This is a genomic window from Sphingopyxis sp. GW821-FHT02C12 (assembly GCF_059421785.1).
This window is the reverse complement of sequence record NZ_JBWKVQ010000002.1, coordinates 956,905-1,187,590: the sequence shown is the minus strand read 5'-3', so window position 1 is coordinate 1,187,590 and position 230,686 is coordinate 956,905. Positions and strand designations below refer to the sequence as shown.

The following is a 230,686-nucleotide window of genomic DNA, read 5'->3' as shown; positions in this document are numbered from 1 at the left end:
CTTGGCGATCGTGATCTGTTCGAACGTGTCCTTGTCCATGAACACCAGATCGTCGCCCTCGGCATAGAGGAACTGGAAATCCTTGGTGTCGAGGCGGACCTTTTCGACCGTGTCGGCGCTGCGGAAACGGTTGTTGAGTTTGCGGCCGTCGATCAGATTCTTGGCCTCGACCTGCATATAGGCGCCGCCCTTGCCCGGCTGGGTGTGCTGGATCTTGGTGACCTTCCAGATCCCCTTTTCATATTCGATAATATTGCCGGGACGGATTTCAACGCCGGTGATTTTCATCGCGCACACTCGCTGGTTCAAGGATGGAAAGAGCCGCCGACGCGTCGCGACGCACCGGATACAGGAGCGCGCCCTTAGCCGCGAAGGCGGCGAAGGGCAAGCGCGCGTTCGTTCAGGCCGTGGTCTCGACCGCTTTGCGCGTCCGCGCATAGCTGAGCGAGATCAGCGCGACGAACAGGCCGAGCCCGATGAAGATCGATGGCACATGGAAGCCGTCGCCGACCACCGCGAGCGGCGCATCGCTGTCGGTCGCGTAGACGAGGCCCGCATAAAAGACCCCGAACAGGCTCTCACCGACGATCATTCCGGTCGCGGTCAGCACGCCCATGCGGTGCGCGAAGGCGGCGTTGGCGCGGCGTTCCGCCCAGCGATCATAGAACCAGCCCCCAACAGCGCCGATCACGACGGGCAGGATCACCGCCATCGGCAGGTAGATACCGATGCCGATGGCGAGCGGCGGCAGCCGCAGCTTGCCCGCGCGGCCGAGCAATTCGTCGACGAGGATAAAGCCGACGCCCGCGAGCGCGCCATAGCCGAGCATCGTCCAGTTGAGATCACCGCCGAGCACGCCCTTCGCGAGCGAGGAGATCAGCCCGGCCTGCGGCGCGGCGAGCGCATTCGGACCCGCGCCGGGAACGCCGACGAAGCCGAGCGTCTCGTTGAGCACGTTGAGCACCGGCGGCACCACAAGCGAACCGAAGAAGACGCCGATCATCAGCGCGACCTGCTGCTTCCACGGCGTCGCGCCGACGAGCTGGCCGGTCTTGAGGTCCTGGAGATTGTCGTTCGAGATCGTTGCGATGCCGAACACCACGCCGGTGACGATCAGCGCATAGGCGACCATCGCCGCGCTCGCCTCTTCGCCGCCGCCGCGCCCGAGCAGCCCGACGAGCAACAACGACGAGGCGATGATCGCGAGGATGCCGATGCCCGACACCGGCGAGTTCGACGCGCCGATCAGGCCGGCCATATAGCCCGTGACCGACGCGATCATTAGCCCGATCACGACGATGAAGACGAGCGCGCCCGCGACGAGAATCACCGCCGACCCCGCCAGCGGCCCGCCCGCGAGGATCGACCACAGCAGCCAGGCGATCGGGATCAGCACCAGCAGCGACCCGCCGAACACCCAGCCGATCGGAATATCCTGCTCGCCGACCGCCAGCACCGTGCCCGCGTGACGCGCCTTGCTCGCCGCCATCGCCGAGCGGATGCCGCCGATCACCGGGCGCGCGATCTTGAGCAGCGTCCAGAGTGCCGCGACCGCGATCACCCCGGCGCCGAAAAAACGCACATCGGCGCGGAACACCGTGTTCGCGATCGTCTCGGCATCGGGGCCCGCGACGCCCTGCGTCAGGATCGGCAGCAATATCCACCAGCCGGTGACCAGCCCGACAAGCTGCGCCAGACCGACCGACAGGCCGACGAGATGGCCGACCCCGAACAGCGCGAAGCCGAGGCCGCCGGCGATACCGGTCGCGCCTGCGCCGACCGAGAACCATTTCGACACTTCGCCCGCCGCGACCTTCATCTGGGTGAGCAGGGTGAAGCCTGCGGCGACGAGGCTGTTCCACAGCAAGGCCGACAGGCCCGCCTTGTTCTCCGCCGCGCCCTCGGCGCTCGCGGCGCCGACCTGCAGCACTTCGGCGGCGGCGCGCCCTTCAGGATAGGGCAGGTCCGAATCGACGACGAGCGCGCGGCGCAGCGGTACCGAGAAGAGCACGCCCAACAGGCCGCCGAGCATCGTGATCGCGGTGGTTTCGAGCAGCGGGAAGCCCTGCCAGTAGCCGACCATGACGAGCCCCGGCAGCACGAAGATGATCGCGGCGAGCGTGCCCGCGGCGCTCGCGATCGTCTGGACGATATTATTCTCGAGGATCGTCGCGCCGGTCATGAAGCGCAGCAGCGCCATCGAAATCACCGCGGCGGGAATCGAGGTCGCGAAGGTCAGCCCGACCTTCAGCCCCAGATAGACGTTCGCGGCGGTGAACATCAACGTCAGGACGCCGCCGAGCAGGACGGCGCGCAGCGTCAGTTCGCGGACGCCGGCTTTCGCCCCGGTGGTTGGCGTGGTGGCTTCGGTCATACTCGGTCTCCCCGCCCGCTGTGTTGCGAGGTGCCGCGCGATGCGCAAGCGAAAAGGCGTGGGCGCTATTGGACCGAAGCGCCAAATGCGACGGACCGAAATCCTTTTGACGCAACGATCCAATAGGAATGCGCCCGGCGCTGGCAGAAGCGCCCCCATGATGACCCGCAACCTCTCCGACGATATGCGCCGCCCCCGCCGCGGCGGCAACGCCCTCCCCCGGCGCCCCACCCCCTGTGCCGGCCTTTTCGGCTGGCGAAAGGATGGCGCCCCGCCCCGCAACCGCGACGACGACCCCGGCAAGAAGCCCGGCCCCGACTACCCCGCCGGCTGACCCGTCAACGGCGGCCGCGCCGTCCGGTGAGCAGCGGATAGGGATTGATCGGCTCGCCCGCGGTCCAGGCGCTACCCGGCACCGTGGTCAGCATCTGCAAATGCAGGTGCGGAAAGGCCGGGTCGGCATTGCCGCTCGCCCCGACGGTCGCGATCACCTGCCCCCGTTTGACCCTGTCCCCTTCGGCGAGGCTGCGGCGATAGCCCTGCAGATGCGCGTAATAGAGCATCAATCGACCGTCATCGGAGCGCTGATAGATGGTGAGGCCGCCGCGGTCGGAGGCAAAGAGCTTCTCGATCCGCCCGTCCATCGCGGCCAGCACCGGCGTGCCGACGGGTGCCGGAATGTCGATCGCATGGTGCGCCCGCCCGCCGGCGCGCGCGCTGGTCCAGCTGTCGACCAGTTCGGTGGGCCTGATCCCCTCGACCGGAATGATGATGGTGATGTCCGGTGCGCCGCGTCCGCTCGCTGCCCCTGCGACGCCCATCGCGAGTATCGCAATCGCAGCGCGGACCGCCGCGCTTTTCACCCCGCCAGTAGCGCGTCGAACTGTTTCACCGCCGCCGCCGCGCCCTCGGGGTGCGACCAGACCGCCCCCGACACCGCGATGAAATCGGCGCCGGCGTCGATCAATGCCCGGGCATTGTCGGGGGTGATGCCGCCGATCGCAACGCAGGGCAGTTCGAACATGCTCTGCCACCAGGTCAGGATTTCGGGGTCGGCCATATGTTCGACGGTCTTGGTCGTTGTCGGATAAAAGGCGCCGAAGGCGACATAATCGGCGCCGGCATCGCCCGCTTCCATCGCGAGGTGGCGGCTGCCGTGGCAGGTGACGCCGATCTGCGCGTCGAGGCCGAGGATGCGGCGCGCCTCGCGGGGATCGCCATCGTCCTGCCCCAGATGCAGCCCGTCGGCGCCGAGCCGTTTGGCGAGCGCGACATCGTCGTTGACGATGAAGGCGGTGTCGTGCGCGGCGCAGATCGCCTGCAGCGGTTCCGCTAGCCGCGCCGCCTCATGCTGCGCGATGCCCTTGACGCGAAACTGGAACGCCGCGACCGGCGCGGCGGCCAGCGCCTCCTCAAGCCGGGCAGGAAAATCGCCACCGACGTCGAGCGGCGAGATGAGATAAAGCTGGCACGGGGTGCGGGTCACTTGGGTCATGGCGGGTTCATAGCGACGCGCTTAGGTGCGGGCAAATGATGAAAACAGCCCGTCTTGCCGCCCCGATCATGCTTGCCGCCCTCGCCCTGTCGGCGTGCGCGGCGACCGGCGCCGCGACGCCCCTCCCCGACGGAAGCGACGTCGCGCTCGGCCAGCGCGCCTATGTCGACGGCCCGATCGTCCAGCCGGTCGAGGTACTGGAAGACAGCCGCTGCCCGATGAACGCGCGCTGCGTCTGGGCAGGCCGGGTGCGGGTGAAGATGGTCTGGTGGCGCGGCAATGGCGAAAAGCAACCGTTCGAGGTGACGCTCGGCGAATCGACCCCGCTGGCGGACGGCGCGATCCGGCTGGAGTCGGTGCGGCCCGAGAAAAGGACCGACGTGACGCTGAAGCCTGCGGATTACCGGTTCGGTTTCCGGTTCGACGGCGGGATTTAACCCACCTCGTCATTGCGAGCGAAGCGAAGCAATCCAGAGCGGTTTACGCGAGCTCTGGATTGCCGCGTCGCTCCGCTCCTCGCAATGACGAGGCTGGTATAGTCTAACGCACCCGCGCCAGCACGAAGCCGTCCCATTTCTTCGCGCCGACCGTCTGCACCGCGGTCGCGTCGAGGCGCGGGTCGGCGCTCAGCATGTCGAACAAGGCCCGCGTCCCAACGATGCGTTCGTCGTCGCTGTCCGCCTCAAGCACCCCGCCCTCGCGCACCACATTGTCGACGATGATCGTCGTGCCGCTGCGCCCCAGCCGGATCGCTTCGGCGACATAGTGCGCGTTGCTCTGCTTGTCGGCGTCGATGAAGACGAAATCGAACGGGTCGCCCGTCGCCATCGCGCCGAGGCTGTCGGCGGCGGAGCCGATCCGGATATCGACCTTGTCCGATACCCCGGCGCGCTCCAGATTCTCGCGCGCGACCCGGGCATGATGCGGTTCGAGTTCGAGCGTCACCAGCCGTCCGTCATCGGGCAGCGCGCGCGCCAGCCAGATCGTCGAATAACCGCCGAGCGTGCCGACTTCGAGGATGCGGTTCGCGCCGGCGATCTGGGCGAGCAGGAACAGCATCTTGCCCTGCGTCGCCGACACGTCGATCGGCGGCAAGCCCTGTTTTTCATTGCTGGAGAGGGTGGCGGCAAGCGCGTCGTCGGCGCCGAGCAATTTGTCAGCGATATAATCGTCGACGGCTTGCCACCTCTCTCCCATCACATCAGGCCACCGAGGCCGCGTGAATTTCGTCGATCGCGCCGCCCAGCGACGCGTTGAAGTCGTCGTCGCTCATCTGGTGGCGCAGGTCTTCCAGCAGCGCGCGGCTGAAGCTGGCGATGATGCCGGGGTTCTTCGCCAGTTCGACACAGGCTTCGGGACGCGCGAAGCCGCCCGACAGCGCAACGACGCGGAGCACCTTGGGATGGTCGACCAGCGGCTGGAAAAGCCCGGCTTCGGTCGGCAGCGACAGTTTGAGCATAACCGGTTCGCCGTCCCAGGCGTCGAGCGCGGCGAGCGTCGCGGCGAGCAGCAGGCGATCGGCGGCGTCGCGCTCGGCGCTCTTGATGTTCACTTCGGGTTCGATGATCGGGACGAGGCCATGTGCCGCGATACGCGCCGCTTCGGCGAACTGCTGTTCGACGATCGCCTTGACGCCCGCTTCATTGGCGAGGTTGACGACGCTGCGCATCTTGGTGCCGAACACGCCCTTGGCGACGGCACGCGCGCACAGCTCGTCGAGACCGGGGTTGGCCTTCATCAGCTGGACGCCATCGGCTTCGTCTTCGAGCCCCTTGTCGACCTTCAGGAACGGCACCACGCCGCGCTCCCAGAGCAGCGCCGGGACGGGCTTGCCGTCCGCGTCGCCGTCCATCGTGCGTTCGAACAGGATCGCGCCGATCACCTTCTCGCCATTGAAGCAGGGCGCGGTAACGATGCGGCTGCGCATGTCGTGGATCAGCCCAAACATTTCCTCGTCGTTCGAGAACGCATCGGCCTCGATGCCATAGCCCTTCAGCGCCTTTGGCGTCGAACCGCCGCTCTGGTCGAGCGCGGCGATAAAGCCCTGCCCCGATTTGATCTGGTCCAGCATGGCGGCATTGGCGGTGGTCATAACATCTCCGTGGCTTTGCATAGGTATGCGATGGCGCGCATAGCCACCCCGCTGGCGGGATGCAAATGCGCGCGCGAAATCAGGCTTTGAGCGCGTCGACCCCGGGCAGCGGCTTGCCTTCCATCCATTCGAGGAAGGCGCCGCCGGCGGTCGAGACGAAGGTGAAGTCGGCGGCCGCGCCGGCATGATTGAGCGCCGCGACGGTGTCGCCGCCCCCCGCGACCGAAATCAGCGTGCCCCCGCGGGTCAACGCCGCGGCGGTTTTCGCCAGCGCGACGGTCGCCGTGTCGAACGGCGGGGTTTCGAACGCGCCGAGCGGGCCGTTCCACACGAGGGTACGGCAGTTCTTCAGCACGTCGGCGAGCGCCTCGGTCGCGGCGGGGCCGATGTCGAGAATCATCTCGTCGGCGGCAACCTCATGGACATTGACCGTGCGCGTTGGCGGATTGGGGGCGAACTGCTTCGCCACCACGACATCATAAGGAAGATGGATGGTGCAGCCCGCCTTGTCGGCGGCGTCGAAGATCGCGTTGGCGGTCTCGACCAGATCATGTTCGCACAGCGATTTGCCGACATCGACCCCGCGCGCGGCGAGAAAGGTGTTCGCCATGCCGCCGCCGATGATCAGATGATCGACCTGACCGACCAGATTGCGCAGCACGTCGATCTTCGACGACACTTTGGCGCCGCCGACGACCGCCGCGACCGGATGCGCCGGATTGCCGAGCGCCGCGTCGAGCGCGTTGAGTTCGGCCTCCATCGCACGGCCGGCATAGGAGGGAAGCCGGTGGGCAATGCCCTCGGTCGAGCCATGCGCGCGGTGCGCCGCCGAAAAGGCGTCATTGACATAGAGGTCGCCGACCTCGGCGAGCGCATCGGCAAAGGCCGGGTCATTGGCTTCTTCGCCGGGGTTGAAGCGCGTATTCTCCATCACCGCGACATCGCCCGCGGCGAGCACCGCGATGCCCGCCTTGGCGCCTTCGCCGACGCATTCGGGGATGAACATCACCGAATGGCCGAGCACATCCTCGAGCCCGCCCATGACGAGGCTCAGCGACTGTGTCGGGTTCTTCGCACCCTTCGGCCGCCCGAAATGCGCAAGCAGCAGCACGATCGCGCCCTTGTCCGACAGTTCGCGGATCGTCGGCATCGCCGCCTCGATCCGCGTCCGGTCGCCGACCGCGCCATCGATCATCGGGACATTGAGGTCGACGCGCACCAGCACCTTCTTGCCGGTGACGTCGCCGATGTCGTCGAGGGTCTTGAACGCGGCCATCGCTTTTTCCCTTCGGTTCAGAGGAACTTGGCGATCACGCCCGCGGTGTCGATCATGCGGTTCGAGAAGCCCCATTCATTGTCGTACCAGCTGAGCACGCGCACCAGCTTGCCGTCGATGACCGCGGTTTCGAGGCTGTCGATCGTCGAGCTGTCGGCATTGTGGTTGAAGTCGATCGAGACCAGCGGCTCCTCGGTATAGCCGAGCACGCCCTTGAGCGGGCCTTCGGCGGCGGCCTTGAGCACCGCGTTGACTTCTTCCTTGGTCGTCTCGCGCAGCGGGGTGAAGGTCAGGTCGACGACCGACACATTCGGGGTCGGGACGCGGATCGACGAGCCGTCGAGCTTGCCCTTGAGTTCGGGCAGGACGAGGCCGACGGCCACGGCGGCACCGGTCGAGGTCGGGATCATCGACATCGCGGCGGCGCGCGCCCGGCGCGGGTCGTCGTGGATCTGGTCGAGGATCTTCTGGTCGTTGGTGTAAGCGTGGATCGTCGTCATCAGGCCGCGCTCGATCCCGATCGCCTCGTGCAGCACCTTGGCGAAGGGCGCGAGGCAGTTGGTCGTGCACGACGCGTTCGAAATGATCAGGTGGTCGGCGGTGATCTTGTCGTCGTTGACGCCATAAACGACGGTCAGGTCGACTTCCTTGGCGGGGGCCGAAATCAGCACGCGCTTCGCGCCGGCATCGAGATGCTTCTGGCCGCCGGCCTTGTTGGTGAAGAAGCCGGTGCATTCCATCACGATGTCGATGCCGTTGGCGGCATGCGGCAGCGCGGCGGGGTCGCGCTCGGCGGTCACCTGGATGCGCTTGCCGTTGATGATCAGGTCGTTGCCGTCGACTTCGACGGTGCCGTTGAAGGCGCCGTGGACCGAGTCATGGCGGAGCAGGCGGGCGTTCGCCTTGGCATCGCCGAGGTCGTTGATCGACACCAGTTCGAGATCATGGTCGGTCCGTTCCAGAATCGCGCGCGCCACATTGCGGCCGATGCGTCCGAAACCGTTGATTGCAACCTTCACTGCCATGTCGAAAAGTCCTTTCTGCGTGGGGCGAGCCGGTCCTTAATTGCCGAGCTTTGCCAGAATTTGCGGGGTGATCGCATCGACCGTCAGGCCGAAATGCGCGTAGAGATCGTCGATCGGTGCCGAGGCGCCGAAGCTGTCGATGCCGAACCGCAAGCCGTCGCGGCCGGTGTAGCGTTCCCAGCCAAAGGTCGTGCCCGCCTCGATCGAGACGATCAGCGCGTCGCGCGGCAGGATCGCGTCCTGATAGGCACCGTCCTGCTCGTCGAAGAGTTCGGTCGAGACCATCGAGACGACGTCGGCGCCATGGCCGGCGGCTTCGAGCTTGTCGGCGATATCGATCGCCAGCGACACTTCGGACCCGGTTGCGACGAGTACGACCTTGCGCGCAGCCGAAGCTTCGCGGAGACGGTAACCGCCTTTCGCGCAAAGATTTTCTGTGACGTCATGACGCAGCGGCGGCAAGTTCTGGCGGGTCAGCGCGAGCAGCGACGGCCGATCCGTCTGCGCCAGCGCCAGCGCCCAGCATTCGGCGGTCTCGACCGCATCGGCGGGACGCATCACGAGCAGGTTCGGCATCGCGCGCAGCGACTGGAGATGCTCGATCGGCTGGTGCGTCGGGCCGTCCTCGCCGAGCCCGATGCTGTCGTGCGTCATCACATAGACGACTCGCTGCTGCTGCAGCGCCGACAGGCGGATCGCGGCGCGGCAATAATCGGCGAACACCAGGAAGGTGCCGCCATAAGGGATGACACCGCCGTGCAGCGCCATGCCGTTCATCGCGGCGGCCATGCCGAATTCGCGGATGCCATAATAGATATAGCGACCAGAATAATCGTTCTTGGTCAGTGGCTTGGTTGACGATGTTTTGGTGTTGTTCGAACCGGTGAGGTCGGCGCTGCCGCCGATCATCGCGGCGATATCGGCGGTGAGCGCGCCCAGCGTGTTTTCCGACGCCTTGCGCGTCGCGACCTTCGGCGGTTCGGCGACGAGGCCGTTCAGATAGGCGTCGAACGCCGCGCCGGGGGTCACGTTGCCCGCGATGCGTGCCGAAAATTCATCCTTCTTTTCGTCATTTGCAAGGCGAAGCTTCCACAGCGAATGACGCTTCTTGCCGACTTCGCCGAAGGCCGCCCAGGCTTCCGCGACATCGGCGGGGACTTCGAACGGCGCGGCGGTCCAACCGAGCGTCTCGCGCGCCGCGGCGATTTCGTCGGCGCCGAGCGGCGCGCCGTGAGTCGCCGACGTGCCCTGCTTGTTCGGCGCACCGAAGCCGATGATCGTGCGGCACGCGATCAGCGACGGGCGCGGATCGGCGAGCGCGGCGTCGAGTGCCCGGCGGATGTCGGCGGGATCATGGCCGTCGCAGCTTTCGACATGCCAGCCGGTCGCGGCGTAGCGCGCGGCGATATCCTCGCTGGTCGACAGGTCGGTCGACCCGTCGATGGTGATCTTGTTGTCGTCCCACAATACGGTCATGCGGCCGAGGCCGAGGTGGCCGGCCAGCCCGATCGCTTCGTGGTTGATGCCCTCCATCAGGCACCCGTCGCCGGCGATCACCCAGGTGCGGTGATCGACGAGGTCGTCGCCATAGAGGCTGTTGAGGTGGCGTTCGGCGATCGCCATGCCGACCGCGGTGGCGAGTCCCTGCCCCAGCGGACCGGTGGTCGTCTCGACGCCTTCGAGCTCGAAATTCTCCGGATGACCGGCACACGGGCTGTTGATCTGGCGGAAATTTCGGATGTCGTCCAACGTCGGGCGCGCATAGCCGGCAAGGTGGAGCGTCGCATAGGCGAGCATCGAGCCGTGACCTGCCGACAGGACGAATCGGTCGCGGTCGGGCCAGTGCGGATCGGTCGGGTCGAAGCGCAGATAATCCGAATACAGGACCGTCGCGACATCGGCCATGCCCATCGGCATCCCCGGATGGCCGCTGTTCGCGGCCTGGACGGCGTCCATCGCAAGCGCGCGGATCGCGTTGGCGAGCTGACGTTCGGGCAGTGTCATAAGTCCCCCGGAAAAGGATAGGCAGTTGGCGGGATTCGGTGGGGACAGCCCTTTGCGGGGGGATGCCGCAGAGTCAACCGCTGTGGGCAAGAAATGCGCGCTTGAGGGCGCAATATTGCGCTGCTACGCCATGCATCATGGAACTCGACGAAGCCAGTCTCGCCATCGGCCGTATCGAGCGGGCGCTCAGCCGGATGGAAAAGGCGCTGACTGATCGCGCCGCCCGCCCGGCCGCCGCCCCCGCCGTTTCGGCAACCCCCTTGCCCCCTGCCGAACAGTCGGCGCTCAAGGCCGAAGTCGCGGCGGTGATCGGCGAACTCGACCGGCTGATCGCGGAGGCCGACCGTGGCTGACGTCAAACTCACCATCGCCGGACGCCCCTATGACGTGCATTGCGCCGACGGGCAGGAAGCCCAGCTGATCCAGCTTGCGAGCATCGTCGACGCCAAGGCGCGCGGCATCCAGGGCGGCACCGAAGTGCGCCAATTGCTGTTCGCGGCGCTGATGCTCGCCGACGAGACGCAGGACGCGCAGACCAAGGCGGGCAGTGCCGAACCGCAGCTCGATTCGCTGCGCGCCGCGATCGCGCTCGCCGAGAGCCGCGAAACGGCGGCACGCGACGAACTGCGCGCCGCAATCTCGCGCGAGTCGGCAGCGCTCGCCGAAGCGAAAAAAGCCGCGGACGGCGAGCGAGCGGCGCTCGATGAACTCGAAAAGCTGCGTCAGGGCGCCCCCGTCGTCCCCGCGCCGGCAGCGCCCGCGCATGGACGCGCGCTTGGCCAGATTGCCGACCGCATCGAAGCGCTGGCGACGAAAGTCGAGCAAATCCCTTGAGGAAGCGCGGCCGCCCCCCTACATAGGGGGCGGCGGGTACTGCCCGGCACGAGCTTTTGCGAAAATCCCTGAGGCGATACATCATCCTAGGGGGCTGTCCCTGCCCGGACCCTGGTCCGACGTATATGGTCCCCACCTGACGTTACTGGCGTCAGAGGATCTTCCAGCAAACGACCCACGGTGGTCCCGCCAACCACTTGATGAAGGCAGAGAGAAGGCGATGACCGACCCGTCCGCCGACCTGCCGAGCCAAAAGCAGCATTTGCGCGAGAAGCTGCGCTTTCGGCGGCGCCATTTCGTCGCCAATCTCAACGAGTTCACACGCTTTGCCGCCTTTCGGGCGCTGCCCGCGCCGCTGGAGGCGCTGGTGGCCACGCATGCCGTGACCGGCGCCTATGCGGCTTGGGGCGACGAGCCCGATATCCTGCCGATGCTCGCGGACAAGGCCGAGGCCCACGGGATCGCCCTTCCCCATCACGCCGGCCGGGTGGAGATGATGACCTTTCGCCGCTGGCGCCCCGCCGACCCGCTCGCGAAGGGGCCTTGGGGAACACGCCAACCCGCGAACAGCAGCGATTCGGCGACGCCGACCCTGATCTTCTGCCCGCTGGTCGGATTCGACCGCAGCGGTGGACGCATCGGCCAGGGCGGCGGCCACTACGACCGCTGGTTCGCCGCGCATCCCGACGCCTTGCGCATCGGCGTCGGCTGGTCGGTGCAGGAAATCGACGCGACGCCGATCGAACCCACCGACATGGCGCTCGACGCCGTGCTGACCGAACAGGAATTTATCGTCGTGACCGGAGACCGTTTGTGACCCCTCAGCCGCAGCCCAGCTGGCGCAAACCCGCCGGCATGTTCCTGATCATGGTGCTGATCATCGTCTGGGCGGGTTTGGTCGCCAGCCTGTCGCCCTGGGTCGGGGATTGGCCGGTGCTGGTCCAGGCCTTGTTCTACCTGACCGCAGGGATCGCCTGGATATGGATCCTGCCGCTGAAGCGGCTGCTGCGCTGGATGGAATTGGGGCGGTGGCGCGGCTGATACAGCCGCGCCAATCCACAGTTTTCGCTTCGAAAAGCTTCCCAAGACGCGGTGGCCATTCCGTCCGAAAATGGAAGGAATGGCGCGAGTGACGGGGCTCGAACCCGCGACCTCCGGCGTGACAGGCCGGCACTCTAACCAACTGAGCTACACCCGCGTGTGCTTGGGAGCAGCGCCAATATGCGCCGCGCTCTTGCCTGTCAACCGTCGCTTTCGGGGTGGGTGCGATTTAATCGGTCGTGCATGTCGTCGACCGTGGTGAGCGTGCCGCGCTCGAACAGGAAACCGGCCAGATCGGGCGTTCCGGTCGACTGCAGCACGGTCTGGAGGATGAGCAGCAAGGGCACCGCGAGCAGCGCGCCCGGCGCCCCCCACACCCAGCCCCAGAAGCTCAAGGACACCAGAATCAGCAACGGATTGATCGTCAGCCGCCGTCCGAGCACCAGCGGGGTGATCAGATTCGCCTCGATCGTATGCACCCCGATGAAGATTAGCGCCGGCAGCAGCGCGATGCCCACCGCGTCGAAGGTCATCAGCCCGCCGAGCCCGAGCAGCGTCGCGGCGACGATCGGCCCCAGATAGGGCACGAAATTGCACAAGGACACGATGCCGCCCCACATGAAAGGCGACGGCATGCCGAGCGCCCAGAGCAACAGCGACACCAGAAGCCCAAGGATCGCGTTGATCATCGTGATCGTCGCCAGATAGTCGGCGGTCGCGTCGACGACATTCTGGATCACCCGCGCGGTCTGCATCGCGCCGTCGAAGCTGCCGCGCCGCCGAATCGTGCCCTTGCGCAGCCGGGTCCAGCCGGCGAGGAAGAAAAAAATCACCAGCACCGCGAAGAACAGCTGGATCGCCGCGGTCGGGGCCGAGGTGATGAAATAGTCGACGACCGACGACGGCGCCTGCGCCGCGACCGCCTGCGCCGTCGCCTCGGTCCCGCTCGCCACCGACATCAAAGTGCGGTCGACGAATTTCTGCAGCGTCGAATAGAAATCGATCAGCGGCGCGAGATTGCTCTGGATGCGCGGGATCGATTCGGGAAGCCGCGCAAACCAGCCGGTCGCGGGGACGACGATGATCGCCAGCGCCGCATTGACCAGCATCAGGAAGCTTGAAAGTGCGAGGAACGACGCGAGCGCCGACGGCACCCCGCGCCGCTCGAGCCATTCGAGCAACGGCACCAACGCGATCGCGATGACGATCGCGGCGGTCAGCGGCAGGAAGAATTCGGCCCCCGCCTTGAGCGCGAAGGGAAAAGCGAGGCAGAACGCCGCGCCAATGATCAGCGTCAGCGCCGCGAGCAGGCGATCGCGGCGAAAATCGTCGATCTCGATCTGTTGCAGCGGATTGATGCGCGGCGGGCGTGCATCCTTATCCCCCCGATCCTCGGCCACGCGCCATATCTCCCTGTTAACCCGTCCTTCCTACGCCAGCTTCACGACCGGCGCCAGACGGCTCGCATCGGCCCGCCCAAACGGACTTCTGTCCAACTCTGGGCCAGAATCGCACTTTCTAACGGGGGCTTAACCAGAAATTTTCCTTTTTCGCCGATTGAGGGGTCACGGACCAGCCAATCGGAGTCAAAGATCATGGTGAATGCGCCTGTGGGGGGCGCGCTGCATCAGTATCGCATCCCTGCCATTTCTATTCTCGCGCTTGCCATTGCGCTCGCCCTGCCGATGCAGGCCCAGGCCGCCGGCACCCGCGCGGGTTCGACGATCAGCAACACCGCCAGCGCCAGCTATGACGCCGGCGGCGGCACCCAGACGATCGATTCGAACAAGGTCGACCTGCGCGTCGACGAACTGCTCGACGTCACGGTCGATTCGAGCGACCCCGCCGACGTCCCGACGACGCCCGGCGCGACCGCGCAATTGCTCACCTTTTCGGTCACCAACAACGGCAATGGCGAAGAAAGCTTCGCGCTTTCGACGATCGCCAATGGCGGCGGCGATGATTACGACCCGACGGTCACGCAAATCTACATCGATAACGGCGACGGCGTCTTCGATGCCAACACCGACACGCTTTATACGCCTGGCGCCAACGACCCGACGCTCGATCCCGACAAAAGCGTCACGATCTTCGTGCTTTCGACCACGCCCGGCGGCGTCGGCGACGGCAATCGCGGCACGGTAAGCCTGGTTGCGGCGGCGAAGACGGGCACCGGCGCGCCCGGCACCAGCTTCGCCGGCCAAGGCGACGGCGGCGGCGACGCCGTCGTCGGCTCGACCGGTGCCGACGGCCAGGATCAGGGCGCCTATGTCGTCTCCGCTGCGACGGTTTCGCTCGTCAAATCGGCGGTCATCGTCGATCCGTTCGGCGGCAGCGAGCCGGTTCCCGGTGCAACGATCACCTATACCATCGTCGCGACGGTCGCCGGGAGCGGTGCGGTGAACGGCCTCGCCATCACCGACAATATTCCCGCCGACACCAGCTATATCGCGAGTTCGATTACCCTCGGCGGTACCGGGCTGACCGACGCGGCCGATGCCGACGCCGGCGATTACAACGGCACGCGGGTCAATGTCGCGCTCGGCACGGTGGCCGGCGGCCAGACCCGTACTGTCACCTTCCGAACCAAGATCGATTGATGGAGCAGAACATGCGCCTGTTTTTCCTAGCGTTCGCCGCGGCAATCCTGCCCGGCCAGGCTTTGGCGGCCAATCAGGTCGCGCTCGACAACAATGTGTTCGTCGAACGCGTCTCGACCGACGCCACCGGCAAGCAGCGCGTGCTGCTCGAAGAGCCGAAGGTCGTCGTTCCGGGCGACCGCCTGGTGTTCGTGCTCAACTATCGCAACGCGAGCGCGCAGCCGGCGGACAAGTTCGTGATCACCAACCCGCTGCCCGCGGCGGTCCGTTTCGCCGACGCCGGCGACACGCGGCCGTTCGTTTCGATCGACGGAGGCAAGACGTGGGGTCTGCTTCCCGAAATGACCGTGCGGCAGGCCGACGGGACGGTGCGTGCGGCGCAGCCGGGCGACGTCACGCACATCCGCTGGGCGTTCCAGAAGCCGATCCCGGCGGGCGGAACTGGCAAGCTGATGTTCCGTGGAGTTGTCAAATAAGCGTTTAAAATAAGCCGCCTGAAGGTTGCCGGCGGTGGGGAAAGGCAACCAACCAAAGCCCAGGAGTTCAGCTGATGACCAAGCTGACGAATATGGGCACCTTGGGTCTGGCGGCGATTGCAACTTTCGCCTCCGCGCCGGCGTTCGCCGCCGGCACGACCGCTGGTGCCTCGATCACGAATACCGCCACCGTCGATTTCCAGGTCGGTGGTGTGAGCCAGGTTCAGCAAAGCGCGTCGGACACTTTCGTGGTCGACCGCAAAATCAACCTGCTCGTCGAAGAAGTCGGCACCGTGACGACCAACGTCGTTCCGGGGCAGACCAACGCGATCACGACCTTCCAGTTGACCAACCAGTCGAACGAAGGGCTCGACTTCCTGCTCGCGGCCACCCAGATCACCGGCGGCACGGCGGCGCATGGCGGCACCGACAGCTTCAACGCGAGCAATATCCGGATTTATCGCGACAATCCGACGACCGGAACGGTCGGCAGTTGGGACGCGGGCGACGCTCTCGTCACCTATGTCGACGAACTGGCCGCTGATGCGATCACGCGTCTCTTTGTGCTCGCGGACATCCCCACCGGTCTCGCCAACGGCTCGGTTGCGGGTGTGCAACTGCGCGCCACGGCCCGTGAAGGCGGTGTTGTCGGTACGCAGGGTGCGGCGGTCAGCCAGACGGCGGGGGCCAATACGGCGGCCAAGGATACGGTCTTTGCCGACGGCATCGGCGTCAACGACGCCAATCGCGACGCGTCGCACAGCGATGACGACGATTATACGGTACAGACGGCGACGCTGACGGTCACCAAGACCAGCCGCGTGATCTCCGACCCGTTCAACCTGACCTCGAACCCCAAACTGATCCCGGGCGCGACGGTCGAATATTGCATCGCGGTGGCCAATACGGGCAGCGCCGACGCAACGGCGGTGTCGATCAGCGATAGCGTGCCGACGCAGTTGACCTTTGCCGGGAGCAGCACCCTTCTGCTCAACGGAACGGTCACCAGCGGCACCTGCAACGCCGATGGCACGGCCGGGGGCAGCTATGCCGCGCCCGTCGTGTCGGGGACGATCGCCACGGTGGCGGCGGGCGCGACGCGCACGCTGGTCTTCCGCGCAACCGTCAACTGATCGCGGAAAAAGGAAAGGGCAGCGACGCCGGACTGGTTCCGGCGGCGCTCCCCCCTTGCCTGAGCGCCCATGACCTTTTTCCCGAAATGCCTGGCATTCGCGACCGCGCTGGTCGCGGCAGTGACGCTGCCCGCGGCGACGGGACGCGCCCAGACGATTTCCAATACCGCGTCGGCCGAATGGACCGCGAGCGGCCGGACCAGCCAGGCGCTGTCGAACCGCGTCGATGTGACGGTGACACCGCGCCCGCCCGAGCGGCCGACGATCCGCACCTATCGTCTGACCAACAACCTCGGTTCGGTGTCCGCGCCGGTCGTCCCGACCCGCTGCCAGGGCAATAGCGGAACCAGCCTGATCGAGCCCGCCGGCGCCTTCGCCGCCTTGCCGACCGATCCCGCCTCGCTCCAGCCGACCGGACGTTTTCACGCCGGTGAAGTGCTCGTGGTCGGCGTGACGTTGGCCGCCGCCAACAGCGATCCCAATGCGCGCGACACGCTCGATGTCACGCTTGAGCTTGAAAATGGCGATCGCGAGCGCATCACCTTGTCCGAAACCGCCGTAAACAGCGGCGAATTCGTCGGCATCATCAACACGATCAGCATTCCGCCGGCGCTGGTCGCGGGCGACTGCCGCCTGTCGGTCGCGCCGGGCTCGACCGTTACCATGCGCGTCAGCGACGCCGTTCAGGCCGACCTGGTCGCGACCGCCGAGATCAGCTTCCTCGTCGATCCGTTCGGCATCGTCTTCGACAGCGGCGACGGCGCCCCGGTCGCGGGCAGCCGCGTGACGATCGTCGACGCCGCGACCGGCCAGCCAGCGCGCGTGTTCGGCGACGACGGCGTGTCGAGCTATCCGTCGAGCGTCATCACCGGCCAGAGCGTCACCGACAGCGGCGGCACCGTCTATAATTTCCCGCCCGGGGACTATCGCTTCCCCTTTGTCGCGCCCGGTACTTATCGCCTGATCGTCGAGCCACCGGCCCCCTTCACTGCGCCATCGACCGCCGATCCCTCGGCTCTGGCCGGTTTCCGACGTCCCGACGACGGTTTGCCCTATACGATCACGACCGGCAGCTACGGCGCGGCGTTCACGCTCAGCGATCCGGCGCCGGTGCGGATCGACATTCCGGTCGACCAGCCCGGCGGCGAACTGATCCTGCGCAAGACCACCTCGACGCAGGTCGCGGTGCCCGGCGACGTGATCCAGTACCGGATCGAAGTGTCGAACCGCGACGCGCGACGCGCCACCGGTGTGGTGACGGTGCGCGACGCGCTGCCCAAGGGGATGCGCCTGCGCCTCGACACGGTGCGCGCCGATGGTGCGCGTATCGATCCCGTCGTGGCCGGAAACGGTCGTGAGTTCAGCATCACGCTGCCCGCGCTTGCGCCGGCTCAGCGGGTGCTGATCACCTATCTGGCCGAGGTCATCGTCTCGGCACAGCCTGGAAATGCGCTCAACCGCGCCACCGCGACCGACAATCGCGGCGCAACGAGCAACGTGTCCGAGGCGACGGTGTCGATCAAGCGCGACCAGCTCGGCGACCGGATGACGATCATCGGGCGGATCACCGACGGCGGCTGCGGCGTGAACCCCGGCAAGGCCGCCGGAATCGGCGGCGTGCGCGTGATGCTGCAGGACGGGAGCTATGCCGTCACCGACCAGGACGGCCGCTATCATTTCGAGGGCGTGCGCCCGGGCCTGCATGTCGTGCAAATCGACCCGTCGACGCTGCCGCTCGACCGCGAACCCGTCGATTGCGCGCGCTCGACGGCAAGCGCCGGCAGCGCGATCTCGCGCTTTGTGCAGGGCCGCGGCGGTTCGCTGAAGCGCGCCGATTTCCGCGCCATCGCCAGCGCCCCGCGCGCTGCGCCCAATCTTCAGGCTGTCGAGGCGCCCGTGGTGCTCAGCGATCCCGAAGCTGCGGGCGCCAATCGCGACTGGCTGACCGGGCAGGCCCCCGGCATCGCCTGGCTGTTCCCCGCCCCCGACCATAATCCGCGCTCCAAGGCCGTGCGTGCCGCGATCAAGCATGCGCCGGGCCAGAGCGTCGCACTGACGATCAACGGCAAGCCGGTCGACCCGCTGAGCTTCGAGGGGACGAGCAAGTCCGCCGACGGCCAGGTCGCGGTCAGCCTGTGGCGCGGCATCGAGATCCGCGAAGGCGAAAACAGTCTTGTCGCGACGGTCAAGGACGCGAACGGCGTGACGGTCGAAACGCTCGAACGCCGCGTCCATTATTCGATCACCCCGATGCGCGCCGCGCTGATCCGCGAAAAATCGGTGCTGGTCGCCGACGGCGTGACGCGCCCGATGCTCGCGGTTCGCCTGACCGACCGCGACGGCAAGCCCATTCGCAGCGGCCTGACCGGCGATTTCAGCGTTCCCGCCCCCTATTATCCCGCGGTCGAAGCCGATGCACAGCAGGCGCGCCAACTCTCGGGGCTCGAACGCGCGCGGCCGGTGTGGAAGATCGATGGCGACGACGGCATCGCCTATATCGAGCTCGAGCCGACGACCGCGTCGGGCACGCTGACGATCGATTTCGCGTTCCGCGACGACAAGGTAACGCGCAACCAGACGATCGAAACCTGGCTCGATCCCGGCAATCGCCCGTGGACCGTCGTCGGTTTCGCAGCAGGGACGATCGGCTACAACACGCTCGACGACCGCATGGAGCCGGTGGCCGAAACGCTCGACGACCTCAACAGCGACGCGCGCCTCGCGCTCTATGCCAAGGGCCGGGTGCGCGGCAAGTGGCTGATGACGCTGGCTTATGACAGCGACAAGGACAAGGACGATACCCGCTTCGGCGGCGTGATCGACCCGCGCGCCTATTACACCATCTACGCCGACCGCAACGAGACGCGTTACGACGCCGCCTCGGTGCGCAAGCTCTATCTGCGGCTCGAACGCCCGCAATTCTATGCGATGTTCGGCGACTTCGAGACCGGCATTTCGGAACCGCAGCTCGCCCGCTACCAGCGTGCGCTGAATGGTGGCAAGGCCGAGTATCGCGGCAAGAATGTCGCGGCGACCGCTTTCGCCGCCGATACGCCGTACCGCTTCCGCCGCGACGAGATCCAGGGCAACGGCCTGACCGGTCCGTATCAGCTGGGCGCCAAGGATATCCTGCCGAACAGCGAACGGATCGTCATCGAGACGCGCGACCGGCTGCACAGCGAGCGGATTATCGAAACGCGCAGCCTGACGCGGCATATCGATTACGACATCGATTATTTCGCCGGCACATTGCGCTTCCGCGAGCCGGTGCTCAGCCGCTCGTCGGGGCTCGACCCGCAGTTCATCGTCGCCGAATATGAAGTCGACGGCATCGGCGAGCGTGTGCTCAACGCCGGTGGCCGCGTCAGCTATCAGTCGGACGACGAGAAATTGCGCGTCGGCGCGACGCTGATCCACGACGAAGACAGCAACGCCAAGACCAACCTCGGCGGCGTCGATGCGCGCTATCGCCCCAACGTCGACACCGAAATCCGCGCCGAGCTAGCGGTCAGCGATGCCTCGGCCAAGGCCGGCAGCGCGGTCGCCGCTGCCGGGCGCGCCACCGCCTGGCTGATCGAGGCCGAGCATCACAGCAGCACGATGGATGTGCTCGCCTATGTCCGCGAACGCGAAACCGGCTTCGGCGCCGGCCAGCTCAACCGCGGCGAGGACGGCACGCGCAAATTCGGCGTCGATGCCCGGTTGCGCGCCACCCGTACGCTGTCGGTTACCGGCAGCGCCTGGCAGGAAGATTATCTCGACATCGGGTCGCGCCGCCGCGCCGCGCGCGCGCTCGTCGAATATGACAATGGCACCACCGTCGCCCGCGCCGGGCTGACCCACGCCGACGACCGCCTGTCGGACGGCACCGGCAACACCTCCAACATCGTGCAGTTCGGCGCGACCCAGCGCCTGTTCGAAAAGCGCCTCGAACTCGACGCGCAGACCGAATTCGCGCTCGGCGGCAAGGACGCAAGCGTCGATTTCCCGACCCGCCACCGTTTGGGCGCGCGTTTCGCGGTAACCCGCGACGTCAACCTCGTCGGCAGCTACGAGATCGCCGACGGCGACACGATCAAGGCGCGCACCGCGCGGCTCGGTTTCGATCTGGCGCCCTGGGCTGGTGCCCGCTTGCTCGCGACCGCGAACCAGCAGGAAATCGGCGAATATGGCCCGCGCAGCTTCGCGGCCTATGGCCTCTCGCAATCGCTCCAGCTCGGCAAGAAGCTGACGGTCGATATTTCGGTCGATGGCAATCGCACGCTCGGCGGCATCCGCGCCGGCGACGTGCTCAACGTCGACCAGCCGGTCGCCTCGGGCGGTTTCCTGGGCGGAAACGGTACGCTGACCGAGGACTTCCTCGCAATCAGCACCGGCGCGACGTATCGTACCGAGCGCTGGACGCTGACCGGGCGCGCCGAATATCGCGATGGCGAGCTTGCGAACCGTTACGGGTTGACGCTCGGCGGCCTCCGCCAGCTCGGCGAAGGCCGTGCGCTCGGCGCGCTCTTCACTTACGCCAAGGCGAGTGGTGTCGGCACCGTGCCGACCACCGAGGTCATGAGCTTCGAGATGAGCTGGGCGCACCGCCCCGCCGAATCGCGCGTGTCATGGCTCAACAAAAGTGAATTTCGTTCGGACAAGGTCCGCGATGCCATCGCCGGCCAGCCGGGCCCGATCGGCAGCGGCGCGCTGACCATCGACGGCGACGCGACGAGCCGCCGCGTACTCAACAGCCTGTCGGTCAACTGGACCCCGATGGGCAATCGCGATCTGGACGGCCGCCGCAGCGACGACCGGATGTGGTATGAGCGCGGCGAGTTCGGCTTCTTCTGGGGCACGCGCTATAATTTCGACAAGTTCGGCGCCGACGACGTCAAAGGCTGGTCGAACCTGCTCGGCGCCGATTTCCGCTTCAACCTCGGCGAACATATCGATGTCGGCGCGTCGGGCACCGTGCGTGTCGGCACCGGCGGCGACACGGTCAGCTGGGCGGGCGGGCCGACGGTCACGCTGGCGCCGATGAAGAACGCCAATATCACATTGGGTTACAACTTCTCGGGCTTCCACGACCGCGATTTCGAGGACAGCCGCTATTCGCGGTCGGGGGCCTATGTGACCTTCAAGCTGAAGTTCGACCAGACGAGCTTTCAGGGGCTGGGGTTGTAACCGGCCGAACAAATAGCTCCGTCATTGCGAGCGAAGCGAAGCAATCCAGAGTGGCGTAAACCGCTCTAGATTGCTTCGCTTCGCTCGCAATGACGAGGTGTCTCAGTCCGCGAACAGCAGAACCGGCGTCTCGACCAGCTTCTTGAGCGCCTGGACATAGCTCGCGGCGTCCCAGCCATCGACGACGCGGTGGTCGCAGCTGATCGACAGATTCATCAGCTTCGCGCGGCGAATCTCGTCGCCGTCGAACACGGGCCGCTCGACGATCTTGTTCGGGCCGATGATCGCGACCTCCGGCCGGTTGATCACCGGCGTCGTCGCGATACCGCCGAGCGGACCGAGTGAGGTCACGGTCAGCGTGCCGCCGGTCAGTTCCTCGACCTTGGCCTTGCCGGTGCGAGCCGCTTCGGCCAAGCGCGTGATTTCACTCGCGAGTTGCCAGACATTCTTGTCCTGCGCGTCGCGGATCACAGGGACCATCAGTCCGGCGTCGGTCTGCGTCGCCATGCCGAGGTGCACCGCGCCATAACGCGTCACCACGCCGCCCTCGTCGTCGTAGCGCGCGTTGATCATCGGGAATTGCGGGATGGTGCGGCAGATTGCGACGATCAGGAAGGGCAGCATTGTCAGCTTGGGACGGCCGCCGCGATTGGCGTTGAGGTCGGCGCGCATATCCTCCAGCGCCGTGACGTCCATTTCCTCGACATAAGTGAAGTGCGGGATCGCGCGTTTCGACGCCGCCATATTCTCGGCGATCTTGCGGCGCATGCCGATGACCTTGATCGGCTCGTCGGCGCGCGCGCGGCTCGCGCCGGGGGCATGATAGCCCTGCCCGCCGCTGTAGCGGAGGAAGGCGTCGAGGTCGGAATGGCGGATGCGGTCGCCCTCGGCGTGGATCTGGCCGAGATCGACGCCAAGATCCTTGGCGCGCGCGCGGACAGCGGGAGACGCCAGGACCTGACGATCGTGTGCGGGCGCGGCTACCGGGGCCAACACAGGTGCAGGAGCCGGCGCAGGCGTCGCAGCGGGAACCGGCGCAGCGACTTCGGCGACCGACGCTTCCTCGGCACCCGGCGTTTCCGCGACGATTTCTTTCTCGACCGGCGTGTCGGCGGGCGGCGCTTCGATCTCGCCATCTCCATCGCCGTCGGTCTCGATCACCGCGAGGGTCGACCCGATCGGGATCAGATCGCCGACCTCGCCCGCCAGTTCGACGACCACGCCCGACACGGGCGATTCCATTTCGACGGTCGCCTTGTCGGTCATCATGTCGGCAAGCTGGGCGTCTTCCTCGACGCGCTCGCCGACCTTCACATGCCAGGCGACGATTTCGGCTTCGGCGATGCCTTCGCCGATATCGGGCAGACGGAATGAATAGCGGGCCATGACGTCAGTCCTTCAAAATCTTGGTGAGCGCAGTCGCGATACGCACCGGGCCGGGAAAATAGGCCCATTCGAGGCTGTGCGGATAGGGCGTGTCGAAACCGGTGACGCGTTCGACCGGCGCCTCGAGATGGTAGAAGCAGCGTTCCTGGACGAGCGCCGCAAGCTCGGCACCGAAGCCCGAGGTGCGCGTCGCTTCGTGGATGATCAGGCAGCGGCCGGTCTTTTGCACCGACGCCTCGATCGCCCCGATATCGAGCGGTAGCAGCGTGCGCAGGTCGATGATCTCGGCATCGATGCCCATTTCCTCGACGATCGTCTTGGTGACATGGACCATCGTGCCATAGACGAGGATGGTCAGCGCTTCGCCGGCGCGAACCGTCGCGGCCTTGCCGAGTTCGATGCGGTAGTGGCCTTCGGGAACCGCGCTCGCTTCATGCTTCGACCAAGGCTCGACCGGGCGGTCGTAATAGCCGCTGAACGGGCCGTTATAGATGCGCTTGGGTTCGAGAAAAACGACGGGATCGTTATCCTCGATCGCCGCGATCAGCAGGCCCTTGGCATCATAGGGGTTCGACGGGATGACCGTCTTCACGCCGCAGATATGCGTCATGATGCTCTCGGGCGACTGGCTGTGGGTCTGACCACCGAAGATGCCGCCGCCGAAGGGGGTGCGCACCGTCATCGGGCAGATGAAGTCGGCCGCCGAGCGATAGCGCAGCCGTGCGGCCTCGCTGACCAGTTGGTCGAGCCCCGGATAGATGTAATCGGCGAACTGGATTTCGGGGACCGGGCGCAGGCCATAGGCGCCCATGCCGACCGCGACGCCGATGATGCCGCATTCGTTGATCGGGGTGTCGAACACGCGGGTCTTGCCATGCTTTTTCTGCAGGCCCGCGGTGGCGCGGAACACGCCGCCGAAATAGCCGACATCTTCGCCCATCACCACGGTGTTGGGGTCGCGTTCGAGCATGACGTCCATGGCGCTGTTGATCGCCTCGATCATGTTCATGGTCTTGGTGGTCGCTTGAGTCTCGGGGGCCATCATTCGGGCTTCCAATTGGGGCCGAATTTGGCCTCTTGCTCGGCGAGCATCTGATCGCATTGTTCCTTGAGGTGCCAAGGCATCTCCTCAAACACGTCCTCGAACATGGTCTCGAACGGCTGATGCATGCCGTGGCCAAGAATACCGAGCTTTTCCGATTGCTTCTGGGTCGTCTTGACCAGATCGTCGAGTTCGGTGCGCTGCGCCGCGTGACGGTCTTCATCCCATTCGCCGAGAATGATCAGATGCTGCTTCAGCCGCGCGATCGGATCACCGAACGGCCAGATCGTCGGCTCATCGGACGGGCGATAGGCGCTCGGGTCGTCGGAAGTGCTGTGGCCTTCGCTGCGATAGGTGAAATGCTCGATCAAGGTCGGGCCATTGTTGGTGCGTGCGCGATCCGCCGCCCATTGCGTCGCGGCGTAAACCGCGAGCGGGTCATTGCCGTCGATGCGCAGCCCGGCAATGCCATAACCAACCGCACGCGCGGCAAAGGTCGTGCGCTCGCCGCCAGCGAAGCCCGAGAAGCTCGAAATCGCCCACTGGTTGTTGACGACGTTGAAGATCACCGGCGCGTTGTAGACGGTCGCAAAAGTCAACGCCGAGTGGAAATCGCCCTCGGCCGATGAACCTTCGCCGCACCACACGGTCGCGATCCGGCTGTCGCCCTTCGATGCCGAGGCCATCGCCCAGCCCACCGCCTGCGGATATTGGGTCGCCAAATTGCCCGAGACGCTGAAGAAACCGTGCTCGGGTGCCGAATACATGATCGGCAGCTGGCGGCCCATCAGATGGTCGCCGCGGTTTGAGTAGATCTGGTTCATCATCTGGATCAGCGGATAGTCGCGCGTGATCAATATGCCCTGCTGGCGATAGCTGGGGAAGCACATGTCCGACCGGTCGAGCGCCATGGTCGAGGCGACCGAGGTCGCCTCTTCGCCGGTACATTTCATGTAGAAGCTGGTCTTGCCCTGGCGCTGGGCGCGGAACATGCGATCGTCGAAGGCGCGCACAAGCATCATGGTGCGCAGCATCGCGCGGAGACGCTCGGGCGCGATCTTCGGATCCCACGGCCCCTTCGCCACCCCGTCGAAATCGAGCACGCGGACGAGGCAGTAGCACAGCTCGCGCATCGCATCGGGTTTGGTGTCTTCGCTGGGGCGCGGGGTCGCATCGACGGAGGGCACCGCGATATCGCCGAAGTCGGGGGTGTCGCCCGGACGATAGCGCGGCTCGGGGATATGGAGCGACAGCGGCGGCAGGTTGCTCGCCGGCATCCGAGGCGTCTCGGGCATATCTTCTTCCCTTTTGGCGCGAATCGACGCGCCTAGTTATATTTCAACGTGGCGACATATTATTACCGTCTCCACAGGATTGCAACGCCGGCGTCAGACCGCCACCGGCGCTGAAATATGCGCTTGCGGGGCATAGGCTTCGACCGCGAAATCCTCGAATTTATAGTCGAAAATGCTCGGAGGCCGGCGAAGGATGCGCAGCTTCGGCGCCCCGCCGGGAATGCGCGACATCTGCTGTTCGACCAGGTCGGCGTGATTGAGATACAAATGCACGTCGCCCCCGGTCCACACCAGTTCGTGCGCGTGCAGCCCCGCCTGCTCGGCGACCATGCGCGTCAGCAATGCCGCCTCGAAGACATTGAACGCGAAACCCAGGCCGAGGTCGCACGAGCGCTGGAAGAGCAGGCACGATAGCCCGCCATCGCTGCGGACGTGAAACTGATAGGTCATATGGCACGGGGGCAGCGCCATGCGGTCCAGATCGGCGACGTTCCAGCCGGTGAAGATATGGCGCCGCGACCCCGGATTGGTCCGGAGCGATTCGATGAGCGCCGCGATCTGGTTGTGCCCCTGCTCCGAACGGCGGAACAGCCCCTCACCCGCCGACTCGTAGCGCGGCCAGTTGACCCACTGGTGGCCATAGACCGGGCCGAGGTCGCCCCATTGCGCGGCGAAGTCGTCGTCCGCGATGATCCGCGCCTCGAAATCGGCGGCGTTGATGTCGTCGCCGGTCGCCTTGCGATATTTTTCGAGCGGCCAGTCGGTCCAGATTTTCACCCCCTGCGCCACCAGCGACCGGATATTGGTGTCGCCGGTGAGGAACCACAAAAGCTCGCGCAGCGCGGTTTTCCAATAGACGCGCTTCGTCGTCAGCAGCGGGATAGCATCGTCCGCAAGCGAGAAACGCATCGTCTCGCCAAACAGCGAGCGCGTGCCGACGCCGGTGCGGTCGACGCGCTCGTCGCCCTCGACCCAGATGCGGCGCATCAGGTCGAGATATTGCAGTTCATAATGGATGGACTCAGGCAAGATTCGCTCCCGGCTTCACGTCATTGCTAGGCTTCATGCGACGAGGCGGCAAGACTCGCCCCCGATCCTCCATTGCGGGCCAATCCTGCCTTGGGCTTTGCCCGGCGGCGGCGCATGAAGGCGCGTCATGACACGATATGAAACCATCGAGGCGCCGGGGGCGCAGCCGGCGTCGCCCGGCTTTGTGCCGCGCGACGACGAAGAAGAGTTGCCGCGGCTGCTGCTGCGCCCCTGCTTTCCAGTCGACGGCGAAATATTGCTGATAGCCGGATTCGACGCGTTCGACCGGTTGCTGTGCCTCGAACGCGCCGAAAGCGACCGCGCCGGGCGCTGTATCGTGCCGCCGCCGGTCTGGCGTGCGGCGCTCGAGACGAAACCCGCGCAGATCGTGATGGCGCACAACCATCCGTCGGGAATCGCGCGCCCGAGCGACGCCGACCTCGCCGCGACGCGCGAATCCGCGCGTTTCCTGACGCTGCTCGGCGTCACCCTGTCGGACCATATGATCTTTACCGCCGATGGACATTTCAGCTTTTGGCGTGCCGGATTGCTCTAGTTGCCGCAATCGTGGCGACTATGCCGATTGGCGCTTGAAGTTCGCAAGATGCACGTCTAGGGGACCGCTCTGCCTTCGCGGCGGCCCCAGGCCGTCCGCAAAGATCGGTCGGGGAGTAGCTCAGCCTGGTAGAGCACTGTCTTCGGGAGGCAGGGGCCGGAGGTTCGAATCCTCTCTCCCCGACCAGTTTCTTTTGCAATCAACACCCCCTTGTAACCTGACGGCAGACACCCTAGATTGGTGTCACGCCGCTGTGGTTTTCCCCCTTTCCATCGCGGCGCAGTGTCCCACCGAAAGGTGCGGGCGCGTCCTCCCTGGACCCTGGCCACCTCGTACTCCGGTACGAGGTGGTTTTTTATTGGGCAGTCGTTATTCGGCAGCTTGGGGCAGTGCCACGGCGCCCGGCCAGGCCCGCGCCACATCGCCCAACAACCCGTAAAACCAGTCGCTTAACGGACCCAGCTTGTCGGCGTCGGGCGACCGGTCACGGCGCAGATAGAGGCTGCGGTCGATCTCGATCTGCACGGCGTGTACGCCGCGATCGGGACGGCCGTGGCTGCGAATGATATGTCCGCCGGCATAGGGCTGGTTGCGCGACACCGGAACGCCCAGCCGCTCGGCGGCCGTTACCACCGTATCGACCAGCCAACCGTCGGCGGTATCGCCGAAGCGGTCGCCGATGACGATCCGCGCGCCATGCCCCGCCTGCCCCACCGGAATCGACGGCATGCTGTGCAGGTCGATCAATATCGCGTGGCCGTGGCGCCGGCGCGCGCCCTCCAGCGCGTCGGCGAGCGCATCGTGAAAGGGGCGATGCAACGAATCGAGCCGCCAGGCGAGCGCCGCCCGGTCGATCGGCTTTTTCCACAAAGGCCCGACATCGGCGAGCCGCGTCGGCACGACGCCCAGCCCCGCGCGCTCCTTGCGGCCCGGCGCCGAATATTGCGGGCGCAGCGCGGGGGCGACTTCGCCCGGCGCCATCTGTCCTTCAGCGCGATTGCAATCGGCCACCGCGCGTGCCCACAACGCTTGCACCACGGACGCGCCGGCCTCGCCTGCGCGCGCGGCGATCAGGTCGGACCAGCTGTCCTCGAGCCGTTCGAGTTCGAGCCGCGTCGCGCGCGCCGCGGCGAGCAGTTCGGGCGGATAGATGCGCCCCGCATGCGCCACCGACACCACGATCGGCGTGGCTGCGGCGTCCGGACGCGTGACCGAAACGGCATTGGTCGAAAGGAAGGGGCGCGTCATCGGCACGGGGTGGCAAAAATCCGGCGGAGAATCCAGCGCCGCCTGAATTTGTTAAGTTTGTGGCGCTATGGGACGGTTTCGATATAACGGTGTCGCCGCGTGAAGGCGCCGCCGTGGGACCTGGGGGCTGTTATCCGCATGATTCGCATATTGCTGGCCGAAGATGACGATGTAATGCGCGAATATCTCGCGCGGGCGCTGACCAGCGCCGGTTATCACGTCACCGCGGTCGACCGCGGGACGGAGGCGGTTCCCTATATCGATTCGGGCACCTTCGACCTGCTCCTGTCGGACATCGTCATGCCCGAAATGGACGGAATCGAGCTCGCGCAGCACGCCGCGAAGGTCGCGCCGCAAACGCAGGTCATGTTCATCACCGGTTTCGCCGCGGTTTCGCTGCGCGCCGAGGAAAATGTGCCGCAGGCGAAGCTGCTGTCGAAGCCGTTTCACCTCAAGGATCTGGTGCGCGAGGTCGACAATCTGTTCGGCCGCGCCGACCGTTCGAACCAACAATAAGGACGCCCGCTGCACCGAAGGGCTTGCCAAGCGGTGCGGGGCCTATTAGGGGGCGCGTCACCCCAAGGGATGGGCGTGTAGCTCAGTGGTAGAGCACTGTGTTGACATCGCAGGGGTCGCAAGTTCAATCCTTGCCACGCCCACCATTAAAAACGCCGCCACCCCAATGGGTTGGCGGCGTTTTTACTTTCCAGGTTCGTCGCGGTTTACGCCATGCCACGCGCCAGGTCGCCGCGCGATGCGTCGCCGATCTGGCTGCCCCCGTCGCAGTCAAGGATCGTCCCGGTGATATAGCCCGCAGCCGGGCTGCACAGGAACACCGCCGATTCGGCGACCTCCTCGACCTCGCCCCAGCGCTTCATCGCGATGCGGTCGAAATGCGACTGGCGCGACGCCGCGTCGGGCGCGAGCCGCGCCATGCCCTCAGTCCCCGCAATTGGACCCGGCGAGATGCCATTCACCCGCACCTCGGGTCCCCATTCGAGCGCGAGGACCCGGATCAACTGGTTGATCCCCGCCTTCGCGGCGCAGGCATGCGCCTGCAGCGCCGAGGCGTTGATCGCCTGCCCCGCGGTGATCGCGATCAGCGACGCGCCCGGACGGTTGAGCAGATCGTGGCAACCGCGGAACACGTTGAAGGTGCCGTTGAGGTCGATATCGACGACGGTACGGAAGGCGTTCGCCGACATGCCGAGCACCGGCGCGAGGAAATTGCCCGCGGCGCCCGAAATGACGATGTCCATCGGCCCGAATTTGTCGGCGACGGTCTCCATCACACCGCGAATCGCCGCATAGTCGCGCACATCTGCCGACAGGCCGATCGCGTCATGGCCGATTTCACCGGCCGCGCGCTGTGCCTTGTCGGGGTCGCGGCCTGCGACCGCGACCTTGGCGCCGAGTTGGGCAAAGCGTTTGGCGATGCCCAGGTTGATGCCGCTGGTGCCGCCGGCGACGAACGCCGTCTTGCCCGCCAACAGATTATCGCGGAAACTGCTCATAGTCGTCCTCTCCCTGTCCTGAACGCATTCCGCCCGCATGGGGTTGACGGAATGGAATCGGTGGCCTTTTGAAACCCGACAAGACAGCAAGGATCAAATGATGGCAAGCGGCCCCACTTCGAACAGCTTCATCTCACAGCGGCTGAAACTGCATTATGCCGATTGGGGCAATCAGGATGCGCCCCCGCTTTTGCTGGTCCATGGCGGGCGCGACCATTGCCGCAGCTGGGACTGGGTCGCCGAGAAATTGTGCGACCGCTATCACGTCATCGCGCCCGACCTGCGCGGTCATGGCGACAGCGCCTGGTCGCCCGACGGCAATTACGAGATCGGCGCCTTCGTCTACGACCTCGCGCAATTGATCCACCAGCTCGACCTCGCCCCGGTGACGATCGTTTCGCATTCGATGGGCGGCAATATTTCGACACGCTACACCGGCCTTTATCCGGAGAAGGTCCGGAAACTGGTGTCGATCGAAGGACTCGGTCCCTCGCCCGCGGTACAGGAGGAGCGCACGAAGACCCCGTTCGACGAACGGATGCGCCAGTGGATCGCCGACAAGCGTCAGGCGGCGGGGCGGCAGCCCAGGCGCTATGCCACGCTCGACGAGGCGCTGGCGCGGATGATGGCCGAAAATGCCTATCTGACCGAGGAACAGGCGCGCCACCTGACAATTCAGGGCGCGAGCCGCAACGAGGACGGCAGCTGGAGCTGGAAGTTCGACAATTATCTGAACATCTGGACGATCTTCGACATGCCGCAGGAGGAGTTGCACAAGCTGTGGGCGAACATAACCTGCCCGACGCTGCTTCTCTATGGTGCCGACAGCTGGGCCTCGAACCCCGAAAAGGACGGGCGCATCCAATATTTCAAGACCGCGCAGGTCATCGAATTCGAAAACGCCGGCCACTGGCTGCACCACGACCAGTTCGACCGGTTCATGTCCACGCTAGACGCTTTCCTCTAAACCGACCCCGGTTGCGCGCATGGGCGCGCGGTTGGGCGTCGAAATGACCTATTCGGGGCAATTGCCGGCACGGCAACGCGCTATCGCGGGCGGCGCTACGCTGGCCGTGGCGCTCGCCATCGGAATCGGGCTAGTCAGCGGACTCGATCTGGCCGTGGTGCGCAAGGCGAGCGAGACGATCCAAGCCTTCGCCCTGCCCGTTCCCCCGCCCGAGCCGCGAGCGGCTCCCGAAAGCAAAAACTCTAACGCGCCCGCCGGTCAGGCTTCGGCCGCCAACCGGCAAGCCAGGCCAGCGCCTCTCGAAGCGCCCAAGCCGATCGTCCCGCCCGTCAAGCCGCCCCCGGTCGCAGCGGCGCCCAAGGCGGAAAGCGGTAACGACGCATCGGCAGGGGCCGCGCCCGTCGCGGGGCCGGGTAGCGGCGCCGGCGGGCGCGGCGACGGCTTCGGCGCGGGCGGATCGGGCAGCGGCACCGGCGGCGGCACACGTCCGGTGTGGCGCAGCGGAACGATCGTCGACCGCGATTATCCAAAAGCGGCGCGCCGCGCCAAAATCGGCGGCGAGGTCGAGGTGCGCTTCACCGTCGAGCCAAGCGGTCGCGTCACCCGTTGCCGCGTCACGCGATCGAGCGGCGACGCGTCGCTCGACGCGACCACGTGCGGCCTGATCGAGGAACGCTTCCGCTTCCGGCCGGCAACCAACGCCCGCGGCGATGCGATCGCCAGCGAATATGGCTGGCGCCAGCGCTGGTGGCTCGAAGGCCGCTGATCGTCGCACCGATTGTAACAGAAGCCGCAACGAATATGAGAATGATTATCAATATGGATTGACAGTGCGAACGACTCTCAATAGCGGACCCCTCGCAACGAAGGGGAAATATTCCAATGTCCAACAATTCAGCGGCTCTCCCGAGGCTTCTCGCACTCTCGTGCGTCGGCTTCATCGCCACCGCGCCGGCCATGGCAGCCGATCTGGCCGACGATTCGTCAGCCGACGGCGAACAGGACCGCGATACGATCATCGTCAACGGCCAGCAGGTGCAGGTCGATACGCCCAAGGCGGTCGCTCCCTTGCTCGACACCCCGCGCTCGGTCGTCGTAGTCGACAAGCAGGTCATCAAGGAAACCGGCTCGGCCACGCTGGTCGAGGCATTGCGCACCGTTCCCGGCATCACCTTCGGCGCTGCAGAGGGTGGGAACCCGATCGGCGACCGCCCCTTCATCCGCGGTTTTGACAGCCAGGGCAGCACCTATCTCGACGGCGTGCGCGACATCGGCGCGCAGAGCCGCGAAGTATTCGCGGTCGAGCAGATTCAGGTCGTTCGCGGGTCGGATTCGACGCTGGGCGGGCGCGGCAGCGCCGGCGGCTCACTCAACATCGTGTCGAAAATGCCGCGCAACGAGAATTTCGTCGGCGGTTCGGTCACGGTCGGCACCGACAATTACAAGCGCGTGACCGGCGACGTGAACTATGTCATCGGCAGCAATGTCGCGGTCCGCATCAACGGCATGTGGCACGATCAGGATGTCGCCGGTCGCGACGCGATCTTCCAGAAGCGCTGGGGTGTTGCGCCGTCGATCACGATCGGCGTCGAAGGTCCGACGAAGCTGACGGCCTCCTATTATCACCTCGATACCGACGAGCTTCCCGACAGCGGCATTCCGTATTTCTACACCATCGGCAACGCGCCGCTTGGCGACGTCGTCTTTTCCGAACCGCTGATCGGTACCGGCACGACGCGCGACGGCACCACGGGCACCGTCGCGCGCGACACCTTCTACGGACTGATCAACCGCGATTTCCGCGAGAGCAAGACCGACCAGCTGACGCTGCGTTTCGATCATGATTTCGGCAACGGCATCAAGTTCCGCAACACGTCGCGGTACAACCACAATACACAGGCCTATATCTACACGCAGCCCGACGATCAGCAGGGCAATGTGTTCGGCAACGCCGCAGCATCGACGCCCGCGAACATCACCGCCGGCGGCGGCTATGTGTGGCGCCGTGCCAACTCGCGCTATGGCTATACCGACAGCCTGACCAACCAGACCGACCTTTACGGCAAGTTCAGCACCGGCGCGATCGAGCACAGCTTTGCCACCGGCCTCGAACTGTCGTGGGAAAAGGCAAGGCGCGGCAGTTTCAACGTGACGACCCGCAATTTCGCGACTCCGGTCGCGAATCCGCCGGTAAACGCCGCAGCTTGCAACAATGTGCAGGTCGCGACGTTCAACTGCACCAGTCTTTTCAACCCGAATCCCAATGATCCGTGGGTGAATTATGCCAACGGCCTGTACACCGATATCGGGCCGATCACGAAGACGCTGCCGATCCAGGAAACCCGCAACGACGGCACTACCAAGTCGGTCTATGCCTTCGACTCGATGGCGATCGGCGACGCGCTGATCGTGAACCTCGGCCTTCGGTTCGACAGCTTCAAATCGAAAGTGACGCCGGGCCAGGCCGCCACGGCAACGAGCACCTTCTCGCTCAGCCGCAAGGACGACATCGTCAACTACCAGGCGGGCGTAATCTACAAGCCCGTCGCGAACGTGAGCCTCTATGCCTCCTATGCGACATCGGCGACCCCGCCGAACAGCTTGCTGGGCGAAGGTCAGGAGGGGAACAGCCTTGGGACCACGAACACCCAGGCGGCCGTCGATCTGCTGAACTCGCTCAAGGTCGAGAAGACGAAATCCTATGAATTCGGGGCCAAGGCCGACCTGTTCGGCTCGCGGCTGTCACTCACGGCCGCAGCCTTCCAGACGGAAACCCAAAATGCCCGCGTGACCGGTGAAAACAACACCGTCCAGTTCATCGGCGAACGCAAGATCAGGGGTATCGAACTCGGCTTCAACGGCACGATCATTCCGGGCTGGACCGCCTTCGGCGGCTATTCCTATCTGGATGCGGAGATTGTCGATGGCGGCTTTACCGCGTTGACGGTCGCAGCCGTTCCCGGACAGGCTGCAAAGACCGTGCTGGTTCCTTCGGTCAACAACGGCAAGCAGTTCCCGCAGACCGCAAAGCACAGCTTCACCATCTGGAGCAATGTCGAACCCACCAAAGGCCTGACGATCGGCGGCGGCGCCTTCTACACCAGCCGCGTCTTCGGCGGCTATTCGGACAATCGTTCGGCGACACAAAATGCGGCGGGCGTCGTGACCGTGAACCCGGCGACCAAGGTCGTCTATCGCACGATTCCCGGCTACTGGCGCTTCGATGCGCGGGTCGGCTACAAGATCAACGATCAGCTGGACCTGTCGGTGAACGTCAACAACCTGACCAACAAGATCTATTTCAACCAGGCTTATACGGCGCACTATGCCAGCATCGCTCCGGGCCGTTCGGCGATTGCGACGCTGAACTTCAAATACTAAGCCGATCCGATGGCGACGCTCGACATTGAAAGGCTGAAAGCGATGAGTGCGGACGAACTGTCCGCGCTGCTTTCCCCCGACAATGTCGAGCGGCCCGCCGTCATAAAGCTGGCCGCCGAGGCCGGTTTCGCCGACGCACAGGCGCTCTACGGCCAGATGCTGCTCGACGGCAGTGGCATCGTGCAGGATCAGCGCGCGGCGATCGGCTGGTTCCACAAGGCCGCCGAACAGGGCCATGCGATGGCGATCAACATGATCGGCCGTTGTTACGACCTTGGCTGGGGCGTTGCGATCGACAAGGCGCGCGCCGCCGAATGGTTCAGGATCGCCGCCGACAAGGGGCTCGACTGGGGCCTGTATAATTACGCCACCCTGCTCGCGCTGGGTCAGGGCGTGGCCGAGGACAAGCCGGCTGCGCTGGCGCTGCTCCGGAAGGCGGCGGCGATGGGCAACGCCAAAGCGATCAACTTCGTCGGCAGCTTTTACGAGGATGGCTGGGTCGTCGACCGCGACATGGCGGTCGCAGCCTATCATTATCGCCGGGCGGCCGAAGGCGGGGATTTTCGCGGGCGGTTCAATCACGCCAGAATGCTGGCGGACAACGGCGACGTCGATGGAGCGCTTGCCTGGCTGGCGCGTGTCGGGGAAACCGCGACGCCGGCCTTTATGTCCAAAGCTGGTGCCTGGCTTGCCGCCTCCGACGACGAACGGCTGCGGTCCGAAGGCGTCGCGGCGCTGAACGGCCACAATTCAAAGGTCGGCGCGACAAATTGATTGTCCGCCATCCCTGTGGCAGCAGGGTTCTTCCTTCATACTCTGCCCTACGCGACCCAAGGCCCCACCTATGATGATTTCAGTCCCCAATCTTCTCGATGCCGAGGGCGTCGCCGCCGTCCGCGCGATCATCGATGCGGCGAACTGGATCGACGGAAATGCAACCTCCGGCCCTCAATCGGCACTGGCAAAGAAGAACGAACAGCTCGCAGAAGGCAGTCCGGCGGCCCGCGAAGCCGCAGCGATCATCCTGAAGGCGCTGGGCAATTCCCCCTTGTTCTTTTCAGCCGCGTTGCCGCTCAAAGTCTATCCGCCGCTGTTCAATCGTTATGGCGAGGGTCAGACATTCGGCACCCATGTCGACAATGCGATCCGCATCCAGCGCGGGTCCGACTTCCGTTTGCGCAGCGACCTGTCGGTGACGCTCTTCCTCGAAGATCCTGACGCCTATGACGGTGGTGTCCTCACCATCGAAGATGTTTTCGGTTCACAGCAGGTCAAGCTGCCGGCCGGCCACGCGGTCGTCTATCCTTCGTCGAGCCTGCACCATGTCACGCCCGTCACGCGCGGCACCCGCGTAGCGTCCTTCTTCTGGCTCCAGTCGATGGTGCGCGACGCCGGGGCGCGGCGGATGCTGTGGGATCTCGATCAATCGGTACAGCGGCTGACCGGACAGTTGGGCGGAGCCGACCGGTCGGTGATCGAACTGACCGGACTTTATCACAATCTGCTGCGGCACTGGGCCGACAGCTAGCCCAACATCTCGCGCCACGCGCGCGACACATATTCGCGCCCGTTCGCCAGCACACAGGCGGCGAGTTCCTTTTCGTCGGCGAGCGCGATCGCCGCATCGGCACCGAGCACGGTCAGCGCCGTCGCCCAGCCGTCGGCCATCATGCAACGGCGATGCACGACCGTCACCGACCGCACGCCATTGGCGATCGGGCGGCCGGTGCGTGGATCGAAGCTGTGCGAATAATGCTGGCCATCGACCGCGAGCCCGCGGCGATAGTCGCCCGAGGTCGCGATCGACAGGTCGTGGAGCGCGATGCGCCATCCGGCGCCGGCCCATGAAGGCGGCACCTCCACGTCGACCCACCAGGGATGGCCGTCTGGGCGAATCCCCTCGCCGCGCAACTCTCCCCCAACCTCGATCAGGAAATGGCGTACCCCGTTGGCGAGCAACCAATCGGCAGCAAGGTCGACGCCATAGCCCTTGGCGATGCCCGACAGGTCGAGCAGCGCGCCTTCGCTACGACGGATGCGCCGTGCATCACGGTCGAGATCGATACCCCCGTCGCGCGGCGCCATGATGTCGGGAAGCGTGTCGACGGGTCCGGCGGCACCGAAGCCCCAAGCCTCGCTGAATTCGCCCATCGCGAGACTGAAAGCGCCCCCGCTGGCGGTTCCGATGTCGATGCCGGCGGCCACGACCTCGGCGAATTCGGCGGGAATGGCGTGCCACTCATCCGGCGGCGCGCGGTTGAAGCGCGAAAGGTCGGAACCCGCTTGCCATTGGCTCATTTGCGCCACGACGCGATCGAGCGCGGCCTGGACGCCCCCACCCGTCCCGGCGGGCGGCGCAACGGCTTGCAGGGACCAGCTGGTCCCCATCGTCTCGCCGGCGAAGGTTTCGACGATCGCCCCGGCGTCGCGCCCCGCAAAAGCGGCGGGCGTGAGCGTGCGGGGGATCAGGATGCGATCGGTCAGGGCGCCAGCACTTCCAGCGTCGTGACATAGCTCGCGCGGCGGCGCGGCGGCGCATCGGCGGGCGGCGGGCCTTCGCCCTCACCCTCGACCTGCGGCGTGGTGACATTCACCCAGTACATGCCGGCTTCGGGGAGTGTCAGCTCGACCTTGCCATCGGCACCCGTCCTGGTGTCGATCTGGCCGAGCTGGTCGCGATAGCGGATGCCGCCGGGGATGACGGTGATCGGCAGGTCGGCGGTCGGCTTGCCGTCGAGCAGGAACTGAAAGGTAAAGGCTTCGCCCGCGATCAGGTCGTTCGGATGTGTCACAGGAACCAGCTCGATGCCCTTGCCGGTCGGCTTGAACAGCGTCGTCGTCGGCTCGCCGACCGTCACGAAGATTTCGTTGCGGTTGTTCGACTCCGCCGTCCGCACATTGGTCGCGCCCGCAGGGATCTTTTCGGCAAGGTTGGCGGTCGTCGTGCCACGCGGCAGGCGCTCGGTCTTGCCGTTCAGGTCATAGCTGCCCATCACGCCATCGACGACCGAGGCGATCCGCCAGGTGCCCTTTTGCGTCAGGTGGACATCGAAAGTGCTGCGATAGCGCCCGGTGGCCTTATTCTCGATCGTCGCCTCGCTGCCGTCGGGCGCCCAGGCCTTCAATGCGTCGAGGCGCATCGGCTGATGCTCGAAATAAAAGAGGTCGTTCGACACCGCGGCGTCGACCGTCACCCAGACGTCGTCGCCCGACAGCACCGTCGACGACGGCATCATCCACTGGCGGTGTGCGCTCGCCGGAACCGCGATCATCGCCGCGAGCACGGCGCCCGCCGCAAAACCCCAAAGCTGCTTTTTCATCGTCCTGCCCTTTCGATATGTCAGCGGAAGGCGACCGAAACGGTCCCCAATTCGGTCTTGCCCGCAGCGCGTCCGCCGGCCCCGGCCTTGCCCGGCCAGGTGAAGGGAATACGCAGCAATTCGCGGCCGCCGACTTCGCGTGCCGCCTCGACGACGAGCACATATTCGCCCGCCGCGAGCGCGCCGAGCTGGGCGCGGCTGAAGCTGATCTTGTGGGTGCCCGGCGCACGCGTCGCGCCGGTGATGCCGTTGGCTGGAAATGTCATCGAGCGGCCCGAGGCACGCCACCACTGGCGCACGTCGCGGAGCCATTTGGTGCCTTCGTTCGCCTTCATGTCATGGTCGTACCAGACCGCGACGGTCTTCGCCGGGGCGCCGGCTTTCTCGACCCAGAAGGCGACATAGGGCTTGTGATATTCGGCAACCTTGAGCTGCGGAATGGTGACGGTGACGTCCATCGTCGCGGGCGCGGCGGCGAGCACCGGCACGGCGAGTGCGGCGCTCAGCGTTCCCCCGATCAGGATCGTACGCGTGGCTGGCTGCATGGACAAACTCCCTAGTGAATGAAGACGATGGCAATGGCGGCCGGGATCGCGAGCCCGGCGCCGACGAGCGGCCAGGTGCTCTTGCGCTTGGCCGAATGAAGCCACAGCAGGAACAGGCCGGTGATCCCGAAGACCAGGCAGGCGAAAGCGAAGATATCGATGAACAGGCTCCACTCGCCGCCCGAATTGCGGCCCTTGTGAAGATCGTTGAGATAGGAAATCCAGCCGCGGTCGGTGACCTCTCCGGTGACTTCGCCGGTCGCCCGATCGATGTCGACCCAGGCGTCTCCACCAGGCCGCGGTGCGGGCAGATAGACGTTCTCGGGCGCCCATTCGGCCTCGCCGGCTTTCACCGGGAAATTCGCCTCGACCCATGCGGCGACGGGCTTGGGAAGCGGTCCCTTGGCATCGGCGGGGTCGGCCTGGGCCAATTGCGCGAGCAGCGTCGGCGGAATCTGCGCTGTCTTTTCGGTGACAACGGGCGCCCCCTCGATGTCGGCGGCATGGTTCAGCGTGAAACCGGTGACCGCGAACAATACCAGCCCGATCAGGCTGATCGCCGAGCTCATCCAATGCCACATATGCAGCTGCTTCAACCAGAAGGTCTTGCGGCTCTTCTTGGTGGCCGGGCGCGAGGGAGAGGGTGCGTGCATGAAATCGTTCTGAAAGGAGGCGTTGCGCCGCCACTATCGAGAACGATTCTCAATTACAACAAATAATCCCGCATATCGGGCGCGTCATGCTTTGTTACAAAGTCCCGTCACAGGCTTGGCAGATCCAGCCGCTTCTCGCGGGCGCAGTCGATCGCGATGTCGTAGCCCGCGTCGGCATGGCGCATGACGCCGGTACCGGGGTCGTTCCACAGCACGCGCTCCAGCCGCTTCGCCGCTTCGGGTGTTCCGTCGGCGACGATCACCATGCCGCTGTGCTGCGAATAGCCCATGCCGACCCCGCCGCCATGGTGCAGCGACACCCAGGTCGCGCCGCTCGCGGTGTTCAGGAGCGCGTTGAGCAGGGGCCAGTCGGACACGGCGTCTGAGCCATCCTTCATCGCCTCGGTCTCGCGGTTCGGGCTGGCGACCGATCCCGAATCGAGATGATCGCGGCCGATCACGACCGGCGCCTTGAGTTCGCCCGACGCGACCATTTCGTTGAACGCGAGGCCGAGCCGGTGGCGGTCGCCCAGGCCAACCCAGCAGATGCGCGCCGGCAAACCCTGAAACTGAATCTTCTCGCGCGCCATGTCGAGCCAGTTGTGGAGATGGGTATTGTCGGGAAGCAGTTCCTTCACCTTGGCGTCGGTCTTGTAGATATCCTCGGGATCGCCCGACAGCGCCACCCAGCGGAACGGACCGATGCCGCGGCAGAAGAGCGGCCGGACATAGGCGGGGACGAAGCCCGGGAAATCGAAGGCATTCTCGACGCCCTCGTCCTTCGCCATCTGGCGAATATTGTTGCCATAGTCGGTTGTCGGCACGCCCGCAGCCTGCAGGTCGAGCATCGCTTGCACATGCACCGCCATCGAGGCCTTGGCCGCCTTCGCAACCGAAGCGGGATCGCTCTCGCGCTTGGCGAACCATTCGTCGAGGCTCCAGCCGGCGGGCAGATAGCCGTTGACCGGATCGTGCGCCGAGGTCTGGTCGGTGAGCAGGTCGGGGCGGATGCCGCGGCGGACCATTTCGGGCAGGATTTCAGCGGCGTTGCCGAGCAGGCCCACCGAGACCGGCTTGCCCTCGGCATGGGCTGCCTCGATCATCGCGATCGCCTCGTCGATGCTCGCCGCCTGCTTGTCGAGATAGCCGGTGCGCAGGCGCATCTCGATGCGGCTCGGCTGGCATTCGATCGCGAGGCAGGACGCGCCCGCCATCACTGCAGCGAGCGGCTGCGCGCCGCCCATGCCGCCAAGCCCGGCGGTGAGCAGCCAGCGGCCCTCGAGACTGCCGCCATAATGCTGGCGGCCCATCTCGACGAAGGTTTCGTAGGTGCCCTGCACGATGCCCTGGCTGCCGATGTAGATCCAGCTGCCGGCGGTCATCTGGCCGTACATCATCAGGCCCTTTTTATCGAGCTCGTGGAAATGCTCCCAATTCGCCCATTCGGGGACGAGGTTCGAATTGGCGAGCAGCACACGCGGGGCATTTTCGTGGGTGCGAAACACGCCGACGGGCTTGCCCGACTGGATAAGCAGCGTCTCGTCGTCGTTCAGGCGACGCAATGCCTCGACGATCCGGTCATAGCTTTCCCAGTCGCGCGCGGCGCGGCCGATACCGCCATAGACGACGAGCTCGTGCGGTGCCTCGGCGACATCGGGATGGAGATTGTTCATCAGCATGCGCAGCGGCGCCTCGGTGAGCCAGCTCTTGGCGCTGATCTCGGGGCCGGTCGCCGGGCGGATCACGCGGCTGTTGTCGAGACGGGTCATGAACGTCCTTTCGCAAAATCGAGGGTTGCGGCGATCACTTGCTCCAGCACGGGCCGGATCGCGGGGCCGGGGTCGAGCGGTGATGGCCAGTTGACGGGCGTGATTGCATCGGGCTCGGCCATATAGCCGCGCTGCGCCAGCTCCATCTGGATCGCATGCACGCCGTCGTCGGGGCGACCATAGTGGCGCGTCGTCCAGCCGCCCTTGAAGCGCCCGTTGACGACGTGGCTGTGGCCGCTCGCGGCGCAGATATTGGCGACGACGGTCTCGAGTTCGGGGGCGCAAGCCGCGCCGCCGTTGGTGCCGATGTTGAACTGCGGCAGCTCGCCTTCGAACAGGCGCGGGACATGGCTGCGGATCGAATGCGCGTCGTAAAGGACGACCCGGCCATGCGCCGCTCTCAACCGCTCGAGTTCGGCGGCCAGCGTCTCATGATAGGGGCGGTGATAGAGGTTGAGCCGCTGCATGATCTCGGCTTCGTCCGGTTGACCGAAGCGGTAAAGCGGCTCGCCGTCAAAGGTGGTCGTCGGGCACAGCTCGGTGGTCGCCTGCCCCGGATAGAGCGACGCGCCCGACGGATCGCGGTTCATGTCGATCACGCTGCGGGAAACATCGGTCGCGATCAGGGTCGCGCCGAGGTCGGCGGCGAAGGCGTAGAGATCGGCAATCCACCAGTCGGTGTCGATCTGCGCGTGCCAAGGCGAAACGAACTGGTCGTCGAAGCCCGCGAGATCGGTGCCGCCGTGCGGGAAGGCGATCACGAGCGGCGCGTCGCCGCGCTCGACGCGCAGCCATCTCATACGACGAGGCCGGGCAGGTCCCCGACGAGATCGACGAGCTTGCCGGTGCGGACCATCTCCTGCGCCGACGCGATGTCAGGCGCCATATGGCGATCTTCGTCGAGCGTCGGCACTTCGGCACGCAGCGCGGCGCGAACGCGCTCAACGGCGACGCTCGATTTCAAGCCGTCATGGAAATCGCAGCCCTGCCCCGCCGCGAGCAATTCGATCGCCAGCACCGCGTCGACATTCGCCGCCATCTCGATCAGCCGCCGCGCACCGTGCGCCGCCATCGACACATGATCCTCCTGGTTCGCCGAGGTCGGGATCGAATCGACACTTGCCGGATAGGCGCGCTGCTTGTTCTCGGACACCAAAGCCGCAGCGGTCACCTGCGGGATCATGAAGCCCGAATTGAGCCCCGGCCTGGCGACGAGGAAGGCGGGCAGCCCCGACAAGGCCGGGTCGACGAGCATCGCGGTGCGCCGTTCGGACAGGCTACCGATCTCGCACAGCGCCAGCGCGATCATGTCGGCGGCGAAGGCGACAGGTTCGGCGTGGAAATTGCCGCCCGACAGCGCTTCGTCGGTGTCGGGGAAGATGAGCGGATTGTCCGACACACCATTCGCTTCGACGAGCAACGTCGCCGCCGCCTGCCGCAGCAGATCGAGCACCGCGCCCATCACCTGTGGCTGGCAGCGCAGGCAGTAGGGGTCCTGCACGCGCACATCGCCGAGGATATGGCTCGCGCGGATTTCGGAACCCTCCATCAGCGCGGCAAGCGCCTCGGCGGTCTCGATCTGCCCGCGATGCCCGCGCAGCGCGTGGATGCGTGGATCGAAGGGCGTGTCCGATCCCTTGGCGGCCTCGGTCGAGAGGATTCCGGTGACGAGCGCGCTGCGGTACAATCGCTCGGCCTCGAACAATCCCGCCAGCGCATAGGCGGTCGAGAATTGCGTGCCGTTGAGGAGCGCAAGGCCTTCCTTGGGACCGAGGACCAGCGGATCGAGTCCGACATCGGCGAGCGCCACAGCGGCCGGAACGCGTGCGCCATCAACGAAGATTTCGCCCTCTCCGATCATCGCCGCCGCCATATGCGACAGCGGCGCAAGGTCGCCCGAGGCGCCGACCGAGCCCTGCGCGGGGACGACCGGGATCAGGTCCTTTTCAAGCATCGCCTCGAGCATCGCGATCGTTGCCGGGCGCACACCCGACGCGCCGCGCGCGAGGCTGGCGAGCTTGAGCGCCATCATCAACCGCGCGATCGGGACCGGCATCGGCGCGCCGACACCGGCGGCGTGACTGAGCACGATATTGCGCTGGAGCGTTTCGAGGTCGGCGCTCTCGATGCGCACGGCCGCGAGTTTTCCGAAGCCGGTGTTGATCCCATAAACGGCTTCGCCGCGCGCGAGGATGCGTTCGACCGAGGCGGTGCTTTCGGCGATGGCAGGACGGCAATCGGGCGACAGGCGAACGGGTCCGCCCTGATAGACCTCGCGCCATTCGGCGAAGCTGACCGATCCGGGGTTCAGTTGCATTGTCCGTCCTTGATGCGTGCGTGAAGCGGGTTGAAGCCGATGCGGTAAACGAGCTCGGCGGGTTCGGTGATATTCCAGATCGCGAGGTCGGCGGCCTTGCCGGATTCGAGCGTGCCGATCATATGATTCAGGCCCAGCGCCTTGGCCGCATTAACAGTCACTGCCCGAATGCACTCGTTGACGGACAAGCCGAACAACGTCGCGCCCATATTGAGTATCAGAAGTAGCGATGTCACGGGGGACGTCCCGGGGTTGCAATCCGTCGCTAGCGCAATCGGGACCTTGGCCTCACGCAGCGCCGCGACCGGCGGCGTCTTGGTTTCGCGCATGAAATAATAGGCACCGGGTAGTAGCACGGCGACGGTTCCCGCTTCTGCCATAGCCGCGACACCGGCCTCGTCCAGATGCTCCAAATGGTCAGCAGAGAGGGCATTGTGTCGCGCGGCCAATGCCGCGCCATTCTGGTTCGACAGTTGTTCGGCGTGTAACTTGACCCTCAACCCAAACGCGGTTGCAGCATCAAATACACGTGAAATTTGCTCCGGCGTGAAACCGATTGTCTCGCAGAATCCATCCACGGCATAGGCGAGGTCGCTCACCGCCGGGATCATTTCGTAGCATACTTGCTCGACATATCCGTCAACATTGTCCCGAAATTCGGGCGGCACGGCGTGCGCGCCAAGGAATGTTGGAACTACGCGAATCTTGCGCCGATCCTCCAAGGCAAGGATGGCATATATCATCTTCAACTCATCGACGGGCGTGAGGCCATAGCCCGACTTGATCTCGATCGTCGTCACCCCCTCGGCGATCAGCGCGTCGAGCCGCGGCAGGGCGCTCTCGACCAGCGCCGCCCCGTCCATCGCCCGCGTCGCGCGCATCGTCGACACGATGCCGCCGCCCGCGCGCGCGATTTCCTCGTAGGTCGCGCCTTCGAGGCGCATCGCCCATTCATTGGCGCGGCTGCCGCCGTGGACCAGGTGCGTGTGACAATCGATCAGCCCCGGAGTGATCAGCCGCCCTTCGCAATCGACAATATCTGCTGCTTCGGGCGCATCCGCCGCGTCTCCGACCCAAGCGATCCGCCCGTCGCGGACGGCGAGCGCGCCTTGTTCAATCAGCCCCAGACCGTCGCCGGTCAGCGTCGCGATTCGCGCATTGGTCCAGAGTCGATCCATAGTTCATTCTTGCTCGCCATCGCCATTATGTCTAGACATAATAATCCAACATGAGGGAGCATGGCGATGACATCACTCTGGTTCGAACAGGCCCTCCTGCCCGATGGCTGGGCGCGGGACGTGCGCATCGCGGTCGATGCGGGCCGCATCGCCGCCGTCGCGACCGGCGTCGCGGCGCAGCCCGGTGACGAACGCCACGCCGTCGCCCTCCCCGGCCTCGCCAACCTCCACTGCCATGGCTTCCAGCGCGGCATGGCGGGACTCTCCGAATTTCGCGGGGCGCCTGACGATGATTTCTGGAGCTGGCGCGAGATCATGTACCGCTTTCTCGACCGGCTCACCCCCGACAGCATCGCGGCGATCAACGCGCTGGCCTTCGTCGAGATGATGGAAAGCGGCTTCACCCGCGTCGCCGAGTTCCATTACCTCCACAACGATGCGGACGGGCGACGCTACGCCGACCCTGCCGAAACCGCGGGCGCGGTGGTCGCGGCGGCGGACGAGAGCGGCATCGGCCTCACCCTCCTCCCCGTCTTTTATGCCCATGGCGACTTCGGCGGCGCCCCGCCCGCGCCGGGCCAGCGACGGTTTCTGTCCGATGTCGACAATTTCGCCACGCTCGTCGAAGCGAGCCGCGCCAGGCTGCCTGTCGATGCCGGGTTCGGCATCGCACCGCATTCGCTGCGCGCGGTGACCGCCGAGGAACTGGCGGCGATCCTGCCGCTCGCCCATGACGGCCCGATCCATATCCACGCCGCCGAACAGGTCCGCGAGGTCGAAGCCTCGCTCGCGTGGAGCGGCCAGCGCCCGGTCGAATGGCTGCTCAACCACGCCGATGTCGATGCGCACTGGTGCCTCGTTCACGCCACGCATCTGACCGACAGCGAATGCGACCGCCTCGCCGCGAGCGGTGCGGTGGCAGGCCTGTGTCCGGTGACCGAGGCGAACCTCGGCGACGGCATTTTTCCCGCGACCCGCTATCTGGCGGCGGGCGGACATGTCGGGATCGGCACCGACTCCAACATATTGATCGACGCGGCGGGCGAACTTCGCGCGCTCGAATATAGCCAGCGGCTCCGCGACCGCCGCCGCGCGATGCTCGGCAACGAGGCGGTGCCGTCGATCGGCGAGCGTCTGTTCAGCGAAGCGCTCGCGGGCGGTGCCCGCGCGACGGGGTCGGGCACCGGCCTCGCCACCAGACAGCCCGCCGACCTCTTTACCCTCGCCGTTGCCGACCCGGTCTTTGCGGGTGCCGACACCAGCACGGTCCTCGACCCGTGGATCTTCGCGGCGCGCAGCAACACGATCGACTGCGTCTGGCGCGCCGGACAAAAATGGGTCGTGGGGGGACGTCATGTCGCCCGCGACGCGATCGCCGCGCGCTATCGCGGCGTGGTGGCCGCGCTGCTCGCATGAGTTTCGACGCCCGCATCCGCGCCGCGATCGAGGGCGATATCCGCTCGGGAGCGCTACGCCCCGGCGACCGCCTGCTGTCCGAGCATGACCTCGCGGCGCTGCACGGCTGTTCGCGCGCCACGGTCAGCAAGGCGATGGCGGCCTTGCATCGCGCCGGGCTGATCGAACGGCGGCGCAAGGCGGGGTCGTTCGTCGCCGACCAGCATGTCCATTCGGCGGTGCTTGAAGTCCCCGACCTCGCGCAACTGATCGCGGCGCGCGGGCACGTCTATCGCTGGCAGCTTCTATCACGGAAGAGAACGGGTTCCGACCTTCTGATCGAGGGTCTGCATCATGAAGGCGACACGGCCCTCGCGTTCGAAACCCGCTCGATCACAATCGAGACGGTGCCCGACGCGGCAACCGAAAGCTTCGACGATGTGGCGCCCGGAACCTGGTTGCTCGCGCATATCCCCTGGACCTCGGCGCGGCATCGAATCCAGGCGGCGGGGGCCTCAGCCGAAGAAGCACGCGCGCTGGGCATCGCCGAACATATCGCCTGCCTGATCCTCGAGCGCAGCACCTGGCGCGGCGATGCCGCGGTCACGACGGTACGACAGGTGTTTCGCGGCGATATGTTCGACATGGTCGCGCATTTCGAACCCAGCCTCGGCTGAGCCTTAGCGCGCCATCCGCGCTTCCCACGCCAGCATCGTCGTCCGCAACGCCACCGCGTCGTGCAACGCATTGTGCGGCACCGCGCTCGGAACCATCGGACCGATGATGTCGGGATCGACCAGCTCGAACCGCAGGCTGCGCACCGGCTTCATATAGCCCGGCCCGGTAATGAGCAGCCGCGCCGCGAGCGCGATATCCTCGGGCCAGTCGGCGACGAGCAGCGGCGCCGGATCGTCCATCAGATAGGCGGCGAACAGGTCGGTCACCTCCTTGCGGCTGCGCGGGCGGGTTTCGAGCACGGGAAGCGCATTGTCGCGCACCCAAGGGGTCGGATCCTCGACCGAGATCGCCTCATAGAAGGGCGGCAGGCCAGCATCCTCGGGCACAAGCGCGATCGAAATCAGCTCGCCGCAAAAGCCGTTGAACTCGGTATCGAGAAAATAGCGCATCGTCGCCCCGCTTGCCCGCAGGACCCTTTGCCCCGACCAACCGGACCTAAGCGCGCGGCGAAGCCGAGGCCAAGAAAATTATCCGGCGCCCAGCCGGGTCAGCAGGGTTTCGACCTGCGCGTCCCCGGCCCATTTTCTCCGCATCGCGCGGATCAGGCCGGCATCGCCCCATTTTTCGCGCCGCGCCTCGGCCGCGCGAAGAACGGCCAACAGGTTGGCGCGGTCGCGGGCGGCGGATGCCACGAAGGCGGTCCATGCCGCGGTCCGGCTTTCGCCGCTCGCCAAATCGGCCTGGGCGTATTCGAGCAGCAATTTTTGCGCGCTGCCTGACCCAGCGCTCAAGGCCTGCGAAAGCGCCGTCGTGCGCAAGCGCAGCGTGTCGTTCTGGCGAAGCTCGGCGACCTGCGCCTGCGCCCGGACATAGGCGGGATAATCGCCGTCGGCGAGATGGATCACGGCGAGGCAATCGTGGATCACCGCAAAATCGGGGTGACGGCGTGCAAGGTCGTTGAGCGTCGCCACGGCCTCGTCGCGCTCACCCGCCGACCACAAGGCCCAGGCGAGGTCGGTCTGAATCGGCACCGATCCGGGCATCATCGTCTGCGCCTGCCGCAAATGGGTCAGCGCCTCGGCACTCTCGCCATGATCGGCGAGAATGTTACCGAACCAGAAATGGCCGCCGGCGTCGCCAGGCGCGAGCGCGATCGCTTTTTCGAAATAGCGGCGCGCGGCGGGGAAATCGCGGTCGCGCCAATAGGCGATGAAGCCGTTGACGCGATGCGCCGACGCCTGCGACGGCGACAGTCGCAACGCGTCGCCCGCCGCGGCACGGGCTTCGGGGAAGGCCTGCCGGTCGCTGCGCGTGCCGAATTCGCGCGACAGCAACAGCGCCTCTGCCAGCGCGGCGTAGCCCGGGCCATAGCCGGGGTCGCGGCGCGTCACGTCGCGCAGCAGGTCGATCGCCTTTTCGATCGCCTCCGCCTCGCGATCGGCGAGCAGGTCGCGGCCTTTCAGGAACAAATCGGCGACCGCCGGATCGCCGGGCAGCGCGAGCGCCGTCCTGGTTTCCGCAGGCGCCGACGGCACGACCCACGGCACCGCGAACCAACCCCCGCCGATGACGCCGAGTCCGACCAGCGCGGCCGCGATCGCTTTCCAGCGGCGGCGAGGCGGCGCGGCAAGCGCGGGCTCGCTTGTTCCTCCCTGGGCCCACAGATCGAGCTCTTGGCGGAGCGCATAGACGGTCGCGGTCTTGCCGCCCGGGATACGATGGACCGGCAGATCGCGTTCGCGTGCCCAGCGGATCGCGGTCGTCCGGTCGCGCCCGAAATGCGCTCCGATCGATTTCCAGCCGTCGATGCGATCGGGCAAGACCTTGCTACCCGCCGTCATCGGTGGGCCGCGCTGCACGGGAGCGCCCCGAACGAGATCATGATGCCACCCATCCCTTCCTGCGCTGGCGGACGCCAAGGATCGGGCGGGGCTATCATGCGCGGCCGGGGCCGGCATCCACCATCTGTTTAGATGTCAGCGCGCGGCGACGATGAAACGGTGCGCGAACAGGCAGAGGTCGGGAAAACCCGAGGTCCCAGTCTTGGCATAGATTTTGTGGAGATGGCTGCGTGCGGTGGCGCGCGCGACGCCCAGCCGCTGCGCCGTTCCGATCATCTCGCCGTTGGTCAGCACATCTTCGAGCACCCTCGCCTCGCCGCCGGTCAGCCCGTGCGCCTCCGCCATCGCGCCATAAGCAAAGCCCCAGCGGCGATCGACTTCGGTCACGCTGACCGCATGCGCGGCGCCGCCGCCTTCGCTGACGTCGCCGTAGCGGTTGCGCGAGAGTGACTGCGAAGCGAGTAGCAGCCGAAGCTTGCGGTTGCCGAAGTCGAATTCGCGCAGGATGGGCGTTCCTGCGTCAGCAGCGCGCGCGAGCGCCCGTGCGAACGCCGACCGGCGCGCCGCCTCGATCGACGCGAAGCCGGTCATCCGTTCGATTTCGGGTCCGAGGTCGAGAATCTGTCCGTCGTCACCGAGCAACACCAATCCATCGCGCGCACCCTGTGCCGCCTCGCGATACGCCGCCATCAGGTCGGCCTGACGGATGCGGTGGCTCGACAGGATGACCGCGCGGCGCAGATGCGGCACCAGCCCACGCATGGTGGCGACGTCCTCTAGCGAAAAGGGCGCGACATCGCCGGTCCGCAGGATCGCGATCGTCGCGAACATGTCGTCGCGCTTGATCAGATTGACCGCGAGATTGTCGACGATGCGCTGCGGCGCGATATATTCGCGGTAGAAGCGGCTCTCGCGTACCTCGGCCGATTGCAGCAGCGGATAAGCGGGTCGCGGCTCACCCTCGGGCGTCTCCATCAACGCCGGGCGCAGGATATCGAGCGCCGCATAGGTTTCGACATAGCTTTTCAGGAAAGCGGGGTCGTTGCCATATTCGGCCTGGAAACCCGCGGTACTAGTGCCGCCCATCCAGCCGAGGAACCCTGCCTGCGCGCCGAAATGATCGCCGATCCGCCGCAGCAGGTCGGGAAACATCCGCTCGTCGGTGGCGGCATCATAGATGGATTCGACTGGAAACACGGTGGTTTGGCTATGGCGCGTCACAAGGACTCGCGCAATCCAAACCCGGTCCCCGCCGCCAGACGGGGACCGGGCCGGAGTCAGAAGGCGATCCGCAGCCCAGCCTTGATGCTGTGATCCTGCCCTGCCGACCCGATCACACCGTCATAGCTGACGGTGATCAGCGCCCCCTCACTCAGGCGAAGCCGCGCGTCGATCGTCGCGACGCCAGCATTGCGCGAGCGCGGCGTGCCGATGACCGTGAAGCCGGGTCCGGTCGCGAAACGCATCGCGGTCGCCGGGGTCAGGTCGCCGAACCCATGCTGCCATCCTATCGTGCCGCCGACCGAGAAGGCCCCCGACGAACCGGTCGAGAAGCGGGCGCCAAGCGTCGAGAGGGTCGCGTTCTCGTCACTCTTGGCGCCCGCAACCGCCGCGCTTCCGCCGGTTTCGGCGAAAGCATCGGTATCGGCGCGAACCGCGACGATCTGGGCAAAGGGTTCGACATGGCCGCCGCCGAGCGGCAGGCGATAGCCGAGGTCGGCAAAGCCGTGGACGACCGAGCCATCATAACCGGCGACAACGCGCTGGCCGATGCCGGGGAAGGCCACGGCGCGGTCGGTGTCGATGCTGGCCGAGGCATAACCGCCGCCGACCTTGAGCGCCGCGCCGCCGAACTGCACACCGGCATAGCCCAGCACGTGCCAGCTCTTGAGCTTGGCGCTGCTGCTGCGCGCACGGGCATCGACGTCGGTTTCGAGATAGGATCCCGCTACACCGATCATCGCGCTGTCACTGACCGCGAAATCCGCGCCAAGCACGCCGCCGATCGTTTCGCGGTCGAGGTCGGCGGTGCCGTTGGCGCCGTCGCTGTCGCCCCAATTGCCGAACATCTGCCCCCACACGGCCCCGCCGTTCCGGCCGTCGAGCCGTTCGAGCACCGCGTTGCGCGGCAGGCGGCTTTCCTCGATCATCGCGGTGCGGACGCTCGGGTGGATTTCGCCGGACAGGCCGTCGAACGCCGCCTGCGCCGCCGCATCGCTGGGCAGCAACAGCGTCGCCGCGGCCAGCGGATCGGTCGCCGCCTGCCCGTCGAGCGCGGTGCCGACCGCAATCTGGTTCGGCGTGATACCCGCCGCCGCGAAAGCGCGCAGCTTGGCGAGTTCGACAAAGATCGTCGTCGCGGTGCGGCCCTGGCGATAGCCAAGGAAGTTCGAGAGCAACTGGTCAGCGAAGGTGAAGCTGCCGGTCACCCCGCCCGCCGATTCAAGCACCGTGTATCGCGTGCCGAGCACCGCCGCCTGCGGGTTGCTGACCTGAAGCCGCGCGCCCGCCGCGATGGTCGTGGCGCCGTCCGCGATAAAGCGGTCCGATCCGCTACCGCCGGCATCGACCGCGAGCAGAGATCCCGCCGCGAAGCTCGCGTCGCCGCTGGTCCGGACGACATCGCCGATGCCGCCATCGACCATGGTGATGATGCCCTGGTTGGTCAGCGTTTCGAGACCCGAATAGGTGGTCGTCTCGGCGACCGACGCCGCGGTGCCGCCGATCAGGCGCCCGCCGGCGACATTGACCAGCACATCGTTGACGCCGCCAAAGACATTGACCCCGCCGATGCTGTTCCAGCTGCCGGCGTTGGTGAAGCGATGGCTCGCCTCGATATCGGGCACTTCGGCGATGATGAAGGCGCCGCGCGCCGAACGGGCACGGGTTTGCTCACCGGGATCCTCGGGTTCCGGCTCGGGTTCGGGTTCAGGCGCGACGATCCCGGCGTCGATCCGGATCGTGCCGAGCAAAATTCCGTTGTTGAGAATATCGACCGGACCGCCCGCTGCCTGGATCGCAAGGTCACTTGAAGCGCCAGAGCGGTTGCGGATCGTCCCATCGTTGGTCAGACTGAACGCCAGCCCGCTTTCGGTGACCGCATCGATCGCGGCAATGCCGCCCTCGACCGTGCCGCGGGTGATCAGCGTCGTGCCGTCGCTCGCGTCCGCGTTGATCGCGGCGATACGGCTGTCGGCGGCGCGCACCAGGCCCACACTCCCGCCGCCGCCGTCACCGCCGCCGCCCGTGCCACCCGTCAGGATCGACACGCCGAATTCGTCGCCCGAGGCATTGTTGACGTCGAGCAGGATCGGCCCCGAGCCGCTGACGAACAGACCGTCGCCAGCGGCGCCGGTCAGCGTGCCGGTCGATACGAGGCTGGTTGTACCGGTCCCCTGCGTCAGCAAGACGACGCCGCTTTGCGCGCCGGTGACATCACCCACCACGACGCGCGTGTCGCCGGTGGTTCCCGTCGGCCGTTCGATGCGCACCCCGTCGCGCCCGGCAACCACCGGCCCGGTCACCGTCAGGTCGACGTCGCCATCGCCCGGCGGGTTGATGAAGATGCCGTCGGTCGCCCCCTCGACCGCGGCAAGCTGGACCATAATGTCGCCCGCCGACGCCGCGGCGGCGATTTCCACGCCGCGTCCCTCGCGCCCGCGTACCAGCCCGGTTGCGGTCAGCGACGTCGAGCCGATCCCGCCGTTGCGGATCAATATGCCCGCGCGACCCTCTACTCCCGCCACATTTGCGATCACGTCGCCGGCGCTGCCGCCGGTGGTGATGTTCATGCCGTTGCCGCTGACCTCGGCATCTTGCGGTCGGACATTGTTGCTGAGCAACTGGCCCTCAGCGGTCACGATGGTACGTCCGCTCCCCTGATTGCTGATCGCGATGGCGGTCGCGCCCGAAGTCACGGCGCCGCGCGTGGTGACAACGATGTCCTTCGCCGAAGCGCTATTGCCGAGCGTGATACCCTGCCGACCGGTCACGTCGAGCGTGCCGTTGACCGTGATGCTCGTCGAGCCGGTGCCGAAATTGTTGACGTTGATACCGCCGCCGACACCGCCGACATTGTTTGCCTCGATGACGACGTCGCTGCCCGCGCCCTGCACGCTGTGAAAGCCGACGATCGCGAAGCCCTCGCTGCCGGTCGCGCTCGCCGTGCCCGTCGAGGTGATGCGGATCGCGCCGCTGCCGCCCCGGTTCTCGACCCCGATGCCCGAGTTGCCGCCTGCGGCATTGTTCGAGAGGACGTCGATGTCGCCATTGCTGCCGGGCAGCGCGACGACGGTGATGCCGGTGGTCGCACCCGTCACCGTGCCCGTCGCCTCGACCAGCACGCCGCCGGTGCCCGCGTTGTTGGTGATGATCCCCGCGCGTCCGCCGCCTGTCACGTCGCCGGCGGTACGGATTTCGATGCGCGAGGCGCCGCCGCCATTGCCGACCGCAATCCCGTCGCGTCCGCGGCCGATGATGGTCGAGGCATTGGCATCGTCATAAGTGAGCGATCCCGGACCGGAAATGACGAGGCCGTTTCCGGGGCTGTCGATCTCGAAACCGGGCGCGGTGGTCACGGTGATCGTCCCGCCGTTTCCGACGCCCTGCTCGTTGGTATTCTCACCCGAACAGACCGCGGTGCCGCCCGGCTGGACAACGCATTCGGCCCATGCGGGCGACGCGTTCAACGCCGCGAAGCCCGCGGTGGCGGACAGGAGCGCGGCGCGCATCTGGGTGCGCCTGCGAGCGGTGGAGAAATTGGTGATGGTCATCGGACGGAAACCCCAAGGCTGAAAGTCAGGACTGACCGGTCTTGGGCTTCATGTGAAAATCCCGTCCGATCGGGAAATCCTCTGCCGCGTCGCGGCGCCGAGGGCCAAGTTGCAACTTGTTGCAACGCGCGGAGACTTGTTGCGACGCCGCCGTCGCCGACCGGCGATCGCGCCAGAACCCGGCAAGCGCGCCGCCGCCCAGCGCAAGAAATGTCAAAACCGGTTGCAAGCCGCGCTAAAGCCAAGGCCGGCCCGGTCGCCTAATCCTGATCGCAATGGAGGCTCACAATAGCCCCGATGCACAAGGGAGTAAGGACAATGGCACGCATCGCACTGACGCGCACTTTGATGGCGGCGCTCGCGGTTTCGACATCGACATTCGCAATGGCGCAGGACGCGCCGCCCTCCGAAGAGACGGCGAGCGACGGCGATATCGTCGTCACCGCGCAGCGCCGCGAGCAATCGTTGCTCGACGTGCCGCTCGCGGTCACCGCGCTCGGCGGCGACACGCTGGCCGACCGCGGCATCACCAATTCGGCGCAGCTCGGCAGCGCGGTTCCCAATCTCCAGATCAACAGCCCCTATGGCAATACGCAGCCGAACTTCTCGCTGCGCGGGATCGGGGTCGCGAACGAATATAACAGCAACCAGGCCTCGCCCGTCGGCGTCTATCTGGACGACGTCTATCTGGCGCCGCGCACCAGCCACGGCATGGGCCTGTTCGACCTCGACCGCATCGAGGTGCTGCGCGGGCCGCAGGGGACGCTGTTCGGGCGCAATACCACCGGCGGCGCGATCAACTTCATCACCAAAAAGCCCGACCTCTCGGGCACCAACGGCTATCTGCAGGTCGGCTACGCCAATTTCGACACCTTCACCGCACAGGGCGCCGCCGAGGCGACGCTGGCCGAGGATGTCGCCGGACTGCGGCTCGCGGTGAACTACGCCAAGGGCGACGGGCAGATCCGTAATGTCTTCCCCGGCGGGCGCGATGCCGCCTCGGTCGACACGCTGCAGGGTCGCGCATCGCTTCGCGTCAAACCCACCGAGACGCTGGACATCGTGCTGCGCGCCTATGCCGGCCGCGACCGCGGCACGCAGGCCGCCGTACATGGGCTTCAGCCCTTCCGCACCGGGCTCGGCTTCTTCCAGACCAACGAGAACCGCATCGGCGACAACAACACCGACGCCTGGGGCTTCTCGGCGAATATCGCACTCGAACTCAGCGACACGCTAAGCCTGACCTCGATTACCAGCTACGACGGCGGCAAGCAGGATCTGCAGCAAGCGGCCGACGGATCGCCGCTCGACATCCTCGATATCAACTGGCGCTCGCGTTACCGCCAGTTCAGCCAAGAACTGCGCGCCAACTATGAAGGCGACGGGATCAATTTCGTCGGCGGTCTCTTCTACGGCTGGGACCGCAATATCACCGACAACACATTCAACCTGCCGTTGCCCCCGGCGGGCGGCTTCTTCCAGCATTACCGGCAGGTCCGCAAAAGCTATGCGGTGTTCGGCCAGGCCGACATCGACCTCGCCGACCGCCTCGTACTGACGGTCGGCGCGCGCTATACCAAGGACAAGTCGCGCTACGACGACGCCTTCGCTTACCTGTTCGTCGGCGGGGTCGATGATCCGCAGACCCCGATCGCGACGACCGTCCCCTGTGCCGGCGTCGCGGGCACTTGCGCCTATGATCCCGATGCGCGCTTCGCGCTCGCCGACACGAACAATGCGCTGACCGGACGTATCGCGCTCAGCTACAGCTTCGACGACGGACCGCTGGTCTATGCGAGCTATAACCGCGGCTATCGCGCGGGTGCGGTCAATGGCGGCGGCTACACCTCGTCGGCGGGGATCGGCTATATCGAGCCCGAGCGCGTCAACGCCTATGAAATCGGGATCAAGGGCCGCGCTGGCGGCCGCCTGCTGACCTACGCCGCCTCGGCCTTCTATTATGATTATTCGAACCAGCAGTTGCAGGACACGCGCGCCGGCCCGGTCTCCTTCCTCGTCAACGCGCCGTCGTCGGAGGTCTATGGCTTCGAGGTCGAAACGACGCTGCGTCCGGTCGATGGCTTCCGCGTCGATGCGTCGCTCGGCTGGCTGCACTCGAAATATAAGGAACTGACGCTGCAGGGTGCGGATCTGTCGGGCAATGAGTTGCCCTTCGCGCCCAAGCTCACCGCGCAGCTCGGCGTCGAATGGGACGTCGTGGAGGTCGCGGGCGGCACGATCACCTTCGCGCCGAATATCGCCTATTCGAGCCGCCAATATTTCTCGCCCTTCAATGAGATCAACGCACCCGGCACGTCGCAGGTGAACAGCGAACTCGAGCAAGGTGCCAATGCCAAGGTCAATGCGTCGCTCAGCTGGAGCAACGACGCGCTAACGATCCGCGCGTTTGCGAACAACATCTTCGAGCGCAAGACCTATGGCTATGGCCTCGACCTGCGCGGCGCGGGCTTCCCGTATAACTTCCTCGTGCCGAGCGCGCCGCGCACTTACGGCGTCAGCCTCCGCTACAGCTTCTGACGATGACCGATCTCAAGGACCCCGATCTTTACGTCGGCGGCATGCCCTATGCCGAGCTCGCGGCGTTGCGCGAAGCGGGCTCGGTCCACTGGAACCCTGAAAGCGACGGTGCTGGGTTCTGGGCGGTGCTGGGGTTCGACGATATCGTCACAGTGTCGCGGCAAGCCGATCTCTTTTCTTCAGCGCACGAGAATGGCGGGCACCGCATCTTCAACGAGAATGAGGTCGGGCTGACCGGCGCCGGGGAATCCGCGATCGGCATCCCCTTCATCTCGCGCGACCCGCCGACGCACACGCAGTATCGCAAGTTCGTGATGCCCGCGCTGTCGCCGGGGCGGCTCGAAGGGATCGAGGCGCGGATCGCCGAACGGGTCGAGCGATTGTTCGCCGAGGTACCGCTGGGTGAGGCCATCGACATATTGCCGCTCCTCACCGTGCCGCTGCCGCTGCTCACGCTCGCCGAGTTGCTCGGGGTGCCCGCCGAGACCTGGCACGACCTCCACCGCTGGACCGACGCCTTCGTCGGCGAGGACGACCCCGATTTCCGCCAGTCGCCCGAAGCCATGCAGGCGGTGATGGGCGAGTTTATCGGGTTCGCCACCGCCTTGTTCGACGAACGCCGCGCCAACCCCGGCCCCGACATCGCATCGCTGCTCGCAAATACCGAAATCCACGGCGAACCCGTCCCGCTCGGCGACTTCGTCGGCAACCTGATCCTCGCGCTCGTCGGCGGCAACGAAACGACGCGCAATTCGATCAACCACAGCCTGATCGCTTTTGCCAACAACCCCGATCAGTGGGATGCGATCCGCGCCGACCCCGCGTTGCTGCCGAATGCGGTCAAGGAAATGGTCCGCTACGCGAGTCCGGTCATCCACATGCGCCGCACCGCGACGCGCGATACCGAGCTTGGCGGGCAGGCGATCCGCAAGGGCGAAAAGGTCGTCGTCTTCTACCCCAGCGGCAATCGCGATCCGTCGATCTTCGCCGATCCAGACGCCTTCGACATCACACGCCCGATCCGCCAGCATCTCGCGTTCGGCGCGGGCACGCACGTCTGTGTCGGCTCGCGGCTGGCCGAGATGCAATTGCGACTCGCCTTTGCCACGATGGCGCGCCATGTTCGGCGGATAGAGATCATCGGAGAGCCGAGCCGGGTGCGATCGAACTTCATCAACGGCTTCAAGCGGCTTGAGGTCAGGCTGACAGCGTGAAACACGAGAGCGTCTGGGACAATAAGGGCATCATCTGCGACGTTCTCGGCCGCGCGCCCGACGTCGAGATGGGGTCGATCGGCGATGGCTGGTCGCTCTGTCGCTGGCGCCAGTTTGTCGGCAGCTACACGCTGCCCGCGTTGCCCCAGCCGATCTTTACCGTGCATGTAGCGGGCAAGCCGCAGGTCAAGACCTGGGATCGCGACGGCTGGACCACCTCTAGTTCGATCCCCGGCTGCGCGACGATCGTTCCAGCGGGCATGCCGACCGGCTGGCTGGTCGACGGCGAACTTGACGTCGTGACGCTTTCGATGTCGTCCGATGTCCTCGCCGGGCAACCCTATGCCGACCAGTTCAACAAGCTGCGCTTTGCCTTCGCCGACCCGCTCGGGGTCGCGCTGACGCGCCAGATCCTTTCCGAACTTTATGCACCGCAGGCGGACGAGCGCACCGCCTATGTCGCGGCGATGGTGAATGCGCTCAAGGCGCACATCCTCTCGGGCCCGCCCGCACACGGCAACCCGACCGAGATTCCGGTGTCCGATTTCTCGGCCTATCGGCTCCACAAGATCATGAACGCGGTGCTCGCAAACCCGGCCGAGGAGCATAGCCTTGAGGCGATGGCGGCCGTCGCCGGGGTCACGCCGTCGCACTTCTGCCGGTTGTTCAAGAAGGCGACGGGCATCTCGCCGCACCAATATGTGATGAAGGCACGGCTCGATCGTGCGCAACAGATGCTCGTCCAGACCGACCTCAGCCTCGCCGCCCTGTCGGAGGCGACCGGGTTCACCAGCCAGAGCCATTTCAGCCGCGCCTTTCGCGCCTGGTTCGGCATGGCGCCCAGCGACTATCGCCAGCAGGAAGCGCGGCGACTCGACTAGACGGAGATGATGATGACACAGGCGCAAGCGGCCGTGGTGCGCGAACCCGGCGGCCCCTTCTCGATCGAGGCCATCGAGGTCGAAGCGCCCCGCGCGGGCGAGGTGCGCGTCCGCATTGCCGGCGTCGGCCTGTGTCACACCGACCTTATCTTCCGCGACCAGTTCGCGCCCTTCGCACTGCCCGGCGTCCTCGGCCATGAAGGCGCGGGCGTGATCGAGGCTGTCGGCGAAGGCCTCGAGGGACTTGCCGTCGGCGACGAGGTTGTCGTCGGCTTTTCAAGCTGCGGCGCCTGTCCGCGCTGCGACGAACATCTGCCGAGCTATTGCCAGAGCTTCGTGCCTTTGAACTATGCCGGCATGCGCCTCGACGACGGATCGACCGCTTATTCCAAAGACGACGAGCGTGTGACCTCACACTTCTTCGGCCAGTCGTCCTTCTCGGCGCTTACCGTCACCCGCGCGCGCAACGTCGTGAAGGTCGATACGTCGAAGGTCGCACTCGAACTGCTCGGGCCGCTCGGCTGCGGTTTCCAGACCGGCGCCGGCGGGGTGATGAACTCGCTCGCCTGCCCCGCGGGATCGAGCATCGCCATCTTCGGCGGCGGCCCGGTCGGCCTTGCCGCGGTGATGGGGGCGGTGATCCAGGGCTGTTCTACGATCATCCTCGTCGAGCCGATCGCGGCACGGCGCGACATCGCAACGGATCTGGGCGCGACGCATGTCATCGACCCGACCGAAGCGGGCGACCTTGCCGAAGCCTTGCGCGCTATCGTCCCCGCCGGGCTCGACTTCGCCTTCGACACCAGCGGCGTCGTTCCCGTCATCGAGGCCGGCCTCGCCGCGCTCGGCAGCCATGGCGCGATCGGCCTCGTCGGTGTGCCGTCGAAGGCCGACGCGGCGATCAGCGTCAATATCGCCGCGCTGATGACCCCCGGCCACCGCATCATCGGGATCATCGAGGGCGACAGCGACCCGCAGACCTTCATCCCCGAGCTGATCGCGCATCATGCAGCGGGGCGCTTTCCCTTCGACCGACTGATCAAGACCTTCCCGCTGGCCGAGATCAACGGGGCGCTCGCGGCGCAAGCGCGCGGCGAGTGCATCAAGGTCGTGCTGATTCCCTGAAGGAGACCCGATATGGATTTCGACCGTGACTATGCGATGCTGATCGGTGGCAAGCTCGAAGCCGGCGGCGCCCGCTTCGACGTCATCAACCCCGCAACCGAACAGGTGATCGGCAATGTGCCCGACGCGAGCGCCGGCGACCTCAACCGCGCCATCGACGCCGCGCGCGCTGCGTTCCCCGGCTGGGCCGCGACGCCGATCGCCGAACGCAAGGCAGCGCTCAACGCGATGGGACAGGCGGTGCTCGCAAACATCGACGCCTTCAAGCGCCTGCTCACCGCCGAACAGGGCAAGCCGCACAGTGAGGCGGAGGGCGAGATCATGGGCGCGGGCTACTGGCTGATGGGCGCGGCGTCGCTCGACCTACCGGTGACGGTCAACGAAGACAGCGACGAGCGCTACAGCGAGACGCGCCATGTCCCGCTCGGTGTCGTCGGCGCGATCGCGCCGTGGAATTTCCCGATGATCCTCGCGATGTTCAAGGTCGGGCCGGCCTTGCTCGCGGGCAATGTGATGGTCCTCAAGCCCTCGCCCTTCACCCCGCTCGCGACGCTGAAATTCGGCGAACTGGTCAAGGACATCCTGCCCCCCGGCGTGCTCAACATCGTCACCGGCGGCGACGCGCTCGGCCCGTGGATGACGAGCCATCCGGGCTTCGACAAGATCAGCTTCACCGGCTCGACCGCGACCGGGCGCCGCGTGATGGAATCGGCGGCGCCGACGCTCAAGCGCGTGACGCTCGAACTCGGCGGAAACGACGCCGCGATCGTCATGCCCGACATCGACGTCGAAAAGGTCGCCGAGGAGTTGTTCTGGGCGGCGTTCCGTAACAATGGCCAGATCTGCATCGCGACCAAGCGCATGTATGTGCACAAGGATATCTACGAACAGCTCCGCGACGCGCTCGTCGCCTATGCGAAGACGGTGAAGGTCGGCGACGGGTCCGAACAGGGCACCCAGATCGGCCCGATCAACAACGAACCGCAATACCGCCGCGTGCTCGACCTGATCGCGGACGCGAAGGATAAAGGCTACAAGTTCCTCGTTGGCGGCGAGGCGGCCGAGGTGCCCGGCTATTTCATCCCGGTTACCATCCTCGACAACCCCCCGGAGGACAGCCGGATCGTCCAGGAAGAGCAGTTCGGCCCGGTGCTGCCGCTGATCAAATTCGACGATTATGATGATGTCGTCGCGCGCGCCAATGCGAGTGATTACGGCCTCGGCGGATCGGTGTGGGGCCATGACGAGGACAAGGCGTTCGCTATCGCCCAGCGCATCGCCAGCGGTACCGTGTGGGTCAATGAGACCCAGCATCTGTCGCCGACCGCAGCGTTCGGCGGTATGAAACAGTCGGGGGTCGGCGTCGAGGGCGGGCTGGAGGGTCTGCTGGAATATACCAACGCCCAGACGATCGTCCGGCGAAAATCCCGCAGCGTTCCGGCATAAGCACGAATCAAGGCGTCGAAGCAGCGCACGGAGTATCCCATGCTCGCGTCAGCAGACACCTTCGTTCGCAACAGCCCGTTTGGGCAGTCTTGGCCGCAGCCTCATGATTGCGACTTCCTGCACCCGAAATAGAATTTCGCAGATCTCCCGCCGCTGCTTACCAAGACAAGCTGCATCCACGGGGGGGCGCCATGGAGTTCATGCCCCGGCCCCCTCATCCAGGATATGGGCATAAAGCGCGGGATCGACATTGGATCCCGACACAACGACCGCAACCGGCAAGTCGGACATCGGCGCGCGGCCGTGCAGCAGTGCCGCAAGCGCAACCGCCCCGCCTGGTTCCATGACGAGCTTCAATTCCTCGAAGCCGTAGCGCATCGTCGCCTTCACCTCGTCATCGCTCACGCTGAGCCCGCCAGAAAGCAGGCGGCGATTGACCGGGAATGTCAGGCGGCCCGGCGTCGGAGCGAGCAATGCGTCGCAGATCGATGCAGCTCCCGTCGCCACCGTTTCGCGGCGCCCGCTGTCGAGCGATCGTGCCGTGTCGTCGAAGGCGCAAGGCTCGACACTGAATATCTGGAGATCGGGCAGCGCGTCCTTCATGGCCGTGGCGATCCCTGCCACCAGCCCGCCGCCACCACAGGCGACGAGCACCTGTGACAGTTCCGCTCCGGCCTGCCGCGACTGCTCGACCAGTTCGAGGCCGATCGTGCCCTGCCCCGCCATGACGAACGGATCGTCGTAAGACGGCACCAGAACGGCCCCACGTTCGTCCGAGAGCGCGGTGGCGATATCCTCCCGAGATTCGGTGGCACGGTCATAGAAGATGATCTCGGCGCCGAAGGCTCTGGTGTTCCTGACCTTGATGGCCGGAGCATCCGACGGCATCACGATCGAGGCCCCTATTCCCAGAAGCCGGGCGGCCGCAGCCACGCCCTGGGCATGGTTGCCCGAAGACCAGGCGACAACGCCGGCCGCTCGTTCTTCCCCGGTCAAACGCGCCAGACGATTATAGGCCCCGCGAAACTTGAACGAACCGGTATATTGCGCGCCCTCGAACTTCACGAGGACGCGGCGCCCCGCGCGCTCGTTCAGCGACGGAAATTCCAGCAAGGGCGTGCGCACCGCCTTGCCCGCGATCAGCAGAGCCGCCGCTCGGACATCTGCGGCGGAAATGGCAAGCTGGCGGTCGGTCATGTCCTGTTCCTACCAGCCGTTGATCCGGGGCCAGATCGCGGTCACCTGACCGTCGCCGTCCAGCACATGATAGCGATCATATTGCGCCCCGGTCGCGCATGCATGGTTCGGCAGGATTCGGAGCTGCGCACCGACCGGAAGGTCGGGCAATACGGCCGTCGATCCCGGACGCAGGGCGATGACGCCATGCTCCTGATTGGCCTCGACCATGATCAGGTCGTCAAAGACGCGCCCGGCGAAGTCGCATACCAGACCATAGCCTTGGTCGATAGCCTGGCCTGACGTCCCGCGGTCGCGCGACATCGCCATCCAACCAGCATCGACGAGAATCCGGCCCTTCGCAGGTTGATGTCCGATCACACTGCAGAGCACCGACAAAGCGATGTCGTCGATGCCGACCGAGCCGACGCCGGCCTGATAAAGATCGCCGAACATGAACACGCCGGCCCGCACTTCGGTCACGCCAGCGAGATCGCGGGCGAAACGCGCGGTCGGCGTCGAGCCGACACTGACCACCGGGCAAGGCAGGCCGACAGCGCGCAAGATATCGGCGGCGGAAACCGCAGCGAAGCGCTCGGCTTCGGCCGCGGCCGCGAGCGCATCGGGGTCATCGAGCGCATAGCTGCCGCCCGCATGGATGAGGACGCCGCGCAATTCGGCGCCATCCGCCAGCGCGCGCCCGATTTCGACGAGCGTCGCGCCATCGCCGGGCGCAACGCCCGATCGGTGGCCGTCGCCGTCGATCTCGATCAGTGCGGGAATTCGGTCTCCGCTGGCGCGCGCATGGCGGACGACAGCCTCCGCCTGGTCGATGCTGTCCAGAATGACCGCCAGATCCACTCCCCTGCCGCGGATCGCCGCGACACGCCCAAGCTTGGCCGGCACGATCCCGACGCCATAGATCATGTCCGTCACGCCGACTTCGGCGAAATATTCGGCCTCACGCAGCGTCGAGACCATCGCGGGTCCCGTCGATGACGTCATCGCGACCCGAGCAACGTCGCGCGATTTGGCGGTCTTCAGATGCGGACGGAAGGCCACCCCCAGCCGCGCGAGATGGTCCTGCATCCCGGCAACATTGCGCCGCAGCTTCGCTTCGTCGAGAAGGAGACAGGGTGTCTGCAAGTCCTGAAGTTTCATGATATCCTGCACCTGAATGTGTCGCCGTCGATGGCTATCGGCGCCCCTCGCCCGGCCGGATGATTCCGACATTTTTTTCGATGCTGATCGTCGTTCCGAACGGCGCCGACAGCCGCTGCAGCCGCTCGAGGATCGCCTGTGCCCGCGCGGGCGATGCCATTGCAGGAACGCCCTTGCCCGCGCCGCGCACGTCGACGCCCAGATCGATCGGGTAAAGCCTGATTTCGACGACCTGCCCGCCGACGTAGCGGCTGGTCGCGATCACCGATTCATACAGATTGGGGTCAGAGAAAGATCGCGTGTTGCGGGCTTGCAACAATTCGGGAACCGTCGCCGCGCCGGGCGCGACGCCATATTGCTGGAACATGTCGTCGGGAATTTCGTCGAGCGAATTGTTCATCATCGCAAAATTGCCGAGCGAATAGAAGATCGGCCGCCCCTTGTAGATTTCGATGCCGCGAAGCTGATGCGGGCCGTGGCCCATATAGACGTCGGCGCCCGCGTCGATCACATCATGCGCAAGCTGGATCGCGAAATCCGCCGGTTCCTGCGAGGCGTTCGACGGTTCGTGGTTGTGGACCGAGAAGATGACGAAATTGCCGTTCTGTTTCGCCTGCCGGACCGACAGAAGATTCTCGTCGACGTCGCGCTGGTTGACGCGATAGCTGAAGGCCAGCTTTCCCTCACACACCGGCCCGGCCTTGTAGTGGTTGCCCATCAGCATGACGCCGTCGTCCTTGCGCCCGTCACCGCGCAGTTCGGAGCGCGCGGCGAGGCCCGCCAGCATCTCCAGTTCGCCGGCCGACACGACCGTCGAGCGGCGCGTGCGCAGGCTGTTGACCCCGGGTCTGCCGGGAACGCTGCCGACCGGATTGGCGGCGACCGACATCGGTGTGAAGGTCGAAGTGGCCGAGACGATGGCGACACGGCCCTTGGCAGTGTCGAGGTAGCGCGGTGCGCGCGCTGCCGCCATCGTCTTGCCGGTTCCGCCCCATACCAGCTTCGCCGCGGTCAGATGGCGCCCCGTCTCGTCCATCCCCTCGACGCCCCAGTCGGTGGCATGATTGTTGGCATGGCTGACGATGTTGAAGCCCATGGCGCGCACATCGGCGGGAACGCCGGGATCGGCGTGCATCCAGGTGCCGCCCGATTCCGCCTGCGGCACCGCCCTGGTATCGGTCAGGTCGATGACGCTCGTCTCGAAATTACCGAAGGTGACGTCGGCACCGCGCAGCAGGCGCAGCAGATCGGGGCTCCGCGCTTCGATCGTCGGCAGCATCGGGCGCAGGTAGATGAGGTCTCCCGCACCCGCGATGGTGAAGCCGTCGGCGATAGGCACCGTCGGCACCGGCGCCGTTTCGAGCTTTTCCTGCGCCGACAGCGTCAGCGCGAGAGCGAGAGCGAACCCGGCCGCGACCGTCCCGGCGATCCGCGAGGCGCGGAGGTAGCGCGGCCGGGTGCCCATTATTGGACGCCTGCGGTGGCGAGCAGGATGCCGAGACCGACGGTGGCGCCGTGCAGGCTCTTGGTCTTTTCGACGTCGATCCATTCATCGAGCGAGTGCGCACGGCCGCCCTGTCCGCCCGACCCGATCGTCACCGCCGGGATGCCGAGGCTCATCGGAATGTTCGAGTCGGTCGAGGAGAAGGAGGGTCGCGGTTCCAGCCCCTTGGCGCGGATGATCGCATCCGCATTGCGGACGATCTGCTGCGTCGCGGCGGTCTCGCCCGCCGGACGGTCGCCGATCAGCTTGACGTCGGCGGTAACCGGTCCTTCCTTGACCGACCGAGCTGCATTCTCGCCGTCGACGCTGTTCTTGACGACGGCGAGGAACGCCTGTTCGAGCTTGGCGAGTTCGGCGGGGTTTTCCGACCGCATATCGAATTCCATGAACACTTCGTTCGGGATCGAATTGACCGAGGTGCCGCCGCCGGTGACGCTGGCGGCATAGGTGGTCTTGGGCTTGGCCGGAACGGGGATCTTGTAGAAGTCGACCACCGTCTGGCTCATCGCCGCCATCGGGTTGACCAGTCCGAACGCGCCATAGCTGTGCCCGCCCGGCCCCTTGTAGGTGATGCGATAGCGCCGCGATCCGACACCGCCGTTGACGATCCGCGACGCATCGGTCCCGTCCATCGAGAAGAAGGCCTTCACCCGGTCCTTATACTTGCCCTTGGTCAGCAGGTAGCGGACGCCGCGCAGGTCGCCCGGCCCTTCCTCGCCGACATTGCCGACGAAGACGATGTCCTGCTTCACCTTGATGCCCGCCTCCTTCATCGCGCGCGCATAGGCGAGCAGCACGGCCAGGCTGCGCGTGTCGTCGCCGATGCCGGGGGCATAGAGGCGCGTCCCGTCGCGGCGAACCTTGATCGGCGTGCCCTCGGGAAAGACGGTGTCGAGATGCGCGGCGATCATCACCGCCGGGCCGCCGGCGGGACCGGTGCCGCGATAGACGCCCATCGCATTGCCCTCTTCGTCGATCTCGACGTCCTGGAGTCCCGCGTCCTTCAGCATTTCGGCATAGGCGGCGGCGCGCGCGGCCTCCTTGAACGGCGGCGCCGGAATTTCCGTAAGCTTGATGATCTCTTCGATCATCCGGTCATGGTCGCGGTCGAGGATCTTGATCGCTGATTCATACCCCTTGGTCTTCAGCACGGCCTCGGGCTTCGCCTTGGGGGCGGCCTGCGCGGGGGAGGCTGCCATCAGGGCCGCGCCCAGGGTCAGCAACACCATGTTACGCATAAAAATTCCTTTCGCGAATTGGGGAAAAGCCATTCAGACTTTGGAGACCGGGGTGGTCTCGATTTCAAGCGCCAATGCGGCCGGTTCGGGTTCCTCTTCAACGCCGAGGACGCCCTCCCAGCGCGCGACCGCGGTGCAGGCCACCGCGTTGCCGACGACATTGGTCGCGGTGCGGCCCATGTCGAGAAAATGATCGATCGCGAGGATGAGCAACAATCCGGCTTCGGGCAGGTTCACGAACGACAATGTCGCCGCCACGACGACCAGACTGGCGCGCGGCACACCCGCCACACCCTTTGATGTCACCATCAGGACCAGCAGCACCGTGAACTGCTGCCACAAATCCATCTCGACGCCATAGGCCTGGGCGATGAACATGATCGCAAAGGCCATGTACATCATCGACCCGTCGAGATTGAACGAATAGCCGAGTGGCAACACGAAGCTGGAAATCCGCCGCGGCACGCCGCCCCTGTCGAGGGCTTCGAGCGTGCGCGGAAAGGCGGCTTCCGACGAAGCGGTCGAAAAGGCGAGCAGAATTGGCTCACGAATGTTGCGCAGCAGCACGATCGGGTTTGCGCGCAGCAATATCCATGCGGCGGAAAGAAGGACAACCCACAGGAGGGCCAGCCCCAGATAGAAGACACCAATGAGGTAACCGAAGGTCACGACGATGCCGACGCTGCGCTCGATCACCGCGGCGGCAACCGCCGCGAAGACGGCGATCGGAGCGACGCGCATGACATATTCGGTGATCTTGAGCATCACCGCGACCATTTCCTCGACCAGCCCCGCAAGCCGTTGGCCGCCGCTGCCAAGGCTGGTAATACCGACGCCGACGAACAGCGACAGGACGACGATCTGCAATATCTCGTTGTTCGCCATCGCGTCGAACATCGATGTCGGCACCAGATGGGTGACGAATTTGGCGATGCTGAAATCAGCGGTGGCGAGGCTGGTCGATCCGGTCGCGGTAGGCAAATCGAGTTCGAGGCCGACGCCCGGCTTGAAGATGTTGACAAGCACCAGGCCGAGCAGGAGCGAAATGAAACTCGCGCCGATGAACCAGGCCAGCGCCCGCCCCCCGATCCGCCCGAGCGCCGAGGTATCGGCCATATGGATGATCCCCGACACCAGAGTGGCGAACACCAGCGGTGCGATGATCATCTTGATCAACCGCAGGAACAACGTGCTGACGACAGAGAAATGGCCGGCGATCGTCGCAAGCCGCTCCCGCGTCGCCGCGGTGCCGTCCGCCATTGCGGCGTTGATCGCCCAGCCGACCAGCAACCCGAGCGCGAGGCCGATAAAGATGTAAAGCGTCAGGCGCTTTGCCACGTCGATTCTCCATGACGGGAGTGAAGTTTACCGCTTTACCGGATGCGGGGCGGCGCAAGGTTCGGACGCAACCGCATTGTGCGGGCAGCAGGCGGCCGGACGCGACCGGCCCGCAATAGGGACGCCACGACCACCTGTACTCGACCACCCTGTTGGTCGGGTTATTCCCAGACCAGCTTCTGCGCGTATTGGCTCATGCCCGTATTGCTATGTGCAATGTTCGGCGCGTAATCGAGCTTCCATGCGAATTTGGCGCCCAGTTCATGCGTCACCTTGCGGCCATAGGCATGGAAGAATTCGCCGCGCGCCAGCCGGTGGACGCCCTGCGTCATCGCTTCAGGCGTCCGCGAAAGCTGGTGATGATTGGGGTCGGTGTCCGCTGTGCCAAGCAGGATCGTCAGCGGTTTTTCCAGTGTCGCTTTCAATCCGGCGGCGTCGGTGGGTGCACCCTTCAGACCATAGGGATATTGGATCGCCAGATCGGGCATCGTGTACCAGCCGGCGTTAGCGGCGACCGCCCGGCTGTAGCGGGCGTCGGGCCACAGTTCGACGAAACGATGCACGAACTGCCCCCCTGCCGAGTGGCCATAGATCGCATATCGGGGCACCTTGGTGCCCGTCGCCTGGCGAACAGCATCGAACATCGGTTCGATCGACGCGAACGACCATTGTTCGCGCGGCCGCGGATTGCCGGCCTCGTCGACGATGTGCCCGACATTATAGGTCAGCGAAGTCGGAAAATCCTCCTTCGAATATTCGGGAGTCAGGACGATATACTGCCCCTCGTTGGCGTAGGGGATCCACGCGTCGCGGTAACCATCGGCATTCCGCCCGGCACCATGGATGACGAACAGGATGCGCGTGGTCTCGGTCACCTTGTCGGGCATGTAATAATGGACGCGGAGCGGCTTTCCGGCCCAGCCGGAAAAAAGGAAGCTCCCCGCACCGGGTTTGAGGTCCGGCAAGGCCGGCGCCTTGTCCTTCGCCGCCTTGGCGGGGGCCGCCGCCCGGGCCAGGGCGGTGGAGCCGATGGTCCCTCCCGCCACGGCCAGGACCAGCATCGCCAGACCGACGGCCCGCGCCGACGCCTTCCGCCGGCGCATCAGAACTTCACCTCGATCGACGCGAAGCCCGAGCGTCCGACAACACCATAGTCGAGGATATAGCCATTGTCGTCAAAGGGCGTCGCACCTTCGGGCACATTCGGCCCGGTCTTGTCGAACAGGTTGGTGATGCCCACCGACAGGCGCCACTTGCCACCACCGAATTCGGGCCGGATGCTCGCCCCGATGTCGTGCCGCCAATAAGCGCCATAATAGAGGTACAGCGGATTGGCGAACCCGGCCGCTTCGGCCGCCGCCACACGATCGTTCGACGACACCATCGGCCCGATGTAACGCACGCGCCAGTCGATGTTCCACAGCTTGTTCGTGTACCCGATCCGGGCGCGGACAACGTCGGTCGGCGAGGAAATCTGCCCCCTGGTATTGGAAATTTCGGTGCCGTTGATCCCCTGATACTGGGTTTCCTTCTTGATCACATGCGTCCAGTTGAAATCGAAACGCAGGTCGCCGGCGACACCGACCCCTTCCAGCGGCAGCCGATAGGCGAACGACGTATCGATGCCCGAGGTCGAGATGCGATCGAGGTTCTGCGGCACCTGGTTGATCTGCAGGATCTGGCCGTCGGCCCCGCGGATCACCGACTGGCAGAACTCGTTGCCGGCGAAATTCGTCGCGTCCGAATAGCACTGACGCAGCAAAATCTCGTTATCCAGCGCCGAGATCGCGTTGGTCACCTTGATGTTGTAATAATCGACCGACAGGTTGAGCCCCGGCAGCGCGCGCGGCGAGATCACCGTGCCCAGCGTGAAGGTCGTGCCTTTTTCCTCACGCAGAGCCAGGCTGCCCATATTGGGCGACTGGATCGAGGTGGAGGACTGGGTGAACACGCCGTTCGAGGCGATCGTTGCCGCGATACCCGGGTTCAGGCGGCAATTGCCGGCAACCGTGCCGGCGGTTGTTGCCGTGATGCCCGAACAGATGTCGACCACCGTGTCGGTGTCGTCGCGCGGCGGCGAGTAAAGTTCGGGAAGGCTGGGGGCGCGTTGCGCCGTGCCATATTGGGTACGGAAACGCAGCCCTTCCACGGGCATCCAGTCGGCGCCGGCATGATAGCTGTACACCGTGCCGACGTTCTTCTGGCTATAGTCGGACACGCGGCCCGCGAAATCGACCTTCAGTTCCTCGAAGAACGGCTTGCCGCTGAGCAGCGGGACCGAAAGTTCGGCAAAGGCTTCCTTGACGTTGAAGCTGCCGCTGAAGCTCGGAACCGCCGCGACGTTCGAGATGACCGCAAGCGTCTGCGCATCGCTGCCCGACGTGCCCTTTTCACGGCGATATTCACCGCCGAGCGCAAGCTGCACCTTGCCCGCCGGAAGCTCGAAGATCGAACCGGTGGCAAAGGCCTGGAACACGTCCTGACGCAGCTTGGTGTAGAATGTCGAATCATGGCGGATGTAATTCGCCGCCTCCGGCGTGATCGTCCCGACGCCGAAGATGTTGATCGGAACGCAGCCGGCAGCGCGCGCGGTGGCATCGCGACACTGGATCACGCCGCTCGCCAGACGCTCGGCATCGAGCGCATATTTCAGGTTCTGCAGGTTGATGTTGTTCAGTCGCGTCTGGACCTGATCGAAGGTGCCATAGGAATAGGTTGCGTCATAGGTCCAGTCGCCGCCTAGCTTGCCGCGGACGCCGCCCCAGACGCGCAGCGTGTCGCGATCGCTGATCGTGTCGCGATTGCCCAGTTCGTCGAAGCGCCGCCGCCAATCGATTCCGCTGGCCGGAGCCCCGGCGCGGATTTCGGTCGGAACGAAGGGATTGTCGCGCGAGATGCGCCCGATCGCGAAGGTAGGCAGGCCCGGAAGCGGAACGCCGATCTCGTCGCGAAGGAAGACCGTGCTCGAATCGCGATAGCCATAGGGCGCGCGGGTGTAGAAGGTGTCGAGATCGGAGAATTGCACCTCGACATAGGGGACAAACGCCTCCGACACTTCGAAACTCGCTTTGCCGGCCAGCGCCATCACGGTGCGCGGCAGGCGCAGCGTGTCATCGAAGCGATCGTTATAGCCGTCGCGATTGGTCAAAAATCCCGTGCGCAGCGTGCCGGCGTCGTCATAGAAAAAGGCGCCGCCGCGAAAGCGTCCGCCCGGCGTATCGGTGCTCAGCGCGGGGTCGCTGATCGTGTTGGTGCCCGAAGCGAAAGTCCAGTTCTTGGTCGCGCGGGCAAGGCGGTCGCGCGCGAGCAGGCCGCCATCGTCGTCCCAGCTGCCGCTGATCGCGAAATAGCCACGGCCGTCTGCGAATTTGGCGCCGAAAGTGGCAGCGACCATCGCCTCCTCAGCCCCGCCGCCGCCGGTCAGTGCAGACCCGATGCGACCGCGCAGACGCAGGCCTTCGAGCTTGGATTCAGTGATGACGTTGACGACGCCCGCGATCGCGTCCGATCCATAGACCGCCGATGCGGCGCCGGTGATGACATCGACGCGCTCGACGAAATCGACGGGAATAGTGTTCAGGCTGACCACGCTGCGGTTCGCGGCATTGGCGACCGTGCGCCGGCCGTTGATCAAGGTCAGCGTGCGCGAACTCGACAGGCCGCGCAACGCGACCGTGCTGGTGCCGGCGTTCTGGATGGTCCCGTTCGGCTGCCCGACGGTGGTGTCGACGAGGTTGACGCCCGGCATTTCGGCAAGGATCTGCCCAAGGTCGGTCTTGCCCGATGCTTCCAGTTCTTCCGCACCCAAAATATTGATCGGCACCGTCGCCGAAAAACCATCCTGCTTGATGCGCGTGCCGGTGACGACGATGCTTTCACCGTCGGCCACGGCCTCGCCTTCGGCCTCTGTGCCCGACGTCAGATCCTGCGCCATCGCGGTGCTCGACACCATCGTCAGCAACGCGACCGCAAAAGATTTCCTGAAACTCACCATCTCGACCCCCTTTTTTTTCACGACCAACAAGTGGCGTTCCTCCTTGAACAGGAAGAAGAAGACCGGGGCGCAAAGCCGCTCGTCGCTTCTCCTTCCGGCTTTTGGTGCGTATCAGCGGGTCCGGCGGGCATCCGCCGACCGACAGCCGTCGCAGCATAAAGCAGCCTCGGTCGATCAGGCAGACCAGCCCGACCGAGGAGGACAGTTGAACCGGCGAAGGGAAACAAGGCCAATATCAAGGCTTCCCCTACCTATAGAAATTTTCTATGGATTTTGAGCCAGACGCCGGCAGCGACCCAGGATTTCCATCTCGATTTGGCGGAATGTCGGCAATGCTCGTTGCCATGCACAGATGATCGGCAGCCGCTTGACCGTTTCGGCATATGCCTGAAGGGAATAGGTAATAGGTCGCCGACGCCGTCCGTCGGCAGGAGCATATCACGCTCCGCCGCCAGCAAATATCCTGGCGCAATGCCGGCTATATCGTTCGATGTCGCAGGCTTCCAGGCGACTGTCCGGCCTAGAAGCGTTCAGTCCTCGTCGCCGTAGAGGGCCACCTTGCGTTCGCCCGTACTGCTGGCGCTGCCGCGCGACATGCCGGGCGTGTTGAACGACCAGTCCGCCGCGCCGCCGGGTCCGGTGACGATCACCCCGCCGGAGCCGCCCAATTGCCCGATCTCGGCCATGACGGCATCCGCGGCTTGTTTTGGCGTCTCGCCTTTCATGCGGACACGCGCGCAAATCTCGTGCGCCGCGCCGACGCGGATGAAATATTCGCCCGCCCCCGTTGCGGAGACCGCGCAAGCGCGATTGTCGGCATAGGTTCCAGCGCCGATCACCGGAGCGTCGCCGATGCGTCCCCAGCGCTTTCCGGTTCGTCCGCCCGTCGACGTCGCCGCCGCGACATTGCCGGCGGCATCGATCGCGACGGCGCCGACGGTTCCGAATTTCAGGTCGACGTCGTACCAGCTCAATTTGTCGGCCGTCATCCGTTCGAGCTGCTTGCGACGTTCGGGGGTGGCGAACCAGGAAGGATCGACTTGCGGCAATCCCTGCTCGATCGAGAAACGGTCGGCTCCTTCACCGCCAAGGAAGACGTGCGGGCTTTTTTCCATGACCGCCCGGGCGAGGCTGATGGGATTGCGCGTGCGCGTGATACCCGCCACCGCACCCGCCGCGCGGGTGCGCCCGTCCATGATCGCGGCGTCGAGTTCGTTGCGCCCTTCCCAGGTAAAGACGGCGCCCCGCCCCGCATTGAAGCGCGGATCATCCTCCAGCACCTTGATGGCCGCTTCGACGGCGTCAAGCGCGCTGCCGTCGGCAGCCAGAACACCGGCCCCCGCATCGAGCGCCGCATTCAGACCGGCACGAAGCGCCTGATCCTGCTCCGGCGACGTCTTGCCCCGGGCCATCTCCCCGGCCCCGCCATGGATGACGATCGTCCATTTGTCCTGCGCATAGGCGGAGGGCGTTGTCGCGACGCAGAGCGCGCCGATCAGGGTCAGGAAACGCATGCAAGATTACTCCCGATAGGATCGTCCCAAAAACCATCGCCCGGCCTTGGGCATCAGACGTACAAGCGTTCGGGCCGGATCTGGCGCGGCTCGACGCCATGTTCGCGAAGCAGTTCGGGCCAGCGAAGGTCGAACAACAGGGCTTCGGCGGCGAGCGCCATCGCGGGCGATGTCTGCAGCCCGTAACCGCCCTGCCCGGCGAGCCAGAAGAATCCCGGCGCGTCGGGCGCGAACCCGGCGGTGGGTACCTTGTCCGCCACGAAGCTTCGCAAACCGGCCCATTTTAGCGCGATCCGGTCCACCGACAATGTCGTCGCCTCTTCGACGCGCCACGCGGCAAGCGCCGTTTCATAGTCTTCCGGCTGGGCATCGCACGCCGGCGATGGCGTGACATCCATGGGAGAAGCCAGGAGCCGGCCGGCATCGGGCAACATGTAGAAGCCATCGTCGAAGACCGTCTTGAGAAACGGCCAGTCCGACACATCGAAACCCTGTGGCGGATCAAAGCCGATGATAGTCCGCCGGAGCGGGATCAATCCGAGCGGGCGGACGCCGGCCATCGCCGCGAATTCATCCGCCCAGGCGCCCGCTGCGTTGACGACGATCCGGGCTGCGTAACTCTCCTCCACCGTATCGACGATCCAATCGGCCCCGTCGTGCGCGATACCCGTAACCCCGGCGTGGAAATGTATCTCGCCGCCTGCCGCCCGCAGCGCGCGCGCATTGGCCTGGAGGAGCAGATCCGCGTCCAGCTTGCGACCACCCGTATCGACCAGTCCGGCAACCGCGCCGCCCGTCCCGACCTTCAGCACGGGGACAATCGCCTGCATCTCAGCCGGTCCCACTTGCGAGATATTGTCAGAAAAGCGTCGCATTTCGGTTTCGAGCGCCGTCAGCTGGTCCATCGTTTCGGACGTTGCGAAGAACATGGCCGATTTCGTCTGCCACAGCGGCGGCAGTTCCTCTCCACCCGGCGGATTGGCGAAAAAGTGGCGGCTGGCCGCCGTCAGCCCGCGCACCGCGTCATCGCCGATGCCGAAATGATAGAAGGTCGCGCTGCGCCCCGACGAATGATAGCCAAGCGCGCTTTCGCGTTCGAGCAAGATGGTTTCCGACCGCTGCGCGAATCGCGCCGCCGCCGACACGCCGGCAATCCCGCCGCCGATCACCAATATGTCGACCCGCCTCAACGGACATTTCCCTTCGCCGGCGCCGGGCGCCGTGTCGCCGCCGGTCGATAGCGTGCGATCGCCTGCCTGACCGCCGCGATGTCGAGCGCCTCTCCCCTCGCCGCTCCGGCTTCGGCCGTCGCCTGCCGGTCGATGGTCGCGGCCATCAGCAGCGAATTATAGATTGCTTCCTCGGCCGCTTCCGACACCGCCACGAACAGCGGCGACATCTCGTCATTGGCCAGTTCGGGATAGGCCGCGACACCGGCACGCCGTGCGGCCGTCCGGCGAACCCCATCGGCGGTCGAGAAAGCGATGGCATAGTCGCCGGACCCGTTTGAAAAGGCTGCCCCGGTCCGCGCCAGACCCGCGATCGCGCGATGAGCGAGCCGGGTCAGATTCCGATCGCTGAGCGGCGCATCGGTCGCCACGACCAGAATGATCGACCCGTCAGCCGACGCCCGCTCGCTATGCTCACGCAGATAATAGCGCCCCAGCGCTTTGCCGACGGGAACGCCGTCCATCGTCAGCGTCCCGCCATAATTGGTTTGCACCAGCACGCCGACGCGATAGCCGCCCAGCGCCGGCGGGAGTATGCGCGAACTCGTGCCGATACCGCCTTTCCAGCCAAAGGCCATGGTGCCAGTGCCGGCGCCCACGCTGCCTTCCGCAACCGGGCCGCCGGTTGCGGCCTCGATGGCCGCGATCACGTCAGACCGGCCGATCACCCGCTTGCGGATGTTATTGAGGACACTGTCGTTGGTTTCGCCCACCACCGCATTGACCGACCGGACATGTTCGTTGCCGGGCCGCGTCAGGGTCCAGTCGAGAATGCCATCGATCGCCGGCGCGACGCTCAAGGTGTTGGTCAGGACGATCGGCGTCTCGATCTCGCCCAGCTCGGCGATCTGCGTCGCGCCCGCAAATTTGCCGAAGCCATTGGCGACGACGATACCCGCCGGCACCTTGTCCTGGAAAATATTGCCGCCGTGCGGCAAGATCGCGGTGACGCCGGTCCTGACGTCGGCGCCCTCGATACGTGTCACCTGGCCAACTCGCACGCCATCGACGTCGGTGATGGAATTGAGAGGACCGGGCGCAAATATTCCCGGCGCGATACCAATGTCGCGAGCGTGGACGCGCGGCTGGTCGACGACCTGCGCCGAGGACGATCCGATTCCTCCCATGCCTATCGCAATCCCGGCACCGGCCAGCAAGGCGGCCAGCGTCCCACGCCGCCCTCGCCTCAAGCGATGGCCAAGCCTGCCCAGGCCGGACCATTGGCTGGATACGACCCCGGAAATACCACAAATATCGAAGGACAAGCGCAATGATCCGCTTTGCTGACTGACAGATGTTGCTTGCCTAATCCGCGACGGACGATCCGAACAATATCTATCCGGCGGCGGCCTATAGAAATTTTCTATAGGCCTGAAAGGCGCTTTTCAGATGCTTCAGCAAAACGGTCGCCAATTTCGACGGGGGCCGGTTCTGCAGATAGATGGCATAGACGTTGAACGGGATGGGCGGCTGGAGCGGCTTGAAGGCGATGTCCGGCGCCGCGATTGCTTGTGCCGTAAAACTGTCGACGATCGAGACACCTGCGCCCGACCGGACGAGCGCCGCCGCGACAAAGAAGGTCTGGGACGAGACGACGTCATTCAACATCACGCCGGTCTGGGCGAGTTCCTCGGACAACAGATTACCCATGGGGCCGCTTTTGACTGTGGTTATGAAGCGATGCCCTTCCAGCGCGCTCAGGGGCATGCGCGGCATATCGCATTGAATAGCGCCCGGTTTAAAGATCGCGACCAATTCTCCCGTGCCCAGCACGTCGAAGCCTACGGGAGCGGTCGAAGGCACGTCATAGCTGATGACCAGATCCGTTTCCCGCTCGTACAGCTTGCGCACCATGTCGTCGTGATGCGCCGTGTGAAGCTCGAGCGACACGCCCTCATGTTTGGCCAGAAAGGCCGTGACCGCATCCGGAATCGCTCCGAGCCCGAGGGACGGCAGCACCGAAACGCGCAGTGTCCGCCCTTGCCCGAACCGCAGGTTGCGGCTCGCCCGCCGGAGCTGGTCGACACGCTTCTGGACCTCCGCCACCTCCAGGAAAAGCTCGTGCGCATCCTCGGTGGGGACCAGGCGCCCCTTCGTCCGTTCGAATAACGACAGCCCGAGGCTGGTCTCCGCATAACGCAAGATTTTCGTGACCGACGGCTGCGAAATATTCAGCACCCGCGCCGCGGCGCTGACCGAGCCAGTCACATAAACGGCGTGGAAGATTTCAATCTGGCGAAGTTTCACTACGCATCCTGTTGTCGCTCGGACGAATATCGTGTCGCGATGGTTGCCTGACGTGCGAACGGCAAAATTGATTGCGCATTCAAAATGAACGCGAGCACTTACGCTCAGCTTCACTAGCTCGCCGGGCGACCACCAGCAAGGACATGTCGCCGGGTTGAATCCGGCTTGGCGGATATAGTCGATGACGGCGAAATACGAATGTCCGCTTTCAAGGCACCCTGCCAATCCTCGTCGAGCACCGCGTAACCGGACTCAATCTCCGCGAGGCCCCATGCTGGAGACGACCCGGCAGGGCATGGCCCGCGCGCTGTTCGGCAAGTCGATCGCGGCGAAACGCTGGCGGCGCGAGAATCCTCCTGCAAACCGCGCACCAAGCGGCTCTTCAGGCCGCACGCCGTCGCCTCGCCGAGCCGCGTAAAGACGTCGCGGACGAGCGAATCCGAAAAGCTCTGGTTTTCTGGGAAAAGCTCAATCTCTGTGGACTGAGACGGACCCCTGCGGAAGGGTAGGTGGCGGAGACGGAGGGATTCGAACCCTCGGTACCGGATTTACCAGTACGACGGTTTAGCAAACCGTTGGTTTCAGCCACTCACCCACGTCTCCGCATGGTCTGTCGCGCTAACGACAGGCTGGCTTAGGCGGGTCGCTATAGCCAGCCACCCCGCCCCCCGCAACGGCAAACATTACCATTTTTTTCACCCGGGCATCGGACCGGCGCCGAAATCGATTCGGCCTGGCGCAAAATCGACTCAGGTCATCGCCGGTTCATTGCCCGCCGGCCAATTGGAGTCATGGTAAATACTGCCCTGCGGCGCGATCGCGCGTCGCCGGCCCGGAATTTGGGGGAATATAATGCGTCAGTCGCTTTCCAGTCTCGCCTTGATGGCCATCGCTTCGATCGGCCTCTCCGTGTCGCCGCTACCTGCGGCGGCGCAGATGACGCAGATCGATCCCAACAGCGCGATCGATGCCGATCTCGACAACCCGGCCCCGCCGCCGCCAGCCACCAGCACGACGAGCGGCGATACGTCCTATGACAGTGATCTCGCGACCGGCGATCAGGTGACCTCACCCGACACGGCGGCGACCCCGACCACCGGTCCCGAAGCTGCGGCGACGAACGCACCCCCGGGCTCGACCTACAAGAAGGACGATCTGATCGGCGCCGCCGAGGGCGTGTTCGGCAAGGGCGCCCAGGGCCTTGCCGGGCTGATCGAGGATATTCTGAAGAAGCAGGGCGAGCCCAATGCCTATATCGTCGGCCGCGAAGCCGGCGGTGCGCTGGTGCTCGGCGTGCGTTACGGCTCGGGCACCCTGTTTCACAAGATCGAGGGCGAGATGCCCGCTTACTGGACCGGCCCGTCGATCGGCTTCGACGCGGGCGCCAACGCCGGCAACACCTTCGTCCTCGTCTACAATCTGTTCGACACCCAGGATCTCTACAAACGCTATCCGGCGGGCGAAGGCGCCGCCTATCTGATCGGCGGTTTCAACGCGTCGTACCTGCGCCGCGGCGACGTGGTGCTGATCCCGATCCGCGTCGGTGTCGGCGCGCGGCTTGGCGCCAATGTCGGCTATATGAAGTTCCGCAAGAAGCAGAACTGGGTCCCCTTCTAAAAGCGCCCTTCCCCCTTGGACGCTTCGAACGCCCGCGCCGCAAGGTGCGGGCGTTTTGCGTGAGGGCAGACCGAATGACCGGTTCGACCGATTGCGGACAACAAGGGCTATCGGCATAGCTCTACTTAGTGAGGTGAGTATGCGAATAGAACCGATCGAGATTTACTCCGATGCGACCAATGCTGCCGTCATGCGGCATCCAGGCCGCAAATTCCCTGGGATGCCGATCCAAGGGGACACCCTTCACAGTTGGAGCAGCATGGCAGCGGCTGCTCTTGCGGGCGCCGAGCCAGATTCCGACCATTGGTACGACCTGAAAGAACTAGCCGATGTGCTACAGGAGCGTGTCAATTTCTATGCTCAGACCATGCAAGAGCATGGCCTAAAACTGCCCTTTTATGATGGGAGCGAATGACCGCTTCGCACCCCAAAGCCACCGCGCTAATCGCCGTCGAAGGCGATCAACGTCTCGCACGCCAGCCCGGCGGCCTCCAGCCGCTGTGACCCGCCGAGATCGGGCAGGTCGATAACGAACAGCGCCGCCGCCACCTCCGCCCCGGCATTGCGCATCAGTTCGGCAGTGGCGAGGATCGTGCCGCCGGTAGCGAGCAGATCATCGACCAGCACCACGCGGTGGCCGGGCAGCACCGCGCCTTCGTGCAGTTCGAGCCGGTCGACGCCATATTCGAGTTCATAATCGACCCCGATGGTGACGCCGGGCAGCTTGCCCGCCTTGCGCACGGGCACGAGGCCCAGCCCCATCGCGGTCGCCATCGCGGCGCCGAACAGGAAGCCGCGCGCCTCGACCGCAACGATCAGGTCAGGCGCATGGCTTGCCGCGCGAACGGAAAGACGCCGCACGGCTTCGGAAAAGCCGGCGGCGTCGCCGATCAGTGTCGTGATGTCGCGAAACTGGATGCCCGGCTTGGGAAAGTCGGGAATGGTGCGGACCAGCGACGCGAGGTCGAGGTCAGGCTGCGGCGGGAGGGCGATCATGGGACGCGCCCTCCCTAGTCCGCTCAATGCTTCTTGTCGGCCCAGATGTTCCGGTACGACAGATAGGCGAGCACGCTGAACATCGCCAGGAAGATCACGACGGCCCAACCGACCTGCACGCGCTTCACCAGCTTCGGCTCGGCGGTCCAGACGAGGAACGCGGTGACGTCCTTGGCCATCTGGTCGACCGTCGCCTTGGTGCCGTCGGCATAGGTGACCTGATTCGGGGCCAGCGGCGGCGCCATCGCGAGGTTGAGGTTCGCGAAATAGGGGTTGTAGTGCAGCCCGGTGCCCGGCTTGAGTTCGGCGGGCAGGTTGGCCGGCGGGTTCTTGAACCCGGTCAGCAGCGAATAGACATAGTCCTTGCCGCCTTCGCGCGCCTTGGTGATCAGCGACAGGTCGGGCGGCAACGCATTGTTGTTCGCCGCACGCGCCGCGGTTTCATTGGCATAGGGCGACGGGAAATAATCCGACGACAGCCCATCGCGGGTTGCCGGTTCGCCGGTGTCGGGGTTGATCGACGGAACCTGGAAACCCTTGGCGAAGGTCTTCACCTGGCCTTCGCTGTAACCCAGCGCCTCGATGTCGCGGAAGGCGACGAGGTGTAGGCTGTGGCAGGCCGAGCAGACCTCCTTGTACACCTGCATGCCGCGCTGCAGCTGCTGCTTGTCCCAATGGGGCAGCAGGCCGTCGCTGGCGAGCTTCAGATGCTTGGGATGTTCGTGAAACTTGTGGGCGACATTCTCTTCATTGCTGAGCGGCGTCGTGAGAATCGCGAGCACCAGCGCGGCAATGAAACCGAGGCCGACGAGGAATCCGAGCGGACGAACCATGGCTGTATCAGCTCCTATTAAAGTCCGGCGCTCAGGCCGTGGCCGCCGACGGCGTGTCGGCATGCTTGGCGAGAACCGCCTCGGTGATCGAATTCGGCATCGGCAACGGACGTTCGATGCGCGACACGATCGGCAGGATCACCAGGAAGTGGGCGAAATAATAGATCGCACCGATCTGGCTCATGATCACATAGGGCTGTTCGGCCGGCTGCATGCCGCAGAAACCCAGGATGAACACGTCGATCACCAGAACCCAGAAGAACCAGCGATAGATCGGGCGATAGGTCGACGACTTGACCGGCGAGCTGTCGAGCCAGGGCAGGAAGAACAGCACCGCGATCGAAGCGAACATCGCGATCACGCCCCACAGCTTCGCGTCGATCCACAGGAAGTTGAAGGTGAAGGCCTTCAGGATCGCGTAGAAGGGCAGGAAATACCATTCGGGAACGATGTGCGCCGGGGTCGAAAGCGAGTTCGCCGGGATATAGTTGTCGGCATGGCCCAGCATGTTCGGGCTGAAGAAGGTCAGCGCGGCGAAGATGAGCAGGAAGATACCGAGTCCGAAGCCGTCCTTCGCGGTGTAATAGGGGTGGAACGGGACGGTGTCCTGTTCGTCCTTCACTTCGATGCCGGTCGGGTTCGACGAACCCGGGATGTGCAGCGCCCAGATGTGCAGGATGATGACACCCGCGATCACGAACGGCAGCAGATAGTGCAGCGAGAAGAAACGGTTGAGCGTGGCATTGTCGGGGACGAAGCCGCCGAGCAGCCATTCGCGGACCGGTTCGCCGACGAGCGGTATCGCCGAGAAGAAGCCGGTGATCACCTGCGCGCCCCAGAAGCTCATCTGGCCCCACGGCAGCACATAGCCCATGAAGGCGGTCGCCATCATCAGCAGGAAGATCACGACGCCCAGCAACCACACCATTTCGCGCGGCGCCTTGTACGATCCGTAGAAAAGGCCGCGGAAGATGTGGAGATAGACGACGATGAAGAACATGCTCGCGCCGTTCATATGCGCATAGCGGATGAACCAGCCGGCGTTCACGTCGCGCATGATATGCTCGACCGAATTGAAGGCGACGCCCGCATTGGCGGCATAATGCATCGCCAGCACGATGCCGGTGATGATCTGAATCGCCAGCGCGGCGCCGGCGAGGACGCCGAAATTCCAGAAATAGTTGAGGTTGCGCGGCACCGGATAGCCGGCACCGATCGCGTTGTAGACGAGGCGCGGCATTGGCAGCTTCTCGTCCAGCCACTGCATCAACGGATGCTGCGGCTGATATTGCTTGGCCCAGGGAAAGCTCATCTTATCTCGCTCCTCAGCCGATCGTCACGACGGTGTCGCTGTCAAAATTATAAGGCGGCACAACCAGATTCTTGGGTGCCGGACCTTTACGAATGCGCGCCGCGGTGTCGTAGTGCGACCCATGGCACGGGCAGAAATAGCCGCCGAAATCGCCACGATTCTCGCCCTCGGCAGCGCCGAGCGGCACGCAGCCCAAATGGGTGCAGACGCCGAGCGTGATCAGCCAGTTTTCCTTGCCGGGCTTGGTCCGCTGGTCGATCGTTTCGGGGTCGCGCAGGTCACCCAGCGGCACCGCTTTCGCCTCGGCGATTTCCTTGGCGACCAGGTTGCGAACGAACACCGGCTGCTTGCGCCAGCTCGTCTTGATCGCCTGGCCCGGCTGGATTGCCGAAATATCGATCTGGGTCGTCGACAGCGCGAGCACGTCCGCCGACGGGTTCATCTGGTTGACCAGCGGCAGCACGACCGCGGCCGCACCGACCCCCGCAAAGCTGACCGCTGCAATGTTGATGAAATCACGGCGGCGCACCCCGTCTTCGATTCCGGCGGTGTGTTCGGTTTCACTGGCCATTCGATTGCCCTTGTATGGCTGAACTGACAATTTCCCCGGGCTGAGGGCCACCCTGATTGCACGCGCACGAAATGGCGCGCCCCGGCGGCCCCTCCGGGAATTGCGGGCCTGATAGCCGCACAGTCGGGGCTTGCCAACAGGCAATTTCCGCTTCTTTGACCGGATCATGTCGCGGCGCCGAAACGCTCGATTTGCGACGCCGCGCGCCCTAAGGAAAGCGCATGGAAATCGCACTGTTTCAGCCCGACATCGCGGGCAATGTCGGTACCACGCTGCGCACCGCCGCCTGTTTCGGCGTGCCCGCGCATATTATCGAGCCGTGCGGCTTTCCCTTCTCCGACGGCGCGCTGAAGCGTGCAGGCATGGATTATGCGGTGCGCGCCAATGTGCGGCGCCACCCAGACTGGGACGCGTTCCGGATATGGTCGCAAATCGGCGGCCAGCGGCTCGTGCTCCTGACGACGACGGGGGCGACGCCCCTGCCCCGGTTCGATTTCACCGCAAGCGACATCCTGCTGTTCGGATCGGAAAGCGCGGGCGTCCCGCATCATGTCCATGCGGCGGTGACCGCGCGGGTCGCGATTCCGATGAGCCAGGGCTTTCGCTCCTTGAATGTCGCGGTCGCGGCTGGCATCGCGCTCGCCGAAGCGCTTCGGCAGACGAAAGGTTTTCCCGCATGATTTCGCTCGATCCCCAGCAACAGGCCGCGCGCGACTGGTTCGAATCGCTGCGCGACCGGATCTGCGCCGAATTCGAGGCGATCGAAACCGAAGCCGGCAGCGACGCGCGCTTCGCCTATACGCCGTGGGACCGCGAGGCCGAAGGACTCGACTCCGGTGCAGGCGGCGGCGGAGTGCGCGGGGTGATGACCGGCCAGGTATTCGAAAAGGTCGGGGTCAATGTCTCGACCGTCGGCGGCCAGTTCGCCCCCGATTTCGCCGCGTCGATCCACGGCGCGGCCGAGGACCCCAGTTTTTTCGCGACCGGGATCAGCCTCGTCGCGCATATGGCGAACCCGCATGTTCCCGCTGTGCATATGAACACGCGCTTCCTCGTCACGACGCGGCGCTGGTTCGGCGGCGGCGCCGACCTCAATCCGCCGATTCCCTATGCCGAGGACACCGACGCCTTTCATGCCCGGCTGCGCGCCGCCTGCGCGCCTTTCGGTCCCGAGGTCTATGAACGCTATGCCAAATGGGCCGAGGATTATTTCTATATTCCGCACCGCGGCGTCCATCGCGGCGTCGGCGGCATATTCTATGACCATCTCGAAACCGGCGACGATGCCGAGTTCGACCGCAATTTCCAGCTGACCCGCGCGGTCGGCGAGGCCTTCCTCGATATCTTTCCGCAGATCGTGCGGCGACGCATGGGCCTGCCCTTCACCGACGCCGACCGCGAGGCGCAGCTCATCTGGCGCGGCCGCTATGCCGAATTCAATCTCGTCTACGATCGCGGCACCCTGTTCGGGCTCAAGACCGGGGGCAATATCGACGCGATCCTGATGAGCCTGCCGCCACTCGCCAAGTGGAACTGATGCGAAAAGGGCGCCCCGTTTCCGGAGCGCCCCTTCTTTTGCTTTGATCGGCTCACCTCAGGCGAAAACGTCCGGCGAACCCTGCACCCCGATGCAGCGATAGATGCCCGCCGGCATCGACACCGACACCAGAACCACCGGCACATAGATGACCAGCGCCATGATGAGCGCGCCGATCATCGCGCCCATGCCCGCGTCGGGCGTCATCATCGCGCTCGCAACCCCGCCGAAGACCATCGAGACGATGAAAAAGAAGACGAGAAAGAGGAGGATCATCAGGAAATTGAAGCCGACGATCGTCCATTGCGATGCGCTCGTCAGCCGCCACGATTCGGCAAAGGCCGAAAAGGGATTCGACGAACGGTTCACCGCCATCACCGGGCCGGCGGCGGTCAGGCGACCGAAGAACCAGAGGAAGAAGACGATCAGCGCGACATAGAAGATCACGCCGAACAGAATGAGTCCGGCCGATGCACCCCCAGTCGCGAAACTCTCCAGCGACATGCCGCTGGCACCGAAAATGCCGAACGCCAGCAGGCCGACGATGAACAACACGATGTAGAAGACGATCATCAACGCGATCTGCACGACGAAGTTGGCGAGCATCAGCGCGGCGCCCGCGCCCAAGCCCCAGCCGATATCGCTGGCAGGCTCACCGCCGACCAGTCCCGTCCGCCAGATCAAAAGGCTCGCCGCATAGACGATCGTCCCGGCGATGAAACCGAACAGAATTATCGACCCGAAGGCTCCGAATGCGGCCGACGGATCGCCCTGCGCCATCATCATGGTCATCATCGCATTGCGCAACAGCAACCAGCCGAGCAGGCAGGCGATCACCACCGCGCCACCAAGCCACAACAGCATCTGCATCCAATTGGTCTTCAGAAACCCGAAGGTCTCCGAAAAAGCGGCACCGATACTCATCTTGACCATGATTTTCCCCCTTTGTTGAACCTGTTCCTTGTTCCTTTTTGTGCGCCCAATGTCCCTCATTAGCGGGCCGTCGTCCGGTTTGCGATCACTTCATGACGTCACGGACAAAGGCCTCTTGCGTTTCCCTCAGGAAAATATGGCGTTGCCGCCGGTGAGCGCCAACTGACGGTAGGTCGCGGCGCTGATCGCGGCCGAGACGATGCCGCCGACCGCCGCGACGCCGCCTTCGACGAATCCGGTCAGCATCCGTCCGATACCGTCACCGGTCCCCACGACCGCGCCGATCACCCCGCCGAGGAGCAGTGCGACGATGATGATCACGAGTGTGACGAGAAACAGAAAGAGCGCAATCCGCCAACCATTGCCCTTGGTCAAACGCCAGCTTTCCTGGATCGCGACGACCGGATTATACTGGGTGCGATCGGCAACGACCGGCGAGGTCACCGCGAGCCGCCCCCACAAATAAGCGCAGATGCCGATGATCAACAGCGCGCCGACGAACAACAGCAGCGCGCCGACGGCGCCGCCCCCCGCCGCGATTCCCGGCATGATCGCCAGAACCGCGATCAGGCCCAGCCCGACGCCGAGGATCAGTTGGATCGCGATCATCGTCGGGATCATCTTGAGCGCGAAGACGAGCGCGTCGCCGACGCTGGTGCTGGTCCGCGACAACCAGAGGCGCAGGATACCGACCCCGCCGATCGCCGAAATCACGCTGACGAGCAACTGATACGGCACGGCCTGCCGCGCGCTTTCGCGAAACGTCATCATCATCTGGTCGAATGTCGCGCCAGCGGCGGGCTCGATCGGGACCGGCCCGAACCAGGCGACCGCGAGCGTCGGCAGAAAGAGGAAGACGGCGGCGATGGTGCCCGTCAATACGCTGTGCGACCGCAGCAGGACCAAGCTGTCTTCCCACGCCGCGCCCATGTCGAATTTTGGCATCTAAATCCCGTCTCTGGTTGACCCGTTGACGCGGGAGACTGGCGGTCTTGCTCCCCGATGTCCAGCCATGTTAACGATTTAGCGCGCGCCCCTTGCACTCGCTCGCGCGTGGGAGCAGGAGGCGGCACGATGAGCCATCTGCCACCGCCCCTATGGACCGTTTCGCCGGGCCTGAGCGATTATCCCGCCGCGCTCGCCGACATGGAGGCGCGCGCCGCCGCGATCTTCGCGGGCGAGGCCAGCGAACGCATCTGGCTGCTCGAACATCCGCCGCTCTACACCGCCGGGACCAGTTCGGATCCCGCCGAGCTGCTCGACCCCCGTTTCCCGGTCTATGACGCCGGGCGCGGCGGGCGCTACACCTATCACGGCCCCGGCCAGCGCGTCGGTTATGTCCAGCTCGACCTTTCCAAACGGGGCCGCGACGTGCGCGCCTATGTGTCGGCGCTCGAAGGCTGGGTGATCGATGCGCTTGCCGAATTCGGCGTCACGGCACGCCGCGCCCAAGGCCGCATCGGCATCTGGACCGACGACGAAAATGGCCGCGAGGCCAAGATCGGCGCGATCGGGGTGCGCGTGAAACGCTGGGTGACGATGCACGGCGTCTCGATCAACGTCGCGCCCGACCTCGCTCATTTCGGCGGCATCGTGCCGTGCGGGATCGCCGAATTTCCGGTGACCAGCCTCGCCGCGCTCGGCAAGATGGTGGGTTTCGCCGAGGTCGACGCCGCGCTCGAACGCGCGCTTCCCGCCTTTCTCGACAAAATTTCGGCCAGCGACTAGGACAAGATCATGACCCGTATCATCCTCCCCTCGCTCCTGATCCTCGCCCTCGCCGCCTGCGGCAGCGAACCGTCGGGCAAGACGACGACCAAGCTCGAAACGGTCGAGGTCGAGCCGGGCACGATCAGCGATTCGATGATCATCCTCGACGATGCGAGCGGCGACGGCACCGCGGTCGACAACAGCGTTCCCGACGATGGGACGGCGAAGCCCGCACAGAAGGACGAGCAAGCGACCGACGAGGCCGACGCCGAAGAGACGAGTGGCGAAGGCGAAGCGATCACTGTCCCCGTCGGCAAGAAGCCCGACACCCCGGCGCCTGCCAAAAAAGCCGGCGAATAATGAAGGGTTAGCGCAGCCCCAGGCTCTTGTGTGCCTGGAGCGACAGACGCCAGCGCGGGTCTTCCATCACCAGGTCGATGCACGCCTGGACATTGGCAGCGGCATTCGGATCGTCGAGCGGCTGCACCAGCAGATGCCCGAAATCGAGCGTCGCGAACCGCGCGACGTCGCTGCCCGGCTGCGGCCACACCAGCTTCAGTTCGTCGCCGCTCGTCTGCACCAGTTCGCTGCCCGCCTTGGGGCTGATGCAGATCCAGTCGATGCTGCGCGGCACCGCGAACGTCCCGTTGCTCTCGATCGCGATGAGGAACCCTTGCGCGTGCAGCGCGTCGATCAGCGCATCGTCGACCTGCAGCATCGGCTCGCCGCCGGTCAGCACGACATAGCGGTCGTCGGCGCCCTCGCCCCAGCTGTCCGCGATCGTCGCGGCGAGTGCCGTGGCATTTTTATATTTGCCGCCCAGGGTGCCGTCGGTGCCGACGAAATCGGTGTCGCAGAATTGGCAGACCGCTTTCGCGCGATCCTTCTCGCGCCCCGTCCACAAATTGCAGCCCGCAAAGCGGCAGAAGACGGCGCGGCGCCCGGCCTGCGCGCCCTCACCCTGCAGGGTGAGGAAAATTTCTTTCACCGCATAGGACATCGTCAGATCTGCGCGGCGTAGCGGGTCGGATCGACCAGCCCGGCGTCGGCGAAGCCCTTGGCGCGCAGGCGGCAGCTGTCGCACAGCCCGCAATGCTCGCCGCTCGGCGCGGGATCGTAGCACGACCAGCTCATGCCCGCGTCCATGCCGAGCCGTGCGGCCTCGGCGGCGATATCGGCCTTGGTCATATGCTGGAGCGGTGCGTGGATGCGGAAATCGACGCCCTTGTCGCCGTCGCGCGTCGCGAGCCGCGCCAGTTTTTCGAAGCCCGAAATGAATTCGGGGCGGCAGTCGGGATAGCCCGAATAGTCGAGCGCATTGACCCCGATGACGATGTCCTGCGCGGCCCGCGCCTCGGCGAGGCCGAGCGTCAGCGACAGGAAGATCAGGTTGCGTGCGGGCACATAGGTGACCGGCACCTCGTCCCCGACGCCGTCCTTGGGCACCGCGATATCATCGGTCAGCGCCGAGCCGCCGAAGCGGCGGAGGTCGAGCGGCAGCACGATATGCTCGGCCGCCCCGACATAGTCCGCGATGCGCGCGGCCGATTCCAGTTCGACGCGGTGACGCTGATTATAATCGATCGTCAGCGCGACGATGCGTGCGCCGGCCTCTTTCGCGAGGCCCGCGCAAACCATCGAGTCGAGCCCGCCCGACAGGAGGACGATCAGCGTTTTTCCGGCTACGTCTTGCATCGGCGCCAGATAGGCCCGCGTCGTCGGGCGTGCAAGTGCTGCGCTGCACCAAAGAAACGGGCCGCATGACAGGTCACACGGCCCAGTTCGGCATGAAAGCCGTTAGGGAGAAGGACACACATCGGTGCGTCGTGACACCCGGCTTAGCGGCTTTTGGTTAACGGATTGTTACGGCAGGGTGCGGCTCAGTTCGTGCAGGCGCCGCTGCGCCGTGCCTCATAAGCCTGCGAGAAAGGCTTCCCGTCGGCGATTCCTTGCGTGTCGATCTGGACCAGGCGGTTCGTCTCGGACCGGATCGTGGTGCGGCCGTGGCCCGCGCCCGGACAGGTGTAATGCACCGTTACCGACTTAGGCGTGTCCTCGATGACATAGCGCGAGCAGTTCGCGCGCGGGTGGTAGATCTGGATCATCCGCCGCGCGTCGCCGAAACACATCGTCTGGGCGACGGCGTTGTTGCCGCGCTCGCGCAGCTGCCAGCTGCCTTTTTCGAGGCCATCGAGCATCGCCAGCGACGGCGCCTGCGCGGGCACCGCCGTTGCGCCAGCCAGCATCGTGGCCGCAAGGGCCCATTTCATCGGGGGAGAGAAGATCGCCATGTACACCTATCCAACGATTGCCCCCGTCGCGGGCAAACATGCGACCCTGTGAAGACAAAATAGCGTTTCGGCGCCGCGATTTCAACCGCTTGGCGCTGAAAAACGTCCGTTCGTCGTCCGCCGGCTCAGTTGGGGGTGGCGATTTCGCCGAGCGGGATGGGGAAAATCCGCGAACAAAAGGCGCAATCGACGACTATATTGCCGGCCTCGTCGGCCATGTCGACGCGCTCGATCTCGGGAAACTGGCGCAGCACCCCGGCGAAATAATCGAGGCTGCACCGGCAGCCGCGCGACACGGTGATACCCGATTCGACGCGCACCTCATCCTCGTGGAACAGCCGCCATGCCAGCGTCTCGAGCGAATGCGCGGGGTCGGTCAGCTCCTCGGGTTTCAGCGTCATCGCGATCGTGCGCGCATGCTCCCATTCGGGATGATCGTGGCGCGTGTGCAACCGGTCGCGACCGACCTCGCCCTCCGGCAGATGCTGGAGCAACAACCCGCCCGCGACGCAGCCGGCTTCATGGTCGTGGCGCGCGGCGAGCCTGATCAGGCTCGGGATCTGCTCGGACTGCTCAAAATAATGTTCGGCGGCGTCGCCGATCGACACGCCTTCGAGCGGCACGATCCCCTGATAACGCTCGTCGGTCGCCGGCTGGTCGAAGGTGATCGCGAGAAAGCCCTCGCCGAACAGCGCGAACAGCGTCGGGTCCGGCCCGACCTCCGCCAGCCGTTCGGCGTCGAATTTGAGGTATCCGCGCAGCTCGCCGCCGCGATAGTCGCAGACGAGCAGTTCGATCGGCCCGCCGCCGGTCTGCGCCTGCAGTGTCAACTGCCCGCCATCGGCCTTGAGCGTCGAACCGAGTAGCACGGTCAGCACCAGTGCCTCGGCGAGCAACTTCTCCGCCACCGGCGGATAGCTGTGGGCGCTCAATATCGTGTTGAGCACCGGCCCGAGCCGCACGAAGCGCCCGCGGACATGGCGCGCGGCAATGGTGAAGACCAGGGGCTGGTCGAACCAGGTTTCGACGGTGTCGCTCATAACTTCCCTAGCGCCCACAACAGGACGGATTTCTGGGCATGGACGCGGTTCTCGGCCTCGTCCCAGACGCGCGACTGTTTCCCGTCGATCACCGCGTCGGTGACTTCCTCGCCGCGATGCGCGGGCAGGCAGTGGAGGAACAGCGCGTCACCCTTCGCCGCGCCCATCAGCCGCTCGTCGACCTGATAGGGCGCCATCGCCGCGAGCTTGTTGTGCGCATGGTCCTGCCCCATCGACACCCAGGTGTCGGTGACGACCAGGTCGGCGCCCGTCACTGCCTCGCGCGCGTCGCGGACGATATCGATCTTCGCGCCCTTCGCACGTGCCGCCTCGACGAAGCCCGCATCGGGCTCATAGCCCTGCGGCACGCCCACGCGGACGTTGAAACCGAACAGCCCCGCCGCCTCGATCAGCGACGCCAGCACATTATTGCCGTCGCCGAGCCATGCGAGTTCCAGCCCGGGCAGTGCCTTGCCGCTCTCGACGATCGTCAGCAGGTCGGCAACGATCTGACACGGATGCGACAGGTCGGTCAGGCCGTTGATGACGGGGACGCTGGCGAAATGCGCCAGTTCCTCGATCTTGTCGTGATGATCGGTGCGGATCATGATCGCATCGGCATAGCGCGACAGCACGCGCGCAGTGTCGGCGATCGTCTCGCCGCGGCCGAGCTGGCTCGTGCCCGCGTCGAGGATCATCGGCACCCCGCCCAATTGGCGGATCGCGATGTCGAACGAGCAGCGCGTGCGCGTCGAATTCTTCTCGAACACCATCGCCAGCACATGGTCGGCGAGCGGCTTGTCGGCGTCGGGTTTCGCCTTCGGCCAGCCGGCGCGCGCCGCCTTGCGGTCGATCGCGTCCGACAGCATCGCCGCGATCGCATCCCCGCCCGCATCGGACAGGTTTAGAAAATTCGGCATCAGCTTTCGGGCGGCGTATAGCTCGCCGCGCCCGCCGACAATTTCTCGATGCACTCGTTGATGTGCGACTCTTCAATGTTGAGCGGGGGCAGGATGCGGATGACATTGTCGCCCGCCGCCACCGTCAGCAGCCCATGGTTGTCGCGCAGATGCGCGACGAAGGCGCGGCTGTCGCTCTTCATCTTGACGCCGAGCATCAGCCCCATGCCGCGCACGCTCTCGAACAGATTGTCGTGGTTCGGGATCAGCTGTTCGAGCGCACCGCGCAGCCGCTCGCCCGTCGCCTTGACGCCCTCAAGGAAGCCCTCCTCGAGCACGACGTCGAGCACCGCCTGCCCGGCCGCCATCGCCAGCGGGTTGCCGCCATAGGTCGAGCCGTGCGTACCGATCACCATGCCGCGCGCCGCCTTTTCGGTCGCGAGGCACGCGCCCATCGGGAAACCGCCGCCGATGCCCTTCGCGCTGGCGAGGATGTCGGGGGTCACACCGAACTGTTCATAAGCATAGAGCGAGCCGGTGCGCGCGACGCCGCACTGGACCTCGTCGAACACCAGCATCAGGTCGCGCTGGTCGCAGATATCGCGTAGCGCCTGCAGGAACGGCTGCGACGCCGGACGGATACCGCCCTCGCCCTGTACCGGTTCGAGCAGGAAGCCCGCGGTATTGTCGTCCACGAGATCCAGCGCCGCATTGACATCGTCGAACGGTGCATAGGCGAAACCGGGCAGCAGCGGGTCGAAACCCTTGCGCAGCTTCTCCTGGTTGGTCGCCGAGATCGTACCGAGCGTGCGGCCGTGGAAGGCGTTGTTAAAGGTGATCAGCGTGTGCTTGTGCGCGTTGCCCGCGCTCGAGTGGTAGGCGCGCGCGGTCTTGATCGAACATTCGACCGCCTCGGCGCCCGAGTTGGTGAAGAAGACGGTGTCGGCAAAGGTGTTCTCGACCAGCCGCGCCGCATAGGCCTCACCCTGCGGGCTGCCGTACAGGTTCGACACATGCATCAGCGTCGCAGCCTGATCCTGGATCGCCTTGGTCAGATGCGGGTGGCCATGGCCGAGCAAATTGACCGCGATGCCGCTCGCGAAGTCGAGATAACGTTCGCCGCGTTCGCCGATCAGATAGGCACCCTCGCCTCGCACCGGACGCACACCGCACCGGGGGTAAACGGGCATCAGCGGCGTGATCGACATGTCAGGCACCTTTCCAAAAGACAAAAGATACGACCAAAGCAAAAAGGCGACCCCAGATGGGCCGCCCTTGGGTCGGGCGGTCCCTATACTGCCCCCTGCTTGGCCGCGTCAACACAGGGCGCGCGCGGCAACCAAGGCCGCAGCGCGGCGTATGAGCGGGGATGCGATACCGGTTCGCCCTTTCCTTCGCCGCGCTGCTGCTCGCTGCCTGCGACAGCCTGCCGCGCGATGCGGCCGGCACGATCGAACGGATCGAACGCACGCACGCGATGCGCGTCACCGTCCTCCCCGGAACCCCCGACGCGCAGCCCGCTCTCGCGCTCGTCGGCGCCTATGCCCGCGACCATGGCGCGCACCTCCGCCTCATGCCCATCCACGGCGAGCATGCGCATAAGGCGCTCGAAGACGGCGAGGTCGATGCGCTCATCGGTCATTTCGCCAAGGCCTCGCCTTGGCAGGCCGATATCGCGCTGTCGAAGCCCGTCGCGCGCGGCGAACCCGACGACAAGGAACATCCCGTGCTGCGCATCGCGCGGCGCAACGGCGAAAATGCCCTAATCCTCGCCACCGACCGGCTGGTCTCCGAGGGCCCGCGATGAGCCCGCACAGCGGCATCCCCGACGCCATCGCCGCCGACGTGCGGCATGGCGAACGGCTCGAATGGTGGACCTTGCTATGGATCGGCAGCGTCGTCGTGTTGATGGCGCTGGTGATGGGCGCTAGCCAGGCGATGAAATCGGCGGTGATCGAGGATGTGCTGAGCCTGATCCCCGCGATCGTGTTCCTGCTGTCGGCGCATTGGGAGCGCAAGCACGCGAACCCGCGCTTTCCCTTCGGCTATCGCCGCGCCAACAGTCTCGCTTTCCTTGTCGCTGCCACCGCGCTGCTCGCGGTCGGCGGTTTCCTCGTTTATGAAAGCGTCACGACGCTGGTGCGCCAGGAGCATCCGACCGTCGGGGGCACCACCCTCTTCGGCCACACCATCTGGCTGGGCTGGCTGATGATCGCGGCGCTCGTCTATTCGATCATCCCGCCGCTCATCCTCGGTCGGATCAAACAGCCGGTGGCAAAGCGGATCAACGACAAGGTGCTCCACACCGACGCGCTGATGCAGAAGGCCGACTGGCAGACCGGGCTCGCCGCGATCGCCGGCATCACCGGCATCGGGCTTGGCTGGTGGTGGGCCGATGCCAGCGCGGCGCTGTTCATCGCGCTGTCGATCATCAAGGATGCCGTCGGCGCGCTGCGGCAGGCGGTCGCCGAACTGCTCGACGGAACCCCGCGCGCGCTCGGTTCCAACGACCTTGCCGACGACGCCGAGCGATTGATCGCGACGCTGAAAGCGCGCTTCGGTGACGTCGATGTCAGGCTTCGCGAGACCGGCCGCTACATCGCCGCCGAAGTCGATTGCCGGCCCCCGGTGACCATCCCGACCGGCGTCGAACTGATGGGCGAAAAGGCCTGGCGGCTGGCAAGCCTCAGCTTCCGGCCCGAATGATGATCCGTTCGTGTCGAGCGAAGTCGAGACACCGTGAAGGCATCCACGACCGACGGGTGTCTCGGCTACGCTCGACACGAACGGGAATAGAGCTTGTTTTCAGGACCTAGAGCGCCTTCGCCGCCTCCATCGCCAACGCGACCGAATGTTTGCGCGCCTCATGATCGTACATCGAGGACGCGATCACCACCTCATCGACCCCGGTGCGCGCGACGAAGGCCTTCAGCCCGTCGCGGACATCGTCGACGGTGCCGACCGCCGAACATTGCAGCACATGGTCGAGGATCGCGCGCGCATTGGGCGGCAGGCTGTCCTTGTAGCCGGCGAGCGGCGGCTTCATCTTCCCGGGATTGCCGGTGCGCAGCGCGACAAAGGCTTGTTGCTGCGACGAGGCGAGCAGTTCGGCCTCTTCGCGCGTGTCGGCGGCGAAGACGTTGAAGGCCGCGGCGGCATAGGGTTCGGACAATTGCGCCGACGGCTTGAACTGCCGCCGATAGATATCGAGCGCCTCGTCGAGCGCGTCGGGGGCGAAATGGCTGGCGAACGCATAAGGCAGCCCGAGCATCGCCGCGAGCTGGGCGCCGAACAGGCTCGACCCCAAGACCCAGATCGGGATGTGGGTCCCCTCGCCCGGCACCGCACGGATGCCCAGCCTTTCATCGCCGGCAAGGAAGGCCTGCAGCTCGACGACGTCCTGCGGAAACTGCCGCTCGTCGCTCGCGAGGTTGCGGCGCAGCGCCCGCGCGACGACGCCGTCGGACCCCGGCGCGCGCCCGAGACCAAGGTCGATGCGGCCGGGGAACAGGGCTTCCAATGTGCCGAACTGCTCGGCGATCACCATCGGCGCGTGGTTGGGCAGCATGATCCCCGCCGAGCCGATGCGGATGCTCGACGTTGCCTGCCCGATATGCGCGAGCACCACCGCGGTCGCGGCGCTCGCGATCCCCTGCATGCCGTGATGTTCGGCAACCCAATAACGGCCGTAGCCCAGTGCTTCGGCATGTCGGGCGAGGTCGGCCGCATTGGCCAGCGATTGGGCGATCGTCCCGCTATCGGTGACGGGGACGAGGTCGAGCAGCGAGAGTTTCAGCATGAAACCGAATATGCGGATGCGAGGCGCCGTGTTCAACCTTAGCGCTTCGCAGGCACGGCCAAGAAAAACTACGCCCGCTCATCCTTAGGCGAACCCATCAGCACATAGGTGGTGATCGCATTGACCTGCGGCAATATGCCCAGCACCTCGGTGTGGAAATGCTTGTACGCCGCCAGGTCCGCAGCCTCGACGCGCAGGATATATTCGATCGCGCCGGTGATGTTGTGGCACTCGCGGACCTCGGGCGCTTCGGCCATCGCGGCTTCAAAATCTTCCTGCGCCTGTTTGGTGTGCGTCGACAGCCCGACGGTAACATAGGCCATGAAGCTATAACCGACCTTCGCGGGATCGATACGCGCCCGATAGCCCCTTATCACGCCGCTGCGTTCGAGTTCCTGTACCCGGCGCAAACACGCCGACGGCGACAGCCCCACCCGTTCCGCAAGCTCGAGGTTCGAGATTCGCCCGTCGCGCGACAGTTCGCGCAATATATTGCGGCCAATGGCGTCTATATCACTCATAGATTGTATAATCTATCGCAAAACCGCCCATCTTTGCAACCACCAGCGACGCAAGCCGCATTATATTGCGCCGCATGGAACAGACCACCCTCGCCGCCCTCTCGGCCTTCGCGCTCGTCTCGTCGATCACGCCGGGTCCGAACAATATGATGCTGATGGCGTCGGGCGCCAATTTCGGTCTGCGCCGCACCGTGCCGCACGCGCTCGGCGTCGGCTTCGGCTTCACGCTGATGATTGTCCTCGTCGGCGTCGGGCTGATGGGCCTGTTCGACCTCTTCCCCATTCTCAACACCGTTCTCAAGGTGGTCAGCGTCGCCTATCTGCTATGGCTGGCGTGGAAGATCGCCAATGCGGCCGCACCGACGACCGACGGCGATGCGCGCGGCAAGCCGATGACCTTCGTCCAGGCGATGCTGTTCCAGTGGGTCAATCCCAAGGCATGGACGATGGCGCTGTCGGCGATCGCGCTCTACGCCCCCGACCGCAATGTCGTCGCGGTACTGCTCGTCGCGGTGGTGTTCGGCATCGTCAACCTGCCCTCGACCAGCATCTGGGCGGTGATGGGTCAGGCGCTGCGCGGCTGGCTGTCGAGCCCGGCGCGGCTGCGCGCCTTCAACTGGACGATGGCGGCGCTGCTCGTCGGATCGCTTGCGCTTCTGATCTGATCGCCTATGCACCGGCGCGACCTCCCCTCGCGACCGGAGAAGAGAAGTATGCAAAGCCGCCGCCTTGGCAAAAGCGCCATCCATGTGTCCGACATCTGCATGGGGACGATGACCTTCGGCAGCCAGACCGACGAAGCGGAAGCGTTCCGTATCCTCGACCGCTGCTTCGACGAGGGCATCAACTTCTACGACACCGCCGAGGGCTATCCGGTGCCGCCCGACACAAAATGGGTCGGCCGCACCGAGGAGATCGTCGGCCGCTGGCTCAAGACCAAGCCCCGCGACGCGATCATCCTCGCCACGAAAGTCTCCGGGCCGAGCCATGTGTGGTTCAAATCGCCATGCCGCAACGGCATGACCGCGCTCGACCGCAAGAATATCATGCAGGCGATCGACGACAGCCTGACACGGCTGCAGACCGACTATGTCGACCTCTACCAAACGCACTGGCCCGATCACGACGCACCCTATGACGAGATGATGGACGCGCTCGACGAACTCGTCCGCGTCGGCAAGGTTCGCATCCTCGGCTGCTCGAACGAGACAAGCTGGGGGCTGATGAAATCGCTCGCGGCGTCGCAGCGGCTCGGCGTCCATCGCTATCACACGATCCAGAATAATTTCAGCCTCAACAACCGCCGCTTCGAGGACGAACTCAAGCAGGTATGCCGGCAGGAAGGCGTCAGCCTGATCCCATACTCGCCGCTCGCCGGCGGCGTGTTGTCGGGCAAATATCAGGGCGGCGCGACCCCCGAGGGGGCGCGTTTCTCGCGCTATCTCGGCATGGAAGGCCGGCAAGCCGTGATGGGCCGCCGCTTCGTCAACGACAAGAGCCTCGCCGCGACCGAGCGCTATCTGAAGATCGCCGAGGAGGCCGGGCTGCACCCTGTGACCATGGCGACCGCCTGGTCGAAGCAGCATGACTTCGTCGCTTCGACGATCGTCGGGGTCAGCGCCTATGACCAGGTCGACCCGATCCTCGCAGCGAAGGATCTGGTGCTGAGCGACGATGTGATGGCGGCGCTGCACCAGGTCAGCCGCGACATCCTCTACCCGATGGGGTGAGCGCCTTGCGTCGCGGAGGACCTTTGCTATCCTGACCGGGTCACCCCGAAAGGAAACCGCATGTCCCCCGCCCGCCGCACCCTGTTCGCCTTCGCCGCCTTTGCCGGCATCATCGGAACCGCACACGCCGCCAATCCGACGATGTTCCGCGACGCCGGCTGCGGCTGCTGTCTCAAATGGCTCGAACTGGTGAAGACCTCGTTCGGGGCGAAGGTGACCGTGGTCAATGCGGCCGACATGGATGCGGTCAAAGACAAGCAGGGCGTGCCCGCAACGCTGCGCAGTTGCCACACCGTTCTCGTTGGCGGCTATGTCATCGAGGGGCATGTGCCGGCGCGAGAGATCGCCCGGTTGCTCAAGGAAAAACCCAAGGGTATCAAAGGCTTGGCTGTCGCGGGTATGCCGACCGGATCGCCCGGCATGGAATATCGCAATATCCGCGAAGCCTATAAGGTGATGACCTTCGGCCCCGGCGGCCAGCGCGTCTATGCGAGCTATGCGGCGAGCGGCGGCTGAACCGCCGCCCGCCCATACTCAGGCCAGCTCGGCCTTGAACAGTTCGAGCATCCGCCCCCACGCCTTCTCCGCCGCCGCCTCGTTATAGGCGCGGCCGTCGGGCGGGCACCAGCCGTGCATCGCGCCGGCATAGACCTCGACCTCGTGCCACTGCGGGCGCGGCTTGAGCACCTCGGCCAGCAAGACCTTCTCGTTCGGGGTTTCCTTGTCGTCATTGTCGGCGATCGCGAAGAGATAACCGGCATTGGTGCCGTCGATCAGCAGATGCGGGCTGTCCGGCTTGTCGGTGGCGACGCCGCCGCCGTGGAAGCTCGCCGCCGCGCCGACGCGGTTCGGACTGAGCGCCGCGGTATAGATCGTCATCGCACCGCCCATGCAATAGCCGGTGGTGCCGATCCGCCGCTTGGTGTCGACCTCCTTCTGCGCATCGAGGAAGGCGAGATGCGCGGTCGCGTCGGTCGTGACGAGCGCCTGGTTGAGCTGCTTCAAATAGCCGAACAGTTTCTCGCGGATCGCCGGGTCGCCGAAATCATTCGCCGCGTCGACCACCGGCGATTTCTGCCAGCGATAGAAGGGGTTGATCGTCAGCACGGCATAGCCCGCACCCGCCAGTCGGTCGGCCATCTGGCGAAAGGCGGGGCGCAGGCCACGGATGTCGGGCCACACCAGCACGGCGGGATGCTTGCCCTCGGCCGGCGCGACGAAATAGGCGTCGCAGGTGCCGTCGGCGGTCTTGATCTCGACATCGCGGCCCTTGACCGGCTGGCCCGCCATCGCGCGCGCGGGCAGCGCCGCCATCAGCGCCCCGGCGCCCGCGAGCGCGGTAAAGCTGCGCCGCCCGACGGGCAGCCCGACGCGGTCGAGGTCGGCTTCGGTTTCGTGGGTGCACATGGCGTCTCTCCTTGGGGGGATTTTCGAAAGCGGCGGAAAATTGCCGAACTTTATAGTGGATTCACCTCGCCGGCCATCGTTCCCCGGCGAAAGCCGGAGTCCAGGCAGATCGGCGCGCATGCCACGGCATGGCCCCCGGCTTCCGCCGGGGAACACGCAGAATCGCGCGCGCAAAAAACGGCGGAAAACTGCGCAACTTCATTCGCGATTGCGGTATCGACGGGTGGTCAGAGCACTGCATGATCGCAGGCTAATCTGGCGATGTTTTTTAGGACAGCGCTTTTTGCATCCAATCCTCCCTGTGGCGCAGCCATGGGGAGGTGCCAGCGCGAAGCGCTGACGGAGGGGCCGACGCCGTCAGGCGTCGTGTAAGGTTTCGGCCCCTCCAACACCGCTTCGCGGCGGTCCCCCTCCCCATCGCTCCGCGACAGGGAGGATCAACCCGAATGTGTCGTCAACATTATGGACCGCTGAGCTCCTTTTCAGGGTCTCAGCGCCGCCCCTCCAGATCCTTGATGATGTCCGGGGCCGCAAGGTCTCGCGACACCTTGTCCAGAACCGGGTCGAAGTTGTCGGCACGCCCATATTGGCGCCCGTCCGCCGCCGCCTCGGTTTCCTCCCAGCGGGCACCGCCGCGCACCGGCGCATCGTCGAGCGCGTCGCGCGCCATCTGCTGCACCTTCTTCATCCGCCGCCACAGCCAGACCGGCCAGACGACGAGCGCGCCGAACAGCATCAACGGCCACAGGATATTCCACATAGGCCTTCCCCCTCGGCAAATCGTCAGGCGGCGATGCTAATCTCTTCAAAGGTAAAGGCAAGTCGGTGCACTCCGACCTCGCGCAGCATCGCGCCATGCGCGGCGCGATCGACGATATGACCCGCGCCGCAGAAACCGACGACGGTCATCCCCGCCGCAAGCGCCGACCGCGCGCCGGTCGGCGAATCCTCGACCGCCAGGCACTTCGCCGGATCGACACCGAGCCCCCTGGCGGCGGCGAGGTAGATGTCGGGAAACGGCTTGCCGCGATCCCAGCCGTCGGCGCTGTAGACATGCTCCCCGAAATGATGGCCGAGCCCGAACAGCCCGAGCGCCCAGCCGATATATTCGGCGCGGCTCGACGAGGCGATCGCGCGCGGCAGCGCCCCCAGCGTGTCGAGAAAGGCGGGCGCGCCGGGCACCGCGTCGAAACCCTCCATGAAGCGCGCCCGTGCACGTGTCCGATGTTGCTCGCGAAAATCGGCGGGTAGCGGGCGCCCGAAGCGCGCCTCGATCCGCCGCTGGGTCTCCTGCCAATTATGGCCGTAATAGTCGCGCAGGCTTTCGTCATAGGTCGTCGGCATGCCGACCGCGGTCAGGCTCTCGGACAGCGACATATTCGCGCGCACCTCGCTGTCGGCGATCACGCCGTCGAAGTCGAAGATGATGGCGGCGGGGGTCATAAGCGCGCGTCCTGTTTATGCGAATGCAACTTGTCGGCCCTAAAGGCCAGGGCGACAGGAGACGCAATCATGAAGTTCATCGAGCTCAAATCGCGCGGCGGTAATTATCTGCTCGTCGCGGAAAATGTCGCCTGGCTGCGCGACTATGAGAACGGCCAGACGCAGGTCGGCATGGTCGGCGGCGCGCCGCTGCTGATCGTCGGCAAGATGGAGGATATCGCGAAGTCGATTCTGGAGCAGGCTAATAAGGCGGAGTAGGCGATCGGCTATTTATCATATCGTGCCAAATGCACGGAAATGTGCGGGAATATTACCAGTCTCGCCATTCATCCACTTCGTCAATCAAGCCCGAATGCTTGGCAAGGAAGGCAATCTCTTCGAGAGCCGCGCAGATGTCTTCTCGCTCCTCGGTTTCGATGACGCCGCCCGCTTCGTCATCCGCTTTGTTGAACCAAAGGACGCATTCTTTCAGAATTCGTCTTGCATCTGCCTTTCTCGGCTTTGGCCCGAGTTCTTGCAGTTGGTGACAAACCGCACGGATTTTGGCGCGCGCCGCAGCCGTAAATTCTTCTGGCGGAAAGGGAGGTGACGGCGACCAGCGCTCGAAAATCGGCTCCGTGAGGAGTTGCTCCCACGTCAGTTTAGAGAGCCGATTTTTATAGCGCTCCTCCACGGCTTTTCGCGCCGCGCCTTCTTTTTCTTTCTTTTGCCGCATCTCGTCTTCGAACGCAGTTCTGTCATTTGCCCAGCGCCATTCACCCTCAGCTGCATAGTTGATGAAGCGCGTGGAAGCTGTGCTTGATCCCACCGCATGAGCGAAGTTTTTCTCTGCTTCCATCAATTCGCGTCTGGACGGCTGATCGATACCGATTAGCCGCAGCTCTTTGAAATCATCGACGCTCCACCATTGTAGCAGTGTGCCAAAAATCGCTTCGCGACCGGTGTGTGCAAACCGGTGCTCCTTCAATATCTTTGCCTTACGAAACTCCGCCAAGGTGGGAGGCGATGGCCAGATTCCATCATAAACAGCGACAACTAGCTTATCGGCATTGGCGCCAATTATTTTGAATGCCGCATAGCGCCCTGTCTCGGAAGCCGCGAACTCCGAGAATGGCGATGTGAGCAACGAATAGACGTAACCGACGGCCGGAGGATCACCGACACTCAGTTTTGGCGGGGTCTCGGCTGGACGATCACCGACATCCAACTTTGGCGGGATCTCGGCTGGAGAGAATATCTTACGCAGATTGCCGAAGAGATTTCGCACCGAATATCACTCCACCGTCACCGACTTCGCCAGATTGCGGGGCTGATCCACATCGGTCCCCTTCGCCACCGCCACATGATAGGCGAGCAGTTGCACCGGCACCGCATAGACCAAAGGCGCAATCAGCGGATGCACCTTGGGCATTTCGATCGTCGCCATGCAGCCGTCGCCGGCTTCGGCGAGGCCTTCGGCATCGCTGATCAGCACGACCTTGCCGCCGCGTGCCATGACTTCCTGCATGTTGCTGACGGTCTTTTCGAACAAGGGGCCGCTCGGTGCGAGGACGATCACCGGGACCGCTTCGTCGATCAGCGCGATCGGGCCGTGCTTCATCTCGCCCGAGGCATAGCCTTCGGCGTGGATGTAGCTGATTTCCTTGAGCTTGAGCGCGCCTTCCATCGCGAGCGGATAATCGGGACCGCGGCCGAGGTAGAGCACGTCGCGCGCCGGGGCGACGAGGTGCGCCATCGCGGCGATTTCCTCGTCGTGGCTCAGCGCGGCGTTGAGCGCGGCGGGGGCTTCGATCAGGTGGCGGACGATATCGCGTTCCTCGGCAGCGCTGAGCTTGCCCTTCTTGAGCGCGAGGTGCGCCGCGAGCGCGGCGAGCACCGCGAGCTGGCAGGTAAAGGCCTTGGTCGACGCGACGCCGATTTCCGGCCCCGCGTGGGTCGGGAGCAGCAGGTCGGCTTCGCGCGCCATGCTGCTGGTCGGCACGTTGACGACGACCGCGATCGTCTGGCCGTTCGCCTTGCAATGGCGCAGCGCCGCGAGGGTGTCGGCGGTCTCGCCCGACTGCGAGATGAAGAGCGCGAGCCCGCCGGGCTGGAGCACGGGGTCGCGGTAGCGGAACTCCGAGGCGACATCGATGTCGACGGGCACGCGCGCGAAGGTTTCGAACCAATATTTGGCGACCATGCCGGCGTAGAAGCTGGTGCCGCAGGCGACGATGGTGATGCGGTCGATCGTGCTCAGGTCGAAGTCCATCTGCGGCAGCGCGACGGTCTGTTCGAGCGGGCGGATGTAGGAGGAGAGCGTCTGCGCGACGACGGTCGGCTGCTCGAAAATCTCCTTCTGCATGAAGTGGCGGTAATTGCCCTTCTCGATCGTCGCGGCGGTGACGCCCGAGGTGGTGATTTCGCGGGTCACCGGGTTGTTGTCGGCGTCGAAGATCTGCGCGCCCTCTCGCGTGATGACGACCCAGTCGCCTTCCTCGAGATAGGCGATCTTCTGCGTCAACGGCGCGAGCGCGAGCGCGTCGCTGCCAAGATAGGTCTCCCCCTCGCCATAGCCGACGACGAGCGGCGAGCCGAGCCGCGCGCCGATCAGCAGGTCGGGATGCTGGCGAAAGGCGATGGCGAGCGCGAAGGCACCGCGCAGCTGCGGGAGGACCGCCTGCACCGCCTCGGTCGGCGACTTGCCGGCCTCGACCTGCTCGCTGACGAGGTGGGCAACGACCTCGGTGTCGGTTTCGCTTTCGAAGCTGCGGCCGCGCGCCTGCAGCGCCTCGCGCAGCGGCTTGAAATTCTCGATGATGCCGTTGTGGACCAGCGCGACCTCGCCCGTCGCATGCGGGTGGGCGTTGCTGGTGGTCGGGGCGCCGTGGGTCGCCCAGCGGGTGTGCGCGATGCCGACGAGGCCCGGCGCGGGATTGCCCGCAAGCTCTTTCACCAGATTGCCGAGCTTGCCCTCGGCGCGGCGGCGGACGAGCTGGCCGCCCTCGACGGTGCAGACGCCCGCCGAATCATAGCCGCGATATTCCATGCGCTTGAGGCCATCGACGAGGCGATCCGCGACCTGGTCCTTGCCGACAATTCCGATAATTCCGCACATGTGGGTCTGGCTTTCGTTTAGAGCGTGTAGGGAACGCGAATACCCGGCATTGCTGCCGGAAACACCTTGATATTGCGTGTAACAAGAATGCGGCCGCTGATTTGCGCGGTCGCGAGCACGAGCGCGTCGCAGAGCGTCAGCCCCTTGCGCTCGGCGCGCAGCGCGGCGGCGCGGCGCGCGACGGCGTCGCCGACCTCCTCGACCGCGAAACAGCCGAGGAACGCCTCGACCGCCTTCACCGATATGGGGTCGGCGGCGGTCATCACCTCGGTCCAGCTGATCCGGCTGACGCTCTTGCGCCCCGCGCGGCGAATCTCGCTACGCGCGGCCTCGACGCCGTTCAAGGCGTCGATCAAAATGTCGCTGTCGAACTGCGCGTCGATCATTCGCGCTTGCCCCGCAAGCGGCGCTGATATCTGAGGCCGTCGCCGATATCGTCGCGCTCACGCCAGATGCCGAAGGCATTGTCGATGGCGTCTCCCGAGGCATCGGCGCGATAGGCGGCGACGGCGCGGCGGACGAGTTCGGCGCGCGAGACGCCTTGCTCGGCTGCGAGGCTATCGAGCCATTCGACGTCGGAGTCGGGAATGTCGGCAAGGAAGCGCATGAAGAAATGATATCATATCATGATATCACGTCAAGCCGTTGCTAGGTTTGGGCCTGCGATACCGGTGGAACGCTTAATCCCAGCTCTGACTGATAAGTGCGCAAAACCCACAAATTGCCCCAATAAGGCATTGTCAAACCTTGCTCATTCCACGCATCTCCCGACGCCTTCAGTCGGCTTGCATATTCCGCAGACTGAGAAGACGTGCAAATTGAATTCCATTCTTCAATTTGCTTAAGGATATACGCCATGGCCTCGACATCTTCCATGCCGATTAATTCGGGCACCTGAGAGGCCCGGAACTCTATATTGTCGCTTATGGCAAGCGAGGCCTTTGTCTCAGCTGTTCGGTCGCGCCACCTTTTCCACCAACCGAGCATCGCCACTTCCCCTTGCATTCTTGTTTTTCGCGCAGCGCGTGCTCCTTTGCAATGCCATCTACGACGCCCGCGCGAAATTCCGGTCGACATAGATCATCGCGAACTGCACCGGATCGGCGGGCGTGCTGTTCGCTTCCTCGAACCGCGCCTTGCCATCCTCCCAGATCTTGCGGACCTGCGCGGGCAAGTCCGGCGTGAACTTCATCTGCCGCGCGACGATTTGCGGCCAGCTTCCGGTCGTGCCGAAGCTCTTGTGCAATTGCGGCTCCATCGCCTTGCAATAGGCGGCGGTGGCGTCGTCGAGATGCCCGATCGCTTTCAGCACCCAGGCGTCGACGAAGCGCAGGAAGGGCTTGTCGGTGTAGCGGTCACTCAAATCGTCTTCTCCATCATCCATTCGTCCCGCAACAAGCCGTAGATCAGCGAATCGCGCACGCCGATATGCGTTTCCCACTCGCCGCGCAGACGGCCTTCGCGCTGGAAACCCAGGCGTTCGAGCAATCCGATCGAGCCGGGGTTTTCGGGATCGGTGTCGGCAAAGATACGGCGCAGTTTCATGTCCTCAAAACCATGATCGATCACTCGCGCCACCGCCTCGCGCGCGATACCGCTGCCCCACCGGTCGCGGCGCAGGATATAGCCGATTTCTTTCACATCGGGCTTGCCGTCGATCAGGATCACCCAGCCGAGCGCAACATCGTCGCCCGCGGTGATCGCCCAGCACAGAAAGCCCTGCCCCTCGGTCGCATTGCCTTTGACATAGGCCTCGGTCTCGGCGGGCGACGCGTGCGGCCCGCTCGACCACCAGGTCATCACCTCGGGGTCGGACAGCACCGGAAATAGCGCAGCGGCGTCGTCCTCGCGCAGCTGGCGCAGCACGAGGCGCGCGGTCGTGAGGGTCAGCGCGGGCATGGCGTTATTTCTTCTCCGCCGCTTTCTTCTTCCGCATCGCATCGTGGAAGCGGTCGGCCCAATTGGGTTTGACCAGTTGCTCGCCGCGCACCAGCCGCAGCTCGCCGTCGGCGACGTCGCGGGTCACCGCGCTGCCGGCGGCGACGATCGCGTCGCGGCCGATCTTCACCGGCGCGACGAGCGCGCTGTTCGATCCGATGAAGGCGTTCTCGCCGATCTCGGTCCGATATTTGAAATAGCCGTCGTAATTGCAGGTGATCGTCCCCGCGCCGATATTCGCGCCTGCGCCGACCGTCGCATCACCCAGATAGGTGAGATGGTTGGCCTTGGCGCCTTTGCCCAGCGTCGTTTTCTTCACTTCGACGAAATTGCCGACCTTCGCCTTCTCCTCCAGCACGGTGCCGGTGCGCAGCCGCGCGAAGGGGCCGACCTCGCAGCCGCTCGCGATGCTCGCACCCTCGATATGGCTGAAGCCGCGGATCGTCACATTGTCGGCGATCGTGACGCCGGGACCAAAGAAAACATGGGGCTCGATCGTCACGTCGCGGCCAAGTTCTGTATCCCAGGAGAACCAGACCGTGTCCGGCGCGCGCAGCGACGCGCCGCCCGCCATCGCCTCCTCGCGCTTGAAGTCCTGCCACTGCGCCTCGGCGGCGGCGAGTTCGGCGCGGCTGTTGATCCCGGCGACGTCGGCGGGGTCGGTCTTGACGACGGCGCAGTGCCGCCCGTCGGCGTTGGCGATGTTGACGATATCGACGAGGTAAAATTCCTTCGCCGCATTGTCGTCGGTGACGCGCGCGAGCAGCGCGAACAGATCGGCCGACCTGGCCGCCATCAGCCCCGAATTGCACAAAGTCACCGCGCGCTCGGGCTCGGTGGCGTCCTTGTGCTCGACCATCTTGGTGACGCGGTCGCCTTCCACGATCACGCGCCCATATTGCAGCGGATCGGCCGGCTCGAACGCCAGCACGACCACGGCGGGCGCGTCGGCTGCGGCGAGCCGGTCGATCATCGCCTGCATCGTCGCGGCGGGGACGAAGGGCACGTCGCCATAGAGGATCAGCACATCGCCATCGAAGCCGGTCAAGGCGCCCTCGGCCTGCTGCACGGCATGGCCGGTACCAAGCTGCGGGTCCTGCACCGCGAGGTCGGCGCTGCCGGCGAGCGCGGCTTCGAGCTGATCGGCCTTGTCGCCGACGACGACGACCTTCTTCGCGGGTCTCAGCGCATCGACGCTGGCCATCAGGTGGAGCAGCATCGGACGCCCGGCGATCGGGTGCAGCACCTTGTGCAGGTCGGACTTCATGCGGGTGCCCTTGCCCGCGGCGAGAATGACGGCAGCGATCGGATTGCTCATGGCCGCCGCCATGCCAGCAAATCATTGCGGTTTCCAGAACATCGCGCCATGCGCTCCTTCAAACTCCGTTCGCCCGAGCGAAGTCGAGACACCCATCGGTCGTAAGCGTCCGTGGGGCATCTCGACTTCGCTCGACACGAACGGGAATCGGGGTTCGCGTCATGTCATTTCCCTTCGCCATCATCGGCTTCGATCTCGACGGCACGTTGGTCGATACTGCGGGCGACCTCACCGCCGGGGTCAATCATGCGCTCAGCCTTGCCGCGCGCGCGCCGCTGACCGTCGAGCAGGTGCGGCCGATGATCGGGCTGGGCGGGCGGCATATGCTCGAACAGGGGCTGCGCGCCACCGGCGGCGTTCCGGGCGGCGATTTCGAGCGGCTGTTCCGCGAATTCCTGCGCCATTACGAAGCCAATATCGCCGTCCACAGCCGCCCCTTCCCCGGGCTGATCGAGGCGCTCGACCAGCTCGACGCGCTGGGCGTGAAGACCGCGGTGGTGACCAACAAGACCGAACGCCTCGCGCGTTTGCTGCTCGGCGACCTCGGGCTCGCCGATCGTTTCGCGACGATCATCGGCGGCGACACGCTGGAGCGCGAGAATGCCAAACCCTCCCCCGCCCCGATCCACGAAATGATCGCGCGCTGCGGCGGCGGGCGCACCGCCTTCGTCGGCGACAGCATCTATGACATGGAGGCCGCCAACGCCGCGGGGGTGACGAGCATCGCGGTGCGGTTCGGCTTTCCGAACCAGCCGGTCGAAACGCTTGGCGCCGACCATATTATCGATCATTACAACGCATTACTGCCTTTGTTGCGCGAGTTGGGGGATTCGCATGTCCAATCAGATATGGGACGAAGAGATTGAGCCGCCGGCGCCCAATCAGTGGGTGCGGCTGGGCGGAGTGCTCGCGGCCGCGGCGCTGATCGCGGCCATCGTGGGGATGCGGCCGTCGCAGGTCTCGCCGACCGGCGTGCTCGGGTACAGCCTGATGCAGACGGTGCTGCTTTCGGCGATCCTCTATTTCACCTGGATGCGCGATGGCCCGACCTGGCGTCCGATCGCGACCGCGGCCGGCCTGTTCGTCGTCATCATGCTGGTCAATCTGGACAAGGCCGACCGGCATGCCGTGGCGGTCAAGGCCGATATGGCGACCTTCGGCAAGCTGTATTTCGACGCCGGCGGCAGGCTGGTGGCGCCCCCCGACCCGTCGAGCCACGGTCCCTTTTCGCGGGCGACGATCAAGCTCGCCAAGGAAACCGAAAAGCTCAACGACGAATATATGCTTCAGTTGGACCAGTCCGGAATGCTGGCGCTGTTCGATGCCAACCGGATTCGCGTCAATCCCGGCATGGTCAAGAATTGCGGCGCGATCATCGCGGTCAAGTCGGACATCCCGAAATATAAGGCGCGGCACCTTGCCCTGATCGAAAAGGGGCGGCGCGATTTCGAAGACGTCGATGCGGAATCGGAGATGGTGGAGGCGGTTCTGCGCGGCATGGATAGCCGAATGCCGCAGGCGCGGTCGGACATCGAGCGAAGCTGGGACCTCAACGGCCAGCAGATCGAAGCCGCCCATGCCGCATGCCAGGTGCTGGCGCGCGGCAACTGGCATGCCCAGGGCACGGTCTTCGCCTTCACCTCGCGAAGCGACATGGCCGCATTCGACCGCCACAGCGACCGGCTCAACGCCCTTTCCGAGCAGCTCGAGACGATCGCGGACGCCGGACGACAACGGATGCGGGCCGCGCAAAAGGAGATGGCGCGCGGTCTCAAATAGCCGCGCGGCCCTTGCGCCATTTCGTCCACAAATGCCGCGCCAGCATCAGCGGCGGCATGCGCAGCCAGTGCGAGCGGATGTAGAAGATCTGTTGCAGCAGCGGATCGGTCGCCCGGCCCCAATCGTCACGCGCGAGCAGGCGGCGCTGGTATCGCTCGTCGCCGGGCTTGATCCGGTTCCAGCCCGACGGCAGCTGCGTCCCGTAAAGGTCGCGCGCCAGCCGCGCGGCGCGGTGGACCGGCTTTTCCAGCCCGTGCACCTCCGCCCGCGCGTCGAGCTTGCCCCAGAAACCGCGATCGGCGGCGGCGAATTCGGCGGTCAGCCTATGGAAATCCCACAGGTTGCGGAGGCCCCCCTGCAGGTCGCCGTCGGCGAGCATATGCGCGGCGCAGTGGCACGCCATGTCGGCGGGGTTGAGCACGCGAAAACCGCCCGGCGTCCGGATCGCGTCGCCGACCAATGCCAGCGCATCGGGCGTAATCCGGTGCGTGCGCGGAAGGATCGTGTGGTGGACGTCGATCATCCGGTCGCGGTCCTTGTGGATTAGCGGCGGCAGCTCGTGCATATGGTCGCGGTAATAGGCATCGTCATAGTCGTCCTGTTTCAGCCATTCCCATCCGTCGATCAGCGCCAGATTCTCGGCGCGGCCCAGGTCGTGCCAGGGCACGAGGATGTCGAGATCGCCGATCTGGCGCCCCGCGGCACAGGCGAGGCCCGCCGCCGCATAGGCGGTGCCCTTGAGCAGCACGAACTCGACCCCCGCCGGGTCGAGCGAACGGCGCGCCATTTCGGCCTCCCACAGCGCCTGCGCCTGCCCTACCGCGGCGGCGGCGCGCTGGTCGGCGAACAGGGCAGTGACCGAGGGGGGCAGCACCGCATCCTCGAGCCAACAGGCGAGCGTCGCCAGCAGCGCCTCTGCACGCGCGACGCTGATCACCCCGTCCCAGTCGCGCGGGGCCAGCGAGCCGGGGTCGCGCCGTCCTGCGAGCAGGTCGACGAGCGCTTCGACCGCGCTCATCGCACCGCCTCCGCCCATAGTTGCTCGACGATCGCCATGCCGCTCGCGCTTTCGGGATAGCCGATGGTGAAGGCGGGCGTCTCACGCACCAGCCGGGTCATCGCGGCGAACCCCGCCTCGCCGAGCGCGACATAGTTGGTCGATGCCTCGGTCAGCCGGACAAAGGCCTCGCCCTCGCCGATGCGCTCGATCGAAGGCGCACCGCCGAAGCGGGGGAAGAGCAGCAGCGCCGGGCGCGCGGGTTCGTGCATCGCGGCGATCGCGTCGGCACGCGGGATCAGGTGACGGATATCGCCCTTCGGCGTGCCCGCGAGCAACGGGCCGAACCGCGCCGCGTCGACGCGCGCTTCGACCTCGGCGATCGCCTCGTTCTTCAGGCTGACCGCGCGCGGAAAGGCGAGCGCGTCGCCGCTCTGCGGATCGATCAGTATGAACTCGTCGCCCATCAGCCGCCAGTCGCCCCCGCCCTCCTTCTCGCCGAGCAGCGCCGCGAGGGTCGATTTTCCCGAGCCCGACTCGCCCGACAGGATCACCGCGCGGCCGTCCTTCGCGACCGCGCTGGCGTGGAGCAGCATGTGCCGCCGCCAGCCGAGCGCGACCTGCAGGTTCATCCCCATTTCGGCGGCGAGCAATCCCATCGACAGCGGCAGCGGCAGCGCGTCGGGGACGATATAATCGCCGCCGATATGCACCGACGGGCGCAGCCAGCGCCGCCAGGGCCGCGCCGCGAACAAGCGCACCGTCGCGTCGGCGGGGCGGGCATCGTCGCGGGGATAGCCGGCATAGAGGGTCTTCAACGCGGCGATCGGTGCGGCCCAGTCGCTGCCGATACGGAACTGGACCGGGCCGACGGCGATGCGCGTGCAGTGCCTCACGCCGGTTCGACCAGCCCCATCGCCGCCAGTTCGGCCAGCCGTGCGGCGAGGATCGCGGTGGCATCGCCTTCGCCGTCGAGGTCGAAGCGGTCGGCGAGCCGCGCGGCGAGCGTCGCGGCGTTGCACGGGCTGCTGGCCAATGCCGTCAATATCTCGGGCATCGGCGCCACGACGAGGTGCGTCTGCATCGACCGCCGGTCGAAGATCGCGGTCAGTTCGCCCAATGGTTCGACCCGCAGCACCCCCGCCTCCGCTGCGCGATACCGGCGATCAGCCATAATCTTCGGCGGCGGCGGTCAGCTTGGCGAGGATCGCAAGCAGGGTCGCGCGCTCGGCGGCGCTGATGTTCGATTCGAGCCGCGCCTCGCTCGCCAGCGCGGCGGGAACGATCGCGTTGTAAAGCTCGCGCCCGGTCGCGGTGAGGTCGAGGTGATGCGATCGTCCGTCGGCCTCATGCGCCTGGCGGCCGATCAACTGGCGGTCGGCAAGCGCCTTGGCGGCACGGTTGACGGTGACCTTGTCCATGCGCGTCGCCTGCACCAGCTCGCGCTGGGTCTTGGGCGCCCCCTCGCCGAGTACCGCCATCAGTCGCCATTCGGGGATCTTGAGCCCGAAGCGGTTCTGATATTCGGCGGCGATCCGTTCCGACAGCGCGTTCGACGCGATCGAAAGGCGATAGGGCAGGAAATTGTCGAGGTTGAGGTTCTTTGCGGCCATGTCCCCGTTCTTATCGACAATCCCGGCGCTGTGAAGGCCGCAATTGCGCCAAATTCCTAGAAAGACGCGCGCGCACCGACCCAGAGCGTGCGCGGCGTCGCGCGTTCGACGACGCCCGACGCGGAGATCGCGGCGGGCACCAGTTCGTCGAACAGATTCTCGCCGCGTGCCTCGATGCTGACCGCCTTGTTCAGGCGCCAGGACAATCCGGCGTCGAGCGTCAGCGCGTCGCCCAGCACCAACAGCCCACGGTCATCCTCATTCTGCTTGCCGATATAGCGCAGCGTCGCGAAGCCGCCGAACGGCCCGTCGTCGTTGCTGCGCAACGACACGCTGCCGCCATGTTTCGCGATCTGCGCCGGGCGGCGACCGTCGAGCGTCGACGCCATGCCCGAGGCGTCGACCTTGGCATCGGTAAAGGCATAGGTCGCGCGCAAGGTCGCGGGGCCGATCCGCTGTTCGGCGCTGACCTCGATGCCCTTGCTGTCGATGGCGTCGAGATTCTGGCGCTGGTTGAGGTTCGGGGCGAGGGTGACATTGGCGATGGCGTTCGACAGATGGTTGGCGAAGAGGGTCGCCGACAGCTTCGTGCCGTCGCTCGCCCAGTCGACCCCGACCTCGCCGCCCCACAGACGTTCGGGTTCGAGCATCTCGTTCGCAGTCGTCACCTCGGCACCGACGCGGAACGGACGGTAGAGTTCGTTGAGCGTCGGCAGCCGCCAGCCGCGATAGGCCGCGGCGCGCAGCGACAGCGCGTCGGAGGTCCAGCGCACCCCGGCGCGGCCGCTGCCTTCCCAGCCCTGCCGCGCCGCGAAGCGCAGGTTGGTGATCGTCGAACCGCCGATATTGCGTTCGAGCCGGTATCCCTCGCCAAGCCACCAGCGATCGACGCGGCCGCTGAACGTCCAGAGCAGCCCGTCGCCGGCATCGCCCGCGGTCCATTCGGCAAAGGCGCCGACGGTATCGCCGCTGCCGCCGGCGATCCGGTGGCGGCCCGGCGTGACGCCGCTGAAAAAGAAATCCTCTTCGGTGCGGCCGGTGGTGCGGCGCCAGTCGGTGCCGATGCGCAGCGGGTTGTCGCCGCCGATCGCCGGCCGCAGCTCGAAGCGCGCGCCGAGTCCGGTCGCGGGGACGCGCTGAAAGAGCGCGGGCGCAACGCTGTTCCGACCCGCCGCGACGCTGGCGAAGCCGCTGTCGAAATCGCGGACCTGGACATAGGCAAGCGCGAGCCATTGCGTCGCGCCCACGGGATCATGGACGACGCGCAGGCTCGCATCGACGCCGTCGGTCTTGCTCGTCGTGAAGTCGGTGCCGCGGTCGCGCCGGTCCGAAAAACCGCGCAGGCTCGCCTCGATCCGGCTGTTGGCGCCCGCGTCGAAGCGCAGGCGCAGGCCGAGCCCGCCCTGTTCATAGGGCGCTGCACGATCGACCGTGCCGCGCTGCCCTTCCGCGACGGGGATGAAACCGTCGCCGCGACCGTAACGGCCATCGACCGCGACCTGCCCGCCGCCCAGCTTGCCGCCGACGCTGGCCGAGGCGTCCCAGCTGTCGCGGCTGCCATAGGCCGCGCTCGCGGTGACGCCGTCGGTCATCGTCGAATAGAGGCCGATCGTTCCCGCGAGCGCGCCCGGGCCGTCGGCGCCGCTGCCGCCGCCGCGCGCAATGACGATGCCGCCAAGGTTGATCGCGTCATAAGCGCTCCACGGCACCCAGCCGCCGAAGGGATCGGCCTGCGGCACCCCGTCGAGCGTCACCAGCACGCGCGCCGACGCGTTGCCGCCGAGCCCGCGCAGCGTCACGCCCTGGCTGGTCGGATGGGCGCTGCGGCCGTCGCTGCGGCGGAACTGGACGATGCCGGCTTCGTCGCGGAGGCGGTTCTCGATGCGCGTGCCGAAGCCGGGTTGGAGGTCGCGGAGGACAGCGGTCGTCTGCACCGAGTCACCGCCCGATGGCCGCAGCGATCCAGCGCCGGTGACGACGATCTCCTCCGCCGGAATCGGAGCCGTCATTTGAAGGACGACTGCGGTATCGCTGTCATCGACCGCTTCGTGCCCCATCGCCGCCGCCGGCATCGCCAGCAGCGCCACCCCCGTCAGCAGCCGGATCATACGGGCTTGACCGCGTCGGGATGGGCCTTCTGAAACGCTTCGAGTTCCATGCAGGCAGCGTCGATCTCGGTCAGCCGCGGGAATGCGTCGAGCGGCACCTCGAAGCGCCGCGCGTTGTACATCTGCGGCACCAAACAGCAGTCGGCGATGCTCGGCGTGGCGCCGCCAAGGTACGTCCCCTCGCCCGCCATGGCTTCCAAAGCTTCAAACCCCTGCGCGATCCAGGTGGCGATCCAGCGGTCCTTGGTCGTCTCGTTGAGGCCGAGGTCGCGGGTCAGATATTTGAGCACGCGCAGGTTGTTGAGCGGGTGGATGTCGCTCGCCACCACCTGCGCCTGCGCCAGCGCGACCGCGCGCGGCATTGCTTCCTCCGGAATCAGCCGCGGCTCGGGGAAGGCGCGGTCGAGCCAGTCGATAATCGCCAGGCTCTGGATGATCGTCTCGCCATCGGCGATCAGCAGCGGCACAAAGCCCTGCGCATTGAGTTCAAGATAGGCGTCGCTGCGCTGCTCGCCCGCGATCAGGCTGACCTCGACGCGCTCGTAAGCGAGCCCTTTCAGTTTGAGCGCGATGCGGACGCGATAGCTCGCCGAGGAGCGGAAATAATCGTGGAGGACGAGCTTTGTCATGGCGCGTCTAATGCGATGCTTTCGGCATCTCCGCAATCCATTGCCGCAGCAGGGCCGCGCCCTCCTTGTGCACCGTCGAGCGTCCGACTTCGGGCATCGCGATGCCGGCGTCGGTGCTTTCGAGGCGATAGATCATATAGCTGTGGTCGGGATCGCCCGGCGCGATCGCGAAATCCATGCCGCCGCTGCCGCGTCCCGCCGCGGTCGGGCGTTTGCCGATGCCGTAATTGACCGTCGTCGGATCGTCGGTCCAGCGCAGGAACAGCCCGCTGTTCGACGCGCTGCCCACCGGATTGTGGCAATGCGCGCAATTGACATCGAGATAGGCGCGGGCGCGGTCCGCGACGCTGCCCGATTTGGGGTCGTCCCATTGCGGCATCACCGGTTTCAGCGCCGCAGGCTTGTCGAAGGTGATACCACGCCAATAGTCGGTCGCGCCCGCCGGCAGTATAAAATTCCGCGCCTTGGGTCCGATCGGCACGATCTCGCCCGACAGGCTGTGGCATTCCTTGCACTGGTTCTTGTTCGGCACCGCGTAGCGGATGTCATGTGTTTCGCCGTCGGGACTCTTAAAGCTTACCGCCACGCGGCGCCCGCCCAGCGCCAGCGTCGCATCCTTGCCGTCGGCATCCCAGATATAGGGGAGCGCGACCCAGCCTTCGGGGCGATGGATCAGCAGCCGCGTCTCGACCGGGCGTCCGCCATTGACGTCGGGCCAGCCAAAGCTTTTGACGATGATGCTGCCGACCGGAAAGGCGATGCCGCCATCGGCGGCGACCGAGGCTTTCCGGCCTTTCGGAATCCAGAACATCCGGTGCTTCTCGGTATAGTCCGAGAACAGCGCGGTGCGCAGCGTATAGGGCGTCAACGATTCGAGCGGCTGCGACGAGTCCGGCCAGAACAGCCGGAACGCCGACAATTTGGGCGGCAGGACGCTGCCCTCGATCACCGACTGATCGGGTTCGGGCACCGGGATAACAACCGCCGAACTGCCACTCGCGCACAGCAATGCCGCCGCCAGCGCGGCGAAAACGCGCTTCACTTGACCTTCGCCTCCATCGCTTCGGGCAGCGTGATCCCCGGCAGTGCCGCGGGCGGCGTGCCCTTCGACAGGTCGGCGGGCGCGGGCTTCGCCTGGTCGCGCGGCGTTGCGACGTCGGGCAGGTTCAGCGACAGTACCCCGACCTTGTCGAGCACGATCACATCCTCGCCCGCGCCGTCCCACAGGACGGGCGGGATTGCGCCGCCGAAGGCCGCCGCGATCTGCGCCCCGCCGTCGAACGCCGGGGCATAGCCCGCCTTGCCATGCACATTGTCGCGCACGACGATCTGACGCGGCAACGGCTGGTATTTCGGGTCCTTATGCTCGTAGCGATAGCCGACGATCATGACGTTCGCGGTGCCGTTCTGGTCGAAGTCGTTGTCGAAAATCTCGACATGGCGGTTCGCCATGATCAACACCCCGGTTCCGGTCGGAACGCTCGCGACGATATTGCCCTTCGGCGCGAAATTGGGCGTGCTGTTGTCGTTCACGTCATTGTCGAACACGCGGACATTGTGCCCGCCCTGCATCGGCAGGCTGGGCAGGTCGAACACCAATATACCGCCGGTGTTCTTCGTTGCGATATTGTCGTGGACGTCGGCGTCGTAGCTGTTTTCGATCTCGATCCCCGCGACATTCTCGGTCGCGATCGAATCGCGGACGACGATATTCTTCGACTGGCCAACATAGATGCCCGCGTCCGACGCGCCGCGGACGTAGACGCTGTCGATCAGTACATCGCTGCTTTCGACCGGATAGATGCCATAGGCGCCGTTGGTTTCCTTTGGTCCCGCGGTCCATTCGACGCGCAGCTTGTGATAGACGATGCGGTCGGCGCCCTTCGACTTGATCCCGTCGCCCTTGCTGTTGAGTACAGCAAAATTGGTAAGAAAAACATCGTCGCTGGTGACCAGCAGCCCCTCGCCCGCGCCCTGCTGGCCCGTGAAGTCGAGGATCGATCCGCCCTCGCCCGTCCCCGCGCCGCGGATCGTGACGTTCGCCACGTCGAGCGACAGGCCATCGGTCAGGTGCCAAGTTCCCGCGCCGAGTTCGACGACATCGCCGGGCTGCGCAACGATCAGCGCCTCCTGGAGTTTCTCATTCGCGTCGGCCGCGCCCGCTTCGATCTTGATCGTCCTGGCCTGTGTCGGCACCGCGACCATCAGCGCGGCAACCAGCGGCAAGGCCAAATAATGGAATCGCATCAGACTCTCCCTTGTTTTTTGCCAGCATGGTGCAAGACTGCGCGTATGCCAAGCCATGTTGCTGACATGGATGTAGCTAGGGTCAGGGTCGCAACCCCGCCCGCACCGGGGAGAAGAAATTGAAGCATCTTATCATCGCGGCGACCGCCGTGTTCGTCGCCGCATCGCCGGCGTCAGCGGTTGCGCCGCAATCGATTACCGGCCGCTGGGCCACCGACGACGGCAAGGCGATCGTCGACATCTATGCCTGCGGCGCCAAGCTGTGCGGCAAGGTCCACAAATTGCTGATCGCCCAGCCCGCCGGCGGCCAGCGCGACGAACGCAATCCCGACAAGGCGAAGCGCGCGCGCCAGGTATCGGGTCTGCAAATCTACTGGGACCTCGCCGCCGACGGCAATGCGTGGAAGGGCCAAGGCTACAGCCCTGAGGACGGCCGCTATTATAAGGCACATCTCACCGCGAAGGGCGGCAAGATGACGATGAAGGGCTGCGTCAGCGTCTTTTGCAGGACGGTGACCTGGACGAAGATGGGGTGAAGACTGATCCTCCCTGTCGCGCAGCGATGGGGAGGTGGCAGCGCGCAGCGCTGACGGAGGGGCCGACGCCGTCAGGCGTCGGTGCGGCGCCGCGGCCCCTCCACCATTCGCTTCGCGAACGGTCCCCCTCCCCATGGCTTCGCCACAGGGAGGATCAGTTCAGGGCGTATCGCCCAAAATCCAGTCCACCCCTGCCGCGACATGGATGCGCGTGGTGTCATAGACCGGCAGCACATTGGCATCGGGATCGACGAGCATCACCAGTTCGGTGCTGGCGAGCACCAGCGCCTGGACATCCTGTTTCGCGATGTCGGTGATGAAGGTCTTCATCGTGCGGCGCGAATTTTCGGTGACCTTGCCCTGCATCAGCTCGTCATAGATGATGTTGTCGATCGCCTCGGCGCGTTCGGCATCGTAGGGCGCGAGTGTCAGTCCGTAGCGCACCAGATTCTGGCGGAACCATGGCTCGGTCATCACATTGCGGGTGCCGATGACCGCCGCAGACTTGATTCCGTCGGCCTTTAATTTCTCGCCCGCCTCATCGACGATATGAATCAGCGGAATCGACAGCGCGCCCTCGATATCCTTGGCGATCCGGTGCATCGAATTGGCCGCGATCATCAGCGCGGTCGCGCCCGCGGCCTGGAGCCGCAGCGCCGAGGAGATCAGCACGAACTTCGCATGGTCCCATTGTTCGGGGGTCGTCAGCCGCGACAGCTCGCAATAGTTGAGGCTTTCGAGGATGATCGGTGCCGAACAGGCGGTGCCGAGGCGCTTCTGCACGCCCTTGTTGAGGTGGCGGTAATAGAGCTCGGTCGATGCCCAGCTGATGCCGCCGATCAGGCCGATTTTGCGCATAAGGTCCCTCTAAAACACGTCGCCCCCGCGTAGGCGGGGGCCGCTGGCAGTCTGGAGCTGCCGTCATAGCGGCCCCTGCTTCGCAGGGGCGACGATTCTTGTCTAGTGCCCGCTGCCGCTCAGCGCCTTGACGATGTCGTCGGCCATCTTCTTGGCATCGCCGAGCAGCATCATCGTCTGGTCCATATAGAAAACGTCATTGTCGACGCCGGCATAGCCGACCCCGCCCATCGAACGCTTCACGAACAGCACGGTCTTGGCATTGGCGACATCGAGGATCGGCATGCCATAGATCGGCGACGTCTTGTCGGTCTTCGCGGCCGGGTTGGTCACGTCGTTCGCGCCAATGACGAAAGCGACGTCGCATTGCGCGAATTCGCCGTTGATGTCCTCGAGCTCGAAGACTTCGTCATAGGGCACATTCGCCTCGGCCAGCAGCACGTTCATATGGCCCGGCATGCGTCCCGCGACCGGATGGATCGCATATTTGACGTTGACGCCTTCCTTCTTGAGCTGGTCGCCCATCTCGCGCAGCGCGTGCTGCGCCTGCGCCACCGCCATGCCGTAGCCGGGGACGATGATGACATTCTCGGCCTGGCTCATCAGGAAGGCCGCATCCTCGGCGCTGCCCGGTTTCCACGGCCGCTGTTCCTTCGATCCGCCGGCACTCGCCGCCGCATCCTCGCCGCCGAAGCCGCCGGCGATCACGCTGATGAAACTGCGGTTCATCGCGCGGCACATGATGTACGACAGGATCGCGCCCGACGAGCCCACCAGCGCGCCGGTGATGATCATCGCAGTGTTGCCGAGCGTGAAGCCCATCGCCGCTGCCGCCCAGCCCGAATAGCTGTTGAGCATCGACACCACGACCGGCATGTCGGCGCCGCCGATCGGGATGATCAGCAGGAAACCGATCACGAAGCTGAGGCCGGTGATCGTCCAGAACACCCAGGGCGACTGGTCCTGCGTGAAATAGGCGGTCAGGCCGACGATCGCGGCGAGCGTGCCAAGGTTGATGATGTGCCGTCCCGGCAGCATGATCGGCGAACCCGACATATTGCCGTTGAGCTTGAGGAAGGCGATAACCGAGCCCGAGAAGGTGATCGCACCGATCGCGATGCCGAGCCCCATTTCGATGCGGCTGACGACATGGATCTGCCCCGCCGCATCGGCAATGCCGAAAGCGAGCGGGTTGAGATAGGCCGCCGCCGCGACCGCGACCGCCGCCAGGCCGACGAGGCTGTGGAACGCCGCGACGAGTTGCGGCATCGCGGTCATCGCGATGCGGCGTGCCATGACGATGCCGATCACGGCACCGATAGCGATCGCGACGAGAATCTCGATCAGGCCGACGGTGTCGAGGGTGAAGGCCCAGCTGTCATGCCCGGTGCTCACCCGCGTTCCCGGCGCATGCGTCAGCAGCGTCGTGACGACCGCGATGAGCATGCCGGCCATGCCGAAACGGTTGCCGCTTTGCGCGGTCGCGGGGCTCGAAAGCCCGCGCAGCGCGAGGATGAAGAGCACGCCCGACACCAGATAGGCGACGGCGGCCCAGGGATTCACCGCGAGGCCATGACCGCCGGTCGCGGCGGAGAGGATCGATTGCACGTCCATCTCAGCGCACCTTCTTCTTGTACATCGCCAGCATGCGCGCGGTGACCGCGAAGCCGCCGAAAATGTTGATGCTGGCCATCACGACAGCGGCGAGGCCGAGCCATTTCGAGGTCGCCGAACCGGCGGCCGCGCTGGCGATCAACGCCCCGACGATGATGACCGACGAAATGGCGTTGGTCACGCTCATCAACGGCGTGTGCAGCGCCGGGGTCACCGACCAGACGACGAAATAACCGACGAAGCACGCCAAGACGAAAATCGAAAAAATACCGATGAAATCCACGGCGAGCTCCCCTGCTGATTCCGCGAGCGCACCTCTTGCCGCGCCGTCGCCACCCTGTCGACTCCTAAGACGCGCAAAAAGACGGGCCCGCAATCGCCGGGTGGCGAATTGCGGGCCCGTGCGGCAATTAAATGTCGCGGGCGATCAGCTCGCGGGGGTCGCTTCCGCAGGCGCCGCGGCATCGGCTGCGGGCGCTGCGGCGTCGGCCGCAGGCGCGGCGGGCGGCGTGATCGTCGGGATCAGCACCCCGTTCAGCACATGGACCATGCCGTTCGACTGCGCGACGTCGGACCGGGTGATATAGCCCGAGCTGCCTTGCGTGCCGTCGACCTTGATATTGCCCTGCACCTCGGTGAACGAGATCTCCTGGCCCGCGACGGTGGTCAGCTTCGCGGTGCCGCCACCGGCCTTGATCTTCTTGTACAGATCCTCGGCGGTGATCTGGCCGGGCACGACATGATAGGTCAGGACCTGCTCCAGCGCCCATTTGTTGGCGGGGGCCATCAGATAGTCGGTCATCGGCTGCGGAACCGCGGCGAAAGCTGCGTCGGTCGGCGCAAAGACGGTGTAGGGGCCGGCGCCGTTGAGCGTGTCGGCAAGTCCGGCGGCCGAAATCGCCTGCGCCAGCGTCGTCAGATCGGGGGTGTTGGCGGCGGCCTGCGCGACGGTCGTGTCGGGCGCGGCTTCGGCGGCCACTTCGTCGGCCCAGGCATGGGCAGGAACGGCAAGCGCGGTGGTCAAGGCAAGAAGGGGGGCAACAAGAAACTTGGCACGCAACATCAGACATTTCTCCGGATAAGGAAAGGACGGGGTCAAACCCTCGGCCCCATCCTAAGCAAGAACATTGTCATGAAAAGGCCATAATCGGCCATTTTCTATCAATTTTCCCACGAACCGTGCTTCGCTGGCGATAGTCCGCCAAGGGAAACAGGCCCGCGGCGCCGTCCAGACGGCATCGCGGACCCGATTCGTCGGCATCGCGGTCGGCGCCTCAAGCCTACATCTTCGGCGTCAGCACCCCGTCGACGACATGGATCACCCCGTTCGACTGGTTGACGTCGGCCTGCGTCACCGTCGCCTTGCTGCCGTCGGCACCGGTCAGGGTGATGACATTGCCCGCCATCGTCGCGGTCAGATCCTGCCCGTTTACGGTCTTGAGCACCGCCTTGCCGCCGCCGGCGGTAATCTTGGCGGCGAGATCGGCTGCGGTCAGCTTGCCGGCGACGACATGATATTTCAGCACGTCGGCAAGCACGCTTTTCTGTGCCGGACGCATCAGGCCGTCGAGCGTCGCCTTCGGCACCTTGGCAAAGGCGTCGTCGGTCGGCGCGAAGACGGTGAACGGACCCGCGCCCTTCAGCGTGTCGACCAGTCCGGCCTGCGTCACCGCGGCGACGAGCGTCTTGTGGATCGGCGAGGCGATCGCATTGTCGACGATCGTCTTGGTCGGGAACATTTCGGCGCCGCCGACCATCGGGTTGGTGCTCGGCGCCATGGTATCGGCGGGCACCGCGTCGCCTTCGGCGACGGTCGTGGTTTCGGTGGCGGGCGGCGCGTCGGTCTTGCTGCAAGCCGAAAGGCCGAGCGCGGCGACCATGGCCGCCGTCGTCAGATAGCTGATTTTCATGACATCATCTCCAGAGATCGGGGGGATGTCCCCCTCTCCCTGCATGACTCCCACGGCGACAGGATCGTTCCAGCGGGTCGCTCGTTTGCGACGAATGGAGTGCGGGTCACGCGACGCGTGGCGGCACAAATTGCCCGGCTACGCTTGGCCTAGCAAGCGAAGCGAACCTTGCTGTCCGTGGTCAAGGGGCCGGCGCTACGAGACCGCCGCGCACGAAGACCATCTTGTGCGGATCGCGGATCATGCGGATGTTCAATCGCCCGTCGGCCAAAAGGGCGAAGCCATATTCGCCGCCCACGAACTCCACCGTCTGCTCGGTCGCCATCGGCTCGATCTTCGGACCATTGGTCAGGCAAGTATAGCCGAGGCCGATACAGTAGGTCAGCCTGCCGCCGACATAACGCAGCGCATACACCGTCCAGGGTTCAAGGTCGTCGACCTGTTCAGGGGTAAGGCGCGTCGCCGCAATCGGTCCGATAGGATAGATGTCATCGCGCTGGATATTGCCGTGATATTCGCTCCAGATCGTGGCGACGCTGCTCCGGAACCATGAATCGAGCACACCGTCCCGGTCGTAATCGATCAGGCAAACCGACGCCTTGCCACCGCCGAAAAGGCCGGCGGTGACCGACAGACCCTGCTGACACGCGATGAAATAACTGCTCGTCGCAATGGACAGCGGCAGGCCCTTTTCGAGGACCGCCTTGGTTTTCGGAATGGCAACCGGTGCATCAAGCACGACCGCGCCTGCGGGCACGGCCTTGCCGACGAACCAGGCGTCCTTCTTGTCTATCGTGTGCGTCCGCTCGGCGGGGTCCCCGGGGACCAGCAACGTATCAAATCCATAACGGATCGACCCGGCGTCGGCCTCTTTGGCATCCGCCGAAGACGTCGCAATTGCCAGCGCCAGTGTCGCGACGCACGCGTAGCGCCGCATCACCCCAGCAAACGCTCGTGCACCACCTTGCCGCCCTGTGTCAGCCGCACCGCGGTGCCGATTTCCTCGTCGAGCACCGGCTTGCCCGCTTCCTTGTCCCAGAAGGCCGAGAGGAAGTTGAAGAGGTTGCGGCTGAACAGCGCGCTGGTATCGGCGGGCATCAGCGCCGCGATATTCTTCGCGCCGATCACGGTGACACCGTGGATCTTCTTCGCCTCGCCCGAGACCGCACCCTCGACATTGCCGCCGCTTTCGGCCGCCATGTCGACGATCACGCTGCCGGCGCGCATCGTCGCGAGTTGCGCGTCCGAAATCAGCCGCGGCGCAGGGCGCCCCGGGATCAGCGCGGTGGTGATGACGATGTCCTGCTTGGCGATGTGCGACGAGACCAGCTCGGCCTGCGCCGCCTTATATTCGTCGGACATTTCGGTGGCATAGCCGCCCGCGCCCTCGCCCTCGATGCCGGCGACGGCCTCGACGAAGATCGGCTTGGCGCCGAGCGACATGATCTGTTCCTTGGTCGCCGAACGTACGTCGGTCGCGCTGACCTGCGCGCCCAGACGGCGCGCGGTGGCGATCGCTTGCAGCCCCGCCACGCCGACGCCCATCACGAACGCCTTGGCGGCGCTGACGGTGCCCGCGGCGGTCATCATCATCGGAAACGCACGGCCATAGGCGTTCGCCGCCATCAGGACCGCCTTATAGCCCGCGAGATTCGCCTGGCTGGACAGGATATCCATCGACTGCGCGCGCGTGATGCGCGGCATGAACTCCATCGCCAGCGCCTCGATACCGAGCTTGGCATAGGCATCGACACGCTCGCGCTCGCCGAACGGGTTGAGCCCCGCCGCCAGCCAGGCGCCGTCGGCCATCCCCGTCAGCCCCTTGGGATCGGGTCCCTGGATGGCGAGGACGATGTTCGCGCCCTTCAGCACATCGGCGCGCGATCCGACCGTCGCGCCCGCGGCGCTATAATCGGCATCGGCGATCGACGCGCTGTCGCCCGCCCCCGATTCGACGGCAAGTTCCGCACCCAAGCCAATGAATTTCTTCACGGTTTCCGGAGTGGCGGCGACGCGGCTCTCGCCGGGGGCGAGTTCCTTCAGGACAGCGATACGCATGCGCGAAGCCCGGTCAAGAGATCAGGAGGACGACGAGGACGACGACGATCGCGGTGATGATCGACCCGACCTTGAACAGGCTGATGAAACCCGAATAGGTGTCTTCCGCTGCCTTCATTTCCTGCTGTGCCATGGCTTTTTCCCCTTTGTCGCTGCCGGACGCCGAGCGGGCGCGCCGCGCCCGGCCCGGAATCGGCCTTCGCGCCGGTCTTAGCCATGCCTCCCGCGATGCTCAATAGATGGTTTCGCGATAAGTCGCCCGCCGCAAAAGCCCGACGCGCTTAATCGCCCTTTTACCCCTTTCGCGTAGATCGGCGGTTCGACGCGGAACAGGTGGCAGAAAACTGCCGCCCAATGGGGGCATATTCACACCGATGGCAAGCGCGCGCGACACCCGAATGGTGATGATCGTCGACAGCGAACCGGCGCAACAGCGCTTCCTGTCGGCGCTCGTGTCGCGTGGCGGCTGGCGCAGCGTGATCGCCGGCGACACCGACACCGCGCTCGCCAAGCTCGGCACCCAGGAAGGCATGGCGCTCGACGCGGTGCTTGTCGATCAGGGCACGCCGGGCATGGAGATCGCCGAATTCGTCGCCGAACTGCGCCGTTGGCGCCCCGCGCTGCCGCTGATCGTCATCACGATGCGCAACGGGGTCGAGGTCGCGGTCAGCGCGATGCGCGCCGGGGCAAGCGATTTCGTCCAGAAACCGATCGCCCCCGATCGATTGCTCAACGCGCTCGACCGCATCACCGCGACCAGCGGCCCGCAAGCCGAGCTCCGCCCGCTCACCGAAAAGCTGCGCGCGCCGCTGGCGTTCGAGGAAATCATCGGGTCGAGTCCCAATTTCCGCAGCGCGCTCGCGATCGCCGCCAAGGCGGCGCGCGCGCGCGTGCCGGTGATGATCAACGGCAAGCCCGGCACCGGCAAGGAAGTCTTCGCCCGCGCGATCCACAGCGCCAGCCCGCGCGCCCGCGGCGGGCTGGTGATGGTCGATTGCTCGGCGGTGTCGCCGGGGCTGATCGGATCGGGGCTGTTCGGCCACGAACGCGGCGCCTTTCCCGGCGCCTTCGACCGCCAGGTCGGCCGGCTGGTGCAGGCCGACGCGGGCAGCATCATCATCGACCATGTCGAGTGCATCCCGCTCGAGACGCAGGCGAAGCTGGTCGAATTCCTCAACACCGGCGAAGTCCAGATGATCGGCGGCAGCATCCGCCAGAGCGTCGATGTGCGCATCATCGCGACCAGCGCCAGCCCGCTCGACAAGCTGATCGAGGCCGGTCATTTCCGCGAAGACCTGTTCTATGCGCTGTCAAGCGCGCAGTTCACCCTGCCCTCTTTGTCCGAGCGCCGCGGCGACGTCGGCCCGCTCGCACGCCACCTGCTCGCGCGCATCGGCGGCCTGCCGGGCATGGGGCCGATCGGGGTCACCGACGACGCGCTGCGCCTGCTCGCCGCCTATGCCTGGCCGGGCAATGTCCGCCAGTTGCAGGACGTGCTGTTCCGCGCCGCGGTCGGCAGCACCACCGATGTGCTCACCAGCGCCGATTTCCAGGCGCTCGAGGCCACGCTCGCCGGCGGCAGCATGGTCGGCCAGGGCGAGGTCGCGATCAACGGCGAAGCGATCGGCGTCACTCTCTATCTGCCCGACGGCAATCTTCGGCCGCTCGAGGAAATCGAAGCCGACGTCATCCGCCTCGCGATCGGCCACTACCGCGGCCGGATGAGCGAAGTCGCGCGAAGGCTGGGGATCGGGCGCTCGACGCTGTACCGCAAGCTCAGCGATCTCGGGATCGATACCGCCGCCTGAAGGACTTCAGGCCGCCGAAATCGCCTGTTCGATCTGCGCGGTGTCGGCGTTGGTCAATGTCTTAGCGATTTCACCAATCAGTCGTTTTTCCAGTTCGCCGTGATAATGGCCGCGCATGACTCCCAGCGTATGCGGGTCGGCAACGATCAGCAATTTTTCGATATCATTGTCGAGCACACGCTTGTTGAGCAATGCCGCAACTCCCGCCGCGTGGCCGCGTTCGTCCAGATCGCGGACCTCGGGGCTGGCGCCGCTGCGGTTGGAGGTTTCGACCTCGGGGCTCACAGCATCGACGAGGTTAATGATGGCGGCGTCGCCATCGTTGCGGAACAGGACAAACCGTTCGCCGTCTGCGACGGCGACATGCGCGCCATGGGGCAGCTGCATAAAAATCTCCTTGGGAATAGCGCCGCCAGAACGGGGGAGCTTCACAAAAGAGACGCACGGGAAGAGGATTGGGTTGCGCACGATGCGGCGCGCCGTGGCGCTCAGGCGGTCAGCGCGGAATCCCTGAGCCCGCGCCATATGCGCAGCGCCTGCCGGTTCTCGGCGATGTCGTGGACGCGCAGCAATTGCGCGCCCTGCGTCGCCGCCTGATAATGCAGCGCCACCGTGCCGCCGAGCCGCTGGTCGGCGGGCGCTTCATTGTCGAGCGCGCCGATCATCCGCTTGCGGCTCGCGCCGAACAGGATTGGGCAGCCAAGGCTGTGGAACAGCGCGAGGCCGTTGATCAGCGCCAGATTGTCGCCGATGCCCTTGCCGAAACCGAGTCCCGGATCGACGACGATCTTCGCGGGGTCGACCCCCGCCGCGATGCACGCCGCGACGCGCTCGGCGAGCAGGTCATAGACGTCGAACAAGACATGGTCGTAATCGCCGCCCTCATGTGGGTCGCTCTTCGCCGCGGGCGCGTGCATCAGCACGACCGGGCAGCCCGCCTTGACGACGACCTCCATCGCGCGGTCGTCGTAACGCAGCGCCGACACATCGTTGACGATCGTCGCGCCGGCGGCCAGCGCCGCCTCCATCACCGCCGCCTTGCGCGTGTCGATCGACACCGCGACGCCGCCCTTGGCCAGCCCCGCAACGGTCGCCTGCACCCGCTCGATCTCGTCGCCTTCCCAGACGAGCGGCGCGCCGGGGCGGGTCGACTCCCCGCCGACGTCGATGATCGCCGCGCCCGCCGACGCCATCGCGAAGCCCGCGTCGATCGCCGCCGCGCTGTCGACATGTTTGCCGCCGTCGGAAAAGCTGTCGGGGGTGATGTTGAGGATGCCCATCAGCTGCGGCTCGTTCAGCCGCACGATGCGTTCGCCAAGCTGCAGCGCCCCGCGCGGACGCAGCACGCCGGCGCGCTGGGCGGCGGCCATGGCAACAAGATGGTCGGGCATCGCCGCGACCCAGTCGGCGAGTTCGGGCACGGTGACGATCGCCGATTTGACCACACCCGCGTCGCGCAGGCTGATGTGCCAGGCGGCGAACCAGATCATTGAGTCGGCGACACGAAGGCAGGCGTCGTCGAGTTCGTGCGGGCGGTCGACGAAGCAGGCCGGGCGGCAATAGAGCCGCGCGTCGGATGAGGCGTTGCCGAGGTCGGGCTTGGTCAGTGGTTGGAACATGCCTCTTCCCCAAAACACGTCGCCCCCCGCGAAGGCGGGGGCCGCTAGAAATGCAGCGCAAGGTTGCCAGCGGCCCCCGCCTTCGCGGGGGCGACGGCCTTTTACGCCTCGTTCGCCAGCAGCCAGTCCTGCCGCACCACATCGATCACCCGCAATTGCTTGCCGTCGTCGACATGCCAGAAGGTCCAGCCGTTGCAACTCGGGGCGCCTTGGACCCCGGCGCCGACCTTGTGGATCGACCCCGCAGGCTGGCCGGCGCAATCGAGGCTGCCGTCGACGCGCACGGTCGCTTTCCAGCGGCGCTTGCTGTCGGTCAGCACCGACCCCGGCGCGATCATGCCGCATTCGACCAGCGTGCCAAAGGCGACGCGCGTCGCCGCCTTGGGCGCCATCATCGTCTTCACCGCGCTCTCGTCGAGCGGCAGCGCCATTTCGATGCGCTCCTTCGCCGCGGCGATATAATCATCCTCGCGCTCGATCCCGATATAATGGCGACCCAGGCGCTTCGCGACCGCGCCCGTCGTGCCGGTCCCGAAAAAGGGATCGAGGATCACGTCGCCGGGGTTCGAACAGGCGAGCAGAATCCGGTAAAGCAGCGCCTCGGGCTTCTGGGTCGGATGGACCTTGTGCCCGCCCTTCTTCAGCCGCTCCTGCCCCGCGCAGATCGGGATCAGCCAGTCGCTGCGCATCTGCAATTCGTCGTTCAGCGTCTTCATCGCGCGATAGTTGAACGTATATTTCGCCTTCTCGCCCATCGAGGCCCAGATCAGCGTCTCATGCGCGTTGGTGAAGCGCGTGCCCTTAAAATTGGGCATCGGGTTCGCCTTGCGCCACACGACGTCGTTGAGGATCCAGTACCCGCGATCCTGCAGCGCGGCGCCGACGCGGAAGATATTGTGATAGCTGCCGATCACCCAGATGCTGCCGCCGGGTTTCAGGATGCGCTTCGCCTCGGCGAGCCAGGCGTGGGTGAAGCGGTCATAGGTCGCGAGGCTGTCGAACTTGTCCCATTCGTCGTTGACCGCGTCGACCTGGCTGCCGTCGGGGCGATGCAGGTCGCCGCCAAGCTGTAGATTATACGGCGGGTCGGCGAAGATCATGTCGACCGACGCGGCGGGCAGGCTGCGCATCATCTCGACGCAATCGCCCTGCAGGATGCTGTCGAGCGGCAGGTCGGCCGGGACGGCCTTCGGCGCGCGTTGCTTCGCTGCGGGCATCTTCACCCGTTCCATCACACCCATGTTTCGCCCCTGTCCCGCATAAAAAGAAGGCCCTGATGAGTCCGGCGGAGTCCGCCGTCAAGCCCGGGATTCTAGGGATTCCGGGTGTCATAAAGGTTAACGCCATGGGAACGAAACGAGTCCCACACACCATATGGAGTCTTGGCCGAATCGGAGACTCAACGGGTGGTGGTGTGGCGAAGAGGACTCACTCCCCAAAATAATTTCGCCGGACGGGCTGCGGAACCGCTACCAGCGGTTCCAGACCTTCTCGGCGAAGCCCGGCAGGTCGCGAACGGTCATCGCAGTGCCGTCGTCGAGGATCACGCGCCCCGAAAACCAGCCGAAGACCTGATCCTGCTCAGTCCGAACCATCCCGGCATCGACCTTGGCCCAGCGATTGACGGCGGGAGCGAAGTCGAGTTCGAACCGCCCGTCATTGCTCGAAAAGCGCCAGTTTCCGCTGTCGGGCGGGCCTTCGGGCATGTGGAATGTCACCTCGTCGAGCTTGTGCGCGCGGCCGTCGACGAAGAGCATATTCTCGCTCGCCGCCGCGGTGTCGCCGAAACCATAGCCGATGTTGAAACCGAAGCGCCGACCGTCGACCAGCCCCGATGCCGACCCCCAGTACCAGACATTGTCATAGGTCCAGACACCGCGCCCCCAATCGAGCACCGCAAACGCATTTTCGGACAGGAAATCATGAGATTCTCTGCCGATCTTAACGCGCCCTCGCGCCGGCATGCAGTTGATCTTCTGATTATAGTAAAAGGCATGCGGATCGTCGGCGAAGGGGGTCGCGATCACCATCCGGTCCATCGCGGGCTGGTCGAGCCAGATCTCGCCCGACAATCCGCGTCCATCGGCGAAGCCCGGCGCATGGACGGTCAGCCGCCGTCCCCCGGCCTCGTGCCGGAACGCGAGTTCCATCCCGTCCGCCGCCTGCACGATATCGCCGCGGTCGGCGCTGGCCGGCAAGGCCATGCGCCCCATCGGTTCGGGGATCAGCACGCCGTGATTGACGAAGCTCCCGGCCCGCAAATCCATCCACGACACCCCCAGAAAGCCGGCATAGGCGTTGTCCGCGACGGTCAGCGCCAGCGCCAGATCGGCGTTCATGACGCAATAATAGTCCCATTCCTTGATCCGCACCGCTTCGGCGGCGATCGCGGCACGATCGTACCGGCGCACCTCGCGCGTGGCATAGCCGGGATCGATCAGCCGTCCCGCATCATCGTGCAGCGGCCCCTCGCCCATCATATGCTGGCCCATCGCATCTCCCCCATTCCGCGCGGTCTTGGCCGCCTATATCCCCGGATCGACCCCGGTCAGATCCACCGATCGTTCCCACAATTCGCGCGCCAGCTTCGGATCGCGCGCGGTCCGGGTCGCGCGCGCCGGGCCCGAGCGCCCCGATATCTCGCCCAGCCCCTGCGGCCCCAGATAGTCGCCGCCCTGGACATGCGCGCCGGTCGCCGCCTGCAGGGTCGGCCAGGCGCCCTGCGCGGCGCTGTTGAAGAAGGGCGCCGCCAGCGGTGTCATCGTGCGCAGCGGCAACGGCAAATGCCGCGTTAACTCGGTCAGCGCGACCCCGGGATGACACCCGATCGCCTGCGTCGAGCGCCCCGCGGCGCTGAGCCGCCGGTCGAGTTCGAACATATGGAGCAGGTTCGCGAGCTTGCTCGCCTGATAGCGTTGCCAGTTGTGATAGCTGCGGCTCGCCGAGAGGTCGCTGAAATCGATTTCGCCGCCCTTGTGCGCGATGCTGCCGGTGATGACGATACGGTCGTCGACATGGGGGTGGATCAGTCCCGTCAACGCGAAAGTGCCGAGGTGGTTGACCCCGAACTGCAGCTCAAACCCCTGTTTGGTCAGCGTCTTGGGCGGGATCATCACCCCCGCATTGTTGACCAGCACGTCGATCCGCGGTCCCGCCAGCACCGCTTCCGCCGCCTCGCGCACCTGGTCGAGGTCGGCGAGGTCGAGCGGCTGGAACGACAATTCGGCCGCCGGCACGTCGGCGCGGATGCGATCGATCGCCGCCGCCGCCTTGCCCGCGTCGCGGCAGGCGAGGATGACATGCGCGCCGCGCGCCGCCAGCACCCGCGACACCTCGAAACCCAGCCCGGCATTGGCACCGGTGACAAGGAAGCTTCGGCCCGTTTGCGCGCCGACGTCGTCGGCCGTGAAACCCTTGCTCATCGCCGTCTCCCCTTTACGGATTTGCGGTCAGACCAGCTGCAATTGAGCGACCGGGGCAAAACTGGTCCGATGGAGCGGCGTGGGACCATGCTGACGTAGCGCCGCGAGATGACGGGCGGTACCATAACCCATGTTGGTTTCCCAGCCAAAGCCGGGGAAGTCGCGCGCCGCCGCGATCATGAAGCGGTCGCGATGTTCCTTGGCGAGGATGCTCGCCGCCGAAATGCACGGATGCGTCGCGTCGCCGCCGATGATCGCGCGCGCGGTGTAGCGCCAGCGCGGCAGGCGGTTGCCGTCGACGAGCACCTCGGCGGGTTCGATCCCGAGCGCCTCGACCGCGCGGGTCATGGCGAGGAAGGTCGCCTGCAATATGTTGATCGCGTCGATCTCGGCGACGCTCGCCTCGCCGATGCCCCAGCGGCAGCGCGCCTTGATCTCGATCTCGAGTTCGGCGCGGCGTTTGGCGCTGAGTTTCTTGCTGTCGTCGAGCCCGGCGATGCCGCCGTCGCAGAGCAAGACCGCCGCCGCGACGACGGGACCGGCGAGCGGTCCGCGCCCGGCTTCGTCGACGCCGACGATCACACCCGCCACGGCGGATATCTCCGATATTCGCCCGCCTGGTACAGGCACAGCCGGTTCCCCGCCGGATCGCTCAGCCGCGCCTCGCGCCAGCCCCATTCCTCGTCCGCCGGCATCTGTTCGAACTGCACCCCGCGCCGCGCCAGATAGGCGACCCAGGCGTCGAGCGCGCCGCTTTCCAGATAGGTCGCCGCGCCGCCTGCTTCGCCGTCGGCGACGTGGATCGACAAGGTCACGCCGTTGATCGCCTCGAAACGCGCATAGCCATTGTCCGGGCTGTCGACGATCTGCGTCAGCCCCATCTGTTTGTAAAAGGCAACCGACGCCGCATAATCCTTCGCCGGCAAGGTGATCTGGTTGAGCGCCGGGCCGGTGAACAGCCCGTCGTTGCGCACCAGTTGCTGCCCCATCGGGCCGTGCCCCTGCCCCAACCCCGGCGCGTCGAGCAGCGCCAGCCGCACGAAATCGCGCGCGCGCGCGACCGCGGGTTCGAGCGGCATGCCCTGCGCCAGTCCGGTCGCGATCGCGCTCGCCAGCGTGCAGCCGGTGCCGTGGGTGCTGCGGGTGTCGATCCGCGGCGCTTCCCACAGCGCGATCGTGCCATGGCCGGTGACCAGCCGGTCGATGACCGTCTCGCCCCCGCCATGGCCACCCTTGGCGAGCACCGCGGCCTCGACCTTTTGCGCATAGGCGACCGCTTCGGCCTCGACCGTGTCGGCGGTGATCGCCGCACATCCGCGCAGCGCGGCGAGCTCGGGCCAGTTCGGCGTCACGACGGTGCTCAGATTCGCGAGCAGTTCCATCGCGTCGATCGTCTTGGGATCGGCGAGCATCGCACCGCTGGTCGCGACCATGACGGGATCGAAGACGAAGGATTCGCCGTAAACGCCCGAGATCAGTTCCTCGGCGACCGCCATCGCGGTGTCGGCGCTGCCGAGCATCCCGATCTTGACCGCATCGACCCCGATGTCCTCGGCAACGCAGCGCATCTGCTGCACCACCATCTCGGTCGGGATGGCATGGACGCCCTCGACCCCCAGCGTGTTCTGCGCCGTGACCGCGGTGATCGCGGTCATCACATGGCCGCCGAGCATCGTGACCGTCTTGATATCGGCCTGAATCCCCGCGCCGCCCCCGCTGTCAGAGCCGGCGATGATCAGGACGCGTGCGGTCAAACCTTGTACTTCCGCACCGTCGAGCCCGGGTACTTCGCAAGGATCGCGCCCTCGCGCAGCGGCCGGTCGAGCAGGTCGCCGCCGCAATTGGGGCATTGCTCGTCCAACCGGTCGGCACAATTGGCGCAAAAGGTGCATTCCATCGAACAGATGAAGGCGCCGTGCATGTTCGCGGGCAGGTCCTTGCCGCACTTTTCGCAATCGGGTCGCATTTCCAACATTAACTTACTGCCTTTCTGACTGCGTCGCAGATACTGTCGACGACGCTTTCTACCTGAGATGCGTCATCGCCTTCGGCCATGACGCGGATGAGGGGTTCGGTGCCCGAGGCGCGGATGACGAGGCGCCCGCGCCCGGCGAGCGCGGCCTCGCCGTCGGCGATCGCGGCTTTGACATGAGCATCGTCGAGCGGCTCGCCCTTCGAGAACCGGACATTTTTGAGCAACTGCGGCACCGCATCGAACTGGTGGAGCAATTCGCTCGCGGGCTTGCCCGACGCGACGAGTTCGGCGAGCACCTGAAGCCCCGCCAGCGTGCCGTCGCCGGTCGTCGCATGGTCGGACAAGATCATATGCCCCGACTGTTCGCCGCCGACGTTGAACCCGCCCGATTTCATGCGTTCGAGCACATACCGGTCGCCGACCTTGGTCCGCTCGAGCGTCAGGCCCTGGCCTTCGAGAAACCGTTCGAGTCCGAGGTTCGACATCACCGTCGCGACGACCCCGCCGCCCTTCAACCGTCCCTGCCGCGCCCAGCTCGCGCCGATCAGCGCCATGATCTGGTCGCCATCGACGATCGCGCCCTTTTCGTCGACGACGATCAGCCGGTCGGCATCGCCATCGAGCGCGATGCCGATGTCGGCGCCGCTCGCGACGACGGTTTCCTGCAGCAGGCCGGGCGCGGTCGATCCGCATTTGTCGTTGATGTTGATGCCGTTGGGGGTGACCCCGATCGCGACGACATCGGCGCCGAGTTCCCAGAACACCGTCGGCGCGCTGTTGTACGCGGCGCCATTGGCGCAATCGAGCACGATCTTCAGCCCGTCGAGGCGCACCGATTCGGGCAGGCTCTGTTTCACCGCATGGATATAGCGCCCGCGCGCGTCGTCGATGCGCTTCGCGCGGCCGATCTGTGCGGGCTCGGCGAGCCTGGGTTCGCTGGCGAGCAACAGCTCGATCTGCGCCTCGTCGGCGTCGGACAATTTATAGCCGTCGGGGCCGAATAATTTGATCCCATTGTCGTAAAACGGATTGTGGCTCGCCGACAGCATGACGCCGAGGTCGGCGCGCATCGAGCGGGTCAGCATCGCAATGGCGGGAGTGGGCATCGGCCCCACCTGCACGACGTCCATGCCGACGCTGGTGAACCCCGCGACGAGCGCATTTTCGAGCATATAGCCCGAAAGCCGCGTGTCCTTGCCGATCACCACCCGATGCTTGTGGTCGCCGCGCAGGAAATGCGCGCCCGCCGCCATGCCGACGCGCATCGCGACCTCGACCGTCATCGGGATCTGGTTGGTCAGGCCGCGGATGCCATCGGTTCCGAAAAACTTGCGCATACCACCTCTGCTACCTAAGCCGGGATGAAGACAGAGCCTGCCCCGGCGTTCCTGGGATGGCCCTAGGTTACGCCGTTTTGCTTGGCAAGCTGGCCAGCGTTCCTTTGGGGGATTTGAACTTGAAATCGGCATGGATCATCCTTGGGGCGCTCGTCGCCGGCATGCTGCTCGGGATCGCGGTCGAGGGCGTTTCGCTCGCCGCGGCGACCGCCTCGCTGCCCTTTATCGAACCGATCGGCCTGCTGTGGCTCAACGCGCTCAAGATGACGATCGTGCCGCTGGTCGTGGCGCTCTTGATCACCGGCATCACCGCGACCGCCGACGCCGCGCGCGCGGGCCGGCTCGCGGCGCGCTCGGTGATGATCTTTCTTGCCGCGATCTTCCTGTCGGGGACGATGTCGCTGTTGATGACGCCACTGCTGCTGCGGCTCTTTCCGCTCTCGGCCGGGGCCGCCGAAGCGCTGCGTCACGGGCTTGGCGGCACGGCAACCGCCGGACCGTCGCCGACCTTCGGCGATTTCCTGCTCTCGCTGATCCCGACCAACCCGATCGCTGCGGCGGCCGAAACCGCGATCCTGCCGCTCATCGTCTTCACGACGATTTTCGCCTTCGCGATCACCAAACTCGAACCGGTGCAGCGCGCGACGCTGTCGGGGCTGTTCAAGGCGCTGGGCGACGCGATGCTGATCGTCATCGGCTGGGTGCTCGCGCTCGCGCCGATCGGGGTCTTCGCCCTGGGCTATGCGCTCGCGGTCAAGGCCGGGGTCGCGGCGTTCGGCGGGCTCATCCATTATGTGCTGATCCTGATGGGCATCGGTGTCTGCTGCTTGATCCTCGGGCTCTTGCTCGCCTGGCTCGTCGTCGGCATTTCACTGCCGCGTTTCGTCCGCGCGATGGTGCCGACCCTCGCGGTCGCGATCAGCACCCAAAGCTCGCTCGCCAGCCTGCCCGCGATGCTCAAATCCTCCGAAGAACTCGGCGTCGATCCCAAAAAGGCCGATGTCGTGCTGCCGCTCGCGGTCGCGCTGTTCCGCTTCACCAGCCCGGCGATGAACCTCGCGGTCGTCGTCTATGTCGCCTGGCTGTTCGGTATCCAGCTCACGCCGTGGGAGATGGCGGTCGGGCTGGGGGTCGCGATGGCGGCGGCGCTGAGTTCGGTCAGCCTGCCCGGGTCGATCAGCTTCGTGACCTCGATCGCCCCGATCGCGGTGTCGATGGGGGTGCCCGTCGCGCCGCTGGGGCTGCTCGTCGCGGTCGAGACCTTTCCCGACATCTTCCGGACGCTCGGCAATGTTATCGGCGACGTCGCCGCGACGAAATATGCGGCCGACGGCATCGACGACGACACGAAATCAGCAGGAGAGACGCCATGAAATATCGCAAGCTCGGCCACGGCCTCGAAGTGTCCGCCATCGGCATCGGCTGCATGCCGATGATCAAGGGCGGCAATATCCTCTATGGCGAGGCCGCCGACCTCGACGAATCGACCGCGACGATCCACCGCGCGATCGACCTTGGCGTCACCTTCTTCGACACCGCACAAATCTATGGCCCGTTTTCGAACGAGGAACTGCTGGGCGCGGCGATCAAGGGCAAGCGCGAGGGCCTCGTCATCGCGACCAAGTTCGGCTTCAAATTCGACGGCAACCAGATCGTCGGGGTCGACGGCTCGCCCGCCAACGCCCGCGCCGCGTGCGAAGGCTCGCTCCAGCGGCTCGGCATCGACACGATCGACCTTTTCTATCAGCACCGCGTCGATCCCGCGATCCCGATCGAGGAGGTGGTCGGCGGGATGATGGACCTGGTCAACGAAGGCAAGGTCCGCCACATTGCGCTGTCCGAGGCCGGCCCCGAGACGATCCGCCGCGCCGCCAAGGCCGCGCCGATCACCGCGCTGCAGAGCGAATATTCGATCTGGGAACGCGACGTCGAGGCGGAAATCCTGACCGCGTGCCGCGAAAATGGCATCGGCTTCGTCCCTTATTCGCCGCTCGGCCGCGGTTTCCTCGCGGGCGCGGTGCGCAGCCGCGACGAGTTGCCCGAGAAGGACTGGCGCCGGGGCGACCCGCGCTACAGCGAGGAAAACTTCCCCGCCAACCTCGCGATCGTCGACGCGATCGGCGCGGTCGCCGACAAGCATGGCGCCTCGAAAGCCCAGGTCGCGCTCGCCTGGCTGCTCGCGCAGGGCGACGACATCGTCCCGATCCCCGGCACCAAGCGCCGCGTCACGATGGAGGACAGCGTCGCCGCCGCCGAGCTGACGCTCACCCCCGACGACCTCGCCGCGATCGCAGCGGCGGCGCCGATGGGCGGCACCAGCGGCCCGCGCTACGGCGAACAGGGCATGCGGATGGTGCGGCTCTAGGAAAGGTCGGCATCGACCTCGCGCTGGTCCTGCACCAGCGCGAGGAGGTCGGCGAACATCTTGGCGAGGCCGGTGTCGGCATAAGCGTCGGCGCACGCCGCGCCTGCCTCGGCGATCCCGTCGGCGCCATCGGGCATCCGGCGCTTGACGAAGGCCATCGCCGCCATGAAGCCTTCGAGCATCACCTGCTCGGCGGCTTCGGCGTCGAGCGGCGGGTCGAGATGCGGGGCGAGTCCCAGCATCGTCAACGCCGACTGAAACAGCGGCGTTAGCAACTCGTGGGAAATCTCCCGGTCATAGATCGGCGCGACCGCGGCCACCGCGGCGCGAAACGCCGCGAAGGCACCCGCAATATCGCGCCGTTCGAGCAGCATCTGTCCCATCGTCGCCAGTTGCGGGGCGTTTCGCGCATGATCCATCGCGACATTGCGGATCGCCGCCGCGACATCGGCGCGCGCGGCATCGTTGAGCAGGCGCGCCTCGGCCTGCTTCAGCAGGCCCAGCGCCTCGGCGAGGTCATCGCTCGCGGGCTCCTCGCGCTGTCGCATCACGCGCGCGCGGACGGTCAACGCCGTCGCCAGATCTCTCAGCCACGCCACGCGCGGTGCCTCGGCAACCAGCGCGCGCATGATCGCGACGCTCTCGTCGCTTGCCGCCAGCGCCGCATCGGCATCGCTCGTTCGCGTCCGGTCGGCGCGGCTGTTCAGCGCCGCCGACAGGTCGCGCCGCGCGTCGCCGTCGCCCCGCTCGACCAGCTTTCGCGCGATAACCTCCGCCTCGGCAAGGCTCGCCTCGATCGTCGGCCGGCGCGCCGCCTGCGCGCGCATTCGGGCGCGAACATCCCCCGCCGACTGCATCGACCGGCGATTGCGCGCCATCAACATATGCCCGCGCAGCGACAGCGTTGCACCGCGCCGGTAATCCGCTTCGTCGTCGGTCAGCACAGCCTGGTCCCGCGCCCAGCCGATGATGTCGAGCAACAGGTCGATCCGTTCGTCGGCCTTGGCATAGGATCCGGTCATGTCGTCGTCCCCCGCCGTCAAGGTCAGCACATCCTGAATTCCATCGACGATCGCCCGCGACGGTTCGGTCGACAGCGCATCGCGATACAGGGCGATGGCCTCTTCGAAACAGGCGGCCGCCGCGTCGAACTCGCCTGCACCGCCGTGGACCACGCCGCGGCCCTTCAACCAGATCGCCAGTTCGTACCGCCCCTGCGCCGACCTTTCGTCCGCCTTGCGCAGCGCGGCAATACGCAGGTCGGCGAGGCGTGCGATCGTCGCTTTCCGGTCGAACAGCCGGGCGTTCGTCACCGCCGTCACCAGCGGTTCGTGCGGCATCGCCGCGATCGTCGCCGCCTGCTCGGCATCGTCGCCTGCCGCGATCGCGGCGAAAAACCGGTCGAGCAGCGCGCGGATCGCCTCGGGCTCATCACTCGCCGCCATGCGCGTGGCCGCTGCTGTCGCGACGAGGCGGCGCGCGGCGGCGTCGCCAGCCTCCTCCACAAGCCTGAGCGCCACCGACGCCGCCGCGTCGCGCGTCGCACCATACGCGCCCGGATCGTCCAGCATCGTCTGGATCGCCGGGATCAGCGCCGCCTTCACCGCCGCCTCGTCGTGCAGCCCCTTGATGTTGCGCCGCAACTGCGCCGCCGCCTGAAGGAACAGGCGCTCGGTAAAGCTGCCGACCGCGCCCCCGCTCTCGAATGCCATGACGCTGAACGGGTCCTGCCCGCGTAGCAGCGGTTCGCCGAGGTCGTGGCCGAGCAGTGACCGCCCCGCCGCCTCGACCACCTCGCGGACCACCTGCATGCCCTGCACGCTGGCCAGCGCCAGCGCCTCGCGGACCTCGGGCGCCACCTGCGCCGAGGTCAGCCGCGCCAGCACCACCTCGTGCACGCGCTGCGAGCGCGACAGCGCTTCGGCCAGCCCCTCGGCGGTGAGCGCGCGCGCCGGATCGAAATCGTCGAACAGCCGCGGCTCGCCGCGCAGATAGGCGATGATCTGTTCCAGAAAGCGCGGATTGCCGTCGACCGCGTCCAGCAGTGCGCTGCGCTGGTCGGCGGGCAGGCCCGGCAAGGCGGTCCGCAGCGCGGGATCGAGATCGTTCAGCTTTGCCAGCCGGATCTCGTGATAATTTTCGCTGTTGAGATAACCGCCGAATATCCCCGAGATCGGCCCCGGCTCGTCGCTGCCGCCATGGCGCGCATGATGGACCAGCGTCGCGACCGACCGGCCGCCGCGATCGCCTTCGAGCGTCCATTCGGTCTGCCAGTGCGTCATCACGATCATCACCGGCCAGCGCTGCGTCATCGCGGCATGGGTCAGCCGCTCGACGAAGCGCAGCAGGCCCGGATCGGCGGCGGCGAATTGCGCATCATCGATCAGGATCATCGCCGGCACCCGCGCATAGCCTAGCCGCGCGGCGGGGTTCAGCACCTGTTCGAGGTCGGCGAGCAGCGCATCGACGCGGTTCTTCACCAGCGTGTCCCCCGCCAAGGCCTGCGCCGCGCCCTTGCCGATCTCGCCCTGCAGCAGCTTGACCGAATCGAGGAAGGCGCCGCCGACCGACAAGATCGTGTCGACCTGCAACGCGCCGGCCAGCGCATCGACGCCGGCCCCCGCCCAGATTTTTGCCAGCGAAACGCCGGTGCCCGCCATGCGGGCGCGCATCGACATCGCGACGAGGTGCGGCGCGAGGAAGCGATCATGGAGCGCGACGCTGTCGCCGCCCTCGGCCTGCGCCGCGATGCCCCACCACAGGAACGGTATCGGCCGGTCGAAGCGGCATTGGTCAGGCGGAAAATTCAGATGCAGGCGATCGGACACAAGGCCCGCGGGATCGGGCCAATAGCCCGGCTGATCGGTGAGGCCCGCGATTTGCCGGCGCAGGAATTCGAGCGCCAGCCGCGTCTTGCCCACCCCCGGCTCGGCGGCGAGCAGCACCAGCTGCGGCTGCGGGGCATCCGCATTCGACGCCAGTCGCCAACATTCGCCGAGGGTAGCCAGCTCGACCTCGCGGCCGCAAAAAGACAGGTCGGTGGTCATCGTCGCAGCGCCCCATTCCGCTTGGTCAGGGCTGTACTTTCAACGCCTTCACCGCCTCCGTCAACTGGTCGACCTTCTCGTGCAGCCGCATGATCTCCAGCTCGGCGCGCAGGTTGATTTCATAGTCCAGCCCGGCCGCGATGCGATCCTTCGCCGCCGCCCGGTTCTGGCTCATCATGATGATCGGCGCCTGCACCGCCGCCAGCGTCGACAGCATCAGGTTCAGGAAAATGAACGGATAGGGGTCGAACGCCATCCCCCAACGCGCCAGCACGTCCGAATTGAGCAGCATCCAGCCGAGCAGCACGGCGGTGAACAGGATGATGAAACCCCACGACCCGCCGACCGCCGCGACCTTGTCGGATAGCCGCGCGCCGAACGTGGCCTCGGCATCGTCGAGGTCGGCGGCATCGCGGCTGATCAGCTGGCGGTTGGCGATCGCCGCGATCACCCGGCATTCGTCGGGGTCGAGGTCCGCATAGGGCCGCCCGAGCAATCGCAGCGAGAGGTCCGAAAGATGCGCCTCGCCGTTCATCCGATCATCCCACCCAGCGCCAGATGCCGGCGACCATGTAACCAAGCGCGCCATGCGCCCAGGTCGCGACGATCCACAGGAGGATGCCGCCGAACAGCGCGTGCGGCCGCGGGATCGTGTCGATCCACGACCCGCGCCCGCGGAGCTGCCTCGCAAACGGCACGAAGCTCGTCCGCGCCGCCCAGTGGCGCCAGGCATCGCCCATCAGCCGCGCCTTCTTGACGTCCTGCCCCGCCGACCCGGCAAGCGCGAGAAAGGTGATGATCGCCGACAGGACGATCTGCCCCGGCGTCGGCATCACCAGCGCATGCGCCAGCGCCCACAAAGTGAAGCCCCACATCATCGGGTGGCGCGTGATCGCGAACACCCCACGCGGTGCGCCCTGCGCCGCCGCGGCGGCGTTCGGAGCCGGCAGCGCCGGATTGCCGATCAGCGAGCCCATGAACAATATGCTCGCGAACAGCACCAGCGCCGACGCGAGCATCCACAGGCCGTCGCCGACCGCCCACAGCGGCGGCTCGGGCGGCATGCCGCGCCACGCCTGCACCAGCAGGACGAAGGTCGCGATCGCGACGACCGAATAGACGATCAGGAACGCCCGTTCGCCCATCCGTCCCGCCAGCGGCGCGCGCAGCGGGTGCGACAGGGCAAAATGGGTGCCGACGAACAGCGCGCCGGTGGTGATCAACAGCGTCATCGGTTGCATGGAGTTCTCCTCTCCGTTTCCCCGGTCCGCCGCTTAGTCATCAGGCGCGGGCGATTACCTGTCGTAAGCCTTCGGCAGATTGCCTTCCTGCGGCGTCAGGTAACGGTCGCGCAGGCGATCCTGCCTGGTCACCAGCGACTGCGCCTTGCCATCGATCCACACGGCGGTCGGGCGGCTGCCCAGTTCGAGCGGATCATTGTCCCAGATCACGACGTCGCCGACGCGGCCCGCACGGAGCGAGCCGATGCTGGCGTCCATGCCGACCGCGCGCGCCGGGACGCTGCTGATCGAGGCGAAGGCCTGGTCCCAGTTCAGCCCGCTGGCGCCCGGCAATCTGGTCAGCCCTACGAGGTTGCCGGCATATTGCGTCGCATAGCCCATTTTGTGCGCGTCGTCGTCGTCGAACACCCCGACCGACACCGGCACCCCGGCGGCGAAGAGCCGTCCGGCGTTGGATTGCGTCGCGCCGAGCTGTTCGAAACTGCCCGGCAGGTCGGTCAGCGGCGATACCAGCACCGGCACCCGCGCCGCGGCGATGTCGTTCGCGACCAGCCAGCCCTCGGTCGCGCCGACCAGCACCAGCTTTAATGCCGGAAACTCGGTCTTCAGCTTGAGCACGTTGAGGATGTCGGTCGCGCGGTCGACGCGCACAAACAGCGGCGTCGTCCCGTCGATCACGCGCACCAGCGCATCGGCGTCGGCGCGCTGGATCAGCGCGTCGCTGCCCCATTCGGCGAGCGTCGCGGGATTGCGCGCATAGCTGCGCGCCGCGAGCAATTGTTCGCGGAACAGCAGGAACAGCGCGGCGCGGCTGCCGCCGGCCTTTGCCGATCCATCCTCGCCGAACGCGACATATTGCAGCGCGCGGGGCTTGGTCACCATGTCATTGTCGTCGGCGAGGTCGACCACCGCGCCCTGCCCGGCGAACAAATTGCCGCTCGATCCCGGCGCGACGATCGCGCGGGTGACGCCATTGGCGCGGTTGACCGCGATCGGCGATCCCATCGGATTGAGCGCCGGGGCGATGTCGAGCCCCGCCGAGAACCGCGACTTGTTCGCCGACCGGTCGTTGGTGCCGCTGACGGCATCGACCTCGGTCAGCCCGACGCGGCTGAACGCCGCGACGATGCCGGGGGTGACCCAGCGGCCGCCCGCATCGACGCGTTCGATACCCGCGGGCACGGCGACGCCGGCGCCCGCCGCGACGACCTTGCCGCCGCGCACGACGACGGTGCCGCCCTCGATCGGGGCGCTGCCGTCGCCGATGACGAGCTTGGCATTGGTGATCGCGACATCCTGCGCCGCGACGGGAGCCGCGATCAGCGCGGCGGCGGAAAGGAGGAGCGCGCGCATCATTTCACGTCTCCTTCGCCCGGCTGGCCGAGCTCGAAATCGCTCACCGGCCGCAATTTTGGGTTCATCGCGTCATACATCATCGCGCCGTCGATCCACACTTTCTCAGGCCGGGTATAGGCGCTGAACGGATTGCCGTTCCACAGCACGACGTCGGCCATCTTGCCGGGCTTCAAACTGCCCGTCTTGTCGCCGATGCCCAGCGCCTTGGCGGGATTGTACGACAGCCAGGTCCAGGCCTGTTCGTCGCTGATCTGCATGCCCATGCGGCGGCCCGAGGCGAGCGCCTTCGCCGCTTCCTGGTTCAGCCGCTGGATCTGGTTGGCATCGTCCGAATGGACGATCGTGCAAGCACCCGCTTTGTACACGAGCGGAATATTCTCGGGCACGCTGTCATAGGCTTCCATCTTGAAGCCCCACCAGTCGGCCCACATCGCCGAGCAGATGCCCTCTTTCGCGAGGATATCGGCGATCTTGTAGCTTTCGACCGCGTGGTGGAAGGTCGACACCTTATAGCCGAATTCCTTCGACATATCGATCACCAGCGCCATTTCGTCGGCGCGGTAGCAATGGTTGTGGACGAGGATCTCGCCCGACAGCACGCCGGCGAGCGTTTCCATCGCGAGATCGCGGTCGACGACCTTCCCCTCGTCCATCTTCTTCTTATAGGCGGCCGCCTTCTGCCAGGTCGCGCGATTGACCGCGAAATTGCCCATGCGGGTCGAGGGCATCCGCCCCTTGCTGCCATAGACGCGCTTCGGATTCTCGCCGCACGCCATTTTCAGGCCATAGGGCGCGCCGGGGAATTTCATCCCCTGCACGGTGCGCGACGGCACATTCTTGAGCGTGATCGAGCGCCCGCCCATCAGGTTCGCGCTGCCCGGCAGGATCTGGAGCGACGTCACGCCGCCGTTCGCCAGCGCGCGGCTGAACCCCGGGTCCTGCGGCCAGACGCTATGTTCGGACCAGACTTCGGGGGTGGTCGGCGAGGTCGCCTCGTTACCGTCCGAATGCGCCTCGACGCTCGGGCTCGGATAGTCGCCGAGGTGGCTGTGGATGTCGATGACCCCGGGGGTGACGAACTTGCCGGTGCCGTCGACGACATCGGCGTCGGTGGGCAATTCCATATCGGGACCGCCTACCGACAAGACCTTGCCGCTCGACATCACGATCGACCCATTGTCGATCCGTCCGCCCTCGCCGTCGAAGATGGTGACGTTCCGCACGACGGTCAGCCGCGTCGGATATCCCTTGTAGGTCGACGGATAGGGATCCTTGTTGAACTTCACCGGCTTTTCGGCGGCGGGCTTGCTGCTCGCCGTCTCCACCTCGCCGCTATTCGCGGTGCAACCCGCGAACGCCAGCGACACCGCGGCCAAAAGGCCGGCTTTCACGCCCCGGATCATCGATTATGCCCCCTTGGGTTCGGGATGGACGCCCGCAGCCTGCGGCTCGGCCAACTCGTTCTGGCCAGCCAGATCGTCGGCATCGCGCAGCGTGTCGAGATGCATCAGCTTCTTGATCAGCGGCGACACGACGATCACCAGAATGCCGAAACCGACCGCCCACAAGCCGATCGTGCCATAGACGTCGAGGACGAGCGCCTTGCCTGCCCCCTCGCCGCTCGCCTTTTCCGACCCCGTCGCCGCCGCGATCAGGCCGGCGGCGAAGTTGCCGGTTGCCGATGCGAAGAACCAGGTGCCCATGATCAGGCTCGCCATATGCGCCGGCGCGAGCCGGTTCATCGCGCTGAGACCGACGGGCGACAGGCACAGTTCGCCGGTCGTGTGGAACAGATAGATCAGGAAGATGAAGAGCACCGGGGTGGCATTTTCCATGCCGACCGCCGCCGCGCCCCATTTCAGCGCATAGAAACCAAGTCCGAGCTGCAGCATCGCAAGGCCGAACTTGACCGGTGTCGACGGCTCCATGCCGCGGCGGCCGAGCCAGGTCCACAGCCCCGCGAACAGCGGTGCGAGCAGGACGATATAGATGGCGTTGACCGACTGGAACACCGATGCCGGCACCCCGCCGCGGTCGACATAACGGTCGGTGAACAGGTTGAGCGACGACCCGGCCTGTTCGAACAGCGCCCAGAACAGGATCGAACCGAGAATCAGGAACATCGCGGCAAAGATGCGATCGCGGTCCTCGGCGGGCAGCTTGATGACCGCGGTGCCGATGACATAGGCGACAAGGATCGCGCCCGCACCGCCGAGCAGCGTACCGACGATCGCCTGGTTCTGGACCAGCCACCAGCAGACGACGACGGCGACGAGGCCGACGAGATAGAGCAGCCATTCGAACGGCACGCCGAACTTCTTTTCGGTGAGCAGCGCCGGATTCTCCGGCTCGCCGCGGCCGAGCAGCAGCGGCTTGAACGCGACGAAGACGATCAGGCCAAGCAGCATGCCGAAGCCGGCGGCGCCAAAGCCATAGGCCCAGCCATAGACTTCGCCGAGATAGCCGCAGAGCAGCGAACCGAGCGCCGCGCCGAGGTTAATCCCCATGTAGAAGATCGTGTAGGCGCCGTCGCGGCGCACGTCGGTACGCGGATAGAGCTGACCGACGATCACCGAGATATTGGCTTTCAGGAAGCCCGAGCCGACGATGATGAAGGCGAGCGCCAGCCAGAAGATGTTGAGGCTGGTCGGATCCTGTCCGCCGTCGCCCTCGAATCCCATCATGAAATGGCCGAAGGTCAGCAACACGGCGCCGTAAAGCACCGCCTTTCGCTGCCCCAGCCATCGGTCGGCGAGATAGCCGCCGAGCACCGGGGTAATATAGACCAGCGCGGTATACGCCCCATAAATGACACCCGATTCACTGTCCGAGAACAGCCAGTGCTTGGTCAGGTAGAAAATCAGGAGCGCGCGCATCCCGTAATAGGAAAAACGCTCCCACATTTCGGCGAAGAACAGAACAAACAGGCCCTTCGGATGGCCGAGAAACGTCCCGGCAGCATCCCCGTGCTGGGCATAGGCTTTGGTCATGGCGACCCTTCCCTGGGTATGGTGTTGGTCCCGAAAACGGGACAGATGGACGTAACACTAGCGTCAAAATTGCGTATGGGAAGAATCTAATTGCGCGTGAAACCATCGCAATCGGGCCGAAATAGTGTTGCGAACGATTCGCAACACTTGCGCAAACGCTCGGAAACCGCCACATGCGGCGCCATGTTCAACGACACCTCCTCGCTCCGCGCCCACCTCGCCACCCGCCGTTCGGGCAAGGCCCGCGACATGGTCGCGCCCGGCCCCGATGCCGCGACGCTGCACGACATCATCGCGCTCGCGCTGCGCACTCCCGACCATGGCAAGCTCGCGCCCTGGCGCATCGTCACGGTCGCGGACAATCAGCGCGAGACGCTTGCGACGCTGCTCAAGCAGGCATGGGTGAAAGAGAACCCGGGCGCTGCGGGTCTCGACCTCTCCGCGCTCGACCAGTTCGCGCATCAGGCGCCGACATTGCTCGTCCTCCTGTCGACTCCGGTCGAAGGATCGAAGATCCCGCTATGGGAACAGCAGATGTCGGCGGGCGCGGTCGGCATGAACCTGCTCCACGCCGCCCACGCGCATGGCTTCGTCGGCAGCTGGCTCACCGGCTGGGCGGCGTACAGCCCCGACGTCGCCGCGGCGTTCGGCGCGCGCGTCGGCGACACGATCGTCGGCTATTTCTTCCTCGGCACCGCCGGCGCCAACCTCTCCGAACGCCCCCGTCCTGAATATGACGACGTCGTTCGCGAGTGGGACATTTAATTTCAAACCCTGCTACACATCGATAATATTGTGATTTGACTGTGCTGCTGTCTTATGGCATTAAGGCGGCATGCTCGATCAGTCCAAACCCGTGTACCAGCGTCTGCGCGATGTGATCGCCAACGCCATCCTCGACGGCAGCTTCGGCGACGGCGACATGCTCCCGTCGGTGCGCAGCCTCGCTGCCGAAGAGGGCGCCAACCCGCTCACCGTCGCCAAGGCGTACCAGACCTTTCAGGACGAAGGCCTGGTGACCGTAAAGCGCGGGGTCGGCATGTTCGTCGCCGACGGCGCGACCGAGCGGCTGCGCACCCTGATGCGCGAAGATTTCCTGGCCAATGTGTGGCCCCCCGTCGCCGATCAGATGCGCCGCATCGGCCTCGACGCGCGGACATTGCTGGATCTGACCGAGGCCTGAGAAAAATCCTCCCTGTGGCGAAGCCATGGGGAGGGGGACCGCTTGCGAAGCAAGTGGTGGAGGGGCGGCGACGGCAGTGTTTTAGCCCCTCCGTCAGCGCTTCGCGCTGCCACCGCCCCATGGCTTCGCCACAGGGAGGATTTCGAAACTACCGCCCCACCTGCTCCATCTTCTCGCGCAAATCCGCCGCGCCCTGTGCGTTTCCACCCTCAGCGAGCAGGTCGGCATAGAGCCGCATGATCTCGCCGTTCAGCGGCTGCAGCCGGTACGCCAGCGCGATCAGCCCGGTCGCGCGTGCGCGATCGCCTCTGGCCGCATAGGCCTTCGCCAGTTCGCGCAGCACCACGACGTCACGATTGCCGATACGCTCGCGCACGCGCTCGAAATGGGTGATCGCATCGTCCCAATGTTCGATGTCCATCGCCAGAGAACCCGCCAGCCGGTCGGCGGCGATGCTCGACGGCTGGCTGTCGCGCAGCGCGAGGATCGTCGCCCCCGACCCCGCGATGTCACCCGCCCGGAACAGGGCATTCGCGAGCCGAAGCGTCGTCCGCTCACCTGCGTCGAGGTCGCGCGCGGCGCGGAAACTCTGCACCGCCTGGCCATATTCGCCCGCCGCCAGCGCCGCGTCGCCATATAGGATATGCGCATCGGCGACGCCGCGATTGGCGTCGCGCAGCCGCGTCGCGCGCTCCAGCGCCCGTGCCGCATTGCCGCCCGCCATCTCGGCCTCCATCGCCGGGATGACCTTCGCCGGGTTGAGCGGGTCGGCATCGGCCGCGGCCGACAGCGCAAAGCCATCGGGGCGGAAAGGCGCCGCCTCGCCCGGCGCCAGCGCGGCAGCGCGCGCCAGATAATCGGCCGAATCGGCCGCCCGACCCAGTTCGGCGGCGACCCGCGCGGCGAGCAACAGCGACCAGCTGTCGGCATCGGTGCGCGACACGATCGGCGCCAGCGCCTCGGCCGCGCCATCGGCATCGCCCCCGGACCATTCGGACACCGCCAGGATGCGCCGCGCGGTCAGATTGTGCGGCTGTTCGTCGATCAGCCGGTCGGCCCAGGTCGCCGCCACCGCTTCGCCGCCGAGTTCGAGCTCGACGATCGCGCTGAGCAGCATGAACGCCGGTTCCTCGTCCATTCGCCCGCGCGTGCGCTGGAGCAGGCTGCGCGCAAGTCGATAGTTGCCGGCGCGCGCCGCGACCACCGCCTGCAGATAATAGAGGCGCGGCTCGCCCGGCACGAGTGTCGCGGCGTGGCGCAGCGATACGAGCATGTCTTTGTACCGCCCCAGATCGCCGAGCGTCGCGGCGCGGTCGATCAGCGCCCCGGCATTGTCGGGATCAGCCTCCAGCGCGCGGTCGTACCAGGGCAGCGACGCGGTCAGCCCCAGCTGGGTGCGCACCAGGTTCGCCTTATACGCCAGCGCCGCACTATTCGCCTTGTCGAGTTCGATCGCATAATCGATCGCGTCGCGCGCGCCGAGCGCATCGGCATTGGCGTCGCGAAAGCGCGCGACGTCGACCCACAGGTCCGAACTGCGCGGCAAATCCTGCACCGCGCGGTCGAACGCATCGCGCGCCGAGGCAAGGTCGCCATTGCCCAGGTGGACATTGCCCGCGACCCACGCCGCCTCGCCGATCATCTCGGGCGCGATCGGCCCGGCGTCGAGGATGCGGAAGGCGCGATCGCCCTCGCCCTGCATCGCCGCGGCCTTCGCCGCCAACGGGCGCAGCGCCGCCGCGTCACCCCCCGCACCGAGCGCCGCCTGCACCGCGGCCTCGGCCCCGACACCGTCGCCGAGCTTGAACAGGATGCGCGCCAGCTCGACCTGCGCCGCAAGCTGCCTCGGATCGTCGGCGAGCGATTGCTGCAGTTCGACGCGCCGCTGTTCGAGATCGGCGCGCGGGCTCGCCGGGCGCGGCCCGTCGCACCCTGCCAGCAACAGCGCACCGAGCAGCACCCCGGTCAAGATGCGCAGGCGCCGCAATTCAGGCCGCCTGCATCCGATATTGCTTGAGCAGGTCGTACAGCGTCGGGCGGCTGATCCCGAGCAGCTTCGCCGCGAGCGAAATATTGCCCTCGCTCTGCATCATCGCGCGGCGGATCGCGACCCGGTCGGCCGCCTCGCGCGCGCTGCGCAGGTTGAGCCAGGCCTCCTCGTCGCCCGGTCCATGCGCGCCATCGACGCTGCCGGCGATATCGAGATCGCCCTTCGTCACCAGCTTGCCGTCGGCCATGATCACCGCGCGCTTGATGCGGTTTTCCAGCTCGCGGACATTGCCCGGCCAGCGTGCCTCGTCGATCGCCTGCAGCGCGTCGGGGGCGAAGCCGCGCACCCCGGGGTTCATCTCGGGCGCATATTGGTGGAGGAAATGCCGCGCCAGCAGCACCGCGTCGCCCGGCCGCTCGGCGAGCGCGGGGATTTTCACCACCATCTCGGCGAGCCGGTAATAAAGATCGTCGCGGAAACTCTGCGCCGCGATCATCGCGTCGAGGTCGCGGTGCGTCGCGCAGACGATCCGTGTATCGACTGCGATCGGCTTGCGCCCGCCGATCCGCTCGATCGTGCGTTCCTGCAGGAATCGCAGCAATTTGACCTGCAACGGCAGCGGGATGTCGCCGACCTCGTCGAGGAACAGCGTGCCGCCATGCGCCAACTCGATCTTGCCTTCGGTGGTTTTGACCGCACCGGTGAAGGCGCCCTTCTCATGCCCGAACAATTCGCTTTCGAGCAGATTCTCAGGGATCGCGGCGCAGTTGATCGCGACGAAGGCGCCGTCGCGGCGCCCGCTCGCCTCGTGCAGCCCGCGTGCCAGCAATTCCTTGCCGGTGCCGCTCGCGCCGAGCAGCATTACCGATACGCCCAGATTGGCGACGCGCTCGATCGTCCGTGCGACCTTCAGCATCTCGGGCGCCCCGGTGATCATCCCGCCGAGCACGCGGTTGTCGCTCGTCCCCTGCTCCGCCAGCCGCGCATTTTCGACCTCGAGTTCGCGGACATGGAACGCCCGCCGCACGATCAGGCCCAGTTCCTCGATATCGATCGGCTTCTGGTAGAAATCCCAGGCGCCCTGAGCGATCGCGTTCAACGCGCTGGCGCGCTCGCCGTGCCCCGACACGACGATGACCTTGGTATCGGGCTTGATCTCCAGGATCGCCTTCAGCGTCCGGAATCCCTCGCGCGTCCCGTCGGGATCGGGCGGCAGGCCCAGGTCGAGCGTGACCACATCGGGTTCTTCGGCGCGCAGCAGGTCGATCGCGCTATCATGGTCGCCCGCGATCAGCACCACATAGCCGTCATACGCCCATTTGAGCTGCGTCTGCAGCCCCGGGTCGTCCTCGACCACCAGCAGTTTGCGCGGTGCTTCGGCGCCGTCGTTCTTCATGATGCCACTTTCATCCAGTCGTTGCCTCGCCCCGCCGCACCGCCTTCGCCCGCGGCGGGCAACCACAGGGTGAAGCGGCTTCCCTTGCCCGGCTCGCTCGCGACATCGATCGTGCCGCCCATCGCCTGCGCGATCTGCAACGCTTCATAGGCGCCAAGCCCGAACCCCGCTTCCTTTGTCGAAACGAAGGGCTTGAACAATTCCTCGCGGATGAACTCGCGGGTCATCCCGCATCCCTGGTCGAGCACGTCGATCCGCACCCGCCCCGCCTCGCGCGCCGCGATCAGCTGCACCGATCCGTCGGCGGACGAGGCGTCGATCGCATTGGTCGCAAGATGCTCGAGGATCTGCCGCACCGATCCGCTATCGGCCCAGGCGGCGAGCCCGGCGTCGCAGCCGATCGACAGCGTCCGGCGCGGCCGCATCTGCGCCGCGACGGCGTCGAGCAGCGGTTCGATCGCCACGCGCCCGGCCTCCGCCGCGCGCCCGCGCTCGCGCGGCGACAGGCGTGCCAGCAGGTCGGACAACCGTCCCGCAGACAGCTTCAGCGTCTCGACCATATCGGCGCGAAACGCCGGATTGTCGGCATGACGCTCGGCATTGCGCGCGAGCAGCGCCAGCTGGCTCGCCAGATTCTTGATGTCGTGCATGATGAAGGCGAAGCGGCGGTTGAACTCGTCGAAACGCTTCGCCTCCGACAACGCCTGCTGGCTGTGCGATTCGGCGAGGTAGCTCGCCGCCTGCCGTCCCGCTATGCGCAGCACGTCGAGATCTTCCCAGTCGAGCGCGCGCGTCACCGGCGGACGGTGCAGCACCACCACCGCGATCATGCGCTGAAAATGGAGCACCGGCACGACGACCCACGCGCGCGTGTCGGCGACCAGCCAGTCGGGGATCGCGAGGTCGTGCCCGCCCGCGACCGTCGTCGCGCCGCGGCGCACCGCATCGAGGTCGACGATATGGCCGGTGTCCTGCAGCATGAAGGCCGAGCGCAGCGACAATATCGCATCGGCCTCGACCCCGGCTTCCCAATGCCAGCGGTCGGCGACGCGATAGCTGCCCTGCGGGTCGGGCAGCATCAGCAGCGCGCCCGGACTTCCGGTCAGTTCGGCGAGCGCCTTGGCGACGCGGCGGTACAGGTCGCCTTCCCCCTTGTCGGCGCTCTTGTCGGCGTCGTCGCCGGCACGCGCCAGCGTCGCGGTGAAGCGCATCCATTCGGCGCGATAGTCATAGCGATGCTCGAAGAAATGCTTGGAAATCATTACCGACAGCCAGGCCCGCGCGCGGCCCGAGGCGAGCAGCATCCCGCCGGCGCCGAGCGCGACGACCAGCGACAGCCCCTGCGCCAATTCGCCGTAATTGCCGCCGACCATCCGCGCCACCGCGCCAGCCAGCCCGATCAGGACCAGATACGCGGCGCCGCCGATCAGCAGCAAGGTCCGCGTCGCCGCGGTGCGCGACAGCCGCATCCGTTCGCGCCCGACATCCATCGCGGCAACGACGAAGGTCGGCAACGCGAGCAGTGCGACCGCCGGCAGCAACAGGATCAGCGTCGTCGCCGCCGACCCGGTCAGCGCGGCGATCAGCTGGATGTTGAGTTCATAGGCCCAGAGCATCGCAAAGCCCCCGGCGACCGCGAGCACCGGCATGCGCAGCCCGGCGCTGCCGTGGCGCACCCCGCTGTCGATGAGCAGCAGCCCGCCCGATGCGGCGATCATCGCGACCAGTTCAAGCCCCGGCCCCGCCCATTCGTCCGACAGCCCGCCCTGGCGCAGCCACACCGCGCTGCCGAACGACAGCGCGACGACGCAGAAGGTGACGAGCATGCGCTGAATCAGCCGCAGCGGCCGCGACATCGGCGCACGCTCGTTCCAGAAGGTCGCGCCGAGCCAGCCGAGCAGGGCGATGTTGCGCAGCGCCCGCCCGACAAGCGCCTCGGCCGATCCGGGACCGAAGACATAAGCTGCGGCGCACCACAGCGTCATCGCCGCCGCCGCGGCGACCAGCCAGCCGAAACCCGGCATCAGCGTCGCCATGCGCGCGCGCGGCCGCATCAGAAGCCACAAGGTGACGCCGGCGAAACCCGCCAGCGCCAGGCCGCCGAGGATCGCCGAAAGACCGGTGAGCGCGCCCATTTTAGCGCGCGCCCTCGGGCCACAGCACGACGCGCACCGTCTGGAGCAGGATCAGCAGGTCGAGGAAGGGCGAATAATTTTTGGCGTAATAGAGATCATATTCGAGCTTCACCCGCGCATCCTCGACCGACGCGCCATAGGGATAGTTGATCTGCGCCCAGCCGGTCAGTCCCGGCTTCACCATGTGGCGCTCGGCATAATAGGGCAGTTCCTCGGTCAGCTCCTCGACGAAGCTCGGCCGTTCGGGGCGCGGGCCGACAAAGCTCATCTCGCCCTTCAGCACGCACCAGGTCTGCGGCAGTTCGTCGATACGCAGCTTGCGGATGATGTTGCCGACGCGGGTGATCCGCGGGTCGTTCGCGCTCGCCCACACCGCCTTACCCGCGGCCTCGGCATCGGTGCGCATCGAGCGGATCTTGACGATATTATAGGTTTCGCCGAACAGCCCGACGCGCGGCTGGCGATAGAAGATCGGCCCCTTGCTGTCGATCCGCACCGCGATCCCCGCGATGACGATCAGCGGCAGGCCGATCACCAGCACGGCGAGGCTGGCAAAAATGTCGAACAGGCGCTTGCTGACCTTGCCGATCCGCTGCCCCGCCGAAAATCCGTCCGAAAAGATCAGGAAGCTCGGGTTCGTCGTCGCCAGGTCGACGCGGCCGGTCTCGCGCTCGAGAAAGCTCGCGATGTCGTTGACATGCACCCCGGTGGTCTTGACCCGCAGCAGGTCGGCGAGCGGCAGCGACCCGCGCCGTTCCTCCATCGCCAGCACCACCTCGCCCGCCCCCAGCGCGACGGCATGCTCGGCAAGGTTCGCGACATCGCCGCGCGGCACCGCGTCGGCGATCGCCGTTTCGCCATCGGCCATCGCGACATAGCCGGTGATCGTCAGCCCGCTGCCCGGTTCGTCGGCGAGCGTGCGCAGCCGCGCCGCACGCGGCCCCGCGCCGAGGATCAGGATCCGCCGCCGGAACTGGTCGGCCCCCGCGGTCTGGGTCACCGCCAGCCGGATCAGGAACAACAGCGCGATCGCGAACCCCATCGCGTAAACGCTATTCGCGCGCCACAGGGTCGCGTCGGGGAGCAGGAAGCCGGTGAGCGACAGGAAGATCACGCCCAGCGAAATCGCGGCGAGCAGCCGCGCGGTGGCGAAACCCATCGAGCGCAGCGCCTCGGTCCCGTACATGCCGACCGCCATCATCGCGAGCGCGTTGGACACCGCAAAGGTCAACAGCGGCAACCAGCGGTCGGCAAGTTCGCCGGCGTCGAAACCGGCCTGGTGCGCATAAAGATGCCACGCCCCCTCGGCCGAGCCGAGCAGCGCGAAAAACTCGATCAGCGCCAGCCAGACGACGGCGTGCGGGACATAATGTTTGAACAGTCGGAACATGGGAAAGTGGCGCCCTTTCAGGCGCACACCTAGCTGTGAGGGGTGAAGTGTCGGTTAACTTTACACACAGGTTGGCGCCGACCGCTCTGGATTGCTTCGCTTCGCTCGCAATGACGAGCCTCCAAATGCTCCGTCATTGCGAGGAGCGAAGCGACGCGGCAATCCAGAGCGGTTCAAGGCCAGCCTTGCACCATGAACCCATTCAAGGGATGACCATTCCGTCCGAAAGGCTTAGACCGTCTCCATGACCCTTCAGATTCAACCCGTTATCCTGTGCGGCGGCGCCGGCACGCGGCTGTGGCCCGAATCGCGCGGGGATCGCGCCAAGCAGTTCCTCCCGCTCACCGGCGCCGACAGCCTGTTCCAGCAGACCGTCGCGCGCACCCCCGCCGGCGAACATTTCCTGCCGCCGGTCATCCTGTGCGGCGACGGCCATGTCGCGACGGTGCGCGACCAGATGGGGGCGCATGAGGCCAGGCTGCTCGTCGAACCGATGCCGCGCAACACCGCCGCCGCGATCGCCCTTGCCGTTGCGCAGGCCGATGCCGACACCTTGCTGCTGGTGATGCCCAGCGACCATGTCATCGCCGACGTCCCCGCCTTCCACGCCGCGATCGCCAAGGCGGCACGGCTCGCGCAGGCGGACTGGCTCGTCACCTTCGGCATCACTCCCGAGCGCCCTGACACCGGCTTCGGCTATATCGCCAGCGGCGCCCCGATCGGCGAGGATGGTTTCGCGGTTGACCGTTTCGTCGAGAAGCCGCCGCTCGAAACCGCCGAGGCGATGCTCGCGGCGGGCGGCTACAACTGGAACGCGGGTATCTTCCTGTTCCGTGCCGGGCGGATGCGCGATGCGATGCTTACCCATTGCCGCGCAATCTTCGAGGCCGCCGACAAGGCCGCGGCCGCCGGAATGCGCGATGGCGATGCGCTCTACGCCGACGCGCTGCTGTTCGAAACCGCGCCGTCGGACTCGATCGACTATGCCGTCATGGAAAAGGACGACCGCGTCGCCGTCGTCCCTGTCGCGATGGGCTGGTCCGACCTTGGCAGCTGGCAGGCGGTCCATGCCCTCGCCGCGTGCGACGAGGCCGACAATGCGACCGTCGGCGACGTCTTCCTCCACGACAGCCTCGGCAACCTGATCCGCGCCGGCGGCAAGCGGGTGTCGGTCGTCGGCATGGAGGGGGTCGCGGTGATCGTCGACGGCGACGACATCCTGGTCATGCCGCTCAAACGCTGCCAGGACGTCCGCGCCGCCGCGAAGGCGCGCGAATAGCCGCATGACCGGGTCGCACCGCTTTGCCGATGCGCCGCTCGGGCTGCTGCAGCATCGCCCGCTCGAACGGCGCGCGCGCCATTGCCACGACAACGCCTTCGTCGCGGTGGTGCTCGAGGGCGGCTATCAGGAGGCGGGGGACGAAGGCCGCTTCGACGTCGGTCCCGGCGACGTCCTGATCCATCACGCGTTCGAATCGCATCTGGGCCGCATCGCGGCGCGCGGTGCCCGCGTCCTCGTGCTCGACCTGCCACCCGCGCTTGCCGCCACCGCGCATGTCCGCGGCCATGTCCGCGACCCCGACCGCCTCGTCCGCCTCGCCGCGCGCGACCGCGACGCCGCCACCGCCGCGCTCGCCGGGGATTTCGTCGCCGCGCCGCCGTCGGCGCTCGACTGGCCCGACCGGCTCGCCGGCGACCTCCGCCGTCTCGCCCCCTTCGCGCTATCCGCTTGGGCCGAGAGCAAGGGCGTGCGCGCCGAAACCCTCAGCCGCGGCTTCCGCGCCGCCTATGGCTGCACCCCCAAGGCGTATCGCGCCGACGTCCGCGCCCGCGCCGCGCTCGCGGCGATCCGCACGACTGGTGAGGCGCTGACCGCGATCGCCCATCGACTCCACTTCACCGACCAGGCGCATATGACCCACGCCGTCGCGCAGCTCACCGGCGCCACCCCGGGTTTCTGGCGGCGAGGTCAATTGGCTACAAGACCCGCCTGATCCGATTGTGTAGGATTGGGGCAACACACCTAGTCCGGAGACCTCCCCATGCTCGACCGCCGCACGCTCCTTGCCACCCTCGCCGCGACGTCGGCGCTCGCCGGCACCCGCGCGCACGCGATGCTCGCCGAACCCGCGAGCGAAGGCGACCGGCTGACCGCGCTCTACGAACGCATCTACGACCGGCTGATCGACGAAAGCCCCGAATTCGCCGCCGCGCTCGGGCTCGACAAGGGCGACCGCGCGGCGCTCAAGGCCAAGCTCGACGACCGTTCACCCGCGGGGATCAAGAAGAACCACCAGCTCTATCGCGACGGCCTCGCCGACCTCAAAAAGATAAACGTATCAAAGCTTTCGGGCATGGACCTCGTCAATTACGAAACCTTCCGCGGCCCGTGGGAGGGCTATGTGAAGGCCTATGACACATTCTCCTACGGCCTCCACAGCTGGCCCGAACCGCATCCGGTGACGCAGTTGTCGGGCAGCTATCGCGCGGTCCCCGATTTCCTGATCAACCAGCATGCAATCGCCGGGGCCGCCGATGCCGAAGCCTATCTGGCGCGCTGCGCCGACTTTGCGGTCCAGCTCGATAACGAAACCGGGCGGATCAAGATCGATCATGCCAATGGCATCATCCCGCCCGCCTTCGTCATCGACCGCACCCTCGGCCAGTTCGACCGCATCTGGGCCCCCGCGCCCGACGCCAACGGCCTGACGACCAATATCGCGGCAAAGACCAAGGACATCCCCGGCGACTGGGCGGCGCGCTGCGCGGCGCTCATTAAGGACAAAATCTATCCGGCGATGCAGCGTCAGGCCGCCGAACTTCGCGCGGTGCGGCCCAAGGCGACCCACGACGCCGGCGTCTGGCGCCTGCCGCAGGGCGAGGATTATTACGCCTATGCGCTGCGCTTCGCGACGACGACGGGCATGTCGGCCGAGGAGGTGCACAAGCTCGGCCTCGACCGCGTCGCCGATCTGTCGGCGCAGGCCGACGCGATCTTCAAGGCCCAGGGCATGACCAAGGGCAGCGTCGCCGAACGGATGCGCGCGCTCGGCAAGGACCAGCGTTTCCTCTATCCCAACACCGACGAAGGCAAGGCGAAGCTGATCGCCGAGCTCAACAACCAGATGCAGGCGATGCAGGCCCGCCTGCCCGAAGCTTTCGGCCGCCTGCCTAAGGCGAAGGCCGAGATCCGCCGCGTCCCCGCCGATATCGAGGATGGCGCGACCGGCGGCTATTATCAGGTCCCCGCGCTCGACGGCTCGCGCCCCGGCGCCTATTATATCAACCTGCGCGATACCGCCGAAAATCCCAGCTGGACGCTGCCCACGCTGACCTATCACGAGGCCTCGCCCGGCCATCACCACCAGATCGCGCTCGCGCAGGAAGCGACCGGCATCCCGCGCCTCCGCCGCCTGCCCGCTTATTCGGTCTATACCGAAGGCTGGGGCCTCTATGCCGAACAGCTCGCCGACGAAATGGGCGTCTATGAAAACGACCCGTGGGGCCGGCTCGGTTACCTGCAATCCTACATGTTCCGCGCCGCGCGGCTCGTCGTCGATACCGGGCTCCACCATTATCGCTGGACCCGCGAGAAGGGCATCCAATATTATAACGAGACGCTCGGCACCCCCGAACCGTCGAACGTCACCGAGATCGAACGCTATTGCGTCTGGCCCGGTCAGGCGACGAGCTACATGGTCGGCCAGACCCAATGGGTGGCGATCCGCGAAAAGGCGAAGGCCGCGCTCGGCGACAAATTCGACCTGCGTGCCTTCCACGACACCGCGCTGTCGGCGGGCGCGATGCCGATCGAGGTGCTCGCGGGGCTGATCGAGCGCTGGACTGCGGCACAACTGGCCTAGCGCCCGACGTCGCGCCGCCTTGCAAAAAGCGGTCGGCGCAGCTACAGGCCGCGCCAGCCAAATCCCGGCCACAGTCTGAAACGGAAAGGAGAGATCATGCGAACCGCTGTTCACACACACCGCATCCTAACTTTCCACCGTCATCAGGATTCTGTGACATGGGCACTTTGCTTGCAGGCGGCACCGCTCGCCTGACCCTTTCGCGCCGTACCGGCACGAGCCACTATTTCATTACCAAAGCCGCCGCATCGGCTGCCTCCCTCGCGGGGGAGCTTCGTCATGCGCGCTGATATGTTCAAGGTCATCGTCGAACGCCCGCGCCAGGCGTCACGCTATGCGCCGTCCGTAAAGCTCAAGAGGAGCGATCCGGGCATCCATTTCATCGGCCACAAGCGCCAGGTCAAAACCGAGGCACGCTATTACAAGGACCTCAATGAAAATCTTGGCCCGCTGATCCGCTTCCTGCGGAGCCGGCGCGGTCGCCGCTGGGACGATGTGTTCAGCGAAATCTGCGCCGGGCTCGACACCGGCAGCACGGTGAAGATGCACGTCCGCGCACATCTCGACGATTTTGTCGCCTCGCGTATCTCGATCGGACGCGACGGCGAATGGATGATGGACGGAGAGGTCCTGGGCCGCAAGGGTCGGTGGAGTTGGCGCCGCTGGCACTTCTTCGTCGATCCGACCGACGGCATCCTGCGCGACGCCGCCGAACTGGAACGCCGCCTGCCGCCCGCCAACCGCGCGGCGAAAGGCGGTGGACGATGAGCGATACCCCGATCCACCTCGTCGGCGCCGACCCGCGCCTGTTCGACCCGGTCGCGCTCGACCAGCTCGAACGCACCGCCGCGCTGCCCGGCATCGCGCGGGTCGTCGGGCTTCCCGACCTGCACGCCGGACGCGGCATTGCGGTGGGCGCGGCCTATTGGTCACCGACGCATCTCTATCCGCACCTCGTCGGCGGCGACATCGGCTGCGGCATGGCCTTGTGGCAAACCGACGGAACCTTGCGCAAATTCCGCCTCGATGCCGTCGAGCGCAAGCTCCACGGCCTCGACGGTCCGTGGGATGGCGATGCGGCGGCGATGCTCGCGGCTGCGGGCCTTCCCGCCGACCTCGCCGACGCCTCGCTCGGCACGATCGGCGGCGGCAACCATTTCGTCGAGTTGCAGCGGGTCGAGGAGGTGGTCGATGCCGACCGCTTCGCGGCGCTCGACCTTCATCCCGACCGCGTCTGGATGATGGTGCACAGCGGCTCGCGCGGGCTCGGTCAGGCGATCCTCGACGCCTGGACCGCGCGCGGCGCGCTGGCCGGGCTCGCCGCCGACAGCGACGATGGCCGCGCTTATCTGGCCGATCATGACCGCGCGATGGGTTGGGCGGTTGTCAACCGCGACGTGATCGCCGCGCGCTTTCTCGCGGCGCTCGGTCTCGACGGGCGGCGGCTGCTCGACATCTGCCACAACAGCGTCACCCCGCTGGACGGCGGCTGGCTCCACCGCAAGGGCGCCGCTCCCGCCGACCGCGGGCTGGTCGCGATCCCCGGCTCGCGCGGCGACTTCAGCTATCTCGTCGAGCCGCTCGCCACGCGCGCGAACGAAGCCCTCCGTTCGCTCGCGCATGGCGCGGGCCGCAAATGGAGCCGGAGCGATGCCCGCGCGCGGCTGTCGGACCGCTTCAAGGTGGCCGAACTCGAACGCACCGCGCTCGGCAGCCGGGTGATCTGCGAGGATCGGCAATTGATCTTCGAGGAAGCGCCGCAGGCTTATAAGGATATCGCGCGCGTGATCGCCGACCTCGAACAGGCGGGCCTCGTCCGCGTCGTCACGCGGCTCCGCCCGCTCATCAGCTACAAGGTGAGACGCGCATGACCGAGATCATCCTCCACCTGTCGTCGGGAAGCGGCCCCGCCGAATGCCGCTGGGTCGTCGCCCGCCTCGCCCGCGCCTTTATCCGCGAGGCGCGGGGCTGCGATGTCGAATGCGAACCGCTGGAGGTGCCCGACGACGATCCGGCCTCGCTGCTGCTGCGCGTGTCGGGATCCGGCGCCGAATCCTTTGCGCAGCAACGGACGGGGACGATCCTGTGGACCGGGCAAAGCCCCTTCCGGCCAACGCACAAGCGCAAGAACTGGTTCGTCGGCGTCGCGCCCGTCGATCTTGCCGAAGAGACCGACGAAATCCGCGATGCCGACATCGACTATCAGGCAATGCGCGCGAGCGGTCCGGGCGGCCAGCATGTCAACAAGACCGACAGCGCGGTCCGCGCGACCCACCGCCCGACCGGCCTGGTCGCCGTATCCCAGGAGCAAAGGTCACAGCACGCCAATCGCAAGGTCGCGCGGCTGAAGCTCGTCCTGCTGCTCGCCGAACGGCGCGAAGCCGCTGCAGGCGATGCCCGGCGCGACGCATGGGACCGCAATCAGGGTCTCGAACGCGGCAATCCGGTGCGGACCTACGTCGGCGCGGATTTCCGGCTCAAGCGGTGATGACGGGCGGGTTTTTCGGCAACACCAGTCGCGCCGCCAGCCCGCCCAGCCCGCTCTCGCCGAGTTCGAGCGCGCCGTCCATCGCCTGCGCCGCCTTCGCCGCCGACGCCAGCCCCAGCCCGGCGCCCCCGGCGTCGCGCGCCCGCGCATCGTCGAGGCGCCGGAACGGCAATAGCGCTTCGGCGCGCTGACCCGGCGCGATGCCCGGCCCGTCGTCCTCGACCGCGACGAAGAACCGGTCGGGCGCCGCCTCGGCGAGGATCAGCTCGATCCGCTCGCCATGGCGCCGCGCATTGTCGATCAGGTTCGCGATGATCCGCTTGATCGCCAGCGGCCGCCCGATGACGAGCAGTTCGTCGGGGCCGCGATAGGCGATCGCGGCGCCCAGGTCGGCGGCGTTGTCGGCGGCGGTCGACACCAGCGCCGCGACGTCGATCAACCGCACCGCCTCGTCCTCGCCGCTGCGGACATAGGCGAGCGTCGATTCAATGAAATGCTCCATCTCGACGAGATCGGCGGCGATCGCGTCGCGTGCCTCGTCGTCATCGAGCAGCGAGGCGCGCAACCGAAGCCGCTGGATCGGGGTGCGCAAATCGTGCGACACCGCGACCAGCGCATGCGTATGGTCCTCCATCGCATCGAGCAGCCGGCGCTGCATCGCGGCAAAGGCGGTGGCGACGCGTCGCACCTCGGGCGGCCCCTCGACCGCCAGCACGCCGACTTGGCCCTGCCCCGTCGCGTCGGCGGCTTCGGCAAGGTTGCGCAAGGGGCGCACCAGCGCATGCACCATGATCAGCGCCAGACCGAGCACCGTCGCGATCAGCAACAGGTGCATCGCGATCACCGCCCCCGGCGACGGCGGCGCCCCCAGATAGGGGCTGATGCGAAAGGTGATATAACTCTGGTCGGCGAGTTGCAGCGCCCCGATCAGGTCGCGCTCGCCCGCCGCTTCCGACGGGATCAGCGTCAGCCTGAGCTCGCGCCCCGCGAGGCCCGGCGCCGCGCGGACGAGCCGCGCGCGCATCGTGCCGAGTTGCTCGAAGGACGCGCTGTAATCGGTGATGACGCTGCGCGGCACCCAGTTCAGCGACAGGCCCCTGGTTGCGAGGCGGTGCATCGCACGCTCGCGCCGGTCCACCGGATTCGCCAGCGCCGTTCGTTCGGCCTCGACCAGCTGCGCCGCGATCCGCTCGACCTGTTCGACCGGAAGCAGTTCGCGTTCCTGCCAGCGATGCAGCGCGACATTGCCGACGAGCTCGAGCACGACCGCACAGGCGAGCACCAGCGCGATCCGTCCAACCATACCCAGCGGACGGCGGCCCATGGTCAGGCGACGCTGACGTCGGCGGCGAACATGTAACCGACGCCGCGGATCGTGCGGATCAGCGGGCGCGTCTTGCGCCCGTCGCCGAGCTTGCGCCGCAGCCGGCTGATCAGCACGTCGATGCTGCGGTCGGTCGGGGTCGCGATCCGGCTGCGCGCCAGTTCGAGCAGACGCTCGCGCCCGATCATCCGCTGCGGATAGCGCAGCAGCGCGAGCAGCAGTTCATGCTCGGCGGCGGTCAGGTCGATCTCGGCCCCCGACGGCGCGATCAACTCGCGGCGGCGGCCATGATAGGACCAGCCGGCGAAGTCGAAACGCTCGGGCGCCGGAATGTCGAGCGGGACATGCGTGTCCGCCGCGCGCCGCAACACCGCGCGCACCCGCGCCAGCACTTCGGGCCGCCCGAACGGCTTGGCGATATAATCGTCGGCGCCGAGGTCGAGCCCGGTCACCCGGTCGCTTTCCTGACCGCGCGCGCTGATCATGATGATCGGCACCCCGCTGCGCGCGCGGATCATCCGGCACAGATCGAGCCCGCTCGCCCCCGGCAGCATGATGTCGAGCAGCACCAGGTCGACCTGCCGCTCGGCGAGCGCGGTTTCCAGTTCGCCGCCGTCGGCGGCGCCGGTGACGTCATAGCCGCATTCGCGCAGGATCCGCGACAACAGCGTCCGCACCCCGGCATCGTCGTCGACGACGACGATATGCTGCGGGATCGCCGGGGCCTGTGGAGCCTGCAGGGTTCCAGGCCGGTCGATGATTGCCAATTGTGACAAAGTGTTGCTCCTGCGCCCGGCGGGCGTCTTCGCGATTGACCCAGGGCCCCGTCCGCACCAGTTCGCCCCCCGAATGTCAATGATAATCATTCGCATTATCGGGGGTAACCATGAACACGCCTTTCGTCTCTCCTTCGTCCAGCGCCAGCCTCGTCGCGATCGCCGCGCTTCTCGCCATGCCCGCCGCGGCGTTCGCCGAAGAGGGCGAAGCACCGGGCGGCGACATCGTCGTCACCGCCGCGGGCTATGAGCAGAAGATCACCGACGCGCCGGCCAGCATCACCGTGGTGACCGCGGACGAACTGCGCCAGCGCCCCTATATCACCCTGATCGACGCGGTCCGCGATATCGAGGGCGTCGACGTCGGCGAAACCTCCGACAAGACCGGCCAGCGCACGATCAGCATCCGCGGCATGGGGTCGGACTATACGCTGATCCTGATCGACGGCCGCCGCCAGAACAACCATGGCGACATCTATCCCAACAGCTTCGGCGGCAACCAGTTCAACCACATCCCACCGCTCGACACGATCGAGCGGATCGAGGTCATCCGCGGCCCCGCCTCGACGCTCTACGGCGCCGACGCGCTCGGCGGCGTCATCAACATCATCACCAAGAAGGTGCTCGACCGCTGGACCGGCTCGGCGACCTTTGGCCGCAGCATCCAGGAAGACACCGACTTCGGCGACGACATGACCTTCGACGCCGCGCTCAGCGGCCCGATCGTTCCCGGCATCATCGGGATGAAATTGCGCGGTTCCTATTACAAGCGCTACCCGTCGGAGCCCGATTTCGCGCCCGTCGTCGATCCCGCCGGCGTCTCGCACGTCCGCGGCCTCGGCTTCGGCGGCGGCGGCAAGACGGTCAGCAACACCAACCGCGCCTATGGCGGCTCGCTGACCTTCACCCCCTCGCCCGATCACAGTTTCATCTTCGACATCGACTATTCGAAACAGGTCTATGACAACACGCCGATCGTCGATCCCGACACCGGGGTGATCACCTATCCGCTCGGCACCCTCGACGGCATCGAGAGCATCTGGCGCGCCACCGGCGGCGTCGTCCAGCCGCGCGTCGGCTATACCCAGGAACAGGTGTTCGACCGCCTGTCGTGGGCCGGCACCTATAATGGCGACCTCGGCTTCGCCCGCGCCTTCCTGTCGCTCGCCTATATCGAGACGAACAACAAGGGCCGCACCATGCCCTTCTCGGTCGCTGAACGGCTGCTGTTGCAACAGATGTTCAGCGGCACCGGCCCTTATGCGGGCATGCCGACCGCCGAACGCCGTGCGCTCGCCGAACGCACCTTCCTGCCGCGCCCGATCCGCACCCTCGAAAGCGCGCAATATACCGTCGATGGCCGCATCGACATCCCGGTCGAAAATCTCGCCGGGCGGCATAATTTCGTGATCGGCGGCCAATATATCGACGGCACGCTCGACGACGGCGTCTTCGGCCTCGAGGCCGCGGTCGGCGGGGTCGAGGCGGTGCAGGACCACCGCATCTGGTCGCTGTTCGCCGAGGACAACTGGACCCCGTTCGAAGGCTTCAGCATCACCGGCGGCGTCCGCTACGACAATCACAATCTGTTCGGCGGCCGCTTCAGCCCGCGCCTCTACGCCAATTACACGATCAGCCCGACGCTGACCGTCAAGGGCGGCGTGAGCACCGGCTACAAGACCCCCAAGACCACCGACCTTTACGACGGCATCCGCGGCTTCGGCGGCCAGGGCACCAGCCCCTTCATCGGCAACCCCGACCTCAAGCCCGAAACCAGCGTCAACAGCGAGATCGCGCTCTACTGGAACCCGTCGGCGGCGAGCGGCATCAACGTCACGCTGTTCCACAACAAGTTCAAGGACAAGATCGACACGACGATCGTCGAGCCGTGCGCGCTCACCAACTTCGTGCGCCCCTGCGCCAATCTCGGCGATTATTGGGAGGTGCTCGGGCTTGGCCGGACGATCAGCATTCCGTTCAACGTCGACAAGGCGCGGATCAAGGGGGCCGAGGTCGCGGGCCGCTACGAAGTCTTCACCGGCCTGTCGATCCGCGCCAATTACACCTACACCGACAGCAAGCAGCAGACCGGGGCATCGGCGGGCCAGCCGCTGACCCAGTCGGCAAAGCATATGGCCAATGCGACGCTCGACTGGCAGCCGCTCGACGGCCTGTCGGCGCAGCTGTCGACCGAGCATCGCTCGCGCCGCTATCGCGGCGTCGCGACCAACGGCGATCATCTCTATTACAGCAGCTACACCGTGCTGAACTTCGGCGCGCAATATCGCCTGAACGATCATCTGACGATCAGCGGCCGGGTCAACAACCTGCTCGACCGCGACTTCCGCGCCTATGACGTCGATTTCGGCGATCCGGTCGGCGGCGCCTACACTCCAACCTACATCGATCATTACAACAACAAGGACAAGGCGCGCAGCTATTGGATCAGCGTCAACGCGCGCTTCTGACCCGTTCGCCGCGGCGGCGAAGGCCGATTGTCGACGCGGCGAAAGCCGATTGCCACCCCGGCGAAAGCCGATTGCCGGACTCGCGCTCGTGTGAAATGAAGCCCCTTCGGGAGAGGGAGCCCTTCATTGAGCGAAACCATCAGCACGACCGGCGGCGACCGGCGCCTCTGGGCCTTTGTCCTCGGCGTCGCCGCCGTCACCATCGGCGTCCTTCTCCACCTGCCGATGTTCTGGATGGGCCGCGACATGGGGTTCCGCATGGTCGGCATGCCGATGGACAGCGGCATGATCGCGGGCATGTATCTGATCGTCGCCGGGATCGCTGTCGCCGCCTATGGCCTGCTGCCGCGAAACCTGTCGCAGCAGATGGCGGCGTCGAGCCAGATCGCGGTCTCGGCGCCCGAGGACGCGCCGCTGTCGTGGGCGCATTGGCGGCTGATGGGGGTGCTCGTCATCGCGCTCGTCATCGACATCATGAAACCCGCCAGCCTCGGCTTCACCATTCCCGGCATGATCGACGAATATGGCGTGCCGCGCGCGACGGTGTCGCTGGTGCCGTTCGTCGCGCTGGTCGGCACCGTGCTCGGCTCGTTCGTCTGGGGCTGGGTCGCCGACATCTATGGCCGCAAGGCGTCGATCTTGCTTTCGGCGGTGATGTTCGTCGGCACCTCGATCTGCGGCGCGATGCCCTCGCTCGCGTGGAATATCGGCATGTGCTTCATGATGGGCGCCGCGGCGGGCGGCATGCTGCCCGTCACCTATGCGCTGCTCGCCGAAATGATGCCGAGCCGCCACCGCGGCTGGAGCCTCGTCCTCGTCGGCGGATTGGGCGCGGTCGGCGGCTATGCCGCGGCCAGCCTGATCGCCGCCTGGCTCGAACCGATCTACAGCTGGCGCATCCTGTGGCTCGCCAACCTGCCGAGCGGGTTGATGCTCGTGCTTCTCGGCACCTTCATCCCCGAATCGGCAAAGTTCCTGATGGCGCGCGGCCGCCGCGCCGAGGCGCAAAAGGTGATGAAGCAATTCGGATCGACGATGCACCGTATCGCCCCCGACGAGCCCGCCGCGCCGCGCGGGCCGACCTCGGCCCCGATCGGCCGCGCCTTTGTCGGCAAGCTCGCGGCATTGAGCCTCACCGCAATCGGCTGGGGCCTCGTCAATTTCGGGCTGCTGCTGTGGCTCCCCGTCGAACTGATCGCGCGCGGCTACAGCATGGAGGTGTCGAGCCGGCTGCTCGCCGCCTCGGCGCTGATCGCGCTGCCGACCGTCTTCCTCGTCGCATGGATCTACAGCGCGTGGAGCACGAAGAAATCGCTGCTCGCCGCGATCGCCGTCACCCTGCTCGGCCTCGCCGGGGTGCTGTGGCTGGCGCTCAGCGACCATGCCTCGCCCGTGCTTCCCGTCGCGCTGCTGATCATCGGCAGCAACGGCATCATCGCGATGCTGCTGCCCTATGCCGCCGAAAGCTTCCCGCTGCGTATCCGCGGCCGCACCACGGGCTGGGTCGCGGCGTGCAGCAAGGCGGGCGGCGTGCTGGCGCAGGCGCTCGCGATCCTCGCGATCGTGCCCACCCTCGCCGCCAGCGCGCTGATGATCGCGGTGCCGATGGCGCTGTCGTTCCTGCTGGTCTGGCGCTTCGGCCGCGAGACGCGCGGCGCCGACCTGCGCGACCTCGACCCCGAGGGGCATGTCTTCGACAAATCGGGATTTTAGCCGCGCCTCACGACAGGATCGCGCCGATGACGCGGTGGCGGACGACATCCCAATCGTCGAAGCGCCAGAACCCCGGGCTGTCGCGCCCGACGACATGCGGCGCGCGCGCCGAGGGGGCAAAGCTGCGATCGGCGGGTTCGACCTCGGTCAGCGTGTCGCAGTCGAAGAATACCCGCACGATCATCGCCTCGCCGTTCGCGCCGCCGCTGCCCATGACGATGCCGAGGTGTCCGTCGGACACCCGCACCAGCGTGCCGACCGGCCAGATGCCCAGGCTGTCGGCGAAACGGTCGAACAACTCGGGGTCGAAATGCCCGGTCCAGCCCCGCATCGCGGTCAGCGCCTCGCAGGGCGTCCACGCCGCCTTGTACGGCCGGTCCGACGTCACCGCGTCATAGACGTCGCAGATCGCCCCCATTCGCGCATGGAGCGACAGCGCGTCGCCGCCCAGCTGGTCGGGATAGCCGGTGCCGTCGATCTTCTCATGATGGTGCAGCGCGACCTCCAGTGCCGCCGCCGGGATATCCGCCGACTGCGCCAATAGCGCGTGTCCCGCGACCGGATGATGCTCGACCATCGCGCGCTCGCGGGCGTCGAGCGAGCCGGGCTTGAGCAGCACCGCATCCGAAATCGCGACCTTGCCGACATCATGGAGCAGCCCCGCGACCCCCAGTTGCTGCACCTCCTCCTCGTCGAGTTTCAGGTGGCGCGCGAAATTGATCATCAGCGCGCACACCGCGACCGAGTGGAGATAGGTATATTCGTCCTTCTGCTTGAGCCGCACGAGGCCCAGCAGCGCGCGCGAATGGCGCTCGATCGAATCGCCGATCGATCGCGCCAGCGGCGCCAGTTTCGCGACCTCGACCGCGCGTCCCAGCCGCGCGCTCTCGAACATGTCGACGACCGCCTGCTTCGACTTGCCGATCACCCGTTCGGCGCGCTTGCGCTCCTGCGCATGGCTCACGGGCCGCGCCTGGCGCATCCGCTGCGACGCCGCCGCGATCGCCCGCGCCGCCGGCCAGACGCTGCGCCGCTCGGGACCGCGCAGCGGAATGTCACGCACGCGCCGCTCGGGAAGCGCGGCATCGAGCGTGCCGTCCGCCGCCATGCGGCTGCGGCTGCGATCGATCACCAGCGCATCGACCCCCGACGCCCGGATCCGCTCGAGCTGTTCGGCGGTCTCGACCAGAAACCGGCTGCGCCAGAACGGGTGATCGATCCACCGCCCTTCAAAGGCGTGGACGAACATCCCGATCTGGACTTCCCCCGGATTGACGCGAAACAACATGCGGTCCCTGGTCCTTGATGAGAGCGACTTCCCTGCTTTACGTCCATTCCGACCGATTCATTAAACATCCATGGCCCCCGCCGCCCCCGGCACCGAATTGCCATGAGCAGCGTAAAAAGCGTATCATATCGAAACAATATTGGTGTCTCCGAGACTTCGTCATTTGACTTTCGGACAATCGCGGCAATCTCTGTGGCGATGAGAGCGGACGGGGGTCTCAAACGGTTCAAAGAGGCGGTCGCTGCGGGCCGGCCCTTTCTTGCGGCTTCTCTGACCGACGATCTTGAAGTTCCCGCCGGCGTGCTTCGCAATATGCTGCTGCAAAAGGCCGCAGGCCGCGGCGCGTTGACCTATGCCGGTATTCATATTGTCGGTACGATCGCAGGCTCCTCCCGTCCCCGCGTGTCAATCGTTCCCGACGCAGGCACCGACGTGATCGATCTCGGCGACCTTGCCAGTGCCGACGCCAACCCGCTGCCGGCGCTCTCACTGATAGGCTGCTGGATCAAGGCGCCGCTGGTGCTGCGCGGCAGCCACTTTGCCCGTCTCACGATCGACAACTGCCTGATCGAACAGATCGACGCGGACCATGTTGTCGTCGACAACAGTTTCCAGCTCAAATATCTGCGCGCCGCGTCGACAGCGCCGGGCGCGCGGGCCCAAATCCGGCTTGTGGGTGCGCGGGTCGCCGGTCATGTCGATCTGCGGGGATCGCGCCTCATAGCGTCGGCACTGACCACGTCGGCGCAGCCGCTGCCCGACTGGCCGGATATCGCCGAAGACAGGCCATCGGGTAATTGGGCGAACCGCTATGCGCTCTCACTCTCCTCGGCACAGATTGGCGGCCGTCTGATCTTCGACAAGGGCTTCAGCGCGGTTGGGGGTGTCAGCCTGTATCAAGCGGTCGTTGCGGGATCGATCCTGATCAAAGAGGCCCAGTTCGAAAGCGTAAACCCGCACGTACCCGCAATCGACGCCGAAGAACTGCGGGTGGAGGGGACCCTGCTCTGGCGCCCGTTCGAGCGCGGCAACGGGAAGAGGCCGTCGGACTGGCACGTCGCCGGCTCCGTCATCCTGAAGCGAGCGCGCATCGCCGGAGACCTGGTTTTTGCCGGGTGCCGATGGGCCGACGTCGGCGCCGTATCCCTGCGCGACGAAGGAGGCCCGGTCAATCACATCATGGGATGGATCGACCTTCGCCTCGCACGCGTCGGCGGCCAGCTCGAATTTCTCGACGGCTGCCATATCATGCGGCGCGGCGATGTTCCGAAACGCAAACAGTACGACAACGTCGACCGCCGGCTGTTTGGCCCGTCGGTCGACGCGTGGAAAATCGATGTCGGCAACGGCGTGCGCATTGCCCCCGATTGCCGTTTCTTCGGTCCGCTGTTTTTCGGCAACAGCATCATCGGCAACGGCTTTGCTTTTGCGGGGTCCATAGAATTCGACCTGTCGGGCGCGACAATCCAGCGTTATCCGGAGGGACTCGACCTCACCGACGCGCGAATTCAGGGATTGGTTCGCCTCGACGGGCGGATCGGAGGTGTGATCTCGTTGCGCCGCTCGCGTGTCGAAGGCGGAGTCCATCTCCGCGACCTGACGATCGCAGCGGGCGTCCTGTCGCTCGGCGATCGTGTCCGCGACCGCGACTCGGGTCATGCCACGCTGCTCGATTTCGGCGAACTCGTAGTGTCGGGCGGCGTCCATCTGGAAAAGATCCGCATCGAATGGCGCCGCGGACCTCAACAATGGATGCGGGACCTGCCGCGCACACGTCTCGGCCAGCATGTGCATCGCAAGATCGAACGCGGCGGAGATCTCGTTACCTACCAGATATCTCATCCTCAAAGGATGGAAATTTGGGAGTTCGACGCGTTGTTCGCTAACGGGTCGGTCCACATCATCGACGGCAGTCTGCAAAGCTTCCTTCCGCTGGCCGCAAGCCGCCCGACACCCGACGGTCCGCACAGTGCCTGCGATTTCCTGAGACTTTATTCCGAGCACGTCCGCGGGCAACAGGGGACCGCTGCGATTGTCGATTTTGGCGCGGTGTCTCGCGTCAATAAAAAATATTGGCGCTTCACCGAAGCGACCATGTGCTCCGGCAATGCCTGCTACCGCAGCGACATCATCATCGACGTGTCACAAAGCCCGCCGCGCGTGATCCCGTTCGGCGACGCGACAATCCCAATGGAGAATCCATACCCCAACGCACCATATTATCTCGGCCCTCTGCGCATAGGACCCGTCGGTAACGAGGAAACCAAAATTGTTACGGTAGCGGAGAGCGAGCAATCGGCTATCGACGTGGCTTTCACTCGCTATTTCCGCCCGGCGGACGGGATCCCGCGCGAGTTCCGCCCCAGCCACATCGATTTCCGCGGACTCAAGTGCCGCGCCTTTGATGACATGGCGGGCAGTGCATGGAATACGACCGACAAGGGGTTGGGTCCGCAACATCAATGGCGGCTGCTACTCGACGGGATCGATTTCGAAATCCTCGGCACATCGGAACCGGGCCATGGGTCGACCACCGCCGAGCGGGTACTCGAATTGCAGCGGCGCACGGCAATGCTGCTCTCCTTCTGCGACATCGGTGCACATGCTCGTCCCTTCGCGCGGCACGTCACCGACACCTATTCGGGCCTGGATAAGGACCGGATGGAAAAGGCGAAGACATTTCCGCTCGGCGCGCTTGTCCCCTTGCTCCGCCATGCCGAAATGCACCCCAGCTTTTCCCCGCAGCCGCTCGAAACTTTCGCCCACGCCTATTTCATCAACGGCGACCGTCGCGCCGCCAGCCGTATCCTCAAGATTTCGCAGACGATCGAATGGCGGCGGCGCGCCGCGCCACGCAATGCGCCCGACGAGTCGGGGTGGATCGCCCGCACCTTCCGCCGGATCGAGGGCAAGCTGGTACAGTGGATCGGCGATTTCTATGGAAACCGTTTCGGCTACGGTCATTCATCAAGACGCGCACTTGCGACGCTCGTCATGGGTCTGGCAGCCTGCTGGATCATTACAGCGGTCAACGCTTGGGCGGGAATTCTGGTACCGCTAGACCGTAATTTACTCGAGTCCGCCATAGCCGAAGGATGCCGCTATTCAGGCGACAACGCCTCGGGCCTGTTCCTCTATGCGTTCGATTCTTTCGTTCCGCTCATCGACTTGCACCGCGAATGCGGCTTCGCGATCAAGGCGGAAGCGCCCTATTCTCAGCTCGGGGCCTTCTTCGACAGCGCGATCATGTTTTCCGGGTGGGTCATATCCTCGCTTAGCATCGTCACTCTGACCGGCCTGGTACGTCGCTTTCCACGCGCCTAGCCTCCCTCTAATCCCCCGCAAAATCGAACGCCGACACGCCGCGCTCGCCATCCCTGAACCGCAGCGGCCGCCCCAGCGGCGGCATTGAGCGTTGCACGCAGCCGGTGCGGGTGCAGCGGCGGCACCCGAGACCGATCGGCGTCGCCCGCCCGCGCATCAGGTCGATCCCGCGCGCCGCGATCAGCGGCGCCGCGACCTTGGCATCGACCCCGACGCACACCGCGAAGCGCGCCGGCGTCCCGCTCCCGCTCGCGCCCGGCGCCGCGACCGAGCGGCTTTGGGTAAACCAGCGGCTGCCATCCTCGAGTTCGACGAGGTCGGCGATCACCTCGCCCGGCCGCGCAAAGGCCTCATGCACGCCCCACAAGGGACAGCGCGCATCGCCATCGACCAGCGGCGACTGGCTCGCCCCGGCATAGCGCTTCGATCCCTGTCCTGCGCGGTCGACGCGCAGCATGAAAAAGGGCAGCCCGCGCGCGCCGACGCGTTGCAGCGTCGTCAGCCGATGCGCGACCTGCTCGTAACCCGCGCCGAAGCGCCGCTGGAGCAGCAGCAGGTCATACCCCGTCGCGTCGCACGCGCGCAAAAACCGGCTGTACGGCATCATCAGCGCCGCGGCGAAATAATGAATGAGGTGGCGCTCGAACAGGCGCGCCGCCGCGGGCTCGGCGAACTCCGCTCCCGCGACCAGCCCAGCGATCTCGCCCTTCGCCTCGACCTGCGCCAGCGTCGCCGCCGCCTGAAAGGTCCGAGACGCCGGGCGCAGCAACTCGCTCAGCATCAATTGCCGCGCGTGCCAGTCGAGCCAGCGCAGCCGGTCGGGCATCACGTCGCTCGGCAGGATGCGGATGCCAAGCTGGTGCCGCGTGCGCAGCCGCTCCGATATCGTGCCATAGAGGTCGCCGCCCGCCAGCCGCAGCTCGTCGGCCAGTTCCTCGGCCTTGGCGTCGAGGTCGGCGAAATGGTTGCGCCATTTCTCGATCGCGCGCCGCACCGCCGCGACCTCGGGCGCCTCCTCTTGCGCCTCGCCGCGCGGCTCGGGCGCCGCATCGAACAGCCGCACAAAGGCCGCCGCCGTCGCCGGCGCCGCCTGCAACCATTCCTCGACCTCCTGCGCGCCGATGCCGAGGTCGGCGAAGCGCGGATCGGACAGCCGCCGCCGCAACCCCGCCAGCCCGCCCGGCACCTCCTCGCCGCCCAGCTTCGCCGCGTCGAAATCGAACCGCTCGGCCAGCCGCACGATCACCGTCGCCGACAAGGGCCGCTGCCCATGCTCGATCAGGTTGAGGTAGCTCGGCGAAATGTCGAGCGCCTCGGCCATCGCCGCCTGCGTCATCCCCGCATCGCGCCGCGCCCGCCGCACCGCCGTCCCTGCAAACACCCGCCGCTCGGCCATGAATGTAACTTTCTTTACTGATTTACACGCACATTACCACCAAACTGCCATATTTCACAAAACTTATTGACAAAGCTTTTCACTTTTGGCGCCCGTGGCGGCACATCTTGCCCATCACCCGGCCGCTCTCCCCGACTGGCCGCACCGAAAGGACGATATCATGGGCTATCAGGAAGACATGGCGCAGGCAGGCCGCCTCATCCGCGATTATGACGGCACCTGGGACGGCATCAGCGGCGAGAGCATCGCCCGCATGCGCGCCCAGAACAAGTTCAAGACCGGCCTCGACGTCGCCCGCTATACCGCGCGCATCATGCGCGCCGACATGGCCGCCTATGACGCCGATCCCGCGAACTACACCCAGTCGCTCGGCTGCTGGCACGGCTTCATCGCGCAGCAGAAGATGATCTCGATCAAGAAGCATTTCGGCACCGTCAAGGGCCGTTACATCTATCTCTCGGGCTGGATGATCGCCGCGCTGCGCAGCGAATTCGGGCCGCTGCCCGACCAGTCGATGCACGAAAAGACCAGCGTCCCGGCGCTGATCGAGGAAATCTACACCTTCCTGCGTCAGGCCGACGCCCGCGAACTCGGCGGCTTGTTCCGCGACCTCGACGCCGCGCGCGCCGAGGGTGACGAGCTCAAGGCGAAGCAGGTTCAGGCCGCGATCGACAACCATGAGACCCATGTCGTGCCGATCATCGCCGACATCGACGCCGGCTTCGGCAATGCCGAGGCGACTTATCTGCTCGCCAAGAAGATGATCGAGGCCGGCGCCTGCGCGCTCCAGATCGAAAACCAGGTCTCGGACGAAAAACAGTGCGGCCATCAGGACGGCAAGGTCACCGTTCCGCACGAGGATTTCATCGCGAAGATCCGCGCCTGCCGCTACGCGTTCATGGAGCTCGGGGTCGAGGACGGCATCATCGTCACTCGCACCGACAGCCTCGGCGCGGGCCTCACCAAGCAGATCGCCTTCTCGAAAGAGCCCGGCGACCTTGGCGACCAGTATAACAGCTTCCTCGATTGCGAAGAGGTCACCGGCGCGGGCAACCCCGGCGACGTCCTGATCAACCGCGACGGCAAGCTGATGCGCCCCATTCGCCTGCCCTCGAACCTTTACCAGTTCCGCCCCGGAACCGGCGAGGACCGCTGCGTCATGGACTGCATCGCCAGCCTTCAGAACGGCGCCGACCTGCTCTGGATCGAGACCGAAAAGCCGCACATCGAGCAGATCGCCGGCATGGTCGACCGCATCCGCGAAGTCGTCCCCAATGCGAAGCTCGCGTACAACAATTCGCCCAGCTTCAACTGGACGCTCAACTTCCGCCAGCAGGTGTTCGACGCCTGGGAGAAGGACGGCAAGGACGTCGGCGCCTATGACCGCGCCAAGCTGATGAGCGTCGATTATGACGGCACCGAACTCGGCGACGAAGCCGACAACCGCATCCGCAATTTCCAGCGCGATTCGGCGAAGCGGGCGGGCATCTTCCACCACCTCATCACGCTGCCGACCTATCACACGGCCGCTTTGTCCACGGACAATCTCGCCAAGGAATATTTCGGCGACGAAGCGATGTTGGGTTACGTCAAGGGCGTCCAGCGCGCCGAAATCCGCCAGGGCATCGCCTGCGTCAAGCACCAGAATATGAGCGGTAGCGACATTGGCGACGACCATAAGGAATATTTCGCCGGCGAAGCCGCGCTCAAGGCCGCGGGCAAGGACAACACGATGAACCAGTTTGCGGCCTGAAGGCCGCAGGGTGAACCAGTTCGCCGCTTAACCAGTTCGGCGCGGGGCGTTCCCCGGCCCGCGCCCACCGAGCTTTCCTGGGGAGGAAAGCCTGTCCGTCGGAAGCCTCCGGGCTTCCGGCGGGCATTTTTTTGGGGCGGGGCAGACTCCCTCCTTCAATGCGTGCGTCGCCAAACTTTCTGACGGACCAATGCACGGCGCAATGGCGGCGGATACCCGAGTCCGGCCACGGCGGATCACATCTGACTGCGAGCGACAGGGCAGCGCGTGGCCACAATATAGTCTTGACTATTAGATAGCGATAGATACCCATTGTCGAAAATGGGAGGCCGACATGATGACGACAAGCAGGCTTGCATGGCTCGCAGCGACCGTGGCGATCGGCGTGGCGCCAACGGTGACGATGGCACAGGACAGCAGCGCTTCGCCGGCGGCCGATTCAGGCAGCGACGCCGGACGGGTATCGGAGATCGTCGTCACCGCGCAGCGGCGCGAACAGTCGTTGCAGGAAGTGCCGATCAGCGTCACCGCCTTTAACACTGCCGGCCTGGAGGCGCTCAATGCCCAGTCGATCGGCGATCTCGACACCTTCACCCCCGGCCTGACAATCAACGACACTTCGGTGACGCAGCCGAGCTATACGATCCGCGGCGTCGCGACCGACGATTTTGGCATCGGCACCGATCCGTCGGTCGGCATCTTCATCGATGGCATTTATTCGGGCAGGTCGGGCGCCTCGCTGATTTTTTTCAACGACATCGACCGCGTCGAAATCCTGAAAGGGCCGCAGGGCACCTTGTTCGGACGTAACACCTCGGCCGGCGCTATCTCGATCATCACCAAAAAGCCCGTCGATGAATTCGGGGGTTCGGCGACGCTGCAATATGGCAATTTCGACACCGTCCGCGCCGACGCCACCGTCAATATCCCACTCACCGACACGCTCTATTTTCGCGCCAACGGAGTCGTCAATCATCGCAACGGCTATTTGAAGGACGCGGTGACCGGCGAGGACCGCGAGCGCGAGAACAATGTGTCGGCGCGTGCGGCGCTGCGCTGGGCGCCGAATGCCGACACCGACTTCATCCTGACCTACGATCATGATGATACCGACAAGGACGGCCCGGCGTCGGTCGGGATCAGCAATTTCGCGCTGAGCCGCAGTCCCTTCGGCCCGTTCACCAACGACGTCATCGACGACAGGGAAACGCGGATACTGAACGCGGTATCGTTGACCGCGACGCATAATGCCGGGCCGCTGACCGTCACCAGCATCAGTTCGTTCAAGAAGTTCGAGACGCACAATCGCGAGGACGAGGATGGCACCGGCGACCCGACGCGCTATCTCGACACGGAGAATATCGAGAAGAACAAGAGCTTCTATCAGGAACTGCGGCTTGGATACGACGACGGCCCGCTGAACGCGATCGCGGGGGTCAGCTATTTTCACGAGCGTGGGCGTCAGACGAGCGCGGTGACGCTGCTCAGCGATTCGGCGGACCGGCTGCTTGGTGAGCTCGCAGGCTTCCCGATCTTCACCATCCTCGACAGCGTCGGGCTTCCGGTATTCGGCGAGCAGATGCGCGAGGACATGAACAACCGCGTCGCGAACAACAGCTTCGCCGCCTTTGCCGACGCGACGTTCGAAGTGACCCCGCGCCTGAGGCTGACTGCGGGCATTCGCTACACCCGCGATAAAAAGGACTTCACCTGGCTCAACGGCGGATTCGACGGCCATGGCCTCGAGACGACGACCGCTCCGGGCGCGCTGTACAACGCGATCCTTGGCGCCCCTGCCTTTCCCGACGATGCCCAGATCAGCGTTGCCGATTTCTATCGCGCGACGGTTGGCCCCAACGGGTTGATTTTCGATGAGGGCACGCTCGAAGGCGTGCCTTTCACCCGACGCGCGAAATTCAGCGACGTCAGCCCGCGCTTTGTCGTCCAATATGACGCGACCGACAATGTCCATCTCTATGCGTCGGCCTCGCGCGGGTACAAGGCAGGCGGATTCAATTCGGTCCAGATCAACTCCTTCTTCTCGCCCGAAAATGTCTGGAATTTCGAGGGCGGCTTCAAATCGGAGTTGTTCGATCGCCGCGTGCGCTTCAACGCCTCGGCCTATTATTTCAAATACCGCAATCGCCAGTCGATCAGCCTCGAACCCAGCACCAATCCCGCCTGTCAGATATCACCCCCACCGGCAGGCACCGTGTGCCTGCCGCAATATCTCACCCGCTCGGGGGACTCGCGCGCCTATGGCATCGATCTCGATGCCCAGTTCGTCGTGTCGGACGATTTCTCGATCTCGGCGACGGCAGGCTATATCGACAGCAAATGGTCGTCGCGGGTCGAGCAGGGCATCGACATTTCGGGTCAGCCGACGGGCGAACCGAGCTTCCGCGGCATATTGGGCGCCCATTATCTGCACGACACGGGCAGCGGCGCGCTGTTCGCCGATGTCAGCTACAGCTACACCACGCGTCAGCGGATCAACGACGCGGTGCGCTTCACAGATGCCGCGATCGCGCCCTTCGTCGATTTTTCGCAGCTTGGCCGGCTCCGTTCGGCGCGCAATATCGTGAACGCCAAGATCGGTTATCGCTTTGGCGAAGACCATCGCTTCTCGATCGCGGCCTATGCGGAAAACCTGCTCAACAAGAAATATCTGCGGACGCTCAACACGATTTCGGCCGATGTGTTCCAGACGCCGTATGTGCGCCGCGACCGACCCGCTTTCTATGGGGTCGAGCTTGGCTTCAAATTCTGACGATCAACGGGCGGGACAGAATAGATGAGCTGGTCAAACTGGTCGGGCAGCGTCAGCGCGACGGGGGCAGTGCTGCGTCCGCGCACCGAGGTCGAACTCGGTGCCGGGGTTCGCGATGCCCGCGCGGTGCGCGCGACGGGTGCGGGGCACAGCTTCATGCCGCTGTGCGCGTCCGACGGGCTGATCGTCTGCCTAGAGGATATGGCGGGGGTGATGACGATCGCGCCCGATCGCAAGACCGCGCGCATTCCGGCGGGATGGAGCATCAAGCGGCTGACGGCCGCACTTGCCGACGAAGGCCTCGCGCTCGCCAATCAGGGCGACGTGAACCCGCAGAGCCTTGCCGGCGCGATGGCGACGGGAACGCACGGGACCGGTCTCGATCTCGGCAATCTCGCAACCTTCGCGCGTGGTTTTCGGCTGGTCGGCGCCGACGGCGAGGCCCGATGGTGCGACGCGCAGACCAATCGAGAACTGTTCGAGGCGCAGCGCCTGTCGCTGGGACTGTTCGGGATCGCGACCGAAATCGAATGCGATATCGTTCCGGCCTATTATCTTGCCGAGCGGGTCCGGAAGATGCGCTGGGATGAAGCGCGCGAACGCTTCGATACGCTGACCGGTGAACATCGCCACGTCGAATTCTGGTTCTTTCCCCACGCCGATCATGTCATCCTGAAGACCCTGTCGCTGATCGACCCCTGCGAGGCGCCACCGAGCACGAGCGACATCGACGAGGCGCCCTTTCGCCGCGTGCTGGGGATCGGCGCGAAGCTGCCTTTTCTGATTCCCAGCCTGCAGCGGATGATGATGAAGACGGGCTTCGAGGGTGGCCGGCGCGGTCCCGCGCATGCGATTTTTCCGTCCGATCGGACGATCCGCTTCGAAGAGATGGAATATGAGATGCCGCACGCGGTCGGCCTCGAAGCCTTGTCCGCGGTCGTCGACTGGATCCGCAAGAAACGCCTGCCGGTGTCCTTCCCGTTCGAATATCGCACCGTCGCCGGCGACGATATCTGGATGAGCCCGATGAACCGGGGACCCGTCGCCGCAATCTCGATGCACCAATATGCGCTTATGCCCTGGCGCAGCCTGTTCGCCGATGCCGAGGCGATTTTCCGCGACCATGGCGGGCGACCGCACTGGGCAAAGCGCCACACGCTGTCGCGCGCCGATGTCGATACGCTCTATCCGATGGCCGAACGCTATCGCGAAGTGCGCCGCGCTGTCGATCCCGGCGGCAAATTCCTCAATGCCCATATGGCGGAGCTGTTCAGCTGATGGACGATATCGAACTTCATGGCGCCCTGATCGGCCAGCAGGGCTCGCGCGCCGCACTCAACACGCCGGTGCTGGTCCTCGATCTCGATATTCTCGACCGCAACATCGCCGCGATGGCGGCACTGGCGAAAGCGCATGGCGTGACGCTGCGCCCGCACGCCAAGACGCACAAGAGCGTCGATATCGCCAAGCGCCAGCTCGCGGCGGGCGCGGTCGGACTGTGCTGCGCCAAAATCGGCGAGGCCGAGGTGCTCGCCGACGGCGAGATCACGGGACTGCTGATCACGTCGCCGGTCAGCGCCCCCGCCGCGATCGTGCGGCTGGCATCGCTCGCAAAAAGGAGCGCCGGCCTCATCGCGACCGTCGACAACCCCGCCGTCGTCGCACGGATCGCGCGGGCGCTGACCGACGCGGACGCATCGCTCGACGTGATGATCGACATCGATCCTGGCATTCGCCGCACCGGCGTCGCCTCGCCCGAAGCCGCGGTCGAGCTGGCTGAGGCGATTGCCGCCGCCGGGAATCTCCGCCTGCGCGGGGTGCAATATTATTGCGGGATGCAGCAGCATGTCGAGGATTATGCCGAACGCCGCGCCGCGATCGTCGAGCGCACCGATTACCTCCAAAGCGTGATCGCCGCACTGACCGAGGCGGGCCACGCGCCCGAAATCGTCAGCGGATCGGGCACCGGCACGCACCGCATCGACCTCGACATCGGGGTCTTCACCGAATTGCAGACCGGCTCCTATGCGCTGATGGACAAGCAATATCTCGACTGCGATCTGACCGGCGATGCGACAATCCCCTTCGCGCCGTCGCTCGGGGTCGATGCCCGCGTCGTCAGCGCCAATCACGACGCGCTGGTGACGATCGACGCCGGGTTCAAATCGCTGTCGACCGACGGTGGGGTTGCGGTGGTGACACGCGGCGCGCCGGCCGAGACGATGTTCGTTTTCATGGGCGACGAACATGCCGCGCTGATCGGCCCCGACATCGGGTCGCGCCTTCGGCCCGGCGACCCTGTGAGCCTGACGGTGCCGCACTGCGACCCGACGGTGAACCTCTATGATCATTATCATGTCGTGCAAGGCGACACGCTCGTCGCGATCTGGCCGGTAAGCGCACGCGGCCGCGCGCGTTGACCGCGCCGGCCGCCTTCACCGCCCGCCAGACCGCCGCAGTGATGGTCGTCGGCGTCATCGGGGTGCTGATCCCGGGACTACAGCCGCAATTGCTGGGTGCGCTGCTCGCCGAAGCCAAGCTATCGACGAATGCGCTCGGCCTGCTGGCGACGGCGGAATTGCTCGCGATGGGGATCGCCGCGGGAACCGCCGGATTACTGCTCTCGGTCGGTCGGCTGCGCCTGATTGCCGCGGCTGCCCTGATGGCGACAGCCGCCCTCGACCTTGGCACGCCTTTTGTGTCGGGCGGTGGATTGTTCGCTGCTCGCATCGCGGCAGGCCTTGCCGAAGGGGTGCTGATTTGGATCGCCATCGGCCTGATCGTCCGCGCGCGCCGACCCGAGCGCTGGTCGGGCATCTATCTGGCACTGCAGACGGTCGCGCAGCTCGCGCTCGCGACGGCGATGGGTCTGGCGGTCATCCCGCGGTTCGGATCGGCCGGGGGCTTCACCCTGCTTGCGCTGGTAACGGCGCTCGGCCTTGCCGCGCTGCCATTGCTTCCCCGCGCCTATGCCGATCTCGATCATGGCGATGCGGCGGGATCCGCCCTGCCCGCGCGCGGCATCATCGCGCTCGCCGGGGTGACGCTCTATCTCGCGTTCATCGTCTCGGTGTGGGTCTATATCGAGCCGCTCGGGCTGCAACGTGGCATCGATGCCGCCACCGTCCGGCTGGTCGCGCCGCTGTCGCTGGCGATGCAGGTGGCGGGCGCCGCTGTGGCGGCGATGCTGGCCGGGCGCCTGCCCGCGCGCGCGGTCGTCACCGCCATTGCGATGGCCAACCTCGTCCTGCTGGCGGTCATGGCCGCCCCGCCGTCGGCTTCCGCCTTTGTGATCGCCACCGCGCTGTTCGGCTTTCTCTGGCTGTTCGCGATGCCGTTTCAGGTCCCGATCCTGATCGCGGCCGACCCCAGCCGCCGCGCCGCGATGCTGATCGGCGGTGCACAATTGATCGGGTCGAGCCTCGGGCCGTTCATCGCGGCGTTTCTCGTCAGCGACCGCGACGTCGGGCCCGTGCTCTGGTTCGGTGCGGCCTGCGCCGCGGCAGGTACCATCGCATTGGTCGGTGCGCGGGTGGGCCGATCGGCGGCCGCCCCGCGGCCGGCGTGATGGCGGATCGCTGGATATGACTTTTTCGCGATTTTCCTTGCCGACATGGACTGTTCGAAAGGTCGAGACATGCTTTCACGTCGTCATTTGATCGCCGCCGGCATTGCATCGGCTGGACTGGGGTCCAGCGCGCACGCGCGCAAACTGGCTCAGCTGGACAATGTGTTGGCGCCCTTCCCCGCGAATTTCGCCTTCGGCGCCGCGACCTCGGCCTATCAGATCGAAGGGGCGGTGGATGAGGATGGCCGCGGCGCATCGTCATGGGATCGTTTCTGCGCCGAACCAGGACGCGTGAAAGGTGGCGCCAGCGGTGCGGTCGCCGACGACCATTATCATCGTTTCGGCGACGATGTGGCGTTGATGAAAGCGCTCGGGCTGACCCACTACCGCTTTTCGATCGCCTGGCCGCGGATCGTACCGGCGGGGTCCGGTGCCTCCAATCCCAAAGGGCTCGATTTCTACGACCGGCTGATCGATGCCTTGCTCGCCGCGGGAATCAAGCCCGTCGCGACATTGTTCCATTGGGACACCCCGGCGCCGCTCGAGGATGCCGGGGGCTGGATGGTCCGCGATACCGCGCTCCGCTTTGCCGATTATGCCGCGCTGGTCGGAAAACGATACGCCGACCGCGTGGCGATGTGGATGCCGCTCAACGAACCGCTATCGCTGACGTCGATGGGATATATGCTGGGCCTCCACGCCCCCGGCAAGCAGCTGGGCATGGCCGCGCTGGCGGCGGCGCACCATCAGCTACTGGCCCATGGCCTGGGCGTCGGCGCGCTGCGCGCTGCCGGGGCGAGCGCGATCGGAATCGCCAACGTCCACGCCCCCACATGGCCTGCCAGCGCGGCATCCGCAGACGTGGACGCGGCGAAAATATACGATGAACTGGTCAACTGGACCTTCGCCGACCCCCTGTTGGCCGGCACCTATCCGGCAGGCGTGGCGGAGTTGATGCCGGTGCAAGCGGACGATCTGAAGATCATCGCGGCGCCGCTCGACTGGTACGGCGTAAATTATTACAATCCGACCCGCGTCGGCGCTCCCGACGGACGCGCCGCGATTATCGATGGTGCAGCCATAGCGGCGCAACCGCTCTTTTCGATTCAGGACATAGCGGGCTATCCCCAAACCGACTTCGGATGGCCGGTCATTCCCGCCGGGCTGGAAGAAATTCTAACGCAATTGCAGGCCCGCTACGGCGCGAAATTGCCGCCGATCTACATCACCGAGAACGGCTGCTCGTACAACGACGGGCCGGGCGCCGACGGCCGTGTTCGCGATGCCCGGCGCGTCGAATATGTCAGCTCTCATCTTGGGGCGTTACAGGCCGCTATGGGGCGGGGAATCGATGTGCGCGGCTATTTCGCATGGTCGCTGATGGACAATTTCGAATGGGCGGCGGGTTACGATCAGCGCTTTGGATTGATCCATGTCGACTATGAAACATTGCAGCGCACGCCTAAGGATTCCTTCCATTGGTATCGTGCATTGATCCAAAAGAATCGTGCGGCACGGTGAGTATCAGTCGGCCGCAAACGACGCCGCGGACGGCACCAAAGCCATTCGATGACGCGTCATTCGCGACATCGAAGATGACGCGCAGTCGCTGGGCCGATATGGTAGCCATCAGGTCATCAAACGCGTGGGGTACCGGATTCGACCCGCCCATGATCATGGAAAGGTCGATGTGAACGCCCGCGCCAAAATCAATCCCCGCTCGCCGCCCAAGCAGGAGCGCGCGCAGGCGACTTACGACTTGCTGCTCGACGTCGCCGGCGAACTTTTGGGCGAAGTCGGCATCGAACGCATCTCGACCAACATGATCTGCGCGCGCGCCGGTTTGACGCCGCCAGCGCTCTATCGTTATTTCAAGGATAAATATGCCGTGCTCGAGGCGCTGGGGCAGCGCCTGATGACCAAGCAGAACGACGTTCTGGAAGCGTGGATCGCGCGTCATGTCGATCAGGGCGTCGATGCGCTGCGCGACAATATCGAGGAGCTGATGCGCGAAACGGCGGCGGTGACGCGCCCCGAACCCGGCGCCGTGTGGATTCTGCGCGCGCTCCACGCAACGCCCCAACTTGCGCATATCCGCCTCGAATCGCACCGCTATGTCACCGACCGGCTGGTCGAAGCCTATGCCCGCAATCTGCCCGACGCCGACCGCGACGAGCTGTGGCAGGAACTGCGCCTGACGGTCGAACTGGGCTTCGCCGCCGACGAGATGCTCTATGAAGAAACGCGCGTGTCGCCCGACGCCATATTCCGCCTCACCGCACGCATGCTGCGTGGCGATCAATCTTGAAGGAGCTTTTGGTCGGTGATGGGCTCAAGACCGAAGTGTTGAGCGTAGCCAACTGAAGATCGATATCAAAACCGTGGCTTGAAAGCCCGATAGCGTGAAGCAGCTCGAGATAGATCGGCGCAAACCCGCAATCCGCTTTGAGCGCGTCGCGAAGATGGTCGCGCAGTTCACCACGACCGCATTGAGTCAGCCGCTGATCGGCCCCGTCCCGACCGGGGTCGGCCCGCCCGCGTTCGTCTGACGATAGGCGCAACCGCCGCAGCATAGTCGCACTCACCCCCCAACCATGCTACACGTCCCCCGGGCGCGTCATCAGGGGAGAAAACCGATGCGGGGTTCCGGGCCGTTGTGGGGGCTGCTCAATCAGGCCCGCCGTGCCAATCTGGCCGAACGGGGCGCGCCGCCGCCGATCGCCGCTGCGCAGGGGATCACCCGCCGCCGGATGCTCGCGGCGCTGGGCGCCGCCTCGGCGCTTCCCTTGGTCGGCTGGCCCGCCCCGTCGCGCGCCGCCTCCGGCCTGCGTGTCGCCATCATCGGCGGCGGCCTCGCGGGACTGACCGCGCTCGATGCGCTGACCGCCGCCGGGGTCGAGGCGCATCTTTACGAAGCGCGGGGCCGGCTCGGCGGGCGCGTGCTCACCGCGAATAACGCCCCCGAACCGGGGCTGAATATCGAGGATGGCGGCAACCTCATCAACACCGACCATGACGACATGCTCGCGCTGGCGAAGCGCTTCGGCATTCCGCTGATCGACCGCAAGCCGATGGCCGCGCACACCCGCTATGTCGCCGACGGGCGCCTGCTCGGCGACGCCGAACTGATCGAGGACCTGCGCCCGATCGCCGCGCATATCGGCCGGGATGCGGAGATTCTCGACGCCGACTACGCGGTTGCCGCGCTCGGGCTCGACTCGATTTCGGTCGCCACCTATCTTGACGCCAATGCCGGGTTGATGAAGCCGCACGTCCGCGCGCTGATCGAGGCGACGATCCGCACCGAATTCGGCGCCGAACCCGATCAGGCCTCGGCGATGGAACTGCTGTTCAACCTGCCCGTCGTCGACGGCGAACAGGCCGAACTGATCTCGCTCAGCGACGAGCGTTTCATCCTGACCGGCGGCTCGTCGAGTGTCGTCAGGGCCTTGTCGGAACCGCTGATGTCGCGCATCTCGACCGGCCATGCGCTGCGGTCGATCGCCCCGGGCAAGGACGGGCTCGACCTGCGCTTCGCCAATGGGAAGCGCGACCGCGTCGACCGCGTCATCGTCACCGTTCCCGCGCCGCTGATGCGCAGGATCGATTATGGCGGGCTGTTATCCAAAGAATGGGCGGAGCTGGTCAGCGAGATCGACTGCGGCCGCAATGAAAAGATCAACGCCGGCTATGCATCGCGCGTCTGGGAGCCGGCGACCGGCCCTGCGGGGTCCGCCTGGGCGGTCGACACCGGCGGACCCGGCGTCTTCTCCGAATTTTGGGACGCGAGTTCGGGCCAGCCGGGCGAAGCCGGGGTGCTCACCTGGTTCTTCGGCGGCGATCAGGTCGATGCGCTGATGGCCGCCAGACCCGAAACGACCCTGCGCCGCGCCGAAGCGGCGATCGCGCCGGCCGTTCCGGGCCTCGATGCCCGTAGCATGCGCCGCACGGCATGGGGCAAGGATCCATTCGCGCGCGGCGCTTACTCGACCTTCAAACCCGGCCAACTCACCCGCTTCGCCCCGCATTTATGGGTCGAAGAGGATGGCAAGGCGACGCGGCAGGCGGTCGCCGGACCGATCGTCTTTGCCGGCGAGCATCTGTCGGACGCCTTCCCCGGCTATATGAACGGCGGGGCGCAGACCGGGCGGCTGGCGGCGGCGGCGATATTGGCTGGCCTTGGCTGACGAAAATCGCGCGAAAAACTGACGTTCTTTCAATTCACCGCGCCCGGCACCCCCATCGTCCCAAAGCCATTCATCAACTTTTTTGTCGATTCCGACCTTGAACCTTCACAAACGACGTGCATTATGGTGCAATGCACAATCAGAATCCCTTCTCCCTGCGATCGATCGAGCGATGAACGATACCCGCCTGAAACTGATGGAAGCCATCGCGCGCCGGCGCCGCGTCACCGCGCTCTACAACGGCAACCAGATGATCCTCGCCCCGCACCAGATGTTCGAACGCCGCGGCGACCTGTTCGTCAGCGCGCTCAACCTCAGCAAGAACTGGCGCTCGCCCGACGACTGGAAGCTCGGCCATTTCAAGCTCGACGGCCTCGCCGTGACCGAATTGCAGGACGAGGAGTTCGAGCCTTTGCCGTCGTTCGAAGCCGCGGCGCCGCACGCCGACGACACCCTGCTCCTCGCAGTCTGAGCGAAAAAGGGCGGGCATCGCGGCCCGCCCCTTCCCCTTATTTCTCGGCGACCAGCGGCTCGTCGCTCGTCTTGACCAGCGACCAGATCACCCCGCCCGCGATCAGCGCGACGGTGACGCCCAGGCTGACCAGCGGCGGGAATTTGTCGCCGCCGAGGATGAAATCGGCGACGAAGATCTTCGACCCGATGAACACCAGCACCAGCGCCAGCGCATATTTCAGATAGTGGAAGCGGTGGACCATCGCCGACAGCGCGAAGTACAGCGCGCGCAGGCCGAGGATCGCCATGATGTTCGACGTATAGACGATGAAGGTGTCGGTGGTGATCGCGAAGATCGCCGGCACGCTGTCGACCGCGAACACCAGGTCGGCGAGGTTGATCACCACCAGCGCGAGGAACAACGGCGTCGCCGCGAGCGCCAGCTTTCCGGTCTTTGTGTCGGGGACCTTCACGAAGAATTTTTCGCCGTGCAGATCGTCGGTGATCGGGATGTGGCGCGACAGCCATTTGACCACAGGATTGCCCTTGACGTCCATCGGCGTGTCGTCGGCGAACAGCATCTTCACGCCGGTGAAGATCAGGAACGCGGCGAAGATATACAGCACCCAGCCATATTCGGTAACCAGCGCCGCGCCGCCCGCGATCATGATGCCGCGCAGCACGATCACCGCGACGATGCCCCAAAGCAAAGCGCGATACTGATAGCGCGGCGGGATCGCGAAGGTCGCGAAGATCAGCGAGATCACGAAGATATTGTCGATCGACAACGCCTTCTCGATGAAGAAGCCGGTATAATATTGCAGCCCCGCCTCGCCGCCCTTCGCGGCCCAGATCCAGGCGCCGAACGCCAAGGCTATGCTGATGTAAAAGGCCGAGAGTTTGAGGCTCTCGCCGATCCCCATCTCCTTGTTCTCCTTGTTCAGGAAACCGAGGTCGAAGGCGGTGAGCAGCACGACCAGCCCGATAAAGGCCAGCCAGAACCAGGCCGGGGTGCCCAGCCAGTCCGCGGTCAGAAATTCCATGATATTGTCCCTGGTACAGGTCGAACGCGCCGCCCGCCCCTCAGGAGGGGAAAGCCGCGCGCCCGTCATTCTTGTTGTTGGATCAGCGCGCCAGCGCGGGCCGCATCTGCGCGGCGAGCCGGCGCTTGACCGCAAGCTTCGCCGCTTTCAGCCGCAGCAGGCGGAACGCATCGGCGCCGCGGCGCCTTCCCTCGCTGCGCACGGCGTCGTCGAGCCGGCGGTACAGCGCGGTCAGTTTATAAAATCGCGAATATGACGTCATACAGGCCTCCTGATTGAGCGAACTCAAAAGACAGGTGACGCCGACGCCCGAACCCTTGTCAGGGGGGAGATGGGCCGCAAGCATCGGTGTCACCCGATGCGGTCCGACATCACGTGGCGGGAAATATCCCGCCGACGCCAGAGGGGCCCGGCCCGCATGACTCCCATCTAGAGACGCGGGGGCTGGCTTTCAACCCCCCGCCGCGCCATGCTGGCGCGAGCCGGCCTCGTCCCGGCGCCGGGGGAGTCTTTTCATGTCCGTCCTTGTCGACCGCGACGGTCCGGTTTTCATCGTCACCATCGACCGCCCGGCGAAGCGGGGCGCCGTCGATCCCGCGACCGCCGCCGCGCTGCGCACCGCCTTCGCTGCCTTCGCCGAGGACGATGGCGCCAGCGTCGCGATCCTCACCGGCAGCGGCGGCCATTTCTGCGCCGGCTTCGACCTCAGCGCCGTCGGCGCGACCCGCTACGACCCCGACGGCCCCGGCCCGATGGGTCCGACAAGGATGCTGCTCGAAAAGCCGGTGATCGCAGCAGTCGAGGGCCATGCCGTCGCCGGCGGGCTCGAACTCGCTTTGTGGTGCGACCTGCGCGTCGCGGCCGAGAGCGCGGTGTTCGGCGTCTATTGCCGCCGCTGGGGTGTGCCGCTGATCGACGGCGGCACCGTCCGCCTGCCCCGCATCGTCGGTCAGGGCCGCGCGCTCGACATGATCCTGACCGGCCGCCCGGTCGATGCCGACGAAGCCCAGCGCATCGGCCTCGCCGACCGTGTCGTCCCCGACGGCACCGCGCTCCCCGCCGCGCTCGCGCTCGCCAGACAGATCGCCGCCTTCCCGCAGCTTTGTATGACCAGCGACCGGATGAGCGCCTATCGCCAATGGGACCATGACATCGAAGCCGCGCTTGCCCACGAGGCCCACGCCGGCGTCGCCCCCTTGCGCGGAGGCGCCGCCGCGGGCGCAAAACGTTTCACCGAAGGCGAAGGCCGCAGCGGCAGCTTCGCGGCTTTCAAGGGATAATGACATGACGCTGAAACTCGCCATCGCCGCCGCGCTGCTCGCCCTGCCCCTTCCTGCACTCGCTCAGCCCGCAAACATCCCCGCCGCCATCTACACCGACCCGCCCGCCGACAAGGCCCATCCCGCCGCGATGGAGGTCGTCCATATCCCGAGCGGCGGCGTGGAAATCAACGGCGTCGTCTATATCGCCGCCGGCGCCGGCCCGCACCCGACGGTGATCCTCTGCCACGGCCTGCCCGGCAACGAAAAGAGCCTCGACCTCGCACAGGCGATGCGCCGCGCCGGCTGGACCGTCATCGCCTTCAACTATCGCGGCTCGTGGGGCAGCCCCGGCGAGTATCGCTTCGCGCAGAACCTCGAGGACGCCGACGCCGTCCTCGCCTTCGCGCGCGACCCCGCCAACGCCGCCAAGCTGCGCATCGACCCCAAACGCCTCGTCATCATGGGCCACAGCATGGGCGGCTGGGTCACCGCGCTCACCGCCGCGCACGACAAGCAACTCATCGGCGCCGCGATGATCTCCGCCGCCAACCTCGGCGCTTTCGGCAAGGCCCCGCGCGACCAGCTCGCCGCGGGCATGAAGGCCAACGGCCAGGAAGCCCTCGCCGGCACCTCGCCCGAAATCATGGCCGACGAACTGATCGCGAAAGCCGACGCCTTCGACTGGCTCAAGGCCGCTCCCGCGCTGACCGCCACCAACCTCTTCATCCTCTCCTCCGACGACGGGTTGGCGCCGGGCACCGATGCACTAGCCAAGGCGATCCAGGATGGCGGCGGGACGAAGGTGAAGACGCTGCACGTCGCGACTGACCATAGCTGGTCGGACGCGCGGATACGGTTGCAGGCGGAGGTTTTGGGGTGGCTCGAAACCCTGAAAGCCGAGGAATAGGCCACCGAGACCCGCCGCTGCAACCGACACCGGCGCGCGATCAATCCATGCGATTGAAATGCGTCGTTTCCAGCTTCTCGCGGCTGTTGCCCGACCAGACGATCGTTTCGGTCATCGATTCCCGATCCTTGGCAACGGTGTAGACCCGAGTCGACACCCGCGCGCCGGCCTTGCCCAAGGTCATCACCAACGTGTCCGGCGCCGGTTGGCGCAGCGCCACGCTGTCGATGAAATCCATATTGCCCGTGATCGGCACCGCGACGCCATCGAGCGCCGCGGTCGATTCCGAATAGCGGCGCGACCCGTCGGGCGCGACGATTTCGACGCGCGTTTTCCATTTGCCGTCCGGCGCGGCATCGAAAGCGATGGTCACCCGCTGCGGCCGCTCGTTCGCGGGCATCTGCGAGGTGTCGAGCGACCAGCTCCCCGCGAGCGGCAGCGGCTGCGATGCGGCGCTGGCAACGGCGGCCGGCGCGGCGGCCTGTTCCGCCGACGGAGCGGCGGCGAGCATCAGGCCGGCGGCGGCCAGAGGTATCGTAATGAGCATGACGATCATTCCTTTCGAACCGCGAACCCCCATGGCCGCGGTGTGCTCCCGGTCCTTCCCGACCGGGCGCGCGTTCGAAAGATCGATATTTTTGTCACAATTTTCTGGGGCATCCAGAAGGCGAGCCAACTCGCGGCTGCTGCCGACCCCCGTCTTGCGGCGAGCGCTGCGCAACCGCTCGTTGATCGCGGTTTCCGAATTCTCCAGACGCGCGGCGATCGTCTTTACCGTATGCCCGGCGGCGAGCAGGCGCAGGATCTCCAACTCGCGCTCGGTCAGACAGGCGGACAAGCCGGGCATGGGGCGGTTGGCAGACATATGCTGTTGCTCACCATAGCGGCACGAACAGGTCCATCCCAATTTATTTGGAAGGGCCGTAGCGGGCATATGCGGCATGCAAAGGCCTGAGGCATGGCAACCTTTTGCGCGCCGTGAACGAGCACCGCGCTGTTGCGCCCGTCACCCCGGGCTTGACCCGGGGTCCCGCTCAATCGACGCTCCCCCCCCATGGACCGAGAAACAAAAGGCGGCTGGGTCTACATCATGACCGACCGCTACCGCGGCACGATGTACGTGGGCGTCACCGCCGACCTCCCGCCCGCATCCAAACGCCCCTGCATCGCCCACGAAAAGGCCCTCAAACGCTGGCATCGCGAGTGGAGATTCAAATTAATTAAGCGCGGAAATCCCGGTCTATTTGGCGTGCTGTCACTGTGCTAACACCCACCCCCATAATCCATCGGCTTGCCTCGCACTAAGTTGACCGAGTAGCTACCATCCGCCATTTTTCTTCCAATCTGAATGACGTTGTTTTGCCCGACAGTTGATCCGAATTTACCCGACCCCGAAGGCCACATATTGCCCTGAAAGCTATCTTTGGGCGCGATGAGGCCCCACACTTCCCAAGTATCACCCGGTGTAACATTCTTCGCAAGGAGGGGGATGCAAACCGGCCCCTGTCCTTCTTCAAAAACGCCGACAGCTTTGCCGTTTATTTTGACTTCCAAATTCACGAAGCTCCAAATGCTAGAGTACGAAAGCCAGATTAGGGTGTCTTGTCCTCGAGGAAGCTCTGGCATTGGGGCTTGCAGCGCCGTCTCGGCGGCGGCAGGAGCCATAGCTGCTGGAGTCGACTTGCCTTCGGGCTGATTGCTGGGCAATCTGTTCGAAAGCTCTGTGGCCGTGGAAGGTGTGCTTTCCGGTTTTGAGGTGGACGTTTGGTCGAGAATAATTTTCTCGGAGCCATTGCTCAGGTAGAGCAAGACTCGATCCCTGATGCACTCTCGTATATTGTCATACTGGCCAGCACGATCCTCCGCAGGGATCGCTTGATCAACGATTATTCGCAATTCTTCTTTCGTTACGTTCGCTTTGCCCTTCAATAGCCCGCTGATGCGTGCTTCTGCGGCGGCGCTTGCGTCGTCGGACTGCCTTGAAAGTGTCGGCTCGGCTAAGCACGCATCCCGTGCAAATGCCAACGCCGCATTTATGCGTTTTTCAGTCGAAGTGGCGTGGTCGGCGCCGCCTGCCTCGCTCGGCCTATCCCATAGCCAGAGGGTTATGATAATTGCGGTCAGTAACAGGCCCGCTATAGCCATCGGAACGAGTATGTAAGGCGGTGATCTGCGCCGTGGCATTGCCCACTCCCCAGAGGTCGTGCTGGTTACCTACCTAAGACTTCGTGACTATTCGCCTTCGAGATGAAGGGTCTCGCGCCTATCTGTCAATGTATTTGTAGGCGATCTTCCTTCACTTCCCCATCAACTTCATCGCCATCCCCGTCAGCGCCTCGGTCGCGGTCTCGATCACCGTATCCGCCTCGGGCGCCCAGAAGGGCGAGTGCAGGCTCGGCAGGCTCTTCCCCGCCTTTTGCGCCGCGTCATATTCGGCGCGCGGCACCCCGCCGACCCAGATGATCAGGCTCTTCACATCCTTGTTCGCGTCGCGCGAATAGCGGCTGAAATCCTCGCCGCCCATCACCGGCGGCATCTTGGTCACCCGCGCCTCGCCGAACTGCGTCTTCAAAAACGCCGCCATATCCTCGGTGAAATCGACGGTGTTGAAGGTCGCAGGAGTATATTCGTCCTTCTGCACGCTCACCACCGGCATCTTGTCGTCGGGCATCCCCGCCGCGATCGCTTCGCCCTTCGCGATGCGCGCGATGCCGTCGAGCAGATGATTGCGCACCTCGTCCGAATAGCTGCGCACCGTCAGCTGCAGCTTCGCCTCGTCCGAAATGATATTATGCTTGGCCCCCGCGTGGAAGCTGCCGACGGTCACCACCGCGCTGTCGAGCGGGCTGATCTCGCGCGACACCAGGGTCTGCAGCGCGCCGACGATGCGGCTCGCCAGTACGATCGGGTCCTTGGTCGTCTGCGGATAGGCGCCGTGCCCGCCAACCCCCTTCACGAGGATATCGACGCTGTCGACATTGGCGAGCGCATAGCCCGGCGTATAGCCGATCTGCCCCGCGGGAAACTGCGCCGCATCGTGGAACGCGAGCGCATATTGCGGCTTGGGAAAGCGCGTATAGAGCCCGTCCTCGAGCATCATCCGCGCGCCCGCGCCGCGTTCCTCGGCGGGCTGGCCGATCATCACGAGCGTGCCCGACCATTTGTCCTTGTTCGCCGCCATGCGCCGCGCGACGCCGACCCAGGCGGTCATATGCGTGTCGTGGCCGCACGCGTGCATCACGCCGGTCTCGACGCCTTCCTTGGTCGTCACCCGCACCTTCGACGCGCCGGGCAGCCCGGTCTGTTCGATCACCGGCAGCCCGTCCATGTCGGCGCGCAGCAGCACCACCGGGCCGGGGCCATTCTCCATCACCGCGACGATGCCGGTGCCGCCGACCTTTTCGGTGACCTTGAAGCCCAGCTTGCGCGCCTCGGCGGCCATGATGCCCGCCGAGCGGACCTCCATGAAACTGAGTTCGGGGTTGGCGTGCAGGTCGGCATAGATCGCCATCAGCGACGGCATATCCTTCTTGATCTCGGCCTGGATCGCCGGGTCGGCCGTCTGCGCCGCCGCCGAAACCGCACCCACAGCCGAAAGCGCGAGGGCTGCCACGCCCGCCAGCAAAATCCGCATCTTATTCCCCTGTTTCAAGCCATGATGGCCTTGGTTATCCGTTCGTGTCGAGCGAAGTCGAGACACCCATGCGGCGTGCGGGGCTTCGCGTGTCTCGACTTCGCTCGACACGAACGGGGATTATAGGCTCGTTTTGATAATGGTTGTCAGCTTTCCGGCACCAGTTCGATCACGTCGACCAGCGATTCATACGCCGGCGCGGGCAGCACCAGCCGCCAACGATTGTCGCCGATCCGCTCGACCAGCCCCGCCATGTCGCGCATCCGGTCGCTGCCGTAATTGACCGCCATCTTCTCGTCGCCGAGTTCGAGCGTGCCAAGGAAGACCTGCCGCGTCAGATTGTCGGGAAAGATCAGCCCGACCGGCCGCTGCGACCCCGTCAGCTTGACCAGGCTCGAAATCCCCTGTTCGGCCGCCACGCGGCAACGAAACCAGCCATAGGCGATATAGCCCAGCGTCCCGCCGCTCTTGGCGCCGACCTTGATCGTGCGGCATTTGTAATCGCCCGCGGGCAGATGCGGATTGGGCAGCGCCGCGGTCGGGTGCAGCAAAATGCCCTCGCGGTCGATCTGCGCCCCGAACCCCTTGGCGCGCGCATCGGCCAGCGCGGCTTCCCAGCTCGAATACCAGTTCCGGACGCGCGCCTTGTCCTGCTCGGTCGCGGTCGAACGCCAGCCGCCCTCGGTCGCGGGCGGCGGCACGTCGGCGACCGACGGCGGAATTTTCGGCACCGTGTTGCACGCGGCGAGCGTCGACGCCGCCAGAACGCCCCCGATTATCGATGTACGACCCCACATTGCTCCGTCTCTCCTGTCCGGTTCGGCGTTAACCTTAGGGGGCGAAGGGAGAATGCTCAAGGCGGATGCAAATTCCTTCTCCCCTTGAGGGAGAAGGATACGAAGGCTTGCGAGCGAAGCGAACTAGCCGCAGTTGGATGAGGGGTCGCGAGCCTTTGGCTCGCGCGGTCGCTTGCGACCGCAACCCCTCACCCAGCTTCGACTAGGCAGCAAGCTGCCAAGTCTTCGCAACCCTCTCCCTCAAGGGGAGAGGGTTAGCGATTACGCCGCCGTCCACCCGCCATCGACGCTCAAATTCGCCCCAGTGATATTCGCCGCCTCGTCGCGTGTCAGGAACGCCGCCAGCGCCGCGACCTGTTCGATCGTCACGAACTGCTTCGTCGGCTGGCCCGCGAGCAGCACGTCGTTGATCACCTGCTCGCGCGTCATCTTGCGCGCCTTCATCGTGTCGGGAATCTGATTCTCGACCAGCGGCGTCCACACATAGCCCGGGCTGATGCAGTTCGCGGTGATCCCCGCATCGGCGACTTCCAGCGCGACCGTCTTGGTCAGCCCGGCGAGGCCGTGCTTCGCGGTGACATAGGCCGATTTGAACGGCGAGGCGACGAGCGAGTGCGCCGACGCGGTGCCGATGATCCGCCCCCAGCCCTTCTTGCGCATCCCGGGCACCGCGTGGCGGATCGTGTGGAACGACGCGGTCAGGTTCAGCGCGATGATCATGTCCCATTTTTCGACCGGGAAATCCTCGATCGGCGACACGAACTGCATCCCGGCGTTGTTGACCAGGATGTCGACCCCGCCGAAATCCTTGTCGGCGCGCTGGAACATGTCTTCGATCGCGTCGGGCTTGGTCAGGTCGGCGCCGTCATAGGCCGCCTTGCCGCCGTTCAACACCTCCAGCGCCGCGCGCTCGGCCTCGATCGCCGCCGCCTCGCCGAACCCGTTGATGATGATATCCGCGCCCGCCGCCGCGAACGCCTTGGCGATGCCGAGTCCGATGCCCGAGGTCGAGCCGGTGACAAGGGCGGTTTTGCCTTTCAGGTGCATGATGAATTCCTTTGTTGGGGGGAGATTTTACCCTGTATTTTCCGTGGTCCGTTTCGGAACCAGACCGTCCGATTGCACCGCGAAGCTCTCCGACCGCCCCTCGGCGATACTTTCCGCGAGCAGATGCCCGTCCTTCATCGCCGCCTCGACCGCCTCCCGGCCCTGCGCCCAATTGGCCTCCACGGCGGTCCGCGAAAACTCGAAATCGCGCGCACCCGTCTGCCATTTCAAAGGGTTATGCACCAGCTGCACGACATTCAGCGCCTTGCAATCGACCATCTTGCGCACCGCCCGAACCTCCGGCAGCTCGCTCACGCCCGGCGGCAACTTCGCCAACATCCGGTCGATCAACCGATGCTCCTTCCGCCGCCGCACCAGTCCGTCCGAAATCCGCCGCGTCCGGCTCGAAAACCGGATATCCTTCTCGCGCGACCAGGCTTCTTCCAGATCGTGCGGCCGCTCGCCGCGCGCCGGGAACAGGTCGACCTGGAACACCAGCATATCCTCATGCGCCGCCTCGACGACATGTTCGAGCGGGGTGTTCGACACGAGCCCCCCGTCCCAATACCATGTCCCGTCGATCTCGATCGGCGGCAACCCCGGCGGCAGCGCGCCCGATGCGAGGATATGCCGCGCGTCGATCCGCTCGCTCTTGGTATCGAAGTATCGGAAATTCCCGGTCTCGACCGCGACCGCCCCCACCGACAGCCGGACATTGCCGTCGTTCAGACGGTCCCAGTCGACCAGCCGGTCGAGCGTCGCGACCAGCGGCGACGTGTCATAGAAACTCACCGCGCCGGGCGTCTGCCGTTCGGCCAGCGCCGGCGGCGGCCAGCGCGGCGTGAAGAACCCCGGCACCCCGAACGCCATCACCTGCCCCGCCGCCGCAAGGTGGTTCCACTCGCGCGCCATGTCGTTGTCGGGGATCGGCAGCGACGGCAGCGCCGACGACACGCCGTCCCAGAACGCGCGAAGCTTGCCAACCGCCTCGTCACGCTTGTTGCCCGCGATGATCGCGGCATTGACCGCGCCGATCGAAATCCCCGCCACCCAGTCGAGTTCGATCCCAAGCTCGATCAGCGCCTCATAAACCCCCGCCTGATAGGCGCCGAGCGCGCCGCCACCCTGCAGCACCAGCACGACGAGGTCGGGCAAAGGCAAGGCGGCTTTGGCAGCGCGGCGCGGCATGGACTCGGGGGCATCCTTCGGTCGGGGGCGCTGATTGGTGCACCGCAACACGGCGCATTGCAAGGCGGACGATGCGAAGCCCCTTCCAATTGCGGCGGGCTACTGCCACAAACGGACAGGACCTGACTTTTGCGCTGGAGACCCCCGAAATGCGCCTCGACGATTATGATCCCGGCGACGATATCCGCGACCTCGGCCGCGGCGGCGGCGGATTTGGCGGCGGCGGGGGTGGCGGCGGCATGGGCGGGCTGCTCATCGGACTGCTCCCGATGCTGCTCGGACGCAAAATGGGCTGCGGCACGATCCTGCTGCTCGGCGCGCTTGCTTTCATGTTCTTCGGCGGCGGCATGAACATGTTGTCGGGCGGCGGCGGTACCGTCGATCCGCAGGCCGACAGCCGCGGCGGGACCAACGTCGCCTGCGACACGGCGGCCGAGAAATTCGCGTGCAATGTCTTCGGCTCGACGCATCAAGTGTGGGGCAATCTTATCAGCAATTACCAGCGCCCGACGCTCAATTTCTTCACCGACCAGAACCGGTCGGGCTGCGGCGCGGCGCAGGCGGCGATGGGTCCCTTCTATTGCCCCGCCGATCAGGGCGTCTATCTCGACACCGCCTTCTTCAACGAACTGGCGCAGCGTTTCGGCGCCGCGGGCGACGCCGCGCAGGCCTATGTCGTCGCGCACGAAGTCGGTCACCATATCCAGACGATCACCGGTATTTCGGACAAGGTGCGCCAGGCGCAGCAACGATCGTCACAGGCCGAGGGCAATGCCTATCAGGTGCGCATGGAATTGCAGGCCGATTGTTATGCCGGGGTCTGGGCGAACCGCGCGCGCAACAGCGCCGGCCAACCCGTGATGGAACCCGGCGACCTGGAAGAGGCGATGACCGCCGCCAATGCGATCGGCGACGACACGCTGATGCGCTCGGCGGGCCAGCGCCCGGTCCCCGAAAGCTTCACCCACGGCACGAGCGAACAGCGTATGAGCTGGCTGCGCCGCGGCCTGCAGACCGGGGACCCCCGCCAGTGCGACACCTTCAGCGCCGCCATCTGATCGCCGCCGCAGCGGCGACCCTTCTGGCGAATTCCGCCCCGGCGGCGGCGGAGACGCTCTATGTCACGGCGGGGCGGCTGATCGACGGCGTCACCGACGAGGTGCGCACCGGCCACTGCATCACGGTTGAGGGCGAGCGGATCAAGGAGGTTGCACCGTGCGGCAAGGCGCCCGACGGCGCCAGGGTGATCGACTGGTCGGCCTACACCGTGCTGCCCGGCCTGATCGACCTCCACACCCACCTCGCCGACCTTGGCCAGAGCGCCGACCTCGCCGCGCCGATGAAGGCGTCGCCAGCCGAAACCGCGCTCGTCGGCGCGCGCAACGCCCGCGTGACCCTCGACGCCGGGTTCACCAGCGTCCGCGACGTCGGCACCTATCGCGGCCTCACCGACGTGACGCTGCGCAACGCGATCGAGCGCGGCGACGTGCCGGGTCCGCGCATGTGGGTCGCCGGCGCCTATCTCACCATCCCCGGCGGCGGCGGCGAACTCAACGGCGTCGTCCCGAACGATCAGTTGCCCGCCGACATGCGTCTCGGCGTCGCGGCGACGCCCGAGGAAGCGGCCGCTAAAACGACCTATCTGCTCGATCATGGCGCCGATTTCATCAAGACGATCGCGACCGGCGCGGTGCTCGCGATCGGCACCGAACCCGGCGCCCCCGAACTGACGCCCGAGCAGCTCCGTGCGATCGTGAAGGTCGCCCATGCCCGCGGCAAACGCGTCACCGCGCACGCCCATGGCGCGATCGGCATCCGCAATGCGATCGAGGCCGGAGTCGACAGCATCGAACATGCCAGCCTCGCCGACGAAGCGACGCTCCGCCTAGCCAAGCAGCACGGCACCTGGCTCGCGATGGACATCTACAACGGCGATTATATCGACGACATCGGGACCAAGGAGGGCTGGCCCGCCGAATATCTGCGCAAGAACCGCGAAACCACCGATGCCCAGCGCGCGGCTTTCAAGCGCGCGGTGGAGTTGCAGGTCAATATCGGCTTCGCGACCGACGCCGGCGTCTATCCGCACGGCCTCAACGCCCGCCAGTTCGCCTATATGGTGCGCTATGGCATGACGCCGATGCAAGCGATCCAGTCCGCCACCGGCCGCGCCGCCGAGGAAATGGGCCGCACCGACATCGGCGTCCTCGTGCCGGGGCGCTATGCCGACATGGTCGCGGTCCAGGCCGACCCGCTGACCGACATCCGCGCGCTCGAAAAGATCGATCATGTGATGAAGGGCGGAGTGCTGATCCGATGATCCGCGCGCTGGTCGTCGCCGCGCTGCTCACCACCTCGACGCCCGCGGCGGCGCAATATGGCGACGATGAATGGGTCTGCACGGCCAGCGCCAAGGGCAGCCGCGGCGCGCATGTCGATGTCACCGCGCAGGTCGACAGCGACGGCGAGATATGGTCTCGCTCGGTCAGCTGGACGCCGCCGATGCTCGACGCCAGCACGCCGCAATATCAGGATTTGGGCCAACCCGGCCTCGTCATCCAATATGACGATGCGGACGCCGAGGCGATCGGCGAATTGACGGGGGCCATCGGCGACGTGTCGAGCGTCGGCGGTCCCGGCGGCGCGCTCCGGCGGCTGACCATGTGGGTGCTGTTGGACGGCGGCGACAGCTGGAGCGTCGAGCCCGAACCGTTCGGCGTCGCCTACAAGATCGGCGGCAACCCCTTTCGCTACGCCTCGGCGCAGCTCGACGACACCGACTGGGATGGCGATCCCTATGAACGCCTCGAAACCGGATCCGCGGTGACGCTATCGCTGCGCGACACCATGGGTCGCCCGGTAGCCCAGGCGCGCTACGACCTGGCCGCGAAAGCCGAACGCGACCGCTTGTTCCGCTCGGCATGGCGCAAGTCCGAGAATATGGCAAAAACCCGCAAGCAGTGCGACAAAGCCGGCGAGGAAGAGACCGAAAGCGTCCCTTGAACGCCCTAGCTTTTGCCCATCCGCGACGCCGCATGAACCTCGGCCCGCTCGAGCAATAGCGCCAGATCCTCACGGCTGATGTCGAAGGTCTCGCCCAGATCGTCGAGCGCGGCGTCGATGTCCGCCATTTGCAGGCCCACCGGTGCGGGAACCAGCGTCTTTCCTTCCACCGGCCGCGCGCGATGCGGATAGCTGTGTCCCGAGAAGCGGTGGAAAAACATGCCGATCGCGACGAGGACGAGCGAATTGATCAGCACCGGCACGAGGAAATCGACGACATGGCTGGCAAAGGTCGACCAGCCGAGCACCGCGCTCAGCGCCACCGCGCCGCCCGGCGGGTGGAGGCAGCGCAGCAGCGACATCACCAGGATCGCGGTCGACACGGCGAGCGCGGCGGCGAGGGCCGAGGTCGACACCGCCTGCGCGACGACGATACCGACGATCGCGGAGATGGCATTGCCCCCGACGATCGACCATGGCTGCGCGAGCGGGCTCGATGGCACCGCGAACAACAGCACCGCCGACGCCCCGATCGGCGCGATGATCCACGGCATCGACGCCGGAAACATCGCGGCGCAGATCAGCCCGGCAAGCCCGATGCCCATCAACGCGCCGATGCTGCCGATCATCCGGTCGCGCAGGCTCGCGCCGGCGAGCAGCGGAATGAACAAACGACTCGGCTCGGGCTTCGACACGCAATTCTCCTTCGAGCGCGGGCCGATGACGCCAGGGCGCCGGCAAAGCCAGAGAGGATTGATTTGCCGTCGACAAGCCCGCTTTTCCGTCGCCCCGGAAAAGCGGCGGCGACAGCGGCCGCTTCGGCCTTGAACGCGCCCGCCGCATCGCTAAAGCCGTTGCATGCGTAACTTCATCCTGCCCAGCGCTATCGCGCTCGCCGCCGCTCTCTCGACCCCTGCCCTCGCCCGGCCGATGACCGAAGTCGACCTCGCGACGCTCAAGCGCGTCGCCGCGCCGACCGCCTCGCCCGATGGACGATGGGTGGTCTATCAGATGACCGAGACCGCGCCCGAGACGTATAAGCGCTCGACCGGACTGTGGGTCGTCGATCGCAACGCCAAGGATGCCGCGCCGGTCCGGATCGCCGATACCGCGGGCAAGAATGAAACTGACCCGGCCTTCCACAAGGACGGCATGCTGTTCTTCCTCTCCAACGCTTCGGGCAAGAGCCAGATCTGGCGCATCGACCTCCAGTCGATGAACACGCCGGCCGTGCAGGTGACCGATACCAAGGCGGACGTTTCGGGCTTCAAGATTTCGCCCGACGGCACCAAGCTGCTCGCATGGGGCGACATCGCCAAGGAATGCACGACCTTCGGCTGCGACGCCAAGGACAAGGGCGCGCTGCCCGGACCCGGCACCGGCCGCCTGTACAAGGACGGCGTCGGCTTCGTCCGCCATTGGGACGAATGGGAGACGCCGGGCACCTACAGCCGCCCCTTCGTCTTCAACCTCGAAGGCGGCAAGGCGACGACCGAGCGCGCGGTCGACGCCGGCTTGACCGGCGATAGCCCGTCCAAACCTTTCGGCGGCGGCGAGGAACTCGCCTGGGGCACCGACAGCCGCACCGTCTATTTCGCGCTGCGCAAGGCCGACCGGAATGAACCGATGTCGACCAACCTCGATATCTACAGCTGGCTGGTCGACAGCCGGATGATGCCCCAGAACCTGACCGAGGCGAATGCGGCGACCGACACCCTGCCCACCCCCTCGCCCGACGGCAAGTTTCTGGCGTACGCGGCAATGGCGCGGCCGACCTATGAGGCCGACCGCCAAGTGCTCATGCTCCGCGACCTGTCGACCGGCGAGACGCGCAAGCTGACCGACGCCTGGGATCGCTCGGTCGCCTCGATCGCCTGGGCGCCCGACGGCAAGTCGCTCTATGTCACCGCGCAGGATGTGCTCGACCATCCGGTGTTCAAGGTCGATGCAAAGACCGGCAAGGTCGAAAAGCTCAAGGCCACCACCGACCAGTGGGAAGGCAATATCGGCGACGTCACCCCGCTGCCCGGCGGCGCCCTGCTCTACAGCCGCAACAGCATCGCCGACCCGACCGACCTGTTCGTCCGCGACGCCAAGGGCAAGATTACCCGGCTGACCGAAGTCAACAAGGCGCAAATGGCCGAGATCGACCCCGTCGACGTCAAGCGCCTGCAGTTCGCCGGCGCCAATGGCGACACCGTCTGGGGCCAGATCGTCAAGCCCGCTGGCGCGACCGGCAAGCTGCCAGTCGCCTTCCTGATCCACGGCGGCCCGCAGTCGAGCTTCGGCAACGGCTGGTCGACGCGCTGGAACCCGCGGCTCTTCTCGGCGCCCGGCTATGCTGCGGTGACGATCGATTTCCACGGCTCGACGGGCTACGGTCAGGCCTTCACCGACAGCATCAACAAGGATTGGGGCGGCAAGCCGCTCGAAGACCTGAAACTCGGCCTCGCCGCCGCGGGCAAGCAGGATGCAACGCTCGACATCAGCAACGCCTGCGCGCTCGGCGGCTCCTACGGCGGTTACATGGCGAACTGGATCGCGGGCCAATGGCCCGACGGCTTCAAATGCCTCGTCCAGCACGACGGCGTCTTCGACGCCCGCGCCATGGCCTATGAGACCGAGGAACTATGGTTCGACGAGTGGGAGCATGGCGGCACCTATTACGACGTTCCAGAAGAATATGAAAAATGGAACCCGGTCAATCACGTGGCCAAGTGGAAGACCCCGATGCTGGTGATCACCAGCGAGAAGGATTTCCGCATTCCCTATACGCAGGGCATCGCCAGCTTCACCGCGCTCCAGCGCCGCGGCATCCCGTCGCAACTGCTGGTCTTCCCCGACGAGAATCATTGGGTGCTGAAGGGTCAGAACAGCGTGCAATGGTATGGTACGGTGTTCGACTGGATGAAGACCTACCTCAAGAAATAGCGCCGATTTCCTCTATCTCGTCACCCCGGACTTGATCCGGGGTCCCGCTCCCGCCCTTCCAGCGAGAAAAGCGGGATGCCGGATCAAGTCCGGCATGACGAGAATGGGATGGTTCCCCCTTGCCGCGCCGCACCATGGCTGGCAAAGCGCGGCGCATTATGCCGATGGAAAAAACATTCGATCCCGCCGCAATCGAGGCGAAATGGGCCCATGAATGGGAAAGCCGCGGGCTGTTTCGCCCCGCGCGCCCCGACGCGACACCCTATACGATCGTCAATCCGCCGCCGAACGTCACCGGCGCGCTCCATATCGGCCATGCGCTCGACAACACGTTGCAGGACGTGCTCGTCCGCTACGAACGGCTGCGCGGAAAAGACGCGTTGTGGGTCGTCGGCATGGATCATGCCGGCATCGCGACGCAGATGGTCGTCGAGCGCCAGCTTGAGGCGCGACAGGACAAGCGCACCAACTACAGCCGCGAGGATTTCATCGACAAGGTGTGGCAGTGGAAGGCGGAAAGCGGCGGCCAGATCACCGGCCAGCTCCGCCGTCTCGGCTGCTCGATGGACTGGTCGCGCGAACAGTTCACCATGGACCCGCATTTCACCGCCGCGGTGGTCAAGGTGTTCGTCGACCTCCACAAAAAGGGTCTGATCTACCGCGACAAGCGCCTCGTGAACTGGGACCCCAAGCTCAAGACCGCGATCTCCGACCTCGAGGTCGAAACGCATGAGGTTCAGGGCGGCTTCTGGCACTTCAAATATCCGCTCGCCGACGGCGTGACGCTCGAGGACGGGCGCGACTATATCGAGGTCGCGACGACGCGCCCCGAAACCATGCTCGCCGACATGGCGGTCGCGGTGCACCCCGACGATCCGCGCTACAAGAGCGTGATCGGCAAGGATATATTGCAGCCGATCACCGGCCGCCGCTTCAAGATCGTCGCCGACGAACATGCCGATCCCGAACTGGGGTCGGGCGCGGTAAAGATCACGCCCGGACATGATTTCAACGACTTCGACGTCGGCAAGCGCGCGGGCTTCAAGCCCGGCGAGATGCTCAACATGCTCGACGGCGACGCGAACGTCATCCAGACAAGCGACGGGCTGATCCCCGACGAATATCTCGGTCTCCACCGCTTCAAGCGCGATGGGATCGATGGCGCGCGCGAACTCGTCGTCACGCGGATGAAGGAGGCCGGCTTCCTCATTCCACACATCGTGACTTCAAAAGAGGGGGACGTCGTCGAGCATGACGCCGAACCGCGCACGATCCAAACCCCCTTTGGCGACCGCGGCGGCGTGGTGATCGAGCCCTGGCTCACCGACCAATGGTATGTCGACGCCGAAACGCTGGCGCAGCCGCCGATGGCGGCGGTCCGCGACGGGCGCATCAACATCGTCCCCAAGACGTGGGAAAAGACCTTTTTCAACTGGATGGAGAATATCCAGCCTTGGTGCGTTTCGCGCCAGCTCTGGTGGGGTCACCGGATTCCGGCCTGGTACGCTGACGATGGTCGCATCTTCGTCGCCGAGACCGAAGAGGAAGCGCAGGCCGAAGCCGGCGCAGGTGTCGCGCTCACCCGCGACGAAGACGTCCTCGACACCTGGTTCTCCTCCGCCCTCTGGCCGTTCGCGACGCTCGGCTGGCCCGAAGACACCGACCTCGTCAAGCGCCACTACCCAAATGACGTCCTCATCTCCGGCTTCGACATCCTGTTCTTCTGGGATGCGCGCATGGCGATGCAGGGCATGGAGTTCATGGGCGATGTCCCGTGGAAGACGCTCTATCTCCACGGCCTCGTCCGCGCGCCCGACGGCGCGAAGATGTCGAAGTCGAAGGGCAATGTCGTCGACCCGCTCGGGCTGATCGACCAATATGGCGCCGACGCGCTGCGCTTTTTCATGGCGGCGATGGAAAGTCAGGGCCGCGACATCAAGATGGATGACGCGCGCCTCGCGGGCTATCGCAACTTCGCGACCAAGCTGTGGAATGCCGCGCGCTTCTGCGAAGCCAATGGCATTTCGGCCTCGACCAGCCTCACCGCCCCCGCCGCGACACTGCCGGTCAACCGCTGGATCATCGGCGAGGTCGCCGACACCGTCGCCGCGATGGACCGGGCGCTCGCCGCCTTCCGTTTCGACGAAGCGTCGAATGCGATCTACAGCTTCGCGTGGGACCGTTTCTGCGACTGGTATCTCGAGCTGATCAAGGGTGCGATCGACGACGAGACGAAGGCCGTCGCCGGCTGGGTGCTCGACCAGATCCTCGTCATGCTACATCCCTTCATGCCCTTCATCACCGAAGAGCTGTGGACCGGGCTGGGCGACCGCGCCGATTATCCGCTGATCACCGCCAAATGGCCCGAACCGGACGCCGTGCGCGACACCGAAGCCAGCGCCGATATCGATTGGCTGATCAAGCTCGTCGGCGAACTGCGCACCGCCAAGGCCGAACTCGGCCTCCCGCCGGGCGCCCGCCTCACCGCGCACTTCCCGCCGTCGCTCAGGACCCGCACCGACAAGCTCGCGGCGCAGCTCGACCGCCTCGCGCGGCTCGAAGCCGTCAGCTTCGACCCCGCGCCCGCCGGCGCCTCGGCACAACTCGTCGTCGAAGGCGAGACCATCACCGTCCCGCTCGAAGGCGTGATCGACATCGCCGCCGAACGCGACCGCCTGACCAAAACGCTCGCCGCCGCGGCGAAGGAACGCGACGGCCTCGCTGGCCGCCTGAACAATCCGTCCTTCGTCGAGCGTGCCAAGCCCGAAGCGGTCGAAAAAGCGCGCACCGACCATGCCGCGAAGGACGCCGAGGCCGATCGCCTGACCGCCGCGCTGGCCCGTCTGGGGTGAGCGACGGCGAGACACCCGTCACGCCGACGCCGGTTGCGGCCGCCGCCGACCCGGCGGCCAATCCCGTTCCGCCGCGCCAGACTGCGCGCGGCGGCGGGCGGATGGACCTGACGACGGGGCCGATCGCCAAAACGCTGATCCTCTTCGCGCTGCCGACGCTGGCGTCGAATATTCTCCAAACGCTGTCGGGTTCGGTCAACGCCATCTGGGTCGGCCAGTTCCTCGGCGAAAGCGCACTCGCGGCGACCGCCAACGCCAACATCATCATGTTCCTGATGTTCGGCGCCTTCTTCGGCTTCGGCATGGCGGCGACCGTGCTCATCGGCCAGTCGATGGGCCGCGGCGACGTCGACGCTGCGCGCCGGGCGACCGGCGGCGTCATCGGCCTCGCGCTGATCTTCTCGGTGGTCATCGCGATCGTCGGCTGGTTCGCGTCCGATCAGATACTGCACTGGCTGAAAACCCCGCCCGAGGCTTTTGCGCTCGCGCACGACTATCTGCGCGTGACCTTCCTCGCCGTGCCCGCCTCCATGCTGTCGGTGACGCTGATGATGGCCTCGCGCGGCGCCGGCGATGCGGTGACGCCGCTGCGCTTCATGATCCTCGCCGTGGTGCTCGACATCGCCTTCAACCCGATCCTCATCCTCGGCCTCGGCCCCTTCCCGCGCCTCGGCATCGCGGGCAGCGCGCTGGCGACCGCCGTTGCCGGCACGATCGCGCTGATCGGCATGATCGGCTGGTTCTATGCGAAGAACCATGTCCTGCGCCTGCGCGGGCACGAGCTGTCCTACCTGCTCCCCAAATGGAGCGAGCTGCGCTTCATCATCGGGCGCGGCTTGCCGATGGGCGCCCAGATGCTCGTCATTTCGGGGGCCGGGCTCGTCATGGTCGGCCTCGTCAACCGCGAGGGCCTCGTCACCGCCGCCGCCTATGGCGCGACGCTGCAGCTGTGGAACTATATCCAGATGCCCGCGCTCGCGGTCGGCGCCGCGGTCAGCTCGATGGCGGCGCAGAATATCGGAGCCGGGCGCTGGGACCGCGTGTCGTCGGTCACCAACAGCGGGATCGCGATCAATCTCGCGATGACCGGGGTGCTGATCGTCCTGCTGCTGCTCTTCGACCGCGCCGCGCTCGCGCTGTTCCTCGGCAGCGGCAGCGACGCCATCGATGTCGCGCGCAACATCCAGTATATCGCCACCTGGACCTTCCTGCCCTTCGGCACGACGATCGTCCTCATCAGCACGCTGCGCGCCAACGGTTCGGTCGTGCCGCCGCTGATCATCCTGTTCCTGTCGATGTTCCCGATCCGCCTCGGCATCTATTATTTCGGCTACCCGCTGATCGGCAGCGACATATTGTGGTGGAGCTTCCCGCTGTCCTCGATTGCCTCGCTCGCGATGGCATGGGCGGTGTACCGGCGCGGCGGCTGGCGCGGCGCGATGAGAGCGCCAGCGGCGGCCGATTGAGCCGGGCCGCGCTTTCGACCAACCTCCCCCCGCCTTCGACTGGCGGTCAGGTGACGACTCGCGCTATTGCGTGGGCTGCGATAGGAGGGCGCCAATGAACATGTCCGACCGCAAACTGGCCCAGAGCGATCGCCGCGCCAGATTCCTCGCCGCCGCGCCCGACTGGCGCGCCTCCGACGCCCGCGTCAATCCGCGCGTCGCGATCGGCTCGATCCTCGCGATGTGGATGCTCTATTTTCTCATCACCACCGGGCTCGCGCTGCTCACCGGCGCGCCCGACCAATGGGAGTTCGTCGGCCGGCGCGCGATCGTCGTCGTCGCGGGCATTCTGTGCACCTTCGTCCTCTATCAATTGCTCCAGCGCGTGCAGCCAAAGAGTTTCGGTGCCAGGCTGGCCGCCGCTCTGGGGACGGCGATTCCGCTGGTGGTTCTCTACGCGACGATCAACCTGCTGGTCTTCTACTATTGGTTTCCCGGCCCCGACACCAAGACGATCATCGCCGAGGTACAGGAAAAATATCCGGTCGCATGGGAAACGGTGCTGATCCTCGACAGCTCGATCCGCTGGTATTTCTTCTTCGCGGTGTGGGCGGCGCTCTATGTCGCCTTCGGCTATGCGAACGAGATGCACGCGGTCGAACGCCGCGCCGACAGCTATCGGATCGAGGCCCAGACCGCGCAGCTTCGTGCGCTCCATTATCAGGTCAATCCACACTTCCTGTTCAACACGCTCAACTCGCTCTCGACCCTCGTCCTGCGCGGCTCGAAGGCGGAGGCCGAGACGATGATCATGAACCTCGCCTCCTTCCTGCGCTCGAGCCTCGCGATCGACCCCGAGCAACTCGTCAGCCTCGACGAGGAAATCGCGCTCCAGCGCCTCTATCTCGACATCGAACAGACGCGCTTTCCCGACCGGCTGCACGTCGAGGTGACGATGCCGAAGGAACTGGAGCATGCGTGCGTTCCGGTGCTGATCCTGCAACCGATCATCGAGAATGCGATCAAATATGGCGTCGCGCCCAGCAAGGGCACGATCGCGATCCGCCTGACCGCCAGCGCCGAATATGGCCTGCTGGTGCTGCGTATCGAAAACGATGTCGATTCAGCGGCGCCGGTTCCCGAACCCGGCACCGGCCTGGGTCTCGGCAATGTGCGCGAACGATTGATGACACGCTATGGCCCGACCGCGGGCTGCGAATGGGGCAAGTCGGACGATGGCGGCTTCGTCGTCTCGCTGTGGCTGCCGTTCGCCAGGCAGGGGTGCTGAAGAAATGATCCAGACGTTGAGAACCCTGATCGTCGATGACGAACCGCTCGCGATCGAACGGCTCCAGATCCTTGCCGGGCAACAGGAAGGCGTGTCGCTGGTCGGCACCGCGACCGACGGCGCCTCGGCGCTGCGGCTGGTCGATGCGCTCGCGCCCGACCTCGTACTCTGCGACATCGCGATGCCGGGGCTGAACGGTCTGGACGTCGCCGCCGCGATCGACCAGCTCGACAATCCGCCGGCGGTGATCTTCGTGACCGCCTTCGACCAATATGCCGTCGCCGCCTTCGACGTCGCGGCGGTCGACTATCTGCTCAAGCCGGTATCGCCCGACCGGCTTGGCCGCGCGTTGGGCCGCGTACGCGAATGGCGCACGACCGACCGCACCCGCTCACCCAAGAGCAAGTGGATCGGCGAATTCTGGGTCCAGAACCGCGGCGAGATGCTGCGCATCGACGCCGGCCAGGTCGATTTGATCGAGGCCGAACGCGACTATATGCGGCTTCACGTCGGCGCGCGCAGCTGGCTGATCCACCAGACGATCAAGTCGCTCGAAGCGCGCATGGACCCCGACCAGTTCATGCGTATCCACCGGTCTAAGATGATCCGCCGCGAGGGTATCGTCGGGCTCAAACATCATGGCGACGGCGCCTGGAGCGTCGATCTGGGCGAAGGCGGCGTCCACCGTATCGGACGCACTTACCTCCACGACGTCAAGGCGATCATGCAGAACTGACCCGCCGCCGGTTACCCGAACATCACGGCCTCGCGATTGAGGTAGCTCAGCCAGATTTCGGCCCCCTGATCGGCGCCGAACAGCGCAGCGTCGCTACCGAATTCCAAGGTTTGCAAGGCATCCATCGCCTTATCCGACAAGTCGGCCACCTTCGCGGGCCCGCTCGCGAAGATGAAGTCGCCCGCCGTGAGCGTGCCCATCTGGACATTGTGCAGCACGATCACGTCGCCGGACGCGAGCAGGATCGCGCCGACATTGCCGTCCTGCACAAAGCCGCCGCTGATCTGGCCCAGCCCGGTGATGCCAAGCCCGCTGAGGTCGATGCGATCCTGCCCGCGCGTGAAGTCGCCGATGACGTCGGCGCCCGAACCTGGGGTAAAGACGAAAATGTCGTTGCCGGCTTCACCGAACAGCACATCGTTGCCGCCCATCCCGTTCAATACATCGTTCCCCGCGCCGCCGAGCAGATAGTTGCCGGTCGCATTGCCCGTGATACGATTGTCGAGGTTATTGCCGACGCCGAACGGCGTGTTGCCCTCCAACACCAGATTCTCGATGTTGGCATAGAGATAATAGCCGGCACCCTGAATATTGGCATAGACCGTATCGACGCCCTGCCCCGCCTGCTCGAACACCAGATCGTGGGGCGTATCGACGTAAAAGCGGTCGTCGCCCTCATTGCCATAGAGCAGGTCGTAATCGCCGAGCGTGCTGTCGCCGCGCAAGATGTCGTTTCCGATGCCGCCGACGAGGATGTCGGTGTGGAAGCCCGTCCCGCCGATCAGCGTGTCATTGCCGTCCTCGCCATAAATCTCGTCCGCGTCGGCTCCGCCGTCGATGACGTCGTTGCCGGTCCCGCCGACAAGATAGTCGATCCCCTCGTCACCGAACAGCTGGTCGTCGCCGTCCTCGCCGAAGATCGCGTCGCGCGCGCCGCCGCCGCGGACAACATCCTTGCCCGCGCCTGCAATCAGCAGATTTTCGCCTTCGTTGCCGAGGATCGTGTTGGCAAGTTCGTTGCCGACCCCGAAGATATTCGCGCCTGGAGTCGGATTGAGGAACAGATTCTCGACGCCAGCGTAAAGATAGAATGAAGAGGTCGAAACGACCGTGTCATTCCCTTCGTTCGTATTTTCGAAGATGATATCGTTCAGCGAGTCGACGAAATAGGTGTCATCGCCAGTGCCGCCATGCAAATGATCTTCCCCGACGCCGCCGATCAACTGGTCATTTCCGCCAGCGCCGAAGATCACATCGTTTCCGCCACCGCCGGACAGCAGGTCCCGGCCGCCGGCCCCGGTAATAACATCCATCCCGGCACCGCCCGTCACATTGCCAAGCCCGGGAAGATAGCCGGTCAGGTCGAAGCTGTTTCCGAAATCGGACAGGAAAAACACTGCGCCGGTCGAAGCGACGCCCGCCATCGACACCGACCCCGCGGTGGTCAGAACGAAACTTCCGCCATAAATATTGGTCGCATTATCGAGCTGAGCGGCCGTCAACGACAGCCGCCCGCCAAAATGCATCTGAATCTCCTCGACGTCGGTCAAGGTGATGTTCGAGATATTGACGTTGAGATCGCCGAAGAAGAATTGCAACCGGTCGGTTCCGGCGCCGCCGTCATAAACTTCGCTGGCGACGAGATCGGACGCGGCTTCGATGAAGAACACGTCGTTGCCCTGGCCCCCGCGCACCGTATCGCGTCCCGCGCCGCCGATCACGACATCGTCGCCGTCGCCGCCATCGAGGACGTCGTTGCCCGCGCCGCCGTACACGCCGTCATGGCCACTGCCGCTGATGATCGTGTCCGCCCCGGCACCGCCGTGAAGATTGAAGCGCGCCTGGCCCAGCACGCCGCGCGCGTCGAAGACGGTCGCGCTGTCGGAAAAATAGAAATAGGTCTCGGTGACCGTCTTACCGTTCAGGTTTATGGTCCCGCCAGTCGACAGGTGGATATCGGTGGCGTGAGCCATCAGCGACGAGAAACCATTGATCTGCGCGGCCGAGGCGGTGATGTTGCCGCCGCCGTTCGACCGGAGCGTTTCGATGCCGGTCACGGTCGATGCGGAAATGTCGACATTCGGAGCAGTGATCCAGAGCGTATCCTGCCCCGCACCGCCCGCCAGCGTGTGTGCGCCCGAGAAACCGTTGATCTCGACATAGAGCGTGTCGTTGCCCTCGCCGCCGTCGAGCCGGTTTATGCCCCCGCCGCCGTAAAGCTCGTCATTCCCGATGCCGCCGGCCAGTTCGTCATTGCCCTCGCCGCCGTCGAGACGGTCAACGCCGGTGCCGCCGGTCAGCCGGTCGTCGCCGCCAAAGCCTTCCAGCCAAGACCCGTTGTTGTTGGCGATCAACGTGTCGCCGGCCGCGCCGCCCTGAAGGCGAAGGAAACCGGTCGAACCGCGCGCATCGAGCGTTGTCGCCACGTCGCCGGCGATCAGGATGCTGTTGTCGGCATCGAGCCCGTCCAAGAGCGAGATCCCGCCGCCCAACACGAAGAATACGCCGCGGATATAGGATATTGTATCGAGCTGGCTCGCCGCCAACGCGACCTCGTAGGAGCCGTTCTGCACGATTTCTTCGATGCCCGTGACGGTCGCCTGGCTGAAGTCGAACCGCCCCGACTGGGACGAGGCGATTTCGATCCGGTCGTTGCCGTCGCCGCCGGCGATCACCTCGCCGGCCTGGATCTGGTCGGCCGCCCTGAAAACGAACACATCGTCGCCGGCGCCGCCGCTCAGCTGGTCTTGGCCGAGCCCGCCTTCGATGCGATCGTCGCCGCCACCGCCGGAAAGGATGTCGTTGCCGCCGCCGCCCGCGATCACATCGGCGAAGGCGGTTCCGATGACCGTATCGACGGCGGTCCCACCCTGCAGCTGGAGCGAACCGCCGACGGCCCCGCTCGCGTCGACCGTCGTCGCATTGTTCGACGTCGTGATGATCGTCTGCAGCGTCGCGTCGGCCAGCGACAAGATCCCGCCGTCCGCCAGCCTGATCCTGTGGCTGACCTCGGTCAGGTCGGCGACCTGCGAAATCAGCATCGTGAGATCGCCGCCCCCGGCAATCCGCTCGATCCCCGTCAGCGTCATCGCGCTGAGATCGATATGGCCGCCGAAGTTGCTGCCGATGAATTCCAGCGTATCGATGCCGGCGCCGCCGTCATAGGTCTCGCCCGCGCGGATTTCGGCATCGCTGCGAAACTGGAGAAAGTCGTTGCCGTCCCCGCCGCGGACGATGTCGACCCCCTCGCCGCCGTAGATATAGTCCGTTCCGCCGCCGCCGACGAGAATGTCGTCGCCCGCGCCGCCCCAAAGCGTATCGTTGCGATCGCCGCCGGTGATCTGGTCCCTCGCCGTGCCGCCGATGACGAACGCGCCGGTCGGGTTGCCGGGGTCGAGAGGAAGCATGCCGGTCATGTCGAACACCGTGTCGGCGTTCGCCAGCCTGAACACGCTGCTGCTGGCAATCTTCGTTCCGCTGAACGACATGGTGCCGCCATTCGTCAGCTGGAACCCGCCGTACAGCCATTGCATGGAGTCGAGCTGCTCCGCGGCGACGCGGGTGTTGCCGTTGGGGGTCGATTCGATCCCCTCGATGCTCGTCAGGACCAGCGTGGACAGATCGACGGTTCCGCCGTTTATGCGGATCTTGTCGAAACCCGCGCCCCCGTCGATCGTTTCGCCCGGCGCCACATCGCCGCCGCCGTAGATGAACTCGTCGTCGCCGTCGCCACCCGACAATGTGTCGGCGCCGCCCTTGCCATAGATGACGTCATTGCCGCCATTGCCCATGATCGTATCGGCATCCGCAGTGCCGCTCAGCGTCTCGTTACCCGGACCGCCAATAATTTCCGCCACCCCAATTTCCCCCGAAAAAACAAGCTGAATCGGCTATTGCCCATAGCGTCGCGGCGCCGCAAATCTTTTCGTCGCCAAAAGCTTCGGTTCGTCGCAGGATTCCCGGGCCCGGACAGCGACGGGCAAAGAAAAAAGCGGCCATGCCGGAGCATGGCCGCCCTTTGCCGGCCGTCGGGCCGTGGGACATCGTCAGGGCGCGGCGACGGTCACCGAGCCGCGATCGGCCACCGCGGTGCCGGCGCCGTTGAACAGGCTGGCCAGCTTCACATCGGTATCCTTCATCGTGTCGTTGGCGCATTCGCGCGCTTTCTGCTGGGCGCGAAGCCCCTGCGCCAGCCGGGTGTCGCACACTTCGCGCACCGCCATCTTGACGCGGGTGGTCAGCCGGTCGCGGCCCGATGCGCCGGAAAGGTTGAGATCGTCGTAGCGGACGACGACGCTTTTCTTCTCCTGCGCGGCGGCAGGAACGGAGATGCTGGTGAGTGCCAGGGGCACTGCCAGCAGGATCAGGGTCAGTTTCGCCATGGGGGAGTCCTCTCTTGGGGGATGCGGGATACGAGGACCTGGACCGGGGAAGGCCACCGCCCCCGTATCCCGCATTTGAAGAGATATGGGCTTTTCCCGCGCCGCGCAGTCGGGGTTCGACCGGCTGGAACGAGCGCTCGATTGGCAGACGAAGCGCGTTCGGTCGTCGACGAATGGCCAAAGGCGCACACGATCGACGATGCAACCCGAATGATCCCGCCGCGTTTATCGGCCATGACCGAAAAAGGGGCACCGCTCAAAGTCCTGGCATGGCTGGGGGTCGCCGGCCTCGGCGCCATCGGTGGCCTGTTGCTTGGGCAGATGGCGACCGGCGGGATGAACGGCGGCAGTAATGACGGCGCCTCTTATGCCGAGCTCACCGGCAACCCCGACGCCTTGCGGGTCGAAACCCAGCCGGTCGTGCCGTGCGATGGCTGCGGCGAGGGATATGGATCGGGCATGCGCGCGAAATTCGCCCGCGAAGACCGAATGGACGGCGAATTTCGCGAACTCGGCGCCGTCGCGATCGATTATGCCGACGAACCGGCGGACGATTATCGCTACGGCGGCAGCTTCGACGATCCCGACATCGCTGAAACGGTTATCGCGATGCAGTCGCCCGTCCCCACCGCACAGCCGCCCTCACCCCCGGCGTCGTCACAACCGGAAAGCGGCGCGCCGCCCATCGTGATGGCAACGACGCCTTCGGCCGAGATGCCGCCGGTCGGAACCGCGCCCCCGCAATAAGGTGGGCCATGGTGACTGGTCCGCGGTCAGGGCTGCGGCGGCACCGCGGGCGGCGCACAACGCGTCGTGTCGCCGGCCTTGCATGCGGCGACGTCGGCCTCCCACTTGATCCGCTCTTCGGCCGACATCGCGGCAACCCGCGCCTTTTCCGCTTCATAGTCGGCGGTTTCCTGCGCGAAGGTCGCCTGCGAATTGGCTTCCTGCTGCGCGATGGTGGCGAGTTGCTGTTCATAAGCGGCCCGCTCGGCCTCGGCGCGGGCGCGTTGTTCGGCGTTGAGCCGCGCGGTGCTGGCCCGTTCCTCGGTCGTAGTGCCGTCGGGCAGCGGCTCGAACGCCGCGGCCTGCGTCCCGGCGATCAGCGCCAATGCGCCAACCGCCGTCAAAATCTTCCTGGTCATCGAAGCTCTCCTTGCGAGACTTGTCCGTCGATTCAAACGCGCATGCACGCTGGCCGTTCCGCCCGGATTTGACCGATCGCGCCCGCCACGTCATGCTGGGCGCCCCTTCCCCCTGTCAAGCGACACCAGCCTTTGCCAGCCGCACTGCCGCGCCGCATCAACCGCCCGGTCTTCTTCGTACCGCTCGCTATCCTCGCGGCGGCGGTGGGGTTCAGCCTGTGGCAGCGCGCGGCCTTTTTCGAGGCCGAGGTCGCGATCAACGACTGGGTCCTCCTCTGGCTCGGCCCGGTCTTCGCGGTGGCGGGGGTCGCTTTCCTCGTCCTGCTCGTCGCCGTCGCGCTGTCGCCGCTCGGCAGGACGATCATCGGCGGCCCCGATGCGAAGCCTTTGCTCGGCCGCTGGCGCTGGTTCGCGGTCATGCTGTGCACCACCATCGCCACCGGCATCCTGTTCTGGGGCGCCGCCGAGCCCTTGTTCCATCTCAACACCCCGCCCGCGATGCTCGGGCTGCAACCGGGCAGCGACGGCGCCGCGGCCTTCGCGATGTCGACGATGTTCCTGCACTGGACGCTGACGCCCTACGGCATTTACACCGTCGCCGCGCTCGCCTTCGCGCTCGTCTATTACAACCGCGGCGAACCGTTCAGCCTGTCGTCGCTGTTCGTACCGCTGATCGGCCAGCGCGCCCACGGACCGGTCGGATCGGCGATCGACATCATCTGCCTCTATGCGCTGGTCGCGGGCATGGCCGCGTCGATGGGCGCCGGCATCCTGGCGCTCGCGGGCGGAATCGAAGGGCTCGGCGGCTTTGCTGGCGGCGCGGGTCTGCGCTGGGGCATCATGATCGCGATCGTCGCCAGCTTCCTGATCTCGGCCGCGACGGGGTTGCAGAAGGGCATCGCCGGGCTGTCGGTGCTCAACACCTGGATCTTCTTCGCGATCATCGCTTTCGTGCTTCTGGCCGGACCGACCGCCGAGATGCTCGGCCTGTCGCTGCGCGGCGGCGCCGACTATGTCGGCACCTTCGTGCCGCGCAACCTCGGGCTCGACGTCGATCGCGACTGGCACCGGCAATGGACGATCTTCAACTGGGCGAACTGGTTCGCCTGGGCGCCGGTGACCGCGCTGTTCCTCGGTCGCCTCGCGGTCGGCTACAGCGTCCGCGCCTTCATCCTGTTCAACCTGATCCTGCCCGCGCTGTTCGGCGCGGTGTGGATGACCGCGATCGCCGGCGCGACGATCGTCCTCGACCAGCAAAGCGGCGCCAGCCTCTATGCGATCCTGTCGACGCAGGGCCCCGACCCCGTGCTGTTCCGCCTGTTCGACGCGCTCGGCGGCGGATCGGTCGTGACCGCGATCGTATTGTTCGCGATCTTCCTGTCTTACGTCGCGGGCGCCGACGCCAATGTGTCGGCGATGAGCGCGCTGTCGACGCACGGCATCACCCCCGAGCGCCCCGAAGCACCGCTGTGGATCCAGGTCGTCTGGGGCGTCACCGTCGGGATGGTCGCGATGGTGCTCGTCGCGGCGGCGGGGCTCGACGGCATCCGGATGATGTCGGTGCTCGGCGGCTTCCCCGCGCTGTTCGTGATCGTCGGCGCGGCGCTGTCGCTGGGCGTGATGGCGCTGCGGGGACGACCGACCGCCGCCCCCGTCGTTCCGGAAGACTGAAGATATCCTCCCTGTGGCGAAGCCATGGGGGAGGTGGCAGCGCGGAGCGCTGACGGAGGGGCAATGGCGCGACGCCTCCGCCCCTCCACCACGCCCTTCGGGCGCGGTCCCCCTCCCCACCGCTTCGCGGCAGGGAGGATGTCAGATCACCATATCTTCGTGCGATCCGCGGGCTTCAAATAATATTTGGCCCCGGCATCGACGCCGAACGCCGTATACCAGGCATCGACATTGCGCACCGGCCCGATGATCCGCCAGCGCGCCGGGCTGTGCGGATCGCTCGCCACCTGCTGCTTGATCGAATCCTCGCGCGCCTTGTCGCGCCAGGCCTGGGCGAAGGCGAGGAAGAAGCGCTGGTCGCCGGTCAGCCCGTCGATCACCGGCGCCTCCTTGCCGCCCAGCGAGCGGTGATAGGCGTCGTACGCGACCTCCAGCCCCGCGAGGTCGGCGATATTCTCGCCCATCGTCAGGTCGGGGTTGATGAACGCCCCGGGCGCCGCCTCATAGGTCGCATATTGCGCCCCGAACGCCTTGGCCGCGGCGTCGAAACGCGCCGCATCCTCGGGCGTCCACCAGTCGCGCACCGCGCCATTGGCGTCGATCTTGCGTCCCTGGTCGTCGAAACCATGGACGATCTCATGCCCGATCACCGCGCCGATCGCGCCGTAATTGACCGCATCGTCGACGCTCTCGCTGAAATAGGGAGCCTGCAAGATGCCGGCCGGGAACACGATCTTGTTCTCCAGCCCGCCATTATACGCGTTCACCTCCTGCGGGTTCATCGACCATTTCTTGCGGTCGACCGGCTTGTTCAGGTCCGACAGGCCATAGGCATATTCGAACTGACCGCTGCGCTTCACATTGCCGTACAGATCCGCCGGATCGATCTTCAGCCCTGAATAATCGCGCCATTTGTCGGGATAGCCGACCATCACGTCCATCCGCTCGAGCTTCGTCAGCGCCGCCTGCTTGGTCGCGGGTGCCATCCAGCTGTTGGCCCGGATACGGTCGCCCATCGCCAGTTTCAGATTGGCGACCAGCATCTCCATTTTCGCCTTGGCGCTCGCGGGGAAATATTCGCGCGAATAGGTTTCGCCGACCAGCTCGCCAAGGCTGCCGTCGACAAGGGTCAGCCCGCGCTTCCAGCGCGGACGCAGTTCGCTGACCCCGCTCAGCACCTTGGTGTAATCGAAGCGACTGTCGACGAACGCCTTCGACAGATAGGGCGCCGCCTGATTGGCGACATGGAATTGCTGCCACAGCTTGAGCGTGTCGAGCGGTGTCTTGGCGTACAGCGCGGCGATGTCGCGGATCGCGGTCGTCTCGTTGACGATGATCCGCTTTTGCGGCGCGACCCCCGCCCCCGCGAACCACGCGTCCCAATCGAGCCCCGGCGCATAGGCGGCGAGTTCGGCGGACGACATCGGGTTGTTGATCTTGCCGATGTCGCGGCGATCGGCGATCTTCCAGCTGACCTTGGCGATCTCGGTCTCATACGCCAGGATCGCGTCGGCGGCGGCTTCGGGGTTCTTGGTCCCCGTCATGCCCAGCGTGCGGACGATATAGGCGCGATACGCGTCGCGCTGCGGCTTGAACTGGTCGTCGAGATAATATTCGCGCTCGGGCAGGCCCAGCCCGCCCTGCCCCAGCCACAGCACGTTGACCGTCGGATCGTCGGTATCCGCGTAAGGACCACCGCCGACGATCGTCATGCCGAACGCGCCCTGCGACGCGCCCATGAAGCGCGCCATTTCGGCCTTGTCCTTGATCGCCGCGACGTGCGCGAGGTCGGCCATCAGCGGCTTGGCGCCGAGCGCTTCGACCCGCGCCTCGTCGGTGAAGCTCTGGTACAATCCCCCGACCTGGCTCGTCCCCGGCGCCCCGGTGACGACCTGGCGCAGCTGGCGCTGGGTCAGGTTATACACGTCGTAATCGACCCCCGCCGACGCCTGGTCGGCCGGGATCTCGGTCTTGGCGAACCAGCCGCCATTGGCGAAACGGTCGAAATCGTCGCCCGGCTTCACCGACGTGTCGCGCGCGCCGAGGTCGACGCCCCAAGCGCCGAAGGTGAGAGCCTTCAGCGAGCCTTCGTCCTTGACCGACGCCTCGCTGGCCTCGGCCTTCAGCGACGCAAAGGGCGCCATGTCGTTCGCCAGCACCGGCACCGCGACCAAGGCCGCGGCCATCGCGAGGCCCGCGGCCCCACTCAAAAATTTCTTCATTCCCCAGCTCCTTTCGTGCGCGCGCGCGTTCTGCGGCGCGCGGACATGGGAGCTTTTGTCTGCTTACCGCCCGCATGGGTCAAGCGAACGGCCGGACACTGGTCGAAGCCTTTAGGGAGTTGGTGGAAATGGGGCGCCAACCCAATTGATCAGCTTTGACCGATCAACGAACATTGTCGCGGCATCTACGACGGTCAGGGCTCGCCTCGCGATACTCGAATGTCGACGTCCTTCCAACTTCACACGCTGTGCCAGACAGCGAGCGACGACTATTTGACGTCAAGAGCTTCCGTGGAGGGACCCTCGACAACCATTTGCTTTTTTGTCGCGATGACGACGATCCAATCCTCGGGATTCATGCTGTTGCACAGCATGGCCGGCTGGTTGAAATCGTCGCAAATGACAATATCCGTTTGGAGGATTTTCGCGACCTTGTAGCCGTCGGCGAGGAACATGGCCGCCTTGGTACCGGCCGCCTCGGCATCCTTGAAACATAGGACGTGGGTGATATCCATTTGGCTATCCTTTCTCCGCTAGATTTTCGTGTTGGCCAATGCGGCGTCATAGTCCCTTCCCGGGGCGCCATATCCGCCTTTGTACAGGCCTTGTTTGATCAGCGACGTGCAATCGACCGTCGTCGAACATGCGGGTGGCGACTGCGACAGCAGTTTGAACCCGGCCTGTTTTTCAAACTCCGCGATGAATTTCAGGCTATCGGTGTCGTTCAGCGCGACGATGCTCGCCACGAGCTTTTTCTCGAACGTCTGGTACGCAGTCAATTGTACGCCGCCTGCTGCGCGCTGGTTTTGCGTTGCAAAAATGTCCCGTACCGAATTGTCCGTGTTGTTGGCGGCCGCCGTTTGAGCGGCGGCGCCAACTGCGACGACGGACGCCCCGCCCTTGGCTGCTAGTATCTGTGCAGCGATGCCCGTCGAGAAATACTGGGCCAGACCGCCTTTTGCGCCCAAATTGCCATCCGCTCTGGCGGAGCCGTCAAAATTGGCGCCAAAGCTGGCGAGGACCGAATAGCTGTCGGTCGACCCACCATTGGTCGCGGCGAGCAAGCAAGGATGTACGAGCGGCCCTTCGCCCCCGGTAACCGTGACATCGTCCGACACATCGCACGGCTTCTGGGTATTCCCATCGTCCGACGTATTGGCCACCAGCGGCATGATCACCGCTTCTTGTCGGTCATATCCGACGATGATGTTTGGAACCTGTGCAGCGTCGGTCCCAACCTTGATTCCGAACGACGTGTTTGTCCCGAATACCATGGTATTGCTGTGCCGCGTCGCCTGCACGCACCCGCCGAGCAGCGGCACCACGCTCAGTGCGGCGAGATAGGCGATTGATCGACGATGCATGGCGATTCCCCCTCCAATTTGCTCAAGATCGACTTCGCGTTGTCCGCCTGCGCGTTCGTCCGAACGATGACGAGCAACTGACATTTCGACGGGTCGGCGATGACCCATTTCCCCGCGCTCCACCCCAGATAGGCGCCACCGCCGGGGAGGGAGTCCCAACCCAATCCCACGCCGCTGCGTTCGACCGCGACCAGTCCATCGGCCACGACCGGCACGCGAACGCGCACGATGCCCACGGCGAGCATGTCGACCTGCTCCCCGGCGCCCACATTGATGACGGTGCATCCCGTAAGCGCGGTGGCCACAATTCCGATGGCAAGGCCCCAAACACCGCGGATCATCGCCATGCGTGGGCGAACGACCCGTGGTCGTCGCTACGGCATTTATGCTTCAGGCACGCCGTCCGGACCCGCATCCGCAATCCTCCACCCTTAGGTACGAGAAGAATGCCAATCCCGGTGGCCGGTATAGGATGAAAACGCCAAATCACGCCGCTTGCGTATTTCTACTGAGCCACCATCTCTACGGCGACACGCGGCCTCTTGCGCGCAAAGAACAAATCTGGAACACATCCCTCCCATGAGTCTTACCCACATCTCCGTGCGCGGTGCGCGCGAGCATAATCTGAAGGGCGTGAACGTCGATCTGCCGCGCGATGCGCTGGTCGTCATCACCGGCCTGTCGGGAAGCGGCAAGTCGTCCCTGGCCTTCGACACCATCTATGCCGAGGGCCAGCGGCGCTATGTCGAGAGCCTGTCCGCCTACGCGCGCCAGTTCCTCGAGATGATGCAAAAGCCCGACGTCGAGCATATCGACGGGCTGTCGCCGGCGATCAGCATCGAGCAGAAGACGACGTCGCGGAACCCGCGCTCGACCGTCGCGACAGTGACCGAAATCTACGACTATATGCGCCTGCTGTGGGCGCGCGTCGGCATCCCCTATTCGCCCGCCACCGGCGAGCCGATCAGCGCGCAGACGGTCAGCCAGATGGTCGACCGCGTGATGGAATTGCCCGAGGGCACGCGCGCCTATCTGCTCGCGCCTGTCGTGCGCGGGCGCAAGGGCGAGTATAAGAAAGAGCTAGCCCAATGGCAGAAGGACGGCTTCGCGCGCGTCCGCATCGACGGCGAATTTTACGAGATCGGCGAGGCACCCGCACTCGACAAGAAATACAAGCATGACATCGAGGTCGTCGTCGATCGCATCGCGGTCCGCGAAGGCCTCGGCACCCGCCTCGCCGACAGTTTCGAAACTGCGCTCAAGCTCGCCGAAGGCCTCGCCTATGTCGACCTCGCCGATGGCCCGGTGCCGGGGCGCGAAGAGGAAGACACCGGCGGCGCGATGAAGGGCGCGGGCATTCCCGCGAACCGGCTGATCTTCTCCGAGAAATTCGCCTGCCCCGTGTCCGGCTTCACGATCGCCGAGATCGAACCGCGGCTGTTCAGCTTCAACGCGCCGCAGGGCGCGTGCCCCGCGTGCGATGGGTTGGGGGAGCGGCAGGAGTTTGACCCAGACCTTGTAGTACCGAACCATGCGCTCAGCCTGAAAAAGGGCGCGGTGGTGCCGTGGGCGAAATCGAACCCGCCCTCGCCTTATTATATGCAAGTGCTTGAAAGCCTGGGCAAAGCCTATGGCTTCGACCTGACGACGCCCTGGCAGGACCTGCCCGGCGAGGTGCAACTCGTTATCCTCTATGGCACCGGCGGCAAGCCCGTCGAACTGACCTTCAAGGACGGCAAACGCAGCTACACGACGCACAAGGCGTTCGAGGGCGTCATCGGCAACCTCAACCGCCGCCTGCTCCAGACCGAAAGCGCGTGGATGCGCGAGGAGTTGAGCAAGTACCAGACCCCGCAGCCGTGCGAGACGTGCCACGGCGCACGCCTGCGCCCCGAACCGCTCGCGGTGAAGATCGCCGGCGAGGACATCAGCCTGTCGGCGCAGCGCTCGGTCGCCGACGCGCTCTTATGGTTCTCCACCCTCGACGAAAAACTGAACGACACCCAGCAGCAGATCGCCAAGGCGATCCTGAAGGAAATCAACGCGCGGCTGGGCTTCCTCAACAATGTCGGGCTCGATTATATCAACCTCAACCGCACGTCGGGCACACTCAGCGGCGGCGAAAGCCAGCGCATCCGCCTCGCCAGCCAGATCGGCTCGGGCCTGTCGGGGGTGCTCTACGTCCTCGACGAACCGAGCATCGGGCTTCACCAGCGCGACAACGACCGGCTGCTCGCGACGCTCAAGCGCCTCCGCGACCTCGGCAACACCGTCATCGTCGTCGAGCATGACGAGGATGCGATCCGCCACGCCGACTATATCGTCGACATGGGCCCCGGCGCGGGGCTCCACGGCGGCGAAATCGTCGCCGAGGGCACGCTCGAACAGGTGCTCGCGAACGAAAACAGCCTCACCGCGGCGTATCTCACCGGCGCGAAGAGGATCGACATCCCCAAGCACCGCCGCAAGGGCAATGGCTTCGACCTCGTGCTCAAGGGCGCGCGCGCCAACAATCTCGACAATGTCACGGTCAAGATCCCGCTCGGCACCTTCACCTGCGTCACCGGCCTGTCGGGCAGCGGCAAGTCGAGCCTGATCATCGACACGCTCTATGCCAGCGCGGCACGCGTGCTCAACGGCGCGCGCATGGTCGCGGGACCGCACGACAGCCTGAAGGGGCTGGAGCATTGCGACAAGGTCATCGACATCGACCAGTCGCCGATCGGGCGCACCCCGCGATCGAACCCCGCGACCTACACCGGCGCCTTCACGATCATCCGCGACTGGTTCGCGGGGCTGCCCGAAAGCCAGGCGCGCGGGTACAAGCCGGGGCGTTTCAGCTTCAACGTCAAGGGCGGGCGCTGCGAGACCTGCACCGGCGACGGGCTGATCAAGATCGAGATGCACTTCCTGCCCGACGTCTATGTGACGTGCGAGACGTGCCACGGCAAACGCTACAACCGCGAGACGCTCGAGGTGAAGTTCAAGGGCCACAGCATCGCCGACGTGCTCGACATGACGGTCGAGGATGCGGCGGAGTTCTTCAAGGCGGTGCCGTCGATCCGCGAGAAGATGGCGATGCTCGTCCGCGTCGGCCTGGGGTACATCAAGGTCGGGCAACAGGCGACGACCCTGTCGGGCGGCGAGGCGCAGCGCGTCAAGCTCGCCAAGGAATTGTCGCGCCGCTCGACCGGGCAGACGCTCTACATCCTCGACGAACCGACCACCGGGCTGCATTTCGAGGATGTCCGCAAATTGCTCGAAGTGCTGCAGGCGCTGGTCGAACAGGGCAACAGCGTGATCGTGATCGAGCATAATCTCGACGTCATCAAGACCGCCGACCATATCGTCGACATGGGTCCCGAGGGCGGGGTCAAGGGCGGCGAGGTCGTCGCGGCGGGCACCCCCGAGCAGGTTGCGAAGAACCCGCGCAGCTATACGGGGCAATATCTGGCGCCGATGCTGGCAGCGGCGAAGTAATTTGAAGCCCCTCCCTTCAGGGAGGGGTTTGGGGAGGGTCTGTGACCTTCCCTATCGGCGAAACAGGCCCTCCCCTGGCCCCTCCCACAAGTGGGAGGGGGATAACGTCCCCACCTGACACACACCACGCCATCACCATTTCCCGCTGGCTTTCCGTTCATCTTATGGCAAAAGGCTGCGGCAACGCGTCGGCATATCGTCCACGCAGTTCGTGGAGATATCTAAAAATGGCTACCGGTACCGTCAAATGGTTCAACAGCACCAAGGGCTATGGCTTCATCACCCCCGACAGCGGCGGCGGTGACGTCTTCGTGCACATCTCGGCGGTCGAACGCTCGGGCCTCGGCGACCTGAAGGACAATCAGAAGGTCAGCTATGACGAGGAAACCGACCCGCGCAAGGGCAAGACCAGCGCCGTGAACCTCGTCGCGCTTTGATGATTTGAGACCCCTCCCCCGCAAAGGGAGGGGTTTTCTATTGTTCCCGCTTGTGTCGAGCGAAGTCGAGACACGTCTGCACGGTGTCAGCGTGTCTCGACTTCGCTCGACACAAACGGATGAGTGGGCGCTTCCTCACCCGCCCGCGCCCCACACCGCCGAGAGCGGATAGAGCGCGATCAGCCACACCAGGCAGCCCAGCGTCACGCGCCGATCCTTCGCCGCGATCGCCAGCGCCGACACGGGGAAGAAGCTCCAGGCGATCACCAGGCTGCGCAGGGTCAGCGGCGGAAAGCCGTCGAGCCAGATAACCGTCGCGAACAGCGCCACATTGCAGAGCAGCAGCGCGCCGATCACCTTGCGGCGGTGCTTGTCGAAATGGGCATTGAGGTCGGTCCATTCCTCGGGATCGTCGGGAAAGACCAGCGACGCCGCGACATAATAGAGCGCGGTGACGAGGAAGCCGCCGAACAGCACCGGCCAGCTGATCGGGATCAGGTCGCGGACCGCCCAGCCGTACATCCAGAAGGTGACGACGTCGCACGACACGAACAGCCCGAGCAGCGCGGTCGGCCAGCCGATGCAGACGCGGTGGCTCGCCTTCAATGCGCGCGCCAGCCCGCCCAGCCCCTCGGCGAGCGCAAGGCCGAGGATCAGCCCGAACAGCGAAAAGACGAATTCGAACCCGCTCATAGGACCCCCGATACGGCGCTGCGCCGTCCGGCCAAGCTGTGGCAAACAATGGAGTGTGGGGCAAGGCGAAGCCCCTCGCCCTTCCCTCGTCACCCCGGACTTGATCCGGGGTCCCGCTCCGCGACGGTGACAAGCGGGACCCCGGGTCGAGCCCGGGGTGACGAAAAATTATCTCACGCAAAGGCGCAAAGGCACGAAGGGGGCTGTTTTCGGCCGCCGCGGGTCGATTGCCCAACGACCGTTGCGCCCTTCAATGCCGGACAAAGTCCGGCCACAACCCCGCCGGCGCCCGACCGGCACGCGGCCTCGGCGCCCCGAACGGCCCTCTTTGTGTCTTTGCGGGAGACTTGCCCCCGCCAGCGGCCGAACCCGCCGCCGGAAACACCGCGCGCCCTCCCTTTGCGCCTTTGCGCCTTTGCGTGAGATAATTCTCCCTTAAGCCCCCATCAGCTTCGCGGTGATATCGTCGGCGGTGTAGATGCGGATCACCGGCGGCTGCGGCGACAGGGCGCGCATTTCGGCGACGAAGGCGCCCGACGCGGGCACCGCGAAATGGGCGCGCACCGCGTCGATGCTCTCCCATTCCTCGACGAACATCAGGCGGTCGGGGTTTTCGACATCGATATGGCAGTTGTGCGCCAGACACCCCGGCTCGGCCCGCGACCGCGCGCTATGCTCGGCGCCGAGCGCGATCATGCGCTCGCGATGCTCGGGGGTGAGGATGACGTGGCCGGTGATGAGAATTGTCATTATGGACCCATTTCCGTTAGTAACAAAAGGGACTGCAGGGTGTAAGCCTGCCACACCCCAAACACTGCTGGCCAGACATTGACGGTAGAATTTTTAACGCCGTATCGCTACCACCCGGACGAAAGTTGACCGTTATGCGGTTTTTTGATGCCAGCAATCATTGTTGCATGGCCCAGCACGCAGGGAAGCATGCTTAAAAAGCTAACGATCACGGGCTTCAAATCCATCAAATCAGCCGAGCTTGAGTTTGGCAGAGCCAACATTTTTATTGGCGCTAACGGGGCCGGTAAATCAAATGTCCTAGAAGCCCTAGGAGTACTAGCATCAGCTCTTTCGAGAGGCCTGGAGCCAAGCGTGCTTGCTGATCGGGGCGTCAGGCTATCTCTTCCCAGACTTTTCAAGTCCGCCTTCAAGGGACGCCCGCTCTCACCTCATCTAAGACTTGAAGCTCAGTTTGAGCATGGCCACTACGAATGCTCAATTCGAGCCGGAATATCGAGCAAAAGACTCGAGTTTCATTCCGAAACATTGTATGATGGACAAAGTAAAGTTTTTGGGCGAGGGCCAAATGGTGTATCTTTTGGCCGAGGCTTTCTGGACATTAAAGAACCAGAGTTTACGCGTGTTAGAAAAACACGAAGCCTTTGGGATACAGTAGCTCCATTTGTGTCGATATCTGATAAGTTGCGTCAGGAAATTGAGGAGTTTTCGAGATTCTCTATTTTCTCACCTCAGACTGCTGTGATGCGTGGCTTGGCAACAGAGAGTCGCATTATCGAACCCTTAGGCCTTGCAGGCTCCGGCCTAGCTTCAGCCTTTAGAGAGATTCTGATCCAACGGTCAGAGGCCGACAAAACAGAAAGAGCCTCCTACGACAAGATCATAAACATTTTAAGCAGCCCCAAGTGGGTGGAACGCATCATTGTTCAGGGATATGATCCTGACGTCGTTCCTTCAGAAGTCTCAAATGATGGTCTACTTCTTTATTTTCGCGATAAATTCATGACCGAAAAGCGAAATTTACTAAGCGCCTATGATGCTAGCGAAGGAGCTCTCTACCTTACATTCGTAGTGACACTACTTTTACATGAGACTGCACCGCGAATTTTCGCTCTCGATAACGTTGATGGTACATTGAACCCTGACCTAGTTCGGAAGCTCACTGATGTCGTAGTCAGAGTAAGCACGGAAAATGCTGGTATAGGGAACTTAGCGCATCAAAGCTTCATGACTTCACATCACCCATCATCACTGGACAGTTTTGATATTTTTAATGCGGATAATCGAGTCTACGCAGTAAGACGCAAGCTGGACAAAGACGGATCGACCGAGTTCCTCCCGATACTTCCACCAAATAATATTGAAAAATCAGAGTGGATTGAAAACACAAGAGGAAGAAATCTTTCCTCCCTGTGGCTTGAGGAAAAGATCCCGGGAGCCCTTACATGAAGATTGGGGTCGTCTGCGAGGGATCGAATGACTTCTTCGCTTTGAAAGAAATATTCTCGAGCGTAGCTAAGAAGAAGGGCGTAGAAATTGAAGATTTTGATTGCCTTCAACCAAAAGTAGATGCCACCTCAGAAACTCAGATAGGAGGCGGAGGATGGGCACGAGTGAAAGTTTGGCTAGAGGATAACTGCGGACAAAACCTCCCGAAAGTTCTTTCTCCTTCACTATTCTCTAGCTCTCCTTTTTATGACGTGCTTGTGGTCCACCTTGATGGCGATGTCATAGATTTGTGTAATAGCTTTACCCCTGCTCAGCGAGCATCATGCTTCCAAAGATCCGACTTAATCGTAAACGCAGTGGAAACATTCATCGAGCAAACGCTCCAGCCTCCAGATGATTTGGACGATCACATTATTTACGCTGTACCGGTTAGACATACCGAGGCGTGGTTAATCGCCGCATCCACAAATTTGCCGGCGAAACGCAATCTCGAACACGGCATCACCAAGGAATTAGCGAAACGCTTTTTGCCGCGAAAGCACGGATGCGAACTAAAAATGGCGTCCCGCGCCGCCGCCACGCTCCTCGGAAATCACCTCGATCATATTAGACTGCACCTATTCAGTGTCGATCACTTTGCGAGAAAGGTAGATGCACACATTTGACTGCGCGCGCCATGACACTTCCATGACACTCCCTGTCACAAACACGTCACACAAAACCCCCAAATGGCCCTCAGCGAGTCGCCGCGGGGGTGGTGGCTCGGTCCGTTAGCGACCCCCCGACAGGACATTCTCAAATGCTGCAGAAATTCGCCCTTATCGCCGGCGCCGCGACATGCGCGCTGGCGCTTTCCGCGTGCCAGGACCAGGCCTCCTCGGGCGGCGCGGCGCGCGATTATATCAGCGCGGTCGGTTCCTCGACCGTCTATCCCTTCGCCACCACCGTCGGCGAGAAATTCGCCGAGGCGACCGGCAACAAGACCCCGAAGATCGACAGCACCGGCACCGGTGGCGGCTTCGAGCGTTTCTGTTCGGGCGTCGGCGGCGACACCCCCGACATCGCCAACGCCTCGCGCCGTATCAAGAAAAAGGAATTCGACGCCTGCGCCAAGAATGGCGTGACCGACATCGTCGAAATCCAGATCGGCATCGACGGCATCGCGCTGGGCGAAGCAGCGCGCGGCCCCGGCTTCAAGCTGTCGGAAGAGGATGTCTATAAGGCGCTGGCGGCGAACCCCTATGGCAAGCCCAACACCGCCAAGACCTGGAAAGACGTCAACCCCGCCCTTCCCGCGGTCGCGATCTCGGTCTTTGGCCCGCCGTCGACCAGCGGTACCTATGACGCGTTCAAGGAGCTGATCCTCGGCAAGGGCTGCGACGCCAACCCCGAGATGAAGGCGCTGAAGGACAGCGACAAGGACAAGCATGAAGCGACCTGCACCGCGCTGCGCGGCGCCCCCTTCTATGTCGAGCAGGGCGAGAACGACAATCTGATCATCTCGAAGCTCGACAAGAACCCGACCAGCCTCGGCATCTTCGGCTTCAGCTATCTCGACGCCAACAAGGACAAGATCAAGGCGGTGCCGGTGCAGGGCGTATCGCCCACCTACACCACGATCGCCGACGGCAGCTATCCCGGCTGGCGCCCGCTCTACATCTACGTCAAGCAGAAGCATGTCGGCGTGATCCCCGGCCTCGCCGAATATGTCGCCGAATTCCTCAAAGGTTCGGGCGAAGGCGGCTACCTCGCCGCCAAGGGCCTGATCGTGTCGCCCAAGGACATCGCCGCGACCGCCGCGGCGAACGCCAAGGGCATGACGGCGCTGAACGGCGCCGAACTGAAGTAGGTTCCTCCCGCGGGCGGCCGGGGATGGGTCCTCGTGCCCGGAACGGCCGCCGCTTTTTGGGAAGGCTCACCCACCTTCCGTTTGTGTCGAGCGAAGTCGAGACACGTCTGCGCCATGCGTGTCTCGACTTCGCTCGACACGAACGGATAGGGTGGTTCCGGATTTATCCGGTTGAGTCACGAAATTGCCACGCCCGCCCGCTTTGGGTCGCGGCGGGCCGCATGATACGAGGACCAAGTGACCTTCAACGCCGCCGCCCTTTTGCTTTTGATCGCCGGCCTCGCGCTGATCGGCTGGCTCGCCGGCCGCGCGCGCTCGTCGATGCTCGCGGGCCGCGCGGGCGCCAAGCTGCATTCGCGGCCGCAATATCATGGCTGGTATGTCGCGCTGTGGCTGTTCGCCCCCGCCGCGCTGTTCCTGGCCGTGTGGAGCGCGGTGTCGCCCGGGCTGGTGACCAACACGGTGCTGGCGAGCGAGGCGGCGAAAGAGCTGCCCGCCTTCGGCTTCGAACGCGGTGCGATATTGTCCGACGCGCGCAATGTCGCGACGGGCAGGCAGGCGGCGGTGCGCATCCCCGCCGCGGCGCCGCTGGTCAAACCCTATGCCGATGCGAGCCACACCTATGCGTGGATCGGCATCGCCGCGATGCTGGCGCTCGCGCTCGCGGGCGGGCTGTACGCCTTCACGCGGATCAAGCCCGATTTTCGCGCCCGGACGCGGGTCGAAAAGATCGTCATGCTGCTGTTGCTGGTGGCGTCGCTCGTCGCGATCCTGACCACCTTCGGCATCGTGCTGTCGCTGCTGTTCGAATCGATCCGCTTCTTCCGCCTCGTCTCGCCGGCCGAACTGCTGTTCGGGACCAACTGGGCGCCGACCAGCGGCGCGCCGGTGAAAGACACCTTCGGCGGCATCCCCTTGTTCTGGGGCACGGTGCTGATCGGCGCGATCATCGCGATGATCGTCGCTATTCCCATTGGCATGATGAGCGCGGTGTATCTGACCCAATATGCCAACCCGCGCGTGCGCCGCTGGGTGAAGCCGTGCCTTGAGATTCTCGCGGGCGTGCCGACGGTCGTCTACGGCTATTTCGCCGCGCTGACCGTCGCGCCGGCGCTGCGCGAATTCGCGGTGATGATCGGCATCCCCAACGCCAGCACCGAAAGCGCGCTGGCGGCGGGTATCGTGATGGGGGTGATGATCATCCCCTTCGTCTCGTCGATGGCCGACGACAGCATCAATGCGGTGCCGCAGGCGATGCGCGACGGATCGCTGGCGCTCGGCGCGACCCCGAACGAGACGATCCGCCAGGTGCTGATCCCCGCCGCGCTGCCCGGGGTGATGGGCGGCATATTGCTCGCGGTCAGCCGCGCGATCGGCGAGACGATGATCGTGGTGATGGCGGCGGGCCTGTCCGCCAACATGACCGCCAACCCCTTTGCCAGCGTCACCACGGTGACCGCGCAGATCGTGAAATTGCTCACCGGCGACCAGGAATTCGACAGCGCCAAGACGCTCGCCGCCTTCGCGCTCGGCCTCGTGCTGTTCGTCGTGACCCTGCTGCTCAACATCGTCGCGCTGCGCATCGTCAAAAAGTATCGCGAAGCTTATGAGTGATAGAACCTCCCCCACCGACTGGAAGGGCGGCGCGATGCAGGGCCGCATCGCCCGGCGCTATGCCGCCGAACGCCGGTTCCGCCTGCTCGGGCTGGGCGCGGTGTTGCTCTCGGGCCTGTTCCTCGCCTTCCTGTTGTTCACGATGGTCGGCAACGGCCTGCGCGGCTTCACCTACACCAATGTCGAAGTGCCGGTCGATTTCAAGGCGATGCCGCTGACCGTCGACGCGTCGCGGCTGGGCGATGCCGACGCCGACCAGGTGATCGCGGGCGCCGGCCTCGCCGACATCGTCGCCTTTGCCGCCGACGAAGCGCTGGGCGACGGCGGCTCGGCGATGATCAGCGAAAATGCGTGGAAGGAAGTGCGCACCGCGATCAAGGCCGATCCCGACCTGCTGAAGGGCGCGACGGTGTTCCACCTGCCGACGTCGAGCACGGTCGACATCGCCGCCAAGGAAGGCGCCAAGGGCGAACTCGGCGCAAAGGTCGATGCGCTCGAGCGCGACGGCAAGCTGTCGACGGGCATCCACTGGCCCTTCTTCAAGAACGCCGACGCCACCGACCCCGCGGTCGCGGGCATCTGGGGGGCGCTCAAGGGGTCGGTGCTGACGATCCTGATCGCCTTCCTCATCGCCTTCCCGACCGGAGTGCTCGCGGCACTGTATCTGGAAGAATATGCGCCGAAGAACCGCTGGACCGACCTGATCGAGGTGTCGATCAACAACCTCGCGGCGGTGCCCTCGATCATCTTCGGCCTGCTCGCGCTCGCGGTGTTCATCAACTGGTTCGGCATCTGCCAGGCGAGCGCGCTCGTCGGCGGGCTGACGCTGGCGCTGATGACGATGCCGGTGATCGTCATCGCCAGCCGCAACGCGATCAAGTCGGTGCCGCCCTCGATCCGCGACGCCGCGCTCGGGGTCGGCGCCAGCCCGGTGCAGGTGGTGTTCCACCATGTCCTGCCGCTCGCGCTGCCCGGCATCCTCACCGGCACGATCATCGGCATGGCGCGCGCGCTGGGCGAGACCGCGCCGCTGCTGCTGATCGGCATGCGCGCCTTCATCGGCGACGTGCCGAGCGGCGTGTGCTCGCCCGCAACTGTGCTGCCGATGCAGATCTTCCTCTGGTCGGATGAGGTCGATCGCGGCTTCGTCGAAAAAACCTCCGCCGCGATCATCGTGCTGCTCATCGTTTTGCTGTCGATGAACGCCCTCGCGATCTATCTTCGCAACAAATTCGAAAAACGCTGGTGATCATGACCCAAGAAGACCTCACGATTCTCGATCCCAAGATGAAGGCGCAGGGCGTCAACGTCTTCTATGGGGAGAAACAGGCGATCAACGACGTGTCGATCGATGTCGGCACCGACCTGGTCACCGCCTTCATCGGCCCGTCGGGCTGCGGCAAGTCGACCTTCCTGCGCTCGCTGAACCGCATGAACGACACGGTCGCCAGCGCCAAGGTGACCGGCCGCATCGAACTCGACGGCGAGGACATCTATGCGCCGTCGATGGACGTCGTGCAGCTGCGCGCGCGCGTCGGCATGGTGTTCCAGAAACCGAACCCCTTTCCCAAGTCGATCTATGACAATGTCGGCTATGGCCCGCGCATCCACGGCCTCGCGCCGAACAAGGCCGATCTCGACGTCGTCGTCGAACGCGCGCTGGTCCGCGCCGGCCTGTGGGACGAGGTCAAGGACCGGCTCGGCGAAAGCGGCACCGCGCTGTCGGGCGGCCAGCAGCAGCGCCTGTGCATCGCGCGCGCGATCGCGGTCGATCCCGAAGTCATCCTGATGGACGAGCCCTGCTCGGCGCTCGACCCGATCGCGACCGCCAAGATCGAGGAGCTGATCCACGAATTGCGCGGGCGTTTCGCGATCGTGATCGTCACCCACAACATGCAGCAGGCGGCCCGCGTGTCGCAGCGCACCGCTTTCTTCCACCTCGGGACGCTGGTCGAATATGGCAAGACCACCGACATCTTCACCAACCCGAAGCAGGAACGCACCAAGGACTATATCACCGGCCGCTACGGCTAAGCCCCGGCCCTGAAGGACTGAACGATGGCGATTGTGAATGATCATACGGTCAAGGCGTTCGACGAGGATCTCAACCGCCTCCGCGGTCTGATCAGCGAGATGGGCGGCCGCGCCGAACAGGCGCTGCTCCAGGCGATGACCGCGCTCAACATGGGCGACCTCGAACTCGCGGCACAGGTCGTGCGCGACGACAAGAAGATCGACGCGCTCGAAAGCGAAGTCGAACAGCTCGCGGTCCAGACCATCGCCCTCAGGGCTCCGATGGCCGACGACCTGCGCGAGATGATCGCGGCGCTGAAGATCGTCTCGGTCGTCGAGCGTATCGGCGATTATGCCAAGAATATCGCCAAGCGCGTCGCGCTGATGGACCAGACGCGGTCGATCGAGGCGATCCCGCTGCTGATCTCGATGTCGAACATCGTCGCCGAGCTGATCCACGACGCGCTCGACAGCTTCGCGGCGCGCGACGCCGAACTCGCGGTGCGGGTGACCGTCCGCGACAAGAATGTCGACGATTTCTACAACAGCATCTTCCGCACCCTCGTGACCTTCATGATGGAAAATCCGAAATATATCTCGGAAAGCGCGCATCTGCTGTTCGTCGCCAAGAACCTCGAACGCATGGGCGACCATGCGACCAACATCGCCGAGATGGTCTATTATGTCGTCACCGGCGGCCAGATGGACGAACGCGAACGCGGCGAGCAGCCCGAGGACGGCGCCGCGGAACAGGAGCAAGGCTGATGCCGCAGCCCGACCTGCTTCTCATCGAAGATGACGAAGCGATCGCCGAACTCATCGTGTGGCATTTCGCCCGCGAAGGTTTCTCGGTGCGTCAGACCCCCGACGGCGAACAGGCGCTGATCCTCGTCGAGGAACGCGTGCCCGACATCGTCCTGCTCGACTGGATGATCGAAAGCCTGCCCGGGATCGAGGTCTGCCGCCGCCTGCGCCGCAACCCGAAATCGGCGAATGTGCCGATCATCATGCTCACCGCGCGCGGCGAGGAAGAGGATCGCATTCGCGGGCTGGAGACCGGCGCCGACGATTATGTCACCAAGCCGTTCAGCCCGCGCGAGCTGGTCGCGCGCGTCCAGGCGGTGCTCCGCCGCCTGCGCCCCGCGCTCGCCGGCGAGATGCTCACCTATGCCGACATCGAACTCGACTCGGTCGCGCACAAGGTCGTGCGCAGCGGGCAGATCGTGAACATGGGGCCGACCGAGTTCCGCCTGCTGCGCCATTTCATGGAGCATCCGGGCCGCGTCTTCTCGCGCGGGCAATTGCTCGACAGCGTCTGGGGACAGGATAGCGACATCGAGCTGCGGACGGTCGACGTCCATATCCGCCGCCTGCGCAAGGCGATCAACCTGCCGGGAACCGCGGATATCATCCGCACGGTGCGCTCGGCGGGTTATGCGCTGGATGCGGGCAAGGGCTGATCCCTTTCATCGTCATTGCGAGCGCAGCAAAGCAATCCAGAGCGCGTGTAAACCGCTCTGGATTGCTTTGCTGCGCTCGCAATGACGGCGTATTTGTTTGCAACCTCAGTACGTGAACTGAACCCGCGCACCGACGACGTCGACGCCGTAATCGCGGTCGCCCGCCACCGCGATCGCCGCGTCGCGATAGTTCAGCCGCGCATATTGCGCCATCAACCGCATCCAGCTGGTCGGCGACCAGATGATCGACGCCATATAGCCCTTTTGCGTGCCGCCGGTGATCCCGGCATCGTTGAGGTCGAGATAATCGTAGCGCGCATTGACCTGCACCGCGCCGATGCCCCCGTCGCCGAGCGGCTTTTTCGGCTTGATCGCGCCGAACTGCCCGCCCTTCAGCGGCCGGCTGTCGCCTTTCGTCAGAAAAAAGCCGACCTCGGCATAGGCGCCGAAGAAGGTCGGGTCGCTCGCCCCGTCGCGGCTCGCATGCTGCCAATAGGCTTCGCTGGCGAAATGGAACGGGCCGTTCACCGCCGCCGCCTCGACGCCATAGGTCTGCTCGCGTTCGGCGAGCAGGCCGGGGGTCGCGATATAGCGCGTCTCGGTCGAATGGACGAGCGGACGCTGGCGATAGCGCACCGGCACCAGCTCGGAATCCTGGCGATGCTTCCAGTGATAGGCGGCGCCCAAATGGACATTGGTCTTGCCGAACTTCGGCATCCACACCGCACGGATATGCGCCGCCTGGCTGTTGTCGTCGACATCGTCGAGCTGGATCAGCGGATCGGTACTGACCCCGCCGTTGATCTGGAAATCGCCCTTGGCATAGCCCGCCGACAGGCCGGTGCGCCGTGAGAAGTTGAATGCCGTGACCAGCGCCGCGCGCTCGGTAAAGCTGGTGTTGAGGTCGCTCGTCATATCGTCGAGCGGAGTGAAGAATTTCTGCTGCCCCGCGGTTACATTGATGCCGTCGCCGTTCCACGCGACATAGGCGTCGACGAATTCGATCGGGTCGGCGGTGAACTCGCCCTCGACCCGCGCCGAAAAGCCGCCCGGCATCTTGATATCGACACCCAGCTGGGCGCGGCGGATTTCTTCCGAATGGCCGGTACCGGCCAGCCCCGCCGGGCCGCTGACATTGGCGAAGTCATATTGCAGGCGCCAGCGCGGCTTGAATTCCCATTCCGACTTTTTCGCGGGCGCCTTGGCGGGCTCGGGGTCGCTCGCGGCAGGCGCCGGACTCGGTGGTCCCTGGACCGGTTCGGCAGCGAGGGCGGGCGCGCCAAGAGGCAAAAGGAAGCCCGCGGTGGCGAGCAGGACGTGGCGCATGGGGATTTGCTCCGTTGCGAAAGGGTGACAAACTCGTGGCGCTGTTATGACGGCTCTATGACAGTTGCACGTCATTTGCGTGACATTTTCGTTGCAACGGACGCTTTTCCGATCACCCCTTGCCTGAAAGCGGCGAACGGCTAAGGACGGGCCAGTTTTTTCGGGCAACCTATCGGGATCGCCCCTTCGGGAGACCATCATGACGATCAAATTTGACGGACGCGTTGCCATTGTCACCGGCGCCGGCGGCGGGCTCGGCCGCGCCTATGCGCTCGAACTGGCGCGCCGCGGGGCGAAGGTCGTCGTCAACGACCTCGGCGGCGCGCGCGACGGCACCGGCCATTCGGACGCCGCGCTGCAGGTGGTCGAGGAAATCAAGGCGCTCGGCGGCACCGCGATGTCGAACGGCGGCAGCGTCACCGAATATGACCAGATGGTCGAAATGGTCGCCAAGGCCAAGGAAGCCTGGGGCGGCGTCCATATCGTCATCAACAACGCCGGCATCCTGCGCGACAAGAGCTTCGCCAAGATGGAACCCGCCGATTTCGACCTGGTGCTGAAGGTGCATGTCAGCGGCAGCGCCAACGTCACCAAGGCGGTGTGGGACACGATGCGCGAGCAGGCTTATGGTCGCCTGCTGATGACCGCCTCGTCGACCGGCCTTTACGGCAATTTCGGCCAGGCCAATTATGGCGCGGCGAAGCTCGGCCTCGCCGGGCTGACCAAGACGCTCCACCTTGAAGGCGCGAAGTACAACATCCGCTGCAACACGATCGCCCCGGTCGCCGGCACGCGCATGACCGAGGACATCTTCCCCGCCGAATTGTTCGAAAAGTTCACGCCGGAGAATGTCGTCCCCGCCGCGCTCTATCTGGTCAGCGAGGACGCCCCGACGAACATGATCATCGGCGCCGGCGCCGGCGCCTTCCACGCCGCCTATGTCACCATGACCCCCGGCATCGCGCTGCCCGAGGGTGAACGCACCCCCGAGGGCGTCGCCGCGGCGTGGGACAAGATCATCGACCGCAACGGTGAAACCGTGCCCCAGTCGGGCAGCGAACAGTCGATGGCGGTGATGCGGGCGTTGCAAGCGCTGGGCTGACCCTGATAGGCGTTCTTCGCATCGGCGCCCCATCGGGGCCGCCGATCGCGAGGGGCCTATGACGGACATGACCTTGGGCGACGGCATCGCCCTCCTCCAGCGCCGCGGCCGCTTCCTGCGGAACCTGCTCGCTTTCGGCTGGATCGTTCTCGCCCTGGCCTGCGTCGGCCAGATCGCCGAACTGAACGGGCGGGTCTCGCTCGACGAGGATGCGCCCGTGGTCGGGCTCAACGCATTGTATCTCGGCGTGTCGGTCAGCGACGGGCTGCTGGCCTTCACCACCTTCGTCGTCTTCTGCATGTGGACCTATCGCGCGGCCGCCAACGTCAAGGCGGCGCGAGTCCCGGGCTTCGGCTTCACCCCGGCCTGGTCGGTGGGCTGGCATTTCGTGCCAATCGCCAATCTCATCAAACCCTTTCAGGCGATGCGCCAGATCTGGGCATTCAGCCACGGCGGCGACCGTGACGGCATCCGCGACGGCCAGTCGCTGCTCATCGCCTGGTGGGGCCTGTGGTCACTTTCGCTCGCGGTCGGGATGGTGCTCGGCATGGCGGCCGCCTCCCCCGTCACCCCCGACGAAAAGCACGAGGCGATCATCCTCGCGATCGTCAATTCGGCGA

The 230,686-nt window shown here is 65.5% G+C and carries 208 protein-coding genes, 4 tRNA genes and 1 pseudogene (2 of these 213 running past the window's edge); 89 read left to right on the top strand and 124 right to left on the bottom strand.

All coding sequences use genetic code 11. The annotated features are described in order from the left end of the window. The 4 genes from efp to thiE form a co-directional block, all read right to left on the bottom strand. On the bottom strand, positions 1–288 hold the 5' portion of the coding sequence (gene efp, locus AC07U1_RS20970; protein ID WP_187140217.1) for an elongation factor P. It extends 276 nt beyond the left edge of the window; only the first 288 of its 564 coding nucleotides appear in the window; its start codon is at positions 286–288; its stop codon lies beyond the left edge, outside the window. Between the two features lie 112 nt (positions 289–400). After that, on the bottom strand, positions 401–2,374 hold the full coding sequence (locus AC07U1_RS20965; RefSeq protein WP_495177641.1) for an OPT family oligopeptide transporter: 1,974 nt from the start codon (positions 2,372–2,374) through the stop codon (positions 401–403). Positions 2,375–2,712: 338 nt separating this feature from the next. Then, positions 2,713–3,195: a M23 family metallopeptidase gene (locus tag AC07U1_RS20960; RefSeq protein ID WP_495177643.1), complete on the bottom strand. Its 483-nt coding sequence runs from the start codon at positions 3,193–3,195 to the stop codon at positions 2,713–2,715. Between the two features lie 38 nt (positions 3,196–3,233). Continuing rightward, positions 3,234–3,869 (bottom strand): thiamine phosphate synthase, encoded by a 636-nt coding sequence (gene thiE, locus AC07U1_RS20955; protein ID WP_495177644.1) that lies wholly within the window; start codon positions 3,867–3,869, stop codon positions 3,234–3,236. Between the two features lie 35 nt (positions 3,870–3,904). On the opposite strand from thiE, the gene AC07U1_RS20950 reads away from it, so the two are divergent. After that, positions 3,905–4,306, top strand: coding sequence for a hypothetical protein (locus tag AC07U1_RS20950; protein WP_495177645.1), 402 nt, complete (start codon positions 3,905–3,907; stop codon positions 4,304–4,306). Positions 4,307–4,409: 103 nt separating this feature from the next. Here the strand turns inward: AC07U1_RS20950 and AC07U1_RS20945 are convergent, their stop codons facing one another. The 5 genes from AC07U1_RS20945 to tkt form a co-directional block, all read right to left on the bottom strand. Continuing rightward, complete coding sequence (locus tag AC07U1_RS20945) at positions 4,410–5,066, bottom strand: O-methyltransferase (protein ID WP_495178456.1); 657 nt, start codon at positions 5,064–5,066, stop codon at positions 4,410–4,412. A gap of 4 nt (positions 5,067–5,070) precedes the next feature. After that, entirely contained in the window at positions 5,071–5,940 is an 870-nt protein-coding gene (locus tag AC07U1_RS20940; RefSeq protein WP_495178457.1) for a fructose bisphosphate aldolase, read from the bottom strand. 100 nt (positions 5,941–6,040) lie between these two features. Continuing rightward, positions 6,041–7,237, bottom strand: coding sequence for a phosphoglycerate kinase (locus AC07U1_RS20935; protein ID WP_056351267.1), 1,197 nt, complete (start codon positions 7,235–7,237; stop codon positions 6,041–6,043). A 17-nt stretch (positions 7,238–7,254) separates the two neighbouring features. Continuing rightward, the gene (gap, locus tag AC07U1_RS20930; protein WP_056351266.1) at positions 7,255–8,262 is read right to left on the bottom strand and encodes a type I glyceraldehyde-3-phosphate dehydrogenase; all 1,008 of its coding nucleotides are present in this window, start codon (positions 8,260–8,262) and stop codon (positions 7,255–7,257) included. 36 nt (positions 8,263–8,298) lie between these two features. Beyond that, complete coding sequence (gene tkt, locus AC07U1_RS20925; protein WP_495177646.1) at positions 8,299–10,266, bottom strand: transketolase; 1,968 nt, start codon at positions 10,264–10,266, stop codon at positions 8,299–8,301. A gap of 137 nt (positions 10,267–10,403) precedes the next feature. On the opposite strand from tkt, the gene AC07U1_RS20920 reads away from it, so the two are divergent. From AC07U1_RS20920 to AC07U1_RS20905, 4 genes are all read left to right on the top strand, one after another. After that, positions 10,404–10,619, top strand: a complete 216-nt coding sequence (locus tag AC07U1_RS20920) for a hypothetical protein (protein ID WP_056351262.1) — start codon at positions 10,404–10,406, stop codon at positions 10,617–10,619. Continuing rightward, positions 10,612–11,100 carry a cell division protein ZapA gene (locus AC07U1_RS20915; protein ID WP_495177647.1) on the top strand — a complete coding sequence of 163 codons (489 nt, stop codon included), beginning with the start codon at positions 10,612–10,614 and terminating at the stop codon, positions 11,098–11,100. The genes AC07U1_RS20920 and AC07U1_RS20915 overlap by 8 nt, the downstream gene beginning before the upstream one ends. A gap of 220 nt (positions 11,101–11,320) precedes the next feature. Then, positions 11,321–11,917 (top strand): 5-formyltetrahydrofolate cyclo-ligase, encoded by a 597-nt coding sequence (locus AC07U1_RS20910; RefSeq protein WP_495177648.1) that lies wholly within the window; start codon positions 11,321–11,323, stop codon positions 11,915–11,917. Continuing rightward, positions 11,914–12,141: a DUF2842 domain-containing protein gene (locus tag AC07U1_RS20905; protein ID WP_262407994.1), complete on the top strand. Its 228-nt coding sequence runs from the start codon at positions 11,914–11,916 to the stop codon at positions 12,139–12,141. The genes AC07U1_RS20910 and AC07U1_RS20905 overlap by 4 nt, the downstream gene beginning before the upstream one ends. An 80-nt stretch (positions 12,142–12,221) precedes the next feature. On the opposite strand, the gene AC07U1_RS20900 is transcribed toward AC07U1_RS20905, so the two are convergent. Beyond that, a tRNA-Asp gene (locus tag AC07U1_RS20900) sits at positions 12,222–12,298 on the bottom strand. A 43-nt stretch (positions 12,299–12,341) separates the two neighbouring features. Next, complete coding sequence (locus AC07U1_RS20895; RefSeq protein ID WP_056352283.1) at positions 12,342–13,499, bottom strand: AI-2E family transporter; 1,158 nt, start codon at positions 13,497–13,499, stop codon at positions 12,342–12,344. Between the two features lie 237 nt (positions 13,500–13,736). Here AC07U1_RS20895 and AC07U1_RS20890 point away from each other — a divergent pair, with 237 nt between their 5' ends. The 4 genes from AC07U1_RS20890 to AC07U1_RS20875 all read left to right on the top strand — a co-directional run bounded on the left by AC07U1_RS20890 (position 13,737) and on the right by AC07U1_RS20875 (position 21,519). Beyond that, positions 13,737–14,741: a DUF11 domain-containing protein gene (locus tag AC07U1_RS20890; protein ID WP_187139817.1), complete on the top strand. Its 1,005-nt coding sequence runs from the start codon at positions 13,737–13,739 to the stop codon at positions 14,739–14,741. Between the two features lie 11 nt (positions 14,742–14,752). Then, positions 14,753–15,217, top strand: coding sequence for a DUF11 domain-containing protein (locus tag AC07U1_RS20885; protein WP_082545286.1), 465 nt, complete (start codon positions 14,753–14,755; stop codon positions 15,215–15,217). A 74-nt stretch (positions 15,218–15,291) separates the two neighbouring features. Next, entirely contained in the window at positions 15,292–16,350 is a 1,059-nt protein-coding gene (locus tag AC07U1_RS20880; RefSeq protein WP_495177649.1) for a hypothetical protein, read from the top strand. A 69-nt stretch (positions 16,351–16,419) separates the two neighbouring features. Beyond that, on the top strand, positions 16,420–21,519 hold the full coding sequence (locus AC07U1_RS20875) for a hypothetical protein (RefSeq protein ID WP_495177650.1): 5,100 nt from the start codon (positions 16,420–16,422) through the stop codon (positions 21,517–21,519). A gap of 102 nt (positions 21,520–21,621) precedes the next feature. Here the strand turns inward: AC07U1_RS20875 and AC07U1_RS20870 are convergent, their stop codons facing one another. The 4 genes from AC07U1_RS20870 to thyA all read right to left on the bottom strand — a co-directional run bounded on the left by AC07U1_RS20870 (position 21,622) and on the right by thyA (position 26,271). Continuing rightward, a complete protein-coding gene (locus AC07U1_RS20870) occupies positions 21,622–22,905 on the bottom strand; it encodes a dihydrolipoamide acetyltransferase family protein (protein WP_495177651.1) in 1,284 nt (427 codons plus the stop codon). A gap of 4 nt (positions 22,906–22,909) precedes the next feature. Then, complete coding sequence (locus AC07U1_RS20865; protein ID WP_495197792.1) at positions 22,910–23,914, bottom strand: alpha-ketoacid dehydrogenase subunit beta; 1,005 nt, start codon at positions 23,912–23,914, stop codon at positions 22,910–22,912. Positions 23,915–23,946: 32 nt separating this feature from the next. After that, complete coding sequence (locus AC07U1_RS20860) at positions 23,947–25,242, bottom strand: thiamine pyrophosphate-dependent enzyme (protein WP_495177652.1); 1,296 nt, start codon at positions 25,240–25,242, stop codon at positions 23,947–23,949. 93 nt (positions 25,243–25,335) lie between these two features. Then, positions 25,336–26,271: a thymidylate synthase gene (thyA, locus tag AC07U1_RS20855; RefSeq protein WP_495177653.1), complete on the bottom strand. Its 936-nt coding sequence runs from the start codon at positions 26,269–26,271 to the stop codon at positions 25,336–25,338. Positions 26,272–26,398: 127 nt separating this feature from the next. Here thyA and AC07U1_RS20850 point away from each other — a divergent pair, with 127 nt between their 5' ends. Together AC07U1_RS20850 and AC07U1_RS20845 are read left to right on the top strand one after the other, a co-directional pair. Next, on the top strand, positions 26,399–26,827 hold the full coding sequence (locus tag AC07U1_RS20850) for a JAB domain-containing protein (RefSeq protein WP_495177654.1): 429 nt from the start codon (positions 26,399–26,401) through the stop codon (positions 26,825–26,827). Positions 26,828–26,936: 109 nt separating this feature from the next. Then, positions 26,937–27,013, top strand: a tRNA-Pro gene (locus tag AC07U1_RS20845). 183 nt (positions 27,014–27,196) lie between these two features. On the opposite strand, the gene AC07U1_RS20840 is transcribed toward AC07U1_RS20845, so the two are convergent. Further along, positions 27,197–28,075 (bottom strand): N-formylglutamate amidohydrolase, encoded by an 879-nt coding sequence (locus AC07U1_RS20840; RefSeq protein WP_495177655.1) that lies wholly within the window; start codon positions 28,073–28,075, stop codon positions 27,197–27,199. 138 nt (positions 28,076–28,213) lie between these two features. Here AC07U1_RS20840 and cpdR point away from each other — a divergent pair, with 138 nt between their 5' ends. Together cpdR and AC07U1_RS20830 are read left to right on the top strand one after the other, a co-directional pair. Beyond that, positions 28,214–28,591, top strand: a complete 378-nt coding sequence (gene cpdR, locus AC07U1_RS20835; protein ID WP_056351240.1) for a cell cycle two-component system response regulator CpdR — start codon at positions 28,214–28,216, stop codon at positions 28,589–28,591. A 71-nt stretch (positions 28,592–28,662) separates the two neighbouring features. Then, positions 28,663–28,737, top strand: a tRNA-Val gene (locus AC07U1_RS20830). Between the two features lie 60 nt (positions 28,738–28,797). Here the strand turns inward: AC07U1_RS20830 and AC07U1_RS20825 are convergent. Next, on the bottom strand, positions 28,798–29,589 hold the full coding sequence (locus AC07U1_RS20825) for an SDR family oxidoreductase (RefSeq protein WP_495177656.1): 792 nt from the start codon (positions 29,587–29,589) through the stop codon (positions 28,798–28,800). A 97-nt stretch (positions 29,590–29,686) separates the two neighbouring features. On the opposite strand from AC07U1_RS20825, the gene AC07U1_RS20820 reads away from it, so the two are divergent. The 5 genes from AC07U1_RS20820 to AC07U1_RS20800 all read left to right on the top strand — a co-directional run bounded on the left by AC07U1_RS20820 (position 29,687) and on the right by AC07U1_RS20800 (position 35,465). Then, entirely contained in the window at positions 29,687–30,556 is an 870-nt protein-coding gene (locus tag AC07U1_RS20820) for an alpha/beta fold hydrolase (protein WP_495177657.1), read from the top strand. A gap of 19 nt (positions 30,557–30,575) precedes the next feature. Continuing rightward, positions 30,576–31,322 carry an energy transducer TonB gene (locus tag AC07U1_RS20815; RefSeq protein ID WP_495177658.1) on the top strand — a complete coding sequence of 249 codons (747 nt, stop codon included), beginning with the start codon at positions 30,576–30,578 and terminating at the stop codon, positions 31,320–31,322. 191 nt (positions 31,323–31,513) lie between these two features. After that, positions 31,514–33,937 (top strand): TonB-dependent receptor, encoded by a 2,424-nt coding sequence (locus tag AC07U1_RS20810; protein WP_495177659.1) that lies wholly within the window; start codon positions 31,514–31,516, stop codon positions 33,935–33,937. A gap of 9 nt (positions 33,938–33,946) precedes the next feature. Next, positions 33,947–34,711 carry a tetratricopeptide repeat protein gene (locus AC07U1_RS20805; RefSeq protein ID WP_495197791.1) on the top strand — a complete coding sequence of 255 codons (765 nt, stop codon included), beginning with the start codon at positions 33,947–33,949 and terminating at the stop codon, positions 34,709–34,711. 70 nt (positions 34,712–34,781) lie between these two features. After that, positions 34,782–35,465 (top strand): Fe2+-dependent dioxygenase, encoded by a 684-nt coding sequence (locus tag AC07U1_RS20800; RefSeq protein WP_495177661.1) that lies wholly within the window; start codon positions 34,782–34,784, stop codon positions 35,463–35,465. On the opposite strand, the gene AC07U1_RS20795 is transcribed toward AC07U1_RS20800, so the two are convergent. From AC07U1_RS20795 to hutI, 8 genes are all read right to left on the bottom strand, one after another. Next, positions 35,462–36,325: an FAD:protein FMN transferase gene (locus AC07U1_RS20795; RefSeq protein ID WP_495177662.1), complete on the bottom strand. Its 864-nt coding sequence runs from the start codon at positions 36,323–36,325 to the stop codon at positions 35,462–35,464. The genes AC07U1_RS20800 and AC07U1_RS20795 overlap by 4 nt on opposite strands. Positions 36,326–36,417: 92 nt before the next feature. After that, on the bottom strand, positions 36,418–37,257 hold the full coding sequence (locus AC07U1_RS20790; protein ID WP_495177663.1) for a DUF4198 domain-containing protein: 840 nt from the start codon (positions 37,255–37,257) through the stop codon (positions 36,418–36,420). A 20-nt stretch (positions 37,258–37,277) separates the two neighbouring features. Then, positions 37,278–37,802 carry a DUF2271 domain-containing protein gene (locus tag AC07U1_RS20785; RefSeq protein ID WP_056351222.1) on the bottom strand — a complete coding sequence of 175 codons (525 nt, stop codon included), beginning with the start codon at positions 37,800–37,802 and terminating at the stop codon, positions 37,278–37,280. A gap of 11 nt (positions 37,803–37,813) precedes the next feature. Then, positions 37,814–38,455 carry a PepSY-associated TM helix domain-containing protein gene (locus AC07U1_RS20780; protein ID WP_187139804.1) on the bottom strand — a complete coding sequence of 214 codons (642 nt, stop codon included), beginning with the start codon at positions 38,453–38,455 and terminating at the stop codon, positions 37,814–37,816. Positions 38,456–38,562: 107 nt separating this feature from the next. Then, entirely contained in the window at positions 38,563–40,224 is a 1,662-nt protein-coding gene (gene hutU, locus AC07U1_RS20775) for a urocanate hydratase (RefSeq protein ID WP_495177664.1), read from the bottom strand. Continuing rightward, a complete protein-coding gene (hutG, locus tag AC07U1_RS20770; protein WP_495177665.1) occupies positions 40,221–41,024 on the bottom strand; it encodes an N-formylglutamate deformylase in 804 nt (267 codons plus the stop codon). Before hutG ends, hutU begins: the two co-directional genes overlap by 4 nt. Beyond that, complete coding sequence (gene hutH / locus AC07U1_RS20765; RefSeq protein ID WP_495177666.1) at positions 41,021–42,541, bottom strand: histidine ammonia-lyase; 1,521 nt, start codon at positions 42,539–42,541, stop codon at positions 41,021–41,023. Before hutH ends, hutG begins: the two co-directional genes overlap by 4 nt. After that, entirely contained in the window at positions 42,532–43,719 is a 1,188-nt protein-coding gene (gene hutI / locus AC07U1_RS20760; protein WP_495177667.1) for an imidazolonepropionase, read from the bottom strand. The genes hutH and hutI overlap by 10 nt, the downstream gene beginning before the upstream one ends. Positions 43,720–43,785: 66 nt before the next feature. On the opposite strand from hutI, the gene AC07U1_RS20755 reads away from it, so the two are divergent. Continuing rightward, complete coding sequence (locus AC07U1_RS20755) at positions 43,786–45,135, top strand: formimidoylglutamate deiminase (RefSeq protein WP_495177668.1); 1,350 nt, start codon at positions 43,786–43,788, stop codon at positions 45,133–45,135. Next, entirely contained in the window at positions 45,132–45,791 is a 660-nt protein-coding gene (gene hutC / locus AC07U1_RS20750; RefSeq protein WP_495177669.1) for a histidine utilization transcriptional repressor HutC, read from the top strand. Before AC07U1_RS20755 ends, hutC begins: the two co-directional genes overlap by 4 nt. Before the next feature lie 3 nt (positions 45,792–45,794). Here hutC and AC07U1_RS20745 read toward each other — a convergent pair whose 3' ends face one another. The 4 genes from AC07U1_RS20745 to AC07U1_RS20730 all read right to left on the bottom strand — a co-directional run bounded on the left by AC07U1_RS20745 (position 45,795) and on the right by AC07U1_RS20730 (position 52,363). Beyond that, complete coding sequence (locus AC07U1_RS20745; RefSeq protein ID WP_495177670.1) at positions 45,795–46,241, bottom strand: hypothetical protein; 447 nt, start codon at positions 46,239–46,241, stop codon at positions 45,795–45,797. Positions 46,242–46,319: 78 nt separating this feature from the next. After that, complete coding sequence (locus AC07U1_RS20740; protein ID WP_495177671.1) at positions 46,320–47,633, bottom strand: tetratricopeptide repeat protein; 1,314 nt, start codon at positions 47,631–47,633, stop codon at positions 46,320–46,322. A 135-nt stretch (positions 47,634–47,768) separates the two neighbouring features. Further along, positions 47,769–48,830 (bottom strand): helix-turn-helix transcriptional regulator, encoded by a 1,062-nt coding sequence (locus AC07U1_RS20735; RefSeq protein WP_495177672.1) that lies wholly within the window; start codon positions 48,828–48,830, stop codon positions 47,769–47,771. A gap of 80 nt (positions 48,831–48,910) precedes the next feature. Further along, a complete protein-coding gene (locus AC07U1_RS20730; RefSeq protein ID WP_495177673.1) occupies positions 48,911–52,363 on the bottom strand; it encodes an autotransporter domain-containing protein in 3,453 nt (1,150 codons plus the stop codon). 360 nt (positions 52,364–52,723) lie between these two features. Between AC07U1_RS20730 and AC07U1_RS20725 the strand changes: the two genes are divergently transcribed. Genes AC07U1_RS20725 through AC07U1_RS20705 form a run of 5 tightly spaced genes read left to right on the top strand, consistent with a single transcriptional unit; the run spans position 52,724 to position 59,609 of the window. Continuing rightward, positions 52,724–54,943 (top strand): TonB-dependent receptor, encoded by a 2,220-nt coding sequence (locus AC07U1_RS20725; protein WP_495177674.1) that lies wholly within the window; start codon positions 52,724–52,726, stop codon positions 54,941–54,943. 2 nt (positions 54,944–54,945) lie between these two features. After that, positions 54,946–56,157 carry a cytochrome P450 gene (locus tag AC07U1_RS20720; protein WP_187139792.1) on the top strand — a complete coding sequence of 404 codons (1,212 nt, stop codon included), beginning with the start codon at positions 54,946–54,948 and terminating at the stop codon, positions 56,155–56,157. Then, on the top strand, positions 56,154–57,038 hold the full coding sequence (locus AC07U1_RS20715; RefSeq protein ID WP_495177675.1) for a helix-turn-helix domain-containing protein: 885 nt from the start codon (positions 56,154–56,156) through the stop codon (positions 57,036–57,038). Before AC07U1_RS20720 ends, AC07U1_RS20715 begins: the two co-directional genes overlap by 4 nt. Before the next feature lie 12 nt (positions 57,039–57,050). Next, the gene (locus tag AC07U1_RS20710) at positions 57,051–58,163 is read left to right on the top strand and encodes an NAD(P)-dependent alcohol dehydrogenase (RefSeq protein ID WP_495197790.1); all 1,113 of its coding nucleotides are present in this window, start codon (positions 57,051–57,053) and stop codon (positions 58,161–58,163) included. Positions 58,164–58,175: 12 nt separating this feature from the next. Continuing rightward, on the top strand, positions 58,176–59,609 hold the full coding sequence (locus tag AC07U1_RS20705; protein ID WP_495177677.1) for an aldehyde dehydrogenase family protein: 1,434 nt from the start codon (positions 58,176–58,178) through the stop codon (positions 59,607–59,609). 198 nt (positions 59,610–59,807) lie between these two features. Here AC07U1_RS20705 and AC07U1_RS20700 read toward each other — a convergent pair whose 3' ends face one another. The 12 genes from AC07U1_RS20700 to AC07U1_RS20645 form a co-directional block, all read right to left on the bottom strand. Next, positions 59,808–60,806, bottom strand: coding sequence for a threonine ammonia-lyase (locus AC07U1_RS20700; protein ID WP_495177678.1), 999 nt, complete (start codon positions 60,804–60,806; stop codon positions 59,808–59,810). A gap of 9 nt (positions 60,807–60,815) precedes the next feature. Further along, positions 60,816–61,946 carry an alanine racemase gene (locus AC07U1_RS20695; RefSeq protein WP_495177679.1) on the bottom strand — a complete coding sequence of 377 codons (1,131 nt, stop codon included), beginning with the start codon at positions 61,944–61,946 and terminating at the stop codon, positions 60,816–60,818. Between the two features lie 34 nt (positions 61,947–61,980). Next, complete coding sequence (locus AC07U1_RS20690) at positions 61,981–63,411, bottom strand: CapA family protein (protein WP_495177680.1); 1,431 nt, start codon at positions 63,409–63,411, stop codon at positions 61,981–61,983. Next, a complete protein-coding gene (locus tag AC07U1_RS20685; RefSeq protein ID WP_492739520.1) occupies positions 63,411–64,688 on the bottom strand; it encodes a M20/M25/M40 family metallo-hydrolase in 1,278 nt (425 codons plus the stop codon). The genes AC07U1_RS20690 and AC07U1_RS20685 overlap by 1 nt, the downstream gene beginning before the upstream one ends. Positions 64,689–64,721: 33 nt before the next feature. Next, a complete protein-coding gene (locus AC07U1_RS20680) occupies positions 64,722–66,026 on the bottom strand; it encodes a dicarboxylate/amino acid:cation symporter (protein WP_495177681.1) in 1,305 nt (434 codons plus the stop codon). Between the two features lie 161 nt (positions 66,027–66,187). Further along, positions 66,188–67,129, bottom strand: a complete 942-nt coding sequence (locus AC07U1_RS20675; RefSeq protein ID WP_495177682.1) for an alpha/beta hydrolase family protein — start codon at positions 67,127–67,129, stop codon at positions 66,188–66,190. Then, a complete protein-coding gene (locus AC07U1_RS20670; protein ID WP_495178458.1) occupies positions 67,129–70,041 on the bottom strand; it encodes a TonB-dependent receptor plug domain-containing protein in 2,913 nt (970 codons plus the stop codon). Before AC07U1_RS20670 ends, AC07U1_RS20675 begins: the two co-directional genes overlap by 1 nt. Positions 70,042–70,550: 509 nt before the next feature. Further along, positions 70,551–71,534, bottom strand: a complete 984-nt coding sequence (locus AC07U1_RS20665) for an isoaspartyl peptidase/L-asparaginase family protein (protein WP_495177683.1) — start codon at positions 71,532–71,534, stop codon at positions 70,551–70,553. Positions 71,535–71,587: 53 nt separating this feature from the next. Then, entirely contained in the window at positions 71,588–72,724 is a 1,137-nt protein-coding gene (locus AC07U1_RS20660) for an NAD(P)/FAD-dependent oxidoreductase (protein ID WP_495177684.1), read from the bottom strand. Further along, positions 72,721–73,890 carry a P1 family peptidase gene (locus tag AC07U1_RS20655; protein WP_495177685.1) on the bottom strand — a complete coding sequence of 390 codons (1,170 nt, stop codon included), beginning with the start codon at positions 73,888–73,890 and terminating at the stop codon, positions 72,721–72,723. Before AC07U1_RS20655 ends, AC07U1_RS20660 begins: the two co-directional genes overlap by 4 nt. A gap of 223 nt (positions 73,891–74,113) precedes the next feature. Further along, positions 74,114–75,010 carry a LysR family transcriptional regulator gene (locus tag AC07U1_RS20650; protein WP_495177686.1) on the bottom strand — a complete coding sequence of 299 codons (897 nt, stop codon included), beginning with the start codon at positions 75,008–75,010 and terminating at the stop codon, positions 74,114–74,116. Positions 75,011–75,520: 510 nt separating this feature from the next. After that, positions 75,521–75,613: transfer RNA gene (locus AC07U1_RS20645), tRNA-Ser, on the bottom strand. A 279-nt stretch (positions 75,614–75,892) separates the two neighbouring features. Here AC07U1_RS20645 and AC07U1_RS20640 point away from each other — a divergent pair. After that, on the top strand, positions 75,893–76,627 hold the full coding sequence (locus AC07U1_RS20640) for a DUF1134 domain-containing protein (protein WP_443028058.1): 735 nt from the start codon (positions 75,893–75,895) through the stop codon (positions 76,625–76,627). A gap of 139 nt (positions 76,628–76,766) precedes the next feature. Next, positions 76,767–77,042 carry a DUF6959 family protein gene (locus AC07U1_RS20635; RefSeq protein ID WP_495177687.1) on the top strand — a complete coding sequence of 92 codons (276 nt, stop codon included), beginning with the start codon at positions 76,767–76,769 and terminating at the stop codon, positions 77,040–77,042. Between the two features lie 26 nt (positions 77,043–77,068). Here AC07U1_RS20635 and AC07U1_RS20630 read toward each other — a convergent pair whose 3' ends face one another. Genes AC07U1_RS20630 through petA form a run of 4 tightly spaced genes read right to left on the bottom strand, consistent with a single transcriptional unit; the run spans position 77,069 to position 80,339 of the window. Next, entirely contained in the window at positions 77,069–77,623 is a 555-nt protein-coding gene (locus AC07U1_RS20630) for an adenine phosphoribosyltransferase (protein WP_495177688.1), read from the bottom strand. A 23-nt stretch (positions 77,624–77,646) separates the two neighbouring features. Beyond that, entirely contained in the window at positions 77,647–78,456 is an 810-nt protein-coding gene (locus AC07U1_RS20625) for a cytochrome c1 (protein WP_056350971.1), read from the bottom strand. Positions 78,457–78,487: 31 nt separating this feature from the next. Then, positions 78,488–79,768 carry a cytochrome b gene (locus AC07U1_RS20620; protein WP_056350969.1) on the bottom strand — a complete coding sequence of 427 codons (1,281 nt, stop codon included), beginning with the start codon at positions 79,766–79,768 and terminating at the stop codon, positions 78,488–78,490. A gap of 13 nt (positions 79,769–79,781) precedes the next feature. After that, positions 79,782–80,339 (bottom strand): ubiquinol-cytochrome c reductase iron-sulfur subunit, encoded by a 558-nt coding sequence (petA, locus tag AC07U1_RS20615; protein WP_056350967.1) that lies wholly within the window; start codon positions 80,337–80,339, stop codon positions 79,782–79,784. 221 nt (positions 80,340–80,560) lie between these two features. Between petA and AC07U1_RS20610 the strand changes: the two genes are divergently transcribed. Then, on the top strand, positions 80,561–81,019 hold the full coding sequence (locus AC07U1_RS20610; RefSeq protein ID WP_056350965.1) for a tRNA (cytidine(34)-2'-O)-methyltransferase: 459 nt from the start codon (positions 80,561–80,563) through the stop codon (positions 81,017–81,019). Further along, positions 81,016–81,876, top strand: coding sequence for an oxygen-dependent coproporphyrinogen oxidase (gene hemF, locus AC07U1_RS20605; protein ID WP_495177689.1), 861 nt, complete (start codon positions 81,016–81,018; stop codon positions 81,874–81,876). The genes AC07U1_RS20610 and hemF overlap by 4 nt, the downstream gene beginning before the upstream one ends. Before the next feature lie 57 nt (positions 81,877–81,933). On the opposite strand, the gene AC07U1_RS20600 is transcribed toward hemF, so the two are convergent. Beyond that, positions 81,934–82,809, bottom strand: coding sequence for a hypothetical protein (locus AC07U1_RS20600; RefSeq protein ID WP_187139776.1), 876 nt, complete (start codon positions 82,807–82,809; stop codon positions 81,934–81,936). Positions 82,810–82,935: 126 nt separating this feature from the next. After that, positions 82,936–83,754 (bottom strand): glycerophosphoryl diester phosphodiesterase membrane domain-containing protein, encoded by an 819-nt coding sequence (locus AC07U1_RS20595; RefSeq protein WP_492739511.1) that lies wholly within the window; start codon positions 83,752–83,754, stop codon positions 82,936–82,938. A gap of 129 nt (positions 83,755–83,883) precedes the next feature. Between AC07U1_RS20595 and lipB the strand changes: the two genes are divergently transcribed. Beyond that, positions 83,884–84,537 carry a lipoyl(octanoyl) transferase LipB gene (lipB, locus tag AC07U1_RS20590; protein ID WP_187139774.1) on the top strand — a complete coding sequence of 218 codons (654 nt, stop codon included), beginning with the start codon at positions 83,884–83,886 and terminating at the stop codon, positions 84,535–84,537. Between the two features lie 9 nt (positions 84,538–84,546). Continuing rightward, complete coding sequence (locus AC07U1_RS20585) at positions 84,547–84,879, top strand: hypothetical protein (protein WP_187139773.1); 333 nt, start codon at positions 84,547–84,549, stop codon at positions 84,877–84,879. Positions 84,880–84,886: 7 nt separating this feature from the next. On the opposite strand, the gene queE is transcribed toward AC07U1_RS20585, so the two are convergent. From queE to AC07U1_RS20555, 6 genes are all read right to left on the bottom strand, one after another. Beyond that, positions 84,887–85,519 carry a 7-carboxy-7-deazaguanine synthase gene (gene queE, locus AC07U1_RS20580; RefSeq protein ID WP_495177690.1) on the bottom strand — a complete coding sequence of 211 codons (633 nt, stop codon included), beginning with the start codon at positions 85,517–85,519 and terminating at the stop codon, positions 84,887–84,889. Positions 85,520–85,521: 2 nt separating this feature from the next. Beyond that, on the bottom strand, positions 85,522–86,214 hold the full coding sequence (gene queC, locus AC07U1_RS20575) for a 7-cyano-7-deazaguanine synthase QueC (RefSeq protein ID WP_495177691.1): 693 nt from the start codon (positions 86,212–86,214) through the stop codon (positions 85,522–85,524). A gap of 185 nt (positions 86,215–86,399) precedes the next feature. Continuing rightward, the gene (locus tag AC07U1_RS20570) at positions 86,400–86,789 is read right to left on the bottom strand and encodes a hypothetical protein (protein WP_495197789.1); all 390 of its coding nucleotides are present in this window, start codon (positions 86,787–86,789) and stop codon (positions 86,400–86,402) included. A 146-nt stretch (positions 86,790–86,935) separates the two neighbouring features. Then, positions 86,936–87,850 carry an Hsp33 family molecular chaperone HslO gene (gene hslO / locus AC07U1_RS20565; RefSeq protein ID WP_495177693.1) on the bottom strand — a complete coding sequence of 305 codons (915 nt, stop codon included), beginning with the start codon at positions 87,848–87,850 and terminating at the stop codon, positions 86,936–86,938. Further along, positions 87,847–88,773: an ornithine carbamoyltransferase gene (gene argF, locus AC07U1_RS20560; protein ID WP_495178459.1), complete on the bottom strand. Its 927-nt coding sequence runs from the start codon at positions 88,771–88,773 to the stop codon at positions 87,847–87,849. The genes hslO and argF overlap by 4 nt, the downstream gene beginning before the upstream one ends. Beyond that, the gene (locus tag AC07U1_RS20555; RefSeq protein ID WP_056350943.1) at positions 88,770–89,957 is read right to left on the bottom strand and encodes an aspartate aminotransferase family protein; all 1,188 of its coding nucleotides are present in this window, start codon (positions 89,955–89,957) and stop codon (positions 88,770–88,772) included. The genes argF and AC07U1_RS20555 overlap by 4 nt, the downstream gene beginning before the upstream one ends. Positions 89,958–90,118: 161 nt before the next feature. Here AC07U1_RS20555 and AC07U1_RS20550 point away from each other — a divergent pair, with 161 nt between their 5' ends. Beyond that, entirely contained in the window at positions 90,119–90,556 is a 438-nt protein-coding gene (locus tag AC07U1_RS20550) for a hypothetical protein (protein ID WP_495177694.1), read from the top strand. Beyond that, a complete protein-coding gene (locus AC07U1_RS20545) occupies positions 90,553–91,455 on the top strand; it encodes a cation diffusion facilitator family transporter (RefSeq protein WP_495177695.1) in 903 nt (300 codons plus the stop codon). Before AC07U1_RS20550 ends, AC07U1_RS20545 begins: the two co-directional genes overlap by 4 nt. Before the next feature lie 106 nt (positions 91,456–91,561). Here AC07U1_RS20545 and AC07U1_RS20540 read toward each other — a convergent pair whose 3' ends face one another. Beyond that, positions 91,562–92,548 (bottom strand): LLM class flavin-dependent oxidoreductase, encoded by a 987-nt coding sequence (locus AC07U1_RS20540; protein ID WP_495178460.1) that lies wholly within the window; start codon positions 92,546–92,548, stop codon positions 91,562–91,564. 68 nt (positions 92,549–92,616) lie between these two features. Beyond that, positions 92,617–93,069, bottom strand: a complete 453-nt coding sequence (locus tag AC07U1_RS20535) for an Lrp/AsnC family transcriptional regulator (protein ID WP_495177696.1) — start codon at positions 93,067–93,069, stop codon at positions 92,617–92,619. A 74-nt stretch (positions 93,070–93,143) separates the two neighbouring features. Between AC07U1_RS20535 and AC07U1_RS20530 the strand changes: the two genes are divergently transcribed. From AC07U1_RS20530 to AC07U1_RS20520, 3 genes are all read left to right on the top strand, one after another. Next, a complete protein-coding gene (locus AC07U1_RS20530) occupies positions 93,144–93,734 on the top strand; it encodes a LysE family translocator (protein WP_495177697.1) in 591 nt (196 codons plus the stop codon). 84 nt (positions 93,735–93,818) lie between these two features. Beyond that, positions 93,819–94,799, top strand: coding sequence for an aldo/keto reductase (locus AC07U1_RS20525; RefSeq protein WP_495177698.1), 981 nt, complete (start codon positions 93,819–93,821; stop codon positions 94,797–94,799). A 60-nt stretch (positions 94,800–94,859) separates the two neighbouring features. Next, positions 94,860–95,315: a DUF411 domain-containing protein gene (locus AC07U1_RS20520; protein WP_495177699.1), complete on the top strand. Its 456-nt coding sequence runs from the start codon at positions 94,860–94,862 to the stop codon at positions 95,313–95,315. Between the two features lie 18 nt (positions 95,316–95,333). On the opposite strand, the gene AC07U1_RS20515 is transcribed toward AC07U1_RS20520, so the two are convergent. The 3 genes from AC07U1_RS20515 to AC07U1_RS20505 form a co-directional block, all read right to left on the bottom strand. After that, positions 95,334–96,206, bottom strand: coding sequence for a dienelactone hydrolase family protein (locus AC07U1_RS20515; protein ID WP_495177700.1), 873 nt, complete (start codon positions 96,204–96,206; stop codon positions 95,334–95,336). Positions 96,207–96,696: 490 nt separating this feature from the next. Beyond that, positions 96,697–96,966, bottom strand: a complete 270-nt coding sequence (locus tag AC07U1_RS20510; RefSeq protein ID WP_056350927.1) for a hypothetical protein — start codon at positions 96,964–96,966, stop codon at positions 96,697–96,699. Between the two features lie 23 nt (positions 96,967–96,989). Then, positions 96,990–97,649 (bottom strand): HAD family hydrolase, encoded by a 660-nt coding sequence (locus AC07U1_RS20505; protein WP_495177701.1) that lies wholly within the window; start codon positions 97,647–97,649, stop codon positions 96,990–96,992. Between the two features lie 69 nt (positions 97,650–97,718). Here AC07U1_RS20505 and AC07U1_RS20500 point away from each other — a divergent pair, with 69 nt between their 5' ends. After that, entirely contained in the window at positions 97,719–97,907 is a 189-nt protein-coding gene (locus AC07U1_RS20500; RefSeq protein ID WP_495177702.1) for a hypothetical protein, read from the top strand. Between the two features lie 52 nt (positions 97,908–97,959). Here AC07U1_RS20500 and AC07U1_RS20495 read toward each other — a convergent pair whose 3' ends face one another. From AC07U1_RS20495 to glmU, 8 genes are read right to left on the bottom strand one after another with little or no spacing between them, the layout of a single operon-like run. Then, positions 97,960–98,916 carry a hypothetical protein gene (locus AC07U1_RS20495; protein WP_495177703.1) on the bottom strand — a complete coding sequence of 319 codons (957 nt, stop codon included), beginning with the start codon at positions 98,914–98,916 and terminating at the stop codon, positions 97,960–97,962. 6 nt (positions 98,917–98,922) lie between these two features. Then, positions 98,923–100,746 carry a glutamine--fructose-6-phosphate transaminase (isomerizing) gene (gene glmS, locus AC07U1_RS20490; RefSeq protein WP_495177704.1) on the bottom strand — a complete coding sequence of 608 codons (1,824 nt, stop codon included), beginning with the start codon at positions 100,744–100,746 and terminating at the stop codon, positions 98,923–98,925. Between the two features lie 17 nt (positions 100,747–100,763). Next, on the bottom strand, positions 100,764–101,132 hold the full coding sequence (locus AC07U1_RS20485) for a PIN domain-containing protein (RefSeq protein ID WP_495177705.1): 369 nt from the start codon (positions 101,130–101,132) through the stop codon (positions 100,764–100,766). Then, a complete protein-coding gene (locus tag AC07U1_RS20480) occupies positions 101,129–101,353 on the bottom strand; it encodes a ribbon-helix-helix domain-containing protein (RefSeq protein ID WP_495177706.1) in 225 nt (74 codons plus the stop codon). Before AC07U1_RS20480 ends, AC07U1_RS20485 begins: the two co-directional genes overlap by 4 nt. Before the next feature lie 41 nt (positions 101,354–101,394). Continuing rightward, complete coding sequence (locus tag AC07U1_RS20475) at positions 101,395–101,751, bottom strand: hypothetical protein (protein ID WP_495197788.1); 357 nt, start codon at positions 101,749–101,751, stop codon at positions 101,395–101,397. A 40-nt stretch (positions 101,752–101,791) separates the two neighbouring features. Further along, complete coding sequence (locus AC07U1_RS20470) at positions 101,792–102,109, bottom strand: hypothetical protein (RefSeq protein WP_495177708.1); 318 nt, start codon at positions 102,107–102,109, stop codon at positions 101,792–101,794. After that, complete coding sequence (locus AC07U1_RS20465) at positions 102,106–102,645, bottom strand: GNAT family N-acetyltransferase (protein WP_495177709.1); 540 nt, start codon at positions 102,643–102,645, stop codon at positions 102,106–102,108. Before AC07U1_RS20465 ends, AC07U1_RS20470 begins: the two co-directional genes overlap by 4 nt. A gap of 4 nt (positions 102,646–102,649) precedes the next feature. Next, the gene (gene glmU, locus AC07U1_RS20460; protein ID WP_262407988.1) at positions 102,650–104,002 is read right to left on the bottom strand and encodes a bifunctional UDP-N-acetylglucosamine diphosphorylase/glucosamine-1-phosphate N-acetyltransferase GlmU; all 1,353 of its coding nucleotides are present in this window, start codon (positions 104,000–104,002) and stop codon (positions 102,650–102,652) included. 161 nt (positions 104,003–104,163) lie between these two features. On the opposite strand from glmU, the gene AC07U1_RS20455 reads away from it, so the two are divergent. Continuing rightward, positions 104,164–104,868 (top strand): HAD-IA family hydrolase, encoded by a 705-nt coding sequence (locus AC07U1_RS20455; RefSeq protein ID WP_495177710.1) that lies wholly within the window; start codon positions 104,164–104,166, stop codon positions 104,866–104,868. Further along, a complete protein-coding gene (locus AC07U1_RS20450) occupies positions 104,837–105,781 on the top strand; it encodes a hypothetical protein (RefSeq protein ID WP_495177711.1) in 945 nt (314 codons plus the stop codon). Before AC07U1_RS20455 ends, AC07U1_RS20450 begins: the two co-directional genes overlap by 32 nt. Here the strand turns inward: AC07U1_RS20450 and AC07U1_RS20445 are convergent. From AC07U1_RS20445 to AC07U1_RS20410, 8 genes are read right to left on the bottom strand one after another with little or no spacing between them, the layout of a single operon-like run. Beyond that, positions 105,774–106,799, bottom strand: coding sequence for a nucleotidyltransferase family protein (locus AC07U1_RS20445; protein WP_495177712.1), 1,026 nt, complete (start codon positions 106,797–106,799; stop codon positions 105,774–105,776). The genes AC07U1_RS20450 and AC07U1_RS20445 overlap by 8 nt on opposite strands. Then, complete coding sequence (locus tag AC07U1_RS20440) at positions 106,796–107,674, bottom strand: HprK-related kinase A (RefSeq protein WP_495177713.1); 879 nt, start codon at positions 107,672–107,674, stop codon at positions 106,796–106,798. The genes AC07U1_RS20445 and AC07U1_RS20440 overlap by 4 nt, the downstream gene beginning before the upstream one ends. Then, entirely contained in the window at positions 107,671–107,952 is a 282-nt protein-coding gene (locus AC07U1_RS20435; RefSeq protein ID WP_187139749.1) for an HPr-rel-A system PqqD family peptide chaperone, read from the bottom strand. The genes AC07U1_RS20440 and AC07U1_RS20435 overlap by 4 nt, the downstream gene beginning before the upstream one ends. Further along, positions 107,945–108,391, bottom strand: coding sequence for a MarR family winged helix-turn-helix transcriptional regulator (locus AC07U1_RS20430; RefSeq protein ID WP_187139748.1), 447 nt, complete (start codon positions 108,389–108,391; stop codon positions 107,945–107,947). Before AC07U1_RS20430 ends, AC07U1_RS20435 begins: the two co-directional genes overlap by 8 nt. 56 nt (positions 108,392–108,447) lie before the next feature. Continuing rightward, positions 108,448–110,499 (bottom strand): TonB-dependent receptor, encoded by a 2,052-nt coding sequence (locus AC07U1_RS20425; RefSeq protein WP_495177714.1) that lies wholly within the window; start codon positions 110,497–110,499, stop codon positions 108,448–108,450. Further along, positions 110,496–111,128, bottom strand: coding sequence for a maleylacetoacetate isomerase (maiA, locus tag AC07U1_RS20420; protein ID WP_187139746.1), 633 nt, complete (start codon positions 111,126–111,128; stop codon positions 110,496–110,498). The genes AC07U1_RS20425 and maiA overlap by 4 nt, the downstream gene beginning before the upstream one ends. A gap of 7 nt (positions 111,129–111,135) precedes the next feature. Beyond that, positions 111,136–112,170 carry an SO2930 family diheme c-type cytochrome gene (locus tag AC07U1_RS20415; protein WP_495177715.1) on the bottom strand — a complete coding sequence of 345 codons (1,035 nt, stop codon included), beginning with the start codon at positions 112,168–112,170 and terminating at the stop codon, positions 111,136–111,138. Next, complete coding sequence (locus tag AC07U1_RS20410) at positions 112,167–113,375, bottom strand: parallel beta-helix domain-containing protein (protein WP_495177716.1); 1,209 nt, start codon at positions 113,373–113,375, stop codon at positions 112,167–112,169. The genes AC07U1_RS20415 and AC07U1_RS20410 overlap by 4 nt, the downstream gene beginning before the upstream one ends. Positions 113,376–113,494: 119 nt before the next feature. Here AC07U1_RS20410 and AC07U1_RS20405 point away from each other — a divergent pair, with 119 nt between their 5' ends. After that, complete coding sequence (locus tag AC07U1_RS20405) at positions 113,495–113,911, top strand: DUF2147 domain-containing protein (RefSeq protein ID WP_056350890.1); 417 nt, start codon at positions 113,495–113,497, stop codon at positions 113,909–113,911. A 159-nt stretch (positions 113,912–114,070) separates the two neighbouring features. Here the strand turns inward: AC07U1_RS20405 and AC07U1_RS20400 are convergent, their stop codons facing one another. The 8 genes from AC07U1_RS20400 to AC07U1_RS20365 all read right to left on the bottom strand — a co-directional run bounded on the left by AC07U1_RS20400 (position 114,071) and on the right by AC07U1_RS20365 (position 120,484). Next, positions 114,071–114,769: an aspartate/glutamate racemase family protein gene (locus tag AC07U1_RS20400; protein ID WP_495177717.1), complete on the bottom strand. Its 699-nt coding sequence runs from the start codon at positions 114,767–114,769 to the stop codon at positions 114,071–114,073. A 102-nt stretch (positions 114,770–114,871) separates the two neighbouring features. Next, positions 114,872–116,383, bottom strand: coding sequence for an NAD(P)(+) transhydrogenase (Re/Si-specific) subunit beta (locus tag AC07U1_RS20395; RefSeq protein ID WP_495177718.1), 1,512 nt, complete (start codon positions 116,381–116,383; stop codon positions 114,872–114,874). Position 116,384: 1 nt separating this feature from the next. Next, positions 116,385–116,666 (bottom strand): proton-translocating transhydrogenase family protein, encoded by a 282-nt coding sequence (locus tag AC07U1_RS20390; RefSeq protein ID WP_187139741.1) that lies wholly within the window; start codon positions 116,664–116,666, stop codon positions 116,385–116,387. A 144-nt stretch (positions 116,667–116,810) separates the two neighbouring features. Next, positions 116,811–117,407, bottom strand: a complete 597-nt coding sequence (locus AC07U1_RS20385) for a fasciclin domain-containing protein (protein ID WP_495197787.1) — start codon at positions 117,405–117,407, stop codon at positions 116,811–116,813. Between the two features lie 256 nt (positions 117,408–117,663). Further along, positions 117,664–118,293 carry a fasciclin domain-containing protein gene (locus tag AC07U1_RS20380; protein ID WP_056350882.1) on the bottom strand — a complete coding sequence of 210 codons (630 nt, stop codon included), beginning with the start codon at positions 118,291–118,293 and terminating at the stop codon, positions 117,664–117,666. Positions 118,294–118,474: 181 nt separating this feature from the next. Then, the gene (locus AC07U1_RS20375) at positions 118,475–119,230 is read right to left on the bottom strand and encodes a hypothetical protein (protein ID WP_495197786.1); all 756 of its coding nucleotides are present in this window, start codon (positions 119,228–119,230) and stop codon (positions 118,475–118,477) included. Further along, entirely contained in the window at positions 119,230–120,351 is a 1,122-nt protein-coding gene (locus AC07U1_RS20370; RefSeq protein WP_495177721.1) for an NAD(P) transhydrogenase subunit alpha, read from the bottom strand. The genes AC07U1_RS20375 and AC07U1_RS20370 overlap by 1 nt, the downstream gene beginning before the upstream one ends. A gap of 13 nt (positions 120,352–120,364) precedes the next feature. Then, the gene (locus tag AC07U1_RS20365; protein WP_056350876.1) at positions 120,365–120,484 is read right to left on the bottom strand and encodes an aa3-type cytochrome c oxidase subunit IV; all 120 of its coding nucleotides are present in this window, start codon (positions 120,482–120,484) and stop codon (positions 120,365–120,367) included. Positions 120,485–120,749: 265 nt separating this feature from the next. Between AC07U1_RS20365 and AC07U1_RS20360 the strand changes: the two genes are divergently transcribed. Then, positions 120,750–122,159 carry a sigma-54-dependent transcriptional regulator gene (locus AC07U1_RS20360; protein WP_495177722.1) on the top strand — a complete coding sequence of 470 codons (1,410 nt, stop codon included), beginning with the start codon at positions 120,750–120,752 and terminating at the stop codon, positions 122,157–122,159. Between the two features lie 6 nt (positions 122,160–122,165). Here the strand turns inward: AC07U1_RS20360 and AC07U1_RS20355 are convergent, their stop codons facing one another. The 9 genes from AC07U1_RS20355 to glmM all read right to left on the bottom strand — a co-directional run bounded on the left by AC07U1_RS20355 (position 122,166) and on the right by glmM (position 130,512). Continuing rightward, a complete protein-coding gene (locus tag AC07U1_RS20355; RefSeq protein ID WP_495177723.1) occupies positions 122,166–122,684 on the bottom strand; it encodes a host attachment family protein in 519 nt (172 codons plus the stop codon). Beyond that, entirely contained in the window at positions 122,648–123,778 is a 1,131-nt protein-coding gene (folP, locus tag AC07U1_RS20350) for a dihydropteroate synthase (RefSeq protein WP_495177724.1), read from the bottom strand. The genes AC07U1_RS20355 and folP overlap by 37 nt, the downstream gene beginning before the upstream one ends. Positions 123,779–123,879: 101 nt before the next feature. Further along, entirely contained in the window at positions 123,880–125,019 is a 1,140-nt protein-coding gene (locus AC07U1_RS20345) for a site-specific DNA-methyltransferase (RefSeq protein WP_495177725.1), read from the bottom strand. Between the two features lie 228 nt (positions 125,020–125,247). Then, positions 125,248–126,270 carry a DUF2804 domain-containing protein gene (locus tag AC07U1_RS20340; protein WP_495177726.1) on the bottom strand — a complete coding sequence of 341 codons (1,023 nt, stop codon included), beginning with the start codon at positions 126,268–126,270 and terminating at the stop codon, positions 125,248–125,250. Between the two features lie 33 nt (positions 126,271–126,303). Continuing rightward, positions 126,304–127,200: an oxidoreductase gene (locus AC07U1_RS20335; protein WP_495177727.1), complete on the bottom strand. Its 897-nt coding sequence runs from the start codon at positions 127,198–127,200 to the stop codon at positions 126,304–126,306. 27 nt (positions 127,201–127,227) lie between these two features. Beyond that, a complete protein-coding gene (rnhB, locus tag AC07U1_RS20330) occupies positions 127,228–127,791 on the bottom strand; it encodes a ribonuclease HII (RefSeq protein ID WP_495177728.1) in 564 nt (187 codons plus the stop codon). Further along, positions 127,779–128,954, bottom strand: coding sequence for a bifunctional hydroxymethylpyrimidine kinase/phosphomethylpyrimidine kinase (gene thiD, locus AC07U1_RS20325; protein ID WP_495177729.1), 1,176 nt, complete (start codon positions 128,952–128,954; stop codon positions 127,779–127,781). Before thiD ends, rnhB begins: the two co-directional genes overlap by 13 nt. Next, positions 128,951–129,175, bottom strand: coding sequence for a DUF1272 domain-containing protein (locus AC07U1_RS20320; protein WP_194952849.1), 225 nt, complete (start codon positions 129,173–129,175; stop codon positions 128,951–128,953). The genes thiD and AC07U1_RS20320 overlap by 4 nt, the downstream gene beginning before the upstream one ends. Then, the gene (gene glmM / locus AC07U1_RS20315; RefSeq protein WP_495177730.1) at positions 129,175–130,512 is read right to left on the bottom strand and encodes a phosphoglucosamine mutase; all 1,338 of its coding nucleotides are present in this window, start codon (positions 130,510–130,512) and stop codon (positions 129,175–129,177) included. The genes AC07U1_RS20320 and glmM overlap by 1 nt, the downstream gene beginning before the upstream one ends. A gap of 113 nt (positions 130,513–130,625) precedes the next feature. Here glmM and AC07U1_RS20310 point away from each other — a divergent pair, with 113 nt between their 5' ends. Further along, positions 130,626–131,885 (top strand): dicarboxylate/amino acid:cation symporter, encoded by a 1,260-nt coding sequence (locus tag AC07U1_RS20310; RefSeq protein WP_235535752.1) that lies wholly within the window; start codon positions 130,626–130,628, stop codon positions 131,883–131,885. Beyond that, the gene (locus tag AC07U1_RS20305; protein WP_495177731.1) at positions 131,882–132,877 is read left to right on the top strand and encodes an aldo/keto reductase; all 996 of its coding nucleotides are present in this window, start codon (positions 131,882–131,884) and stop codon (positions 132,875–132,877) included. Before AC07U1_RS20310 ends, AC07U1_RS20305 begins: the two co-directional genes overlap by 4 nt. On the opposite strand, the gene AC07U1_RS20300 is transcribed toward AC07U1_RS20305, so the two are convergent. Genes AC07U1_RS20300 through AC07U1_RS20275 form a run of 6 tightly spaced genes read right to left on the bottom strand, consistent with a single transcriptional unit; the run spans position 132,874 to position 141,511 of the window. Continuing rightward, the gene (locus AC07U1_RS20300) at positions 132,874–135,924 is read right to left on the bottom strand and encodes a hypothetical protein (RefSeq protein WP_495177732.1); all 3,051 of its coding nucleotides are present in this window, start codon (positions 135,922–135,924) and stop codon (positions 132,874–132,876) included. The genes AC07U1_RS20305 and AC07U1_RS20300 overlap by 4 nt on opposite strands. Positions 135,925–135,949: 25 nt before the next feature. Then, positions 135,950–136,459 carry a DUF1003 domain-containing protein gene (locus tag AC07U1_RS20295; protein ID WP_495177733.1) on the bottom strand — a complete coding sequence of 170 codons (510 nt, stop codon included), beginning with the start codon at positions 136,457–136,459 and terminating at the stop codon, positions 135,950–135,952. 4 nt (positions 136,460–136,463) lie between these two features. Further along, positions 136,464–137,165: an NnrU family protein gene (locus AC07U1_RS20290; protein WP_495177734.1), complete on the bottom strand. Its 702-nt coding sequence runs from the start codon at positions 137,163–137,165 to the stop codon at positions 136,464–136,466. A 54-nt stretch (positions 137,166–137,219) separates the two neighbouring features. Next, positions 137,220–138,521 carry an amidohydrolase family protein gene (locus AC07U1_RS20285; RefSeq protein ID WP_495177735.1) on the bottom strand — a complete coding sequence of 434 codons (1,302 nt, stop codon included), beginning with the start codon at positions 138,519–138,521 and terminating at the stop codon, positions 137,220–137,222. Further along, positions 138,518–139,924 carry an amidohydrolase gene (locus AC07U1_RS20280; RefSeq protein ID WP_495177736.1) on the bottom strand — a complete coding sequence of 469 codons (1,407 nt, stop codon included), beginning with the start codon at positions 139,922–139,924 and terminating at the stop codon, positions 138,518–138,520. Before AC07U1_RS20280 ends, AC07U1_RS20285 begins: the two co-directional genes overlap by 4 nt. A 3-nt stretch (positions 139,925–139,927) precedes the next feature. Beyond that, positions 139,928–141,511, bottom strand: a complete 1,584-nt coding sequence (locus AC07U1_RS20275) for a peptide MFS transporter (protein ID WP_495177737.1) — start codon at positions 141,509–141,511, stop codon at positions 139,928–139,930. Between the two features lie 183 nt (positions 141,512–141,694). Here AC07U1_RS20275 and AC07U1_RS20270 point away from each other — a divergent pair, with 183 nt between their 5' ends. Both AC07U1_RS20270 and AC07U1_RS20265 read left to right on the top strand, forming a co-directional pair. After that, on the top strand, positions 141,695–142,276 hold the full coding sequence (locus AC07U1_RS20270; RefSeq protein ID WP_495177738.1) for a nitroreductase family protein: 582 nt from the start codon (positions 141,695–141,697) through the stop codon (positions 142,274–142,276). Positions 142,277–142,346: 70 nt separating this feature from the next. After that, positions 142,347–142,694 (top strand): GntR family transcriptional regulator, encoded by a 348-nt coding sequence (locus tag AC07U1_RS20265; RefSeq protein ID WP_056350846.1) that lies wholly within the window; start codon positions 142,347–142,349, stop codon positions 142,692–142,694. 148 nt (positions 142,695–142,842) lie between these two features. On the opposite strand, the gene AC07U1_RS20260 is transcribed toward AC07U1_RS20265, so the two are convergent. From AC07U1_RS20260 to AC07U1_RS20245, 4 genes are read right to left on the bottom strand one after another with little or no spacing between them, the layout of a single operon-like run. Next, the gene (locus AC07U1_RS20260; protein ID WP_495177739.1) at positions 142,843–144,681 is read right to left on the bottom strand and encodes a tetratricopeptide repeat protein; all 1,839 of its coding nucleotides are present in this window, start codon (positions 144,679–144,681) and stop codon (positions 142,843–142,845) included. 1 nt (position 144,682) lies between these two features. Further along, positions 144,683–146,080 (bottom strand): PEP-CTERM-box response regulator transcription factor, encoded by a 1,398-nt coding sequence (prsR, locus tag AC07U1_RS20255; RefSeq protein WP_495177740.1) that lies wholly within the window; start codon positions 146,078–146,080, stop codon positions 144,683–144,685. Then, positions 146,077–148,215, bottom strand: a complete 2,139-nt coding sequence (gene prsK, locus AC07U1_RS20250) for an XrtA/PEP-CTERM system histidine kinase PrsK (RefSeq protein WP_495177741.1) — start codon at positions 148,213–148,215, stop codon at positions 146,077–146,079. Before prsK ends, prsR begins: the two co-directional genes overlap by 4 nt. 1 nt (position 148,216) lies before the next feature. Further along, complete coding sequence (locus tag AC07U1_RS20245) at positions 148,217–149,605, bottom strand: TIGR03013 family XrtA/PEP-CTERM system glycosyltransferase (protein WP_495177742.1); 1,389 nt, start codon at positions 149,603–149,605, stop codon at positions 148,217–148,219. Between the two features lie 244 nt (positions 149,606–149,849). Here AC07U1_RS20245 and AC07U1_RS20240 point away from each other — a divergent pair, with 244 nt between their 5' ends. The 6 genes from AC07U1_RS20240 to prfH all read left to right on the top strand — a co-directional run bounded on the left by AC07U1_RS20240 (position 149,850) and on the right by prfH (position 155,956). Further along, the gene (locus AC07U1_RS20240; RefSeq protein WP_187139717.1) at positions 149,850–150,884 is read left to right on the top strand and encodes a mannose-1-phosphate guanylyltransferase; all 1,035 of its coding nucleotides are present in this window, start codon (positions 149,850–149,852) and stop codon (positions 150,882–150,884) included. A 4-nt stretch (positions 150,885–150,888) separates the two neighbouring features. Continuing rightward, entirely contained in the window at positions 150,889–151,599 is a 711-nt protein-coding gene (locus AC07U1_RS20235) for a helix-turn-helix domain-containing protein (protein WP_495177743.1), read from the top strand. 48 nt (positions 151,600–151,647) lie between these two features. Next, the gene (locus AC07U1_RS20230) at positions 151,648–153,468 is read left to right on the top strand and encodes a DUF885 domain-containing protein (RefSeq protein WP_495177744.1); all 1,821 of its coding nucleotides are present in this window, start codon (positions 151,648–151,650) and stop codon (positions 153,466–153,468) included. Between the two features lie 279 nt (positions 153,469–153,747). Continuing rightward, positions 153,748–154,236 carry a hypothetical protein gene (locus AC07U1_RS20225; RefSeq protein ID WP_495177745.1) on the top strand — a complete coding sequence of 163 codons (489 nt, stop codon included), beginning with the start codon at positions 153,748–153,750 and terminating at the stop codon, positions 154,234–154,236. After that, on the top strand, positions 154,233–155,339 hold the full coding sequence (locus AC07U1_RS20220) for an RNA ligase RtcB family protein (protein ID WP_495177746.1): 1,107 nt from the start codon (positions 154,233–154,235) through the stop codon (positions 155,337–155,339). Before AC07U1_RS20225 ends, AC07U1_RS20220 begins: the two co-directional genes overlap by 4 nt. Further along, positions 155,336–155,956 carry a peptide chain release factor H gene (prfH, locus tag AC07U1_RS20215; RefSeq protein ID WP_495177747.1) on the top strand — a complete coding sequence of 207 codons (621 nt, stop codon included), beginning with the start codon at positions 155,336–155,338 and terminating at the stop codon, positions 155,954–155,956. Before AC07U1_RS20220 ends, prfH begins: the two co-directional genes overlap by 4 nt. On the opposite strand, the gene AC07U1_RS20210 is transcribed toward prfH, so the two are convergent. Both AC07U1_RS20210 and AC07U1_RS20205 read right to left on the bottom strand, forming a co-directional pair. Beyond that, positions 155,946–157,259, bottom strand: a complete 1,314-nt coding sequence (locus AC07U1_RS20210) for an ATP-binding protein (protein ID WP_495197785.1) — start codon at positions 157,257–157,259, stop codon at positions 155,946–155,948. The genes prfH and AC07U1_RS20210 overlap by 11 nt on opposite strands. 23 nt (positions 157,260–157,282) lie before the next feature. Next, on the bottom strand, positions 157,283–158,020 hold the full coding sequence (locus tag AC07U1_RS20205; protein ID WP_495178461.1) for a response regulator transcription factor: 738 nt from the start codon (positions 158,018–158,020) through the stop codon (positions 157,283–157,285). Between the two features lie 146 nt (positions 158,021–158,166). Here AC07U1_RS20205 and AC07U1_RS20200 point away from each other — a divergent pair, with 146 nt between their 5' ends. Together AC07U1_RS20200 and AC07U1_RS20195 are read left to right on the top strand one after the other, a co-directional pair. After that, positions 158,167–160,524, top strand: a complete 2,358-nt coding sequence (locus AC07U1_RS20200; RefSeq protein ID WP_495177749.1) for a TonB-dependent receptor domain-containing protein — start codon at positions 158,167–158,169, stop codon at positions 160,522–160,524. A 126-nt stretch (positions 160,525–160,650) separates the two neighbouring features. Further along, complete coding sequence (locus tag AC07U1_RS20195) at positions 160,651–162,237, top strand: MFS transporter (RefSeq protein ID WP_495177750.1); 1,587 nt, start codon at positions 160,651–160,653, stop codon at positions 162,235–162,237. 7 nt (positions 162,238–162,244) lie between these two features. Here AC07U1_RS20195 and AC07U1_RS20190 read toward each other — a convergent pair whose 3' ends face one another. Beyond that, a complete protein-coding gene (locus tag AC07U1_RS20190) occupies positions 162,245–163,525 on the bottom strand; it encodes an HD-GYP domain-containing protein (protein WP_495177751.1) in 1,281 nt (426 codons plus the stop codon). Positions 163,526–163,627: 102 nt separating this feature from the next. Here AC07U1_RS20190 and AC07U1_RS20185 point away from each other — a divergent pair, with 102 nt between their 5' ends. After that, a complete protein-coding gene (locus AC07U1_RS20185) occupies positions 163,628–166,849 on the top strand; it encodes a hypothetical protein (protein ID WP_495177752.1) in 3,222 nt (1,073 codons plus the stop codon). Between the two features lie 7 nt (positions 166,850–166,856). Here the strand turns inward: AC07U1_RS20185 and AC07U1_RS20180 are convergent, their stop codons facing one another. Continuing rightward, a complete protein-coding gene (locus tag AC07U1_RS20180) occupies positions 166,857–168,245 on the bottom strand; it encodes a helix-turn-helix domain-containing protein (RefSeq protein ID WP_495177753.1) in 1,389 nt (462 codons plus the stop codon). Between the two features lie 160 nt (positions 168,246–168,405). On the opposite strand from AC07U1_RS20180, the gene AC07U1_RS20175 reads away from it, so the two are divergent. From AC07U1_RS20175 to AC07U1_RS20130, 10 genes are all read left to right on the top strand, one after another. Next, the gene (locus AC07U1_RS20175) at positions 168,406–169,998 is read left to right on the top strand and encodes an isocitrate lyase (RefSeq protein ID WP_495177754.1); all 1,593 of its coding nucleotides are present in this window, start codon (positions 168,406–168,408) and stop codon (positions 169,996–169,998) included. A gap of 334 nt (positions 169,999–170,332) precedes the next feature. Next, a complete protein-coding gene (locus AC07U1_RS20170; RefSeq protein WP_495177755.1) occupies positions 170,333–172,768 on the top strand; it encodes a TonB-dependent receptor in 2,436 nt (811 codons plus the stop codon). Between the two features lie 24 nt (positions 172,769–172,792). Further along, entirely contained in the window at positions 172,793–174,046 is a 1,254-nt protein-coding gene (locus AC07U1_RS20165; RefSeq protein WP_495177756.1) for a D-arabinono-1,4-lactone oxidase, read from the top strand. After that, positions 174,046–175,188, top strand: coding sequence for a DSD1 family PLP-dependent enzyme (locus AC07U1_RS20160; RefSeq protein WP_495177757.1), 1,143 nt, complete (start codon positions 174,046–174,048; stop codon positions 175,186–175,188). Before AC07U1_RS20165 ends, AC07U1_RS20160 begins: the two co-directional genes overlap by 1 nt. Further along, on the top strand, positions 175,185–176,336 hold the full coding sequence (locus AC07U1_RS20155; RefSeq protein WP_495177758.1) for an MFS transporter: 1,152 nt from the start codon (positions 175,185–175,187) through the stop codon (positions 176,334–176,336). The genes AC07U1_RS20160 and AC07U1_RS20155 overlap by 4 nt, the downstream gene beginning before the upstream one ends. A 69-nt stretch (positions 176,337–176,405) precedes the next feature. Further along, positions 176,406–177,857: a GH1 family beta-glucosidase gene (locus AC07U1_RS20150; RefSeq protein WP_495177759.1), complete on the top strand. Its 1,452-nt coding sequence runs from the start codon at positions 176,406–176,408 to the stop codon at positions 177,855–177,857. Positions 177,858–178,026: 169 nt separating this feature from the next. Further along, a complete protein-coding gene (locus AC07U1_RS20145; protein WP_492739345.1) occupies positions 178,027–178,644 on the top strand; it encodes a TetR/AcrR family transcriptional regulator in 618 nt (205 codons plus the stop codon). 94 nt (positions 178,645–178,738) lie between these two features. Further along, positions 178,739–178,885 (top strand): hypothetical protein, encoded by a 147-nt coding sequence (locus AC07U1_RS20140; protein ID WP_495177760.1) that lies wholly within the window; start codon positions 178,739–178,741, stop codon positions 178,883–178,885. 87 nt (positions 178,886–178,972) lie between these two features. After that, complete coding sequence (locus tag AC07U1_RS20135; RefSeq protein ID WP_495177761.1) at positions 178,973–180,523, top strand: flavin monoamine oxidase family protein; 1,551 nt, start codon at positions 178,973–178,975, stop codon at positions 180,521–180,523. A 172-nt stretch (positions 180,524–180,695) separates the two neighbouring features. Then, complete coding sequence (locus AC07U1_RS20130; RefSeq protein WP_495177762.1) at positions 180,696–180,995, top strand: WYL domain-containing protein; 300 nt, start codon at positions 180,696–180,698, stop codon at positions 180,993–180,995. 37 nt (positions 180,996–181,032) lie between these two features. On the opposite strand, the gene AC07U1_RS20125 is transcribed toward AC07U1_RS20130, so the two are convergent. Together AC07U1_RS20125 and AC07U1_RS20120 are read right to left on the bottom strand one after the other, a co-directional pair. Then, complete coding sequence (locus tag AC07U1_RS20125) at positions 181,033–182,019, bottom strand: TerC family protein (protein ID WP_495177763.1); 987 nt, start codon at positions 182,017–182,019, stop codon at positions 181,033–181,035. 82 nt (positions 182,020–182,101) lie between these two features. Then, complete coding sequence (locus AC07U1_RS20120; protein ID WP_495177764.1) at positions 182,102–182,281, bottom strand: DUF465 domain-containing protein; 180 nt, start codon at positions 182,279–182,281, stop codon at positions 182,102–182,104. A 253-nt stretch (positions 182,282–182,534) separates the two neighbouring features. On the opposite strand from AC07U1_RS20120, the gene AC07U1_RS20115 reads away from it, so the two are divergent. Together AC07U1_RS20115 and AC07U1_RS20110 are read left to right on the top strand one after the other, a co-directional pair. Beyond that, entirely contained in the window at positions 182,535–183,299 is a 765-nt protein-coding gene (locus AC07U1_RS20115) for a crotonase/enoyl-CoA hydratase family protein (protein ID WP_495177765.1), read from the top strand. A 4-nt stretch (positions 183,300–183,303) separates the two neighbouring features. After that, the gene (locus tag AC07U1_RS20110) at positions 183,304–184,188 is read left to right on the top strand and encodes an alpha/beta hydrolase family protein (RefSeq protein ID WP_495177766.1); all 885 of its coding nucleotides are present in this window, start codon (positions 183,304–183,306) and stop codon (positions 184,186–184,188) included. A gap of 40 nt (positions 184,189–184,228) precedes the next feature. Here the strand turns inward: AC07U1_RS20110 and AC07U1_RS20105 are convergent, their stop codons facing one another. Then, on the bottom strand, positions 184,229–185,053 hold the full coding sequence (locus AC07U1_RS20105) for a response regulator transcription factor (protein WP_495177767.1): 825 nt from the start codon (positions 185,051–185,053) through the stop codon (positions 184,229–184,231). A 189-nt stretch (positions 185,054–185,242) separates the two neighbouring features. On the opposite strand from AC07U1_RS20105, the pseudogene AC07U1_RS20100 reads away from it, so the two are divergent. Further along, a pseudogene (locus AC07U1_RS20100) lies at positions 185,243–185,332 on the top strand (GIY-YIG nuclease family protein); the annotation flags it as partial. Positions 185,333–185,451: 119 nt separating this feature from the next. Here AC07U1_RS20100 and AC07U1_RS20095 read toward each other — a convergent pair. From AC07U1_RS20095 to AC07U1_RS20075, 5 genes are all read right to left on the bottom strand, one after another. Then, positions 185,452–186,333, bottom strand: coding sequence for a hypothetical protein (locus AC07U1_RS20095; protein WP_495197784.1), 882 nt, complete (start codon positions 186,331–186,333; stop codon positions 185,452–185,454). A 151-nt stretch (positions 186,334–186,484) separates the two neighbouring features. Then, positions 186,485–187,822 (bottom strand): amidohydrolase, encoded by a 1,338-nt coding sequence (locus AC07U1_RS20090; RefSeq protein ID WP_495177769.1) that lies wholly within the window; start codon positions 187,820–187,822, stop codon positions 186,485–186,487. A 146-nt stretch (positions 187,823–187,968) separates the two neighbouring features. Further along, a complete protein-coding gene (locus AC07U1_RS20085; protein WP_495177770.1) occupies positions 187,969–188,619 on the bottom strand; it encodes a DUF4893 domain-containing protein in 651 nt (216 codons plus the stop codon). A gap of 261 nt (positions 188,620–188,880) precedes the next feature. Next, the gene (locus tag AC07U1_RS20080; RefSeq protein WP_056350785.1) at positions 188,881–189,666 is read right to left on the bottom strand and encodes a 3-hydroxybutyrate dehydrogenase; all 786 of its coding nucleotides are present in this window, start codon (positions 189,664–189,666) and stop codon (positions 188,881–188,883) included. A 27-nt stretch (positions 189,667–189,693) separates the two neighbouring features. Then, the gene (locus tag AC07U1_RS20075) at positions 189,694–190,854 is read right to left on the bottom strand and encodes a patatin-like phospholipase family protein (RefSeq protein WP_495177771.1); all 1,161 of its coding nucleotides are present in this window, start codon (positions 190,852–190,854) and stop codon (positions 189,694–189,696) included. 149 nt (positions 190,855–191,003) lie between these two features. Between AC07U1_RS20075 and ypfJ the strand changes: the two genes are divergently transcribed. The 3 genes from ypfJ to AC07U1_RS20060 are packed head-to-tail and all read left to right on the top strand — an operon-like array spanning position 191,004 to position 193,857. Beyond that, the gene (gene ypfJ, locus AC07U1_RS20070) at positions 191,004–191,912 is read left to right on the top strand and encodes a KPN_02809 family neutral zinc metallopeptidase (protein WP_495178462.1); all 909 of its coding nucleotides are present in this window, start codon (positions 191,004–191,006) and stop codon (positions 191,910–191,912) included. Next, positions 191,885–193,174 carry a metal-dependent hydrolase family protein gene (locus tag AC07U1_RS20065; protein WP_495177772.1) on the top strand — a complete coding sequence of 430 codons (1,290 nt, stop codon included), beginning with the start codon at positions 191,885–191,887 and terminating at the stop codon, positions 193,172–193,174. Before ypfJ ends, AC07U1_RS20065 begins: the two co-directional genes overlap by 28 nt. After that, positions 193,171–193,857: a hypothetical protein gene (locus tag AC07U1_RS20060; protein ID WP_495177773.1), complete on the top strand. Its 687-nt coding sequence runs from the start codon at positions 193,171–193,173 to the stop codon at positions 193,855–193,857. The genes AC07U1_RS20065 and AC07U1_RS20060 overlap by 4 nt, the downstream gene beginning before the upstream one ends. A 5-nt stretch (positions 193,858–193,862) precedes the next feature. On the opposite strand, the gene AC07U1_RS20055 is transcribed toward AC07U1_RS20060, so the two are convergent. Then, complete coding sequence (locus tag AC07U1_RS20055; RefSeq protein WP_495177774.1) at positions 193,863–194,552, bottom strand: HPP family protein; 690 nt, start codon at positions 194,550–194,552, stop codon at positions 193,863–193,865. Positions 194,553–194,715: 163 nt separating this feature from the next. On the opposite strand from AC07U1_RS20055, the gene AC07U1_RS20050 reads away from it, so the two are divergent. The 5 genes from AC07U1_RS20050 (at position 194,716) to AC07U1_RS20030 (ending at position 203,109) form a co-directional block, all read left to right on the top strand. Then, the gene (locus AC07U1_RS20050; protein ID WP_495177775.1) at positions 194,716–196,788 is read left to right on the top strand and encodes a dipeptidyl-peptidase 5; all 2,073 of its coding nucleotides are present in this window, start codon (positions 194,716–194,718) and stop codon (positions 196,786–196,788) included. 158 nt (positions 196,789–196,946) lie between these two features. Further along, positions 196,947–199,640: a valine--tRNA ligase gene (locus AC07U1_RS20045; protein ID WP_495177776.1), complete on the top strand. Its 2,694-nt coding sequence runs from the start codon at positions 196,947–196,949 to the stop codon at positions 199,638–199,640. A gap of 101 nt (positions 199,641–199,741) precedes the next feature. Next, a complete protein-coding gene (locus tag AC07U1_RS20040; RefSeq protein ID WP_492739770.1) occupies positions 199,742–201,106 on the top strand; it encodes an MATE family efflux transporter in 1,365 nt (454 codons plus the stop codon). Between the two features lie 94 nt (positions 201,107–201,200). Next, positions 201,201–202,373 (top strand): sensor histidine kinase, encoded by a 1,173-nt coding sequence (locus tag AC07U1_RS20035; RefSeq protein ID WP_056350773.1) that lies wholly within the window; start codon positions 201,201–201,203, stop codon positions 202,371–202,373. A gap of 4 nt (positions 202,374–202,377) precedes the next feature. Beyond that, complete coding sequence (locus AC07U1_RS20030) at positions 202,378–203,109, top strand: LytR/AlgR family response regulator transcription factor (RefSeq protein ID WP_056350771.1); 732 nt, start codon at positions 202,378–202,380, stop codon at positions 203,107–203,109. Between the two features lie 11 nt (positions 203,110–203,120). Here AC07U1_RS20030 and AC07U1_RS20025 read toward each other — a convergent pair whose 3' ends face one another. Then, positions 203,121–206,966 (bottom strand): beta strand repeat-containing protein, encoded by a 3,846-nt coding sequence (locus tag AC07U1_RS20025; RefSeq protein WP_495177777.1) that lies wholly within the window; start codon positions 206,964–206,966, stop codon positions 203,121–203,123. 189 nt (positions 206,967–207,155) lie between these two features. Next, positions 207,156–207,491 carry a UrcA family protein gene (locus tag AC07U1_RS20020; RefSeq protein ID WP_492739317.1) on the bottom strand — a complete coding sequence of 112 codons (336 nt, stop codon included), beginning with the start codon at positions 207,489–207,491 and terminating at the stop codon, positions 207,156–207,158. Positions 207,492–207,725: 234 nt separating this feature from the next. Between AC07U1_RS20020 and AC07U1_RS20015 the strand changes: the two genes are divergently transcribed. After that, positions 207,726–208,238 carry a hypothetical protein gene (locus tag AC07U1_RS20015; protein ID WP_495197783.1) on the top strand — a complete coding sequence of 171 codons (513 nt, stop codon included), beginning with the start codon at positions 207,726–207,728 and terminating at the stop codon, positions 208,236–208,238. A gap of 26 nt (positions 208,239–208,264) precedes the next feature. On the opposite strand, the gene AC07U1_RS20010 is transcribed toward AC07U1_RS20015, so the two are convergent. Next, a complete protein-coding gene (locus tag AC07U1_RS20010) occupies positions 208,265–208,636 on the bottom strand; it encodes a hypothetical protein (RefSeq protein ID WP_056350762.1) in 372 nt (123 codons plus the stop codon). 132 nt (positions 208,637–208,768) lie between these two features. On the opposite strand from AC07U1_RS20010, the gene AC07U1_RS20005 reads away from it, so the two are divergent. Continuing rightward, positions 208,769–210,307 carry a BCCT family transporter gene (locus AC07U1_RS20005; RefSeq protein WP_495177779.1) on the top strand — a complete coding sequence of 513 codons (1,539 nt, stop codon included), beginning with the start codon at positions 208,769–208,771 and terminating at the stop codon, positions 210,305–210,307. Positions 210,308–210,453: 146 nt separating this feature from the next. On the opposite strand, the gene AC07U1_RS20000 is transcribed toward AC07U1_RS20005, so the two are convergent. The 4 genes from AC07U1_RS20000 to AC07U1_RS19985 all read right to left on the bottom strand — a co-directional run bounded on the left by AC07U1_RS20000 (position 210,454) and on the right by AC07U1_RS19985 (position 214,240). After that, a complete protein-coding gene (locus AC07U1_RS20000) occupies positions 210,454–212,529 on the bottom strand; it encodes a M13 family metallopeptidase (protein WP_495177780.1) in 2,076 nt (691 codons plus the stop codon). A gap of 269 nt (positions 212,530–212,798) precedes the next feature. After that, complete coding sequence (locus tag AC07U1_RS19995; RefSeq protein ID WP_495177781.1) at positions 212,799–213,044, bottom strand: hypothetical protein; 246 nt, start codon at positions 213,042–213,044, stop codon at positions 212,799–212,801. An 18-nt stretch (positions 213,045–213,062) separates the two neighbouring features. Then, positions 213,063–213,893: a hypothetical protein gene (locus AC07U1_RS19990; protein WP_495177782.1), complete on the bottom strand. Its 831-nt coding sequence runs from the start codon at positions 213,891–213,893 to the stop codon at positions 213,063–213,065. Next, a complete protein-coding gene (locus AC07U1_RS19985; RefSeq protein WP_495177783.1) occupies positions 213,857–214,240 on the bottom strand; it encodes a hypothetical protein in 384 nt (127 codons plus the stop codon). The genes AC07U1_RS19990 and AC07U1_RS19985 overlap by 37 nt, the downstream gene beginning before the upstream one ends. Positions 214,241–214,472: 232 nt before the next feature. Between AC07U1_RS19985 and uvrA the strand changes: the two genes are divergently transcribed. Further along, positions 214,473–217,373, top strand: coding sequence for an excinuclease ABC subunit UvrA (gene uvrA, locus AC07U1_RS19980; RefSeq protein WP_495177784.1), 2,901 nt, complete (start codon positions 214,473–214,475; stop codon positions 217,371–217,373). Between the two features lie 227 nt (positions 217,374–217,600). Next, positions 217,601–217,810, top strand: coding sequence for a cold-shock protein (locus AC07U1_RS19975; RefSeq protein WP_056350749.1), 210 nt, complete (start codon positions 217,601–217,603; stop codon positions 217,808–217,810). A 135-nt stretch (positions 217,811–217,945) separates the two neighbouring features. Here AC07U1_RS19975 and AC07U1_RS19970 read toward each other — a convergent pair whose 3' ends face one another. Both AC07U1_RS19970 and AC07U1_RS19965 read right to left on the bottom strand, forming a co-directional pair. After that, positions 217,946–218,503, bottom strand: a complete 558-nt coding sequence (locus AC07U1_RS19970; RefSeq protein WP_495177785.1) for a hypothetical protein — start codon at positions 218,501–218,503, stop codon at positions 217,946–217,948. Positions 218,504–218,938: 435 nt separating this feature from the next. Beyond that, on the bottom strand, positions 218,939–219,253 hold the full coding sequence (locus AC07U1_RS19965; protein ID WP_495177786.1) for a putative quinol monooxygenase: 315 nt from the start codon (positions 219,251–219,253) through the stop codon (positions 218,939–218,941). Positions 219,254–219,442: 189 nt separating this feature from the next. Here AC07U1_RS19965 and AC07U1_RS19960 point away from each other — a divergent pair, with 189 nt between their 5' ends. The 8 genes from AC07U1_RS19960 (at position 219,443) to phoB (ending at position 227,638) form a co-directional block, all read left to right on the top strand. Then, complete coding sequence (locus AC07U1_RS19960; RefSeq protein ID WP_495177787.1) at positions 219,443–220,702, top strand: AAA family ATPase; 1,260 nt, start codon at positions 219,443–219,445, stop codon at positions 220,700–220,702. Continuing rightward, positions 220,699–221,367 carry a hypothetical protein gene (locus AC07U1_RS19955; protein ID WP_495177788.1) on the top strand — a complete coding sequence of 223 codons (669 nt, stop codon included), beginning with the start codon at positions 220,699–220,701 and terminating at the stop codon, positions 221,365–221,367. The genes AC07U1_RS19960 and AC07U1_RS19955 overlap by 4 nt, the downstream gene beginning before the upstream one ends. A gap of 134 nt (positions 221,368–221,501) precedes the next feature. Continuing rightward, entirely contained in the window at positions 221,502–222,551 is a 1,050-nt protein-coding gene (locus AC07U1_RS19950) for a substrate-binding domain-containing protein (protein ID WP_495177789.1), read from the top strand. 237 nt (positions 222,552–222,788) lie between these two features. Next, positions 222,789–224,165: a phosphate ABC transporter permease subunit PstC gene (pstC, locus tag AC07U1_RS19945; protein ID WP_492739295.1), complete on the top strand. Its 1,377-nt coding sequence runs from the start codon at positions 222,789–222,791 to the stop codon at positions 224,163–224,165. Beyond that, positions 224,158–225,414: a phosphate ABC transporter permease PstA gene (gene pstA, locus AC07U1_RS19940; RefSeq protein WP_056350738.1), complete on the top strand. Its 1,257-nt coding sequence runs from the start codon at positions 224,158–224,160 to the stop codon at positions 225,412–225,414. Before pstC ends, pstA begins: the two co-directional genes overlap by 8 nt. A gap of 2 nt (positions 225,415–225,416) precedes the next feature. Further along, positions 225,417–226,199 (top strand): phosphate ABC transporter ATP-binding protein PstB, encoded by a 783-nt coding sequence (pstB, locus tag AC07U1_RS19935; RefSeq protein WP_187142330.1) that lies wholly within the window; start codon positions 225,417–225,419, stop codon positions 226,197–226,199. Positions 226,200–226,223: 24 nt separating this feature from the next. Beyond that, positions 226,224–226,943, top strand: coding sequence for a phosphate signaling complex protein PhoU (gene phoU / locus AC07U1_RS19930; RefSeq protein WP_056350733.1), 720 nt, complete (start codon positions 226,224–226,226; stop codon positions 226,941–226,943). After that, the gene (gene phoB / locus AC07U1_RS19925) at positions 226,943–227,638 is read left to right on the top strand and encodes a phosphate regulon transcriptional regulator PhoB (RefSeq protein ID WP_495177790.1); all 696 of its coding nucleotides are present in this window, start codon (positions 226,943–226,945) and stop codon (positions 227,636–227,638) included. The genes phoU and phoB overlap by 1 nt, the downstream gene beginning before the upstream one ends. A 105-nt stretch (positions 227,639–227,743) precedes the next feature. Here phoB and AC07U1_RS19920 read toward each other — a convergent pair whose 3' ends face one another. Then, on the bottom strand, positions 227,744–228,964 hold the full coding sequence (locus tag AC07U1_RS19920; protein ID WP_495177791.1) for an OprO/OprP family phosphate-selective porin: 1,221 nt from the start codon (positions 228,962–228,964) through the stop codon (positions 227,744–227,746). 199 nt (positions 228,965–229,163) lie between these two features. Here AC07U1_RS19920 and AC07U1_RS19915 point away from each other — a divergent pair, with 199 nt between their 5' ends. Together AC07U1_RS19915 and AC07U1_RS19910 are read left to right on the top strand one after the other, a co-directional pair. Beyond that, the gene (locus AC07U1_RS19915) at positions 229,164–230,066 is read left to right on the top strand and encodes an SDR family NAD(P)-dependent oxidoreductase (RefSeq protein WP_056350726.1); all 903 of its coding nucleotides are present in this window, start codon (positions 229,164–229,166) and stop codon (positions 230,064–230,066) included. A gap of 58 nt (positions 230,067–230,124) precedes the next feature. After that, positions 230,125–230,686, top strand: partial view of a DUF4328 domain-containing protein gene (locus AC07U1_RS19910; protein ID WP_495177792.1) — the 5' portion only. 95 nt of this gene lie beyond the right edge of the window; the window shows 562 of its 657 coding nt (coding positions 1–562); it begins with the start codon at positions 230,125–230,127; the stop codon falls past the right edge of the window.

Coding starts and splice junctions, on each gene's coding strand:
- AC07U1_RS20965 (WP_495177641.1), bottom strand. CDS start 2,374: ATGACCGAAGCCACCACGCCAACCACCGGGGCGAAAGCCGGCGTCCGC.
- AC07U1_RS20960 (WP_495177643.1), bottom strand. CDS start 3,195: ATGGGCGTCGCAGGGGCAGCGAGCGGACGCGGCGCACCGGACATCACC.
- thiE (WP_495177644.1), bottom strand. CDS start 3,869: ATGACCCAAGTGACCCGCACCCCGTGCCAGCTTTATCTCATCTCGCCG.
- AC07U1_RS20950 (WP_495177645.1), top strand. CDS start 3,905: ATGATGAAAACAGCCCGTCTTGCCGCCCCGATCATGCTTGCCGCCCTC.
- AC07U1_RS20945 (WP_495178456.1), bottom strand. CDS start 5,066: ATGGGAGAGAGGTGGCAAGCCGTCGACGATTATATCGCTGACAAATTG.
- AC07U1_RS20940 (WP_495178457.1), bottom strand. CDS start 5,940: ATGCTGGACCAGATCAAATCGGGGCAGGGCTTTATCGCCGCGCTCGAC.
- AC07U1_RS20935 (WP_056351267.1), bottom strand. CDS start 7,237: ATGGCCGCGTTCAAGACCCTCGACGACATCGGCGACGTCACCGGCAAG.
- gap (WP_056351266.1), bottom strand. CDS start 8,262: ATGGCAGTGAAGGTTGCAATCAACGGTTTCGGACGCATCGGCCGCAAT.
- tkt (WP_495177646.1), bottom strand. CDS start 10,266: ATGACACTGCCCGAACGTCAGCTCGCCAACGCGATCCGCGCGCTTGCG.
- AC07U1_RS20920 (WP_056351262.1), top strand. CDS start 10,404: ATGGAACTCGACGAAGCCAGTCTCGCCATCGGCCGTATCGAGCGGGCG.
- AC07U1_RS20910 (WP_495177648.1), top strand. CDS start 11,321: ATGACCGACCCGTCCGCCGACCTGCCGAGCCAAAAGCAGCATTTGCGC.
- AC07U1_RS20890 (WP_187139817.1), top strand. CDS start 13,737: ATGGTGAATGCGCCTGTGGGGGGCGCGCTGCATCAGTATCGCATCCCT.
- AC07U1_RS20885 (WP_082545286.1), top strand. CDS start 14,753: ATGCGCCTGTTTTTCCTAGCGTTCGCCGCGGCAATCCTGCCCGGCCAG.
- AC07U1_RS20880 (WP_495177649.1), top strand. CDS start 15,292: ATGACCAAGCTGACGAATATGGGCACCTTGGGTCTGGCGGCGATTGCA.
- AC07U1_RS20875 (WP_495177650.1), top strand. CDS start 16,420: ATGACCTTTTTCCCGAAATGCCTGGCATTCGCGACCGCGCTGGTCGCG.
- AC07U1_RS20870 (WP_495177651.1), bottom strand. CDS start 22,905: ATGGCCCGCTATTCATTCCGTCTGCCCGATATCGGCGAAGGCATCGCC.
- AC07U1_RS20865 (WP_495197792.1), bottom strand. CDS start 23,914: ATGAACATGATCGAGGCGATCAACAGCGCCATGGACGTCATGCTCGAA.
- AC07U1_RS20860 (WP_495177652.1), bottom strand. CDS start 25,242: ATGCCCGAGACGCCTCGGATGCCGGCGAGCAACCTGCCGCCGCTGTCG.
- AC07U1_RS20850 (WP_495177654.1), top strand. CDS start 26,399: ATGACACGATATGAAACCATCGAGGCGCCGGGGGCGCAGCCGGCGTCG.
- AC07U1_RS20840 (WP_495177655.1), bottom strand. CDS start 28,075: ATGACGCGCCCCTTCCTTTCGACCAATGCCGTTTCGGTCACGCGTCCG.
- cpdR (WP_056351240.1), top strand. CDS start 28,214: ATGATTCGCATATTGCTGGCCGAAGATGACGATGTAATGCGCGAATAT.
- AC07U1_RS20825 (WP_495177656.1), bottom strand. CDS start 29,589: ATGAGCAGTTTCCGCGATAATCTGTTGGCGGGCAAGACGGCGTTCGTC.
- AC07U1_RS20820 (WP_495177657.1), top strand. CDS start 29,687: ATGATGGCAAGCGGCCCCACTTCGAACAGCTTCATCTCACAGCGGCTG.
- AC07U1_RS20815 (WP_495177658.1), top strand. CDS start 30,576: ATGGGCGCGCGGTTGGGCGTCGAAATGACCTATTCGGGGCAATTGCCG.
- AC07U1_RS20810 (WP_495177659.1), top strand. CDS start 31,514: ATGGCAGCCGATCTGGCCGACGATTCGTCAGCCGACGGCGAACAGGAC.
- AC07U1_RS20805 (WP_495197791.1), top strand. CDS start 33,947: ATGGCGACGCTCGACATTGAAAGGCTGAAAGCGATGAGTGCGGACGAA.
- AC07U1_RS20800 (WP_495177661.1), top strand. CDS start 34,782: ATGATGATTTCAGTCCCCAATCTTCTCGATGCCGAGGGCGTCGCCGCC.
- AC07U1_RS20795 (WP_495177662.1), bottom strand. CDS start 36,325: ATGGGGACCAGCTGGTCCCTGCAAGCCGTTGCGCCGCCCGCCGGGACG.
- AC07U1_RS20790 (WP_495177663.1), bottom strand. CDS start 37,257: ATGAAAAAGCAGCTTTGGGGTTTTGCGGCGGGCGCCGTGCTCGCGGCG.
- AC07U1_RS20785 (WP_056351222.1), bottom strand. CDS start 37,802: ATGCAGCCAGCCACGCGTACGATCCTGATCGGGGGAACGCTGAGCGCC.
- AC07U1_RS20780 (WP_187139804.1), bottom strand. CDS start 38,455: ATGCACGCACCCTCTCCCTCGCGCCCGGCCACCAAGAAGAGCCGCAAG.
- hutU (WP_495177664.1), bottom strand. CDS start 40,224: ATGACCCGTCTCGACAACAGCCGCGTGATCCGCCCGGCGACCGGCCCC.
- hutG (WP_495177665.1), bottom strand. CDS start 41,024: ATGAGATGGCTGCGCGTCGAGCGCGGCGACGCGCCGCTCGTGATCGCC.
- hutH (WP_495177666.1), bottom strand. CDS start 42,541: ATGCAACTGAACCCCGGATCGGTCAGCTTCGCCGAATGGCGCGAGGTC.
- hutI (WP_495177667.1), bottom strand. CDS start 43,719: ATGGATCGACTCTGGACCAATGCGCGAATCGCGACGCTGACCGGCGAC.
- AC07U1_RS20755 (WP_495177668.1), top strand. CDS start 43,786: ATGACATCACTCTGGTTCGAACAGGCCCTCCTGCCCGATGGCTGGGCG.
- hutC (WP_495177669.1), top strand. CDS start 45,132: ATGAGTTTCGACGCCCGCATCCGCGCCGCGATCGAGGGCGATATCCGC.
- AC07U1_RS20745 (WP_495177670.1), bottom strand. CDS start 46,241: ATGCGCTATTTTCTCGATACCGAGTTCAACGGCTTTTGCGGCGAGCTG.
- AC07U1_RS20740 (WP_495177671.1), bottom strand. CDS start 47,633: ATGACGGCGGGTAGCAAGGTCTTGCCCGATCGCATCGACGGCTGGAAA.
- AC07U1_RS20730 (WP_495177673.1), bottom strand. CDS start 52,363: ATGCGCGCCGCGCTCCTGTCCGCCACCGCGGGCTTCGCGGCGTTGAAC.
- AC07U1_RS20725 (WP_495177674.1), top strand. CDS start 52,724: ATGGCACGCATCGCACTGACGCGCACTTTGATGGCGGCGCTCGCGGTT.
- AC07U1_RS20720 (WP_187139792.1), top strand. CDS start 54,946: ATGACCGATCTCAAGGACCCCGATCTTTACGTCGGCGGCATGCCCTAT.
- AC07U1_RS20710 (WP_495197790.1), top strand. CDS start 57,051: ATGACACAGGCGCAAGCGGCCGTGGTGCGCGAACCCGGCGGCCCCTTC.
- AC07U1_RS20705 (WP_495177677.1), top strand. CDS start 58,176: ATGGATTTCGACCGTGACTATGCGATGCTGATCGGTGGCAAGCTCGAA.
- AC07U1_RS20700 (WP_495177678.1), bottom strand. CDS start 60,806: ATGACCGACCGCCAGCTTGCCATTTCCGCCGCAGATGTCCGAGCGGCG.
- AC07U1_RS20695 (WP_495177679.1), bottom strand. CDS start 61,946: ATGAAACTTCAGGACTTGCAGACACCCTGTCTCCTTCTCGACGAAGCG.
- AC07U1_RS20690 (WP_495177680.1), bottom strand. CDS start 63,411: ATGGGCACCCGGCCGCGCTACCTCCGCGCCTCGCGGATCGCCGGGACG.
- AC07U1_RS20685 (WP_492739520.1), bottom strand. CDS start 64,688: ATGCGTAACATGGTGTTGCTGACCCTGGGCGCGGCCCTGATGGCAGCC.
- AC07U1_RS20675 (WP_495177682.1), bottom strand. CDS start 67,129: ATGCGCCGGCGGAAGGCGTCGGCGCGGGCCGTCGGTCTGGCGATGCTG.
- AC07U1_RS20665 (WP_495177683.1), bottom strand. CDS start 71,534: ATGCGTTTCCTGACCCTGATCGGCGCGCTCTGCGTCGCGACAACGCCC.
- AC07U1_RS20655 (WP_495177685.1), bottom strand. CDS start 73,890: ATGGGAGGAATCGGATCGTCCTCGGCGCAGGTCGTCGACCAGCCGCGC.
- AC07U1_RS20640 (WP_443028058.1), top strand. CDS start 75,893: ATGGCCATCGCTTCGATCGGCCTCTCCGTGTCGCCGCTACCTGCGGCG.
- AC07U1_RS20635 (WP_495177687.1), top strand. CDS start 76,767: ATGCGAATAGAACCGATCGAGATTTACTCCGATGCGACCAATGCTGCC.
- AC07U1_RS20630 (WP_495177688.1), bottom strand. CDS start 77,623: ATGATCGCCCTCCCGCCGCAGCCTGACCTCGACCTCGCGTCGCTGGTC.
- AC07U1_RS20625 (WP_056350971.1), bottom strand. CDS start 78,456: ATGGTTCGTCCGCTCGGATTCCTCGTCGGCCTCGGTTTCATTGCCGCG.
- AC07U1_RS20620 (WP_056350969.1), bottom strand. CDS start 79,768: ATGAGCTTTCCCTGGGCCAAGCAATATCAGCCGCAGCATCCGTTGATG.
- petA (WP_056350967.1), bottom strand. CDS start 80,339: ATGGCCAGTGAAACCGAACACACCGCCGGAATCGAAGACGGGGTGCGC.
- AC07U1_RS20610 (WP_056350965.1), top strand. CDS start 80,561: ATGGAAATCGCACTGTTTCAGCCCGACATCGCGGGCAATGTCGGTACC.
- hemF (WP_495177689.1), top strand. CDS start 81,016: ATGATTTCGCTCGATCCCCAGCAACAGGCCGCGCGCGACTGGTTCGAA.
- AC07U1_RS20600 (WP_187139776.1), bottom strand. CDS start 82,809: ATGGTCAAGATGAGTATCGGTGCCGCTTTTTCGGAGACCTTCGGGTTT.
- AC07U1_RS20595 (WP_492739511.1), bottom strand. CDS start 83,754: ATGCCAAAATTCGACATGGGCGCGGCGTGGGAAGACAGCTTGGTCCTG.
- lipB (WP_187139774.1), top strand. CDS start 83,884: ATGAGCCATCTGCCACCGCCCCTATGGACCGTTTCGCCGGGCCTGAGC.
- AC07U1_RS20585 (WP_187139773.1), top strand. CDS start 84,547: ATGACCCGTATCATCCTCCCCTCGCTCCTGATCCTCGCCCTCGCCGCC.
- queE (WP_495177690.1), bottom strand. CDS start 85,519: ATGTCCTATGCGGTGAAAGAAATTTTCCTCACCCTGCAGGGTGAGGGC.
- queC (WP_495177691.1), bottom strand. CDS start 86,214: ATGCAAGACGTAGCCGGAAAAACGCTGATCGTCCTCCTGTCGGGCGGG.
- AC07U1_RS20570 (WP_495197789.1), bottom strand. CDS start 86,789: ATGAAATGGGCCCTTGCGGCCACGATGCTGGCTGGCGCAACGGCGGTG.
- hslO (WP_495177693.1), bottom strand. CDS start 87,850: ATGAGCGACACCGTCGAAACCTGGTTCGACCAGCCCCTGGTCTTCACC.
- AC07U1_RS20555 (WP_056350943.1), bottom strand. CDS start 89,957: ATGTCGATCACGCCGCTGATGCCCGTTTACCCCCGGTGCGGTGTGCGT.
- AC07U1_RS20550 (WP_495177694.1), top strand. CDS start 90,119: ATGCGATACCGGTTCGCCCTTTCCTTCGCCGCGCTGCTGCTCGCTGCC.
- AC07U1_RS20545 (WP_495177695.1), top strand. CDS start 90,553: ATGAGCCCGCACAGCGGCATCCCCGACGCCATCGCCGCCGACGTGCGG.
- AC07U1_RS20540 (WP_495178460.1), bottom strand. CDS start 92,548: ATGCTGAAACTCTCGCTGCTCGACCTCGTCCCCGTCACCGATAGCGGG.
- AC07U1_RS20535 (WP_495177696.1), bottom strand. CDS start 93,069: ATGAGTGATATAGACGCCATTGGCCGCAATATATTGCGCGAACTGTCG.
- AC07U1_RS20530 (WP_495177697.1), top strand. CDS start 93,144: ATGGAACAGACCACCCTCGCCGCCCTCTCGGCCTTCGCGCTCGTCTCG.
- AC07U1_RS20520 (WP_495177699.1), top strand. CDS start 94,860: ATGTCCCCCGCCCGCCGCACCCTGTTCGCCTTCGCCGCCTTTGCCGGC.
- AC07U1_RS20515 (WP_495177700.1), bottom strand. CDS start 96,206: ATGTGCACCCACGAAACCGAAGCCGACCTCGACCGCGTCGGGCTGCCC.
- AC07U1_RS20510 (WP_056350927.1), bottom strand. CDS start 96,966: ATGTGGAATATCCTGTGGCCGTTGATGCTGTTCGGCGCGCTCGTCGTC.
- AC07U1_RS20505 (WP_495177701.1), bottom strand. CDS start 97,649: ATGACCCCCGCCGCCATCATCTTCGACTTCGACGGCGTGATCGCCGAC.
- AC07U1_RS20500 (WP_495177702.1), top strand. CDS start 97,719: ATGAAGTTCATCGAGCTCAAATCGCGCGGCGGTAATTATCTGCTCGTC.
- glmS (WP_495177704.1), bottom strand. CDS start 100,746: ATGTGCGGAATTATCGGAATTGTCGGCAAGGACCAGGTCGCGGATCGC.
- AC07U1_RS20485 (WP_495177705.1), bottom strand. CDS start 101,132: ATGATCGACGCGCAGTTCGACAGCGACATTTTGATCGACGCCTTGAAC.
- AC07U1_RS20480 (WP_495177706.1), bottom strand. CDS start 101,353: ATGCGCTTCCTTGCCGACATTCCCGACTCCGACGTCGAATGGCTCGAT.
- AC07U1_RS20475 (WP_495197788.1), bottom strand. CDS start 101,751: ATGCAAGGGGAAGTGGCGATGCTCGGTTGGTGGAAAAGGTGGCGCGAC.
- AC07U1_RS20465 (WP_495177709.1), bottom strand. CDS start 102,645: ATGCCCGCGCTGACCCTCACGACCGCGCGCCTCGTGCTGCGCCAGCTG.
- glmU (WP_262407988.1), bottom strand. CDS start 104,002: ATGAGCAATCCGATCGCTGCCGTCATTCTCGCCGCGGGCAAGGGCACC.
- AC07U1_RS20455 (WP_495177710.1), top strand. CDS start 104,164: ATGTCATTTCCCTTCGCCATCATCGGCTTCGATCTCGACGGCACGTTG.
- AC07U1_RS20450 (WP_495177711.1), top strand. CDS start 104,837: ATGTCCAATCAGATATGGGACGAAGAGATTGAGCCGCCGGCGCCCAAT.
- AC07U1_RS20445 (WP_495177712.1), bottom strand. CDS start 106,799: ATGAGCGCGGTCGAAGCGCTCGTCGACCTGCTCGCAGGACGGCGCGAC.
- AC07U1_RS20435 (WP_187139749.1), bottom strand. CDS start 107,952: ATGGCTGATCGCCGGTATCGCGCAGCGGAGGCGGGGGTGCTGCGGGTC.
- AC07U1_RS20430 (WP_187139748.1), bottom strand. CDS start 108,391: ATGGCCGCAAAGAACCTCAACCTCGACAATTTCCTGCCCTATCGCCTT.
- AC07U1_RS20425 (WP_495177714.1), bottom strand. CDS start 110,499: ATGATCCGGCTGCTGACGGGGGTGGCGCTGCTGGCGATGCCGGCGGCG.
- maiA (WP_187139746.1), bottom strand. CDS start 111,128: ATGACAAAGCTCGTCCTCCACGATTATTTCCGCTCCTCGGCGAGCTAT.
- AC07U1_RS20410 (WP_495177716.1), bottom strand. CDS start 113,375: ATGCGATTCCATTATTTGGCCTTGCCGCTGGTTGCCGCGCTGATGGTC.
- AC07U1_RS20400 (WP_495177717.1), bottom strand. CDS start 114,769: ATGCGCAAAATCGGCCTGATCGGCGGCATCAGCTGGGCATCGACCGAG.
- AC07U1_RS20395 (WP_495177718.1), bottom strand. CDS start 116,383: ATGGACGTGCAATCGATCCTCTCCGCCGCGACCGGCGGTCATGGCCTC.
- AC07U1_RS20380 (WP_056350882.1), bottom strand. CDS start 118,293: ATGAAAATCAGCTATCTGACGACGGCGGCCATGGTCGCCGCGCTCGGC.
- AC07U1_RS20375 (WP_495197786.1), bottom strand. CDS start 119,230: ATGCGGCGCTACGCGTGCGTCGCGACACTGGCGCTGGCAATTGCGACG.
- AC07U1_RS20370 (WP_495177721.1), bottom strand. CDS start 120,351: ATGCGTATCGCTGTCCTGAAGGAACTCGCCCCCGGCGAGAGCCGCGTC.
- AC07U1_RS20365 (WP_056350876.1), bottom strand. CDS start 120,484: ATGGCACAGCAGGAAATGAAGGCAGCGGAAGACACCTATTCGGGTTTC.
- AC07U1_RS20360 (WP_495177722.1), top strand. CDS start 120,750: ATGGTGATGATCGTCGACAGCGAACCGGCGCAACAGCGCTTCCTGTCG.
- AC07U1_RS20355 (WP_495177723.1), bottom strand. CDS start 122,684: ATGGCGCGGGCTCAGGGATTCCGCGCTGACCGCCTGAGCGCCACGGCG.
- folP (WP_495177724.1), bottom strand. CDS start 123,778: ATGTTCCAACCACTGACCAAGCCCGACCTCGGCAACGCCTCATCCGAC.
- AC07U1_RS20345 (WP_495177725.1), bottom strand. CDS start 125,019: ATGGGTGTGATGGAACGGGTGAAGATGCCCGCAGCGAAGCAACGCGCG.
- AC07U1_RS20340 (WP_495177726.1), bottom strand. CDS start 126,270: ATGGGCCAGCATATGATGGGCGAGGGGCCGCTGCACGATGATGCGGGA.
- AC07U1_RS20335 (WP_495177727.1), bottom strand. CDS start 127,200: ATGAGCAAGGGTTTCACGGCCGACGACGTCGGCGCGCAAACGGGCCGA.
- AC07U1_RS20320 (WP_194952849.1), bottom strand. CDS start 129,175: ATGTTGGAAATGCGACCCGATTGCGAAAAGTGCGGCAAGGACCTGCCC.
- glmM (WP_495177730.1), bottom strand. CDS start 130,512: ATGCGCAAGTTTTTCGGAACCGATGGCATCCGCGGCCTGACCAACCAG.
- AC07U1_RS20305 (WP_495177731.1), top strand. CDS start 131,882: ATGAAATATCGCAAGCTCGGCCACGGCCTCGAAGTGTCCGCCATCGGC.
- AC07U1_RS20300 (WP_495177732.1), bottom strand. CDS start 135,924: ATGACCACCGACCTGTCTTTTTGCGGCCGCGAGGTCGAGCTGGCTACC.
- AC07U1_RS20295 (WP_495177733.1), bottom strand. CDS start 136,459: ATGAACGGCGAGGCGCATCTTTCGGACCTCTCGCTGCGATTGCTCGGG.
- AC07U1_RS20290 (WP_495177734.1), bottom strand. CDS start 137,165: ATGCAACCGATGACGCTGTTGATCACCACCGGCGCGCTGTTCGTCGGC.
- AC07U1_RS20285 (WP_495177735.1), bottom strand. CDS start 138,521: ATGATGCGCGCGCTCCTCCTTTCCGCCGCCGCGCTGATCGCGGCTCCC.
- AC07U1_RS20280 (WP_495177736.1), bottom strand. CDS start 139,924: ATGATCCGGGGCGTGAAAGCCGGCCTTTTGGCCGCGGTGTCGCTGGCG.
- AC07U1_RS20275 (WP_495177737.1), bottom strand. CDS start 141,511: ATGACCAAAGCCTATGCCCAGCACGGGGATGCTGCCGGGACGTTTCTC.
- AC07U1_RS20270 (WP_495177738.1), top strand. CDS start 141,695: ATGTTCAACGACACCTCCTCGCTCCGCGCCCACCTCGCCACCCGCCGT.
- AC07U1_RS20265 (WP_056350846.1), top strand. CDS start 142,347: ATGCTCGATCAGTCCAAACCCGTGTACCAGCGTCTGCGCGATGTGATC.
- prsR (WP_495177740.1), bottom strand. CDS start 146,080: ATGAAGAACGACGGCGCCGAAGCACCGCGCAAACTGCTGGTGGTCGAG.
- prsK (WP_495177741.1), bottom strand. CDS start 148,215: ATGGGCGCGCTCACCGGTCTTTCGGCGATCCTCGGCGGCCTGGCGCTG.
- AC07U1_RS20245 (WP_495177742.1), bottom strand. CDS start 149,605: ATGTTCCGACTGTTCAAACATTATGTCCCGCACGCCGTCGTCTGGCTG.
- AC07U1_RS20240 (WP_187139717.1), top strand. CDS start 149,850: ATGACCCTTCAGATTCAACCCGTTATCCTGTGCGGCGGCGCCGGCACG.
- AC07U1_RS20235 (WP_495177743.1), top strand. CDS start 150,889: ATGACCGGGTCGCACCGCTTTGCCGATGCGCCGCTCGGGCTGCTGCAG.
- AC07U1_RS20230 (WP_495177744.1), top strand. CDS start 151,648: ATGCTCGACCGCCGCACGCTCCTTGCCACCCTCGCCGCGACGTCGGCG.
- AC07U1_RS20225 (WP_495177745.1), top strand. CDS start 153,748: ATGCGCGCTGATATGTTCAAGGTCATCGTCGAACGCCCGCGCCAGGCG.
- AC07U1_RS20220 (WP_495177746.1), top strand. CDS start 154,233: ATGAGCGATACCCCGATCCACCTCGTCGGCGCCGACCCGCGCCTGTTC.
- prfH (WP_495177747.1), top strand. CDS start 155,336: ATGACCGAGATCATCCTCCACCTGTCGTCGGGAAGCGGCCCCGCCGAA.
- AC07U1_RS20210 (WP_495197785.1), bottom strand. CDS start 157,259: ATGGTTGGACGGATCGCGCTGGTGCTCGCCTGTGCGGTCGTGCTCGAG.
- AC07U1_RS20200 (WP_495177749.1), top strand. CDS start 158,167: ATGAACACGCCTTTCGTCTCTCCTTCGTCCAGCGCCAGCCTCGTCGCG.
- AC07U1_RS20190 (WP_495177751.1), bottom strand. CDS start 163,525: ATGTTGTTTCGCGTCAATCCGGGGGAAGTCCAGATCGGGATGTTCGTC.
- AC07U1_RS20185 (WP_495177752.1), top strand. CDS start 163,628: ATGAGCAGCGTAAAAAGCGTATCATATCGAAACAATATTGGTGTCTCC.
- AC07U1_RS20180 (WP_495177753.1), bottom strand. CDS start 168,245: ATGGCCGAGCGGCGGGTGTTTGCAGGGACGGCGGTGCGGCGGGCGCGG.
- AC07U1_RS20175 (WP_495177754.1), top strand. CDS start 168,406: ATGGGCTATCAGGAAGACATGGCGCAGGCAGGCCGCCTCATCCGCGAT.
- AC07U1_RS20170 (WP_495177755.1), top strand. CDS start 170,333: ATGATGACGACAAGCAGGCTTGCATGGCTCGCAGCGACCGTGGCGATC.
- AC07U1_RS20165 (WP_495177756.1), top strand. CDS start 172,793: ATGAGCTGGTCAAACTGGTCGGGCAGCGTCAGCGCGACGGGGGCAGTG.
- AC07U1_RS20160 (WP_495177757.1), top strand. CDS start 174,046: ATGGACGATATCGAACTTCATGGCGCCCTGATCGGCCAGCAGGGCTCG.
- AC07U1_RS20150 (WP_495177759.1), top strand. CDS start 176,406: ATGCTTTCACGTCGTCATTTGATCGCCGCCGGCATTGCATCGGCTGGA.
- AC07U1_RS20135 (WP_495177761.1), top strand. CDS start 178,973: ATGCGGGGTTCCGGGCCGTTGTGGGGGCTGCTCAATCAGGCCCGCCGT.
- AC07U1_RS20130 (WP_495177762.1), top strand. CDS start 180,696: ATGAACGATACCCGCCTGAAACTGATGGAAGCCATCGCGCGCCGGCGC.
- AC07U1_RS20125 (WP_495177763.1), bottom strand. CDS start 182,019: ATGGAATTTCTGACCGCGGACTGGCTGGGCACCCCGGCCTGGTTCTGG.
- AC07U1_RS20120 (WP_495177764.1), bottom strand. CDS start 182,281: ATGACGTCATATTCGCGATTTTATAAACTGACCGCGCTGTACCGCCGG.
- AC07U1_RS20115 (WP_495177765.1), top strand. CDS start 182,535: ATGTCCGTCCTTGTCGACCGCGACGGTCCGGTTTTCATCGTCACCATC.
- AC07U1_RS20110 (WP_495177766.1), top strand. CDS start 183,304: ATGACGCTGAAACTCGCCATCGCCGCCGCGCTGCTCGCCCTGCCCCTT.
- AC07U1_RS20105 (WP_495177767.1), bottom strand. CDS start 185,053: ATGTCTGCCAACCGCCCCATGCCCGGCTTGTCCGCCTGTCTGACCGAG.
- AC07U1_RS20095 (WP_495197784.1), bottom strand. CDS start 186,333: ATGGCTATAGCGGGCCTGTTACTGACCGCAATTATCATAACCCTCTGG.
- AC07U1_RS20090 (WP_495177769.1), bottom strand. CDS start 187,822: ATGCGGATTTTGCTGGCGGGCGTGGCAGCCCTCGCGCTTTCGGCTGTG.
- AC07U1_RS20085 (WP_495177770.1), bottom strand. CDS start 188,619: ATGTGGGGTCGTACATCGATAATCGGGGGCGTTCTGGCGGCGTCGACG.
- AC07U1_RS20080 (WP_056350785.1), bottom strand. CDS start 189,666: ATGCACCTGAAAGGCAAAACCGCCCTTGTCACCGGCTCGACCTCGGGC.
- AC07U1_RS20075 (WP_495177771.1), bottom strand. CDS start 190,854: ATGCCGCGCCGCGCTGCCAAAGCCGCCTTGCCTTTGCCCGACCTCGTC.
- ypfJ (WP_495178462.1), top strand. CDS start 191,004: ATGCGCCTCGACGATTATGATCCCGGCGACGATATCCGCGACCTCGGC.
- AC07U1_RS20060 (WP_495177773.1), top strand. CDS start 193,171: ATGATCCGCGCGCTGGTCGTCGCCGCGCTGCTCACCACCTCGACGCCC.
- AC07U1_RS20050 (WP_495177775.1), top strand. CDS start 194,716: ATGCGTAACTTCATCCTGCCCAGCGCTATCGCGCTCGCCGCCGCTCTC.
- AC07U1_RS20045 (WP_495177776.1), top strand. CDS start 196,947: ATGCCGATGGAAAAAACATTCGATCCCGCCGCAATCGAGGCGAAATGG.
- AC07U1_RS20040 (WP_492739770.1), top strand. CDS start 199,742: ATGGACCTGACGACGGGGCCGATCGCCAAAACGCTGATCCTCTTCGCG.
- AC07U1_RS20035 (WP_056350773.1), top strand. CDS start 201,201: ATGAACATGTCCGACCGCAAACTGGCCCAGAGCGATCGCCGCGCCAGA.
- AC07U1_RS20030 (WP_056350771.1), top strand. CDS start 202,378: ATGATCCAGACGTTGAGAACCCTGATCGTCGATGACGAACCGCTCGCG.
- AC07U1_RS20020 (WP_492739317.1), bottom strand. CDS start 207,491: ATGGCGAAACTGACCCTGATCCTGCTGGCAGTGCCCCTGGCACTCACC.
- AC07U1_RS20015 (WP_495197783.1), top strand. CDS start 207,726: ATGACCGAAAAAGGGGCACCGCTCAAAGTCCTGGCATGGCTGGGGGTC.
- AC07U1_RS20010 (WP_056350762.1), bottom strand. CDS start 208,636: ATGACCAGGAAGATTTTGACGGCGGTTGGCGCATTGGCGCTGATCGCC.
- AC07U1_RS20000 (WP_495177780.1), bottom strand. CDS start 212,529: ATGAAGAAATTTTTGAGTGGGGCCGCGGGCCTCGCGATGGCCGCGGCC.
- AC07U1_RS19995 (WP_495177781.1), bottom strand. CDS start 213,044: ATGGATATCACCCACGTCCTATGTTTCAAGGATGCCGAGGCGGCCGGT.
- AC07U1_RS19990 (WP_495177782.1), bottom strand. CDS start 213,893: ATGCATCGTCGATCAATCGCCTATCTCGCCGCACTGAGCGTGGTGCCG.
- AC07U1_RS19985 (WP_495177783.1), bottom strand. CDS start 214,240: ATGGCGATGATCCGCGGTGTTTGGGGCCTTGCCATCGGAATTGTGGCC.
- uvrA (WP_495177784.1), top strand. CDS start 214,473: ATGAGTCTTACCCACATCTCCGTGCGCGGTGCGCGCGAGCATAATCTG.
- AC07U1_RS19975 (WP_056350749.1), top strand. CDS start 217,601: ATGGCTACCGGTACCGTCAAATGGTTCAACAGCACCAAGGGCTATGGC.
- AC07U1_RS19970 (WP_495177785.1), bottom strand. CDS start 218,503: ATGAGCGGGTTCGAATTCGTCTTTTCGCTGTTCGGGCTGATCCTCGGC.
- AC07U1_RS19965 (WP_495177786.1), bottom strand. CDS start 219,253: ATGACAATTCTCATCACCGGCCACGTCATCCTCACCCCCGAGCATCGC.
- AC07U1_RS19960 (WP_495177787.1), top strand. CDS start 219,443: ATGCTTAAAAAGCTAACGATCACGGGCTTCAAATCCATCAAATCAGCC.
- AC07U1_RS19955 (WP_495177788.1), top strand. CDS start 220,699: ATGAAGATTGGGGTCGTCTGCGAGGGATCGAATGACTTCTTCGCTTTG.
- AC07U1_RS19950 (WP_495177789.1), top strand. CDS start 221,502: ATGCTGCAGAAATTCGCCCTTATCGCCGGCGCCGCGACATGCGCGCTG.
- pstA (WP_056350738.1), top strand. CDS start 224,158: ATGAGTGATAGAACCTCCCCCACCGACTGGAAGGGCGGCGCGATGCAG.
- pstB (WP_187142330.1), top strand. CDS start 225,417: ATGACCCAAGAAGACCTCACGATTCTCGATCCCAAGATGAAGGCGCAG.
- phoU (WP_056350733.1), top strand. CDS start 226,224: ATGGCGATTGTGAATGATCATACGGTCAAGGCGTTCGACGAGGATCTC.
- phoB (WP_495177790.1), top strand. CDS start 226,943: ATGCCGCAGCCCGACCTGCTTCTCATCGAAGATGACGAAGCGATCGCC.
- AC07U1_RS19920 (WP_495177791.1), bottom strand. CDS start 228,964: ATGCGCCACGTCCTGCTCGCCACCGCGGGCTTCCTTTTGCCTCTTGGC.
- AC07U1_RS19915 (WP_056350726.1), top strand. CDS start 229,164: ATGACGATCAAATTTGACGGACGCGTTGCCATTGTCACCGGCGCCGGC.